The organism is Massilia sp. H6 (assembly GCF_024802625.1).
Taxonomy (GTDB): Bacteria; Pseudomonadota; Gammaproteobacteria; order Burkholderiales; family Burkholderiaceae_D; genus Telluria.
Genome location: NZ_CP103371.1, coordinates 1542353 through 1772502 on the forward strand (window position 1 = coordinate 1542353; position 230150 = coordinate 1772502).

Sequence of the window (230150 nt, forward strand, 5' to 3'; positions counted from 1 at the left end):
CGAAGACGCCGCCGCGCCGGTCCGGGTGCGCCTGGCGCATCCGGACGTCTACCACGGCGCAAACGTCGGTATGCCACCCGTGTTGTCGACGCTGACATTTTCCGTGATGCGGCGCGAGGGGCGCCAGTTCCTGCACATTACCTCGCTCAAACCGGTCGAACCGGCGCACCTGCACCTGTACCTGGAGCTGGTCGACGGCGCGCAGCGCAGCGTGCGCCTGGCAACCCTGTGGCTGTCGCCCGATCCGCAGCCAGCGCCGGCGCCTTTGGTAGTGGCGGCCGTGCCGCCGGTCGTGGCCAGCGCAGCGGTACCCGAGCCGCGTCAGCTGCGGATGGAAGCGCCCGTGCCCGCGCCGGTCCGTCCACAGCCAGCCGTGGTTGCCGCGCCGCGCCTGGCCAGGGCAATCGCGCCGCCCCCAGCCAGGCCGGTGCCGGTGCCGGTGCCGGCAGCGTTGGTCGCGCTTGCACCGGCGCCCGCCGCCTGCGCGCCGCAAGCCAATCCCGAACAAAACACCTGCGCCGTGCTGGAGGCGAAGAATGCCGCGCTGCTCGGGCAGCTCGACGGGCTCGAAGACAAGGTCAAGCTGCTGCAGGTAGCGGTCGGCGCGGCACCGACCCCCGCGGCGGCGGCGGGGCCGGCCGCCGCACCGATCAAGCCGAAGAAGAACCAGCCCGCCGCGCCGCCGCAGGCCGCTACGCCATGGCTGCTGGTCGCCAGCGCCATCGCCGGCCTGCTGCTACTGATTGCCGGCGCAGTAATGCTATGGCGCCGCAGCAAGAAGGGCAAGGGTGGCGCTACGGCGCGCCATGTGGAGCCGACCGTGCCCCTGGGCGCGCGCCTGAAAGCGCGGCTGGGCGGCTTGGGCAAGACGGCAAAGGCGACGCCAGCCGCCGCCGCGCACAACTCGTCTACACAAGCTTGATTTTTACGTTATACTTAAATTGTGGTCGTTTAGATCACAAACGGCACAGAGGTCTGGCGCAGTCACCAACGATAGCGTGGCGCGGAAAGCAGACAACGTTGAAGAAACGCCTGTGTCCGGAAGCGGTTCGCATGCCAACTGCGGCAGCGAACGCCGGATGCAACCGGCAAGAGGCGACGCCAGGAGATACCTGGCGCTCGCTCTCCCTCATTCCATGTCCGAGCATCGCGCTCGGCAGTTCATGTCCGAGCATTGTGCTCGGCAGTTAGACCCAGGCGCCCGCGGGCGCCGTTGGCGTTTCCAGCCGGGTTTTCTTTGTGCTACCCCATCTGCATGACCGCCATCCTGCCCACTACCGAACGGCGCTACAATCCTGTCTATCGAAGCGGGCTAGCATGAAAAATTGGATCAATCGTTTATTGAGCAGCAGTGCAGACACCCAGGCGCAGGCGGTCGAGGCCGAGCCTGCGCATCTTGATGCCGCCAATCCGGCCGATGCCGGGCAGGTCGACGCGCTGTATTACCGTTGGCTGCTGGGTTCGGCCGGCGAGCTCGCACTGCCAGAAACCGAGCACCATATTCTCGATCAGGTGCGCAGCCTGGCGCACAGCCCTGGCCTTGCTGCCGAACTGGTGCCGCGGGTGCCGGAGCTGATCCCCAGGCTGCTGCGCAGCCTGCGCGATGACAGCGTCAGCACCGGAGAATTGGCGCAGCAGGTGGCGCAAGACGTCGTGCTGGTCGCCGATGTGCTGCGCGAAGCCAACAGCGCCTATTACCGGCCGCTGACCCCGATCAAGACCATGGATGCCGCCATCATGCTGCTGGGGCAGAATGGCTTGCGCATGCTGCTGGCCCGGGTCGCTTTTCGCCCGATCATCCGCATGCACGAGGCCGGTTTTGCGCGGCGGGTAGCGCCGCAGGTCTGGAACCATTCCGAAAAATGCGCGGTTGCCGCCAGCCTGATGGCGCCGGGACTGAGCGCCGACATTTTCTCTGCCTGCCTGGCCGGGCTGATGCAGGATGTCGGCCTGATCGTTGCCTTCCGCCTGGCCGACCGGGTTTGCCAGAATGGCAAGGTGCCGGCTTCCCCCGAATTCGGTATCGCGCTGCTGGCGTGCAGCCGGCAATTGTCGGCGGTGATCGCGGCGCACTGGGATTTTCCGGGCGAGGTCACGCAGGCTATTGCACAGGCGGGCGAACCGGACGCGTCGAACCTGGCACAGTCTCTGGCGCAGGGAGACCATATTGCCAAGCTGCGCATCCTGATCGATGCGGGAATGCTCGCGCAGGACGATGTCCTGGTCACTGAAGGATTGAACAGCTTCCAGCGGCGTTGCCTGGGAAAACTGAGCAAGCTGGAAGACTAGCGCACCAGCCGAGGCCCAACGCCATTCCGTCTTGCCCGCAATAACAAAGGCACCCGCAGGTGCCTTTGTCCGAATTGCTGGCGAATCAGTGCGCGCACAGGGCGCGGTCCAGCTGGCCCATCCACGGTTCGGTGACGTCGCGGATCGCGCGGTCGTTGGCCATCAGCTGCTTGATCAAGTCGATCTTGCGCTGGCGCTGGGCGCCTTCCAGCGCCGGCACGCCGCACAGGGCAGCAGCGGCAGTGACGCTTGCCTGCACGTTCAAGGTATCGAAAGCTGTCCAGTCGCCCGCCTGTGCCGCGCTCTTCATCTGGCCGCTTACGCCAGCGAGTTTGTCGTACATCGAGAGAACGTCGTTCGATTTCATATGAGCACCAAGGCAGGCTGCAGCGGCTGGATTGCCGGCTGTCTTCCCATTTACGGATGCGTATTCCGGAACTTTAGGGTTACGGACAAAATAATCGACATATTTTTTTCGGCGATAATACGGCATCACTCCCAGGCACGCCCATGACCCCCGACGACATCTCTCACCGCACGCTCGAGCATTACAACCTTAATGCCGAATCCTTTTTCGCCGGCACCATCGACCATGACGTGCGTCAGAACATCGATGCGCTGCTGGGCGCGATCGAGGCACCGGCGCCATTGACGCTCCTCGATCTCGGCTGCGGTCCTGGCCGCGACCTCAAGACCTTCACCATGCTTGGTCACAAAGCCATCGGCCTGGACGGCAGCGAACGCTTCGCCGAGATGGCGCGCGACTACAGCGGTTGCGAGGTCTGGTGCCAGGATTTCCTGCACCTTGACCTGCCCGCGGACACGTTCGACGGAATTTATGCCAATGCCTCGCTGTTCCATGTACCGAGCGCCGCACTACCGGCGGTGCTGGCACAGCTTCATGGCGCGCTGAAACCCGGTGGCGTCCTGTTCAGCTCGAATCCGCGCGGCGACAACCAGGAAGGCTGGAACGGTCCGCGCTATGGCAGTTATTACGACTATCCTGCCTGGGAGCGCTACCTGAGCGCTGCCGGCTTCGTTGCCCTGCATCATTACTATCGCCCGCCAGGCCTACCGCGCGAGCAGCAACCCTGGCTGGCCAGCGTATGGCGCAAGCCGAAGTGTTAAATGGCGAACGGAGCGATGCCGTGTTTGCGCCTAAGGTAGAACTTCATTCACAAGCACACGAGGTGATTGCAATGAACGAAGACCAGATCAAGGGCAAGGCCAAAGACGTCGGCGGCAAGATTCAGGAAAAAACCGGCGAAGTCACTGGCAACCGCCAGCAGCAGCGCGAAGGCATGTCCAACCAGGCCGAAGGCAAGGTGCAAGAGAAGGCCGGCGATGTGAAAGAAAGCATCAAGGGCAACCGCTGACACGCATTGATTGTTGCTACGAAAAAGCCGCGCACCGCGCGGCTTTTTCGTGGGCCGCCGCAATCAGCCCTGCGTGTGATCAAGCATGCTTCGGTCTCCCAGTACATCCTCGATGTAGAGCATCTTGACCAGCACCGCCAGGCCAGCGGCCAGCGGCGTTGCCAGGGCCACGCCCGCAAAGCCGAACAGGGTGCCGAATACCAATTGCATGACGATCACCAGTGCCGGCGGCAGGTCGACCGCCTTCGCTTCGATCAGCGGCTGCAGCACATAGCCTTCGATCATCTGGATGCCGACGAACAGCAGTAGCGTGTACAGCGCCAGGTCAGGGCTGATCGACAGCGCCAGCAGCACGGCCGGGATGCCAGCCATGATCGGGCCGAGGTAGGGAATAAAGTCGAGCAGGCCCGCGATGATGCCCAGCACCAGCGCCAGCGGTACTCCCAGCAGGCTCAGGCCGACTGAAGTCACGATGCCCACGATCAGCATGGACGCTGCCTTGCCCAGCAGCCAGCTGGACAAGGTTTGCCCCAGTTCGCGCTGCACTTCGCGTGCGCGCGGACGCTGGCTTTGCGGCACCAGCCGCACCAGCCCGTTGGTGTAGAGCTGCGGCGAGGTGGCGAAATAAATGCCGACGAACAGGATAATGATGATATTGCCCAGCGTCCCGATAACGCCGCCGAAGAACAGGCCGGCGTTGGGGACCAAAGCGCCCATCTGCTTGACGACCTGCTCGGGAGGCGGCAGCTCGGCCACGATGCGCCTCAAGATCGGGTGCTGCTGGACTTCGCTTTGCAGGCGCTCGACGGCGGCCGGGATTTCTTTCGCCAACTGGCCGGACTGTTCGGCAATCTGCGGCGCCATGGCCCAGCCGCCCACGCCAATGATCGTGCACAGCAGGGCGACCACCAGCGCCAGCGCGAGCTTGCGATTGATACGCAGCCTGCGCCCCACGATGTCGCTGAGCTTGTAGAACAGGATGGCGCACAGGATGCAGGCAAATACCAGCAGCAGCGCATCGGCTGCCAGCACCACCGCGGCCACGCCGGCGCCGAACAACACGGCAATGCCGCTGATCATGGTGGCGCGGCGTGCCACGCGGGCCTGGGACTGGGCCTGGGGCTGGGTCTGGGCCTGGGACTGGGGCAGGTCAGCGGCAAGATTGTCTTGTGGGTCGTTCATGGTTATCGGTCCGTGAGCGGGCGCGCCGCGTTGATAAAAGATTAGCATTTATCAAGCAATATCGCGCGCCGGGGCACACTCGCGCGCTATGTGCGAACGCGTACAGAAGGACACAGGCAACTAACTTATTCTGGACTCAACACATGGCCATCCGGACATGTTTTCTTAGGAGAAGACCATGAACAAAGACCAAGTTGAAGGCAAAATGAAAGACATCGGCGGCAAGATTCAGGAAGAATTCGGCGATGCAATCGATAGCCCTGAGCAAGAAGCCAAGGGCCTGGCGACCCAGGTCGAAGGCAAGACCCAGAAGAAGCTGGGCGATGTGAAAGAAGCGCTGGACGATGCGACCGATACCCGCACCACCACCACCACCACGACGACCCACCGTCCATAATCGCTGATCCAGCGATGTGCAACAGCCGCCCCAGGGCGGCTGTTGTTATTTACATGGCTGCGGCCAGCGCTTGGGGTAGCAGCCGGTCCTAGTTTGCCTGCACCCCACCCAGGTGTTTCTTGAAGAAGGCTTCGATCATCCCGTACACGTGGCGCTGGTTGACCTTGCCCGAGATGCCGTGCTTGGCGCCTGGATAGGTCATCAGGTCGAACTGCACGTTGCGCTTGACCAGTTCGTCGATCAGGCGGGTGGTGTTGGTAAACAGAACATTGTCGTCCGCCATGCCATGGACCAGCAGCAGCGGCGAAGTCATGCCATCAAGATGCGCGAATACGCCACTGCGCTGGTAGGCTTGCGGATCGGACTTCGGGGTGCCACCCACATAGCGCTCGGTATAGTGGGTGTCGTACAGTGCCCAGTCGGTCACCGGCGCAACCGACACGCCCATCGCGATCTTGCTTGATGCCGCCGCCAGCAGGCGCAGCGTCATGTAGCCGCCATAGCTCCAGCCAAACACGCCCACCCGCTTCGGATCGACAAAGCTCTGCTTCGCAAGCCAGTCGATGCCGGCCAGCTGGTCTTCGACTTCGACCTTGCCCAGGTTGTTGTAGAGGGCGTCGGTAAAGGCGCGTTCGCGGCGGCCCGAGCCGCGGTTGTCGAGGCGGAACACCACGAAGCCCTGTTGCGCCATGTACTGGTCAAAATAATTGCCCCAGGTGCGGGTGACGCGCTGCGAGTGCGGACCGCCATACGTGAACAGGAAGACCGGGTAGCGCTTGGTCGCGTCGAAATTCGACGGCTTGATGATCGAGTAGTGCAGCACCTGGCCATCCTTGGCCTTGAGCGTGCCGTATTCGGTCGGCAGGTGCTCGGCCATGTGCTTGCCATAAGGGTGGCTTGCGTTGAGTTCGTTCTTTTCGAGCCATTCCACCATGCTGCCGTCGGCGCGGCGAATCGACACCTGCGGCGGTGTCGTCGGGCTCGAATAGGTATCGACGAAAATCTTGCCGTTGCCCGAGAATGCCGCTTCGTGCCAGCCGTCGCCACTGGTAATGCGGGTCGGCGCGCCGGCATTGCTGCCGTCGAGCTTGAGTGCATAGGTCTGCTTGTCGATCATGGCGTCCTTGCCCGACGAGATGTAGAGCTTGCCGGCTGCTTCGTCGACCGCCAGGATGTTGTCCACGCCCCATTCGCCCTTCGACAACGGATACTGCAGCTTGCCGTCCAGGCCGATCAGGTAGAGATGCTTGCGGCCGCTGCGCTCGGAGGCCCAGATGAAGGCCTTCTTCTGCTTCAGGAAGCGCAGGTCGTTGTGGATCTCGACCCAGGTAGGCGAAGTTTCGCTCAGCAGCGGACGCTGGGCCAGGGTATCGACGTCCACGGCAACCAGGTCGAGGCGCTTCTGGTCGCGACTCTGGCGCTGGTACACCAGGGTCTTGGCGTCGGCGCTGAAATCGGCGCGGACCAGGTAGATGTCCTTGTCGGGACCCAGGTCGACCTTGCGCTGCTGGCCGGTAGCCGGGTCGACGATCATCAGTTCGATCAACACGTTCGGGTCGCCGGCGGCGGGGTAGTGCTGGTCGATCACTTCGGTGCGGTCGGCAAAGATCTCGAAGCGGCGCACCACCGGCACCGGGGCTTCGTCGTAGCGCCGATAGGCAATGGCGGAATCGTCCGGCGCCCAGTAGTAACCGGTGTGCTGGTCCATTTCTTCTTGTGCGACGAACTCGGCCTCGCCGTTGTGGATCGTGCCTTTGCCGTCGTGGGTCAGCTGGCGCTCGGCGCCGGTCTGCAAATCGATCACGACCAGGTTCTGGTTGCGCACGAAGGAGACGTAGCGGCCCTTCGGCGAAATCTTGGGATCGATTACATTGCCCGACGCCACCTTGCGCGGCGCGTCCGGCCGGGCGGCATCGACCAGGTAGAGGTCACCGGCGATCGGCACCAGCAGCTTCTTGCCGTCGGGCGACCAGTGATAGGTCAGGATGCCCGACAGGCCGGCGGTACGCGCGCGCTCGCGCCTTGCCTTTTCTTCCAGCGACAGTTCTTCGTTCGGCACCAGGCGCTTGGAATCGACCAGACGCTGGGTGGTCTTGGTCTTCATGTTGTATTCCCACAGGTCCTGCTGGTGCTGGTTGTCGGCACGGCCGCGCAGGAAAGTAACGCGTTCGCCGTCCGGCGACACGCGCAGGTTCTTCACGCCGGGACCGGCCAGGGCGGTGTCGCCGTAGATGCGGTCCAGCGTCAGGCGTTCGGCCGAGGCCGGAACGGCCGCGAAGGTGGCCGCGCAAGCGGTCAGGAGGAGCAGGAGAGGGCGCATGAAATGTCTCTGGTAGAAGTTAATCAGCAACAACGGCGGAACGATACCAGAGTCCCTCTTGAAAAGCTGTAATTACGTCGGCACTTTCCCGGTTGCCGCTACTGGCGCGAGCGGCGCGGCGCGGATGCGCTGGCGCGCCAGTTTCTCGAACGACCAGGTCAGGAGCACGGCCGCCACCGTCAAGGCCACGACCAGGCCGATCCAAAAACCAGTGGCTTCCATTGGCGCGCTCGGGGCCCACGCAAACCATGCCGGCGCCAGACCCAGGATATAGCCGAGCGGCAGCGATATGCCCCAGAAGGCGACCAGCTGGATGAGCATCGGCGGGCGTGTCACCTGGTAGCCGCGAATGGCCGAGGCGGTTGCGACCTGGACCGCATCGGAGAGCTGGAACAGCGCCGCGAACAGCAGCAGGTGGGCACAGGCGGCCTGCACCGCCGGGTCGGAGGTATAGGCGGCCGCAATCTCCCAGCGGAACACGGCGATGCACAGCGCCGACAGCGCGCCGAACGCGACCGACATCCCGATCCCGACCCAACCGGCAAAGCGCGCGCGCTCGGGCTGGCCTTCGCCCATCGCCTGGCCGACGCGCGTCATCATGCCGATCGATAGGCTCAGCGGCACCATGAACATCAGCGAGGCGAAGTTCAGCGCAATCTGGTGGGACGACACTGCCACCACGCCGAAACGCGCCACCAGCAGGCTGATGAGTCCAAAAGCGCTGACTTCGGCGAAATAGGTAACGCCGATCGGCAGGCCGATGCGCAGCATCTGGCCGATCGCGCGCCAGTCCGGGCCTTCCCAGCCGGTGAAAGGCGTGGTCATGCGGTAGACCGGCGACGCGCGAATCCAGAACACCATCGCGGCGAGCATCAGCCACATGCCCACCGCCGTCGATACCGCGCAGCCGACCGCGCCCAGCGCCGGGAAGCCCCAATTGCCGTACACCAGCAGCCAGTTCGAGCCCACGTTGAACAGCAGGCCGAAGATCGCGATCCACATGATGGGGATGGTCTGGTTGATGCTGGTGGTATAGCCATACAGGGCCCGGAAGCAGGCAAAGGCCGGCATGCCGAGGCTGATCACGTGCAGGAACAGCGCCGCCCGGTCGGCAACCGGCTGGTCCAGCCCGACATGGTCGAACAGCAAGGTACACACATTCGCGAACAGGCAGGCCACCAGGCCCACGAGCACGCCCTTCCACAGGGACTGGCGCACCGAATGCGGAATCTGGTCGAAGCGTGCCGCGCCGATCTCGTGCGCCACGACGGTGTTAATCGCCATCATCGTGCCCATCACGGTGACCAGCACGATGGTCCATACCGAGGTGCCGAGCGACACCGCGGCCAGCTCTTCGGCGCTGACATGCCCGGTCATGGCCACATCGGCCACCCCCATGCCCACGGTGGCCAGCTGACCCACCAGCATGGGCCAGGTCAGGCGCCAGAGCGTGGCAATTTCGGTGCGGACTGGCGAGGTGGCCGTGGCGGCGGAGGTGGCGGTGGACATGGGCAGGCGACAGATAGGAACAGCCCGCCATTTTACTGACTAAGAGCGCCTAACAAAACCCTCTAGTTGCTCAGCAGGCAACAGCCGAGTACACTGAGCCGTGCCAACCGTCCGCTTTCGGCCAGAAGCGGTCATAGCCAGAAATTTAAACGACGTTCTCAACTCGTCCCCATGAAATTGATCGATGCGATTTTCCTGTCGGCTCAGATGCCAGAAGACTCTGTCATATGCGCACGGGCGCCATTTCACCAGAGCAGTGAAGCAATGATCGTTCAGTTCGCGGACGACTTTTCGATTCCGCCGCACGTAACGCAGGAAGGCTATGCCTATTTCCTTGAGACGGACGGCGTGACAGAACTGCTTGAAATGATCAGCCAAAAGCGCAGCTCTAGAGAAACAAAGGCTGAATTTGTCTGCTACTACGCTTCATGGGATGCGTACCCGGCGTTTTACAACGATCTAGAAGACGCAGCCACGCCGACTGAATAACCGCTTCGGGTCGATTCCGGTCGGTCGTGACCGTCCGTTACTTTTCCAGCCTGACATAGTGCTATGCTGAACCGAACGGCCGGGTTCGGCCACAAGCGGACGTTTAAAGTTAACACCAGCGGGTAGATAGCAACTACCTTGACGCTGCTGCATACCTCGTAGCAAGCATGGTGATAAGATTGCAAATTATCCGCAGCAGCCTGCTTCGGTTCCAACTGAGACTGCCTCGTGGATGCACAGCTCCTCCTAATCTGTTTTCTTACGTTTGTGATCCACCTCATAGGTACCCTTGCATATTCGGTCCGGATTGCAGGGGTGCGTACGAGACGGATCGCTGTCTCTTTTGCCCTGTTCAGCATCCTGGTTCTTGTCTCACGAACCTCAAATTCTTTCCTTGGTCCTTTTTTGGCAAAGCGAGTGGAGACCAATCTCGATAGCGTGACGCACGGTGTGCTTCTCGACGATTTCCGTTGGCTCCTTGTTTCCGCCAGCCTTGCAACCATTGCAGGCGCATTTCTGATCCCAACATTTCAGCGAGTGTTTTGCCGCGCGGTGCTGCATTTTCAGGTCCACCGTTCTGTCCCCAAGCTGATCCTGCACGGGTTCTTTAAAGGCGGGCTGTCATACGTGAAGGATGTCGCCAGCGTCCCAGCTGCAAAGAACATGACCGACATTCGTTCAGGCCACGGCGTATCGATCAGGATCACCATACTCAACGTTGTGGCGACCGGGCTCTGGACTGTCGGCGTTTTCGCCTCGCTCTATGCAGGCGTCCTCGATCCTTCGGTGAGGGTAACGTCGAGTACCCTGTCTTCAATCATTAATGGCGGCGCAACGATTATGATGGCCATATTTATCGATCCCCATATGTCCGGGATGACTGACGACGTACTTGAAGGCAAAGTTACAGAGTCCCAGTTCAGGAAAGCGATCGTCTGGCTGGTTGGAAGTCGCCTGGCGGGGACAGTCCTCGCGCAAGCCTTGTTGGTGCCTGGCGCTCTGCTAATCGCTTGGGTAGCACGTGTCATTTGAACGAAGGTCTGCAATCGGCCAGAAGCAGACTATCTTTTGTGTAAAAATTTTACCTGGAGCGTAGATGGCTGATTCTTGGGACCCTGATATCGCAGCGTTAAATCTCACTCACGTCGAGAAAAATGGCTTGCAAGTTTTCCGCAACTACACCTTGGCTTTCGAAAAGAGCGCAGCCGAGCGATTCGTCAGTAAATCTAATAGAACTTACTACGACACGTCAAAGCTCAACGGGATACTTAGCCTGATTGTCGTTGAGGACGTTAGGTTTCTCCCTGTAATTGCATGCTCATTCTCCGACGAACAGCTTGAAGAAATGTTCAAAAGAGAAATCCCTTGCGGAGTCCCCGGCGGTCGATCTTCCATGCTTTCTGGATACGGTAGTTTGTCGCGGTTTTCTCAGCGGATACAGGTCGCATATGCGTTCAACTGGATCAGTGCTGACATTCTTGAAGAACTCGACAGACTTCGAAAAATTCGCAATGACACGTCTCACTCTTGGGACATAAATTCTGTCCGCGGCAAATTGGACTTGCTTATTGATGGCCGCATGACGAAAATAGAAGAGCAATTGGGCGATGGCATCAAACTGCCCGAACGGTTCTGGAATCATCTGCCGAAAGAAGCTATTTTTAGGGTCCGTCTAATTTGGCTACTCGGTCGGTGCTTTTATGAGTCGCACCTATATGCTGCGGCAATAAAACTCCGCCTGAATCCGAAATTGGCACTGTATGGAGAAGAAAAGACCAATTTACTGGCTGGTGTCGCTGCTAAGTGTTTAGAAGCGACTAAGGAAGTTATTTCAGCAACGCAGACGAACATTGCGCTCAACCCGGCCGCGCCGGCCCGTAGCACACCGGTTTAGCGGGAAGATTGAGTCGACTGCCCAGCAATTCCCACAGTCCGCTTTGGGTCGTTAGCGGACGCTACAATAGGTCCGCATTCGGCCAGAAGCGGTCATAGCCAGAAATTTAAACGACGTTCTCAACTCGTCCCCATGAAATTGATCGATGCGATTTTCCTGTCGGCTCAGATGCCAGAAGACTCTGTCATATGCGCACGGGCGCCATTTCACCAGAGCAGTGAAGCAATGATCGTTCAGTTCGCGGACGACTTTTCGATTCCGCCGCACGTAACGCAGGAAGGCTATGCCTATTTCCTTGAGACGGACGGCGTGACAGAACTGCTTGAAATGATCAGCCAAAAGCGCAGCTCTAGAGAAACAAAGGCTGAATTTGTCTGCTACTACGCTTCATGGGATGCGTACCCGGCGTTTTACAACGATCTAGAAGACGCAGCCACGCCGACTGAATAACCGCTTCGGGTCGATTCCGGTCGGTCGTGACCGTCCGTTACTTTTCCAGCCTGACATAGTGCTATGCTGAACCGAACGGCCGGGTTCGGCCATGAGCGGACGGTCAGGGCAACGGTCGATTCCGAATTGCGTTGCTAACTTAAGCATGCCGTCATCGGTTATATTCGACGCAACTACTATCTGGAGTTCATCGTGTCTACATACATACCAGCTTTGATTTGGGTGCTCTCTGGAGTGGCTTGCCACCTGATCGCTAAACGACGCCTTCTGAAAAGAACTGTTTTAAGGGACATCACGGTCGCTCTGACAGGTCCGTTTGCTATTCCATGGGTTCTCATCGCAAAGCCCGAAAAAGTCTAGCAGGCGCCAGCTCTAGGCTTGAGCTGGACGTCTGCAATGGGTCGATAGCGGACGTACGCTGGTCCAGTCAGGGGACTAATATGGCGTCCGTATTCGTAGACGAACTGATGCCATGGCCCGTGCACTTCTTCCCGAAGACCTATGGTCCCTTATAGCAGCTCATCTTCCAACCGATCGCCCATCGCCGAAAGGCGGCCGCCCGCGCATCGATGATCGCGCGGCCCTGACCGGAATCCTGTTTGTTCTCAAGACTGGAATACCGTGGGAGTACCTGCCGCGCGAACTCGGCTGCGGCAGTGGCAAGAAATACTGGCGTCGACTTCACGAATAGATGCGAGCCGGCGTTTGGCAGCGCGTCCACGAGGCGATTCTTCGACGGCTGCGAGAGCACGACCAGATCATGTGGGAGCGAGCTTGCGTTGACGCTGCAAGCTTACCGGCACCTGCTGGAGGCGAGGACACGGGCCGAAACCCAACCGATCGCGGCAAACTCGGCTGCAAACACCATTTGCTGGTGGATGAGCGTGGGCTTCCCCTAGTGGCCCAGATCTCGGGCGCGCAGGTGCACGACTCTCGATTCCTCATCCGGTTGGTAGAGTCGATCCCAGCAGTGAAAGGGTGGTCTGGCCGTGCCCGCAAACGTCCAGGCAAGTTGCATGCTGACCGAGCGTACGCTTCGAGAGCCCATCGGGCTTGGCTGCGCAGTCGGGGCATCGGCGCTCGTATTGCGCGCTACGGTGTAGAGTCGCGCGAAAGGCTTGGACGATGGCGTTGGGTCGTCGAGCGAACGTTGGGTTGGCTACACCGCTTCCGCAGATTGCGCATCCGGTACGAGCGGCGAGCAGACATCCATCAGGCATTCCTGTCGCTTGCTTGCTCGCTCATCTGTTGGCGGTTTGTCGAGAGGTTTTGTTAGGCGCTCTAAATCACAAGACGCGCGGTTGGGTCCTGCCCACTGTGCAGAATTGTTTGCTTAGGTGTTTTTGCGCGTACGCAAGATCCTGGGCGCAAACTTGCACGACCTTAACCCTGTCTCGACAGGAGGGCGCCATGGAAGAACTGCTGCCGTATTACGAGCGTGAACTGGTCTACCTGAACACGGTAGGCCGTGAGCTGGCGAGCCAGTACCCGCGCCTGGCAGGCGAGCTGGGCATGGGTGCGGAAGGCAGCGAAGACCCGCACATCCGCCGCCTGATCCAGGCCTGCGCGTTGCTCAATGCACGCACGTCGAAAAAGCTCGACGACGACTATCCCGAGTTCACCGAAGCCCTGCTTGGCAGCCTGTATCCCTTTTTCTTGCAAGGCATACCCTCTTGCGCGATCGCGCGGATCGGCGCGGCGCCCGGACTGCAAGCATCGTCCAGGGCAGAAGGCATACAGGTCGTGCCACGTGGCACCGAGATGAGCGCCCTGCACGGCAAGGGCACGGCCTGCCGCTTCCGCACCGCCAGCCCGGTCACGCTGGCGCCGCTGAGCGTGGCCAGTGCGCGCTACCAGCCGGTGGTGCATGCGCCGGCCAATGTCCGGCTGCCGGCGCGGGCCACCGGCGAGGTGGCGCTGACGATCGAAAGCGCGGCGCCAATCCGGCTGCTGCACCAGCTTGGCGTGCCGCGCGTGCGCCTGTATCTCGATGCCGACCCGCTGCTGGCCGCCGCGCTGCTCGACACCCTGTTCATGCGGGTCGGCGCCAGCTATCTTGAAGCGCAAGACAGCGGCGCCTGGCGCCAGCTAGAACGCATGCCACTGGCCCTGGGCGGCTTTGGCGACGACGACGCGCTGGTGCTGCTACGCCAGGGCGAGCATGGCGCCTACCGGCTGTTGAGCGAGTACTTCGCGTTTCCCGAAAAATTTCATTTCATCGATATCGACCTGGCCAAGGTGGCGCCGCTGCTGCCGCCAGCGGCGCACCGGTTCACCCTGCACCTGGTCGCGAACGGGCTGCACACCGGCCCCCACGCCGACAGCAGCGCCGCGCGACTGCTGGGCACGCTCTCGGCAGCGCACCTGCTGCCCGGCTGCACGCCGGTGGTCAACTTGTTCCAGCTGGCGGCCATGCCGGTGCGCATTACGCACCGGACCAGCATGTATGACGTCGTTCCGGGGCGCCACGAAGAAGACGTGGAGGTCTACAGCATCGATGCGGTCAACGTACTGCGCCTGACACCGGCCGCCGGGCAGGGCATGGGGCAGGCGGTGGCGCAGTCGATTCCGTACCGGCCGTACTACGGCTTGCGCCATGGCGAAGGCGGCGAATTGCGCCAGCGCTACTGGTTCGCCCGCCGCGACGACCGCGGCCTGCACCGCCACCGCATGAAAATCGGCTTTACCGATGCCGGCTTTTCGCTGGCGGCGGACGAGCAATGCATCGCCTCGATCGAGCTTACCTGCAGCAACGGACTGCATGCGATCACCACCGGGGTGGGCGCACCCGGCGGCGACCTGATGAGCGAGACGGCGACCAGCGGGCTGCCGATCCACCTGCTGCGCAAGCCGACACCGCCGTACCGGTTTCCCGCGGCCGGTGGCGCCCACTGGCGCCTGGTGGCGCAGCTCGCGCTCAACCACCGTTCGCTGGGCGAGCTCGACGCCTTGCGCGAGGTGCTGACCCTGTACGACGTGGCGCGCTCGGCGGCGACCCAGCGCCAGATCGCCGGCATCACCGCCGTGCAGGCGCTGCCGTCCACGGCCTGGATCCGCAACAAGATCGGCGCCACGCTGGTGCACGGCACGGAAGTGCGCATCACGATCGATGAAGACGCCTTTGCCGGCTCCAGCCTGATGGTGTTCGCCGAAGTGTTGAGCCGCTTCTTCGGCCTGTATGTACACATCAACAGCTTCACGCGCCTGAGCGTACGCTCGTCCCAATCCGGCAGGGAGCTTCTGCGATGCGAACCACGCAGCGGCAGCCTGGCGCTGGTGTGATCGACCGCCTGCTCGACGAACCCTGGCACTTCGAGCTGTTCCAGGCGATCGACTTGCTGGTGCGCTGGCTGCGGCGCCACGGCGCGACGCTGGACGCGGGTATCCGTTTCGAGAACAGCCTGTCGCTGGTCTTTCCTGCGAGCGAGATCGAAGCGCTCGCCTGCGAGCGCGGCGCGGACGGCGCACCGCGGCTGCGCTTGCGCACCGCCGTCATGAGCCTGCTGGGTGCGCATGGCGCGCTGCCGCTGCACTACACCGAGCGCATCGGCGAGTGGGAACATGCGACCCACGATCAGGGCCCGCGCGCCTTCCATGACGCGTTCTCGAGCCGGCAGGTCAGCTTGTTCTACCGGGCCTGGTGCAAATACCGGGTGCGCGGCGGGCCCGACGAGCACGGGCGCGACCGCTTCCTGGCCCAGCTCGCCGCGCTCGGCGGCGCGGGCAGGCAAGCTCCGTTCGATGGCGAACTGCCGCTCGAGACCCTGGCCTATTTCGCCGCCCAGTTGCGCAGCCGGGTAGTGTCGGCGAGCCTGATCGCCGGCGTGCTTGGCGAATATCTGCAGGTGCCGGTCGCGGTGGAGCAGTTCGCCGGCCGCTGGGATGTGCTCGGCCCGGGCGAGCGCAGCAGGCTGGGCGCGAACAATTGCGACATCGGCCTGGGCGCGACACTGGGCGACCGGCTGCCGCGGCCCGAACTCGGCATCCGGATCCGGGTCGGCCCGGTGCCGGGCGCGGTGTACCAGCGCTTTCTGCCCGGCGCCAGTGGTGCGCGCGCCATTGCCGCCGTGCTCGACCGCTTCGCGGTGGACATTCCTTATCGTGAATTGCAGGTCGTCCTGCACCGCGACGACGTGCTCGGTGCCCGCCTCGACGGTAACGTCCGGCTTGGCCTGGATGGCTTCCTGGACACGGGCGCCGCCCGCCGCGACCGTGACGACGTGTGCTATCTGCTTTAAGGGCACCGCGAAAAACCTGCTGTGCGTCGCATTCGCAGCCTGCGATGCTCACCGTACGCCAGTACGGCTGCGCTTCTCGGCCACGACTGCTTCCGCTCGCGACGGTTTTTCGAGGTGCCCTTAGGACGCCCTGCGCCGCTGGCACGGGGTGATCCGCGCGACGCCTGCCGCTTGGGCGACCTACAATCGTCCCATGGTGACGTTCAACAAAACAGGAGGACATATGGGTGAAGAAGTCGATCTGGTAAGCGAGCAGGACCTGAAGGGAAGGCGCGTGGCGATCCTGATGACCGACGGCGTCGAGCAGGTGGAATACACCGAACCGCGCAGTTTCCTGGAAAGAAAGGGCGTCAAGGTCACCCTGGTGGCGCCGAAGCAGGCAGGCGAGAGCGTGCAGGGCATGAATCACGACCAGCCGGGCGAGCAGTTCAAAGTAGAGCTGAGCCTGTCGCAGGCGGACCCGGCCGACTTCGATGCGCTGGTACTACCGGGCGGCGAGGAAAATCCCAAGCGGCTGCGCCAGATTCCCGAGGCGATTGCCTTCATCAAGGCATTCGACGATGCCGACAAGACCATCGCGGCGATTTGCCACGGCCCCTGGCCGCTGATCGACGCCGGCATTGCCGAGTCGAAGCATCTGACCAGCAACGCGGCGATCAAGGATGACCTGGTCAATGCGGGCGTGGAATGGACCGATGACGAAGTCGTGGTGGACGGCAAGCTCATTACCAGCCGCAAACCGGAAGATATTCCGGCGTTCAATGATGCGCTGATGAAGGAATTGATGGTGATGCAGCAGGCCGGGTCTGATCCGGGGCCGACGTCCTAAGCTGCGACTCTAATCATTCCGAGAATGGCGCCTTGTATGCACGGGCGCCATTTTTTTGATCTCGAAATGTTCTATGCAACTGTGCTGGCAAGGAGTAACCAATCTGAAACGCTTAAACGAAATTGCCGGGAAACGCGAACATGCAGGTCAGGATAAACAAGTGGGATCCGAAATAGCATGCATGCACCCGCCTCATGCGGAGCGTGATATTTCCGTAGTAGATGAGGGTGAGTGCGGTGAAATAAGTCGGTACAGAAAATACCAGACTCGAGCTATATCCGAGGGCAGTGACAAGTCCGGTGTGATGCAGGATGAGCAATTCTGAAAAAAGCATGAATAGAATATATATCTGAATTCCTAAGCTGATAAACAACAGGAATACTGAGACTGTTTTCAGGGCAAGATTCATATTTATCTAAGCCCCTGGTCAAAGATGGTTTTGGCCAGGCTTCTGCGTCTGCGTCCGCCCTCGGCGCTTGTTCCGGCATAATAGAAGTGTCCAACACCCACCTCGGTCGCGTGTGTTTTTTTCATTTGCGCCCTGAGCTCCATAAGTGATAGAAAAATGCGCAATTGAGGCATGCCGGCAAAGATCGGGTCGCCATGTTCGCCCAGATCTTTTACGATGACTCGCTTGATGTTCTTTTGTTCGCGCAGGTTTGCCAGGAAATGAAAGTCGATAGGGCTGCCAATTAACACAAGATGGTCGACAATATGGCCGTTGTGCGCGTAGAAATTCGCGGTCTGTGCTGCCAACAAGCTACCGTAGGAGTAACCAATCATGTTGAACTGTGAAGACGCGCCATTCTCCATGCCATTGATATGCCAATCGTCGTCCACCGGACTATCTCTGTAACGAACCGTCAAGCCGGCTCTGAGGGTGTCTACCGGCATGCCGTAGCTGCGTTTTCCAACATAGACGTGTTGGATGCCAACCTCTTGTAATGCAATGACCTGATCGGCAATATAGTCCCCGTCTAATCCTGCACCTCCCCAATAGATCGTTCCGCGTGGTTTATTCACCTTGACCGTAACGGGCGTGGTGTCCGTTTTGAGCGTCATCGCGGCTTTCGCCGTGACGTAGGCGGCCGGGGCCGGAATCATGATGTGATTCCAACATAGCCCTCTGGCATGATTTCGATGACGACGTCCGAAGGATCATCGGCTGCCAGCTTTGTCGTCTTGCCTTCGGCATCGGTCTTTCCTTCGATCGTCTGGCCACGACAGCTGAGCCGATAATGACGATTCGAAAGCGGGGCGCTTGTGTGCTCGTCAAGCACGAGGAAATGCTGGTCATAGCCTTCATTGGGCTTGCCGGCCCATTCGCCCGCGTCGTCCCGGACGAAGCGCACTGGCGGCGCCGCACCGGATGCGGCGCTGACACCGTCCAGTCCGTTGAGGGTGGACAGTAGCGGGCAACCCCCACTGGTTTTCATGCCGTGCAGGACCCGACAGCGGGAACTGCCGAGTGTCGAGCCTGCAAACCCTTCGGCAATCATGCAGTTCTTTTGGCAGGACATCGTCGCGCCCTGAAAGGCAAACGCTCGCCCCTGGTGAGCAAATGCCGGCTCGCCCTCGGCCACGGTGCCGCCGCAGGCTGCCCCGTCGCCCTGGCGGATCCATCCAATGATGTGCATGGCGCACCTCCTGTGGGTTGAGATGCTTAATGTAGGGGAGGGACGGGTGGGCGCGTTTGCGCGTGTCGTGGGTTGTCGAGTGACACCCGGAGGCGTCAAAAGTCAGTTTGAAAGGGGGGCTGCTGCCGGGTGCCGGTGAGTGCGGTTGGCAGCACGGCACAATCGCTGCGCGATTGCCTGAATGGGCGAATCGGGGAGGCCTTGCGCTTGCAAGCGTAAGGCCGCTACGCCGGCTCGCCGCAGTGCGGCGAGAAACCCCGGCTGCGCCCCTCGTCCGTACCGGACGAGGATACGGTTCCCGGAGCCGAAACGCAGGATTCAAAGAGTGCGGTTGGCAGCACGGCACAATCGCTGCGCGATTGCCTGAATGGGCGAATCGGAGAGGCCTTGCGCTTGCAAGCGCAAGGCCGCTACGCCGGCTCGCCGCAGTGCGGCGAGAAACCCCGGCTGCGCCCCTCGTCCGTACCGGACGAGGATACGGTTCCCGGAGCCGAAACGCAGGATTCAAAGAGTGCGGTTGGCAGCACGGCACAATCGCTGCGCGATTGCCTGAATGGGCGAATCGGAGAGGCCTTGCGCTTGCAAGCGCAAGGCCGCTACGCCGGCTCGCCGCAGTGCGGCGAGAAACCCCGGCTGCGCCCCTCGTCCGTACCGGACGAGGATACGGTTCCCGGAGCCGAAACGCAGGATTCAAAGAGTGCGGTTGGCAGCACGGCACAATCGCTGCGCGATTGCCTGAATGGGCGAATCGGAGAGGCCTTGCGCTTGCAAGCGCAAGGCCGCTACGCCGGCTCGCCGCAGTGCGGCGAGAAACCCCGGCTGCGCCCCTCGTCCGTACCGGACGAGGATACGGTTCCCGGAGCCGAAACGCAGGATTCAAAGAGTGCGGTTGGCAGCACGGCACAATCGCTGCGCGATTGCCTGAATGGGCGAATCGGAGAGGCCTTGCGCTTGCAAGCGCAAGGCCGCTACGCCGGCTCGCCGCAGTGCGGCGAGAAACCCCGGCTACGCCCCTCGTCCGTACCGGACGAGGATACGGTTCCCGGAGCCGAAACGCAGGATTCAAACACAAAGCCCGCCAGGCTTGCGCCTGGCGGGCTTTGTGTTTGAATCCTGGTGGAGGCGGAGGGAATCGAACAGAACAGCTAAACTTAGAAAAATCAGACACTTACGAATAACTTCCTCGTTCGCTCAACAATAATACCCCCAGTCGTACCCCCTTCGCCAATGCTCAAACGCACTATGTCGCTTAGCTATCAAGTTGTCAAAAAATCGCAAAGAACAAAGCGAAATTCGGTCCAACCGTTGTCTTCGCCCAACATGCCAACGTGACCTCGACCGTCATCGCCTTAGGGTTTGACCTCCGCATCGTAAGAAAGACGCTGAGCTATTCAGCGAATGAGATGTCGAAGAATACCGCACCTACTGCTCACCTGAACAATTCGTCGCACGCGTTGTAGGTGAGGGTGCAACGTAAAATCCGATGACTTAAGTTTCACAAACCCCTTCTTGTCGTGCGCACAACAAAATCGTACACTGACTCATTGAAAATGTATGCAATCGCTAAGCTACCTGATAAGAAGGCCTAATGCTGTAGGGCAGAGCGACTAACTAAGGCACCGCATGGATAGATTTTTACACCTAGAAGCTCTTGAGCTTCCACAAGATTTTAGTCCTACCCATTTTGAATTACCGGTTTCTGTGATCGATCTAACCCATCCAGCTCTACCGCATCAGGTCCGCAGCCAGTTACTTTCGATGCAATACTACGGCCAATACCTTCAAGATGGGCTCAATACTGGGCACTTAAACCTAAACCAACATGGTATGGCGACGTTTTACAGCAAAGTTAATCTTTCCACCTACCTCGGCTACGCGTTTGAAGCCTATGTCGTTCGCAAGTTGAACGAGGGCGGCGCTAATAATAAATTAAAGCGAAACGCCATTATGTGGTGTTCTCATAGGTCGCAACCTGACCAAAAGTGGATCGATGAATGGACTGCTATCGGAACGGGGCTGAAGGAGACACAACTTGTTCATCCAATGTTCTACATTACCACCGACACAAGCGACGTGCGCTTCGTTCGTACAGTTAAAAGCAAGAAATCCGGTATAAGAAATGTGGAGCCCCTGACTCTACTCGAAAACAAGATGCCAGCGGGCATTCAGATCAAAGCTATTACAGGCAACGAACAAACGGAAATCATAAACCCGTTGAGGTCTAAAAAATATTCCTGTGTACTGACAATGCTTAGGCGGCAAAACGGGCATTGGTTTCACAGCCATGACGCCTGTATGCAATTGTTGAAGAACATGCACTATCAAGGACTTATAGGACAGGAAGAACGGGAACAACTGGAGCGCAAAATTTACCGACCGTCTCAGCTTGGATTCGATGAGAAGGACGTGAATGAGTATGCAGAGTATATTCGCTTTCACTTCCCGAATTTCCACATTCCCGACGCATCCCTCGTCGCGACAGCAAACATCGAAATTGGCAGATCATGGATAGGTCGGCAGACGTTCGTAAGCACGGATGCTTTGACAAAGAACATCATCATCGAAGAGTAAGACTTGACCGGGCAGCCCGCACGCTACAGCAAGACCTTACAGCATGACCGCCACCGCCTCTTTGCCTTTGAGCTCTTTCGGCAACTCGCACTTGGACCCAAGGCAGACCTGAGCAATTTTATCAGTGATCCTTTGTCTGGGATATAAACGTCGCAACATGTCGATCTCTAATGAAGAATGTAATAATGATCAAAAAACTTTCGATGCCAGAAATATTGATGGTCGCCAAGGTTGTTGAAGAAAAGATATATTCGCCATCTAAAACGAGAAAGGTCGCTATATTTTTATGCGGGGCTGATATAAATGATAAGTCAAAGGCTCGCTCAAAGCTTGCGGACATTCTTGCCGAAAAAAAAAGATACGAAGTTTTTTATCCCGAAGATATTTTCGACGACTTATTGGTAGGGCCAGGACACAGTCTACTAACCCTAGAGTCAATTTTGGCGGATTCTGTTGACGCAATCGTGATTTTTCCGGAAAGCCCAGGCTCATTGGCCGAAATGGGAGCGTTTTCGAACGATGAGAGACTGCGCGATAAGTTGATTTGTTTCGCCAATAAGAAGTACCAGAAAAATAAGAGTTTTATAAATTATGGGCCGCTTAGGTTGATAAAATCGTCGCGGTCAGGAACTCTTGCGCATGTGAATTATGATGATCTGGATGACTCGATAGAGGCAGCCAAGATTTACGACACCTTTGTTGACGGTATAGCTAAAATTAAAAAATTCAATCCTACGCGGCGCCACATAGGCAATATCTTAGAGGCGGAGAACTTCTTACTTCCATGTATTTATTTGGTCAACAATATAGATAATGTAAGTATGTACAAGATACTTGAAGAGACTACCAAGTTGGATGCGAAATTTTGTGAAATCGCGACGAGATCGGCATTGGGTAGGCTGATGGCAAAGCGGTTTATTACGAGGAACCTGACCGGCTACTCTATAACCATGCTTGGGACAGACCACGTGCGCGGTAGCTTTGGCCATCGTCAGTTAGATGCTGCTCGAGTTGAAATTCTAAATTTCGAACAACGTAGCAACTCGGCAATAAAGTGTGATAGAATGCGTCTGCGCACCTTTAGCAAGTGAGGAGCTTTACCCCTCGCTGGATAGTGATTCGCTGTCCTGTATTTAATCTGATGCAATGTCAAATTTAAATCCAGACTCGCACTGCCGCCCGGCAGCACTCGCTGGATCTAAATCTGGTTCTTTTGGCGTAAAGGTGCGCATTTCAATGTCCACGTCTAGCAAGATCTTTCAGCTCAAGAATTTTGGGTTGCCCCTCATCAGAACTGTCGATGATCTGGCGGAGCATACCCACCTTTCGCCCCAACTCATTCGATATTTGAGTTACCGCGCTAATTACCTTTATAAGCGTTACGAAATTCCTAAAAAGGATGGAACAGTAAGGGTAATTGCGCAACCATCACGAGAGCTGAAAGCAGTCCAAGCTTGGATTTTGCGTAATATACTTAATAAATTAAGCTCATCAGATAACTGCAAAGGCTTCGAGATCGGCTGCTCGATCTTGGATAATGCTGCCCCTCATGTCGGAGCAAATTTCATCTTAAATGTAGATCTGAAAGATTTCTTTCCGAGCATAAAAGCAAATAAAGTTTACAATATTTTTTCGTCAATAGGTTATTCGAAACCTGTCGCTGCGATACTGACCAATTTGACTGTCGTCGATGGGCGACTACCCCAAGGAGCGCCAACTTCACCAAAATTGGCTAATTTGATCTGTCTGAAATTAGATGCGCGTATTCAAGGTTACGCAGGCCCAAGGGGGCTGATTTACACGCGCTACGCGGATGATATTTCTATATCTGCCCAAACGATCAAAAAAACAATGAACGCGCGATCTATTCTTGGGCAAATTATAGCGTCAGAGGGGCTTCAGATAAACCGCAAGAAAACTGCTATTCAAGGCACAATGCGGAGGAAAGAGATCACCGGACTAGTATTGTCGAGTAATAGGGTCGGCATTGGGCGAGGAAAGTTCAGAGAAATTAGGGCGCAAATATTTTCCTTATTTACGCATGAATCATCTGATTTTAGCAAGGTTAACGGAATGTTATCGTATATATATAGCGTTGATAAGGCTTCTTGCCGCAAACTTTGGCATTATATTGACAAGCTCGAAGCCCGGTTTTTTTATTCCTCAGCGGTGGGACAACTAAAGCGTCCGCTTGCATCCTTGCCCCTAGCGATGCACCCAGCGGTTTAGTGGCTTCCTGGATTCAGACTCCTACGTTGAAAAAACGTGAGCAGGAGTCGAGCTGTAGAAGGAAAATAGATGAGCAAAGATTATCAATATTTGTATGTGCAGCTAGGTCGACTTCTAGAGACAGCGCCAGATGTGAATGATCGAAGTCAGTTTAGAACCCCGGTGGGACAACAATGGCTTGCTAGAGGCCATGCTTTAGTTACCGAGGTGGGAGTAGCAACAGGAATGGATGCGATTGAGTACACCCAGGCGGTGAAAAATATCCCTTCTGGAGTGTACAGTAACGGATTGGACCAAGTGTTTACGATCATACACAGAGCATTAGCACACTGCGAACTCAAAGTTCCTCGTGCTTCAGCAGGTTCTTTTATACCAGTTGGCAGCAGTTTTGATGCTTATGCTGCTCTGGCGAAAATATTCCAGACTGCAAGTAACGATGTGTTTATCGTAGATCCGTATATGGACGAGACAGCATTGACGGAATTTGGACTTGCTGTACCTGTCGGCGTGACACTTAGGCTTCTCGCAGATGAGAAGGCATTCAAGGATAGTTTGCGCCCAGCAGCAGGCAAATGGGTGGCCCAATACAGAGCTGAAAGACCGCTTGATGTCCGTCTCTCACCTGCACGCACACTACACGACCGGGCGATTTTCGTTGACGGTGCATCCGCTTGGACGTTAACACAGTCACTGAAGGACTTCGCCAAGCGCTCACCAGCTGAAATCGTGAAAGCTGACGAGACCGCCAAACTTAAGATCGGGGCATACGAAGCACTATGGGTCACGGCGCGTCTAATCGTTGAATAACGACTGCGGAAAGGTATGGGATTTATTCTCGGTTCGGTTTGGATATCAATCTTTTCCTTCATGATCGCCGTGGTAGTGGTTCGTCCTATGTTTGCCCTGCTGTTTCCTCGGCGTAAAGTACCCAGCCTGCTCGAAACATTCAAGGTAACCGCTGGGTGGGTGTCAGTAGGTTTGCTTCCAGCCATGGCTTACACGGTACTTGTTCAATGGCTATTGGGCGACGCGCTACGAAACGTAATGGCAGTTCGATTTCCAAACGCACCCGCAGACGTGGAACCAATCGCGGTCTTCGGCTTCATTTACATTATGGTTGCAACCGTGTTGGCATTGTTAATTCTGTCGCACGATCACATCCAGGGCAGTCTCTAAAACCAAGTGCAACACTCTTTCCTGTAGAGTGCCGCCATGCCCCGAATCTATACCCATCTGACGACGCAGGAGCGTGCCGTCGTGATGACCATGCGCGACGACCAGTGCAGCATCCGGTCTATTGCTGAACGCCTTGGCCGTTCTCCGAGTTCGATCAGCCGTGAGCTGCGCCGGGCGCCCGGCTCGGGCGCTTACGACGCCAACCTGGCTCACTTGCAAAGTTACGAACGACGTATGGCGCCGCGACGCATACCCAAACTTCACGCCGACGGTGCGCTATTTCAGGTAGTGCGGCACTATCTGAAGGAACTCTGGTCGCCGCAGCAAATTGCGAACATACTGCGCACCATGTGGCCCGATGACTGCGATAAAACGGTCTCTCACGAGACGATCTACAACGCGATCTACCTGCACCCGCGTGGCGAGCTCAAGCGCGAACTGATCGCCTGCCTGCGCCACCATAACCAGGTACGCAAACCGCGCAGCCGCGGTGTCGATCGCCGCGGCCAGATTAAGGACATGCAAAGCATTCACATCCGTCCACCCGAGATCGAGGACCGTCTCATTCCCGGTCATTGGGAAGGCGACCTGATCAAAGGCGAAGGCAACCGTTCCTCGGTCGGTACGCTGGTCGAACGTACGACACGTTTCGTGGTGCTGGCCAAGATGGACAATGCCGGCACGCGCTCCGTTGTCGACAGCTTCTCAGCCGTCCTGAATCGACAGCCGGCGGCGCTGCGAAAATCGATGACCTACGACCAAGGCCGCGAAATGCACGGCCACAAAATCCTCACCGAGCGCACTGGCGTGCAGATCTACTTTGCCGACCCGCACAGCCCCTGGCAGCGCGGCTCCAACGAGAACACCAACGGCTTGCTGCGCCAGTACATGCCCAAGGGTTCGGACTTGTCGATCTACTCCCAGGATGAGCTCGATGCCATTGCGCTCTCGCTCAACACCCGGCCACGCGAAACGCTTAGCTGGAAAACGCCGCTCGCTGTCTACACCGAGCATATGGCGCGGCTACAATTACAGCCCGACGCGATCCATTAAACCCAGTGTTGCAATTGGTTCTTGAGACCGCCCTTCTTTATCCGATGCCGTTGTTGAATGCCATAGTACCTCTTTCCTCAAAGTAAAATCTAGTTGTTCCTCGAGGGTGAAGTCTTGGGCTACATGCGCATGGTTCGCGCTCCCGAAGTAATTAATGTCATACGCAAGGTCTTTCCCGACGTAAATATTTCCATTCGGGTAGGTGATTTTATAAACGATCTTCATATCGATTTTTTAAGCAATACGTATCGATTAGGGATTTCTTTTTTCGGATCAGCATGAGCTCTGCATTCCAATCATATGGCAAAAATGTCTAGCAGGGTAGAGAAGGCCATTCCAAATCATGTGCTAGGCTTGCCTGCGCGACGTCCGCGCCTCGGCGTTCATGTTGCAAGCCTCGCGAAAAACTGGCGATCGAAGAGTAATGAATAACGAAATTGTCAAATGAAGGGTAGGGATTTTGGGCGCTGGAGAAGCGAGCGCGGCCAAATCGCAGCACGGCACAATCGCTGCGCGATTGCTTGAATGGGCGAATCGGAGAGGCCTTGCGCTTGCAAGCGCAAGGCCGCTACGCCGGCTCGCCGCAGTGCGGCGAGAAACCCCGGCTGCGCCCCTCGTCCGTACCGGACGAGGATACGGTTCCCGGAGCCAAAACGCAGGATTCAAACACAAAGCCCGCCAGGCGCAAGCCTGGCGGGCTTTGTGTTTGAATCCTGGTGGAGGCGGAGGGAATCGAACCCTCGTCCGCAAGCACTCTACAGACAGTTCTACATACTTAGCACTATCAATTAATTTAACCTGGACAACGGGGATGTGCACCCTTTGTACAAGCGAGTTACCTATTATTTAACAGTTGACTAAGTAACCCAGCCTACTGCGAGCCCCTGTAAATGACTCTACTGCCTTGCGGCCACCCCAGGGGCGAGGTGTTGTAGAGCTAGCAGCAATTAAGCTGCGAGTGCGTACGAGTTATCGTTTGCAGTTATTGATTTTCTGGATGTATTTACGAGGTAACCAGTCCTCGGTATGCCCTGCGCTGCTTTGCAACCCACGTCGAAGCCAGGTCGCCCCCAACGAGCTTTGATTGTACTCCAATTTGTAGGCGCGTGCAGCTGACGTGTCAAGCTGCTCGCGGTGCGCGCGAAGCGCACCGCCAGAGGGCGCTTAGCGGTTGCGGTTGGCGATCTCGTTGCCGAGCAGGCCGCCGCCGATCACACCCGCCACGGTGGCGAGCTTCTTGCCGTTGCCGCCGCCGATCTGGTTGCCGATCAGGCCGCCAATGACGGCGCCGGTACCGATGCCAACGTAGTTTGGCTGGGCCTGCACTGGTGCCGGGGCTGGCTGCGGATAGTAGCGCGGCTCGCTGGCACGGCTAGCCTTGGGAGTGTGGTGATGGTGCACCACGCGGGTCTTCTCGACCACGCGCACCACCGGCTTTTCCTTGATCACTTCTTTGATCACCACCGGCGCCGGCTGGGCTGCTGGCTGCAGGTAAGCGCTCGGCGCGGCGGCCAGCGGCATCGCCATTTGCTGCGGGCCAGCGGCCAGCTGCATCGCCAGCTGCGGCGTGACCTGGGTCGCGGCCAGAGGGGTAGTGGCGTACTGCCCTTGCAAGGCCGCGGCCGGCACCATCACGAGCTGGCCCTGGGCATTGGTCATCGGCACCATGCCTGGCTGCTGCATGGCATAGGGCGATGCGGCGGCGAGGGCGGCGTGGGCGTCGGGTGCGCTGTTCGAGCTTGGCATCAGGCCGGTAATCGCTGCGGCGCCGGTCAGGCTGACGATCACGACCGAAACGGCGGCTGCAGCCATCAGGGGGTGGATGCGGTTGAGGCGTGCGGTGGTTTCCATGTTCTTCTCCTAGATGACAAACTGTTGTCGTATGGGAGTAGATTACTGGCAGACCCGTGCGGCAGATAGACGCGTACCTGTATCAAACGTAAAGATGTGTAAGCGGGCCAGGCATATTGCCGACCCGCCGGGGGGCTCAGGCCGCGGCTGCGGCCACGCGCGCCGATTGCGCCACGCTGAGCAGGGTCTGCAGCAGGTCGGCCGGGGTGTCGAGCTGGTAGTCGGCGCCCCAGGTCGATGGCTCGATGGCACCGCAATAGCCCCAGTTGCAGGCAACCGTGACCATGCCGGCTGCCTGGCCGGCTTCGATGTCGCGCTTGTCGTCGCCGACATACCAGCAATGCGCGGGGTCGATGCCCAGGCGGCGGGCGCCCTCGAGCAGCGGATCCGGATGCGGCTTGGCGTGCGCGGTGGTATCGCCCGAGACGATGCAGCCCGCATGCGACAGGCCGATCTGCGGAATCAGCGGATCGGTGAAACGCGATGGCTTGTTGGTCACGATGCCCCATGCCATGCCGGCTTGCTCGATGCCCAGCAGCAGCTCGGCGACTCCACCGAATAGCGAACTGTGCACTGCCATATGGTCCTGATAGCGGTCGAACCACTGCAGGCGCAATGCCTCGTAGCCGGCGTCGCCCGGAGCCAGGCCGAAGGCGGCGCCGATCATGCCGCGCGCGCCGGCCGAGGCGGTGGGCCGCAGTACCGCGTACGGGGTTGGCGCCAGGCCGCGCTCGGTGCGCAGCCAATTGACGGCAGCGGCGAGATCTGGCGCAGTGTCGGCCAGGGTGCCGTCGAGGTCGAACAAGATGGCGCGCGGTGCGGGCAGGGCGGTCGGGAGAGTCATAGGGCGTCGAGAAGCGGTATCAAAGAGGTTTGCTGCACGCCACCATGTAGTTCACGCTGGTGTCGTTGTTGAGTGAATAGATCTTGGTGAGCGGATTGTAAGTCAGGCCCTTGAGCCCATCGACCTGGAGGCCGGCCAGGCGCGCATAGTGCGCCAGTTCGGCCGGTGTGATGAACTTGCCGTAGTCGTGGGTGCCGCGCGGCAGCATGCGCAGGATGTATTCCGCGCCGATCACGGCGAACAGGTAGGACTTCGGATTGCGGTTCAGGGTCGAGAAGAACACGTGGCCGCCCGGTTTCACCAGGGTGGCGGCGGCCTGCACGATCGAGGCCGGATCCGGCACGTGCTCGAGCATTTCCATGCAGGTGACGACATCGAACTGACCGGCTTCTTCCAGGGCCATTTCTTCGGCCGCGATGTGCTTGTAGCGCACCTCGACACCGGACTCGAGGCTATGCAGATCGGCAACCTTCAGCGCCTTCTTGGACAGGTCGATGCCGGTCACCTTTGCGCCCTTGCGCGCCATGGCTTCGGACAGCACCCCGCCGCCGCAGCCGATGTCGATCACGTTCTTGCCCAGCAGCGGGGCGCGCGCGTTGATCCACTCCAGACGCAGCGGATTGATTTCGTGTAACGGACGAAATTCCGAGGTCGGGTCCCACCAGCGGTGGGCCAGCTCGCTGAATTTCTGGATTTCTAAGGGGTCGGCGTTCGTGGTCATAAGCGGATGATACTGGAAATGGATAAATTTGCGGCGCGCAGGGTAGGCGTGGGCTCTGCCGTGACAGACCCGGCCTGCCCGCACTTGCCAGCCACGAAAAAAAACCCCGCCGAAGCGGGGCTCGTTGGCACTGGCCAGGATTACTTGTTGACGGTGCGGGTACCGACGACTTCGATTTCCACGCGGCGGTTCTGGGCGCGGCCGGCGGCCGTCTTGTTGTCGGCCTTCGGTTGCGTCTCGCCCTTGCCTTCGGTGTAGATGCGGTTTTCTTCCACGCCTTTTTCTTTCAGGTAGGTCTTGACGGCTTCGGCGCGGCGCATCGACAGCTTCTGGTTATAGGCGTCGGTGCCGATCGAGTCGGTATGGCCGACGGCGATGATCACTTCCAGGTTCATGTCGCCCAGCTTCGCGCTCAGGTCGTCCAGCGCTGCCTTGCCTGCCGGCTTGAGCACCGACTTGTCGAAGTCGAAGAAGGCGTCAGCCGAGTACGACACTTTTTCCGAGGTCGGCACCGGTGCCGGCGCCGGGGCTGGTGCCGGCGGCGTTGGGGCCACGATGACCGGCGGTGCCGGCGGCGCGACGCACTTGCCATTTTCGAGCTTCTCCGGCGCGACGCAGATCGGGGCGTCGCAGCCTGGCACGGCGTCTGCCGGGGTCCAGTAACCGGTGCGCCAGCACAGGCCGAAAGGATTACGGGCGATCACGCCACGGCTGTCCTGGACATAGGCGCTGTGCGGCGTGCGCGCCTTGATGTCGGTAGTCAGCGGTGCGTACGGCGGCGCGGTTTGCGCCAACGCGTTGCCTGCCAGGACCGTCGTGGCGAGCAGGAGGGATGCCAGTTTATTCATATTCTTATTCCTTTCGGTGAATTCCGTGCTGCTTGTAGGACCTGTGGCAATGCGTCATGCAGCGGAGCGTTGTGGTCAAGATACTAACATATTGCAGCGCGGTGGTTTCGCATTGCAAAACAAACAATTATTACCCTGTCATTTTGCCACATGCACTAAAAACGTACGACTGCTCTTAAATCAAACCCTGTGCATATTTTGCCAAGGCGTTGTTTTGCTGCAACATTGCCCTAAGCGCATGATGACGACATCGATAACGACCGAACTCCCGCGCCCTGGCCGCTGGCTGGCAGAGGAATTGTGCTATCCATAAGTGGCCCATGGTAGAATCGCCAGTTGCATCTCACAACCATTAGCCTGAAAGCAGTCGACCCGCCCAATGGATCAATTCGCAAAAGAAACAGTCCCCATTTCCCTAGAAGAAGAAATGCGCAAGAGCTACCTCGATTACGCGATGAGCGTGATCGTGGGGCGTGCTCTGCCGGACGTGCGCGACGGCCTCAAGCCGGTGCACCGCCGCGTGCTGTTCTCCATGCACGAGAGCAGTTACACCCATACGCGTCCCTATGTAAAGTGCGCCCGCGTAGTGGGCGACACCATGGGTAAGTACCACCCGCACGGCGATGCGTCGATCTACGACACGCTGGTGCGCATGGCGCAGGATTTCTCGCTGCGCTATACCCTGGTGGACGGGCAGGGCAACTTCGGCTCGATCGACGGCGATTCGGCCGCGGCGATGCGCTACACCGAGTGCCGTCTCGACAAGATCGCCAGCGAACTGCTGGCCGACATCGACAAGGACACGGTCGACTTCCAGCCGAACTACGACGGCAAGGAAAAAGAACCGACCGTCCTGCCGACCAAGATCCCCAACTTGCTGATCAATGGCTCGTCGGGCATCGCGGTGGGCATGGCCACCAATATCCCACCGCACAACCTGGCGGAAATCATCAACGGCGCCCAGCACTTGCTGCGCAACCCGGACTGCACGATCGACGAGCTGATCGAGATCATCCCGGCGCCGGACTTCCCGACCGCCGGCATCATCTACGGCGTCTCGGGCGTGCGCGACGGTTACCGCACCGGGCGCGGGCGCGTGGTGATGCGCGCCAAGACCCACTTCGAAGAGTATGGCAAGGATGGCGGCCGCATTGCGATCATCATCGACGAACTGCCCTACCAGGTGAACAAGAAATCGCTGCTCGAGCGCATCGCCGAGAACGTGCGCGACAAGAAGCTCGAAGGCATTAGCGACATCCGCGACGAGTCCGACAAGTCGGGCATGCGCGTGGTCATCGAGCTCAAGCGTGGTGAAGTGCCGGAAGTGGTGCTGAACAACCTGTATAAGCAGACCCAGCTGCAAGACACCTTCGGCATGAACATGGTGGCGCTGGTCAATGGCCAGCCCAAGCTGCTGAACCTCAAGCAAATGCTCGAGTGCTTCCTGTCGCACCGCCGCGAAGTGGTTACCCGCCGCACCGTGTTCGAGCTGCGCAAGGCGCGCGAGCGCGGCCACATGCTCGAGGGCCTGGCTGTTGCGCTGGCCAACATCGACGACTTCATCGCGATCATCAAGGCCGCGCCGACCCCGCCGATCGCCAAGGTCGAGCTGATGCAGAAGGCCTGGGACTCGTCGCTGGTGCGCGAAATGCTGCTGCGCACCGCCGAGGGCAGCACCATCGGCGGCGTCGAAGCCTTCCGTCCCGAGCACCTGCCGAAGCACTATGGCATGCAGCTCGACGGCCTGTACAAGCTGTCCGACGAGCAGGCCCAGGAAATCCTGCAAATGCGCCTGCAGCGCCTTACCGGCCTGGAGCAGGACAAGATCGTCAACGAGTACAAAGAAGTGATGTCGCACATCGCCGACCTGCTCGACATCCTGTCGCGCCCGGAACGCGTCACCACCATCATCAGCGACGAGATGGTGCAGATCAAGGCCGACTACGCCGAGAACGGCAAGGACACCCGCCGCTCGGTGATCGAGCACAATGCCAGCGACCTCGATACCGAAGACCTGATCACCCCGCAGGACATGGTGGTCACGCTGTCGCACACCGGCTACATGAAGGCGCAGCCGATCGCCGAATACCGCGCCCAGAAGCGCGGCGGGCGCGGCAAGCAGGCGATGGCGACCAAGGACGAAGACTGGATCGACCAGCTGTTCATCGCCAACACCCACGACTACATGCTGTGCTTCTCGAACCGCGGCCGCATGTACTGGCTGAAGGTATGGGAAGTGCCGCAAGGCTCGCGCAACTCGCGCGGCAAGCCGATCGTCAACATGTTCCCGCTGCATGACGACGAGAAGATCACGGTCATCCTGCCGCTGTCGGGCGTGAACCGCACCTTCCCGGAAGACCACTACGTATTCATGTCGACCTCGCTCGGCACCGTGAAGAAGACCCCGCTGAAAGACTTCAGCAACCCGCGCAAGGCCGGCATCATCGCGGTCGACCTCGATGACGGCGATTTCCTGATCGGCGCCGCGCTCACCGACGGCCAGCACGACGTGATGCTGTTCTCGGACGGCGGCAAGGCAGTGCGCTTCGACGAGAACGACGTGCGTCCGATGGGCCGTACCGCGCGCGGCGTGCGCGGCATGAACCTCGAAGAAGGCCAGCAGGTCATCGCGCTGCTGGTGGCCGAGAACGAGCAGCAGTCGGTGCTCACGGCCACCGAGAACGGCTATGGCAAGCGCACCCCGATCCTCGAGTACACCCGCCACGGCCGCGGCACCAAGGGCATGATCGCGATCCAGACCAGCGAGCGTAACGGCAAGGTGGTGGCGGCGACCCTGGTCGACGTGACGGACGAGATCATGCTGATCACGACCGGCGGCGTGCTGATCCGCACCCGCGTGTCCGAGATCCGCGAGATGGGCCGCGCGACCCAGGGCGTGACCCTGATCGCGGTGGAAGACGGCACCAAGCTGTCGGGCCTGCAGCGCATCGTCGAGACCGACCTCGAAGAAGTCGAGCTCGAACAGGCGCCGGAATGAAGCAGCAGGACGGGCCGCCTTCATGCGGCCCGTTTTTTGTCGCCAGGGCCTGGTAAGCCTGCCGCGTGAACACTGTCAAAGGGCGTACCGGCCCGCATAACAACCAATGAAGAAGTTTGTCGCCGCCTTGACCGCCGCTGCCGCTTTCGCAGTCCTCCCATCCGTCGCCTTCGCAGCGCCAGCTGCCGACCCGCAGGCTACCGCCGCCGTCAAGGGCATGCTCGAAGCGATGGAGATGCGCAAGAACATGAATGCGATGGCCGTGGAAATGCAGAAGGCCATGCCCGCCATCATGCGCCAGCAGGCGATCGGCTTGATCCAGGCCGACCCGAAGATGAATGCGGAGCAGAAAAAGGAAGCAGCAGCCAAGATCGAGAAGATGCTGCCGTCCTTGTCTCAAGCGCTGAGCAAGATCTTCAGCGACCCGGCCCTGATCGAAGAAATGATCGCCGAAATGGTGCCGCTATACACGAACAACTACACGATCGCCGAAATCAAGCAGCTGACCGCGTTCTATCAGAGCCCGGTCGGCCGCAAGATGATGACGCTGGCCCCGAAGCTGTCGACCGAAGGCATGCTCATCGGCCAGCGCGTGGTGACGCCGCGCCTGGGCAAGCTGATGCAGGAAGTGATGCAGGACGTGCAGAAACCGTAAGGCCAGAGAAAAGGACCGCCGCATGGCCCAACCCACGCAGATCTACAACTTTTCGGCCGGCCCGGCCGTGCTTCCGAAAGCGGTGCTGCAGCAGGCCGCAGCCGAGATGCTCGACTGGCACGGCAGCGGCATGTCGGTGATGGAGATGAGCCACCGCGGTCCGGAATTCGTCTCGATCTACCGGCAGGCCGAAGCCGACCTGCGCGAACTGTTGGGCGTTCCGTCCAACTACAAGGTCTTGTTCATGCAGGGCGGGGGCCTGGCGCAGAACGCCATCATCCCGATGAACCTGGCAGGCCGCGGCGGGCAGCATGCCACCATCGATTTCGTCCATACCGGCACCTGGTCGGGCAAGTCGATCAAGGAAGCCAGGCGCTATGCCAGCGTGAACATCGCCGCCTCCGGCGAGGCTGGCGGCTTTACCTCGGTGCCGCCGCAGGACAGCTGGCGCCTGACGCCGGGCGCGGCCTACCTGCATATCTGCACCAACGAAACCATCGATGGCGTCGAGTACAACTTCGTGCCCATGGTCGATGCGCGGCTGCCGATCGTGGCCGACATGTCCTCGCACATCCTGTCGCGCGCCGTCGACGTGTCGCAGTACGGCTTGATCTTTGCCGGCGCCCAGAAGAACATCGGCCCGGCCGGTCTGACGCTGGTGATCGTGCGCGACGACCTGCTCGACGCTGCGCTGCCAGAGTGTCCGTCGGCCTTTCACTACAAGACGGTGGCCGGGCACGACTCGATGTTCAATACCCCGCCGACCTATGCGATCTATATCGCCGGGCTGGTGTTCGCGCACCTGAAGCAGCAGGGCGGGGTGGCGGCGATGGAACGGGCGAATATCGAAAAGGCGCGCCTGCTGTACGCGGCGCTCGACGCCGACGATTTCTACCAGAATCGCGTGGCTCCAAGCTGCCGCTCGCGCATGAATATTCCGTTCTTCTTGCGCGACGAATCACTGAACGCATCATTCCTGGCCGGCGCGCAGGCGCGCGGGCTGCTGCAACTGAAGGGCCACAAGTCCGTCGGCGGCATGCGCGCATCGATCTACAATGCGATGCCGCTCGAAGGGGTGCAAGCCCTGGTCGATTATTTGAACGAGTTTGCGGGACGGTAACCCACATTGCCTTGGCCCGACCAGGACGTGGTCAGGCCGCCCCCCGAGTTTGCCAACGCCCGATTTCTGGTTACCCTATGTCCGAAAAACTCACCCCCTTGCGCGACCAGATCGATGCGATCGACGCGCAGATCCTCGAACTGCTGAGCCAGCGCGGACGCGTGGCCCAGGAAGTCGGCCACGTCAAGGCCGAGACCAACGCCCCGGTGTTCCGGCCCGAACGCGAGGCGCAGGTACTGCGCGGCGTGGCCGAGCGCAATCCCGGCCCCCTGAAAGACCAGGACGTCCAGACCGTCTTCCGCGAGATCATGTCGGCTTGCCGCGCACTCGAAAAGCGCGTCACGGTGGCTTACCTGGGCCCTTCGGGTACCTTCAGCGAGCAGGCCGTCTTCCAGCAGTTCGGCACTGCCATCGAAACGCTGCCCTGCGTGTCGATCGACGAAGTGTTCCGCGCGACCGAAGCCGGTACCGCCGACTTTGGCGTGGTCCCGGTCGAGAATTCGTCCGAAGGCGCGATCAACCGCACCCTCGACCTGATGCTGGCCACCACCACCGTGATCAGCGGCGAGATCTCGATTCCCGTGCATCACAGCCTGATGACCAAAACCGGCGCGATGGACGGCGTGACGGTCGTGTGCGCGCATTCGCAGGCGCTGGCCCAGTGCCAGGTCTGGCTCAACCTGCACCATCCCGGCATCGAGCGCCGCGCCGTGGCGTCCAACGCCGAGGCGGCGGTGCTGGCAAGCAGGGATCCGACGGTTGCCGCGATCGCCAGCGAAATGGCGGGCCAGCAGTACCAGTTAGGGGTGGTGCAGGCCCATATCCAGGACGACCCGCACAACCGTACCCGCTTCGCCGTGATCGGCAGCTTGCAGGCCGGCCCGTCCGGGCGCGACCATACCTCGGTGGTATTGGCGGTGCCGAACAAGGCCGGCGCCGTCTACAACCTGCTGGCGCCGCTGGCCAGGCACGGCGTGTCGATGACCCGGTTCGAGTCGCGCCCGGCGCGCATCGGCACCTGGGAATACTATTTTTATGTCGATATCGAAGGCCATGCGAGCGACGCGCCGGTCGCGCGCGCCCTGGCCGAATTACAAGACAACGCCGCGTTCTTCAAGGTGCTGGGTTCCTATCCGCACAGTCTTTGAGCGCTCCCTTATATTCACTTTATTCGAGAATTCCATGCCTCAATTCGGTCCAGACTACGTTCGTGCCATCGCCCCTTACCAGGCCGGTAAACCCATCGCTGAAGTGGCCCGTGAATTCGGCCTCGACGAAGCCAGCATCGTCAAGCTTGCCTCGAACGAAAATCCGTTTGGCGTGCCGGAGTCGAGCCGCGCCGCGATGGCGCAGGCGGCAAGCGATCTGGGCCGCTATCCGGACGCCAACGGTTTCGCGCTCAAGGCCGCGCTGTCCGCCCGCTACGATGTTCCGAGCGAATGGATCACGCTGGGCAACGGCAGCAACGACATCCTCGAAATCGCCGCCCACGCCTTTGTGCAACAGGGCGAGTCGGTCGTCTATGCGCAGTACTCGTTCGCCGTGTATGCGCTGGCAACCCAGGGCGTGGGTGGTCGCGCGATCGTGGTCGCGGCCAAGGATTACGGCCATGACCTGGACGCAATGGCAGACGCCATCGCACCCGACACCCGCCTGGTCTTTGTCGCCAACCCGAACAACCCCACTGGCACCTTTATCGCGGCCGAGCAGATCGAAGCCTTCCTGGACAAGGTCCCGGCCAATGTGATCGTGGTACTGGACGAAGCCTATAACGAATACCTGGCCCCTGAGCACCAGTTTGAATCCAGTGCCTGGGTGCGCAAGTATCCGAACCTGGTGGTCTCGCGCACCTTCTCCAAGGCCTATGGCCTGGCGGGCCTGCGCGTGGGCTTCGCGATTGCGCAGCCGGCGGTCACCGACCTGATGAACCGCATCCGCCAGCCCTTCAACGTCAACTCGCTGGCGCAAGCCGCCGCAATCGCGGCCCTGAACGACAAGGCGTTTCTCGAGCAGGGTGCGCGCAACAACCTCGAAGGCTACCGGCAAATGACCTCCGCTTTTGACGCGCTGGGCCTGGAATACGTGCCGTCCTTCGGCAATTTCGTGCTGGTGAAAGTCGGTAGCGACGATGCGGCCGGCGCGCGCGTGAACCTGGCGCTGCTCAAGCAGGGCGTGATCGTGCGCCCGGTCGGCAACTACGGCTTGCCGCAATGGCTGCGCATCTCGATCGGCCTGCCGCACGAGAATGCGACCTTGATCACCGCACTGGGCAAGGCCCTGGCTGAATGATCGACCGGCTCGTCATTGTCGGGGCCGGCCTGATCGGCGGCTCGTTCGCGCTGGCGCTGAAAGAGGCCGGCGCGGTACGCTGCGTGGCCGGGCTCGGGCGTTCGCCGGCGGCGCTGGCGCGCGCGCTGGAACTGGGCATCGTCGACCAGGTCTGCAGCACGGCGCAAGAGGCCATGCGCGGCGCCGACCTGGTATTGCTGGCCGCGCCGGTAGGGCAGACCGAGCCGATCCTGGCCTCGCTGTTGCCCTACCTGGAGCCGGCGACTCTCATCACCGATGCCGGCAGCACCAAGTGCGACGTGGTTGCTGCCGCGCGCCGCGCGCTGGGCGCGCGCGTGGGCCAGTTCGTGCCCGGCCACCCGATTGCCGGCAGCGAGTCGAACGGCCCGGAGGCGGCAAGGGCCGGCCTGTACCGCGGCAAGAAGACGGTGCTCACGCCGCTGCCCGAGAACGCCGCCGCCGATGTGGAGCGCGTGGCCGCCGCCTGGCGCCTGTGTGGCTCGCTCATCCATATCCTGGGACCGGAAGACCATGACCGCGTGTTCGCCGCCGTCAGCCACCTGCCGCACCTGCTGGCCTATGCGCTGGTGGACGACATCGCCGGCAAGCCGCACGCCGGCATGCTGTTCCAGTACGCCGCCAGCGGCTTTCGCGATTTCACCCGTATTGCCGGCGCCTCGCCGGAGATGTGGCGCGACATCAGCCTGGCCAACCGCGACGCCTTGCTCCACGAGCTCGATGCTTATCTGGCACAATTAACGACAATGCGGGCCCACCTTGCCGCCGCCGACGGACCCGGCCTCGAAGCTGTCTACGCCAACGCGCAGCGCGCGCGGCGCGAATGGATCGAGGCAATCGAGGCCGGTTCGCCCCCGAAGCAACCCCAGGATTCTGAATGACGCAGTCGAAACACTACCCCGAACACATCGATCTCGAACCGGTCATCCACGTCGAAGGCACGGTGCGCCTGCCGGGCTCGAAGAGCATCTCGAACCGCACGCTGCTGCTGGCGGCGCTGTCCGAAGGTAGCACCCTGATCCACGACCTGCTGGCCTCGGACGACACCATGGTGATGCTCGGCGCGCTGCGCGCGCTCGGCGTCAAATGGGATGAAGTCGATGAACGCACCGTCGTCGTGCACGGCAACGGCGGCGTGCTGCCAGTCCACCAGGCCGACCTGTTCATGGGCAATGCCGGCACCGCGATCCGCCCGCTCACCGCGGCCCTGGCCGTGATCGGCGGCGACTATACGCTGCACGGCGTCTCGCGTATGCACGAGCGGCCGATCGGCGACCTGGTCGACGCACTCAACGCAGTCGGTGCCCAGATCGAGTACACGGGCGAGACGGGCTTTCCACCGCTGCGTATCCGGCGCGGGCGCATTGCCGCGAGCCGCATCGCGGTGCGCGGCAATGTGTCGAGCCAGTTCCTGACGGCGCTCCTGATGGCCGCGCCATTGATGGCGACCAGCCACGCGGTGTCGATCGACGTGGTCGGTGAGCTCATTTCCAAGCCGTATATCGAGATCACCCTGAACCTGATGCGCCGCTTCGGCGTGACGGTGGAGCAGAACGGCTGGGCGTCGTTTACCGTGCATCCGGGCCAGCGCTACCAGTCGCCGGGGAGCATCCACGTCGAGGGCGATGCCTCGTCGGCGTCTTACTTTTTGGCGGCCGGCGCGATTGCCGGCGGCCCGGTGCGGGTCGAGGGCGTGGGCGAGCACAGCATCCAGGGCGACGTGCGCTTTGCCGACGCGCTCGAGCGCATGGGGGCGATCGTCACACGCGGCGACAACTGGATCGAGGCGCGCTCGAACGGCGTGCTCAAAGCCATCGACGCCGACTTCAACCACATTCCAGATGCCGCCATGACCATCGCCATCGCCGCGCTGTATGCGGACGGTCCTAGCACGCTGCGCAATATCGCCAGCTGGCGCGTGAAGGAAACCGACCGCCTGGCGGCGATGGCGCTCGAGCTGCGCAAGCTTGGCGCCGAGGTCGAGGAGGGGCCGGACTATCTGCGCATCACCCCGCCCGAGCAGCTCAAGCCCGCCACCATCGACACCTACGACGACCACCGCATGGCGATGTGCTTTTCGCTCGCTTCGCTCGACGGCAAGGCGCGCCGCGGCAATGCCATGCGCATCAATGACCCGAAGTGCGTGGCCAAGACTTTCCCGGAATATTTCGAAGCCTTTGCCGGCATCGCCAAGAACGAGCTGTTTTAACAAGAAGGGTTCCATGCCGAACAATCCTGTTCCAGTCATCGCCATCGACGGACCGACCGCGTCCGGCAAGGGCACGGTCGCGTCGAAAGTTGCCGAGCGCCTGAGCTTTCATCTGCTCGATTCGGGCGCGCTATACCGCCTGACGGCGCTGCAGACGCTGCGTCGCGGCCTCGAGTTGCGCGACGAGCACGGCATCGCCAAGCTGGCCGAGCACCTGCCGGCGCGCTTTAGTGGCGACGACGTGTTCTTGAATAACGAGAACGTGACGGCAGCGATCCGCGTCGAAGAAGTTGGCAACATGGCATCGAAGATCGCTGCCTTGCCGACCGTGCGCCAGGCGCTGTTTTCCCTGCAGCTGGGTTTTCGCGAAGCCCCCGGTCTGGTGGCCGATGGCCGCGACATGGGCACGGTGATCTTTCCCGGCGCAAAGTTAAAAGTGTTCCTGACCGCCAGCGTCAATGCGCGTGCCGAGCGCAGGTATAAGCAATTGATTGACAAAGGAATTTCTGCTAATATGCACGATCTGCTGGTGGATTTGCAGGCGCGAGACGAGCGCGACACAAAGCGCGCGATCGCTCCGCTGGTCCCCGCGGCAGATGCGCATCTGCTCGATACCTCGAACATGACGGCTGCGGAAGCGGTCGAACAGGTTCTGGCGTGGTATGCGCATGCCTAGTTTTTAGTTTTAGAAATGGCGGTTTGGCCGGCGTAGTCAGCCTGAAAACCGCCATTCCGGCACAGGCCGGAATCCAGGTGCAGTGCGCTGCTGTCGGCTTGAGTCATCGCCACGGTAGTGACGCTGTCAAACCTGGGTCCCGACCTTGGCCGGGACGAGGTGCTGAACGACGTGGTGAGCGAAGCCGGGCGACAGTCCGGCGTCAAGCACCCCCAGCACAGCACATCGTCCATGCAGGGTGCCTGCAGCGGCAATTCCGTCGCCGCAGGTGTGTATCAACCTAACCCCAGTTCAGTCCGCATTAACGCCGGCCTGCTGGGCTAACTCGAGTAATAACCTTTATGTCTACTGCAACCACCGAAGCAACCGGTATGGAAAGCTTTGCCGCCCTGTTTGAAGAATCGCTGTCACGTCAAGACATGCGTTCGGGCGAAGTCATTTCCGCTGAAGTCGTGCGTCTGGATCACAACTTCGTGATCGTCAACGCTGGCCTGAAGTCGGAAGCGTTCATCCCTATCGAAGAATTCAAGAATGACCAGGGCGAACTGGAAGTCGCTGTCGGCGACTTCGTTTCCGTGGCCATCGAGTCGCTGGAAAATGGTTTCGGCGATACCATCCTGTCGCGCGACAAGGCCAAGCGCCTGGCATCGTGGCTGGCCCTGGAAAAAGCCATGGAATCGGGCGAGATCGTCACCGGTACCGTCAATGGCAAAGTCAAGGGCGGCCTGACCGTTCTGACCAACGGCATCCGTGCCTTCCTGCCGGGTTCGCTGGTTGACACCCGTCCAGTCAAGGACACCACCCCATTCGAAGGCAAGACCCTCGAATTCAAGGTCATCAAGCTCGACCGCAAGCGTAACAACGTCGTGCTGTCGCGCCGCGCTGTCATCGAAGCATCGATGGGCGAAGAGCGCCAGAAGCTGATGGAAACCCTGAAAGAAGGCACCGTGGTTACCGGCGTCGTCAAGAACATCACCGACTACGGCGCGTTCGTGGACCTCGGTGGCATCGACGGCCTGCTGCACATCACCGACCTGGCATGGCGTCGCGTGCGTCACCCGTCGGAAGTGCTGTCGGTTGGCCAGGAAATCACCGCCAAGGTCCTCAAGTACGATCAGGAAAAGAACCGCGTCTCGCTGGGTGTCAAGCAGCTGGGCGACGATCCTTGGACTGGCCTGTCGCGTCGTTACCCACAGAGCACCCGCCTGTTCGGTAAAGTCACCAACCTGACCGACTACGGCGCGTTCGTCGAAGTCGAGCAGGGCATCGAAGGCCTGGTGCACGTGTCGGAGATGGACTGGACCAACAAGAACGTGGCGCCGAACAAAGTTGTCCAGCTGGGCGACGAAGTCGAAGTCATGGTCCTGGAAATCGACGAAGAGCGTCGTCGTATCTCGCTGGGCATGAAGCAGTGCAAGGCCAACCCTTGGGACGACTTCGGTGTCACCCACAAGAAGGGCGACAAGGTCAAGGGTTCGATCAAGTCGATCACCGACTTCGGCGTCTTCATCGGCCTGCCAGGCAACATCGATGGCCTGGTCCACCTGTCGGACCTGTCGTGGACCGAAGCCGGCGAAGAAGCCGTGCGTCGCTTCAAGAAGGGCGATGAGCTCGAAGCCGTCGTCCTGGCTATCGACGTCGAGCGCGAGCGTGTTTCGCTGGGCGTGAAGCAGATGGAAGGCGACCCGTTCAACACCTTCTCGTCGATGAACGACAAGGGCTCGCTGGTCACCGGTACCGTCAAGTCGGTTGAGCCAAAAGGCGCCGTGATCTCGCTGAGCGAAGAAGTCGAAGGCTACCTGCGCGCTTCGGAAATCTCGCGTGACCGCGTGGAAGACGCTGGCACCCACCTGAAAGTGGGCGACAAGGTCGAAGCACTGGTCATCAACATCGATCGCAAGGCTCGCAGCATCCAGCTGTCGATCAAGGCGAAAGACAATGTCGAGACCCAGGAAGCAATGAGCAAGCTGTCTTCGGACAACAGCGCGGCATCGGGCACCACCAGCCTCGGCGCACTGCTCAAGGCCAAGTTCGATAACAAGAACTGATAGTCCTCGAGGCGACCAGATGACCAAGTCCGAGCTGATCAACCGCCTGGCTGAGCGCTATTCGCAGCTGGTGGCAAAGGACGCGGAATTTGCCGTCAAGACCATCCTCGATGCGATGACCAACGCCCTGGCGACCGGGCAACGCATCGAGATCCGTGGTTTCGGCAGCTTCGCGCTCAACAGCCGGCCCCCGCGCATCGGCCGCAACCCGAAGTCCGGCGACAAGGTGATGGTGCCCGAAAAACGGGTGCCGCACTTCAAGCCAGGCAAGCAGTTGCGCGAGCGGGTGGACGCGATGGTCGGGCAACCGATCATCGAAGACTGAAGTCGTCTGCAAATTGGCAGGCAAGAACGGCGTCCCCCTGGGGATGCCGTTTTTTTTTAGAACCAGAGCGAAAAGCACGGCGTCCGCTCTTTTGAAATATCATGTTGAATATGCGACACTTCGCCTTCGTGCACTCAACCAGCGGGCCTAGCTGATGAAATTTGTTTCGACCATTGCCGGTTTTATCCTGTTCATCCTGTTCTTTGGCTTTGCGCTGAAGAACACCCAGGAAGTCGACCTGCATTTCTTCCTGAACTACGAGCTGCGCGGTCCGCTGGTGCTGATGCTGCTGGCCTTCTTCATTGCCGGCGCGGCGCTGGGTATCCTGGCGCTGACGCCGACCGTGTTCCGCCAGCGCCGCCAGAGCTCGCAGCACAAGAACACCATCCAGGCCCTGCAAAGCGCCGCCGGTACCGGCACCGCTCCCCAGCAGCCGGACACCGTGAGCCCGGCGCCGTAAGCGCTTCGCAGTTGCCCTCATTTGCGCCGCAAAGAATAAAAACACATGGAATTCGAAATCTGGATGCTGCTTGGCATCCCCTTTTTCTTCGGCCTGGGCTGGATTGCCGCCCGCGTCGATATCAATGAACTGGTCTCCGAGTCGCGCTCGCTGCCGCGCGGCTATTTCAAGGGACTGAACCACCTGCTCAACGACCAGCCGGACAAGGCCATCGATTCGTTTATCGAGATCGTCAAGCTCGATCCCGAATCGGCCGATATGCACTTTGCCCTCGGTAACCTGTTCCGCCGCCGCGGCGAGACCGAGCGCGCGATCCGGGTACACCAGAACCTGCTGGCACGCCCCGACCTGCCTGGCGAACAAAAAGCCCAGGCCCAGTACGAGCTGGGCATGGACTACCTCAAGGCCGGTTTGCTCGACCGCGCCGAGGAAACCTTCAACCTGCTGGTCGACACCACCTATGCGGTGCCGGCACGGCGCGCGCTGCTCGAAATCTACCAGCGCGAAAAGGAATGGCGCCGCGCGATCGACGTCGCCGTCGGCCTGCAGGAATCCGGCGCCGGTGCGCGCCAGAAAGAAATCGCCCAGTTCTATTGCGAGCTGGCGCAAGACGCCATCGTGCATCTGCAACCGAGCCAGGCCGTGGAGCTGCTCGACCGCGCGCTGCAGGCCGACCGCTCCAGCGTACGCACCACCATCCTGTTCGGCGACGCCCAGCTGGCCCAGGGCGACACCGAGGGCGCCCTCAAGACCTGGCGCCGCGTCGAGCACCAGAGCGTGCCGCACGTGGCGCTGGTAGCCGCACGCCTGATGGACGGCTACCGCAAGGTGGGCCGGCCGCAGGAAGGCGTCAGCCTGCTGCGCTCCTACCTGCTCGAGGCGTCGTCGATCGACCTGGTAGAGGTGGTGTTCAAGGCCGTGATCGAGCTCGATGGCGTCGAGGCGGCCAAGCAGCTGGTGGTCGAGGAGCTGCGCCGCAATCCCACCTTGCTGGGCCTGGACAAGCTGCTCGAGGCGCGCCTGATGGACGCCCCGGCCCACGTCTTCGAAGAGCTGTCGATGGTCAAGACCCTGGTGCAGCGCTACACCCAGAAACTGGCGCGCTACCAGTGCAGCCACTGCGGCTTCAAGGCGCGCCAGTTCTACTGGCAATGTCCGGGCTGCAGCCGCTGGGAAACCTATCCGCCACGCCGTACCGAAGAACTCAATGTGATGAACTGAAGCGGCAGCCGCCGCTTTAAGAAAACGCATCCTGACCGACGCATCTCGACCCCCTATGACAGACCTGATCCCGAGCCGCCTGCTGGCGGCTGACAGCGCCCTCCAGCAGGCGGCGCCACAACTTTCCAATGTCCGCCTGCTGGTGGTGGGCGACGTGATGCTCGACCGTTACTGGTTCGGCGAGGTCTCGCGCATTTCGCCGGAAGCTCCGGTGCCGGTGGTGCGCATCGAGCGCCGCGAAGAGCGCCTGGGAGGCGCGGCCAACGTGGCGCGCAATGCAGCCGCACTGGGCGCCCACACGGGCCTGCTGGGCGTGACCGGCAACGACGAGGCCGGCGACGAAGTCGAGAAGCTGTTGAAGGGCGCCGCGATCCACAGCTATCTCAAACGCGACGACGCGATTTCCACCATCATCAAGCTGCGCGTAATCGGCCGCCAGCAACAAATGGTGCGCATCGACTTCGAGGACGCGCCGACCGAGACCGTGCTGCGCGACAAGCTTGACCAGTTCAAGGCGCTGCTCCCTGGCTATGACGTGATCATCATGTCCGACTACAACAAGGGCGCCCTGGTGAACGTGGCCGAGATGATCAAGGCCGCGCGCGCGGCCGGCAAGATCGTGCTGGTCGACCCGAAGGGCGACGATTTCTCGCCTTACCAGGGGGCCACCATCCTGACCCCGAACCGCTCGGAACTGCAGCGCGTGGTCGGCGCCTGGAAAACCGAGCAGCAGCTGACCGAAAAAGCGCAGCGGCTGCGCGCCGAGCTGGGGCTGGACGCCTTGCTGTTGACGCGCTCGGAAGAGGGCATGAGCCTGTACAGCGCCGACGAAGTGCTGCACGTGCATGCGCAGGCGCGCGAAGTATTCGACGTATCCGGTGCCGGCGACACGGTCATCGCGACGCTGGCCGCGATGCTGGGCGCCGGCGCGCCGCTGGCCGAAGCGCTGGCCACGGCCAACCGCGCCGGCGGCATCGTGGTGGGCAAGCTGGGCACGGCAACGGTGACCCGCGAAGAACTGTTCCCGCACTGATTGCGCGCTTGATCGGGCTCATGCCAGGGGCGTCAACGGCGGCCGGGCTGCTCCGTTAATTCAGGGATGGGCGGCGTCGCCGTCCAGCTTGCGCAAACCAACGGAGAACCATTCACATGATCAAGAAACTGATGCTTGCTGTCGCCGCCCTGGCCGCCTCGACCAGCTTTGCTTTTGCCCAGGTAGATGTCAACAAGGCCGACGCGGCCGCTCTGGACGGTATCAAGGGCGTGGGCCCGAGCATGTCGAAATTGATCCTCGACGAACGCGCCAAAGGCGAATTCAAGGACTGGGCCGACTTCCAGCAGCGCGTCAAGGGCGTGGGCGACAAGAAGGCCATGAAGCTGTCCGAGGCTGGCCTGCAGGTCAACGGCAAGGCCCTGGACGGCGCCGCCGCCAAGGCCGAAAAGACGTCGGCCAAGGCCGACGCCAAGGCCAGGCCGGCCGAGCGCAAAGAGGCAATGTAAGCACGTGCCAGCTCTGGCAAACCCGCGGCACCGCGGGTTTTTTTACGTCTGTTGCTTGCATCGGCGCAGAAAGCACTCACTCAAATTCATCGAATTCGCCATTCGGGCTTCACCGGCATGACGAATAATGTGTTGGATCTAAACAACTATTTGCCAAATTTGCCAATTACGCTTGAAACAATGCTGTATTCTCTCGATTGCCATAGGGCAACTAAAAGCATGCATCCCGTATGCCTGACCAGCCCTTCACTCTTACGAAACCGCCATGACACAGAAGTCCCTGACCATTGGTGCCCGCCTTGCAATCGGCTACGGCGCTGTTTTCTTCCTGATGATCATTCTCACCGGCCTGGCAATCAGCCGGGTTGGACAGATCGATGAAACCCTCAACCGCATCAACGAAGTCCACAGCGTCAAGCAGCGCTATGCGATTAACTTCCGCGGCAGCGTGCATGACCGCGCGATCGCGCTGCGCGACGTGGTGCTGGCGGCCGATCCTGCTGCCGCTGCGGTGCCGACGCAGCTGATCAAGACGCTGGACGACAACTACGCGCGTTCGGCCGGTCCGATGGACAAGCTGTTCCAGGAACTCGATGGCATCTCGGCGGCCGAGAAGGACGCGCTGGCGGCGATCAAGGAGCAGGAGCGCCGCACCAAGCCCCTGATCGAACAGGTTGGCGCCTTGCACGCCGCCGGCCAGGCACAAGAAGCCAACGCGCTGCTGGCGCAGCAGGCTTCGCCGGCCTTCGTCGACTGGCTGGCCAGCATCAACCGCTTCATCGACCTGCAGGAAAAACTGAACAACGAAGACGCCGCCGGTGCGCGCGCCGTGGCCTCCGGCTTCTTCGGCTGGATGGTGCTGCTGTGCGTCGGCGCCATTGCTGCCGGCGCGATCGGCGCCTGGTTTATCGCGCGCGGCCTGCTGCGCCAGCTCGGCGGCCAGCCGGCGTATGCCGCCTCGATCGTCGGCGCCATTGCCAACGGCGACCTGGGCGTGAAGATCGAAACCGCCCCGAACGACCAGGCCAGCCTGCTGTTCGCCATGAAGGGCATGCGCGACAACCTGGTCGGTATCGTCGAGCAGGTGCGCAACGGCACCCTGAGCATTGCCAGCGTCTCGACCGAGATTGCCAACGGCAACCGCGATCTGTCAGGACGCACCGAACGCCAGGCCGGCACGCTTGAGGCGACCGCCGCCTCGGTCGAGCAGCTCACCGTGACCGTGCGCCAGAACGCGGACAATGCACGCCAGGCCAATGCGCTGGCCGAATCGGCGTCGGAAGTGGCGCTGCGCGGCGGCGCCGTGGTGTCGCAGGTGGTGGAAACCATGGCTTCGATCAATGCCTCGTCCAAGAAGATTGTCGACATCATCGGCGTGATCGATGGAATCGCGTTCCAGACCAATATCCTGGCCCTGAATGCGGCAGTCGAGGCCGCCAGGGCAGGCGAGCAGGGCCGTGGTTTTGCCGTAGTGGCAACCGAAGTGCGCAACCTGGCCCAGCGTTCGGCGGCCGCGGCCAAGGAAATCAAGGAACTGATCGGCAGCTCGGTCGAACGTGTCGATGCCGGTGCGCGCCTGGTCGATGAAGCCGGCACTACGATGGACGATATCGTCACGTCGGTACGCCGTGTTACCGACATCATGGCCGACATCACCCATGCCAGCGCCGAACAGAGCAACGGTATCGGCCAGGTCAACCATGCGATCGGGCAGATGGATGACGTCACGCGCCAGAACGCCGCGCTGGTGCAGCAGGCAACGGCATCGGCCGCCGCGCTCGAGGCTGAAGCCGAGCGCCTGGCCGAGGTGGTCAGTGTGTTCCGGCTCGACGTGGGGCAGCCGCGCGTTGCGGCGCCGACCCGGCTGGCGCTCGCCGCCTGATGACCCGAAGGGCTGCCGCGGCAGCCCTTTTTTACGGGCCGGGCAGTCGATGCACGCGCCGCGGTGTATTGACTGACACCGAACAATCGGCATGAGAAGATGTGCATATCGACCTGCACACGACACCAGAAAGGTAAGCATGCCTCACACCCGCATTTCCTCGACCCTGCTCGCCGCGCTGCTCGCCGCCGGATCGGCTGCCGCCAGCGCCGCCACCGTGGGCGCGCCCGCTCCCAACATGGAGCGCCAGCAAGCACAGATCAACAAGATCCTGGCCGAGATCTCGCCCAAGCGCATCGAAGGCTATGTCGCCAAGCTGGTAGGCTTCGGCACCCGCCACACGATGTCGGAGACCGAATCGGATACGCGCGGCATCGGCGCTGCGCGGCGCTGGATCAAGGCCGAGCTCGAGCGCTGCGGCGCCGGCACCCCGCTGCAGGTGGCCTTCGACAGCCATATCGCCCCGGTCTCGGCGCGCATCTCGCGCCCGACCGAAATCGTCAACGTGGTGGCCACGCTGCCCGGCACCCAGCAAGCATCGAAAGACCGCCTGTATGTAACCAGCGGCCACTACGACTCGCGCGTGACCGACGTCATGAACCATACCGCCGACGCGCCGGGCGCGAATGACGATGCCTCGGGCACGGCGGCCGTGATGGAACTGGCCTGCGTGATGTCCAAGTACAAGTTCGACGCCACCATCGTGTTCATGGCGGTGGCCGCCGAAGAGCAGGGCCTGCTGGGCGCGCGCCACTGGGCCGAGCAGGCGCGCAAGAACAACCTGAACGTCGCCGGCATGTACACCAACGACATCATCGGCAGTTCGCGCGCCGACAACGGCAAGGTGGATAACAAGCAGGTGCGCCTGTTCTCGCAGAGTATTCCGGCGACCAAGGAGATGAGCGAAGCCGTGCGCCAGTTGGTGGCCACCGGCGGCGACAGCGATTCGCTCTCGCGCCAGCTGGCGCGCCATACCAAGGAGCAGGGCGAGCGCTACGTAAAGGATTTCAAGGTGTCGGTGATTCATCGCGCCGACCGCTACCTGCGCGGTGGCGACCACATGCCTTTCCTGGAGCAGGGCTATGCGGCGCTGCGCTTTACCGAGCCGGCCGAGGACTTCGCGCACCAGCACCAGGACCTGCGTACCGAGAACGGCAAGGTCTACGGCGACCTGGCCGAGTTCAACGACTACGACTATATCGCCAAGGTCACTCGGGTGAACGCCGCGTCGCTGGCCTCGCTGGCACTGGCGCCGGCTGCGCCGCAAGGCGTCAAGCTACGCACCGACAAGCTGACCAACGATTCGACCCTGGTCTGGGCAGCCAATGCCGAACCTGACCTGGCGGGGTATCGCATCGTGTGGCGCGAGACCACTGCCGCTAACTGGCAGGGAGCGAAATGGGTGGGCAACGTGGTGGAGGCGACCGTGGAGCTGTCGAAAGACAACGTCTTCTTCGGCGTGCAGGCGGTCGACAAGGACGGCAACGTCAGCGTCGCCACCTATCCGCTGCCACAACGTTAATTAAGGCGTGCCAGGACCGGCCTGCGCGGCCAGGTCCTGGAGCGCGCCAATACGCCAGCTTGCTGTCCGGATTAGAATAGCGTTTTAGGAAATCGCGAGAGAGCAAAGAATGGCTTACAAGACCATCGAAGACACGATCGGCAATACCCCGCTGGTGCGCCTGGTGCGCCTGCCCGGCGCGCAAGCCGCCGAGCGCAACAACATCATCCTCGGCAAGCTCGAGGGCAACAACCCGGCCGGCTCGGTAAAAGACCGTGCTGCGATGTCGATGCTGCGCGGCGCCGAAGAGCGCGGCCAGATCAAGCAGGGCGACACCCTGATCGAAGCGACCAGTGGCAATACCGGCATCGCGCTGGCAATGGCGGCGGCGATCCGTGGCTACAAGATGGTGCTGCTGATGCCCGACAACCTGTCGATCGAACGGCGCCAGAGCATGGCCGCCTATGGCGCGCAAATCATCCTCACGCCCAAGTCGGGCGGCATGGAACACGCGCGCGACATGGCCGAACAGATGCAGAAGAACGGCGAGGGCATCATCCTCGACCAGTTCGGCAACCAGGACAACCCGCGTGCCCACTACGAGAGCACCGGTCCCGAAATCTGGCGCGATACCGAAGGCCGCGTCACGCATTTCGTCTCCGCCATGGGCACCACCGGCACCATCATGGGCGTGTCGCGCTACCTCAAGGAACAGAACGACGCGGTGCGCATCGTCGGCGCCCAGCCTGAAGAAGGTGCGTCGATCCCGGGTATTCGCAAATGGCCCGAAGCCTATCTGCCGAAAATCTACGAGCGCGCACGCGTGGACCAGGTGGAATCGGTCGGCCAGGCCGCCGCCGAGCAGATGGCGCGCCGGCTGGCGATCGAAGAAGGCATCTTCTGCGGCATCTCGGCGGCCGGCGCCTGCGAGGTCGCGCTGCGCATTTCCAATACCGTCGAAAACGCTACCATCGTGTTTGTGGTGTGCGACCGCGGCGACCGTTATCTGTCGACGGGCGTATTCCCGGCTTGAAGCCAGGCCCGCAGCCAAACAAAAAGCCATCCGACGGATGGCTTTTTTACTATGCGCGCCCACACAGCCGAGACGCGCTTGCAGCTTGCACAAGCGCAGACCACTGCCGCGGCTAGCGCTGCTGGCAGGCAGCAGGGCCGTGGCCCCGCAGCGTGCCGCCAGACATTACGCTTCTTTCGATGGCGCGACGCCTTCTTTTGGCTTGAACTGCTTGTCGCTGATGCGGAACTTCGCGCGACGGTCACCCATCAGGTAACGCAGGTCGCGGATCGACAGGTCGCTTACCTCGTGCATGCGGATCAGCAGCGAAGCGCCGACCGGCAGGCGGTGGTGGCGGATTTTCGAGATCACCGGCGGCGCCACTTCCAGGGCGCGCGACAGTGCGGCGTCGTTCTTCAGACGCAGGTTCTCGATCAGGGTGTCGAGCAGGCGGTTCGGGTTGTATTGCAGGAGTTCATCGGACTCCGAATCGCTGTTCATGTCGATGCCGACTTGGTTTGTCATGATTCAATATCCTATTTTGGGTTGGGCGGAGTCCCATGCGGCGTTCGACTCCGAATCTGGTATTTCGTAATTATCTATTCAATTGTACAACTAATTTTTATTCTGATACTTACTAGCAATAAAAATCAGATGCTGCCCTCGGCATTGTTGTCTACTCGCAACAATAGCCGCATTGCAATTCTCTCACAAACTCACGGAAACATTCATTGTTTTTTGGTTAAGCGTGAGTGTAGAACCATCCCGGCATTGATGCCGCACAGTATGAAAAGCGCTGACAGGAAGATAACGAAATGGGGAGTATTCCGTTCGCGTAGATGTTTCTATAGAGTATCCACGCCGAACGAACGCATACCCCTGGGGAGTATGCGGGGAAAACCACGGCCAGGGCTGCCGCGGGGTACGGCCAGGCAGTTACAACTTGATACAAAGTTTCCCGTCAGGCAAGCCTAACGTGCCCGCGCGCGGCTCACTGCCTTGCCGAGGTCGATCACCGACATGGCATAGAAATAACTGCGGTTGTATTTGGTAATAGCGAAGAAATTATCATTCGCAACCCAGTATTCGGTCGGCCGGGTACCGTTTTGCAGATCGATCAGCCCATACAGGCGCTCGGCCGGCACCCCCCCGTTGACCTGCACGCCGGCCGCGCGCAGCTCTTCGAGGCGCAGGGTGGCGGCCAGGCCGCGCTCGAGCAGGGGTTCCCAGGCACGGTGTGGCGCCACCTCGGCCGGCCAGGCAGGGGCGTCGCGGTAAGCCGGATTCCATCCGTGCTGGACCAGGAAATTGGCCACGCTGCCGATGGCATCGTCGGTCGAGTTGCGCAGGTCGATCTGGCCATCGCCATTGAAGTCGACCGCGAATTTCAAAATACTGCCGGGCATGAACTGCGGCATGCCGATCGCGCCGGCGAACGAGCCCAACAGTGAGAACGGCTCGATATGGTGCTCGCGTGCCAGCAACAGGGTATTGGCCAGCTCGTCGCGGAAGAACGCCATGCGCTTGGCGCGGTTCGGTGTTTCCGGATAGCCGAAGGCGAGCGTCGCCAGGGTGTCGATCACGCGGAACTTGCCGGTATCGCGGCCATAGATGGTCTCGACGCCGATGATGCCGACGATGATCTCGGCCGGCACGCCATAGGCAGCTTCGGCGCGCGCCAAGGTAGCGGCGTTGTCTTCCCAGAAGCGCACACCGGCCTTGATGCGGATTGGCTCGATGAAGCGGCTGCTGTACACCTGCCAATTCTTTGGCTTTCCCCGTGGCATTGGTTTGACCAGCTGCACCGCCGAATCGATAAAGCGGGCTTGCCCGAACAGCGATTCCAGCTCGGCGCGCTCGAAATGGTGCTTGCTTACCATCTCCTCGATGAATTCGCGCATGGCCTGCCATTCCAGGAAATTGCTGTGCTCGCCGTCATAATCGATCGCGGCGGCAGCCGGCGCGGTCTTGACAACGCGCCGCGACTTGGCCGCGACGCGCTCGCGCGAACTGGCTTTGCCCGGCTTGGCCTTGGCCTTGACTTTGGCTTTGGCTTTGCCGGAGGCGCTGCGGGACTGGGGATCTTGCGCTGCGGCGCCGGCGGTTCCGATCGGAGAAGCGGCCAGCGCCAGCGCGGTAAACAGGGTAACGATTGATTTCATCTAACTTGCGACAATAGGTTCTTCAAGGTGGCGGCCAGCCGCGTCGTGGCCTGGGGCTGGGGCGGCGCATAGCGCCATGCGCTGTAGCGGCGCAAGAACTCGGCGGCGGCTTCGCGTGATGACGGCGCTAGCTGCTGCGTGGCCGCGATCCGGGCCGCATAGCTGGTGGGCCCTTCGTCCGCTGCACGGGCCAGGCCCAGGTGGGCCAGGCGCTTGCACAGCGAAGAGTATACCGCTTCGACAGGATCGATTTCCCTGCGCCGAAGGAAAAGTCTGCCTACCAGCAACAATCCGATGACAAGTGCTAACAAGGCAATCAAGCGCCAGCCGCCCAGCGTCGATTGCATGCTGCGCAGCACGCCACGCTGGCGTTCCGGCGTGTAGTTCAGTACCCACTGGTTCCAGCCATTGCTGACCGCGCCGATCGCATCGCGCATGCTGCGCAACAGCGAGTCCTGCCCGGCATCGAACATCGCCAGGCCGCGCAGCGCGTCGATGCCGAACGGAGACGGCGCATCTATCGCCGAGGCCAGGTTGCGGCGCACCCGTTCCGGCGCCACCGCGGCGGTCGGGTCCACCCGCACCCAGCCGCGCCCCTGCAACCAGACTTCGGCCCAGGCGTGGGCGTCGGACTGGCGCACCGTCATGTAGCCGTCGAGCGCATTGAACTCGCCGCCCTGGTAGCCGGTGACGACGCGCGCAGGAATGCCGGCCGCGCGCATCAGGAACACAAAAGCGCCGGAGTAATGCTCGCAAAAGCCGCTGCGGGTCCCGTACAGGAATTCGTCGACCGAATGGCGGCCCAGCAGTGGCGGCTCGAGCGTATAGCTAAAGGGCTGTTCGCGGAACTGGCGCAGCACCGCATTGACGCGGCGCGCCGGCATCGGCTCCCGGCGCAATGCCAGGCCGGCGGCGAGGGCGCGCGGGTTGTACCCATACGGCAGCAGCAGCCACTGGCCCTGATCCTCGAGCGCATCGCGACGCTCGAGCGCGTAATCGGGATACGACACCACCCCGTAGCGCACCCGCCGTGTCAGCGGGCCGCTGCTGGTCATTTCGAGCTGGTGCGACACCTTGACTGTTTGTCCGGCGATGGCCGGCGGGCGACGCGGCATCTCGAGGGCAAACAGCCAGCGCGCGTCGGAGGGCTCGAGCGTGATCTCATACGACAATGGCGCGCCGCGCACGCTTAGCAGCACGTTGGGGCTGCTGGCAACCGAGCCGCCGCGGGTCCAGGCCACCCCGTCGAAGGCGTCCAGCACGGGGCCGCGCCAGTAGAGCTGGTCCTTGTCCGGCACGCGACCCTGGAAACGCACCCGGAAAGCCGGTTCGTCCGACATCGCCAGGTTCGACATCTGCCCCGGTGCCATGCGCTCGGACAGCCCGGTACGTCCGCTGCTGCCAGCGCCGCCGGCGCCCGGCATGCTCCACAGCGGCCCGCCCAGGCGCGGAAACACCACGAACAGCACGATGGCAATCGGCGTGGCAAACAGCAGCATCTTCAGCCCCAGGCCCAGGCGCGCGCGCAGCGGCGGCACCTTGCCGGTGAACTGGAACGACAGCTGGGTGGTGAGCAGGGCCAGCACCGCCGCCAGCATCAGGAGCGCGCTGCCGATGCCCTGCGCGTAGAAGAAGTTGGTCAGCAGCAGAAAGAAGCACAGGAAGATCACCACGTACAAATCGCGTCGCGCATGCATCTCCAGCATCTTGAACGCCACCAGCAGCACCAGCATGGCGACGCCGGCGTCGCGTCCGAGCAGGGTTCCGAAGCTGAGCTGCACGCCGGCCATCGCCGCCGCCGCCACCGGCAACAGCACCAGCGTGGACGGCATGCGCTTGCCGCGCAGCGTGACGGCCGCGCGCCAGGCCAGCGTGGCGCCGCACAGCAGCGATACCCACAGCGGCAGGTGCGCCGTGTGCGGGGCCAGCACCAGCACCACGCTGGCCAGCAGCAGCAAGGTGTCGGCCTTGTCGCGCGGGAGGGTGCCGAGCGCTCCGAACCAGGCGGCCTTCATGCGGGGTCCTTCGAGCCCGGCGCTTCATGCCCGAACAGCGCCAGCGCGCGCAGGCAGGCCGCCTGGTGGGCCGCGCCGACGGCGGCCGCATAGTGCGTGGCGCCCAGCCTGAAGGCGTAGGGCAGGGCGCGCTGCTCGGCATCGAGCACCCAGCGCGTCATGCGCGAGAGCCGCAGCTCCAGGTCGAGATGGGGCGGCAGGGCGGCGAAATCGAGCAGCAGCTCGTCGCTGACGCCGCTCTCGAAATGCTTGGTCACCAGCTGGCCCCCCAGTGCCGGGTCGAGCCGGGCGATCTGGCGCCATGCCAGCTGGCGCGGCGAGTCGCCCGGCTGGTAGTTGCGCACGCCCGAAAAGTCGTCGCTGCCCCCCGCAGTGCCGCCGCCGGCGCCGTCGCCGCCTGAAGGCAGGGGCGGCGCGCCTTCTTCGGGATGCGGATAGACCAGGGCGCGTGCGGCCGGGCGCCAGGTGCTCCAGGCGCGAAACAGACCGAGCGGGAAGCGGGTGGACAGCACCACGCGCGCCGGCTGCAGCCAGCCGCGCGCCGTGGTCGGCACGCCCAGCAGCACTGCCGCGCTGCCGTGGGCGCCGATATCGGTCACGTGGCGCGCTCCGGCCGCGTCGAGGTCGGCGAAATCGATCCAGACGCCGTAGCGTGCCAGCGCCGTGCGGTTGGACAGATGCAGTTCGAACTGGGCTTCCTGGCCGGCGAAGACCGCGGGCACGCGGCCCTGCTGCAGCGACAGGTGCGCCAGGTTACGGTAGGTGAAGACCATATCCACCAGCGCGCAGGACAGCGCCAGGAAGGTCAGGGCAAAACCCAGGCCGAGCGTGTAATTGATCGAGCCGATCAGCAGCACCAGCAGCAGCACCGCGAAGCCGATCCCGGCGCGCGATGGCAAGATGAAGATGCGGTGCTGGCGCAGCACCACTTCGGCGCTGTCGAGGGCACCTTCACGCGGCAGCCATTTGCCGGTATTGCGGCGCAGCCAGGCGCGCACGCCTGCGGACGATCGTCGCGGCCGTGCTGCCATCTACAGCGCGACCGATTTCTGCAGCTGCAGCACCAAATCGCGGCTGGCCAGCGCCATGCCGTGCGCCGCCTTCAGCGGGCGCAGGCGGTGCGCGCAGACCGGCACCAGCACGGCCTGGATGTCTTCGGGGATCACATGGTCGCGTCCCTCCAGCGCGGCCCAGGCGCGGCCGGCCTGCAGCAGGGCGATGGCGGCGCGCGGCGACAGGCCTTCGGCGAACAGGCCATTCTGGCGCGAGGCCTGGGCCAGCGCCTGTACATAGGCGATCAAAGAGGGCGAAGCATGGATATTTTTCAGTGCGCGTTGGGCCTGGGCCAGTTCATGCGGCTGCATCGCCGGCTGCAAGGTGCGCAGCATGGCGCGCCGGTCTTCGCCGTTCAGGAGCGCGCGTTCGGCCTCGGCGTCCGGGTAGCCAAGCGTGAGGCACATCAGGAAACGGTCCAGCTGCGATTCGGGCAGCGGGAAAGTGCCGACCTGGCTGGCCGGGTTCTGGGTCGCGATCACGAAGAACGGTTCGGGCAGCGCGCGGGTGACGCCATCGGCGCTCACCTGGCGTTCTTCCATCGCCTCGAGCAGTCCCGACTGGGTCTTGGGCGTGGCGCGGTTGATTTCGTCGGCCAGCAGCACCTGGGTAAAGATCGGGCCGGGGTGGAATACGAACTCGTTCTTCTCGCGCTCGTAGATCGAGATGCCGGCCACGTCGGCCGGCAGCAGGTCGCTGGTGAACTGGACGCGGTTGAACTTCAGGCCCAGCGAAATCGCCAGTGCATGCGCCAGCGTGGTCTTGCCGACGCCGGGCAGGTCTTCGAGCAGCAGATGGCCACCAGCGAGCAGGCAGGTGATGGCCAGCCTGACCTGCTGGTCTTTGCCGACCACGACCTGGCTGACCTGGCGCGCGCTGGCATGCAGTTGATTGAACATGATTGGGTTCCGGTGATCCATTCGGTACGGGCTGCTACGTTCGCCCGTGCGGACGCAGGCGCCGGCATGGTAGATTAGCGCCATTGGCAACTTTTTTACTGCGTCGGCAACAAGCCTTCGCCCTGATTCTATGCGAGAACGGCCGCGCGGGTGAACATCCGCGCTCGTGCATGAAGAGCGGCCACGCATCGGCAAGCCCACCAGACCAGACCATGAGCACAGCAATCTACAGCCACCCCGACTGCCTGCGGCACGAGATGGGCGACTGGCACCCCGAATCGCCAGCACGCCTGCAGGCCATCGACGACCAGCTGATCCTGGCGCGCCTGGACGGCCTGCTCGAGCAGCGCAGCGCGCCGCTGGCCGCCATCGCGGACATCTTGCGCAACCATACCCCGTCCGCGGTGGCGCTGGTGCGCGACCACGTACCGCCCGAAGGCGATTACTACCCGCTCGACGGCGACACCATCTTGTGTCACCACAGCTACCAGGCGGCGCTGCGCGCGGCCGGCGCGGCGGTGGCTGCGACCGATGCCGTGATCGCCGGCGACATCGATAACGCCTTCTGCTCGGTGCGCCCGCCAGGTCATCATGCCACCCCCTCCACGCCGATGGGCTTTTGCCTGTTCAATAACGTCGCCATCGCGGCGCGCCATGCGATGGATGTGCATGGCCTGGCGCGCGTTGCCATCGTCGATTTCGACGTCCATCACGGCAATGGCACCGCGGAGGCCTTCCGCAACGATCCGCGGGTGCTGATGGCAAGCCTGTTCCAGCATCCGTTCTATCCATACTGTGATCCCGAGCCGATCACGGCCACCAGCGTCAACGTGCCGGTGCCGGCACTGTGCGATGGCGACGCCGTGCGCACGCTGGTGCAGGATCACTGGCTGCCGGCGCTGCACGCGCACCGGCCGCAGATGATCTTCGTGTCGGCCGGCTTCGACGGCCACCGCGAGGACGACATGGGCGGGATCGGGCTGGTCGAAGCCGATTATGCGTGGATCACGCGCCAGATCATGGACGTGGCAAGGCAGCACGCGCAGGGCCGCATTGTCAGCTGCCTCGAAGGCGGCTACGCGCTGTCGGCGCTGGGGCGCAGCGTGGTGGCGCATGTCAAGGCGCTGGCCGAGCTGGAATAGCCCGCCGCGCACGGCACGGGTGGCCGGCATGCCTGCGCGGTGCGCACCGCGATTGCACATTTTCGCCACACTCACACTTTTTTCCAATTGTGCAAATTGACACGGGTAAATGTCAGGCATAGAGTCGATCTCAGCCGTAAATACGGCCGACAACGACGACAAAAGGAGAAAGACAGTGAGACAAAACCGCATCATCTGCGCGCTGTGCCTGTTACTCGCGTCAAGCCTGGCATCCGCCGCCAACTACACCCTGTGGATCAATGGCCGCACTGGCGGCGGGGCCATCGGCAACTACAACGATTTCGCCTATTGGGGTCCGTCCTCGACCGCGGCGGGCGTCAACAAGAAGGCCGTCAACTGGGATGGCCGCAGCAGCATCGCCTCGCAAAGCGGCAAGGTACGCGACGCGCTCGACTGTTTCTGCACCGGCACCAACTGGTGCTATGTCGTCACCCACAGCGCCGGCGACCTGATGATGGGCTATACGCTGGCCAACTACGGCGGCTCGTCGCGCCTGAAGAAAAATGCCAGCGCCAATTCGGCCGGGGTGTGCGGCAACAGCGACGGCAGTTCGCAGACCGGCTGGAACATCAAGTGGGTGCGCGCGGCCTCGGGCGCTGCCGGCGGCTCCGAGCTGTCCGACGCCGGCTCCTGGACCACCTCCGAACCGCTGGTGCAAGACCTGAAGACGACCACCGCGCGCGCCATGTACAACCACAACACCACGCGCAATGTCTGGTTCTACATGTATGCCGCCGCCAAGGGCACCGTGTACTCGGGCATCCTGCCGGGCCAGGACGACGAAGCCGTGGCCTACCACAGCACCGGCGGCGTAGCCGGCAGCGCGGGCGCTTCCTACTGCAATCCGCGCGACTGGTTCTGCAACGATCTGGCGCTCGGCACCGCGGCCAACGAGGGCGGCAGCGCCAAATGGAGTTATCACTCGGTGAGCTTCCGCGACGACAGCGAAGCCTATAACCATTACGCCAACGGCAACTGGGGCGGCATCGTGGGAGTCGTGCGTAGCGCCGTGGTCAACAGTGCCTACTAGGCACACGCCAGCCAGGTCGCGCGGCTGGCGGCGCCGCATCTTGCCCGTCGGGCTAGGTGCTGCGGCGCTGGCCGCGCTGGGCTTCTGGCTCGCGGCCGGCGCGCAGACGAGCGTGCCGGCCGCGGCGTCGGCGCCCCCGCCAAGCGGCCCCGGGTTCTTCGGCCAGGTGGGCGGCGCCGACGGCCTGCCGGTGCCGGACGAGCGTGCCGAGCGCCGCCGCCAGCTGGTCGAGCATGTCCAGCTCACCGACCATACCTATTGCAGCTACCGCGAAGGCAGCAAGTACCCGATGGAGTCGCGTCCGGTCGCGCATCACCCCGACCAGGTGTATCCGAACCAGCCGATCACCGAGATCAATCCGATGCGCGTGGAGGGCGGCGGCAGTGCCGGTGCGGTGCTGCTGCAGACCTCGCAGTCGCAGGTCTACCTGGCTGCCGGCGAAGCCGTCGCGTTCTCGCTGCGCGCGGTCAATGCGCAGGGCGAGACCGTGCCGCTGGTGGTCACGCGTGCGGTGGCCCAGGGCATGACCTACGGCGCCAGCCGTCCGACCTCGCGGGTGGCGCTGGCCGTTGCCGACGACGGCGCCGGCGCCGATCCGGTCGCCGGCGATGGCGCATTTGGCGCCGTGCTGGCGCCCGCGCAGACCGCCCTGGCGGGCTTTCACGGCACCATTCGCACCGAGGTAGGCTATACGGCGGCAGGCCGCAAGGGCTTCGTGCTGTTCGATGTCGTCTACACGCCGATCCTGCCGGCCAGCTGGAGCGGACAGGTACGCGAGGCGGTCGAGAACGGATCGCTGCATTTCTACCTGCGCGCCGAGGTGCGCCAGCCGGGACGCTATGTTGTCAGCGGGCGGGTGGACGATGCGCGCGGCCGGCCGTTTGCCGTGGCGAGCTTCAACGACGTGCTCGAAACCGGGTCGCGCGAGATCAAGCTGAGCGTGTTCGGCAAGCTCATGACCGACGAAGCGCCGGCGCTGCCGCTGGTGCTGCGCGATGTCGACGGCTACCTGCTGCGCGAGAACGTCGATCCCGACCGCCTGTTGATGCCGCGCCTGGAAGGCCGGGTCCATGCCAGCCGCACCAGGACCATGAACGGGATCTCGGACGCCCAATGGCAAAGCGAGGAAAGGACCCGCTACCTGACCGAGTATGCCCGGGACCGCCATGCCGCGCGTGAACGCCTGGCGGCCTTCGAGCCGGGCCGGCCGCTGCCGCCGAGCGCCTGCGGCCCGGCGCCCGAACTGGGGCGGCCTTGACGGCGCCTAGCCCGGCAGCAGCGGGAGACGCTCGGCCAGGCAGGCGGCGCCGATGACGGCGCACAGCATGCCGAATGCGCACCAGCGCGCCAGGGTGCGCCGTGGCGCAAGGCCGGCGATGCGGGCTAGGGGGACGAAGCGGACGAAGCGGACGTTCCGAACGATGTGGCCGGGCTTGGCGAACTTGTTATCAACATGCATGGGCTTCTCCGGATGGCAGGCAACAGCAGGACCACGAGTGTGGCCCGTGCAAGGTCAAATGCGTTGCTATGCATCAACAGACCAGCTGGAACCGCTGGTCTGTTGCTTCGCTGCCGCGGCAGCAGCGTAAAATAGCGCCCTGATTGAAGATTGAGAGAGCACAGCATGTCGATACAATGGTTCCCGGGGCATATGAATGCGGCCAAGAAAGAAGCCGCCGAGCAGATGGAGAACATCGATCTGGTGATCGAAGTACTCGACGCCCGCCTGCCGGAGGCGAGCTGCAACCCGCTGGTGGACCAGCTGCGCAATTTCCGCCAGCGTCCCTGCCTGAAAATCCTGAACAAGACCGACCTGGCCGACCCGGTCGCCACTGCCGCCTGGAAGGCCTTCTACGAGGCGCGCAAGGGGGTCACGGCTTACCCGATGACGACCAAGAAGCCACTTGACGTGGCGCGCATTCCCGACCTGGCCCTGTCGCTGGCGCCGCACCGCGGCGTGCCGACCAAGCCGCTGCGCATCATGATCATGGGGATCCCGAACGTGGGCAAGTCCACCCTGATGAACGCGCTGCTCAAGAAGCGCGTAGCGAAGGTGGGCGACGAGCCGGCCGTGACCAAGGTGCAGCAGAAGCTCTACCTTGGCAAGCACACCGTGCTGGTCGACACCCCCGGCATGCTGTGGCCGAAGATCGCCATGGCCAGCGACGGCCTGATGCTGGCCGCCAGCCATGCGATCGGCACCAACGCGCTGATCGAAGAAGAAGTGGCAGAATTCCTGGGCAATCTGCTGCTGGAGCGCTATCCGCAACTGCTGACGGCGCGCTACGGCATGAAGACCGATGGCCTGGACGGCATCTCGCTGATCGAGCACGTGGCCGCGCGCCGGGGCTTCCGGGTGCGCGGCGGCGAATTCGATTACGAAAAAGGCGCGCACACGCTGCTGCAGGACTACCGCACCGGCGCGCTGGGCCGCATCAGCCTCGAGACCCCGGCAAGCCGCGCCGCCGCGCTGGCGCAGCATGCCGCCGAAGTCGCGGAAAAAACCCGCCTCGCCGAAGAGAAGGCGGCCGCCAAGGCCGAAGAGGCAGCGCGCGGCAAGCGCGGTTCGTAATTTGCGCGTAGGGCGCCAGCCAGCCCGCAAGCGCTGGGCATTGTCAGGTTATAATCACGGCGTTTTGGTGCCCGCGCCCGCGATCAGCGAGCGCAGTTAAACGGGAAACACGAGGCGACAGCGCTGCGCGCTGCCGCCAGGATGTGCTGCCCCCGCAACGGTCAACAAGCGTCGTCCTGCAGCGTCATGCCCAGGACGACAGGCCGCCTCGAATACCACTGTGCAGCAACGCATAGGAAGGTGAGGCGGTCGGACTTGCAAGCCCGGATACCGGCCAGGACAGGTGGAAGCGCCATGGGCTCGCATGCCCGTTGCGTCTTCCGTTGACTCTGGTGTGCGGGGACGCAGGCCAGTGCTTTTACCGAGAACCATCACATGAAATCTGCTGCCGTACCACGCAGCGCACCGGCCTTTACGCCGCGCGCGCTGGCTTGCGCCTTGTCGTATTGCTTTATCGTTGCCCCAGCTGCATCCCAAAACCAGCCGCACCAGGGCGCTGAACTGCCGGCGGTCGTCATCACCGGCGCGCGTTTCCCGGCGCCAGCGGCCGAGTCGCCGATCGGCGCCACCGTCATCAGCGCCGAGCAGATCCGCCGCGCCGGCGTGCTCGACGTCAACAGCGCGATCCGCAAGATCGGCGGCGTCTACGGCCGCCAGAGCCTGGACGGCTCGCCCGACTTCGGCCTGGACTTGCGCGGCTTCGGCGCCAACAGCGGCCAGAACCTGGTGATCCTGGTCGACGGCGTGCGCATGAACGAAAACGAGCTCTCCGGCGCTATCCTGGCCTCGATTCCGGTCGATACCGTCGAGCGCATCGAGATCACGCGCGGCGGCAGCAGCGTGCTCTATGGCGAAGGCGCCACCGGCGGCGTCATCAACGTGATCACCAAACGCGGCGCAGGCGCAGGTGCAGGTGCAGGCCAGGCCAGCGGCTACCACGGCTCGCTGAGCCTGGAAAGAGGCCGTTTCGACCAGCACGACGCGCGCGCCAGGGTGGCCTACGGCCAGGGGCCGCTCTCGTTTGACCTGGCCGCGGCCCACCAGGGCACCGACAACTACCGCGCCAATAATGCGTTTCGCCAGAAGAGCATCAGTGGCGGCTTCCAGTGGGCGGCCGAAGGCACCCGGCTCGGCATGCGGCTCGACAGCGCGCGTCAGGACATGCGACTGCCCGGTTCGCTCACCGAGCAGCAGTTCATCGACAACCCGCGCCAGAGCCTGACCCCGAACGATCATGGTTCTACCGACATCGATCGCGTCACGGCGTTTGCCGAGCATCGGATCGGCAGCCTGGAGCTGGCCGCCGAGCTGGCTCATCGCGAGCGCGAGGTGCGCGCGGCGTATGGCTTGCTGTTCGAATCGGCTTACCGCTCGCGCCAGACCCAGTTCTCGCCGCGCCTGCGCCATAGCGCGCGCGTAGATGGCCTGCACAACGAATTCGTCGCCGGCGTCGACCTGGTGCGCTGGCAACGCGATACCAGCTTCGGCTCGAGCGCGAGCCAGGACTCGAAAGCGCTCTACCTGCGCGACGAGCTGCGCTTTGCGCAGCTGAGCAATGCGCGCCTGGCAGTGGGCGCGCGCCACGAGCGCTTCGAGAAAGACGAAGCCAACGCCATGCTCGGCGTACCCGCCGGCGCGCAGTCGCAGAACGGCTGGAGCCTGGAAGGCAGCATCGATGTCGCGCCCAGCCTGACCCTGCACGCCAAGGCCGGCCGCAGCTACCGCATTCCCAACGCCGACGAAAACGGCTATCGCTCGAGTGGCGCGCTGCTCGATGTGCAGACGTCGCGCGACCTCGAGCTGGGCGTGCGCGCCGGCAGCGACGCGCGCAGCGTCACGGCGCGAGTATTTCGCCACCGCCTGCACAACGAGATCTTCTTCGACCCGACCCTGTCCGGCGGCTGGGGCGCCAACACCAACCTCGACCCGACCCGCCGCCAGGGCGTCGAGCTCGAAGGCCAGCTGAGCCTGGGCCAGGCCTGGCGCTTGAGCGGGCAGTGGCAGCACGTCGAGGCGCAATTTACCGCTGGCCCGAATGCCGGGCGCGAGATGGTGCTGGTGCCGAAGAACGTGGTGAGCACCCGGCTGGCATGGACGCCGGCTGCCCCCCATAGTGCCGAGCTCGGCGCGCAGTGGGTCGGCAGCCAGCGCTATGGCAACGACTTCACCAACACCTGCGGCGCCCGCATCCCGTCCTATGCCACCGTGGACGCGCGCTACGCCTACCGCGTGGGTGCCTGGGAAGCGGCCGTCAGCGGCCTGAACCTGGGTGACCGCCAGTACTACAGCAATGCTTTCGGCTGCCGCTCGGGCATCTACCCGAGCGATGGCCGCCAGCTCAAGCTGTCGCTGCGCTACCAGTTCTGATGGGCACGCCGACACGCTGGCTGCGGGCCTGCCTGGTGGCGCTGCTGGCAGCCGGTGCGCCGGCCGGCGCCATGGCGGCGCTCAGCGTGGTGGACGACGCCGGCCGCCGCGTCACGCTGCCGGCACCGGCGCGGCGCATCATTTCGATGGCGCCGCACGCCACCGAACTGCTGTTCGCGGCCGGCGGCGGCGCGCGCGTGGTCGGCGCCATGAACTACAGCGACTACCCGGAAGCGGCCAGGGCGATCCCGCTGGTGGGCAGCAACAGCCAGATCGACATGGAGCGCGTGCTCAGCCTCAAGCCCGATCTGATCGTGGTCTGGCATACCGGAAACACGGCGCGCCAGATCGCCCAGCTCGAAACGCTAGGGGTGCCGATCTTTCATAGCGAGCCGCGCAAGCTGGCGCAGGTAGCCAGCAATATCGAACGGCTCGGGCAGTTACTTGGCACCACTGCGAGCGCGCAGGCCGCTGCTGGCGCCCTGCGCAAGAAGCTGGCCGGACTCGAGGCGCACTACGGCCAGCGTTCGCCCGTGACGGTGTTCTACCAGATCTGGGACCAGCCGCTGTTTACCCTCAACGACGCCCAGATCGCCAGCGACGCGATCCGCATTTGCGGGGGGCGCAACGTGTTCGGGGCGCTTGCCACCGTGGCGCCGCAAGTCGGCATCGAGGCGGTATTGGCAGCCGACCCGGAAGCGATCCTGGCCGGCCAGCGCCACGACCCGGCCAATCCCGGGCTCAAGGTGTGGGCGCCGTACCCGGGCATGACGGCGCGCAAGCGCGGCAACCTGCTCACCGTCGATAGCGAACTGCTGACGCGGCCCGGGCCCAGGACGGTGGAGGGGGCCGCGGCCTTGTGCGAGTTGCTCGAAGGGGTCAGGCAGCGCAGGCCATAGTAAGGCCAACAACCGGGGCGCGCCTGTGCGCGAACCCGGTTTTGCTCGCCCGCGGCCAATGCAACACAAGACGTTACAACGGTAAGCAAATGCAAAAATGCCCCTCCCGCTGCAGGGAAAACGCAAAAAGATGGTAATCTCGCGGCGTTTGCTCAATCACTTGTGGAAGGAAATCTATGCGTTCCCTGCGTTTTGCCCTCATCGCCGCCACCATGGTCGCCAGCACTGCCTTTGCCTCGCCGGCAGATCCGAAAAACGGCGTGGACTACCAGACCCTGAGCGCGCCACAGCCGGTCCAGGCCAAGGGCAAGAAGGTCGAAGTCATCGAGTTCTTCGCTTACCACTGCCCGGCTTGCAACATGGTCGAGCCCATGCTCAACGGCTGGGTCAAGAAGCAGGGCGATAACATCGTCTTGCGCCGTATCCACTTGCCATTCCAGGGCCCCAACGATCCGGAAGCGCACCTGTTCCTGACGCTCGAAGCGATGGGCAAGCTCGAAGAGTTCCACCCGAAGGTGTTCCGTGCGATTCACATCGAGCGCAAGCGCCTGATGACCGATGACGCGATCATCGACTGGGCCGTTAAGAGTGGTCTGGACAAAGCCAAGTTCATGGAAGCCTGGAATTCGTTTGGCGTGACCACCAAGCTGCGCCGTCTGGGCCAGCAGCAGGCCGCCTACAAGGTCAGCGGTACCCCGACCATCGTCATCGACGGCAAGTACGTGGTGTCGCCGGGCCAGGTTGCCGAAGCCAACAAGATCCAGGGCGTGGAAGCGACGATGCAGGCGACCGCCCAGGTGATGGACGCACTCGTGGCCAGGGCAGCCAAGACCAAATGAGCAACGACGTCGAACGCGAAGTCCTCAGGATGTACCATGGGTCCCGGCCCAACGAGGACGACCTGTTTGAGACCAGCCAGGTGAACCACCTGGCGTGGTCGCTGGCCGCTTTCTTTGCGGGACTGGCGATCTGGCTCGCCATCGCCCTGGTGAACGCCGAGAACCAGCGCTACGCCCTGATGACCAACAAATGCCCCGATCCGCTGTTCAAGGGCGGCATCGACAAGGCCTGCCTGGTGACCGTGCGCGCGCGCGACCACTGGTGGGAACACCTGTGGTACGGCATCACCCACGTGCGCACCGTCCCCGAGACCAGCCAGCGCTAGCGCTAGGGCTGGCACGATTCTGTCGCTCAGCGTTTCAGGGGAAGGGTAATGACCATGCGCGCGCCGCCCAGTGGCGACGCGTGCGCGCTGACAGTGCCGCCGTGCAGCGCGATCGCCTTGCGCGCGATCGACAGGCCAAGACCGAAGCCGCCAGTGCTGCGGTCGCGGCTGCGGTCGAGCCGGTAGAACGGTTCGAACACCCGCTCTCGCTCGTCGGCGGGTATGCCCGGACCATCGTCGTCCACCATGATCTCGAGCGCCGTCGCGCTGCGCCTGGCCCTGAGCTCGACGCAGCTGGCGGCATACTTCTGCGCGTTGCGCAGCAGGTTGCAGACCGCACGCGAGAGCAGGCGGCGGTCCATCTCGAGCTGGCCCAGGTCTTCGGCCAGTAGGCAGTGCAGCCGATGGGACGCAGGCGGCAGCATGCCGGTGCAGTCGTGCAGCATCTGCGCCACTGGGGCCGGCGCGGCCTGCAGGGTGCGCGCGCTGTCGAGTTTGCTCATGTCGAGCAGTTCGTTGACCAGGGAATCGAGCTCGCGCAGGTCGCCTTCCATGGCGCCGATACGCCGGCTCAGCTCCGGATCGCGCGTGCGCGCATCGAGCAGTTCCAGCGCAAATTCGAGCCGTGCGATCGGGGTGCGCAGCTCGTGCGAGACCGAATGCAACAGACTTTTCTGCGCTTCGAGCAAAACTTCGATGCGGTCGGCCATGTGGTCGATGCGCTCGGCCAGCGGATAGACGGCTGCGGACGGTTTCATGCGCGCCCGTGCGCCGAGCTTGCCGCTGCCGAATTCGTCGGCCACGCGCGACAGCGCCTGCAGCCCCTGCCAATGCGAGCGCGACCATAGTGCGATCGGAACCAGCAGCGCGATCGCGACGATGATGTAACGTAGCGCCTCACGCTTGAGCGCCTGCCCGATGTCCACTGGCAGGTTACGCGCGCGCAGCACTTCTTCCTGGCTGCCGATATAGCGCTCGCCCAGCAGGTCCACCCGGCGAAACAGCGTGCGGCCGGCCGGATCGAGCACGATCTCGCCGCGTTCGAGCGCGCTGCGGCGGCTGCCGCCCATGCTAGAGCTCGCCTCGGCCAGGCTGACCAGGTCGTAGCGCACGTCGGACACCACCCGCACATTGTTCAGGCGCGTGAGCCATTGGTCGGCCGGCGCCTTGTCGATGTATTGTTCGAGCAAGAAGATCTGCGCCGCGGCCTGGCGCCGTGCGATGTCTTCGAGCGGGTCGCCGAACAGGCGGCTGAATGCGAAATAGATCACGAAGGTGGCCGCCGTGATCGACAGCATCACCAGTACGAAGAAGCGAAAGAAAATCCGGTTCACCTACCCACCCTGCACCACTTGCGGTTACCAGATACTGCGTAATACATAGTTTCTCCTTCCGCGCATTGTATAGCAGCAAGCTACCTGGCGATACTTACAAATTGATGACAATTGGCCGACAGTCGGAGGGAGAATCGGCGGCGCCCGGTCTTTATGATAGGCAGCATCAGGTATCAGGATGTATCTGGTTTTCCGTTTGCCCGCCTGATATGCAAGTGTCGGCGGGTTTTTTTCATTTCCAGGCAATGAAGCGCGACAAGAATTGGCTCGACGCATTTAGCATCGTGCGCTCGATTGCGGCACCATCGCGCCGGCGCCAGCGCCAGGCGCTGGCCTTTCCAAGGGGATTGGACGTCTGATGCAACAATTCGTGAGAATTTGTCTTGCTCGACGTAAAATATGAGCACGCGAACTCCCGGTTGTCACGACATGAACAAGCTATGCGCCCTGGCCCTGGCCCTGGCCGTCTCGAGCAGCGCTGCCTGCGCGCAGACGCCGGCCACCAACCCGATGCCTGACGGCAGCCGCGACATGTACGCGGGGCTGGGCCTGGCGTCGGCGCCCCGCTACGATGGGGCGGCCAGCAACAAGACGGGCGCGCTGCCGGTGCTGCAGGTCCAGTGGAGCAATGGCGCCTTTATTTCCGGCATGGGGGCCGGCATCCATTGGTCGGACAACCCGGCCATCGAATACGGCCCGCTGGCCGCGCTCCATCCAGGCCGTTCGCCGTCCGGCACGGGCGCGAGCATTGGCGGGGCGCAGGACAGCCTGGCAAGCCAGGTGAGCGCCCGGGCCAGCCTGGCCAATCCCAACCGCCTGCACGGCATGGACGAGATCAAGCCGCGTCTCGAGGCGGGGGGCTTTCTCAACTATTATCTGGCGCCGGCCTGGCGCCTGACCGGCAGCATCCTGGCCGGGGCCGGCAACGACAGCGACGGTATGCGTGCCCAGTTGGGCATCCAGCGCCTGGCGCTGCAGGTCGCGCCGCATCATACGGTCGCGTTGTCGGCCGGCGCCAGCTTGGTCAATAGCGCCTACAACCGGGCCTATTTCGGCGTTGGCGCGCAAGAGTCTTTCGCCAGCGGCCACCCCGACTACCGTCCCCGCGGCGGCCTGAAAGACGTCTACCTGGGCGCGCGCTGGAACTGGGCACTGTCGCCCGCCTGGATCGTGACTTCTACCGTGCAGGCGACCCAGCTGCTGGGCGACGCACGCCGCAGCCCGCTCGTCGGGCAGCCTGTTGGCGCGACGCTAACGGCCGCGCTGGCTTACCGGTTCTGAGCATGCGCCTGACCCACGCCACCGCCTGCGTTTGTCTGCTGTCCACGGCCGGCCTGGCCGCGGCGCAGGTGCAACCGTACGCGCCGGAGTGGGCCAGCTACCGCGATGCCTACCGCGCCATGGTGGTGTTCGAAAAATACGGCGGCGCCAAGAATCTGCTGCAGAACCACCTGCAGCTGGTGCCGCGCGCCAAGGGCGTGCTGGCCGATGGCATCCAGCTGGCGCTAACCGGCAAGACCGTGCGTACCAGCCTGACGCTCGATGCGCTGGGGCGCACCGTGCTGCCGCTGGTGAAGGCGGCCTATGACGAGAACGCCGTGCTGGCGCCGAACCGCAGGCTGGGCGGCTTTACCCTACGCGCGCGGGTATCGATCGCTACGCAGCCGGACAATACCTATGAAACGGCAGACCTGCGCAGCGCCTGCGAGCAGGCGCTGGCCTATGCGCGCCATGTCGATGCGAGCGCGCGTTCGCAGCGTTGCGAGGGGGTGCGCATGGTGTTCGCCAAGCACAGTGGCGACATTTCGGTCAGGCTGCGCGGCGCAGACGGCGAACAGCCCTTGCAACTGGTGGCCGGCCCGGCTTTTGCGGGCGACGCCGTTGCCGATCTGCCGGGCGCCACCTACCGTTTCAGCGGCGAGAGCGCCCAGCTCGTGACATATGGCGCGCCGCTGGCGATCGTGCCCCTGTTCGAATAGGGGGGGGGCTCAAGCGGCGCCGCAGATCGCAGGCAGCACAGGCTAGTTCCACGCCGACGGCGAGAACAGATACCCTTCGCCCCATACTGTCTTGATCTTTTCTGAATCGGCATCGTCGAACTTGCGGCGCAGTTTCGAGATGCAGTTGTCGATGCTGCGGTCCAGTCCATCGAATTCGATCCCGCGCATCTTCTTGAGCAGTTCGTCGCGCGAGAGCACGCGGCCGGCCGCCTCGGCCAGCACCAGCAGCAGCTTGTATTCGGTATTGGAGAGCACGCAGACCTCGTCGCGCCAGAGCACGCTGCGGTCGGTCGTGACGATGCGCAGCGCGCCGAACTGCAGCACGCTCGCGTCCGCGCTCCTGGCCTGGGTGCGCCGCATCAGCGCGCGCAGGCGTGCCAGCAGCACCCGCGGCTGCACCGGCTTGTTGACGAAATCGTCGGCACCCTGTTCCAGGCCGGATACCTCGTCGTAGGAATCCTCGCGCGCGGTCAGGATCAGGATCGGCACTTCCGAGACCTCGCGAATCTGGCGGCACACCACCATGCCGTCCAGGCCCGGCAGCATCAGGTCGAGCACCACCACGTCTGGCGCCAGCGCCTTGAAGCGCTCCAGCGCGGTATCGCCGCGCGTGACCAGGTCGACTGCGAATTCGTAGCCGGACAGGTATTCCATGACGAGCTCGGCCAGCCGCGCGTCGTCTTCCACCAGCATCACTCGGTACATGCGTATGTTCTCCTTGGCCCAGGATTGTATAAGACCGTGTGGCTAAAAACACAGTCCCTACAAAGCGCAGACATTTGCATACAACTTGCTGACACCAGCCGGCAGGCTAGCGCGCGGCCGCAAGATGGGTGCTGATCGCGATACCGACTTCGGTGGTGCTGGCCGCGCCGCCCATGTCTGGTGTGCGCGGGCCGCTCACCAGGCAGTGCTCCACCGCCGCCATCACGGCGTCGTGCGCGTCGGTATGGCCGAGAAATTCCAGCATCATCGCCCCCGACCAGATCATTGCGATCGGGTTGGCAATGTTCTTGCCATAGATGTCGGGCGCCGAGCCGTGCACCGGTTCGAACAGCGATGGAAAGTTACGCTCGGGATTGAGGTTGGCCGACGGCGCGATCCCGATCGTGCCAGCACAGGCCGGGCCCAGGTCGGACAAGATATCGCCGAACAGGTTCGAGGCCACCACTACGTCGAAGCGCTCGGGCGAGAGTACGAAACGCGCCGCCAGGATATCGACGTGGTATTTGTCCCAGTGCACCTCGGGGTAGGCCGTGCCGACAGCGGCCACGCGCTCGTCCCAGTAGGGCATCGAGATCGCGATGCCGTTCGATTTGGTGGCCGCCGTCAGGTGCTTCTTGGGGCGGCGCTGGGCCAGCTCGAATGCATATTTCAAGATGCGGTCGGTGCCGTGGCGGGTGAAGATCGCTTCTTGCAGCACCAGTTCACGCTCGGTGCCTTCGAACATGCGTCCGCCCACCGCCGAGTATTCGCCCTCGGTGTTCTCGCGCACCACATAGAAGTCGATGTCGCCCGGTTTTTTCCCGGCGAGCGGGCAGGGCACGCCCGGCATCAGGCGCACCGGGCGCAGGTTGACGTATTGGTCGAACTCGCGCCGGAATTTCAGCAGCGAGCCCCACAGCGAGATGTGGTCGGGTACGGTGTCGGGCCAGCCGACGGCGCCGAAAAAGATGGCTTCGCAATCGGCCAGTTGCGCCTTCCAGTCGTCCGGCATCATTGTGCCGTGGCGGGCGTAATAGTCGCAGCTGGCCCATTCGAATCGGCGCCATTCGAACTCGATGCCGAAGCGTTCGGCTACCGCCTCGAGCGCGCGCAGGCCTTCGGGCATGACTTCCTTGCCGATGCCGTCGCCGGCGATCACCGCAATCTTGTGCTTTTTCATACATGGCTCCTGGTGCTGTGGATGGGGTCGGAATCAGCATAACAAGAATACGACGCGTTTATAATCGCTTGCAATGTAATCGGATAAGACACGAATCGTGAATAATCAAATCGAACAGGGCGACTTGCGGGTGTTTGTATGCGTGGTGCGCCAGGGCAGCTTCAGCGCTGCGGCCGAAACGCTCGGCATGTCTGCGGCATTCGTGAGCAAGCGCATCGGCATTCTCGAGCGCCAGCTGGCGGTGCGGCTGTTCGAGCGCAGCACCCGGCGCATCTTGATTACTGACGCGGGCGAGCAGGCTTATGGGCGCGCGCAACTGATTCTCGAGCAGCTCGACGACATGCTCGAAGTGCTTGGCGAGCGGCAGCGCGAGCCGGCCGGCCGCCTGCGCATCTGCAGCAGCTTCGGCTTCGGGCGCAAGGTGGTGGCGCCGGTGATCGCCCAGCTTGCGGCCGCCTATCCGCGCCTGCAGATCCGCTTCGAGGTGTTCGACCGGCTGGTCGATACGCTGGCCGAGGGCTTCGACCTGGACGTGCGCATCGGCGACGCCATCGCGCCGCAACTGGTGGCGCGCAAGCTCATGGCCAACCACCGCATCTTGTGCGCCGCGCCCGGCTATATCGCCCGGCATGGCATGCCCAGGACGCTGGCCGAGCTTGCCGGCCACCAGTGCCTGACGATCAAGGAGCGCGACCATCCACTGGGCAGCTGGCGCCTGACGGGCAAGCACGGCGAAGAAACCGTGCGCGTTTCCGGCGCGCTTTCGACCAACCATGGCGAGATCGCCTTGCGCTGGGCGGTAGAGGGGGCCGGCATCGTGTTGCGCTCGCAATGGGACGCGCGCGCCTATCTGGCCGACGGGACCCTGGTGCCGGTGCTGCCCGAGTACACCCAGCCGGCCAGCGTATGGGCCGTGTATCCGCAGCGCCTGGCCGGGTCGGGCAGGGTGCGGGTCTGCGTGGAATACCTGCGCCGGCACTTGGAGCAGGCTTGAGCAGGCTTGACCAGGCGGGCCGGCCGGATCGGCTCAGGCAGCTGGCCGGAACGGGGGCGCCTGGTAGTCCTCATGGCGCAAGCGCAATAGTTCCAGGTCGGCGGGAAAGTCCAGTGCCCGTTCGGAACGCGCCATCGCCTGCTCGGCATGGCGGCGCGCCGCCAGCGCCAGCTGCGAGTTGCCGCACCGGCCCAGTTCGCCGAGCACGCGCTGTACCCGCATCGCCACCTCGATCAGGCCGGCGCCATCGCGGGCCAGCGCGGGAAAGACATCTTCGAGCATCTCGTCGAGCGACAACTCCGGCGCCTCGATCCGGTCGTACTCCAGCTCGACCGGGTCGGCAGGCCCGACCCAGTTCGAGAACAAGCGGTGCACCGAGCCCAGTACCGCGATGGCGGTGCCGGGATCGTTGATGCCGGGAGACAGGGCGCGGCACCCGATCTCGGACAGCGCCACCAGTCCGAAACGCGGATCGTCGTCGAAGCGGCGCACCGGCCCGATAATAAAGGCCTTGCTCAGCAGCGCGGCCTCGACCGGTCCGCTGTCGATCGAATCCTGCAGCACATAGCCCAGCGGGCGCGAAGGAACGATCATCGCCCCCGGCAACACCGCCAGCGTGATCCTTACCTTGCTGTTCGTGGCGATTTCCTGCAAGGCCGACATGTCGATCCGCTGCAGGTAGCCGACGTTGCCGCTATTGTTGCTGTCGTCGCTATGGAAGGCCAGCCCGCAGGAGGGGCCGCTGGCGGCCAGTCCACCGAGGAAGGGTTGCTTCTTGCGCCGGGTCATCGCCTGCGCCGTCGCCTGTTCGACCTTGGCGATCACGGCGCTGAGCCGCCCGAGCCGGGCGATGCTGTCGACCCAGCGCACGAATACCAGGATCACGATCATGAGCGTGAGCAAGGTCAGTACGAACAGCGTGAAGCGGCCGGCCTTGCCGAAATAGTCGTTGGTGGTCGCGCTCAGGGCGATGATGGCAAAAATGAAGGCGCCGACAAAGACCGACAGGGCGTTTTGCGAGACATCGTCGGCCACGATCAGCGGAAAAGCGCGCGCGGTCGCCGACTGGCCGGTCGAGGCATAGGCGGAAACCATCGACGCCACGGCGAAGGTCGCGATTCCGAGCATGCTGGCGGCAATGATCTTGAGCAGGTCGATCACCGAACTCTGGGCGATTTCGGGCACTTTCCAGTCGATCGAAATATTGTCGGCGAAATGCGCCAGACCGACACCGGCCATCGACAGCAGGCAGGCGATCACGGGCTTGACCCACAAGCGTTCGCTGTAGCGGTTCACGAGAAACTGAAGTCGATCCGGTAGTTGCATGTTGGCTGACGCTTTCGTTGGAGACCCGTGGCGCCGGCGGGCGCGCACATGGATGTCATTGACAAGTATGCACCAGGATAGCAATACCGGGCGGACCGGTCGGTTCCATGGAGAACACCCGCGCCAGCGCACAGTGCAGGGGGGCTGGCACGGAGCGGGAGGGTGGAAAATTATTTACACAATGACATGTACATTTGCGCCGAATGTATTTTCTTGTTACAATTACTTGTCTCCGTGTCACCAGCAAGCTTTTCCCTCGCGGAGAAGCAGCCTGTTGATGCATCCATTCCTGCCGATTGCCCTTGCCCGAACAGGCATCGCATGCGCCCCGTGTCGCAGGCGCCAGCTAGCTGGCGCCGCAGATCGGGCGCACCAGTTGAAAGAATATCAATGATCAACGCAACTCCACCACAGTGGGCAGCGCGCCCCCACCCAAACAATTTTATACTCGCAACCGATCTCGATGGCACACTGCTGGCCGGCAGTCCCGATGCCCGGCGCCGGGTCTGTACGCTGTTTTCGGCTGCCGATGCCGAACCCGGCGCCTGTCTCGTCTTTGTCACCGGCCGCGGGCTCGAATCGGTCCTGCCGCTGCTGAGCGATCCCACCGTCCCGACGCCCGACTACATCATTGCCGATGTCGGCGCGACCATCGTGCACGGCGATTTGCGTCCGGTAGAAGACTTGCAGCAGGATATTGCGCGGCGTTGGCCTGGGTCGCAGGCCGTGATCAAGGCACTGGCCGGCTTCCCGGGTTTGATCCGGCAAAGCGTTCCGCAGGAGCGCCGCTGTTCTTTCCTGTGCAGTGAAGACGATGTGACCCAGGCCCTGCGCGCGGCGGTCGAGGCGCTCGACTGCGATCTGCTGCTCTCGGCCGGCTGCTATCTCGATGTCTTGCCGCGCGGCGTAGGCAAGGGGGCGGCCGTGCTGCGCCTGGCCGAGGCCATCGGCTTGGATCCGGCGACGATCGTTGTCGCCGGCGACACGCTCAACGACTTGTCGATGTTCGAGACCGGCCTGCGCGGCGTTGTCGTCGGGCGCGCCGAACCGGCGCTGGTCGAGGCGGTGCGCAAGTATCCGCTGACCCATATTGCCCAGGGCGAAGGCTGCGACGGCATCCTGGAAGGACTGGTGCGCCATGGCGCGATTCCCCATGGCCCGGCGGAGCCGCTGCCGGCCAGCGAACGCGGCCCAGCCGGACTCGTCATGGTCTACCACCGCCAGCCGTACGACGAAGTGATCGAGGACGGCGTCGCGGTGCAGCGGCCGCCGCGCAGCCCCAACGGCATCATTCCTACGCTGCTGCGCTTCTTTGCGGGAGAGCAGGCGGGCTCCTGGGTGGCATGGTCGCAGCAGGCCAGCCGCAACCCGGAAGGCTTCGTCACGCACGTGGCGGTCGATCCGGTGCAATATCCGCAGCTGCGGGTGGCGCGTATTGCCTTGACCGAAGAAGATGTCGACCTGTTCTACAAGCAGTTTTCAAAAGAAGCGTTCTGGCCGATCATTTTCTCCTTCCCCGACAAGGCCGAGTTCAAGCAGGCGCACTGGCAGCGCTTCCTGGAAGTAAACCGGCTGTTCGCCGAGCAGGCCGCGCGCGAGGCGGCCGAGGGCGCGCTGGTCTGGGTGCATGACTACAACTTGTGGATGGTGCCGTCTTTCTTGCGCGCCTTGCGCCCGGACCTGCGCATTGCTTTCTTCCACCATACGGCCTTCCCGTCGAGCGACGTGTTCAATATTTTGCCATGGCGGCGCGAGATCATCGGCAGCCTGCTGCAGTGCGATTACATCGGTTTTCATATCCCGCGCTATGTCGAGAATTTCGTCGATGCGGTGCGCTCCTTCGCCCCGGTCGACGTCGGCCCCCGGCTGGCATGCGCGCCGCGCTTCCTGACCTATGGCTGCGCGCTCGGGGTCGATACGACCGCCACCTCGATTACCTCGGGCGGGCGCCAGGTCGGCCTGGGCGCACACCCGGTCGGCACCGATGTGGCGATGATCGCGCGTACCCTGGCCACGCCGGCGGTGCAGGAGCAGGCCGCGGCCATCCGCGACTATCTTGGTGGCGCGACCGGCGTCATCTCGATCGAACGTCTCGATTACGTCAAGGGCACGCTGGAAAAGTTGCAGGCCTTCGAAAGGCTGCTCGAAGAGTACCCAGAACACATCGGCAAAGTGACCCTGCTCAATATTATTACGCCGGCGGCGCCCGGCATGGCGATCTACGAAAGCCTGCGGGTCGAAGTCGACCGCGCCGTGGGCCGGATCAATGGCCGCTTCTCCACCTTGAACTGGGTGCCTGTGCGCTATTTCTACCGTTCTTTGCCATTCGAGGAAGTACTGGCACACTATGCTGCGTGCGCCATTGCCTGGATCACACCGCTGCGCGACGGACTCAACCTGGTGGCCAAGGAATTCGTCGCGGCCCACAAAGCCAGTGGCACGGCAGGGGTACTGATCCTGTCCGAGTTTGCCGGTGCCGCAGTCGAGCTGCACGGAGCCTTGCTGACCAATCCCTACGACGCCAATGCCATGACGGCGTCGCTGCACCAGGCGCTGACCATGGGCGAGGACGAGCGCAGCTACCGGACCTCGCGCATGGCCATGATCGCTACCGAGCACGATGTGAACCGCTGGGGCCGCGACTTCATCACGGCTGCAGCCGGCACGGTGCCGGCGCCAGAGGCTGAACCAAAGGCGGCGTAAGCCGACCCACCGACCACGATAGGGGAACGACCATGCACTATGTCATCCTGGGCTACGATTTAACGGCCTGGACTATTGCGTTCGGCATCGGCGCGGCGGTCTGCCTGCTGCTCTACCTGGCCAAGGGCCTGGTCGTGCGCCGCCTGGCCGTGTTCGCCGCCACCACGACGACTTACCTCGACGACATCGCCGTCAAGGTCTTGTCGGCCACCAATCCACTATTCATCCTGTCGATCGGGATTGTCGCCGGGGCGCAATCGCTGGCCCTGTCCGAGCCGCGCGCCACCTTGCTCTCGCGCCTGGCGATCGCGGCCTTGCTGCTGCAGGTGGCGCGCTGGGGAGACATCGGCGTGCATGCCTGGCTGCATTACTACCGGGCCCGCCGCGTCGGCCAGGATGCGGCCAGCACCACCTCGACTGCGGCGGTCGGCTTCGTGGTGCGCACCGTGATCTGGCTGGTCATCATCTTGATGATCCTCGATAACTTCGGCGTCAATATCACGACGCTGGTTGCCAGCCTGGGCATCGGCGGCATTGCGGTGGCACTGGCGCTGCAGAACATCCTGGGCGACCTGTTCTCGTCGCTCTCGATCGTGCTCGATAAACCGTTCGAGGTGGGCGACTTCATTACCGTCGACGATATCGCCGGTACCGTCGAATACGTGGGCCTGAAAACCACCCGCATTCGCGGCCTGGGCGGCGAGCAAATCATTTTTTCGAACAGCGACCTGCTCAAGAGCAGGATTCGCAACTTCAAGCGCATGCAGACCCGGCGCATCGTATTCGGTATCGGCGTGACCTATGACACCAGCAAGCTGCAGCTGCGGGCCATTCCCGAGATATTGCGTGAGGTTGTGCAGGCACAGCCGGGAGTCGTTTTCGACCGCGCCCATTTCAAGTCGTTCGGCGACTCGTCGCTTGATTTCGAAACGGTCTACATCATGCAGACGCCCGAGTACGGCGCCTACATGGACGCTCAGCAGGCGATCAACATGGCCTTGTTCGACCGCTTTGCCAGCGAAGGCATCGAGTTCGCCTATCCGACCCAGACGCTGTACCTGGCGCGCCAGCAAAAGACCGACACGCCTTGACTATGCAAGGTGGCCGGCCAAGCGGGCCACCTTGCAGCATCATGCTAGCCATCGCCCTCTGCGGCGATGGTATCGAGGCGGCGGATCGAGACGGTCGCGATGCGCCGGTTCTCGATGGCCAGGATATCGTAGCGTACCCCATCTAGTTCAAGCGACTGGCCGACTTCGGGCAGGGTTTCCAGGTGCTCGACCAGGAAGCCCGCCAGCGAAGCATAGCCGGCGCCGGCAACCACCAGCGTATCGGTTTCCAGCAGCTGCTCGAGCAGGTGCAGGTCGGCCGAGCCGTCGGCTTCCCACAGGCCTGGACCCAGCGCGCGAATCGCCGGTTGCTCGTCTTCGTCGGGGAATTCGCCGGCGATGGCTTCCAGGATGTCGATTGGAGTCAGCAGGCCCTGGACCGAACCGTATTCGTCGGCCACCAGCACCAGCTGGCCACGGGCGCGCTTGAGCGTTTCCATGGCGCGCAGCACGCCGGCGGTCTCGGGCAGAATAATCGGTTGCCTCAGCAATCCATCAGGCGATTCGTCGACCGTCCCGCCCTGGATCAGCACGCCAAGCAAATCCTTGGTGCGGCCGATGCCGATAACGTTGTCGAGCTCGCCTCGGCAAACCGGCAGCAGGCTGTGCGGGGTGTCATGCAGCTGTTGCAGGATGGCGGCCGTGTCCTGCTCGAGATTGACCCAGGACATCTCGGAGCGCGGCGTCATGATCGACCGGATCGAGCGGTCGGCCAGGGCCAGTACCCCGCTCACCATGTTGCGCTCTTCGACCGCGAACGCCGTCTCCTGGGCGCTCAAGCCGTCCGCCAGGTCGGCGGCCGGCTCGGCGCGCTTGCGGTTGCCCAGCAGGCGTAGCACTGATTCCGCGGTGCGCTCGCGGAAAGGAACGCGCGCCTCTTGCTTGACCGAATTGCGATGGGCGAACTGGTTCAGGCTTTCGATGATGATCGAGAAACCGATTGCCGCGTACAGATAGCCTTTCGGAATATGGAAGCCGAGGCCTTCCGCGACCAGGCTCAGGCCGATCATCAGCAGGAAACTCAGGCACAGCACCACCACGGTCGGATGGGCATTGACGAAGCGCGTCAAGGGCTTCGAGGCCAAGATCATGATACCGATGGAAATAACCACGGCCGCCATCATGACCCAGAGCTGATCGACCATGCCCACGGCCGTGATGACCGCATCGAGGGAAAAGACGGCGTCGAGCACCACGATCTGCGCCACCACGGAGGCAAAGCTGGCATACACCTTCGACTGCGACTGCGTATGCACGACGCCTTCGACGCGTTCGTGCAGCTCGACGGTGGCCTTGAACAGCAGGAACACGCCGCCCAGCAGCAGGATCAGGTCGCGCCCCGAAAAACTGAACGACCCCAGCGCGAACAGCGGCGTGGTGAGCGTGACGAGCCAGGAGACGATGGTAAGCAGGCCCAGCCGCATACCCATCGCCAGCGACAGGCCGATCATGCGTGCCTTGTCGCGCTGGTGCGGCGGCAGCTTTTCCGCCAGGATGGCGATGAAGATCAGGTTGTCAATTCCCAGAACAATTTCTAAGAGAATCAAAGTCAGCAGACCCACCCATATGGTAGGGTCGAATAGCCATTCCATCTTGTATACCTCTTCAATACGATTGTGCGCCTGGCCGCAAGGACCCGGGCGCGGGAGGCCGCTGCCGGTTGCCGCAGCACGCTGGTGCGTGGAGCGATCGGAAGCCAGGCCGGGCAAAACGCCGCGCTAGCGTCAGCTGCGCGGCGGCTTGACGGGCGGAGCGGGAGAATCGAAGGGGCGCGAAGCGTCCTGGCCCAGTGCCGCCGGTGCGGCCGGACCGGTCAGGCGCGGCGCGGTCTCGCGATAGACGATGTCGTGCAAGTCCTGGTGACCGGGCGGCTCGTCGGGATCGCGGTCGCAGGCGGGCGCGCAGGCAAGATGTTGTCCGGTGTGCGAATCGGCGGCGAAGGAAGGGGAGAGTGCGGATTCCGGGGCAGGAGCAGGAGCAGGGGCAGGCGTAGACAAAGGCCCGGCCTGCAGCAGCGACGCCGACATGGACAGCGCCATGACGTTCAGGGGAAACAGCAGGGTAAGGACAATGACGAGGACTCGTCTCATACAATCGTGGTGGGACAGGACGCTGTCAGTATAGCATGGGGCCCAAAAGGGCCGCCGCGCCGCGCCGCCAACCGAAACAACATGGCCCGCGTGGGGCGGGCCATGTGTCTTACGCAGAAAAAACCAGGCTTACGCCATGTTCTGTTCGGCGAATTCCCAGTTGGCCACGTTCCAGAAGGCTTCCAGGAACTTGGCGCGGGCGTTGCGGTAGTCGATGTAGTAGGCGTGTTCCCAGACGTCGGCGGTCAAGAGGGCCTTGTCCGAGGTGGTCAGCGGGGTGCCGGCGTTCGAGGTGTTGACGATGTCGACGCCGCCGTCGGCCTTTTGCACCAGCCAGGTCCAGCCGGAACCGAAGTTGCCCAGCGCGGACTTGTTGAACTCTTCCTTGAACTTGTCGAACGAGCCCCACTTGGCGTTGATGGCTTCAGCCACCTTGCCGCCAGGCGCGCCCGAGCCGTTCGGGGTCATGCAGTTCCAGAAGAAAGTGTGGTTCCACACCTGGGCCGAATTGTTGAAGACACCGCCCGACGACTTCTTGATGATCTCTTCGAGGGACATGTTCTCGAACTCGGTCCCCTTGATCATGTTGTTCAGGTTGGTGACATAGGTCTGGTGGTGCTTGCCGTAGTGGTATTCGAGCGTCTCGGCCGAAATGTGCGGCTGCAGGGCATCTTTGGCGTATGGCAGTGGTGGCAGGGTATGTTCCATGTTTTCTTCCTTATTTGATTGGACAGGTTTGGTTCCAGAGCGCTGTTATTCTAAACCGGATGGCGCAAGGTTGCATTGTTGGCTAGTCTTCCAGGACGCTCTGCACGCTGGAAATGCCGACTTCGGCGCTGCCGCCGGCCAGGCGCAGGACCAGCTTGTTGCGCGCCTTGAGCTGGGCCGGGTCGCGCACGACCTCGCCCTTGGCATTGCGCACGATCGCATAACCGCGCTCGAGCGTGCGCTGCGGATTGAGCAATTCTAACTGGGCCGACAGCGCGCCCAGCGCATCGCGCCGCTGTTTGACCGCGTTGCCGACGCTGGCGTTCAGGTGGCGTCCTTCCGACAAGAGCTGGGCGCGCAGCGTGCGCAGGTCGGGGCGATAGCGCATCTTGCGCTGCTGCAATTGCGACAGCACCAGGCTCTGGCGGTTCACCGGCGTGCGCACCGCGTGCGTCAGCGCGGCCGCCATTGACAGCAGTTTCACCCGCTGGTGGCCGATCTGGGCCGAGGGGCTGAGCAGGCGGCGGCTATAGTTGTCCACGCCCTGGCTGGCCTCGGACAGGCTGCGGCGCATGGCGCGCCGCAGGTCCTGGGCGTCGCTTGCCAGGGAGGCGAGCCAGTCGGCGCGCGGGGTGGCGGCCAGTTCGGCGGCGGCGGTCGGGGTGGCGGCGCGCATGTCGGCGGCAAAGTCGGCGATGGTGAAGTCGGTTTCGTGGCCGACCCCCGAGATCACCGGGATGGCGCAGGCGTCGATGGCGCGCGCCACGCATTCTTCGTTGAAGCTCCACAGGTCCTCGATCGAGCCGCCGCCGCGGCAGACCAGCAGCAAGTCGGCTTCCGCCCGGGTGGACGCGGTCATGATGGCCTCGGCGATCTTGTCTGCCGCAAATTGTCCTTGCACGGGGGCAGGGTAGAGGATCACCCGCACATGCGGCGCGCGCCGGCGCAGTGCAGTGAGCACGTCGCGCAGTGCGGCAGCCTGCGGGCTGGTGACGATGCCGATCGTGCGCGGGAACAGCGGCAGCGCGCGCTTGCGGTCCTGGTCGAACAGCCCCTGGCTTGACAGCTTTTCCTTGAGGCGCACGAAGGCGTCGTACAAGGCGCCGACGCCGGCACGCCGGATCGTCTCGACATTGATCTGGTAGTCGCCGCGCGCGCCATACAGGGTAACCAGGGCGCGCACCTCGACCTTGTCGCCTTCGCGGGGATTGAAATCGACATATTGGGCACGGCCGCGGAACATCACGGCGCGTACCTGGGCGGCGTCGTCCTTCAGCGTGAAATACCAGTGGCCCGAGCTGGCACGGGTAAAGTTGGAGATCTCGCCGCTGATCCAGGCCAGTGGAAAACTGCGTTCGAGCAGGCGGGCAACCTGCTGGTTCAGGGCCGTGACAGTCATGACGGCTGGAGCGGTATAGGCCGGGTCGGCGTCGGTGCGTTGCATGGGAACTGGGATCGCGGGCAAAGCTGATGCTTATGTCATATCTGAACGAAAACGACAAGGGGTAGCGGCAAGCGTGCAAGGGAGATGTAGTTGCTGCTTTTCAATGCATTCTATTGAAAGCCTTTGCAATCAACGGCTTGCAGACGCAACTTGGCCGGCGACCACCATCTTATCCACATAAACTGTGGGCAACTCATCCATAAGACAGAAGAGTGCACGATGCGTGGGTGAGCCCTGTTGCCGACATCGTGGCGCCAGGGCCGGCTCAGCCTTGCTTAAAAATGTCGCTAGGAAATTAAAATGTTCTATATCAATGACTTAAGGCTAGCCCGCGCGCCTTGCGCACAATTTTATCCACAATAAGTGTGCACAAACGCAGATCGAGTACTGCCCGTTTTGGCGGCAGCGTGAACCTTGCTCTATCAAATCAATGACTTAGGTGAGAGTACAGCGCATTCATCACATTGTTATCCACAAAATCCGTGCAGAACCGAACTTTCTTTGCACTGCGTTGAAATTCACCATACAAGCCATGCAGAAAGCCCACTTTTTGCATCGAAGCATTGGCCTGGACGCCGAGCGATGAAATATTGTGCAGTTGAAGTTAATTTATGTAAATCAATGGCTTAGGCATTTACGGCAGGCCTTGCTCACATTATTGTCCACAGAATGTGTGGAAGCGCCGCACACGGCGTGGCTGTGGCGGAATGCCCCTTGCCTCATTTTTGCGCCGGACAACTTTATTTATTTAAATCAATCACTTAGCCATCCACGAGGCGCCTTGCGCACAATTTTGTCCACAGATTATGTTCGTAACTGTGCACATTTGAGATCGATCAATACGCTTATTTAACCTTGAGCAGATTGAGCGGCGCGCGCTGCCTTGTGCTGCCGTTTTCTTGCGCACACTGAAAAAACCCTTTGAAATCAAGGCGCTTTGCGCGAGCCGGGCGCCTTGCGCACATTTTTATCCACAGAAGATGTGCAGAACCTCGGGCGTAATGCACTTGCCGCAGTGCTAGCAACTTGTTACATTGCTGGATTGATTTTTTCTATATTTCAGGAGTTTGTCTTGCTCGCTATCTTCCATGCTGCAGGTTGGCCGATCTGGTTCTTGCTGATTGCCTCGGTCCTTGCTGTCGCCCTGATCGTGGAACGCCTGATCTTTCTGCGCCGCGCCAAGATCCTCCCGAAGCAATTGCTTGACGAAGTCATCCGCGTCTACCGGTCCGGCAAGGTCACCCCCGAGGTGGTCGACAAGCTCGAACACAATTCGCCGCTCGGCACCGTACTGGCGGCGGCGCTGCGCAACGTCGACGCCCCGCGCGACGTCATGAAGGAAACGATCGAAGAGGCCGGGCGCGGCGTGGCCCAGGGCCTGGAACGCTTCCTGACCACCCTTGGCACCATCGCTTCGCTGGCGCCGCTGATGGGCCTGTTCGGCACGGTGGTCGGCATGATCGAGATCTTCGGCGCGCAGAGCCCGACCGGCGGCAACAACCCGGCGCAACTGGCGCACGGCATTTCGGTGGCGCTGTATAACACCGGTTTCGGTTTGGCCATCGCCATGCCGGCCATGGTGTTCTACCGCCACTTCCGCGCGCTGGTCGACAGCTTCGTCGTCGAGATGGAACTGCAGGCGGTGAAGTTTGTCGACGTTGTCCATGGTGCCCGCAAATGATGGATTTCCGCCGCGGCCGCAAGCGCGAAGAACCGGAGATCAACCTGATCCCCTTCATCGACGTGCTGCTGGTCGTCCTGATTTTCCTGATGGTCTCGACTACCTACAGCAAGTTCACCGAATTGCAGATCACGCTGCCGACGGCGGACGCCAGCAAGGCGCAGGAGCGCCCGTTCGAGATCAACGTGACCATCGACGCCAAGGGCAATTACACGGTGAATAATGTGCCGGTGTCTTTCCAGAACGTGGCCGGCCTGGCCGAAGACCTGAAGGCGGCCGCTGCCAGCGGTCCCGGCGGTCAGCCGGCCATCGATCCGGTCGTCATCGTCAACGCCGACCAGTTCGCGATGCACCAGATGGTCATCAACGTGATGGAAGCGGCGCGCACGGCCGGCTTCGACAAGCTGACCTTCGCCGCCCAGACCGGCACTAAAAAGTAAGGGGACGGACGCGTCCCACGCGTGCGTCCTGGCTTGAGCATGGCATCTCCTTCACTCGAATCGATCCTGACCCGCGCCTGGCTGCGGCGCGGCCCGCTGGCGCTGGCGCTGTGGCCGCTCGCCTTGCTGTTCCGGCTGCTCGCCGCGCTGCGCGCGCTGTTTTACCGCCTCGGGTGGAGGCGGCGCACGCGCTTGCCGGTGCCGGTCATCGTGGTCGGCAATATCTTTATTGGCGGTACCGGCAAGACCCCGCTCACCATCTGGCTGGCCGAGGCGCTGGGCGCCGCCGGCCTGCGCCCGGGCGTGATTTCGCGCGGCCACGGCGGCGCGCAGTCGAGCCCGCGTGAAGTGAGGCCCGATTCCGACCCGCGCGAGCTCGGCGACGAGCCGCTCCTGATCGCCGGCCGCACCGGCTGCCCGGTGTTCGTGGGGCGGCGCCGCGCCGAAGCGGGCAGGGCGCTGCTGGAGGCCCATCCCGAAGTCAATGTGTTGATCACCGACGACGGCTTGCAACATACCGCGCTGGCGCGCGACATCGAGATCGTGCTGTTCGATGGCCGCGGCGTCGGCAATGGCTGGCTGCTGCCGGCCGGTCCGCTGCGCGAGCCGCCGTCGCGGCGCCGCGATTTCACGGTGATCAATGCCCCCGCGATCACGCCGGCACTGGCGCAGGCGGTCGGCGGCCACCCATTCCAGATGCGGCTGGTAGGCGAATTCGCCGCGCCGCTGGCGCGGCCCGGCGCGCGCCTGCCCTTGCAAGAATTGATCGGCAAGCGCATCGTCGCCGCGGCCGGCATCGGCAATCCGGGCCGTTTTTTCGCCATGCTGCGCGGTGCCGGTTTGAGCATCGGCGAGCTGCCGCTGCCCGATCATCACGACTTTCTCGACCGCCCGTTCGACGCGGTCGATGCCGATGTCATCCTGATCACGGAGAAGGATGCAGTAAAATGTCGACAACTTGATAACCTGAAGGACGATCCGCGCTTGTGGGTCGTGCCCGTGACGGCGTGGATCGATCCTGCGCTGGCCGAACAAATCGTGGAGAAATGTCGTGGACGCTCGACTGCTTGATATCCTGGTCTGCCCGTTGTGCAAGGGCCCACTCCAGTACGACAAGAAGGCGCAGGAACTGACCTGCCGCCCGGACCGCCTGGCTTACCCGATCCGCGACGGGATCCCGATCATGTGGGCCGACCAGGCGCGCAAGATCGAGCCGGTGTAAGCCCGGCATGGGCTTTACCGTCATTATTCCGGCACGGCTGGCCTCGACCCGGTTGCCGAACAAGCCGCTCGCCGACCTCGGCGGCAAGCCGATGATCGTGCGCGTGGCCGAGCGCGCGCGCGCATCCGGCGCGACCCGCATCATCGTCGCCACCGACCACCCCGACATCCTGGCCGCCTGCGCCGCGCATGGCGTCGAGGCTTGCATCACGCGCGCCGACCATCCTTCCGGCACCGACCGCATCGCCGAAGTCGCCCTGGCCCTGGGCCTGGGGCCGGACGAGGTCGTGGTCAACCTGCAGGGCGACGAGCCGCTGATCGATCCGGCCCTGCTGGCGGCCTGCGCCGCACTGGTGGGCGAAGGCGTGCCGATGGCCACCTGCGCCCACCCGATCCGCGAGATGGCCGACGTGCTCAATCCGAACGTGGTGAAGGTCGTGCTCGACAAGGCGGGGCGCGCGCTGTATTTCTCGCGAGCCACGATTCCCTGGCACCGCGATGCCTTTGCCGCGTCGCTCGATTCACTGCCGGCCGGCTATGCGCCGCTGCGCCATATCGGCCTTTACGCCTATAGCAATGCTTTCTTGCAGGCCTACCCGCAGCTTGCCAGCGCGCCGCTCGAAACCATCGAGGCGCTCGAGCAGCTGCGCGTGCTGTGGCACGGATATCCGATTGCCGTGCATGTCACCGACACCGCGCCGCCGGGCGGCGTCGATACCCCGGACGACCTGGCACGGGTGCGCCAGCATTACCCACATTGACAGGGCGGCGCGACAAATTTGGCGCGCTCTGCGCCATATCAAATGTTGGCTCCGGGCGCCCGTTGGATTGGCCTTGCAGCTGACTTTTGTGGTAACTTTCGTGTCAAGGTAGCCAGATATATATCAATAGCGGCATCGGCGCAATCGTGCGCGAACATAATAATTATCAACATCCTCTAGGAATCTAGGAAACGTATGCGTCTCATTCTGCTAGGAGCACCGGGAGCCGGTAAGGGCACCCAGGCTAATTTCATCAAGGAAAAGTTCAACATCCCCCAGATTTCGACCGGTGACATGCTGCGCTCGGCGATCAAGGCCGGCACCGAGTTGGGCCTGGCTGCCAAGAAGGTCATGGATGCGGGCCAGCTGGTGTCGGACGACATCATCATCGGCCTGGTAAAAGAACGTCTGAAAGAGACCGACTGCGCCAACGGCTACCTGTTCGACGGCTTCCCGCGCACCATCGCCCAGGCCGACGCCATGAAGGACAGCGGCGTGATGATCGACTACGTGCTCGAAATCGACGTGCCCGACGACCTGATCGTCGAGCGCATGTCGGGCCGCCGCACCCATCCGGGTTCGGGTCGCGTCTACCACACCAAGTTCAATCCGCCGAAAGTTGACGGCATCGACGACGTCACCGGCGAAGCGCTGGTGCAGCGCGACGACGACAAGGAAGAAACCGTCGTCAAGCGCCTGGCGGTCTACCATAACCAGACCGAGGTGCTGCTCGGCTACTACAATAATTGGGCCCAGTCCGGCCTGCCGGGCGCGCCAAAATACCGCAAGATTACCGGTGTGGGTCCGGTCGAGCAGGTGCGCGACGCCGCTTTCGCGGCGCTGGCCGAGTAAGCACTGATCGCGTCGACTGAAACGGCCCTGCGGGGCCGTTTTTCGCTTGGCCAGTGCCGCAACAAGCTGGCGTGTGCGCCGCAAGTCGCGCCGACGGCCGATAATGGTATGCACGATCCAGCCAATCGCCCGAGGTGCGCCATGAGTCTTAGCAAGTTCACCATTGCCATGCTGTTCGCCCTGGGTTCGGCGATTGCGCTGGCCCAGGACCAGCCAAGCTATGGTCCGGTTCTCGACCTCCAGCCAGCGCCGCCCGCGCGGGCGCCTGCCATCCCCCCGGTGCCAGCGGGGGACGCCCGTGCACAGGCCCAGGACGAACGCGCCGGCCGGCCTCCGGCGGGCAAGCAGGGCAAGCAAGACAAGCAAGACAAACAAGACAAGCAAGACAAGCAAGACAAGCAGATCGTGCGCCGCGCGGTCTGGCAGCGCATCGAGGCGACGCCGCGCATCGCCGCGCCGGCGCCCGCGCCAGCCCCGCGCGCGCCAGTGCCGGCCGCGCCGCGGCCGGTGGGACCCGCGTCGAGCCAGGTGCTCGGCTGCGTGGGCAGCCTTTGCACCGACACCGGCGGCGCCGGCTACAACGCTGGCGGACCGGGCAATGCCGCAGTGAGCAGCAGCGGCCAATTGTGTACCCGCAACGGCGCCACCATGCAGTGCTTTTGAGCGCACGCCGACGAAGGACGTCCCGGGCATGGTTTTTCCTGCCAAAAGTTCGCTACAATGCCGCTGTTTGCGGTTTGCTTAACGTTTACGTAAACGTAAGTGAATCAAGACCAACGGTGACCAGAACTTATCAACAAGGAAAACCATGCAAATTCAGAACAATGTGTTCATCGTGACCGGTGGCGCGTCGGGGCTTGGAGCAGCCACCGCGCGCATGCTGACCGAAGCCGGCGCCAAGGTCGTCATCGCCGACGTGCAGGTCGATGCCGGCGCCGCGCTGGCAGCCGAATTGAACGGCCGCTTCGTCAAGTGCGACGTGACCTCGGAGACCGACGGCCTGGCCGTGGTCGCGGCGGCCACCGAACTGGGCCTGCTGCGCGGCCTGGTCAACTGCGCCGGCGTGGCGCCGGCCGTCAAGACCGTCGGCAAGGATGGGCCGCACCCGCTGGAGTCGTTCCAGCGTGCGGTCAATATCAACCTGGTCGGTACCTTCAACATGTGCCGCCTGGCGGCCGACGCCATGGGCAAGCTCGAGGGCGCCGAGTACGGCGAGCGCGGGGTCATCATCAATACCGCCTCGGTCGCAGCCTTCGACGGCCAGATTGGCCAGGCCGCATATGGATCGTCCAAGGCTGCCGTGGCCGGCATGACGCTGCCGATGGCGCGCGATCTGGCGCGCAGCGGCATCCGCGTCATGACCATCGCCCCGGGCATCTTCGAAACCCCCATGCTGATGGGCATGCCGGAAGAAGTACGCGAATCGCTGGGCAAGATGGTGCCTTTCCCACCGCGCCTGGGCATGCCCAAGGAATACGCGCACCTGGCCAAGGCCATCATCGAAAACGTCATGCTCAACGGCGAGACGATCCGCCTCGACGGCGCGATCCGCATGCAGCCAAAATAAGACGTTTCCGAGCATTCTTGCCAGTTGTTGTAGGATAGCTAGAAGTCGGGCGCGCGGCGCAAGTCGCGCGTCCGTTTTGCTTTCTGGAGAACCGATTGAACAACTTGAACATGCGCCAGGCCTTGCTGGCACTGGCACTGGCGCTGGCGTGTAGCGCCCCCCAGTCCCTGCTGGCACAAGAAGCCCGGCAGGATACCTACCAGGGCGCGCCCGAAGCCGCCACAGGCTATGCCGAGAAACCTGGCTGGCCGGCCCGGAACTACATGGTGGCCGCGGCCAATCCGCTGGCAGTGCAAGCCGGTTACCAGATCCTGAAGCAGGGCGGCAGCGCGATCGACGCCGCCATTGCCACGCAACTGGTGCTGACCCTGGTCGAGCCGCAATCGTCGGGCATCGGCGGCGGTGCCTTCCTGGTCCATTACGATGGCAAGCAGACCCAAGCCTTCGACGGGCGCGAGACTGCACCGTCGAAGGCCGACGAGCGCTTGTTCCAGCGCGCGGACGGCAGCCCGGTGTCGCGCACCGAGGGCGTGGTGGGCGGCCGCTCGACCGGGGCGCCGGGTGTGCTGCGCATGCTTGCGCTGGCGCACGGCCAGCATGGCAAGCTGCCCTGGAAGGCGCTGTTCGCGCCCGCCATCGCGCTCTCGGAACAAGGTTTCGAGGTTAGTCCGCGCCTGCATGCGCTGTTGTCTGGCGACGCCCACCTGCGCAAGGATGCCGAGGCGGCGCGCTATTTCTACGGCGACGGCGGTCGCCCCTGGCCGGTCGGCCATGTGCTGAAGAATCCGGCGCTGGCCACGACCCTGCGCGAAATCGCCGAAGGCGGCGCCGAGGTCTTCTACACGGGCCGGATCGCGCGCGACATCGCGGCCAAGGTGCAGGGCCACCCGACCAATCCGGGCCTGCTCAGTTCCGCCGACATTGCCGCCTACCAGCCCAAGCTGCGCACGCCCGTGTGCAGCGATTATCGCCGCTATACGGTGTGCGGCATGCCGCCGCCCTCGTCCGGCGGCATTGCCGTGGCCCAGATGCTGGGCATGTTCGAGACCATGGACATGCGGGCGCTGGCGCCGAAGAACGGCGTGCCCGGTCCGGATGCGCTGCATGTGTTCAGCGAAGTAGGGCGCCTGGCCTATGCCGACCGCAACCGTTACGCCGCCGACACCGATTTCGTGCCGCTGCCGGGCCGCGGCTTGCCGAGCCTGATCGACAAGGACTACCTGGCGCAGCGCGCCAAACTGGTGGGCTGGCGCACGATGGGCGTGGCCCCGGCCGGCACGCCGCCCGGCATGGACGTGGCATGGGGCAAAGACAACGCCATCGAAACTCCATCCACCTCGCACGTGGCGGTAGTGGACCAGTACGGCATGGGCCTGTCCATGACCACGACCATCGAGGACGCCTTTGGCTCACGCCAGATGGTCGATGGTTTTCTCCTGAACAACCAGCTCACCGACTTCTCGTTCGCTTCGCGTGACGCCGACGGACCGGTGGCCAACCGGGTCGAGGCCAACAAGCGTCCGCGCAGCGCCATGTCGCCCACGGTGGTGTTCGACAAGCAGACCGGCAAGCTGGTGCTGACGGTCGGTTCGCCCGGCGGCCCGGCGATCATCAACTATGTCGCCAAGGTACTGGTCGGCACGCTCGACTGGGACCTGAACGTGCAGCAGGCGGTCAACCTGCCCAATTTTGGCAGCCGCAATGGCCCGACCGAACTGGAAGCGGGACGCTTCCCGTCCGCCACGATCGAGGCGCTGGGCGCGCGCGGGCACAAGGTGCGGCTGGGCGCGCAGACCTCGGGCCTGCACGGCATCCAGCGCATCGAGGTGCATGGCGTGCCGCTGTGGTATGGCGCGGCCGACCCGCGGCGCGAGGGTGTGGCGAAAGGGGACTGAGGCCGTGGCCGGAAACGGTGCACCGAAAGTCGGCATAAACGCAACTATAGGTCATCTTTTTACTTATTAATTTCCCATGAGCACTCTGATCTTTGCTAATCTTGGCGCGTGGAGAGCAAAGAGAAAACAGGCCTGGTGCTGACAGGCGGTGGAGCACGCGCCGCCTACCAGGCCGGGGTGATGCATGCGATCGGCCGGATTCTTGCCGACGCCGGCAGGCCAGCCCTGCGCTCGCCCTTCGACATCATCTGCGGCACGTCGGCCGGCGCCCTGAATGCGACCGCGCTGGCCTGCCGCGCCGACGATTTTGCGAGCGCCGTGCGCGGCCTGCTTGCGGTCTGGGAGGGCGTCGCCGCTCACCAGGTCTACCGCGCCGATTCGCTGGCGGTGCTGCGCTCGGGCGCGCGCTGGCTGTCGCTGCTGTCGTTTGGCTGGCTGCTGCGCAAGTGGCATGCCGCGCCGCCCCAGTCGCTGCTCGATAACACCCCGCTGGCCGGCCTGCTGCACCGGGCGCTCGACCTGCCGCGCCTGGACGCCGCGCTGGCCGATGGTGTGCTGCACGCGCTGGCGATTACCGCTTCGTCGTACAGCAGCGGCCACCACATCACCTTTTACCAGGCCGCGCACGAGATCGCGCCCTGGAGCCGCCACCAGCGGCTGGCCCTGTCGACCCAGATCAGCGTCGAGCACCTGCTGGCGTCGAGCGCGATTCCGTTCATCTTTCCTGCGGTGCCGCTTTACCTGGGCGGGCGCCGCGAATACTGCGGCGATGGCTCGATGCGCCAGCTCGCGCCGATTTCGCCGGCAATTCACCTGGGTGCGACGCGCGTGCTGGTGGTGGGGGGCGGGCGCATGTCCGAGCCGGCCTCGGGTAGCACACTGGAGCCGGCGCCGAACTCCGGCTATCCCAGCCTGGCGCAGGTCGCCGGCCACGCGCTGTCCTCGATCTTTCTCGACAGCCTGGCGGCCGACATCGAGCGCCTGCAGCGGGTCAACCAGACGCTTGCGCGGGTGCCGCTCGACGCCCGCGCCGCGCTGCCGCTGCGCCATGTGGAGCTGCTGGTGATCGCGCCTTCCGAACGGCTCGACGACATCGCCTTGCGCCATGTACACGACCTGCCGGCGCCTGTGCGCGCCCTGCTGGGCGGGATCGGCGCGCTCGAGTCGCGCGGCGCCGCGCTGGCGTCCTACCTGCTGTTCGAAGGCAGTTATACGCGCGAGCTGATCCGGCTGGGCGAACACGACACCCTGGCCCGGCGCGCCGACGTCCTGGCCTTTTTTCCCGAATGAACCCGCCGATCCGACGCATGTGGCGCGCCGTTTCGGCGTTGCTGCTGTTACTGCTACTGCTGCTGGCGCTGGGCGCGCAGGCGCTGGCCGCCGCGCCGCGCGCCACGCTGCGCTTCGAGCACCTGTCGGTGGCCGAGGGCCTGGCCCAGGAATCGGTACTGGCGGTAGTCCAGGACCGCGACGGCTTCATGTGGTTCGGCACCCAGAATGGGCTGTCGCGCTTTGACGGCTACCGCGTCATCAATTACCGCAGCACCCCCGGCAAGGCGCGTACGCTGTCGAACAACTGGGTGCGCGTGCTGCACCTCGACCGCCATGGCCGCCTGTGGCTGGGCACCGACGGCGGCCTGAACCTGTACGACCCTGTCACCCAGTCCTTCACGCTGTTCGTGCCCGCCGAAACCGCGCGCCGCGGCAGCGGCAACCGCCATATCAAGGCGATCGTGAGCGACGGCCGCGACGGGCTATGGCTCGCCACCAGCGACGGCCTGCAGCATTTCGACACCGTACAGCGCCGCTTCACTACCTGGCACCACGAAAAGGGCAACGAGCGCAGCCTGAGCAACGACAGCGTCAATGCGCTGGCGCTGGACGCCGCCGGGCGCCTGTGGATCGGCACCGGCGCGGGCCTGGACAGCATGGCCCCGGACCGTTCTCGCATCGAACACCATCCGTCCGGGCTGGACGCGCGCGCCAACCCGGTGCGCGCGCTCGCGGTCGATGACGCGCAGCGCCTGTGGGTGGGCCGCCTGGGTGGCCTGGAGCGGCGCCAGCTCAGCGGCGCCGATGCCGGCACGGTGCGCCGTTTTGGTCCGGCCGACGGCGTCGGCCGCTGGTGGATCACGGCGCTGTACCACGACGCCAGCAACGAGATCTGGATCGGCACCCACGACAATGGCCTGCTGCGCTGGCGCGCCGGCGAGGATCGCTTCGACAGCCAGCGCTATACCGTCACCGATCGCCATAGCCTGGGCGACAACCAGGTCTCGGCGCTGTACCGCGACCGCCTCGGCACCTTCTGGGTCGGCACCTGGTATGCCGGCGTGTCGCGCGTCGACCTGGGCAGCGGCGGCTTTGCCCGCATCGTGCGCCGCGACGACGTGCCAGATGCGCTGGCCGACAACAAGGCGCAGGCGCTGCTGGCCGATGGCGATAAACTGTGGGTCGGCACCGGTAGCGCACTGAACCACCTCGACCCGGCCACCGGCAAGACGGTGGTGTACCGGCATGACCCGGACAACCCGGACAGCCCGATCGACGTGCCGGCCACCGCGCTGGCGCGCGACCGTGCCGGCCGCCTATGGATCGGCAGCCGCACCGGCATCACGGCCTTCGATCCGCGCTCGAAACGCTTTTCGCGCCTGACCCTGCCCGGCGGCGCCGATGCCAACCAGGTGCGCGGGGTGGTGGCGGGGCCGGATGGCCTGGTCTGGATCAGCACCCGCGGCGGCCTGCACCGGCTCGACCCCGACACCCGCAAGGTCGACAGCTACCGGCACGACCCCACCAAATCGACCAGCCTGGCCGACGACACCGTGCGCCCGATCCTGCACGACCGCCGCGGCCGCACCTGGGTCGGCACCTTCGACGGTCTCGACCTGATGGAGCCGGCCAGTGGACGTTTCCGCCACTTCCGCCACAATCCCTATGACGCGGCCAGCCTGAGCCACGACGAAATCCACTACCTGTTCGAGGACAGCCGCGGCGACGTCTGGGTCGGCACCGCGATCGGCCTGAACCGCATGGTGACGGCCGCCGACGGCTCGGTCAGCTTTATCCGCTACACCACGCGCGACGGGCTGGTGGATGACGCGGTGGCGGGCATCCTGGAAGACGCCGCTGGCCGGCTCTGGATCAGCACTACCGGTGGGATCTCGTCCTTTGACCCAGTCAACAAGCGCTGGCGCAGCTATACGGCGGCCGACGGTATCACCGAAGGCGCCTTCTTCGACGGTGCGGCGCTGCGCGGCGCCGATGGCACGCTCTACTTCGGGGGCTTCAACGGCATCACGGCGTTCGACCCGCGCGCCATTCGCGACAACCTGGTGCCGCCGCGCCCGGTCATCACCGGCCTGCAGATCTTCAATCGGCCGATCGAGCAGGTGCTGCCCGGTCTGCTCACCGGCCCGATAGAACATGCCGAGGCGGTGACGCTGCCGGCCAACGCGTCGGTGTTCTCGCTCGAATTCTCGGCGCTGCACTTTGCCGCACCGCAGCGCAACCGCTTCGCCTACCGGCTCGACGGGTTCGACCGCGACTGGGTCCAGGCCGATGCGGGCAAGCGCTTCGCCACCTATACCAATCTCGATCCGGGCACCTACGTGTTCCGGGTGCGGGCCGCCAACAAGGACGGGGTCTGGAGCGAGCAGGTAGCGGCGCTGGCGATCACGATCGCACCGCCGCCGTGGGGCACGCCCTGGTTCCGCGCCATGGCGGCGCTATTGCTGGTCATGTTGGTCTATGCCGGGGTACGCATGCGCCTGTCCGGGCTGCGGCGCCAGAAAGAGCAGCTGGCGCGCCAGGTCAGCGCGCGCACCGAACAGGTCGAGCAGCAGAACCGCGTTCTGGAAAGCCAGACCCGCGAGCTGCGCGAGCAGCAAGTGCGGGTGCGCGAGCAATCCAACGAGCTGGCGCGCGCCTACCGCGCGCTGCAGGAGAACGAGGAATTCCTGCGCCAGGCCAAGCAGCGCGCCGAGGATGCGACGCGCCAGAAATCCGAATTCCTGGCCAATATGAGCCACGAAATGCGCACGCCGCTGGCCGGCGTGATCGGCATGCTCGGCTTCGCGCTGCGCGACGCCGGCCTGCGCGAGAACACGCGCGACCAGATCGTACGCGGCGAGGCCAATGCCCAGGCGCTGCTGGCGATCATTAACGACCTGCTCGATTTTTCCAAGATCGAGGCCGGCAAGCTGAGCATCGAGAACATCGATTTCGACCTGCACGGCGCGGTCCGCGGCGTGGCCAGCCTGTTCGAGGAGCAGGCTGCGGAAAAAAGCGTCGGCTTCGACGTCACGCTCGGCGCCGGCCTGCCGCGCTTCGTGCTGGGCGACCCGACCCGGGTGCGCCAGGTGCTGGTCAACCTGGTCGGGAATGCGTTCAAGTTCACCAGGTCGGGCAGCATCTCGCTGGCGGTGGAGCTGCGCGCCGAAGACCAGGTGCGCGGCGAAGGCTGGAACACGGTGCGCTTCACGGTGCGCGATACCGGCATCGGCATTCCGGCCGACGCGCTGCCGCGCCTGTTCCAGAAGTTCGAGCAGGCCGATACCACCACCACGCGCCGCTACGGCGGCACGGGTCTCGGCCTGGCGATCTGCCGCCAGCTGGTGACGCTGATGGGTGGCAGCATCGGCGTCAACAGCACCGAGGGCAAGGGCAGCACCTTCAGCGTGCTGCTGCCGCTGGCCGATGGCGCCGAGCCGCTGCATGTCGACCATGCGCCGCTGGCGCCGCACACGCACCGCCTGCGCATCCTGTGCGCCGAGGATTACCCGACCAACCAGATCATTGCGCGCGTGATGATCGAAGAGATGGGGCACCAGGTCGACATCGCCGAGAACGGCGCCGATGCGCTGGCGGCATGCGCGCACACGCGCTACGACCTGATCCTGATGGATGGCCGCATGCCCGAAATGGACGGCGCCAGCGCGACCCGCCTGATTCGTGCCGGCGGCACGGCCGACGCGCGCGTGCTGGACCAGCACCTGATGATCGTGGCGCTGACCGCCAATGCCAGCGACGAGGACCGCGCGCGCTACCTGGCCTGCGGCATGGATGGCTTCCTTACCAAGCCGATCGACGAGGATGCGCTGCACCTGCAGGTCTCGCGCGCCATCGAACGCCAGCTCCAGCGCGGCGTGCTGCTGGCTCCGATGCCGGCGACCGCGCAGCCAGAAGCGATGGCGGCGCTCGACGCGATGTTCGGCGTGGCGCCGGCGCACCAGGATGCGGCCGATGCTGCGGCGGCTGCGTCATTCAACCAAGTGCGGCGCGCCGACGACCTCAAGGCGCGCCTGCGCGCGGCCTTCGCTAGCGACCTGCCGCGGCGCCGGATCGAGCTCGATGCGGCGCTGGAAGCCGGCGACATGGTGGCGGCGGGCCGGGTGCTGCATGGCCTGCGCGGCAGTGCCGCCCACCTCGGTGACACCGCGCTCGAAGCGCTGTGCGGCGAACTCGAAGCGGCGGCCGATGCAGGCGCGCGCGAACCTGTCTTGAATGGCATGCCGCGCCTGCGCACGCTGCTGGCCGCATTCGAGGAGCCGGTGGCATGACTGCGCTGGAAAATATCATGGCCTTGAGGGCGTCGACGGTGGTGAAGTGGACAATGTAAACGCGCAGGTAGCCAAGGTGCTGGTGGTGGACGACGACGTGGTCTCGCGCATGATGCTCATGCATCTGGTCGACCGCTGCGGGCAAGTCGATCTGGTGGAAGCCGAAGACGGCGAGGATGCCTGGCGCCGGCTGGCGGGCGGACTGCGGCCGGCCATCGTGTTTTGCGACCTGCGCATGCCTAGGCTGTCCGGCATGGAGCTGCTGGCGCGCGTGCGCGCCGATGCCGCGCTGGCAGCCTTGCCTTTCGTGCTGGTGTCGGCTGCGTCCGACGCCGCGACCCTGGACCAGGCCGGGCGCCTGGGGGCCGACGGCTATATCGTCAAGCCGTTCGCGCTGGAGCAGGTACGCGCGCAGTTCGAGCAGGTGCTTGGCGCCGGCGGCGCCCGCGACGAAGCACCGGAAGCGGTAGCGCGGCGGCTCGCCATTGCGCCCGAGCGGCTGCTGGTCTACCTGGCCGGCCTGCAGCGCCAGCTTGGCGAAGCGGCCCGCATGGAGTCTGGCGCGCCGCTGCTGCGCCTGGCCGAAGGCTGTGCCACGCTGGGCCTGGCCAGTAGCGCGCAAGAGTTGCGCGCGGCGGCCGGGCAGCACCGGCCGGACGCGGTCCAGGCCGCACTTGGGCATGCGCTCGCAGCCGCGCGGCGCCAGCAAGAGCGGGTGGGGGCGTCATGACGATTCCGCTTGCCCGGCTATTGCTTTAGATTTAAAGTACTTGCGGACTGTTGCCTGAATTTCCACAGGAACCCACGATGACCGACGTCACCGCATTTACGACATCCCTGGCACCGTCCGGCTATGCCGACGACTTCGCCCGCGCCAAGCTGCCGCCCCCGGAGCATTGGCCGCAGTTCCTGTTCGACCTGCCCGGCCTGCAGTATCCGGCACGCCTGAACTGCGTGGCCGAACTGTTCCGGGCCGCCACGCTCAGCGGCTGGGACCGGCGCACCGCGCTGGTGGGCGCGCGCGAGCGCCTTAGCTATGCCCAGTTGCGCGAGCGGGTCGACCGCATCGCCCACGTGCTGCGCGGCGAGCTTGGCCTGGTCACCGGCAATCGCGTGCTGGTGCGCGGGGGCAATTGCCCGATGATGGCGGCCTGCATCCTGGCAGTGATCAAGGCCGGCTGCATCGCGGTGCCGACCATGCCGCTGCTGCGCGCGCGCGAACTGGCCACGATCGCCGACCGCGCCCAGGTCGACGCGGTGCTGTGCGCAGCCTCGCTGCGCGCCGAGGTCGATGCGATGGCCGGCGCGGCGCTGCCGCTGCTGCTGTTCGACGATCCGGATGCGGCCGATTCGCTCGAGGTGCGCATGGCCGGCCAGGCAGCCGTCTTTGATGCGCCCGATACCGCGGCCGATGATGTCTGCCTGATCAGTTTTACTTCGGGCACCACCGGCGTGCCGAAGGGGACGATGCACTTTCACCGCGACCTGCTGGCGATCTGCGACTGCTTTGCGCGCCACACGCTGGCCGCGACCGGCGACGATGTCTTTATTGGCACGCCGCCGCTGGCCTTTACCTTTGGCCTGGGCGGGCTGCTGCTGTTTCCGCTGCGCGTGGGCGCCAGCGCGGTGCTGCTCGAAAAACTGAGCCCGGAAGCCCTGCTGGCGGCGATCGAACAGTACCGCGCCACCGTGTGCTTCACGGCGCCGACCTTCTACCGCCAGATGGCCCAGCTGGCGCCAGGGGTCGACCTGTCGAGCCTGAGCCGCAGCGTGTCGGCCGGCGAGGCGCTGCCGCTGGCCACGCGCGCGGCCTGGCAGGCGGCGACCGGCCTGGCGCTGATCGACGGAATCGGCGCCACCGAGATGCTGCACATTTTCATCTCTGCCGCCGGCGACGCGGTGCGCCCGGGCGCGACCGGCAAGCCGGTGCCGGGCTATGTGGCCTGCATCCTCGACCACGACGGCCAGCCGGTCGGGCCGGGCATCGTCGGGCGCCTGGCGGTAAAGGGGCCGACCGGCTGCCGTTATCTGGACGATCCGCGCCAGTGCGACTACGTGCACCAGGGCTGGAACCTGACCGGCGACGCCTACGAGATGGACGCCGACGGCTACTTCTATTACCGCTCGCGGCTGGACGACATGATCATTTCGGCCGGCTACAACATCGCCGGCGCCGAGGTCGAAGAAGCGCTGCTGCACCATCCGGCGGTGGCCGAGTGTGCGGTGGTGGGGCGGCAGGACGCCGAGCGGGGGCAGGTGGTCGAGGCCCACGTGGTGCTCAAGCCGGGCGTCGATGCGTCGGGCGAAACGGCGCGGGCGCTGCAAGAATTCGTCAAGGCGCAGATTGCGCCCTACAAGTATCCGCGCGTGGTGCGCTTTCGCGAACAGCTGCCGCGCACCGAAACCGGTAAACTGCAGCGTTTCAAGTTACGTAGCGACGCGGGGTAAGGAAAATCATGAAGGATGTCGACGGGCAGGACCAGAAGCCGGACCAGGAGCAGGGCGCAGGTCGCGCAGAACCGCCAGGGGGTGACGCGGCGCGGGGCCTGCCGGCGGCGGAGCTCGACCTCGCCAGCCGGCTCACCAGCGAGCACCACCAGTCGCTTAAATTGTGGCTGCGCATGCTCTCGTGCACGGTCCGGATCGAAAACGAGATCCGCAGCCGGCTGCGCACCAGCTTCGGCATCACGCTGCCGCGCTTCGACCTGATGGCCCAGCTCGAACGCCATCCGGACGGCCTGCGCATGGGCGAACTGTCCAAGCGCATGATGGTTACCGGGGGCAACGTGACCGGCATCACCGACCAGCTCGAACGCGAGAAGCTGGTGGTTCGGGTGCCCGATCCGCTCGACCGGCGCGCCTGGGCGGTGCGCCTGACCCCGGCCGGGCGCGCCGCCTTCGCTTCCATGGCGTCGGTGCACGAGCGCTGGGTCGACGAGATGCTGGCCGACATCCCGGCCGAGGACAAGGCCATCCTGATCGCCCAGCTGGCATCGATGAAACGGCGCCTGCGGGTCGAGGATGGCGGGCCACAGCCATGATGGCTTGCGCCTGTTCTGCTTTGCCTGGGCGGCTGGTACAATAGCGCTCTGCAAGCTTTCAGGGTGTGCATTCGCATGGCGCATGCCCCAGACCGCGCGAGTCGCCATAGTACAATGGATAGTACAAGGTCCTCCTAAGACTTAGATGCAGGTTCGATTCCTGCTGGCGATACCAGTTTCTTGCCCATGACGCCGTTGTCGCTCCGGCGCCGCGGCTTGCTCGTCTTTCTCCCACTATCATCGACCCTGGTCCTGCCTTGCTCCGCAGCCTGGATGCCAAACCGGCTTTCAGCGAGCGGAAATTGCCAGTAGCCCAGGACCAGTCGGTACAATGGGCGCTTCTTTCAACATTTTTTGCCTGTGGCCAGTCGCTGGCGGTGGGCAGGCTCACGGATCATGGCTGTCATCTCTCTCTCTTCCGCGCAACTGGCATTCGGCCACGTCGCGCTGCTCGACCACGCTGATTTCTCTCTTGAAACCGGCGAACGCGTCGGCCTGATCGGCCGCAACGGCACCGGCAAGTCGTCGCTGCTGAAAGTTATTTCGGGACGCTTCAAGCTCGACGACGGCCTGCTCGTCATGCAGCAGGGCCTGAAGATCGCGTATGTCGAGCAGGAGCCGACCTTCGATCCTGATACCACCGTGTTCGACGCGGTCGCCGCCGGCATGGGCGAGCAGCAGGCCATGCTGGCCGAATACGAAGCGCTGACCGGCCAGTTCGGCGGCGACAACGACGACGCGCTGATGGAGCGCATGCACGACATCCAGGTCAAGCTCGACGCCACCGACGGCTGGAACCTGCAGCACAAGGTCGATACCACGCTCGATCGTCTCGGGCTGGCCGGTGCGGCGAAGATGGGCACGCTCTCGGGCGGTATGCAGAAACGCGTGGCGCTGGCCGTGGCGCTGGTGTCCGCCCCCGACGTGCTGCTGCTGGACGAGCCGACCAACCACCTCGACTTCATGTCGATCAAGTGGCTCGAGGGCTTGCTGCGCGAATACCGCGGCTCGGTGCTGTTCATTACCCACGACCGTAGTTTCCTGGACAATGTCGCCACCCGCATCCTGGAGCTCGATCGCGGCCGTTTGCTGTCCTTCCCGGGCAATTTCACGACGTATCAGGAACGCAAGCGCGAACTGCTGGCCAACGAAGAAGTCGAGAACGCCAAGTTCGACAAGTTTTTGGCACAAGAAGAAGTCTGGATCCGCAAGGGCGTGCAGGCCCGCCGCACCCGTGACGAAGGCCGGGTGCGGCGCCTGGAAGCCTTGCGCCTGAGCCGCGCGGCGCGCCGCGAACAGCAGGGCAATATCAAGCTCGACGTCGGTATGGGCGAGCGTTCGGGCAAGATCGTCGCCGACATGGAAAACGTGTTCAAGTCGTATGGCGAAAAAACCATCGTTACCAATTTCAGCGGCACCATCCTGCGCGGCGACAAGGTTGGCCTGATCGGGCCCAACGGCGCCGGCAAGACGACCTTGCTCAAGATTATCCTTGGTGACGAGACCGCCGACAGCGGCAAGGTACGCCTGGGCACCAAGCTCAACGTGGCCTATTTCGACCAGATGCGCGCCCAGCTCGATGAAAACGCAAGCCTGGCCGACACCATCGCGCCGGGCAGCGACTGGGTCGAGGTCAATGGCCAGAAAAAGCACGTGATGACCTACCTCAACGACTTCTTGTTCGCGCCAGAACGGGCGCGTTCGCCGGTCAAGTCGCTCTCTGGCGGCGAGCGCAATCGCCTGCTGCTGGCGCGCCTGTTCGCCAAGCCGGCCAACTGCCTGGTACTTGACGAGCCGACCAACGACCTCGACATCGAGACGCTGGAGCTGCTGGAAGAACTGCTCGAGGATTACACCGGTACCGTGTTCCTGGTGAGCCACGATCGTACCTTCCTCGACAACGTGGTCACCCAGGTGATCGTGGCCGAGGGCGCGGGACTGTGGCGCGAATACGTCGGCGGTTACAGCGATTGGGAGCGGGTGCGCAGCAGCGCGCCGGCCATGGCCGCCTCGGCGGCGGCGGCGGCGGCCAATCAAGCGATTATTGTTGCGCGGCAAGAAAGCGCCAAAGCGGGCGACGTATCCTCGACGGCACAGGCCGCACCTGCCAAAAAGGTAAAGCTGAGCTACAAGGAGCAGCGCGAGCTGGAAGAGCTTCCGACGTTGATTGCCTCGCTGGAAGATGAACAGTCGGCCATCACGGCCCAGCTCAACGCACCGGACTTCTACAAGAAGAATCCGGCCGACGCGCGCCGCATCAACGAGCGGTTTGCCGAGATAGAGGAATTGCTGCTCGACGCGCTCGACCGCTGGGAGCGGATCGAAGCCCGCGCCAGGGGAGAGTAGCCTAACCAAGGGGGCAAGCAGGCCAGGCGCCTGCCGACACGGACATGACCGAGCAACACGATGCACGTCGCGCTCCATCCGGCCCCCGCCCCGACACCCGCAGCGGGCCTGCCCCCGGCACCCCTGCGCCCGATGCTCCCTTCCTGAACCGCGCCGCCTGGGCGCGCATCCTGCCGTTCGCGGCGTGGATCTTGTTTATCATCCTGGGCGACATGCTCGAGCATGCCGGCTGGGCGCGCGACGCGCTGCGCTGGCTGTACCCGCTTCAGAGCGGGGTCGTTGCACTGCTGCTTGCCTGCTCCTGGCGCCATTACCATGAACTGCATCATCCGGCGCTGCCCGGAGCGGGGCCGCTGCTGGCCTGCAGCGGCGCGGGCCTGCTGGTATTCGTGCTCTGGATTAATCTCGACGCCCCCTGGATGCGCATTGGCCCGGTACCGGGCTACGACCCTACTACCGCAGGCGCGATCGACTGGCTGCTGGTGGCAAGCCGGATCGCCGGCGCCGCCCTGGTGGTGCCTGTCATGGAAGAACTGTTCTGGCGCTCGTTCCTGATGCGCTGGATCGAGGCTGCCGACTTCGAAGCGGTCGAGCCCGCACGCGTCGGGTTCAAGGGACTGCTGGTGTCGAGCTTGCTGTTCGGCGTCGAACACGCGCTCTGGCTGGCCGGAATCGTCGCCGGACTGGCCTATGCGTTTCTTTATATGCGGTACCGCAACTTGTGGTCGGCGGTGCTCGCCCACGCTGTCACTAATGGCTTGCTGGGCGCATGGGTGGTCGCGACCGGCAACTGGAGTTTCTGGTAAATCGCGTACAGCGCACTGACTTCGGAAAACACAACCATGATGCCGCATCCACGCCTTGCCCTGGTCGCCACCACCTTTGCCCTTGCCCCTGCACTGGGCGGGGCCCTGTTGCTGCTTCCGGCGCGCGCCGCCGCGGCCGAGCAGCAGGAACAAGGCCTGCGCCTGTACGGCGGCATCGGCTGGGGCTACGACGATAACCTGTTGCGCGTGCCCGACGACCGTCCCGCTTTTTCTGGCAAGCGCAGCGACCGCTGGCGCCAGCTTGATGCCGGCGCCGTGTACGACCAGCGGATCGGCCGCCAGCGCGTGGCATTGGTGGCCAAGGCCTCGACCCTGAAGTTCGACCACTTCCAGCAGCTCGACCATGACGGGCGCGACCTGCAGGGCACCTGGTTCTGGGAAGTGGGCAACAAGCTCGACGGGAAGCTCGGCGCCAGGTACGAGCGCGCCCTGGCTCCCTATACCGATTTCTTCAGCGACGAGCGCAACATGCGCGAGCTGCGCCGTCATTGGGTCGACGCCGGCTACCAGCTGCACCCGAGCTGGAAGCTGCGCGCCGGCTTCACGCGCGAGCGCTTCGAGTACGAGCTGCTGCGCCAGCGCGTCAACAACCGCACCGAACGCGCCGTCGAGGCCGAGCTGCTCTACACCCCGCGCAGCGGCAGCTCGGTGGGTGTGGTGGCGCGCCGCCTCGAGGGCGCCTACCCGCTTCGCCGCCCGGTCCTGGCCGGCGTGCTCGACGACGACTTCACCCAGCACGAACTGAAGCTGCGCGTCCATTGGATCGGCACCGGCGTCACCCGCCTGCAGGCACTGGCCGGCTATGTCCGGCGCGGGCAGAGCTGGCCCGGCGACGGCAACACCAGCGGTGTCAACGGTCGCCTGAACGCCTTTGTTACCCCGCACGGCAAGCTGAGCTACGAGGCCTCACTGTGGCGCGAATTCGCCCCGATCGAGAGCACCATCGCCAGCTATACGTTGAACCGGGGCGCCAGCATCGGCGCCAGCTGGGCCGCCACCGGCAAGCTCAAGGTCGACGCCAGTACCGCCTACGAAGAGCGGGCCTACAATCCGCGCGCCGGTTTCGCCGCTGGTGCCGACCTGAGCGACTCGCTACGGCGCACCAGCTTGCGCGCGACCTGGCAAGCCAGCCGCAAGGTGACCGTGTCGGCCCGCTGGCAGCAGCAGCGGCGCAGCGGCTCCCCGGTACTGGGCCTGGGCAGCTTCGACGCGAACACCGTGGTCTTGAACGCCAATTTGCTGTTCTGACGCCACACAGACGGGGCCAGGCGCGTCATGACGGTTAACGATGTTCCGATCATCTCGTTCTTCCAGCGCGTGCTCGATCCGTTGATCATCATGGGAACCCTGTACTTGGCAACCATGTACTACGGGGAACCGTTTTCGGGGTATTCGCTGGTACTGATGATCCTGGCCTTCTTCATTTCGTCCGCGGTCTACCAGCACGTCGATCCCTACCGCACCTGGCGCAGTGGCCGCATGCTGGCCTACGCGCGCGATACCATCTTCGGCTGGTGCCTGACGATCGCGGTGCTGTACTTCCTGGGCTCGGCCAGCGGGCTGAAATATTTCTACGACGAGCGGGTGCTGCTGGCGTGGATCATCGCGACCCCGCTCACCATCCTGGCCAGCCATCTGGCGGTGCGCCAGGCCACCGGCAGCCGCGACTGTTCGCGCGAAGTGCGCTCGGTCGTGGTGGTCGGCGCCAACGAGGTCGGCCTCAAGTTTGCCAGGGTGTGCGAGCGCCACCCCAATCTGTTCATGGACGTAAAGGGTTTCTTCGAAGACCGCGGCCACGGGCGCCGCCCGGCCATCCTGGCTTATCCGCTGCTGGGCGGCATGGCCGACATCTGCGCCTACGTGCGCGAACACCACATCAAGATGATCTTCATCAGCCAGCCGATCTCGGCCCAGCCGCGCATCCGCAGGCTGATCGACGAGCTGAAAGACACCACCGCTTCGGTGTATTTTCTGCCCGACGTCTACGTGTTTGACCTGATGCAGGCGCGTTTCGACACCGTCGGTGGCATGCCGGTGATCGCGATCAGCGAAACGCCATTCATGGGCTTTAACAGCGTCATCAAGCGCGGCAGCGACATCGTGATCGGCGGCATCATCCTGCTGCTGCTGGCGCCGCTGATGGCGGTCACCGCGCTCGCAGTCAAGCTGACCTCGCCCGGACCGGTGATTTTCCGGCAACGCCGCTATGGCCTGTATGGCGAGGAGATCTACGTCTACAAATTCCGCTCGATGAACGTCACCGAGGATGGCGCCGATGTCGTTCAGGCCAGCAAGAATGACGGCCGCGTGACCCGCATCGGCAGCTTCCTGCGCCGTACCTCGCTCGACGAATTGCCGCAGTTTTTCAATGTGCTGCAGGGGCGCATGAGCCTGGTCGGACCGCGCCCGCATGCGGTGGCTCACAACGAGCAATACCGCAAGCTGATCAAGGGTTACATGCTGCGCCACAAGGTACGTCCGGGCATCACCGGCTGGGCCCAGGTCAACGGCCTGCGCGGAGAAACCGCCACCCTCGACAAGATGGAAGCGCGCATTCAGTACGACCTCGACTACCTGCGCAACTGGTCGCTATGGCTGGACCTGTGGATCATCCTGAAAACCGTCAAGGTGGTGCTCAAGCGCGAAAATGCGCATTGAGCCGGGCTGAACGCTTGGGCTGGCCGCAAGCAGGGGCAGGTTTGAAGGTTTGACGAAAATCAATCAAATCTAGTCAAGGTGCTGGCATTTTTCATCCAACGTACAGTAAGTTGAAAAACGCAACGATTCGCTTAATGACGCCTTAAAAAGCATGCGCACAATTGGCCATGTCCTTGCACGGCCAGGCAGCTTGCGTAGAATTGTTAATGAACTTGCAACTTGCTGTGCCCGCTTGCTGATGCGAACAAGGTAGGCAACAAGATGAAAACGGCAGTTGTTAGCGGCGTCACTGGCCAGAATGGGTTTTGGCCGGGGCAGGGGGGCGACGAATGCGGGAGCCAGAAGCTGCTCGCAGTCGATCCGCAGTGTTTGCCTGCACTTTCACGGGAGGTCATGTTGAACCATTCGACGCCAGGCTGGCAGTGCGGCCAGCAGCCTACCGAGCCCCGCATCTATGTCGCCGGCCATCGCGGCCTGGTGGGCTCGGCCATCGTGCGCGTTTTGCGCGCCCAGGGACGGACCGATATCGTTACACGCAGCCACCACGAACTGGAGCTCACCGACCAGGCCCAGGTGCGCGAATTCTTCCATCGTGAAGCGATCGACCAGGTCTACCTGGCCGCGGCCAAGGTAGGCGGCATCCACGCCAATAACACGTATCCAGCAGAATTTATATACGACAACATGATGGTCCAGGCCAATGTGGTGCACGAGGCCTGGAAGGCGGGTGTGCGCAAGCTTCTGTTTCTCGGATCCTCGTGCATCTATCCGCGCCTGGCCGCCCAGCCGATCCGCGAAGAATCGCTCATGAACGGCATACTCGAGCCAACCAACGAACCCTATGCGATGGCCAAGATCGCCGGCATCAAGCTATGCGAGAGCTTCAACCGCCAGTACGGCACCGACTACCGCAGCGTGATGCCGACCAACCTGTACGGTCCGGGCGACAACTACCACCCAGAAAACAGCCACGTGATCCCGGCGCTGCTACGCCGCTTCCACGAGGCGGTGAGCGCCAATGCGGCCGAGGTTGTGATCTGGGGTAGTGGCAAGCCCATGCGTGAATTCCTGTACGTGGACGACATGGCCACTGCCAGTGTCTTTGTCATGAACCTGGCGCACGCGCAGTACGCCGCCAATACCGACCCGATGCACTCGCACATCAATGTCGGCACCGGCGAAGATGTCACCATCGCCGAGCTGGCCCGGCTGGTCGGTGAAACCGTCGGCTACCGGGGCCGCATCGTGTTCGACGCCAGCAAGCCGGACGGCACCCCACGCAAGCTGCTCGACGTCTCGAAGCTGGCTGCACTGGGCTGGCGCGCCTCGACCGCGCTGCCCGATGGACTGCGCCGCACCTATGACGCCTTCCTGGCCGTGCAGGGGCAACAAGGCGCCGCGCCGCAGGCAAGTCCAGTCGACCCCGCCCACGGCCCGGCACTGTCGCCATCCGCCGCGGAATGCGCGCGGCCCGTTCGGCAAATCAGCGCGGTGTCGGCTGACACATCTGGCTTGTAAATCAAGACAACCGGCGGGCAGTCGCCCGCCGCCAACATCGAGGAAATTATGTTGAACATCTTTCATTTTGCCGCGCCGCTTGCATCGCCTGTCAGGCCACGGGGCCTGCTGTCCGCCGCTGCGCTGCTGCTGGCCGGGGCGGCCCTGGCTGGCTGCGGTGACGACCGGGCCAAGCAAGCCAAGCCGGGCCAGGCACTGGCCAGTGTCAACGGCGAAGAAATCACCGTACTGCAGTTGAACGAAGAAATGCAGCGCGCCGGCCTGCCTGCCGCCCAGCAGGCCGTTGCCAGCAAACAGATCCTGCAGGCGCTGATCGACCGCGAGCTGCTCGAAGACGAGGCGGCCAAGGGAAAGATCGACCGCGACCCCAAGGTGATGCAAGCCATCGAGCGCGCGCGGTCGCTGATCATCGCCCAGGCCTACTTGCAAAAGCGGTTGGGCGAACCGGTGCGCCCGACCCAGGCCGAAGTCGAAGACTATTTCAATAAGAATCCGCAGTTCTTTGCCCAGCGCAAGCAGTTCATCATGAACGAGCTGATCCTGGCTGGCGCCGACCTGACCCCGGAAGTGCGCGCCGCTGCCGATGCTGCCCGGTCGCTCGAAGAAGTCGCGGTCTTGCTCGATGCGCGCAACATCAAGTACGGCCGCGCCCAGGTCACCCGCAGCACCGCCGACCTCAACCCCCAGCTCTCCGGCAAGCTGCTGGCCATGCCCAAGGGCCAGTTGTTTGTCGTAAAAGAGGGCGAGCGGGCGATGCTGATCTCGATCGCGGAGGTACGCGACGCACCGGTCACGCTGGCGGTGGCGGCTCCCCAGATCGGCCAGTTCTTGACGAACAGAAAGAACAAGGAGCTGGCCGCTGCCGAGATCCAGCGCCTGCGCGCCAGCGCCAGGATCGATTACCTGAACAAGGACTACGCCCCTGACGCCAGCACGCCAGGCGCCACCGCTGCGGCAAACGGGGCGCCGGCCACGCCGCGGGTAGTGCCGGTGGCCGCGACCGAAGCGGCGCCAGCGGCCACAGCGGGCGTCGACAAGGGCGCGTTCGACAAGGGCGTAGCCGGTCTTGAATAGCCCAGCGTCACGCAGTGTTGGCGCAGGTTCGGCGCAGGTTTCTATCACCCGGCAAGAAAGGAGCAATCATGAAACGATTCATCAAGTGGGCGGTGGCCACGGCGCTGGTCCTGGGCATGGGAATTGCCAGCGCCGCCGAAGTGCTGCTGGGGCCGGGCGACGTGGTCAAGCTGTCGGTCTATGGCAGTCCGGATTTGTCGCTCGAGACGCGTGTCAGCGAGACCGGCAACATCACTTTCCCACTGCTGGGTCAGGTTGCCGTCGGCGGCCTGCCGGTGGCGGCGGCCGAGAAGAAGATCGGCGAGCTGCTCGAGAAAGGCGGCTATCTCAAGAAGGCCCAGGTCAACATGCTGGTCACTACCCTGGCAAGCCAGCAGGTGTCGGTGCTGGGCTATGTCAACCGGCCGGGCCGCTATGCGGTGGACGGGCGCCGCAAGGTACTGGATGTGCTGGCGATGGCGGGCGGCATCCATGGCGATGGCGGCGACCTCATCAACCTGGTCCGGACCCGCAACGGCAGCACCACGCGCGCGACCATCGACGTAATCGACATGGTGCGCAAAGGCGAACTGGACAACGATGTCGAAGTCGCCGGCGGCGACATCATCTATGTCGAGCGCGCCCCGCGCGCCTATGTCACCGGCGAGGTGGCCCGTCCGGGACCGTTCCGCCTTGAACGCGGCATGACCGTCCAGCAGGCTGTTTCGGCCGGGGGCGGCCTGAGCCTGCGTGGCAGTAACAACGGCATCAAGATCACCCGCCGCGACGCCAGCGGCAACCCGGTGACGATCAATGTCAAGGCCAGCGACCCGGTTCAGGTCGACGATGTGATTGTCGTCCGTGAAAGCTGGTTCTAAGCCGATGCCGATGAAAATGCCGCTGCGCGTCCCGGACGCGGGCGCGCCCGTTTAGCCCACCGCTGCAAGGCAACCGATGCAAAGGCAAGGCCATGAACCTTCATCAATTCTTGTTGATCCTTCTTGCCCGGAAAAAAATTATCCTGTCGACGCTGCTGGTGACGGTTCTGCTGGCCCTGGGATGGAGCCTGGTGCAGCAAAAGACCTACACAGCCAGCGCTTCGGTGCTGCTGAACTACAAGGGCGTGGACCCGGTCAGCGGCCTGACCATGCCCGGCAACCTGATGCCGGGCTATATGGCGACCCAGATCGATATCATCAGCAGCAAGAACGTGGCGCTACGGGTGGTCGATGCGCTGCGCCTGGCGTCGAGCCCAGCCGTGCAGGCGCAGTGGCGCGAAGCCAGCGAGGGCAAGGGCTCGGTGCACGACTGGCTGGCCGACCTGCTGCTGAAAAAGCTCGCGATCAAGCCCTCGCGCGAATCGAGCGTGGTCGAGATCAGCTTCAAGGGCGCCGATCCGGCCTTCGCCGCGGCGGTGGCCAATACCTTTGCCGACGAATACCAGAAGATCAGCGTCCAGCTCAAGACCGAGCCTGCCAAGAAAGCTTCGTCCTATTTCAACGAGCAAACCAGGCAGTTGCGCGACAACGTCGAGGCGGCGCAGGCGCGCCTGTCCAAATACCAGCAAGACAAGGGCATCGTCAGCCTTGACAACAACCGGGTCGATGTCGAGCTGTCGCGCCTGAACGACCTGTCGGCCCAGCTCGTCGCCGCCCAGGCCCAGGCGATGGAAGCGAACTCGCGCGAGCACAACGCCACCGGACTGGGCTCGGCCGACGTCGCCAACAATGCCCTGATCCAGAACCTGCGCGTGAGCCTGGCCAGCGGCGAAGCCAAGCTGGCCGAAGCGGCCTCGCGCTACGGTCGTAACCACCCGGTCTACCAGGCGGCCAGCGCCGAAGTCGGCAAGATGCGCTCGGAACTTGCGTCCGCCGTCGGCAGCGTCACCCGCAGCGTCGGCTCCAGCGCCGAAGTGTACCGCCAGCGCGAAGCCCAGCTGCGCGCCGCACTGGCCGCGCAAAAGACCCGCGTGCTCGAACTGAACCGCACCCGCGACGAACTCGGGGTCATGCTCAAAGACCTCGACAGCGCCCAGCGTGCCTTCGATTCGGCCAGCCAGCGCTTCTCCCAGACCCGCATCGAGGCCCAGTCCGAGCAGTCCGATATCTCGATCCTGAACCCGGCGGTGGCGCCGGCCGAGCCCTCAGGCCCGCGCGTGCTGCTCAATACCCTGGTGTCGATCTTGCTGGGCACCATCCTCGGCGTCGGCCTGGCCTTGTTGCTCGAGCTGCTCAAGCGTCCAGTGCGTTGCGCTGGCGATGTGCGCGACATGCTCGGCATCCCGGTGCTCGGCAGCGTCGAGTGGCGGCCCGCGCGTCCACGCAAGGGTATCCGCGCCCTGATGGCGCCGCGCCGGCTGCTGCGCCTGCATTGAAGCCCTTGCCGCCAATACAGCAAGCACAACCAGGACCCCAAGGACCGATCATGAATTCTTCCGTGCTATCCGCTTTGCCGCTGGGCTCCGCCGCCGAATCGCGGATGGGGGCGCTGCTGCTCGACGCAGGCAAGCTCAGCCCCGAAGACGCCGAACGCGTGTTACGCATGCAGAAAGATCTGGGGATCCGCTTCGGCGAGGCCGCCTTGCGCCTGGGCCTGGTGAGCGAAGAAGACATCCAGCAGGTGCTGGCGCGCCAGTTCTCCTATCCCTATCTGCAGAAAGGCCAGGCCAACCTGTCGCCCAGGCTGGTGGCGGCCTACGAACCGTTCTCGCCCCAGGTCGAGTCGCTGCGCGCCATCCGCAGCCAGCTGATGCTGCGCTGGTTTGCACGCGGCCGCCGCGCACTGGCCATCTGCGCTGTCACTCCCGAAGATGGTTGCAGCCTGTTCGCGGCCAACCTGGCGGTGGTGTTCTCGCAACTCGGCGAGCACACGCTGCTGGTCGACGCCAACCTGCGCAGCCCGCGCCAGCACGACATGTTCGGCATGAAGCCACGCCAGGGCTTGTCCGACCTGCTGGCCGGCCGCGCCGATCTTGACGTCATCGCGCGGGTACCGGCCTTTCTCGACCTGTCGCTGTTGCCTGCGGGTACCTTGCCGCCCAATCCCCAGGAATTGCTGGCGCGCGAAGGTTTCCGCAACCTCAACACCCAGCTCGAATCCCGCTACGATGTGGTGCTGTACGACCTGCCGCCGTTCGCGGCCGGGGCCGACGCACTGGCCGCGGCCGGGCGCGCCGGCGGTGTGCTGCTGGTGGCCTGCAAGCACCGCACCCACATCGCCAGCATCGGCCGCATGGCCGAGCAAATGGCCGAATCCGGCGCCGAAGTGGTCGGCTCGGTGGTGGTGGAGTTCTGAGATGGACAGCGCAGCCCCTGGCATCGGCAGGGCCCGGCAGGCAGCCGACGCGCCTGGTGCCCATCGGGGCGCGCTGCGCGAATGGTGGCCCATCTATGCTGGCCTGGCGATCCTGTTCGTGCCTACCTTCCACCGGCTGTTCACCGGCGCCTGGATCGGCGAGGAGCAGGGTCATGGTCCGATTATCTTCTTGCTGGCGCTCTGGTTAATCTGGCGCAAGTGGCCGCAAGCAAGCGCTGCGGCCACACCGCCGGCGTCGAGCTGGATCGGCTGGCCGGTGCTGGCGGTGGGCCTCGTCCTGCACCTGCTGGGGCGCTCGCAGAACATCCTCATGTTCGAGGTCGGCTCGATCCTGGCCGTGATGGCAGCCATCGTGCTGCTCAAGTTCGGAGGCAAGACGCTGGGGGTGCTGTGGTTTCCGTTCTTTTTCATGCTGTTCATGGTGCCACTGCCGGGCGAGCTGGTGGCGGCCGTGACCATGCCAATGAAGATGGCGGTGTCCTGGGCCACCGAGGCCATCCTGTTCGGCCTCGGCTACCCGATCTCGCGCTCCGGCGTGGTGCTGCAGATCGGCCAGTACCAGCTGCTGGTGGCCGATGCCTGCGCCGGCCTGCAGACCCTGCTGACCCTGGAAGCACTCGGGCTGTTCTACCTCAATCTGATGCGCCATCCATCGGCCTTTCGCAATATCGGGTTGGCGATCCTGATCATTCCGATTTCGTTTGCGGCCAACGTGATCCGCGTGATCACCCTGACCTTGATTACCTATTATTTCGGCGATGCCGCAGGGCAGGGCTTCCTGCACGGCTTTGCCGGCATGGTGCTGTTCGTCACCGCGCTGATGCTGATCCTGGCGGTCGACTCGGGCCTGCAGTGGTGGATCGGGCGGCGCGCGGCGCATCACGGTGACAAGGGCGGCGGCGCGGGCGGCGCGGGCGGCGAGGGCGGCCAGCGCGGCCTGCGCAAGGCCGGCCGCAGGCCGTCGATCAAGGAAGCCACATGAACCGCCGGCTCGCCATCAGCCTGTTGCTGGGTGCGGCCATGGCCGGCACCTCGGCCCTGACCGTGGCGCTCACGCCCAGGGCGCGCGTGCCGCAGCCCCACGAACGCTTCAGCCTGGAGCAAATGATCCCGGCGCGCTTCGGCGACTGGCAAATCGACCCCTCGGTGGTGCCGCTGGCCCCGGACCCGGAGCAGCAGGGCATGCTCGAGAAAATCTACGACCAGACCCTGTCGCGCACCTATGTCAACGGCGACGGGCAGCGCGTGATGCTGTCGATTGCCTATGGCGGCGACCAGAGCAAATCGCTGCAGCTGCACCTGCCCGAAGTCTGCTACGTGGCCCAGGGCTTCCGCATGATCGAGCACAGCGATGGCGCGCTGCCGACCCGCTTTGGCGCCGTGCCGGTCAAGCGCCTGGTTGCGCTCCTGCACGAGCGCAATGAACCGATCACCTACTGGATCACGATTGGCGAACACGCCACCAAGGCTGGCCTGCAGCAGAAACTGCGCAAGCTCGCCTATGGCCTGTCGGGCGAGATCCCGGACGGCATGCTGGTGCGCATCTCGACCATCCACGCCGACGCAGCCAAAGCCTACCGGGTGCATGACCGCTTCGTGATGGACATGCTCAGCGTGATGGCGCCGCGCGACCGCACCCGCCTGATCGGCGCGGGCCAGGCGCAAGGCTAGGCAGGACCAGGGGGCGCCAATGGACGAGATCCTTCCGTATATCTATTATTCGCTGCCCTGGGCCTTCATGATGCTGCTCTCGGTGGCCGCGGTTGCCGTTATCGGCATCGGGCTGGCGTGGCCACGTTTCCTGGTCTATCCCTATCTGGCCGTGTATTTCTGCATCAATTCCACCAGCTACGGCAGCCTGTCGGTGTTTTCCAGCAGTACCATCTATAGCCGCGGCTCCGGGCTGCTGTTGTTCGGCTTGCTGCTGTGGTACCTGCTCGGTGCCTGGGCCTGCGCGCGCGTGGCCGCTGCCTTCCAGCGCTACCCGGCGCCGGAATGCAATCTGCGTCCCTGGTTCTGGGGCTGGTTTGTCCTGCTCGCCGCCCATGCCGCCGTGGGCATGGTGTCCGGTGTCACGCTGCGCCAGTCGCTGTCGCCGCAAGGGTTCTCGAACATCGTCTGGATGGCGCCACTGGTTTCGCTGATCCTGCTGTCCTTCCGCACCCGCGAGCAGGTCCAGGAACTGTGTCAGTTCATCTTGCTGGTCGGCCTGGGGCGCGCGCTGTTCGGCTTGGGGCGATGGGCCGCGTTCGGGGGCGACCCCAATAACATCTACGCGAACATGAACGCGATCAAGATCCGCCTGACCTATTTCGACATCAACGACAGCCTGGTGTGCACGCTCGCGTTCGCCATTGCGGCGGTTAACCTGTTCCAGAGGCACAAGAGCGAGCGCCCGCCGTTCTGGCGCGGTATCGAATGGATGACCCTGGTCTCGACCGCGTTGTGCATCGTGTTGTCCTACCGCCGCAGCGCCTGGATCGGCTTCGTGCTGGCCTTCCTGGTCATCATGATGCGCTTCCCGCTCCGGCGCCGGATCCAGCTCATGGTGGCCGGCGCGCCGCTGGTCGGTGCGGCCCTGGCCTATGCCGGCATGCAGCGCCTGGCCCAGACCAAGGGCGTGACCGGCGGCCTGTCGAGCCTGGTCTACGACATGCAGTCGCGCCGCTTCGGGCCCGAGGGTGGGCGGGTGCTCGAACTCAAGCTCGCCATCGCCGATTTCCTGGCGCAGCCGCTCACGGGCATTGGTTCCTGGGGCCGCTACACTGGCTACCAGGCCATCTCTTGGCAGAACAATCCGGACGGCGGCCTGTTTCTGCACAGCGGCGTGCTGCACATCGCGCTCAAGAGCGGGCTGCTGGGCGTTGCGCTGCTAACCGGCACTGGCCTTGCCTTCGCCATGTTTGCCCGCCGCGCGCTGGCGAGCTTGCCGCCGGAATTGCTCGGCATCGGCACTGCCGGCGTGGCCGGAATGGCCTTCATGATTCCCGACCTGCTGATCGGCACGCCGTTCCCGCAAGTGCGTACCACCCAGATGCTGGCCATCTGCCTGGCCCTGCCTTACCTGGCAATGGCCGTGAGCAAGACCGCCCCGAGCGCGGCACGCCGTCCGGTGCCGCCGGCTGCGCGGCTGGTACCGGCCTGATGGAGCCGCACGCGCCCCCGCAGCTTTCCCTCAACCTGGTGCGCAACGCCTGGTCCAACCTGCTGGGGGCGGCGATCCCTGCGCTGGTGATGCTGGCCACGGTGCCGTTGGTGGTGAAGGGACTGGGCCAGGCCGGCTTTGGTGTCTATGCGCTGGTGACGGCCATCGTCGGCTATTTTGCGGTCATCGACATCAACCTCACCGCCGGTTCGGTCAAGTACATCGCCGAGCACCGTGCGCGCGGCGACCACGACCAGGTCGTCGAAACACTGTCCTTCGGCCTGCTGATCTATGCCGCGCTGGGCTTGCTCGGCGCGCTCGGCCTCTTGCTCACAGCGCGCTGGCTCATTACCGCTGTATTCGCGGTACCGCCCGCCCTGGAGCCCGAGGCCGTCTCCACCCTGCGGCTGGCCGCAGTCGGCTTTGTCGCCGGCCAGCTCCAGGTGTATCTCAACAGTGTGCCGCAATCGCTGATGCGCTACGATATTTCTGCCCGGGTCGAGATGGTGTTCGGCACCCTGGTGCCGCTGGCCAGCGTCGGCGTTCTGCTGCTCGGTCATGGCCTGTTTGAACTGGTGCTGCTGCGCGTTGCGGCCAGCAGCGTCCACTGCCTGGTGCTGTGGCGCGCGATCCTGCGCCTGCTGCCGGGCTTTCGCTGGCGCTGGCCGCGCGCGCGCGTGCGCGCCGAGCTGCTGAGCTTTTCGGCCTATTCCTGCATGGCGCGATTGGCCACGCTGTCCTATGTCCATGCCGACAAGCTGATCATTGGCGCGCTGGCCGGCGTTAGCGCGCTGGCCTATTTCACGGTAGCGGCGACGCTTGCCAACCGGGTGCTCGGCTTGAGTTTCCGCTTGTCGGGCGTGCTGTTTCCTGCGGCCAGCGCGCTGGCCGCGTCCGGAGAACTGGTGCGCCTCGATCGGCTCTACCTGAAAGCCACGCGCTACGTGGTGTACCTGAATGCCGCGATCCTGGTGCTGGTGGCGGTTTTTGCCTACCAGATTTTGCTCTACTGGATGAACGAGGATTTCGCCCGCCACGGGGCGCTGGTGCTGGCCGTGATGGCGTTGGCGCAGTTCGTCGATTCGCTCACCAGCCTGCCTTCGCTGGTCAACGACGGCATGGGGCATCCGCGCGTCTCCGGCTTGTTCGCCATGGCGAGGGCGCTGGCCGGCCTGGGCATCGTGTATGCCGGCGTGGCCGCCTGGGGCATCGATGGCGCGGCCTGGGGCCACTTGCTCGGCTCGCTAGTATTTACCACTGGCTTTCTCGCCTTTGTACATGGGCGCACCGTGCCCACCCGGCTCGGCCGGCTGCTGGGGCAGGGCTATGCGCCGGGCTTGCTCGGGGTGCTGCTGGTGGCGCTGGCCGCCACCGCGGCCAAGCATTGGTTCGACCCGCAAGCCTGGAATGTCGTGTTTATCTTGGGCAGTACCGTGCTGCTGCTGGCGCTGCACGGCGCGCTGTTCGTGCTCGAACGCGACGACCGGCGGCTGGCCTGGGCCTGCCTCAAGGCGTGCTGGACGCGTTACCCGGCAGCGGGGGGCTGACATGAAAATCCTGATGGTTTCCGAAGATGTGCCGGGCGTGCAGCTTGGCGGCCTGGCCCGGCATGTAGTGACGCTGGCCAATGCCCTGCTCGAGACCGGGCACGAGGTCGACCTGATGGGACGCTCGGACCGGGCCCATGCCGGTAGCGCGGCCGAGATCGGCTTCGACGGCCGTTTCATCCCCGGCTTCGAGCTGCGCCGGATTGGCTGGAAAGAGGCCCAGCTCGGCTTCTTCAACCCTGCCAAGCGCCCGTGGTTTGCCGCCAGGATCGCACGCGCCCTGGCGCGCCGTGCGCAACACTACGACGTCGTCCACTACCATGGCCACCTGCCGATGATCGGCCATTATGTCGACCCGGCGCTCAATTTCATCCAGACCCGCCACGACCAGGGCAGCGAGTGCATGACCCATCTGCGTTTCAAGGACGGCGCCGTATGCACCGATACCTCGAACCGCGCCTGCGCCGGCTGCGCCCACCCGGCGCCGGGGCTGCTGCGCACGATGTTGTCAGGCCAGGCGGTGGCGCGCTACCGCGGCGAGGCCGCAAGCGCCTTCGCGCGCCACAAGACCATCTTCGTGTCCGACTTCCTGCGCCGGCAGTTCTTGCGCACGCTGCCCGGTGCCGACCTGTCGCGCGCGCGCGTGATCCATAACTTCATCGACGTGCGCAAGCTGGCCGCCGCAGCCCACCCTTCGGGCACGGGCGGCGCCGAGGTCCGCAGCGCGCGCCAGGGCCAGGTGCTGGTGGCCGGGCGCATCGATACCGGCAAGGGCTTCGCCGAATTCCTTGCTGCCGCGCGCGGGTGCCTGCCGCCCGAAACCCGGGTGCTGGTGGTCGGCGACGGCCCGTTGCGCGCCCGGCTCGAAGCCCGGCATGCGAGCGAACAGGTGCGCTTCCTCGGCTGGCAGCCAAATTCGGCCGTGGCGGCACTGACGGCCGCCAGCCACGTCTGCGTCGTGCCTTCACTATGGGAAGAACCCTGCGGCACGACCATCCTCGAAGCGCTGGCACTGGGCCGCCCCTGCCTGGCGCTGGCGCGCGGCGGCACGCCGGAACTCACCGCCTACGCATCCGTTCCTGGCCAGCTGATCCTGGCCGACTCGATGCAGGGCCTGGTGAGGCTGCTGGCGGGCGCACTGGCGCGCCCGGCCCCAGCCCCGGCCGAGCCCGGCGCGGCCAGTGCCGCAATGGACGTTTTCCAGGTCCTGCCCACCATCGTGGACTTCTATGCACACTGAACCGACATTTTCCATCGTCACCTGCACCTGGAACAGCGCCGCCACGCTGGCCGACACCCTGGCCTCGCTACAGTCGCAGACTTGCCAGGACTACGAGCACATCTTCGTGGACGGCGGCTCCACCGACGCCACCCTGGCATTGATTGCCGCTTACCCGGCCAACAAGCGTGTTCTGCGCGACATCAAGGGCGGCATCAGCCGGGCCATGAACCAGGGCATCGCAGCGGCCCGCGGCGATATCGTCGCCCACCTGCATTCAGACGACTATTACGCGGGGCCCGAGGTGCTGGCCATCGTCAAGCATGCCTTCGACGAGGCGTGCCTGGCCGGCAAGCCGCTTGACTGGGTCTACGGCAACATTCTGATACGCAAGGACGGCGAGTTGGCGCCCCCCTATGCAATGCCGGCTTACTCCTACCGCGCCCTGGTGTCGGGTCGCAGCGCGATTGCCCACCCGGCGGCCTTTGTACGCAGGGCCGCGTTCGAGCGGGTCGGCCTGTTCGACGAGACGCTCAGGTACGCAATGGACATCGACTTGTGGCTGCGCCTGGGCGCGACGGCGCAGCCAGCCATGATCGACCGGCCGCTGGCGGTGTTTCGCGACCATGCCGGCAGCGTCTCGTCGGCCAACCGGCTCCAGGCGCGCCAGGAAGAATTCCGCGTGCGCCGGCGGTATATGCACAAGGCGCCGCTGGCGTTCGGTATTTACTGTTTGCGTTACCTGAAGCGGCTGCGCGCGTTGCGGGTGCAGGGGGGCAGTGCAGTAGGATAGCAAGTTGACAGTCTTGTCCTGTCGTCTTTTCAGGCATTCAAGACCGTTAAATGCCTGCAAATAATATTCGGGAAAACCGGGTTTTGGTCGTTGTATTTCTGCATGGCAAGAGAAAAAGGAATGATTTCTTTGGGAAAGTTGCCGGTGTTCAAATTCCTGTGGAGTAATATAAATCTCGTCAGGTAAGCCTTTCACTCGACAGGCAGCTCACAGGAGTTGCCGGCGCGGCGCAAGAAAGTCAGATTTTTTTCTCGGAGTTCCTTCATGCAATTTCATCCAAAGAGCCTTCTCTGGGCCGCTGCATTCGCCTCGCTGTGCGCGAGCATGGGCGCCCGTGCCGACTGGGCGCAATCGACCGATCCCCTGGTGATCCAGGCCAAGCCCGAGCTGAGCCAGGTGCAGGCCCAGAATCCACCGGGTTTCACCTGGTCACGCCATGCCACCGGCCCGGCCAGCTACGAAATCGAGATCACCCCGGTCGGCGGCATGCCGAGCCGGGTCGTGGTGGAGCGTAACTGGCACCTGCCAACCAAGGCCCTGGCCCTGGGGAACTACACCTGGCGCGTGCGCCCGGTTGGCACGGCTGACTGGTCGAATCCGCGCACATTCTCGATCACCAGCAAGTCGGTCGCATTCGAAGTGCCCGACAACGCCACCGTGCGCAACCGCATCCTGGCCAAGGCGCGTCCGCGTTCGCTGCCAGCCTCGGTGACCCCGTTCTCGACCTGGAACACGGCCAAGCGAGCGGACCTGGAGCCCTACCTGAGCCGCCTGGGCAACGAAGTCAAGTCGCAGGTCACGGCGGTGCCGGCGCTGTCGGACTCGCGCTGGTCGGTCCTGATCAGCAGCCCGCTCACCGCTGCCATGGCGGCCCAGCAGACCGACGTGCGCCAGCGCATCAATGAAGCCACGCGCCAGCTCGAGGCGGCAGCGCTGATGTACCGCATCAAGGGCGAAGCGATCTTCCTGGCCGAAGCGCTCAAGCGCGGCGACCAGCTGGCCGCGCTCGATCCAAACGGTCCGACCAGCTATGTCAACCAGGACCAGGCCACGCGCCAGATTGCCTGGGGCTTAATCAAGGGCATCGACTTGCTCGGCAGCGCGCTCGACGCAAACCGCAAGGCGCAGTGGCTGGCCGCGGTCAAGACCCGTACCACCGTCATCTACAACAGCCTGGCCGGCAACAATGGGCGCCTGGACCAGTTCCCGTTCGATTCGCACGGCAACACCAGCCTGGTCTTCCTGGTCCTGATCTCGAGCCTGTCGCTGGGCGACATCCCGGACGCCCAGAAGTGGTTCGATTTCTCGTTCCGCGCGTATGCCCTCAGCCCGAACCCATGGAGCGGCCCGGAAGGCGGCTATGCCAACGGTACCGCCTACGCCGAATACGCGGCGGCCTACCTGCTGGCGCTGTGGGACCCGCTCTCGCACGCCAGTGGCGTCAATTTCTTTGGCAAGCCATGGACGCTGGGCTTTCTCGACTTCGCGATGGAATTCATACCGCCTGGCGCCAGGGTGCACGCCTTTGGCGACGCCTCCGAAACCAGGCCCGATCCGCGCGTGTTCCGCGCCTTCGCTTCGCGCATGTGGTCCCCGCGCGCGGCCTGGTTCGTCAAGAACACCACCGGCCTGGAAGACGCGATGTCGCTGCTGTCGGCCCAGTACCCGCTGCCGGTCACCGACACCAAGGTCTACCAGGCGCCGTCGAACTCGGCCTACTACCCGAGCATCGGCTGGGTCGCGATGCACAGCGACCTGGCGGCCAACTCGCGCATCTCGACCTTCTTCAAGTCCAGCCCCTACGGTTCGTTCAACCACAGCCACGGCGACCAGAACGGCTTGCTGCTGTCAAGCGCGGGCCAGCCACTGCTGGTCAAGGCCGGCTGGTACGACTGGTACGGTTCGCCATACTGGAGCGACTGGTACCACCAGACCCGCTCGCAAAATGCGATCACCTTCGACGGCGGCAAGGGCCAGCTGGTGAACGGCTACCGTGAGCAATTGCAACGCAACGGCAAGATCACCGCTTTCACCGCGCAGCCGACCTATGACTACACCGAAGGCGATGCCACCCCGGCCTATGGTGGCCAGCTGAGCATGGCCAGGCGCCAGGTCTGGCACCTGCGCAGCGCCGCCAATGCGGTGCTGGTGCGCGACCGCCTGGCCAGCAGCGTGGCGCGTACCTACGAGTGGAACATGCATACCCCTGCCATCATGACAGTGGAAAATCCGCTGAACGTCAAGGTAACCGCCGGTGGCCAGATGCTGTGCGTGCGCTCGCTCAACACGGGCGCTACCTTCGCCAAGTGGATCGGTCCCGCCGCCAAGGCCAACGTGGTGGAAGACCACGGCGCCTTCTACCTCAAGAGCGAGGCCAACGCCATCGCCGAATACCTGGTGCTGCTCGACGTCGGCTGCCTGCGTCCGACCGTCACCATGGGCATGTCCGGCTCGGTGCGCACGGTGTCCGTCGGCGGCCAGACCGTGACGCTGAACTAGTTCCTGTCCGCGCTTTCGCACGATCCCCGCAGCCCGTGCCGCGGGGATCGTTGGGTACCCGAATGGCACCGCCGCTGCCTTGCCATGCGATTGACGCGCTTGTGTTGTAGCGCATAGACCTGCTGCGTTGCGAAGCATGCGCGGCGCCGGCCGCGCTAGAATCGACGCTTCGGCCCATCCACCTTCGCGACCATGCGCAAGCCGCTGTCGATTGCCTATATTGTCCGCGATCCCTTGCCGCCGGCGCGGGCCGACGTGCTGACCTTGTTCGGCGAGGAAATGCCGCGTCACGGGATCGGCAGCGAGATCGTCGGCCAGGCAGGCGGCGACAGCTCGGCGCCCACCGCCTGGCCGGCCGGCGCCGTGCACATGGTGGGCAGCCTGGGGTCGCGCTACGCCGCCATCCTGTCGCCACTGTGGGACCTGCGCGGCCTGCTGCGGGCCCGGCGCCGCGCGCGCCCCGATTGCATCCAGGTGCGCGACAAGATCGCTTCCGGGCTGTTGGGGCGACTTGCCGCCGCGCTGCTGGGCCTGCCCTTTGTTTACTGGATGTCGTTTCCGATCGTGGAAGGCTTCGAGGTGCGGCGCGACCAGATCCGCCGCCAGCGGGGATGGCGGCGCGCGCTGGCCTGGTGCGCCCACGCCGCGCGCGCGCGCGCGTCGCGCTTCGTCCTGTACCGGCTGGTATTGCCGGGCGCCTGCCATGTCTTCGTGCAGAGCCAGGCCATGAAAGCCTGGCTGGCGGGCCAGGGTATCGATCCGGCGCGCATGACCGCGGTACCGATGGGTGTCGACGCTACGCTGTTCGACCGCGCCACCCTCACTCCCAGCGCAGACCCGCGCCTGGAGGGCCGCCGGGTACTGATCTACCTGGGGCGGATCGCGCTGACGCGCCGTTCCGACTTCCTGCTCGAGGTGGTGGCGGAACTTGCCCGCAGCGTGCCCTCCATCCTCCTGGTGATCGCCGGCGACGCCGCCTCGCATGACGACATGGCCTGGATGCGCGCCGAGATCGCCCGTCGCGGGCTGGCCGACCACGTCCTGCTGACCGGATGGCTGGCGCAACGCGCCGCGCTGGCCTATGCGGTGCGGGCCGAAGTCGCGCTGTCGCCGATTCCGCGCGGGGGCCTGTTCGACGTGTCGTCGCCCACCAAGCTGGTCGAATACCTGGCGCTTGGCATTCCCAGCGTGGCCAACGACATCCCCGACCAGCAGCTGGTCATCGATGAAAGCGGTGCCGGGCTATGCGTGCCGATGGAGACGGCGGCGTTCGCGCAGGCGGTGCGGCGCCTGCTGGACGACCCGGCATTGTCCAGTGCATTGGCGCGGCGCGGGCCGGTCTATGTCAGGCGCCACCGGACCTATGCTATCCTCGGCGAAATAGTTGCAGAAACGTACACAAAAATCCTGGTCCAGCAGGAGCCCCCGGCATAGTCTGGTTCGGGAGCCGCGAATGGTGCGCTTCCCGGAAGTAACCTTGTTGTACGATTCGTAAAATTTATATTCTGCAAACATTCTGCGAAGACCGACGGCATGCAGCCCGACCCAGCGCAAGCAGCGACAGCAGATCTACGCACGGGCAGTGCGCCACGGGTACTGATGCTCGGTACCGACCCGGGTGGACGTGGCGGTGTCGCGACGGTGGTGTCGCTGCTGCGCCAGGAGGGCTTGTTCGAGCGTGAAGGCGTGCGCTATGTGGCGACCCATGCGCAGGGCTCGCGCCTGGCCAGGGCCGGCACGGCGCTGCTGGGACTGGGGCGCACGCTGGGCTGGCTGGCAGGGCGGCGCGTGCGGCGCCCGAACATCATGCATGCGCATGTCGCCTCCAACGGCAGTTTCGTGCGCAAGTCGGTGCTGCTGGCGCTAGGGCGGGCAGCCGGTTGCAAGACGGTGTTTCACCTGCACGGCGCCTGTTTCGACGGCTTCGCCGGGCGTGCCAGCCCGCTCATGCGGCGCTGGATTTGCCATACGCTGGAAAGCAGTTCGGTCGTGATTGCCCTGTCGAGCCGTTGGGCCGGCTTGGTGCGCGGGATCGCGCCGCGCGCCGCGGTCGTGGTGATTCCGAATTCGGTACCGTTGCCCCCAAGGGCGACCGAGCCGGAAGAGCCGGGGCGGATCCTGTTTCTCGGGGAAATCGGGCCGCGCAAGGGCATCTACGACCTGGTCGAGGCGCTGGCGCTGCTGCGCACGCGCTTTCCGCAGGTGCAGCTGGCGATCGGCGGCCAGGGGGCGATGCACGAATTGCGGCGCCGTGCGGATCTCTGCCAAGTGGCCGACCGGATCGACGAGCTGGGCTGGGTGGACGCCGGGAACAAGGCGCACCAACTGGCGCGCGCGGCAATTTTTTGCCTGCCCTCGCATGCCGAAGGCTTGCCGATGGCCATGCTCGAGGCGATGGCGGCGGGCAAGGCAGTCGTCGTCACGGGCGTGGGTGGCATGCCCGATGCGGTGCGCGATGGCGTCAACGGCATGCTGGTGCCGCCGGGCGACGTACAGGCGCTGGCCGCGGCCCTGGCGCGCCTGCTGGAAAATGAACAGGAAAGGCAGCGCCTGGGCGAACGGGCCCGCGCCACCATCGAACAAGAATTTGCGTCCGGCGTGGTGATCGGACGGCTATCAGAAGTCTACGAGCAACTGCGCAGCGCCAGGGCGCGCCGGAGGGGTCGATGAACGCAACAGTGAGAATAGGGTGGCTGGTCAACCGGCTGCGCTGCATGTCGGTGGCCGAACTGGGCTACCGGGTGCGCCAGGCCGCCGCGACCCAGCTAGGACGGCGCCGGGCCGGCCGCGGCGCGCCGGCGCCGCTGCCGCGTGCGCTGACGCTGCGGGTGCACGGCGCGCCCGCGCTCGATGCGGCGCAGATCGAGGCCCTGCTGCTTGACGCCGAACGCATCTGCGCCGGACAGGTCGTGCTGTTTGCCGGGCGCCCCTGCGACGTTGGGGTGCCCACTGCCTGGAACCGCGACCCCGAGACCGGCGTGCTGGGCCCGGCGATCTATGCCGGCGACATCGCCATTGGCGAGCGCGAGCAGGTCGGCGACATCAAGCATGTGTGGGAACTGAACCGCCACCTGCACCTGGTGCGCCTGGCCCAGGCCTGGGCCGTGAGCGGCGAGGTGCGCTGGCTGCACGCGATCGAGCAGCAACTGCGCAGCTGGCTCGACCAATGTCCGCCGCTGACCGGGCCCAACTGGACCAGCCCGCTCGAACTGGGCATTCGCCTGATCAACTGGAGCCTGCTGTGGCAGCTCGTGGGCGGCGAGGCCAGCCGCCTGTTCGCCGGCGAGTCCGGCCAGGCGCTGCGCGCCGACTGGCTCGACAGCATCCATGCCCATTGCAGTACCATCGCGCGCCACCGGTCGCGTCATTCGTCGGCCAACAATCACCTGATCGGCGAGCTGGCCGGCCTGTACGTGGGCGCCAGCACCTGGCCGTGCTGGAAAGAGTCGGCTGCGTGGGCAGGCAGTGCCCGCCGCGAGCTCGAGTCCGAAGCCGTGGCGCAGTTTTCGCGCGACGGCGTCAACCGCGAGCAGGCCTTTGCCTATCACATTTTTTCGAGCGAATTCCTGTTCGTGGCCGGCCTGTTCGGCCAGGCCAGCGGCAATCCGTTCCCGCGCCCTTACTGGGCCGCGCTGCAGCGCGCGCTGCGCTTCCTGCGCTCGGTGCGCGATGTCGGTGGCAATGTGCCGGCGGTGGGCGACGCCGACGACGGCTGCGTGTTCCGGCTCGATACCGGCGCCGGCGAGCGCGCGGCCCAGCTGCTGGCGCTGGGCGCGGCGCTCTGCAGCGCAGTAGCTGACCCGGCGGGCGTTACCCATCCGGGCGTGCGCTGGCTGCTGCATGCGCTGCCCGGCAAGCGCCCCGACTGCGACCCGCACCAGGTTGATACCGGCTGGGCCTTTCCGGACGGCGGCTACCTGCTGTTCGGCAATCATTTCGGTGAGCCGAACGAGATCAAGGGCATGCTCGACTGCGGTCCGCTCGGCTACCTCGGGATTGCCGCCCACGGCCACGCCGATGCGCTGTCCATGACCCTGTCGGTGGGCGGCGAGCCATGCCTGGTCGATCCCGGTACTTATTCGTACTGGCAAGCACCCAAGTGGCGCGACTATTTTCGTGGTACGTCGGCCCACAATACCGTCCGCATCGACGGGCAGGACCAATCGGTCAGCGGTGGACGCTTCATGTGGCTGCGCAAGGCACAGGCGACGATCGAACGCATGCCGAGTTCGCCGCATGATTTCGACTTCCGCGGCTCGCACGACGGGTATACCCGGCTGCCGGACCCGGTACGCCATGTGCGCAGCCTGCGTTTCGACGGCGCCGCCAATACCTTGACGGTGCGCGACGAAGTGGCGGCGCGCAAGGGGCACAAGGTCGAGCTGTTCTGGCATTTCGCGCCAGAACTCGACGTGCGCCTTACCAGTCAGGGGCTGTCGGTGCGCGGCCAGCGCTTCGTGCTGCAGATGCAGGCGGGCGGCAGCGATTTGCAGCTGGAACTGGTACGCGGGGCCGAAAATCCGCCGCTCGGATGGTATTCGGACAGCTATGAATCGAAGCGGCCGTGCGAAGTGCTCAGGATCACTACCATATCGTCCGCCGTTCCAGTCGAATGCAGGTTTACAATAACGTTTTTGCATTAACAAAATTCATTCAAAAATTATTATAGGGAAATGTCCTCATGTTGATTTACCTCGTCGCCGGTGCCCGTCCCAATTTCATGAAGATCGCGCCCATCGTGCGCGCGCTGCAGGGACAAGAGGCGCTGAGCTACAAGATCATCCATACCGGCCAGCACTACGACCGCGAAATGAACGACGTCTTCTTTGAAGAACTGGGTATTCCCCAGCCAGACGTGTTCATGGCAGCCGGCGGCGGCAGCCATGCCCAGCAGACCGCCAAGATCATGGTCGGTTTCGAAGAGCTGTGCCTGGCCGAGCGCCCGGCCGCGGTGCTGGTGGTGGGCGACGTCAACTCCACGCTGGCCTGCTCGATCGTGGCCAAGAAACTGGTCATTCCGGTGGCCCACGTCGAAGCCGGCCTGCGCAGCGGCGACATGGCCATGCCCGAAGAAATCAACCGCCTGGTGACCGATGCGATCTCCGACTGGTTCTTCGTCACCGAACCGGCCGCGGTCGAGCACCTGCGGCGCGAAGGCAAGCCTGACTCGGCGGTGCACTATGTCGGCCACGTGATGGTCGACAACGTGCTCTACCAGGCCGACAAGCTCACCCGCACCGATACCGCCGGCTTCGACAGCGCCGCCTTCAAGGCCGAACGCCAGGGCGCCGGCCAGCGCTATGGCGTGGTAACACTGCACCGCCCGAGCAATGTCGACGAGCCCGACACCTTTGCCCGCATCGCCGGCGCGCTCAAGGAGATCGCCTCGGAGCTGCCGCTGATCTTCCCGGTGCATCCGCGTACCCGCGCCAACATCGAGAAATTCGGCATCGACCTGGGCCCGAACATCACCCTGGCCGGCCCCCAGGCCTACATGGCCTTCCTCAACCTGTGGAAAGATGCCGCCGTGGTCCTGACCGACAGCGGCGGGCTGCAAGAAGAAACCACCGCGCTGGGCGTGCCCTGCGTAACGATCCGCGAAAACACCGAACGCCCGGTGACTGTCGACGAAGGCTCCAACGTGCTGGCTGGAACCGACCCCGACACCATCGTGCGCGAAGCGCGCAAGGTATTGCGCGGCGAAGGCAAGCAGGGCCGCCGTCCGCACCTGTGGGACGGCAAGGCAGCCGAGCGCATCGTCGCGATCCTGGCGGCCGAACTGGCGAAGGGCAGCGCCACGTAAACCGCAAAGGAGCCTCGATGACTGACCGGGTCGTGCACGACCGCATCACCCTGATGGGTTGCCAGGTCGACAACCTGACGATGCAAGAGACGCTGGGCCGGGTCGAGCGCTTCATCGCATCCGGCTTGCCCCACCAGCACGTGGTGGTCAACGTGGACAAGCTGGTCAAGGCCAGCCGCGATCCGGGCCTGCAGCAGATCATCAACGACTGTGCGCTGGTCAACGCCGACGGCATGCCGGTGGTGTGGGCTTCGCGCCTGCTCGGCAAGCCGCTCAAGGAAAGAGTCGCTGGGGTCGACCTGTTCGAGGCACTGATGGCGCGTGCCGGCGACAAGGGCTGGCGCGTGTTCCTGCTCGGAGCGCGCGAAGAAGTCGTGGGCAAGGTGGCCGAGCTCTATACGCGCAGATACCCGCGCCTGGTGCTGGCTGGTTATCGCAACGGCTATTGGCAGGGCGCGCAAGAAGCGGCGGCGGTTGCAGAACAGGTGCGCGCCAGCCGCGCCGACCTGTTGTTTGTGGCGATCAGTTCGCCACAGAAAGAGCAGTTCCTGGGCCAGTACCAGGCCCACATGCAGGTGCCGTTCGCGATGGGCGTGGGCGGCAGCTTCGACGTGGCGATCGGCAAGGTCAAGCGGGCGCCGCGCTGGATGCAGCGCGCCGGGCTCGAATGGTTTTACCGCTTCTTGCAGGAGCCGCGCCGCATGTTTCGGCGCTATTTCATCGAAGACATGGCTTTCTTCAAGCTCTTGATCAAGGAAGCGTTCAAGAACAGGCGAGCCGGACAGGGATAAAGCACCGGTGGCCGTTGCCGGGCGAATCCCGGCTGTGATTCGCCGCGGCACTGATTAAGTCATTATCGATACATATTACATATCACAGAGAGCGAAGCGACATGAAGATTCTGGTTACTGGCGGCATGGGCTATATCGGCTCGCACACCGTCGTCGAATTGCAGAAGGCGGGCCATGACGTGGTCGTGGTCGACAACCTGTCCAACGCCGATGCGTCGGTGCAGGACCGCGTGCAGAAAATTTCGGGCAAGACCTTTGTCTTGGAGCAGGCCGATATCCGCGACCGCGCGGCCCTGGAGCGGGTCTTCGGCGCCCACCAGGTCGAGGCGGTGATCCATTTCGCCGGCCTCAAGGCGGTCGGCGAGTCGGTGGCCCAGCCGCTGCGCTACTACGACAACAACGTCAACGGCAGTGTCATCCTGTTCGAGACGATGGCCAAGTTCGGCGTCAGGTCGCTGGTGTTTTCGTCTTCGGCCACGGTCTACGGCGACCCGGCCTCGGTGCCGATCCGCGAAGACTTTCCGCTTTCGGCCACCAATCCCTATGGCCGCAGCAAGCTGATGATCGAGGACATCCTGCGCGACCTGGCCAAGGCCGAGCCGGACTGGCGCATCGCGCTGCTGCGCTACTTCAATCCGGTCGGCGCCCACGAAACCGGCCTGATCGGCGAAGAGCCGAACGGCATCCCGAACAATCTCGTGCCCTATATCGCCCAGGTCGCCAACGGCCAGCGCGACAAGCTGTCGGTGTTCGGCGGCGACTACCCGACCCCGGACGGCACCGGACTGCGCGACTACATCCACGTGGTCGACCTGGCCATTGGCCATGTCAAGACCCTGGAGCGCCTGGCCAAGGGGCCGGGCATCCTGACCTATAACCTCGGTACTGGCCGCGGCAACAGCGTGCTGGAAATGGTGCGCGCTTTCGAGGCGGCCTGCGGACGCCCGATTCCCTACCAGATCGTCGATCGCCGTCCGGGCGACGTGGCCAAGTGCTACGCCGACCCGGCGCATGCACGCGAAGAGCTGGGCTGGACTGCCGAGCGCGATGTCGCGCAAATGTGCGCCGACGTCTGGCGCTACCAAACCACAGCGAAATAAATCAAAGGACTGTCCGATGAAAGCCATGATTCTTGCTGCGGGCAAAGGCACGCGCGTGCGCCCGCTGACCTACGACCTGCCAAAACCCATGATCCCGCTGCTGGGCAAGCCCGTGATGGCTTACCTGGTCGAGCATCTCAGAAAGCACGGCGTGACTGAAATCATGGTCAACGTCAGCTGGCTGCACGAAAAAATCGAAGAATACTTTGGCGAGGGCGAGCAGTTCGGCGTCCAGATCGGGTATTCGTTCGAAGGCTATATCAAGGACAATGGCGAAGTCGTGCCCGAGCCGATCGGCTCGGCCGGCGGCATGAAGAAGATCCAGGAATTCGGCGGCTTCTTCGACGACACCACCATCGTGCTGTGCGGCGATGCCTTGATCGATCTCGACCTCAAGGCAGCCCTGCTGGAGCATCGCCGCAAGGGCGCGATGGCCACCGTCATCACCAAAGAAGTTCCTTGGGACAAAGTCTCATCGTATGGCGTCGTGGTCACCGACGCCGAAGGCCGCATTACCGAGTTCCAGGAAAAGCCGGCCGAAGCCGACGCCAAGTCCAATTTCATCTCGACCGGCATCTATATCTTCGAGCCTGAAGTCATCGACCTGATTCCGTCCGGGGTGTCGTTCGACATCGGCTCGCAGCTGTTCCCGCTGCTGGCCGAGCGCGGCCTGCCGTTCTTCGCCCAGGGCCGTCCGTTCAACTGGCTCGACATCGGCACCATGAGCGACTACTGGGAAGTGTTGCAAACCGTGCTCACCGGCGAGGTCAACCACATGGACGTGCCGGGCATCCAGATCGAACCGGGCGTCTGGACCGGACTGAACACCAGCATCAACTGGGAAGGCACCACCATCGAGGGCCCCGTGTATATCGGTTCGAACGTCAAGATCGAGGCCGGCTCGCGCATCGTCGGCCCGACCTGGATCGGCCATGGCAGCCACATCTGCGAAGGCGCGGAAGTGGTGCGTAGCGTGTTGTTCGAATACACACGGGTGTTGCATGATGTAACATTGCACGAAATGATCGTTTTCAAGGATTACAGTGTCGACCGCAAGGGCGAGATGAAGCACGCTTCCGAGTATTCGTCGAGGGAGTGGCTCAACGCGCGTGACCGCCGATGCTCCGGTCGCAACGAGGCCGATGGCCCGAACGAAAACGAATCCGAAAAAATGAGAGAGAAAGTCAGCGCATGAAAATTTACCCAGTCATCCTCTCCGGCGGCGCCGGCACTCGCCTTTGGCCGCTGTCGCGGGCCGTGCTGCCCAAGCAGCTGCTGCCGATTGTTGCTGATAAAACCATGCTGCAAGAAACCGCGCAGCGGGTGGCAGGCTGGCCGGGGCTGATGGCGCCGCTGGTAGTGTGCGGCAATGACCACCGCTTCATGGTGGCCGAACAGCTGCGCGAGATCGGCATCACGCCGCTTGGCATCCTGCTCGAGCCGGTCGGGCGCAATACCGCCCCGGCAGTCGCGGCGGCGGCCAATTACCTGAAGGCGATCGACCCGGAAGCCCGGATGCTGGTGCTGCCAGCCGACCATGTCATCGAGAACGGCGCCGCTTTCCGCGACGCCGTCGAGCGGGCCGTGACCCTGGTGGGGCAGGGCGCGCTGGCCACCTTCGGCATCGTGCCTAAGAACCCGGAAACCGGCTATGGCTATATCCGCCGCGGCCAGAGCGTCGCCGGATGTGGCGACTGCTACGAGGTGGCGCGCTTCGTCGAGAAGCCCGATGCCGCCACCGCCCAGTCCTTCCTGGACGAAGGCGGCTATTACTGGAACAGCGGCATGTTCATGTTCGGCGCGCAGCGCTTCCTCGACGAGCTGCAGGCGCATGCGCCGGCCATCGCCGAGGCGGCCGAACAGGCCGTGCGCACCGGCTACCGCGATCTCGACTTCTGCCGCCTGGACGAAGCGGCGTTTTCCAGCAGCCCGTCCGACTCGATCGACTACGCCGTGATGGAAAAGACCCGGCACGCCGCCGTGGTGCCGGCCGACATCGGCTGGAACGACGTCGGCTCCTGGACCGCGCTGTGGGAAGTGCAGCAAAAAGACCAGAATGGCAATGCCTGCCGCGGCGACGTCTACCTCGACGGCGTGAAGAATTCGCTGGTGCGCGCCGAGAGCCGCATCGTGGCCGTGGTCGGGGTCGAGGACATCGTCGTGGTCGAGACCCAGGACGCAGTACTGGTCGCCCACAAGAGCCAGGTCCAGCGCGTCAAGCAGGTGGTCGACCATCTCAAGTCCAGCGCGCGCACCGAGCACCTGCACCACACCAGGGTGTACCGCCCATGGGGCCACTACGAAGGCATCGATGCCGGCGAGCGCTTCCAGGTCAAGCGCATCACTGTCAAGCCGGGCGAGAAGCTGTCGCTGCAGATGCACCATCACCGCGCCGAGCACTGGGTCGTGGTGTCGGGCACGGCGCGCGTGACCTGCGGCGAGAAGGTCAGCCTGCTGTCCGAAAACGAATCGACCTATATCCCGATCGGCATGAATCACCGCCTGGAAAATCCGGGCAAGCTGCCACTGCACATCATCGAAGTCCAGTCCGGCAGCTACCTCGGCGAAGACGACATCGTGCGCTTCGAGGATATCTACCAGCGCGCCTGATTCCAGCACGCGTTCGCCGACCAGGCCGCCACGAAACAAGCTGTCGTGGCGGCCTGGCGCATTCCAGGCCCGGTCTTGCCCAAGACAACCGTGCCAACCCACGCCGCGGCGCAGGCATACAATGCCCGAACCGGAACCGAGCGGGGGGATCATCATGAAATCGATCATTGCTGCGGGAACCCTGGCGTTTGTGCTGGCTGCACCGGCGGTGCAAGCGCAAGGCGGCGCGCCCCTGCTGGACCTGACACTCTACGGCCAGCTCGAGCGCTGGCTCGGGGCCGGCCGACTCGACCTGCAGAACCTCTACACACGGGGGGCGGGCGATAACTCGCTCGACTTCCACGCCGCCGTCGATGGCCGCGGCAGTACCTTTACGCTCATGCAAGTGAGCAATGCCAGCGGCGGCCGCTGGCTGGTCGGGGGCTACAACCCCCAGGGCTGGTCGTCCACGGACGGCTGGCATGTCACCGAGCGCTCCTGGCAGCGTACCGCTTTCCTGTTCAACTATACCGATCCGCGCGTCTGGCGCCAGGTGGCATCCGACAATGTCTTGCCGAGCCGGGGCGAACGCCAGACCTATAACGCACCCGACCACGGCCCCACTTTCGGCGCCGGCCCCGACCTGCTGGTGAACGACCGGCTCGACACCGCGCTGTCCTGGCAGGTGTCGTATGGCCTGCTCGAAGGCGAGACCGAAGGCCGCAGCATCATCGACCTGAGCCGCGGTGGCCAGTTGTTCCAGGTCGATGCACTCGAACTGTATTCGGTGTCGGTTGTCCCCGAGCCCGGTCGCTGGACCATGCTCGCGGCCGGCCTGGGCGTGCTGGGCTGGGCCGGCATGCGGCGCCAAAGGCGCGTGCGCGCCGGCTGAGGGGGCGCGAGCCAGGCGGCGATATGGCATCATGAGGTCGGGGCCCGGTGCGGTTTCCCCACACCTGCGACCTTCATGTGACCTCCATGCGACCTCCATGCGACCACCATGCCACGCCGTCCTGCCAGTCATTGCCTGCGCCCTGGGCGCTTTGTTCCATGCAACGCAGGCTGCCGCCGCGCTCAAGCCCGCTCAGCTGGCGATCGTCATCAACGACGCCGATCCCGACAGCGTGGCCATGGGCGAGTACTACCGCAAGCGGCGCGGCATCCCGGCGACCAATGTGGTGCACGTGAGCATTCCGGGCAAGCCGCGCAGCATCGGCGTGGCGCAGTTCCGCCTGCTTAAGCAAGCCATCGACAGCAAGCTCGGGCCTTCCATACAGGCCGTGCTGATGGTCTGGACCGCCCCGTATGCGGTGCAGTGCAATGCAATTACTGCCGCCTACACCCTCGGCTACGACGCCCGCCAATGCGCGCACACCTGCGCCGCAGGCCAGCCCAGTGCTTACTTCAACAGCGCGTCGAAGCGCCCGTATACCGACCACGGCCTGCGCCCGTCAATGCTGTTGCCGACCGCCTTGCCACCCATCGCCGGGCCGCCGGCAAGTCTAGCACCGGAGCAGGCACGCCAGGGCGCGCAAGCGCTGGTCGAGCGCGGCGTGGCGGCGGGCGCGCGCAGCCTGCCCGCCAGCGCGTATTACCTGGCGACCTCGGAAGTTGCGCGCAACAGCCGCGCCGGCTTCTTTCCGCCGGCCGGACACCTGCCTGCGCACCGGCTGACCATCCGGCGCATGACAGCCGATGTGCTCGAGGGTGCACACGACGTCCTGGTCTACCAGACCGGCATGGCCCAGGTGGCAAAACTCGAGACGCTAGCATTCGTGCCGGGTGCGCTGGCCGATCACCTGACCTCGCATGGGGGAGACTTGCTCGGCAGCAGCCAGATGAGCAGCCTGCGCTGGCTGGCGGCTGGCGCTACTGCCAGCTATGGCACCGTGAGCGAGCCCTGCAACCATTGGCAAAAATTTCCGAATTCCGCCGTCTTGCTGCGCCGCTATCTCGGCGGCGACAGCGCCATCGAAGCCTACTGGAAAAGCGTCGCCTGGCCAGCCCAGGGCCTGTTCATCGGGGAACCGCTGGCCGCGCCTTATGCGGTCGCCAGCAACTGACTGTGGCGGTTTTCCGACAGTTCAGTACCGCGCTCCCCGTCTTTTATTTCTTGCAATCAAGTCTTTCCCTTTTTGTCATCAAGTTGTCAACTAACTTATTTACTATGCATTTTGCTAATGGTAAATTTCGTTGCGCCAAGAAATTTCTTGTGACAATTATCTGTTCTACCTCACCAGGATCCCCATGAACACCTTCCTCGCTTCGAACACGACCCCCGGACGGCGCACGGTACTGGCCGCACTCCTTGCCGGCTTGACGGTGTCCGCTGTTGCCGCACCGGCCGATGTGGTCATCAGCCAGGTGTACGGAGGCGGCGGTAACTCCGGCGCGACCTTCCGCCACGATTTCATTGAAATCTTCAACCGCAGCGGCGCCCCGGTGGCGATCGGCGGCTGGAGCGTGCAGTACGCGTCGAGCAGCGGCAGTTCGTGGCAGGTGACGGCGATCCCGGATGGGGTGCAATTGCAACCGGGTCAGTACTACCTGATCCGCCAAGCAATGGGAAATGGCGGAACGGTCGACGTGCCATCGGATATCCAGGGCACGATCCCGATGGCGGGCAGCGCCGGCAAGGTTGCGCTGGTCAGCGCGAAGACGGCGCTGGCCGGCACCAATCCGAGCGGCGTGCCGGTGGTCGACCTGGTCGGCTATGGCAATGCCAACGGTTTCGAAGGCAGCGCCGGCACGCCGGCCCTGAGCAATTCCACCTCGGCTTCGCGCAAGAGCAACGGCTGCCAGGATACCGATTCGAACGCGGCCGACTTCACGTCCGGCGCCGTGGCGCCACGCAAGAGCGACAGTCCGTTCAATGCCTGCGTCCCGACCGGGCCTGTGGCCGAGCCGATCGTGGCCACCTGCCCGGCCTCGCTGTCACGCCCCCACGGCCAGAGCGCTTCCAGCGCCTTGAGCGCGATCGACAAGGACAGTCGCGTTACCGGCGCTGCCATCAGCTCCAGCCCGGTCAGCGGTATCCGCCTCGAGAACTTCGCGCCGTCCGGGACGAACAACAGCGCCGCCTCGGTCACACTGGTGGCCGATGCCTCGGTGGCGCCGGGCAACCATCCGGTGGTCATTCTTTTCACCAACGACGCCAACCAGTCGCAGAGCTGCACCGTCACCGTGAGCAGCAGCGGCAACCTGGCGATCCCGGTGATCCAGGGCGCCGGCGCGACCAGCCCCTATGCCGGCACGGTCCAGACCACCGAAGGCGTGATCACTGCCAAGGTCGGCAGTGGCTATTTCATCCAGGACGCAAGCGGCGACAACGATCCAACCACCTCGGACGGCCTCTATGTATTTGGCAGCACCGACGGCCAGGTAGGCGAGCTGGTGCGCGTTACCGGGCTGGTGACCGAATACCTGCCCACTGGTGCGTCCAGCACCTATACCGAGCTGACCAATACGACCTCGTCGGTGATCGGACCGGGCCCGATGATTGCCGCCACCAACATCGCGTTCCCGAGCGCCAGCCTCGAGCCCTATGAAGGCATGCTGGTGCGCATCAATGGCACGCTGACGGTCAACCAGAATGCCTATGTCGGCACGCGCGGCGAGCTCACCTTGTCGAGCGGCCGCCGCGAAATCCCGACCAACCGCTACCGTCCCGGCACGCCAGAAGCACTGGCGCTGGCGGCATCTAATGCCAGTAACGAGATCGTACTGGACGACGGCCTGTTCGTGACCCCGCCGACGATTCCCTATCTTGGCCAGGACAATACCGTGCGCGCCGGCGATACCGTGACCGGTCTCGAAGGCGTGCTCGATTTCGGATCGCTTGGCGGCGGCGGTGCCGGCTTCAAGCTGCAGCCGACCGTGGCGCCGGTATTTTCGCGCAGCAACCCTCGTCAGGGCGCGCCGGCACTGCCGGCCGGGGTCAAGGTGGCCAGCGCCAATGTGCTGAACTTCTTTACGACCTTCTCGGACGGCGCCAACGTCGACGGCGCGACCGGGCAGGGCTGCACCATCGGCAGCACCACCCGCGCCAGCAATTGCCGTGGCGCCAACAACATGTTGGAATTCGTGCGTCAGCGCGACAAGATCGTCAAATCGCTGGCCGCGCTCAATGCCGACGTGGTGGGCCTGATGGAAATCCAGAACAATGGCGATACCGCCGTGTCCTACCTGGTCGGCAGCCTCAACCAGGCGCTGGGCGGCACCGTGTACGCCGTAGTGCCTAAGCCTCCCGCGACCGGCACCGACGCCATCCGCGTTGCCATGATCTACAAGCCAGCCGTCCTCACCCTGGCCGGCCCGGCCCTGTCGGACGACCACGGCGTCAACAACCGTCCGCCGATGGCGCAGACCTTCAGGGCCGTCAATGGCGCCACGTTCTCGGTCATCGTCAACCACCTGAAAGCCAAGGCGGGTTGTCCATCGGGCACGGGCCCGGATACCAACCGCGGCGACGGCCAGGGCTGCTGGAATGCCACCCGCGTCGAGCAGGCCGAGCGCCTTGCCAACAGCTTCATTCCGCAGGTCAAGGCAAGTGCCGGCGACGAGGACGTGCTGGTTATCGGTGACATGAACGCCTACGGCTTCGAAGACCCGATCGCCACCCTGACCGGCACCGGCCTGGTCAATGAGCTCGAGCGCTTCGTACGCCCGCACGGCATGGTGTATTCGTATGTCTTCGGCGGGCAGAGCGGCTATCTCGATCATGCGCTGAGCACCCCGTCGCTGAGCGCCCAGGTCGCTGGCGCCGCCGAGTGGCACAACAACGCCGACGAACCGGAAGCGATCGACTACAACCTGGAAAACAAGCCGCAGGACCTGTATGCCGACGACGCCTACCGCGCCTCCGACCACGATCCGGTCATCGTCAGCCTGAAACTGGCGCCGGTCGTTACCGATGTGACCGGTTCGGTGAAACTGCTGCAAAGCGGCCTGACCATGAACCGCGCCACGCTCAAGTACACCGGCAAGGTCACGTTCACCAACACCAGCAATGCTCCATTGTCCGGGCCGCTGCATTTTGTGCTGCAGGCATTGAGCGCGGGCGTGAGCCTGGACGGGGCATCGGGCAGCCATGAGGGCGCGCCTTACCTGACGCTGCCTTCAGGGCTCGCACCGGGCGAGAGCGTCACACTGACCACGACCTTCAGCAACCCTGACAAGCGCGCCATCGGCTATACGCCGAAACTGCTGTCGGGCGTTCTCTGAGCCGATATTTTTCGCCGCAACCATCAACATTCCAGGACCGAGACATGATCAAGCTGAAGAACCTGTTTATCCGCGCGCTGCTGGCGCTGTGCATTATCTCGGCCGCGCCGGCGGCCCTGGCCGGACCGACCTATCGCGTCGCGCTCGATACCGCCAGCTGGCAGGGCGAGTCGGGCTACCTTGACCTGAGCTACGGAGGCCTGATCGGTAGCGCGTCCGGAACGGCGCTAGCGAGCAATTTCACGGGCGATTTCGACGACAGCGTCGAGGTCTATGTCGAACACCTCGCCAGCGGCACCCGCGCCAGCGGCTTCACCCTGATCTCCAGCGAAAACCTGGCCTTCATCAGCCAGGCCGTCAACTTCGGCGGTGTCTTCACGTTTGACTTGCGCTTCGATACGCTGGGCGAGGGCTTGGCCGCCGACTTCGGCGTTGCCTTGACCGACCTTGGTTTCAACCCGCTGGAAGGCTTCTCAGGCTTCACCTTTACCTTGCTCACCGGCCAGGACACGGCCTTGCCGGTCGATCCTGCGCCAGGTTTCGGTAGTGTGGTTGCAGTACCGGAGCCGGGGGAGTGGCTGTTGATGGCAACCGGCCTGTTGATGCTGGGCGCGACCCGCCGTCTCAACCCACGCCGCTGAGTCCAGCCGGTGCCAAAAACACCTGCCCGCGGGCAGGTGTTTTTGTTTGGGCCCTGGATGGTGGTGGAAGGTGCGCGGCGACGCTAGCGCAGCGCCCGAAGACTCAGGATTCGCCCTTGCCGTCGCCGGCCGCGGCGCGGCGCATGGCGTCGATGCGGTAGGCTTCGGCGTTGCCGTCGATAATGCGCAGGCTGGAGCAGCCGTCTGCTGCACAGTCGGGCAGAGGAGCATTCGCGCCCGCCGGCAAGGTAGCCGCGACGGCGCCGCCGTGGGCGGCTGGTGGCAGGCTGGCACGGCTGTGGACCTTGGACGCCAACTGCATCGGAACCAGCAACTGTATGGTGCTTGTGCTTGTGCTGTCCTGGTGGCCATCGCCGCAGGCGCTCACGAGGGTCGACAGGGAAATCAGGGTAACGGTGCGGAGGCTGGAAAAGTTCATGATCGTGTAGAGCAAGCTCGTCGGTAACAAATCTATTGTAGTTAGTAAATTTTTCCAATGCTCAACTAATTGCAGCAAGCTGGAGAAAAGTGATGCCCTATGGCAACAGTGACCCGCGATGCAGTGCCGAGGCGCCAGCTCAAATTGCTCCTTAGAAAAGAACTTTCGACAACTTCGTGATTCGCTTGACCACGCTCGGTGAGCGGTAGAAGATGGCGTCATGCCTAAATTCCTTCTACTCCTCTTGCTCGGCTGCGCCGCCTGTACTTCTCAAGCGCATGATCCGGACCGAAAGACCGCTCCGGCGGCCCCCATCACCTCGCCCCCGCAGGCGGCGCCTCCGGCCAGCGCGCAGGACACCCTGTCGCGCATTCGCGCCCACATCGGCAAGGCAGCCTGCAGCGACAACAGTCAATGCCGCACGCTTGCGGTCGGTGCCCGCGCCTGCGGCGGCCCCGAGACTTACCTGGCCTATTCGGCTGCCGATGGCCAGGACGCCGCGCTACGGGCGCTGGCAGAGCGCTACCAAAAGGAGCGCCAGGCGCAGAATGCAGCATCCGGCATGATCTCCACCTGTGTTTTCATGCCTGATCCGGGTGCGGTCTGCACCGCTGGCACCTGCCAGACCGGCAACGCTGCTGTCAGCCAGGCGCGCTAGGCAGGGGAGCGACCAGGCCGCCTCGCGCGCGCCGCCGGGTCGTCGACGTCCACCCTCGCATTAATCCAAGACAAGAAAAAACGCTGCGTGCCCTGGGGCACGCAGCGTTTTTTATGTTGCCAGTCAACCCGGCCGGTGCGCCGGCCGGGGAGCTTGCCGCTTAGTCCACGCCTACTCCGACCTGGCCGTTGGCAGCGACTGCCTTGCCTTCGGTTGCCGGGACCGGGATCGGGTTGGTGGCATCCACGGTAATCAAGGTGCGGCCGACCGCCGTAGCGCCGTTCATCAGGAAGTCCACCGCGCCGAGGTAACGCTGACCCTGGGCCAGGTTGGACCAGCTGGCAGCTGCCGACGAGGTGCCGCCGGTGAACACGCTGCCTGGCACGCTGACCTTCAGGTCGCCGCCGGCTTCGCCCCTGCCCACGACCCACGATGCCAGGGTGTAGGTAGCGCTGTCGCCGTTCGGGGCGTAGCCCGCCACGCAGACACGGTAGGTACCGGCTGCCGGGTTGGTCAGGGTCACCGTCTCGTTGGAAGTCGCGGTGCCGCTGTAGCCCACCTGAACACCGGCCGCATTCATCACGATCAGGTCGAGGTCGTCCGACTTGCCCGCCTTGAAGCCGCTGGTGTCGATGTCGCGCAGCGAGAAGCGGGCCACCATCGTGTTGGCAGGGACGGTCACATTGGTAGCCGTGACGCCAGGTGCGCCGCCGTTGCGGCACTCGATCACGCCGCCATCGGCAGCCACGGTGCGCCCGACGCTTTGCTCGGCCAGGCTCGCCGCCTTCAGGCCGCCAGTGCTTGCGCTGAGCTTGCCAGTGAAGCCGGTACCGACGGTGAACACGTGATTGCCGCTAACCTGCTCGCTATGCACGGTCGATGGCGACGTGAATGCCTGCGGACGCGCGGTCAGTGGGCTGCGCACGACATACTTGCCGTCGTCGGTGCGCCATTCCAGCGCGCCGAATGCGAACTGGTCCATCGCCGCGTTGGTGCGGGTCAGGCTGACGTTGAAGTTGGCCTTGGCGCCCGGTGCCAGGTTCAGGGTTGCCGGGTTGACGGTAACGGTAAAGCCCGGTACCGAGGCAGTGGCGCGGAAGCTTTGCGGCTGGCCGCTGACGTTGGTGACGGTGCGCATCATGGTCAGCTTGCCCAGCACGCTGCCAGCTGTGATCGACGGCAGGTTCAGGTTGTGCGCGGCGATGCTGCCCGTGCTCGAGCAGGTTGCCGCACTGAGGATGCCACCCACGCCGCACATGAAGCGCTGGTAGTCGAGCGTGCCGGCGTCGTACACCAGTCCCGGGTCGGTGGCCTTGTTCGGCACCACATGACCGGCACCCTGGCCCCATGGCAGGCGACCGGAACGGGCGTCGGTGAGCGGATAGGCGTCGGCAAAGGTGCCGGCGGCGGTCGTCATCAGGGCCGACTTGATGGCCGCTGGCGACCAGTCAGGGTGCTGCTGCCTGAGCACGGCGGCCAGGCCGGCCACGTGCGGGCTCGACATCGAGGTGCCCTGGATCGCTGCCCATGCGGCCTCGGGTACGGCGCTGCCGTTGGCAATCGCGTCGCGTTCGGACTGGCTCTTGGCCGGGGAATAGCCGGCGACGATGTCCACGCCCGGCGCGGTCAAGTCTGGCTTGAGGATGCTGCTGTAGCCGCGGTTCGGGCCGCGCGACGAGAAGCCCGCCACGACCGGCGCCGGGGTCTGGCCGATTTGCGCGCTCCAGGTGCCGATGGCAACGGTGGCATTCGGGGAGCCCAGCACGTAGTTGAGCAGGGCGGTGCCATCGGCCAGGTTCAGGTGCACGGTTGGTACCGAATGTTTTTCTGCTACCAGGCCGGCGCCGTTATCGACCAGTACCATGCCTACGCCGCCGGCCTGGGCCACGGCCTTGCTCTTGTCGACACGGGCGGTATTGCCGCGCTCGCAGACGACCACCTTGCCTGCGACCTTGCTGGCGTCGATCATGCCGTTGGTAGTGCCGCCAAAGGACACGCGATCGGCTTCGGTGTAGCACAGGCGGCGGACCAGCTTGTCGGTGGCGCTCAGATCGGCGTAAGGCACCACACCAGCATCGCGCGCCGAGATGGCGGCCGTGGCTGGCAAGGCGGTCGTATTGAACGACGCGCCGATGTAGTTGGTACCGGCGCCAGTCGTGGCCGTGGCGCCATTGAGGCGGTTATGAGTCGATGCGGCGACCGAGGTCAACCATGGGCTCAGGTGGGCGACCGCATTGTTCGGGCCGGAATTGCCGGCCGAAGCGGCGACAAAGACGTTGGCGTTCGACGCACCGAAGAACGCCTGTTCGACCGCATCGTTGACAGTAACTTGCGAGCCGCTGATCGAGTAGTTGATGACGTTGACGCCGTCGGCCACGGCCTGGTCGATTGCCGCCACGCTGTCCGCAGAAAAACAGCTGCTGCGGCTGCCGGAACCGTCGGGATTGGTCGCATCCGGATAGGTCCAGCACACCTTGTATGCAGCGATGCGCGCGCGCGGGGCCATGCCGCTGGCCTTGCCCACGGCCACGCCGTTGAGCATGACCGCGACATTGCTGTTGCCGCCAGCGGTGGAGGCAGTGTGGGTGCCGTGGCCGCCCTTGCCGGTTGCGCCGCCGACCGAGTCGCGCGGCGAGGTGAAATCGGTCCAGTGCGCAGTGCGGCCGGTGGACAGGAAGGCTTTGTTGAAGTAGCGCGCGCCGATCAGCTTGTTGTTGCAATGCGATGCGGTAAAGCCTTCGCCGGTTTCGCAGGCGCCGTTCCAGCCGGCCGGGGCCGCGCCGAAGGCCAGTTCGCCCGACGAGTCGAAGGTCGGGTCGCCATTTGCGTCCACGCGGTCAGCAAAAGACTTGTTCTCTGGCCAGATGCCGCTGTCGACGATGCCGATGACCACGCCTTCGCCAGCCTTGCCGTCTGCCGACTTGCTCCACAGGCCAGTGCCGTCCTTCTTGTCGATGCCGAGGAAGGTCGGGGTAAAGTTGGTGTCCAGGCTGAGCTCTTCGTCGGCCGTGATGTTGGCGACGGCCGGGTTGGCCTTGAGTGCCTTGACTTCGGCGTCGGTCATCATGGCCGCGAAGCCATTGAAGACCAGCTTGTACTTGTGGGTCACCTGGGCCGCGTTCACGCTCGACAAGACATTGTCTTGCTTCTGGTCGAGGTAGGCGACATAGGCCTGCACGTCGCCGGCGCTCACATTGAGCTGCTGGCCGGCGGCCGGCTTGGTTGGCTGCAGGCCGGCGACGCCGCCGGTATACGAAGCAGCCGGCTTGTCGGCTAGTTGCACGATGTAGGAGCGACGCACGTCATCGGCGGATGCGCTCATTGCCACGCTGGCGAGCAGCGTGAGTACGGCGAGAGAAACAGGACGCAGTTTCATTGGGTGGTTTCCTTGATTTTGGAGAGTCGGCGAGACGTGCTTACTTGCTGCCAGCGCGGCGACGGCGGGCGGCGCTCAGGCCGACAACGCCGAGCAGCATCAGTCCGATCGAGGCGGGCTCTGGCACTTCGGCCAGGGTGATGTTGTCGACGGCGAACTGGGCCTGGTTCTGGGTGACATCGCGCGCGACCTGGCAGTCGCCGAACTCGTCGTAGAGGCAGGCGTTGATAGTCAGGCTGCGCAGCACGCTGGAGCTGAAAGCGCTGTCGACGCCGAAGCTGGCGAAGGTGAAGTTGCCGCCGGCATCCTGGCCCGGGAAGTCACGCGAGTCGATGATCGCGGCGCCGGCACTGGTGATGCCGCTCAGCAGCAGGCGGCCGAAGCTGAAGTCTGGCTGTCCTGGCGTTGGGGCGATGAAGGCGAACGACAGGCCGCGCAGCTGGAACAGGTTGTTGGCCAGCGTGCTCGTGAGCGTCAGCGCGCCGTCGTTCAGGCCGGCGTAATAGCTGCCGGTGCCGCCGCTCGGGCAGGCCGTGATGGTGCAGGCAAACGCATTGTTCGACCGGATTTGCGCGCCGACCAGGCCATAGTCGTCCGCGTCCGCGGTCGGGCTGTTCTTCACTTGCAGCAGGAAGTGCTGGTCCATGAAGCGGTCGCCGGTATTGTAGACGGTGTCGCTGGCGCGGAGCGTGGACGACACCACGTTCTGCACGTTTTCGAAGGTCAGGACCGTTGCGTGCGCAGGAGCGAAGGCACCCAGTGCGGCAACCGCCGATGCACACAGCAATTTTTTCAGGAAGGCAGGCATGGCAGAGGTGCTTGCAGCAGTGTGGTTTTCGCGTTTCATCAGTCTGGTTACCTTATGGTTTAGTTTGTCTGGCAGTGCCGATTGCTGTGCCGGTTCCCGGCAATAGTTCCACCCCGCATTTTCCGTTACGGGTTGCAATCGAATATAGCAAACGAAATAATGATGATGTAAAAAATTTTAACGTAGGAAATTTTGTGATGAGGCAACTGAGCCAAAGAAAATTCTGTTTCCGCTAGCAAAGAATGATTTCAAACTAAGTTGATTTCTGTGCGAAATTTGCGACACGTTTGCCTACCCGGGTAGCGAAAAGACGACGTTTATGGCAGAGCCATCAACATCGATCGGCGAGTAATTCCTATGGGCAATTTTTGCGAAATGGGTGGTGCGAAAGAAAAGTTGTCTCAACTATTCTTGCCGTGGTAGCCTGCTCGGCGCAAAGCGTCCGCGGGGGCGTGTCCTGGCTACCCGGTAATGCCGGCGTGTCCCGGAGCCGGGCAACCGGCGCCTTGCGAAAAGTCTTATTCGTTGAGCAATCGAGGAGTCCGTCGGATGTATGCAGTAATGAAACAAAATCAGATCCGGCGCGCCGGCGGTTTCACGCTACTCGAGCTGCTGGTCGTGATCGTGATCATCGGCCTGCTGGCCGCCTATGTCGGTCCTAAATATTTCTCCCAGCTGGGCAAGTCCGAAGTCACGGTGGCCAAGGCCCAGATCGAAGCCTTCGACAAGTCGCTCGACACCTACCGGCTCGACGTCGGTCGTTATCCCACTTCCGAAGAAGGCCTGGGCGCCCTGATGACCGCGCCGCCGAGTGCCGGCGCCAAATGGAACGGGCCTTACCTGAAGAAGGGCGTACCGCAGGATCCATGGGGCCGGGTCTACCAGTACCGCGCGCCGGGCAGCAAGGCCGAGTACGAGATCATCTCGCTGGGCAAGGATGGCCAGCCCGGCGGGACCGGCGACAACGCCGACATCTCGTCGCAGTAATTCGCTGCAGCGCCACTTCTCCCAGTTCTAAGCCGGACACGCCTCCATGCAGTTTGCCGTCCGTACCCTCGCGCCTGACATGTCGATCGAGAACATCGTTGTCGACGCCAACGATGCACTCGAGGCGCGCCGCCAGGTCGAGGCGCGCGGCCTGTTCGTCAGCACGGTCGAGCCGGCGCGCGGTGGCAGGCGCCTTGCCCGCCAGCGCGCCGGCAAGCTCTCGATCGTGCTGTTCAGCCAGGAGCTGCTGGCCCTGCTCAACGCCGGCCTGGGCATCGTCGAAAGCCTCGAGGCGCTGCTGGAAAAGGAAGCCAATCCCGGCGCGCGCAGCGTGCTCGAAGGCCTGCTTGGCGGCCTGCGCGAGGGCAAGCGCTTCTCGGCGGTGCTGGCAAGCCAGGCGGATCTGTTCCCGCCTTTGTATGTCGGTATCGTGCGCGCCGCCGAAGGCACCAGCGACCTGCCGCGCGCGCTGGCGCGCTATATCGATTACCAGCAGCGCATCGACACGGTGCGCAGCAAGATCGTCAGTGCGTCGATCTATCCGGTTATTCTGCTGATGGTGGGTGGCGGCGTGAGCGGCTTTCTGGTGGGCTACGTGGTGCCGAAGTTCGCCGAGGTGTATCACGGGGCGGGGCGCTCGCTGCCATGGATGTCGCAGCTGCTGCTCGACTGGGGCAAGTTCGCTTCGAACAACGGCACGGTCATTGCGATCACGGCGCTGCTGCTGCTAACTAGCGTGATCGCCGGCGTACGCCACCTGCTGCGTACCGGCGGCGTCGCGCGCCTGCTGGCACGCCTGCCGGGCATCGGCGAGCGCGCCCGCATCTACGAACTGTCGCGCCTGTACCTGACCCTGGGCATGCTGGCCGAAGGCGGCATCACCGTCGTCAATGCCATCGAGACCGTGCAGTCGATGGTCTCGGGCACCGTGGCCAAGGGCCTGGGCCAGGCGCGGCTGGCGATCGAATCGGGCCAGCCGCTGTCGCATGCCTTCGAAGCCAATGGCCTGACCACGCCGATCTCGCTGCGCATGCTGCGGGTAGGCGAGCGCACCGGCGACATGGGACCGATGCTGACCCAGTCGGCCGCGTTCTACGATGGCGAGATCACGCGCTGGATCGACCGCTTCACCCGCACCTTCGAGCCGCTGCTGATGGCCGCCATTGGCTTGGTGGTCGGCGCCATCGTGGTATTGCTGTACATGCCGATCTTCGACCTTGCCGGTGACATGTCATGAAAGCGATGTCTTGAGCGCCGTACTCGATGCCACCCTGCTGGCGCGCGCGCGCGCGCTGGCCAATATCTCTACCCGCGGCCTGGTGGCCGAACTCGAAGGCTTGACCGGCCAGGAGCCGCGCACGATCGTGCGCGAGCTGGCCGCGCCGTTCGGCTTGCCGGTGATGGAAACCGCGGCCATGCTGGCGCTGGCGCCGGCCTTCGATCTGCTGCCGCTGGCGGCTGCCATGTCGCGCCACTGCGTGCTGTTGCGCGGCGTCGACGGCCGCCTGATGGGGGTGCTGGCCGACCCGTTCGACCTCGACCTGCAGACCTGGCTGGGCGCGCAGGCGCGCGCCACCGCGAGAAGCCCGCTCGAGCTGTGCCTGGCGCTGCAGTCCGACATCCAGGCTTATTTGTCGAAACAGGAAGAATCGGCGCGCGCCGTGGACAGCCTGGTGGGCGGCGGCGCGGAGACGCGCCGCGACGGCAAGGCCAACCAGGTATTGTCTTTCGCCTCGGTGTCCGAGTCCGGCAGCCCTGCCGTCAAGGTGGTCAATTCGACCCTGTACGACGCGCTCAAGGCGGGTGCCTCGGACATTCACCTGGAAAGCACGGCCGGTGGCCTGTCGGTGAAGTACCGCGTCGACGGCGTGCTCGACCATGCTGCCACGGTGGGCGGCATCGAGCTGGCCGAACACATTATCTCGCGCATCAAGGTGCTGGCCGAACTCGACATCGCCGAGCGCCGCATTCCGCAGGACGGCAGCTTCCGGGTCGAATCCGGCGGGCGCGACATCGACCTGCGGGTATCGATCATGCCCAGTATCCACGGCGAGGATGCGGTGATCCGTATCCTGGACAAGCGCGCCATGATCGAGGCCTATGGCTCGCTGACCCTGGAAGCGCTGGGCTTCGATGCGCCATCGCTGGTCACCCTGCGTACGCTGGCCCAGGAAGCCTATGGCATGCTCCTGGTAACCGGCCCCACCGGTTCCGGCAAGACCACTACGCTGTACGCGGCCCTGACCGAGATCCACAATGGCCGCGAAAAGATCATCACCATCGAAGACCCGGTCGAATACCAGCTGCCGGGCATCCTGCAGATCCCGGTCAACGAAAAGAAGGGCCTGACCTTTGCCAAGGGCTTGCGCTCGATCCTGCGCCACGACCCCGACAAGATCATGGTGGGCGAGATCCGCGACCGCGAGACCGCCGAGATCGCGGTGCAGTCGGCCCTGACCGGTCACCTGGTGCTGACCACCGTGCACGCGAATAACGTGTTCGACGTGTTCGGCCGGTTCACTCACATGGGCATCGACCCGTATGCCTTCGTCTCGGCCCTGAACGGCATCTGGGCCCAGCGCCTGATCCGCATGAATTGCCCGCACTGCGCCGCGCAATATGAGCCGGACGAGCACGAGCTGGCCTCGGTACACCTGGAGCGCGCGCAAGTGGCTGACTATGTCTTCATGCGCGGCAAGGGCTGCGGCGACTGCCGCGGCACCGGCTACCGCGGGCGCCGCTCGATCGCCGAGATCCTGACCCTCAACGACGAGATCCGCGAGCTGATCGTGGACAAGCAGCCGATCCGCCGCATCAAGGCGGCGGCCCATGCCAACGGCACCCGCAGCCTGCGCCTGGCCGCACTCGACCTGGTGCGGCGCGGCGCCACCACCATCGACGAAATCAAACGGGTGACCCTGCATGCGTAGGACTGGACAATCGCTGCGCCTGGGCATTGCCTCGGACGGGCTGGCGCTGCTGCGCGTGGGCGGCGTGCTCGCCCCAGGCGCCGAGGTAGTGGCCGTGCAGCCAGTCGAAGCCGGCGCGCCCGATGCGCTGGCGATCGGCCTGCGCGCGCTGCTGCTCGAGGCCGCGCCGCGCGGCTGGCCGCTGACGGTGGTGCTGGCCGACGAGCTGGTGCGCCTGTGGCCGGTGACGCCGCCGCGCGGCGCTTCGCGCCTGGGCGACCTGCAGGCCGCCGCCGCCTTTCGCTTCCAGGCATTGTTCGGCGCGCCGCCGGCGCAATGGCGCATCAGCGCCGACTGGAGCGCAAGCCGGCCTTTCCTGGCCGCGGCCGTGCCCGTGGCCCTGCTGGAATTGCTGGAAGCGCTGGCGCGCGAATACCGGCTGCACCTGGTCGAGGCAGAGCCGCAGTTCGTCGCGGCGATGAACGCCTGGCGCCGCGAACGCCGGCCCGGCGCCTGGTTTGGACTGGTGCATGGTGGCGTGCTGACGCTGGCAGCCTTTGACGGTACCGCGCTGGCCGCCGTGCGCACCGCGCCGATCCCGGAAGACGCCGACCGCGACTGGCTCGAGGCCCACGTCGCGCGCGAGGCGCTGCGGGTGGGGGTAGGGCGGCCCGAGCGCCTGCAGCTGTGCGGGGCCGTGCCGGGCGGCTGGGCCAGTGCTGCAGGCCGCCTGAAATTTGCCTGCACCGTGCTCGAAGACGACAGCCTGGGCGACTGGCCACTGCATGTGCGCCTGGCGCGTACCGGAATCAAGACATGAAGCGACTCCACATCGATTTCGCGCCACGCTCGCTACACCGGACCTTGTTCCGCACGCCCGGGCGCATCGCCTTCTTGGCCGTGGCGTTCGGCTGCCTGCTACTGGTCGCGGCGACGCATTGGAGCGCCTACCGCGAGCAGCGCGAGCAGCTCGATGCGCTGCACGCCGCGTTGGCGGCGCGCAGCCTGGCCGCGCGCCCGCACCAGGTATCCGAGCGGTCGAAGCCGGCCTTGCCCGAAGCCCAGGTGCAGGCGGTGAACAACGCCATCATGCAGCTCAACCTGCCGTGGCGCGACCTGGTCGAGGCCGTGCGCGCGGCCACGCCGCCGGATGTGGCGCTGCTGGCGCTGGAACCCGATGCCAGGCAGCGCAGCCTGCGCATCACGGCCGAGACCCGCACTAGCGACGACATGCTGGCCTATGTGGCGCGGATGCAGGAGCAGGGGTGGTTCGCGTCGGTCGTGCTGACCCGTCACGAAATCGCCGAAGAAGATCCGAACCGTCCGCTGCGTTTCCAGCTCAGCGCACAGTGGGGCGGCCAATGAACACGCTTGACTTGCTGACGTGGTGGCTGCGCCTGCAATTATGGGTGCGGCGCGTGAACCCGGTCATTGCGGGGGCAGTTGGCTTGCTGGTGCTGGTCAATGGCGCCTTGATCTGGCTGGCAGTGGCGCGCGCCGAGCTGGAACAGCAATACGCGGCGGCGCGCAGCCAGGCCGCGCTGCCGGCGGCGGCGCCGCCGGTCGCGCCGCCCGACGCCAACCAGAACCTGGCGCAGTTCTATGGCGCGCTGGGCGAGCGCCGCCAGGTCGAGCGCCAGTTGAAGATGCTGTTCGCGCTGGCCGCCAAAAACGGCCTGGTGCTGCGCCAGGGCGAATACCGCAGCAACTACGACCGCGCGGCAAAGCTCTACACCTACCACATCAATTTGCCGGTAACGGGCAAGTATGCGGCCATCTGGCAGTTCGCCTTCGACGCGCTGCGCGCGCTGCCGCATGCTTCGCTCGACGACGTGAGCTTTCGCCGCGACGCCATTGGCGTCGATGCCGTCGAGGCGCGCCTGCGCATGACGCTATACCTGTCCGCAGCGCCGGGGGAGGTGCGATGAGGCCGCGCCACCTTGCCATGGGAGCCGCACTGGTGCTGGCCGCCGCCCTGGTGGTGTTTGGCGACAGCACGCCGGACGACGCCGTGGCCGAGCCGGTCGTGCGGGTTGAGCGGGTCGAGTCCACACCGGCCGCCAGATCGCCCGCCGCCGGCGCCGCCGAAGTGGCGGTCTTGCGCCTGGTGCCGCGCGCAAGCCTGATCGGCCTTGACGACGACCGTTTCGGCGAGGGCGAGGGCGAGGGTGAGGGCAAGGGCAGGGACGAAGGCGCGCTGTTCGGGCGCCAGGACTGGACCCCGCCGCCGCCGCCGCCGCCGCCCCCGCCCGAGCCGGTTGCGCCGGCGCCGCCGCCGAGCGCGCCGCCCCTGCCATTTACCTTCATCGGAAAATCGCTCCAGGACGGCGTATGGGAGATATATCTCGCCCGCGGCGAGCGCAGTTTTTCGGTACGCGAGAACATGGTCATTGACGGCAACTATCGCGTCGACGCGATCAAGCCGCCGGTGCTGATCCTGACCTACCTGCCGCTGAACCAGGTTCAGCAGCTCAATATTGGAGTATTCGACTGATGGTTCGTTTCCGGAATACTGCGCTGGCAGCGTGCATGATGACCGTGCTGCTGGCCGGCTGCGCAGGACAGCGCGCCTACCAGCAGGGCACTGCCCTGGTGGCGAAAGACCAGGTCGCGGCTGGCCTGGTGAAATACCAGGAGGCAGTGGCCGCCGACCCGAATAACGCGCAGTACAAGAGCGCCTACCTGCGCACGCGTGACAGCGCCGCCGCGCGCCTGCTGGGCCAGGCCGAGGATGCGCTGGCGGGCGGCCAGCCCGAGCTGGCGCTGCAGGACTACCGCCGCGTCCTTGGCTTCGATCCAGCCAACGAGCGCGCCCGTGCCGGCCTGCGCGCGATCGAGGCCGATCGCCGCCACGCCAGCATGATGGAAGCGGCGCGCGCCGCGCTCGAGAAAAACGAGCTCGATAGCGCGCGCCAGAAGCTTGGCGCCGTGCTGACCGAACGTCCGGGCCACGAGCCGGCGCGCCAGCTGCTGCTCGAGATCGACCAGAAGGCCGAGGCCGTGCCCGCTGGCGAAGCCGCGCTGGCGGCGAGCTTTCGCAAGCCGATCAGTCTCGAGTTCCGCGACGCCCCGCTCAAGCAGGTGTTCGAGATCATCTCGCGCCACTCGGGCCTGAACTTCGTCTTCGACAAGGACGTCAAGGCCGATAACCGCACCTCGATCTTCCTGAAGAACAGTACGGTGGAAGCGGCGGTGTACTACCTGTTGATGACCAACCAGCTCGAGCGCCAGGTCATGGACGGCAATACCATCCTGATCTACCCGAACATCGCGGCCAAGCTGAAGGAATACCAGGAGATGACGGTCAAGACCTTCTTCCTGGCCAACGCCGACGCCAAGAACATCGCCAACACCTTCAAGACCATCCTCAAGGCGCGCGACGTGGTGGTGGACGAGAAGCTCAATCTGGTGATCCTGCGCGACAGCCCGGAAGCGGTGCGCGTGGCCACCCAGCTGGTGGCCCTGCAGGACGTGCCCGAACCGGAAGTCATGCTCGACGTCGAAGTGCTCGAGATCAAGCGCAGCCGCATTACCGACCTGGGCATCTCGTGGCCAGGATCGCTGTCCTTCGCCCCCCTGGCCGGCCTCGATGGCGCCCCGCTCACCATCGACCAGTTGCGCGGCCTGAACCGCGGCAACATCGGCGTGATCAGCGACCTGAGCGCCACCGTCAATGCCAACAAGATCGATGGCGATTCCAACACCCTGGCCAATCCGCGCATCCGCGTGCGCAACAAGGAAAAGGCCAAGGTCGTCATTGGCGACAAGATCCCGAACATCTCGACCACGATCTCGTCCGGCGTGGGCGGCTTCGCTTCCGAATCGGTCAACTATGTCGATGTCGGCCTGACCTTGAACGTCGAGCCGACCATCTACCTGAATAACGAAGTGGCGATCCGCATCTCGCTCGAGGTCAGCACCTTGGGCGAATCGGTCACGACGCGCGCCGGCACCGTGGCCTACCGCATCGGTACCCGCTCGGCCACCACGCTGCTGCAGCTCAAGGATGGCGAGAACCAGGTGCTGGCCGGCCTGATCAGCAATGAAGACCGCTCCAGCGGCAGCAAGGTGCCGGGCATCGGCGACCTGCCGATCATCGGCCGCCTGTTCGGCAGCACGCGCGACCAGAACGACCGCACCGAGATCGTGCTGTCGATCACGCCGCGCCTGGTGCGCACCGTGCAGCGCCCTCCGGCGTCGGCGTCCGAATTTGGCGCCGGCACCGAAGCGAGCTTCCGCCGCCGCCCCGACACCGCGGTGCGCGCACCAGTCCAGCTGCCGGGCGCCGCTGCCGCCGCCGCCCGCGCCGCCACCGCCACCGCCGGCGCCGCCACGGTGCCTGGCGCGCCCGCCGCGCCGCTGTCGGTGCCTCCATCGCAGCTGCCGGTGACTCCGCAAACCGGTTCGCCGCAATCGGCGCCGCCGGGCGCGCTGCCGACGCCGCCAGTGGTTGCGCCGCCCGCCACGCCGGCCAACATCGAGGTGATCCCGGTTGCGCCGCCGCCAGCGGCCACGCCGCCGGCCCGCCAATGACGCCGCCATGAATCAGCCATGAAGCATCCATGATCGCGCGACGCGGCTTTACCCTGATCGAGCTGCTGGTGACGCTGGCCATTCTGGCCCTGCTGGGCACGCTGGTGGTGCCGGTGGCCCAGGTCACGGCCCAGCGCCGCGACGAGGCCCAGCTGCGCCGCGCATTGCACGACATCCGCGGCGCCATCGACGCCTACAAGAAAGCCAGCGACGAAGGCCGGGTGGCCAAGGCCGCCGGCGCCAGCGGCTACCCGCCGCGCCTTGAGGTGCTGGTCGAGGGCGTGCGCGACCTGCGCAGTCCCCGGCAAGCACGGATATATTTCTTGCGGCGCTTGCCGCGCGACCCGTTCAATCCCGACCCCGACCTGGCCGACGCCGCCACCTGGGGCAAGCGCAGCTATGCCAGCGAGCCAGACCAGCCGAAAGAGGGCGACGACGTCTACGATGTGGTGTCGACGTCGGACCGGATCGGGCTCAATGGCATTCCGTATGCAAGATGGTGACCAGGACATGGTAAAGACGATGCGCAGTTTCCCGCGGCGCCGGCGCGCCTTTACATTGATCGAGCTGCTGGTGGTGCTGGGTATCGTGGCGCTGCTGCTGACGCTGGCGGTGCCGCGGTTTTTTCCGAGCATCGACAGCACCCGCGAAACCATTTTGCTGGAAAACCTGCGCAATACGCGCGCGGTCATCGACCAGTTCCATGCCGATACCGGCCGTTACCCGGACTCCCTCGAGCAGCTGGTGGAAAAAAAATACCTGCGCGAACTGCCGATGGACCCGATCCTGGACAGCCGCGAGGGCTGGATCATCGAGCCGCCCCCGGAAGGCGAGCAGGGCGTGCTCGGCAACCTGCGCAGCGGCGCGCCCGGCACGGGCCGCAAGGGCGCTCCTTATGCGCAGTGGTAGGGTGCGTACGACGGGCATGCTGCATCGGGCATTGCGGCGCCAGGCCGGCTTCACTTACCTTGGCCTGATCATCTTTGTTTTCATCGTCGGCATGGTCGGCGCCGCGACACTGAAAGTGGAGTCGCTGCTGCGGCGCGCCCAGGCCGAAACCGAGCTGCTCGAGACCGGCGCCCAATTTGCCGCCGCGCTCAAGAGTTATGCCGAGGCCACGCCGCGTGGCCAGCCGCCGCAGCCTTTGACGCTGCAGGAACTGCTGCGCGACCCGCGCTTTCCGAACCCGCGCCGCCACCTGCGCAAGATCTTCGTCGATCCGGTCACCGGCCAGGCCGAATGGGGCCTGGTGCGCGCCGGCGACGGCGGGCGCATCCTGGGCGTGCACAGCCTGTCGCAGGCGCAGCCGCTCAAGCTGGCGAAATTCGACGCGCGCTTTCCCAATTTCGAGAACAAGCGACACCTGGCAGACTGGAAATTCATGGCGACCGGGCAGGGCGCGCTGACGCCTGCCGCGCCGGGCACGCAGCCAGGGATGGCGCCGCCGCAACCCATCATGGCGCCGCCGCCTGAGGCGCCATCCGGCCCGGTGGCGGCCCCGGTGGCGGCGCAGGCGCCGATGCAGGAAGTCGCGCCGCCGGCGCGCGCTGAACCGGAACCCGCGTCGGAACCCGCGCCGGAACCCGAGCCGGAACCCGCGCCGCAACCCGAACCCGAACCGGAGCCGCCAGCGCCGCCGGCGCAGGACGAGGCCAGCGACGACAGCAAAGTCGATCCCGCAGCGAACAAGGACGAGGACGATCCAAAAGAGCCGCCGGCGCGCGAATCCGGGCGCTGAACTGGCTTACTTGGAACGGCGCTTGAAGTCGCGCGGACGAAAGCCCAGCACCAGCAGCACGGCGAAATAGGCCAGGGCCGCGGCGCCGATGATCGCCGCCAGCGCGCCGGCACGCAGCAGCGGCGTGGCGCGCATCGCGATCCAGTCGAACTGGGTCTGGCCGAACCACGACACCGCGCCCATCACCGACACCGCGACCACCAGCTTGAACACGAACTTGCCCCAGCCGGGCTGCGGTATGTAGATCTTGCGGCGGCGCAGGCCTGCGTACAGGAAGCCGGCGTTGATGCAGGCCCCGACCCCGATCGACAGCGCCAGGCCAGCCACGCCCAGCCCCATTCCCCACACGAACACCAGGTTCATGAGCTGGGTGGCGACCAGGACGCCCAGCGCGATGATCACCGGGGTACGCACTTCCTGGCGCGCGAAGAAAGCCGGCGCCAGCGTTTTTACCAGGATAAAGCCGAGCAGGCCGGCGCTATAGGCCATCAGCGGCATGGACGAGGCGGCGACATCGCCCGCATGGAAGGCGCCGTAGTGGAACAAGGTAGCGATCATCGGCGTGGCCAGCGTGGCCATGCCGACCGCCGACGGGATCGCCAGCAGGAAGGTCAGGCGCAGGCCCCAGTCGAGCAGGGACGAGTATTCGCCGGTGTCGCCTTCGGTATTGGCCTTCGCCAGGCCCGGCAGCAAGATGGTGCCCAGCGCTACGCCCAGCAGCGCGGTGGGCAGCTCCATCAGGCGGTCGGCATACTGCAAGGCGGTGACCGCACCGGCAGCCAGCGAGGCGGCGATAGTGGTGTTGATAAGCAGGCTGATCTGGGCCGCCGCGACGGCAAAGACGGCCGGTCCCATCTTGCCGAGCATGCGCCGCACGCCGCTGTCGCGCAGCCCGACCAGCGGATTGAGCGAAAGCCGTGGCAGCATGCCCAGCTTGACCAGCGATGGGATCTGCACCGCGACCTGCAAGACCCCGCCGATGCATACGCCCACGGCCATCGCATAGATCGGCTGGGCGAAATAATCCGACAGCACCAGTGCTGCAAAGATGAACGACAGGTTCAGCACCACCGGCGTGATCGCCGGTATCTTGAACTGGCGCCAGGTATTGAGGATGCCGCTGGCCAGTGCCACGAAGGCCATGCAGGTAATGTAGGGGAACATCATCCGGGTCATGACGACGGCACTGTCGAAAGCGGCCGGCTCACGCTGCAGACCGCCGCCGATCCACAGGATCAGGAGCGGGGCCGCGACGATGCCCAGCACACTGGTGAGCAAGGTGGCCCAGATCAGTACCGTCGCCACATGGTCGACCAGGGTCTTGACCGCCTCCTGGCCGTTTCTGGTCTTGTATTCGGTCAGGATCGGGACAAAAGCCTGCGAAAATGCGCCCTCGGCGAACAGCCGCCGCAGCAAATTTGGCAGGCGGAACGCAATGTTGAATGCGTCGGTGAAATTCGAGGTGCCGAAGGTGGCCGCGAACAGGCTTTCGCGCAGCAAACCGGTGACGCGGGACACCATGGTCATGCTGGAAATAGCGGCAAGGGTACGGAGCAGGTTCATGGCGGGGAATTATACTTGGGCAACACCACGCCAGTCCCGCCGCACGGGGCTGCAAAGGAGAATTATTCGTTTTACCAAGGGCCAGGCGGCGACAATTATGCATTTATGAATTGCCCAGACCCGTTTCCTTCGCTATAATCGTGGGCTGTACTGAATTCTGTTAGCAGACACGAATCGTTGGGCAGGCACCGGTGGCGACACTGAGGCGCCAGTTTCATTCGCGAATGTTTGCAAACGCAACTTGACCCCGATTTAGGAAATTTCATGGCAAATACCGCACAAGCGCGCAAGCGCGCTCGTCAAGCAGTTAAGCAAAACGCGCACAATTCGTCGCAGCGCTCGACCCTGCGTACCGCAATCAAGGCAGCGCGCAAGGCCATCCAGGCTGGCGACAAGGAAGCAGCAACCACCATCTTCCAGCAATCGGTGTCGACCATCGACAGCATCGCTGACAAGAAGATCATCCACAAGAACAAGGCAGCGCGCCACAAGAGCCGCCTGGCTGCAGCCCTGAAAGCACTGTCGGCCTAATAGCCACATGCGTGCGGCCCTGGCCGCGCAGGAAGTTCTGTGCAGTAGAAAGACCCGTCCGACCCTTTGGTCCGGCGGGTTTTTTTGCTTGCCGGATCGGATATTTGCCAGCCGATGGTATGCCTTCTGTCCGATGGTGGATATCCTAAAACCGTGGCGCCTAGTAAAATACTGGTGCATAATGTGAAACGCTCGTCTTATGTCTTATAGAAGACTTGGATTTCGAGGCCGATATTCACACCTGTTTTAGACACCGCGCCAACCCGCGCGCATCGAGGAAAAAGCGTATGAGCAGTGATCAGACCATCATCTACACCCTGACCGACGAGGCACCGCTGCTGGCGACCCACGCCTTCCTGCCAGTGGTCAGCACCTTCACCAAGCCGGCCGGCATCACGGTCGAGCAAAGCGACATTTCGGTCGCGGCCCGCATCCTGGCCGCTTTCCCGGAAAACCTGACCCCGGAGCAACGCGTACCCGATTCGCTGGCGGAGCTGGGCAAGAAGACCCTGGAGGCGAGCGCGAACATCATCAAGCTGCCGAACATCAGCGCGTCGGTGGGCCAACTGGTCGCCGCGATCGAAGAACTGCAGGCCAAGGGCTACAAGCTGCCCGATTACCCGGCCAACCCGAAGACCGACGAAGAAAAAGCCATCAAGGCGCGCTACAACAAGTGCATCGGCTCCGCGGTCAACCCGGTGCTGCGCGAAGGTAACTCGGACCGCCGCGCTCCGCGCGCCGTCAAGGAATACGCCCGCAAGAACCCGCATTCGATGGCTCCCTGGTCGGCCGCTTCGCGCACCCACGTGGCGCACATGACCCACGGCGACTTCTACCATGGCGAAAAGTCGATGACGGTTGCTGGCGCGCGCGAAGTCAAGATGGAGCTGGTCACCAAGTCTGGCCAGACCATCGTGCTCAAGCCAAAAGTGGCGCTGCAGGACGGCGAGATCATCGATTCGATGTTCATGAGCCGCAAGGCCTTGCTGGACTTCTACGCCAAGCAGATCGAAGACGCGCGCGAGACCGGCGTGCTGTTCTCGCTGCACGTCAAGGCCACCATGATGAAGGTGTCGCACCCGATCGTGTTCGGTCACTGCGTGCGCATGTTCTATAAAGAAGCGTTTGAAAAGCACGGCGCCCTGTTCGACAGCCTTGGCATCAATGTCAACAACGGCATGGCCGACCTGTACAACAAGATCGCCGACCTGCCGGCCTCGCAGCGCGAAGAAATCGAGCGCGACCTGCACGCCTGCCAGGAGCACCGTCCGGCGCTGGCCATGGTCGACTCGACCAAGGGCATCACCAACTTCCATTCGCCGAACGACGTGATCGTGGACGCGTCGATGCCGGCCATGATCCGCGCCGGCGGCAAGATGTATGACGCCAACGGCAAGCTCAAGGAAGTCAAGGCGGTCATCCCGGAATCGACCTTCGCCCGCATCTACCAGGAGATCATCAACTTCTGCAAATGGCATGGCGCGTTCGACCCGAAGACCATGGGCACCGTCCCGAACGTGGGCCTGATGGCGCAGCAAGCCGAAGAATACGGTTCGCACGACAAGACCTTCGAGATCGCCGAAGATGGCATGGCCAACATCACCGACCTCGCCACCGGCGAAGTGCTGCTGTCGCAGAACGTCGAGACGGGCGACATCTGGCGCATGTGCCAGGTCAAGGATGCGCCGATCCGCGACTGGGTCAAGCTGGCCGTGACGCGCGCGCGCAACTCGGGCATGCCGGCCGTGTTCTGGCTCGACCCGTACCGTCCGCATGAAAATGAACTGATCAAGAAGGTGCGCACTTACCTGAAAGAGCACGACACGACCGGTCTGGACATCCAGATCATGTCGCAAGTGCGCGCGATGCGCTACACCCTCGAGCGCGTCAAGCGCGGCCTGGACACCATCTCGGTGACCGGCAACATCCTGCGCGACTACCTGACCGACCTGTTCCCGATCCTCGAACTGGGCACCAGTGCCAAGATGCTGTCGATCGTCCCGCTGATGGCCGGCGGCGGCATGTACGAAACCGGCGCCGGTGGTTCGGCACCGAAGCATGTGCAGCAGCTGACCGAAGAAAACCACCTGCGCTGGGATTCTCTGGGCGAGTTCCTGGCACTGGCAGTCTCGCTGGAAGACCTGGGCCTGAAGACCGGCAACAAGCAGGCCAGCGTGCTGGCCAAGACCCTGGACGCCGCCACCGGCAAGCTGCTGGACAACCGCAAGTCGCCATCGCCGAAGACCGGCGAGCTCGATAACCGCGGCAGCCAGTTCTACCTGGCGATGTACTGGGCCCAGGAGCTTGGCGCGCAAACCGAAGACGCCGCACTGGCGGCCAAGTTCGCGCCGCTGGCCAAGCAACTGGCTGAGAACGAAGCGAAGATCCTGGCCGAGCTGCTGGCGGTGCAGGGCCAGCCGGCCGATATCGGTGGCTACTACAAGGCCGACGAAGCCAAGGTGAAGGCCATCATGCGCCCGAGCGCGACCTTCAATGCGGCGCTGGATGGATTTGCTGCGTAAGCAAGGGCCTTGGCTCTTGCTGAAATAAAAACGCCAGCCTTCGGGCTGGCGTTTTTCTTGGGGAGGGCAGTTTGCCAGCTACGCCGGGGGGTAGCGCACTTCGATAAATTGCCCCGGCATCAAGGGATGCGTCGCCAGCGAAAACGGGCCGATACTGCTGCGCACCAGCCGCAGTGTCGGTAGCCCAACCGCGGCCGTCATCCGGCGCACCTGCCGGTTCTTGCCTTCTTCGAGCGTGATGGCGATCCAGCCGGTCGGCTTGTCGGCGCGGGCGCGGATCGGCGGATTGCGCGGCCAAAGCCAGCCCGGTTCAGCGATCCGGACTGCGCGGCACGGCTTGCTGACGAAGTCGCCCAGGTCGAGCGGCGCTTGCAGGCGTGTCAGCGCGGCGGCATCGGGCACGCCATCGACCTGCACCAGATAGGTCTTGGCTTCTTTATGGTCGGGGTGTGCGATCTGGTGCTGCAGCTTGCCGTCGTCGGTGAGCAGCATCAGGCCTTCGCTGTCGGCGTCGAGCCGGCCGGCCGGGTAGATATTCGGGATATCCAGGTAATTGGCCAGCGTCTCGCGGCCATCCTGGCCGGAGAACTGGCACAGCACCTGGAACGGTTTATTGAAGAGAATCAGTGGCATGGATGACGAGCGGGCGCAATCGGCGCGAATGAGTGAACGACGAGGCAGATCGTGGCGCCTCGGAAAATACTGGTGCATAATGCAAGACGCAACAGTGATGTCTTATACAAGACTTGCGGCCGCAATTTTGTCGGCCCGCGCATAAGAATTGTGCATTCTAGTACATGTTACAGGCCTAGCCAGCCGCTGCCTTGGCGGCCGGCCACCCGACCACTTGGGAGAAGACGATGTACCAACATATTAAGGTCCCGGCCGACGGCCAGAAGATCACCGTCAACGCCGATTTTTCCTTGAGCGTGCCGGATCATCCCGTGATTCCTTATATCGAGGGCGACGGCACCGGCGCCGATATCACACCGGTCATGATCAAGGTCGTCGATGCGGCAGTGGCCAAGGCCTATGGCGGCCAGCGCAAGATCAGCTGGATGGAAATCTTTGCTGGCGAAAAATCAACCAGTGTCTACGGCCCGGACATGTGGCTGCCGGCGGAAACACTCGACGTTCTGAAAGACTATGTGGTCTCGATCAAGGGGCCACTGACCACGCCGGTTGGTGGCGGGATCCGCTCGCTCAACGTTGCGCTGCGCCAGGAACTCGACCTGTATGTCTGCCTGCGCCCGGTGCGCTATTTCGCCGGCGTGCCGTCGCCGCTGAAGCAGCCGGAAAAGACCGACATGGTCATCTTTCGCGAGAACTCGGAAGACATCTACGCCGGCATCGAATGGGCAGCTGGCTCGGCCGAAGTAGAGAAGGTGATCAAGTTCCTGACCGAGGAAATGGGGGTCAGGAAGATTCGCTTCCCGCACAGCTCCGGCATCGGCGTCAAGCCAGTCTCGCGCGAAGGCACCGAGCGCCTGGTGCGCAAGGCGATCCAGTACGCACTCGACAACGACAAGCCATCGGTCACCATTGTCCACAAGGGCAATATCATGAAGTACACCGAAGGCGGTTTCCGCGACTGGGCCTATGCGCTGGCGCAACACGAGTTTGGCGCCGAGCTGTTAGACGGCGGCCCATGGTGCAAGATCAAGAATCCGAGGACCGGGCGCGAGATCATGATCAAGGATTCGATTGCCGACGCCTTCCTTCAGCAGATTTTGCTGCGTCCGGCCGAGTACAGCGTGATCGCCACCCTGAACCTGAACGGCGACTATATTTCTGACGCACTGGCCGCGCAGGTCGGCGGCATCGGCATTGCGCCGGGCGCCAACCTGTCCGATTCGGTGGCGATGTTCGAAGCCACCCACGGTACCGCGCCCAAGTATGCAGGCAAGGATTACGTCAATCCGGGGTCGCTGATCCTGTCGGCCGAAATGATGCTGCGACACATGGGCTGGCTGGAAGCGGCCGACCTGATCATCAGTTCGATGGAAAAGGCGATCACGTCCAAGAAAGTCACCTATGATTTTGCGCGCCTGATGGAAGGCGCGACCCAGGTCTCGTGCTCGGGCTTTGGTGAAGTGATGATCGAAAACATGTAACCGTGTGCCGCGCAGGGCAAAAAAAACCCCGCAGCTGCGGGGTTTCTTGCTTCCGGGAGGGGAACGATCAGTTGCCCTGGATGTTGGAAGCTTGCTTGCCTTTCGGGCCTTGCGTGACTTCGAATTGAACTTTTTGACCTTCTTTGAGGGTCTTAAAACCGTTCATGTTGATTGCGGAAAAGTGTGCGAACAGATCTTCGCCGCCGTCATCAGGAGTGATGAAGCCAAAGCCTTTGGAATCATTGAACCACTTAACAGTACCAGTTGCCATAAAAGAGCCTTCAAGTAAAAACAAATCACACGAGCCATAAAAGCAAGAAGCTTCTTGCCCCCTCCTCAGCCTGCTCACTTCTTATCAACAAGGTCACAAAAACCCCCTGTTGATGACTGCATTGTTGGTTGAATAACCACGCAAGTCAAGCGCTTTTGAGCAACTGTTGGCATTTTTCCCATGGTAGCGTTAACCCAGCTCTTGATTTCGTCAATTGGATCGCCATCTGCGCATTCAAGCGAAAACAAGTAAGATGGAAAGCACATGAGAACGCGCTGACGTTTACGCTTGGCACCGATACTGAAAGCATTAGAATACGCCCATGGCTACGAAGCATGACACCGAACAGCTGCTGGAGCGGCAAACCGTAAAACCGCCACCGTTGTATCAGGTGGCACTGCTGAACGACGACTACACGCCGATGGAATTTGTGGTGGCGGTCATCCAGGAGTATTTCAACAAGGACCGTGAAACCGCGACCCAGATCATGCTGTCCGTGCACCGTCACGGTAAAGGTGTCTGTGGAGTGTTTTCCAAAGATATAGCGTGTACCAAAGTGGAGTTTGTCTTAACGCATGCGCGTAAGGCGGGGCATCCCCTGCAATGCGTGATGGAGGAAGTATGATTGCGCAGGAACTTGAAGTATCCCTACACATGGCCTTTGTCGAAGCGCGACAGGCACGCCACGAGTTTATTACCGTGGAGCATTTGCTGCTTGCCCTGCTCGATAATCCGTCGGCTGCCGAAGTCCTGCGTGCGTGCGCGGTCAATATCGAAGACCTGCGCAAGACCCTGACGAATTTTATCGGCGATAACACCCCGACCGTGCCCGGCACGGGCGAGGTCGATACCCAGCCGACGCTCGGTTTCCAGCGCGTGATCCAGCGCGCGATCATGCATGTGCAATCGGCCTCGAACGGCAAGAAAGAAGTCACCGGCGCTAACGTGCTGGTGGCGATCTTCGGCGAGAAGGACTCGCATGCGGTGTATTACCTGCACCAGCAGGGCGTGACCCGCCTCGACGTGGTCAACTTCATCTCGCACGGCGTGCGCAAGGACCAGCAGCTCGACACCTCCAAGGCGTCCGAGGGCGTGGAAGAAGCGCAGGTCGAAGGCCAGGCCAAGGAAAGCCCGCTCGACCAGTTCACCCAGAACCTGAACAAGGCGGCGGCCGATGGCAAGATCGATCCGCTGATCGGGCGCGAAGAAGAAGTCGACCGCGTGATCCAGATCCTGTGCCGCCGCCGCAAGAACAATCCGCTGCTGGTAGGCGAGGCCGGTGTCGGCAAGACCGCCATCGCCGAGGGCCTGGCATGGCGCATCGTCCAGGAAGACGTGCCCGAGATACTGCAGAATGCCGTCGTGTATTCGCTCGACATGGGCGCGCTGCTGGCCGGCACCAAGTACCGCGGCGACTTCGAACAGCGCCTGAAAGCGGTTCTCAAGCAATTGAAAGACACCCCGAACGGCGTGCTGTTCATCGACGAGATCCATACGATCATCGGCGCCGGTTCCGCGTCGGGCGGTACGCTCGACGCGTCCAACCTGCTCAAGCCGGCCCTGGCCAACGGCCAGCTCAAGTGCATCGGCGCGACCACGTTCACGGAATTCCGCGGCGTGTTCGAGAAAGACCATGCACTGAGCCGTCGCTTCCAGAAGGTCGACGTCAACGAACCGTCGGTCGAGCAGACCGTGGCGATCCTACGTGGCCTCAAGTCCCGCTTCGAAGAGCACCATGGCGTCAAGTATTCGGCGTCGGCGCTCACTACCGCGGCCGAACTGGCGGCGCGCTTCATCAATGACCGCCACCTGCCCGACAAGGCCATTGACGTGATCGACGAGGCTGGCGCTGCCCAGCGTATTTTGCCGAAGTCGAAGCAGAAAAAAACCATCGGCAAGACCGAGATCGAGGACATCATCGCCAAGATCGCCCGGATTCCGCCGCAAACGGTCAACCAGGACGACCGCAGCAAGCTGCAGACCATCGACCGCGACCTGCGCAACGTGGTGTTCGGCCAGGATCCGGCGATCGATGCGCTGGCGTCGGCCATCAAGATGGCGCGCGCTGGCCTGGGCAAGCAGGACAAGCCGATCGGTTCCTTTCTGTTCTCGGGTCCGACCGGGGTCGGCAAGACCGAGGTCGCCAAGCAGCTGGCCTTTATCCTGGGTATCGAGCTGATCCGCTTCGACATGTCCGAGTACATGGAGCGCCACGCTGTGTCGCGCCTGATCGGTGCGCCGCCGGGTTATGTCGGTTTCGACCAGGGTGGCCTGCTGACCGAAGCCATCACCAAGAAGCCGCACGCAGTGCTGCTGCTCGACGAGATTGAAAAAGCCCATCCGGACATTTTCAACATCCTGCTGCAGGTGATGGACCATGGCACCCTGACCGACAACAACGGACGCAAGGCCGACTTCCGCAACGTGATCATCATCATGACCACCAATGCGGGCGCCGAAAGCCTGACCAAGCGCTCGGTGGGCTTCGTCGATTCGAAGCAGGCGGGCGACGAGCTGGCCGATATCAAGCGCATGTTCACGCCAGAGTTCCGCAACCGCCTGGACGCCACCATCAGCTTCCGTGCACTGGACGAGGACATCATCCTTCGTGTCGTGGACAAGTTCCTGATGCAGCTCGAAGAACAGCTGCACGAGAAAAAGGTGGAAGCCATCTTCACCGAGAAGCTGCGCAAGTTCCTGTCGAAGAAGGGCTTCGATCCGCTCATGGGTGCGCGCCCGATGTCGCGCCTGATCCAGGACATGATCCGCAAGGCGCTGGCCGACGAACTGCTGTTCGGCCGCCTGGTCAACGGTGGCCGCATTACCGTCGACCTGAACGAGAAGGACGATGTCGTCCTCGAGTTCCCGGAAGGCGACGTGCTGCCGCCGCCGGCTCCGGCCGAGACAGTCGAGATCGAGTAAATCGTTCTTGTCAGAGAAAACCGCGCTGTGGTAGCGCGGTTTTTTTTTAGGCGCTGTCACCGTTGGCTATGGATGACTCCGAATGCGATGCGCAGCAAGTGCTCGACGGAAGTGACCCGCCCGCCATCGAGTGCCCAATGCCAGCCCAGGTAATTGGGGAGCCAACGCGAGGCAACCCCGTGGAACCGCGCCAGCCATTGGCGCAAGCGCCGGTGGTAGGCGTTGACGTTCTGGACATGGATCGCGCCCGCCTTACTGAACCGAACCCGCTCGCCGGAGCGCAGGTTGACCGCCTGGTGGGCGATGCCCCGCTGGCGGGCGAACGCACGGTAGGCGGCATGCGAATCGGTGACCAGGAGCGCTTGCGGGGCCAGCTTCGGCAACAGGTGCCGCACCAGTTGGACTACCTTCAAGGCGCCACGGCCGGTAACGGCGTCGATGGTCTGCCCACTGCGGTCGCGCGCGACCAGGATGCAGTCGAGGTGATGCGAGATGCCAGGCAGACTGGCCCGGCCGCCTCGCTTGCGCGGCGGGCGACCGAGTGTGCGCGAGCCTTTTTGCGATTCGAGCAGAAACATTTCGTCGGCTTCGACGATGCCGCCGAGCTGCGCTGGCCGGTCATGCCTGACCCGGTCCAGGAAGCGATGGCGCCAACGAAACGCCGTGTTGCGATGGACGCCAACCCGCTTGGCGGCGTCGCGCACCGGCCTTGAATCGAGCACGGCGCCGAGGTAGTCGAGCCACTTGCCGCGCAGCCTGAGCCGTGCCAGCGGCGTGCCACTCAGGTCGTTAAATGTGCGCCGGCACTGGCAGCAGCGAAAGCGTTGCAGGTCGTTGGCCTGGCCGTGCCGGTGGTAGCGCTGGCAGCCGCATTGCGGACAGCGCCGCCCTGCCGAACGGATCTGCCCGATCAGGGCGATTACCCGGTCGAGGCCGGCTGCGGGATGCAGGGCATCGAGCATCTGCAGCCGCTGGGCCTGGTTGAGCATGGGAAGCTGGGCAAACAGCTTGGCGAACCTGGGCGTTTTCATTCACCACTCCGTATCGGGATCGACCCGGGGTTGGACCGCCAAATAGCTCAGCAGTTCAGCTCAGCAGTTCAATGCTCATCCATAGCTAACGAACACAGCGCCTTTTTTCGCCATTACCCTTCGTGAAACTGGATCGCGGCGGGGTGGAACTCCAGGCTGCCAGGCGCAATTTATTCTGTGTAGGGACGCCGTTCGCTCCGCCACCTGTGGCAAACTCTTTTTCTTCAGCAATTCGCGTCTCGATCCAACATGACCTTGTCCCGCACCATCCTGGCCGCTTCCCTGGCCGCTTCCCTTGCCCCTATCGGCGCCCAGGCCGCCGCCGCCGACCCTTATTTCCGGTTCCCGGCGGTGCGCGGCGACACCGTGGTATTCACCGCCGAGGGCGACTTGTGGCGATCCAGTACGGCGGGGGGCAAGGCGACGCGCTTGACCACCCATTCATCGATGGAAACGCATGCCGCGATCTCGCACGATGGCAAACAGGTCGCCTTCGCCGCTTCTTACGAAGGGGCGCAGGAAGCCTATGTGATGCCGCTCGAGGGTGGGCTGCCCAAGCGCATCACCTTTGAAAATGGCGGGGTGACGGTGCTGGGCTGGACGGCGCAGGGCGAAGTTTTGGTGAACACCGAGAATTCGGTCGGGCCGGCCAAGCACCGCGTGGTGGCCGCGCTCGACCCGGCAACGCTGGCGCGCCGGGTACTGCCGCTGGCCGACGCCAATGACGCCCTGGTTACCGACGATGGCAAATCCGTGTTCTTCACGCGCATGGGCCTGTCGATGACCAACGATAACGTCCGCTCCTACCGTGGCGGCGCGCACGCGCAGTTGTGGCGCTTCGACCTTGGCGCCAGGGACGAAGCCGTGCCGCTGTTCCGGGGCGACAGTGCGAACAATCGCCGCGCCATGTGGTGGCAGGGCCGCATTTATTTCATCAGCGACAGCGGCGGCAGCGACAATATCTGGTCTGCGCTCCCGGACGGGAGCGACCGCCGGGTGCACACCAGCCACCAGGAGTGGGACGTGCGCACCGCTTCGCTCGGCGATGGCCGCATCGCCTACCAGCTCGGCGCCGACCTGCGCCTGTTCGACATCGCCAGCGGGCGCGATACGCGCCTGCAAGCCAGTCTGGTGTCGGACTTCGACCAGCAGCGTACACGCCGGGTGCGCTCGCCGCTCGATGCGCTCAGCGCGATCGAGGTGGCCAGCAAGGCCGAGCGCATCGTACTCACCGCGCGCGGCCGCGTCACCATCGCCGGCACCGGCAGCCAGCGCCGCGTCGAGATCGCGGTGCCGGAAGGCGCACGTGCCCGTAGCGCCGTGTTCAGCCATGACGACAAATCGGTGTATGCCTTCGTGGACAGCACCGGCGAGAACGAGATCTGGCGCTTTGCGGCGGACGGCTCCGGCAAGGGCGAGCGCCTCACTGTCGACGGCGCCAGCCACCGTTCGGGCCTGTATCCGTCCCCGGACGGCCGCTGGCTGGCCCACACCGACAAGAAGGGCCGCACCTGGCTGCTCGATCTGGCGGCGAAAACCAATGTCATCATCGACGACGCCAAGCAGGCCGGCGCCGACCGCCCGGACCAGGTGGTATGGTCCCCGGACAGCCGCAACCTGGCCTTTGTGCGGGTCGGTACGAACGAGCAGCGCAACCAGATCGGCATGTTCAACCTGGTGTCGAAGACGCTGGCCTTTGTCACAACCGACCGTTACACGGCCGATTCGCCGGTGTTCTCGGCGGACGGGAAGTGGCTGTACTTCCTGTCCGCGCGCCACTTCAACGTCGGTAATGGCGGCCCCTGGGGCGACCGCAACATGGGCCCGGTGTTCGACCGGCGCGTCGGCGTGTACGCACTGGCCCTGCAGGCCGGCGTGCGCTTTCCTTTCAAGCCCGAAGACGAGCTGACCAAGCCGGAAGCGGCCTCTCCAGAAGCGGCTGCCCGCTCCGCGGTCATGAAGCCGGGCAGCGACGAGTCGGACAAGAACGCCGCCGCTGCCACGGCGACCGCCGCGGCCCTTGCCGCGGCCAGCGCCGCCGCGCCCGACAAGGCCAGGGGGCCGGTGCCCGCTGTCGACTATGCAGGACTGCGCGAACGCCTGTACGAAGTGCCGATTGCGCCGGGCAACTACCGGGCCCTCGCGAGCGACGACAAGCGCCTGTACATCCTGGAGTCGGACAATGGCCGCAGCGGCGTGCTCAAGACCCTGGAGATTGCGCGCAGTAGTGCGCAACCGGAAGTGTTCGCCGCCAATGTGCGCGAATTCGGCCTGAGCACCGATCGCAAGCACGTTTTCTTTCGCACGTTTGCCGCCAGCGGCGCTGGCGACATGCTGATCGTGGCGGCGGGCAGCAAGGCGCCGGCCGACCTGGCCAAGGCCCGGGTCAAGATCGACGACTGGGCGGTCAGCACCAATCCGCGCCTGGAATGGGCGCAGATGTTCAACGACGCCTGGCGTATGCACCGCGATTTCTTGTACGACGCCAACATGCGCGGCATCGACTGGAACGCGGCGCGCGCGCGCTATGCGCCACTGGTCGAGCGGGTGACCGACCGCGCCGAGCTCGACGACGTGCTGGGCATGATGGTGGGCGAACTCGGCGCGCTGCATTCGCAGATCCGTCCGGGCGACCAGCGCCGTGCCAGCGGCGAGGGCGTGCCATCGAGCCTGGGCGCGGTACTGGTGCGCACGCTCGAAGGCTTCCGGGTCGAGCGCATCTACCGCAGCGAGCCGGAACTGCCATCCGAGCGTGGCCCGCTGGCCGCGCCCGATGTCGGCATCAAGGAGGGCGACACCATCCTGGCGGTCAACGGCAAGTTGCTGGCCGAGAGCCGGGACATCGCCGACCTGCTGCTCGACCAGGCCGACAAGCAGGTGCTGCTGCATGTGAAGACCGAGGGCAAGCAAGCGGGCAAGCCGCGCGCCGTGATCGTCACGCCCGTGTCGATGGCGCGCCATGCCAGCCTGCGCTACGCCGACTGGGAGCAGGGCAGGGCGCAGCAGGCCGATGCGCTTTCCAGGGGCAGGATCGGCTACCTGCACCTGCGCGCCATGACCGCGCGCGACATCAATGCCTTCGCGCGCGATTTCTACGCCAACATCAACAAGGAAGGCCTGGTGATCGACGTGCGCCGCAATAACGGCGGCAACATCGACAGCTGGATCATCGAAAAGCTGCTGCGCCGCTCGTGGGCGTTCTGGAGCGCGAACGGCAACCAGCCGCAGTCCAACATGCAGAACAGCTTCCGCGGCCACCTGGTGGTATTGATGGACGAACTGACCTATTCCGACGGCGAGACCTTTGCCGCCGGGGTCAAGGCCCTGAAGCTCGGACCGCTGGTGGGCAAGCGCACCGCCGGCGCCGGCGTCTGGCTCAGCGATGGCAACGGCCTGCTCGATAACGGCATGGCGCGGGTGGCCGAATTCGGCCAGTTCGCGGCAGACGGCGAATGGCTGATCGAGGGCGTGGGCGTGAGTCCGGACGTCGAAGTGGACAACCTGCCGCACGAGACCTTCAGCGGCCGCGACCGCCAGCTCGAAGTGGCGCTGGCACTGCTGGAAAAAAAGATGGCCGAGCAGCCGCTGCAGCAGTGGAAGCCAGCGGCGATTCCGGCACTCAAGCGCTGATCGGCGCGCGCCAGGGGCGTCGATGGCGCGCGGGCGGGGGCGCCGGTGTATCCTGCGCAGTACCGCCGCCCGGGCGCCCAAGGAGAGCTGCCATGCTGGACAGTTTGCGGAGCTTGATGCGCCCCCCGGAGGGCATGATGTTCGACTTCAGCCGGCCGGCCGGGGAGCCCGCGCTCACGCCGGCCCACGGCGTGTCCTGGCGCGTGTTCGCCAATCCGGTGACGCTGTTCGTCGGCGGCGTCGCGGCCGTGCTGCTGGAACTGGCCGAGCCGTCGGTACGCAGCGGCGTATGGAACCACAGCAGTTTCCAGCGCGACCCGGGTCTGCGTTTGCGGCGCACCGGGGCGGCCGCCATGATGACGGTCTACGGCCCGCGTTCGGCGGCCGAAGCGATGATTGCAAGGGTGGTGCGGATGCATGGCCAGGTAAGGGGCAGCACGCCGGGCGGCCTGGCCTACCGCGCGAACGATCCGCGCCTGCTCGACTGGGTGCATGCCAGCGCCGTCTTCGGTTTTACCGAAGCCTTCCACCGCTATGCACAGGCGCTCTGCGCCAGCGAGAAAGATGCCGCCTTCGCCGAAGGCGCGCACAGCGCATGCCTGTACGGTGCCCGTGGCGCGCCGCAGAGCTGGCGCGCCTGGGAGGCGCTGCTCGCAGCGACTGCGCCCGGCCTCGAAGGCTCGCCGATCCTGGCCGAATTTTTGCGCATCATGGACGCGGCGCCGATCTTGCCGGCACCGCTGCGCTGGCTGCAACGCCTGCTGGTGCGCGCCGCGGTGCACATCACGCCCGAGCCGGTGCGCTCGCTGCCGCAACTGCGCGGACGCGCGCTGCGCACGGGCGAAGCCACGCTGGTGCGCACGCTGGCATGGGTCGCCACGTGGTTGCCGCTGGGCGACACGCCCCAGCTGCAGGCGGCCCGGCGGGTCGCGTCCGAGCCTGCTTCCAGGCTGTAATCCTACGTGCGGCCGAGCCGACGCCTGACATGCTGCAGCGCAGCATATGCGTACACTAGCAGCTTATTACCGCAGGCTTCGGGCTGGAGAGGTCAACATGACACATTTCGCATCAGATCCCTGGCAGTTTCTTGGCTGGAATCCCTGGGCCGGCTTGCAAGACTGCGCGACCGGCGCCGCCATGCCAGCGCCCGCGCCCGGCCAGGGCAGCTTCGTGGCCGGGGTATTCGAGTTTGGAGCGCACACCCTCCACTACAAACTATTTATACCGAGCAATGCTGGTGCGGCCTCGCTGCCATTGGTCGTGATGTTGCACGGCTGTGGACAGGGCGCCGACGATTTTGCGCTCGGTACCGGCATGAACGCGCTGGCCGAACAGGCGGGCTGCATGGTCCTGTATCCGGAACAATCGCCGCAAGCGCACTGGAACCGCTGCTGGAACTGGTACGACCAGGCGCATCACGAGCGCGACGAAGGCGAGCCTGCCCTGATCGCGGGATTGGTGCAACACGTGATCGCCGAATACGGCATCGACCGCAGCCGCGTCGCGGTTGCCGGCCTGTCCTCTGGCGGCGCCATGGCAGTCATCCTGGGCCGCACCTATCCGGACGTGTTCAGCGCGGTTGGCTGCCATTCGGGCCTGGCGCATCGCAGCGCCTTTGACGGCGCAAGTGCCATGATGGCCATGCGCGAAGGGGCGGGCCCCGACCTTCTTGAGTCGGCCAGGCCGCTGGCTTCCATTCCGACCATCGTCTTTCATGGCGATGTCGACTATACCGTGCACCAGAATAACAGCGCCGACGTCATCCGGCAGGCGCTGGCCTGCTATGCCGGGCAGGTGCCGGGCCTGGCGCGCGAAACCGCCATGTGCGAACACACCGGCGAGACCAGCGGACGCAGTTTCACCCGCCATACCCATCACGGGGAAACCGGTGACGTCGTCGCCGAACGGTGGATCGTCCACGGAACCGGGCATGCCTGGTCTGGCGGAAGCTCGCAGGGAAGCTATACCGACGCGCGTGGTCCGGATGCCAGCAAGGAGATGCTGCGCTTCTTCATGAAACAATAAGACCCGAACGCCGACCCTGGCGAGCGGTTCAGGCTTTGGCTTGCTCGATCGACTTTCCGGACGCGATCCAGGCCTTGACCCAGGCGGGTTGCCGTCCGCGCCCGCTCCACTGCTGGGCGCAATCTTCAGGGTTGCGGTATTTGACCGCGACCTTGGCGCCGCCTTGCTTTGCCGGTTTCGGGGTCTTGATGCCGTGCAAGGCGTCGACCGACATGCCGGCATTGCGGGCGATATGCAAAATTTGCTCGCGCGCCTGGCTCACGCCCAGGAAATGGCGGGTCTTGAGCTCGTCGATCAACTGGACTTCCAGCGCGCGTAGCTGGGCGATCGAATACTTGGATAAATCGTGCATGTGGTGACCTGATCGAAGAAGATGTGCTCGCCAGAAGAACTGCTGGCGACGAAAACCTGCACCCTAGCATGGAAGGCAAAGGGCCACCGGTTTTTCTTGCCTGGCCCCGGGCTCAGATCGCAGCCAGCGCCTGACGCAAGTCTTCGCGCTGGTCGTCCAGGTGCTCGATTCCCACCGACAAGCGGATCAGCCCGTCGCCGATACCCAGTGCAGCGCGCTGTTCGGCAGGAATGCTGGCATGGGTCATCAGGGCAGGGTGCTCGATCAGGCTTTCGACCCCGCCCAGGCTTTCGGCCAGCGTGAACACCTCGCGGTTTTCCAGGAAACGGCGCGCCCCCGCCAGGTCGGTGGCCAGGTCGATTGACACGATGCCCCCGAAACCGCTCATCTGGCGCTGCGCCAGCGCGTGCTGCGGATGCGATTGCAGGCCTGGGTAGTACACCTGGCGCACCTTTGGTTCGCGCGCGAGCCACTCGGCCAGCGCGAGCGCGTTGGCGCTGCTGCGTTCCACGCGCAGGGCCAGGGTCTTGATTCCGCGCAGCACCAGGAAGCTGTCGAACGGTCCCTGGATGGCGCCCACGGCGTTCTGGATGAAGCCCAGCTGCTCGCCCAGTTCCTGGTGGCGGGGCTCGGTCCCGACCACCGCCACGCCGCCGATCACGTCGGAGTGGCCGTTCATGTACTTGGTGGTCGAGTGCACCACGATGTCGATGCCCAGTTCCAGCGGTCGCTGATTGACCGGGCTGGCAAAGGTGTTGTCGCAGACGCTGATGATGCCGCGTGCGCGGCAAAGCGCGGCGATGCTCGCCAGGTCGGCCAGCTTGAGCATCGGATTGGTCGGCGTCTCCACCCATACCAGCCTGGTGTCGGGCGTGATGGCGCGGGCCAGCGCATCCGGGTCGGTCAGGTCGGCATAGCTGAAGCTATGGCCGGCGCTCTTGCGGCGCACGCGCTCGAACAGGCGGAAGGTGCCGCCGTACATGTCGTCGCCCGCCACGATATGCGAATTGGCCGGCAGCAGTTCCAGCACCGCCGCGATCGCGGCCAGGCCCGAGGCGAACGCGAACGCCGCGCTCCCGCTTTCGAGGTCGGCCACGCAGCGCTCCAGCGCCCAGCGGGTCGGGTTGTGCGAGCGGCCGTAGTCCAGGCCCTTGTGCACGCCCGGGCTTTCCTGGCGATAGGTCGAGGTGGCGAAGATCGGCGGCATCACCGCGCCGGTCGATGGCTCGGGCACCTGGCCGCCGTGGATCACGCGGGTGGCGAGATGTTTCTTGGCTTGGTACACGGGCGAACTCACGATAGCGTCCTTCGAAGATGGTTGAGCAGGTCGAAGCGGGTAATCAGGCCATAGAAGCGATCGCCCTCGGCGACCACGGCAGTGAGCCCGCGGCCGAGGACCGCGCGCAGCTCGGCCATGCTCGAACAGGGGTGCAGGGTCTGCAGCGTCGCGGTCATGGTCGACGAGACCGGCGCTGCGAACTGACTGGCCACCTGACCCGCGCCCTGGGGCGAGGTCACGTGCAGCAGCAGGTCGGATTCGTCGATCAGGCCGGCCAGGCGGCCGTCGCGGTCGATCACCGGCAACTGCTGCAGGTCGCTGCTGCGCATGCGGCTGAAGGCGGTCAGCAGCGTGTCGTCCGGCGCCACGGTCACTACTTCGCCGTCGTCGTAGCGGCGCCCGATCAGGTCGCGCAGGTCGCCCAGCCTGGGGCGTGCCAGCAAGCCCTGGTCGAGCATCCAGCCGTCGCTGTAGACCTTGCTGAGATAGCGGGTGCCGGTATCGCAGACAAAGCTCACCACGCGTTTGGGGCGGGTCTGCTCGCGGCAATAGCGCAGCGCCGCCGCCAGCAGGGTGCCGGTGGACGAGCCGCCCAAAATGCCTTCTTGTTGCAGCAGCATGCGCGCCGTGGCGAAGCTTTCTTCGTCCGAGACGGTGTAGGCGTGCTTGACGCGCGACAGGTCGGCGATGCCGGGAATGAAATCCTCGCCGATACCCTCTACCGCCCACGAACCGGCATCGGTGCGCAGCACGCCGGTGTTGATGTAGTCGGCCAGGATCGAGCCCTGGGGATCGGCCAGGACGAATTCGAGCATGGGCTGGGTCTTGCGGAAATAGCGCGACAGGCCGGTAAGGGTGCCCGAGGAGCCGACGCCCACCACGATGGTGTCGAGCCGGTGGTTGACTTGGTCCCAGATTTCCGGGCCGGTGGTGGTCTCGTGGGCGCGCGGGTTGGCCGGGTTGTTGAACTGGTCGGCGAACCAGGCACCGGGAATGTCGCGCGCCAGGCGCGCCGCGACATCCTGGTAATAGTCGGGATGCCCCTTGCCGACGTCGGAGCGGGTCAGGTGGATTTCGGCACCGAGCGCCTTCAGGTGCAATATCTTTTCGGCGGCCATCTTGTCGGGTACCACCAGCACCACGCGATAGCCCTTGATGCGCGCTACCAGCGCCAGCCCCAGGCCGGTATTGCCGGCGGTGGCCTCGACCACGGTGCCGCCGGGCTGCAGGTGGCCGTCATGCTCGGCTTGCTCGATCATGGCGCGGCCGATCCGGTCCTTGATGGAGCCGCCGGGGTTTTGCGATTCGAGTTTCAGGAACAGCTGGCAGGGACCGGTGTCGATCCGGGTGACTTCGATCAGGGGGGTGTCGCCGATCAGGGAGAACAGGGCAGCTTGCGACGCATGTTGCATATTGCCTCCGTAAGGCCGGGGCCGGGCCCGGACTGGGCGCCGCCGGGTAGGCGGCGCTGGCTGTGTGCTGGCGTGTGCTGGTCGTGCATGGGCGCCAGGCCATGTAGAGAAATAATGATAATGCGTTTGCGAGCGCAGGTGTTGATTCTGTAGGGTTGGCACTGCCTGGCTACGCTAGGGCTTGTCGGTCTTCAGGCGCCGCCACAAGGTGGTGCGACTAATGCCAAGATGCTTTGCGGCGGCATCGCGTTGCCCGCCGAAGCGGGCCAGTACCGCGGCGATGCTGTCGGACCCGGGGGCCACGCCGGGCGAGGCAGGCTGCGTGCCCAGTTCGGGTGCAATCGCGAGCAGGAAACCCGGGCTCAGGGCCTGCAAGGGTTCGGCCGCCAGGAACAGCGCCAGCCGCTCCATCAGGTTGCGCAATTCGCGCACATTGCCTGGCCAGTGGTAGGCATCGAGCAGCGGGGCGCAGGCGGCGAGCTCGGCATGCAAATTCGGATGCGGCCGCGCGTCGAGCGCCGCCAGCGCATGCTTGAGCGACCATTCGGCCAGCGGCGCGACGTCGCCGGGGCGCTCGCGTAGCGGCGGCAGCCGCAGGCGCAGCACGGCAAGCCGGTAGTACAGGTCGGCGCGGAAGCGTCCCTCGCGCACGCGCGCCTCCAGGTCGCAATGGGTTGCGCTCACCACCCGCACGTCGATCGGCACCGGGCGGGTGCCGCCGACCCGCATCACCTCGCGTTCTTCCAGTACCCGCAGCAGGCGGGTCTGCAGGGCCAAGGGCATTTCGCCGATTTCGTCCAAAAACAAGGTGCCGCTGTCGGCCGCTTCGAACAGGCCGGCGTGTCCCCCGCGCCGGGCGCCGGTGAAGGCGCCTTCTTCGTGGCCGAACAATTCCGATTCGAGCAGGGATTCGGCGATCGCGCCACAATTGACCGCCACGAACGGGCGCTGGGCGCCGCGCCGCGGGCCTTCGCGGTGGATGGCCTGTGCCACCAGCTCCTTGCCGCTGCCGGTTTCGCCCTGGATCAGCACCGTGGCGGGCGAGCGCGCATACAGCACGACCATCTGGCGCAAGCGCTCCATCGCGCTCGACTCGCCGCGCAGGTCGTGCAGCCCGCGCCGCACCCGGCGCGTGTCAGGCGCGGCCGTGCGGCGTCCGCGGTTGGCCTCGAGCCTGGTCAGGCGCGCCATTTCGAGCGCGTCGTCGAAGGCTTGCCGGATCGAGGCGGCCGAATACAGGAATACGGCCGCCAGGCCCGCTTCTTCGGCCAGGTCGGTGATCAGGCCGGCGCCGACGATGACCTCGATGCCGGCGGCCTTGAGCTGGTGGACGCCGGCGCGCGCGTCTTCTTCGGTGACATAGGTGCGCTGGGCAATGTCGATGCCGAAGGTGGTGGCGAATTCCGCCAGTTCGCGCATCGGTTCCTGGTAAGTGATCACGCCGATGCGCTCGGACATCTGGCGCGCCCGCGCGAGCGCCTGCATGACATCAAAGCCGCTGGCCTTGGCCACGACCACCGGCGCCGCGACGCGTCCCTTGAGGTAGGCGGCGTTCGAACCGGCCGCGATCACGACATCGCAACGCTCGCTGGCCATGCGCTCGCGCAGATGTCGTGCAGCTTCATCGAACCCGAGGTGCATTGGCTCGATCATAGCCAGGTGATCGTATTCCAGCGTAATGTCGCGGAACAGGTCGGACAGGCGCGATACCGACACGGTCCAGATTACCGGCTTGTCGTTGTCGGCGCCGCCGCTGGCCGAATTGCGGTTAGAGTAGCTCATGGCCGGAGTGTAGTCGATTTCACCCGTGCCGTTTCATCCTGAAACATCGCCCCATGGCGACTGCCAGTCCTTGCCGTAAGTGTGAGGTAAGCGCATGCCCGTACGATGGGCCAGGCCTTGCAGTAAAAAACACCAGAACAATCAGGAGACAAAAATGGAACAAGACGTTGTACAGCGGGTCAAGGCCGACCCCGATTACCAGAAGCTGGTCAGGACGCGCTCGCGTTTCGGCTGGACCCTCACCTGGGCGATGATGATCGTCTACTACGGATTCACCTTGCTGGTGGCATTCAACAAGGAATTCCTGGGCTCCCGCATCGGCGAAGGCGTCATCACCTGGGGCATTCCGCTCGGGCTGTTCGTGATCGTGTTTACCATCGTCATCACCGGTATCTACGTACGCCGCGCCAATGGCATCTACGACGAGCTGACCGCGGCCATCCGCAGCAAGGTGGGCGCATGACCATGCCGACTCTCCACCGCCGCAGCGCCGCGCTGGTCCTGCCGGGCCTGCTGACCCTGCCGGGCCTGGCCATGGCCGCACCCGACCTGGGCCAGGCCACCCAGCAGGCCACCAACTGGACCGCGATCGGCATGTTCGCGGTCTTCGTGATCTTTACGCTCTTCGTCACCAAGTGGGCTGCGTCGCGCACCCGCTCGGCGTCCGATTTCTATACCGCCGGCGGCGGCATCACCGGTTTCCAGAACGGACTGGCGATTGCGGGCGACTTCATGTCGGCCGCGTCCTTCCTGGGTATTTCGGCCGCCGTCTTCCTTGACGGCTTCGACGGCCTGATCTACGCCATCGGCTTCCTGGTCGGCTGGCCGGTCATCACCTTCCTGATGGCCGAGCGCCTGCGCAACCTGGGCCGCTACACCTTCGCCGACGTTGCCGCCTACCGCTTCGCGCAAAAACCCATTCGCGTGTTCGCCGCCTCGGGCACCCTGGTGGTGGTGCTGTTCTACCTGATCGCGCAGATGGTCGGCGCCGGCCAGCTCATCAAGCTGCTGTTCGGCCTGGAGTACTGGATCGCGGTGATGATCGTCGGCGTGCTGATGATGGTCTATGTGCTGTTCGGCGGCATGACCGCCACCACCTGGGTGCAGATCATCAAGGCCGTGATGCTGCTTTCGGGCGCCTCCTACATGGCCTTCGCGGTGCTGGCGCAGTACGATTTCAGCCCGGCAAAACTGTTCACTACCGCCACCGAAGTCCATGCCAAGGGTTTCAGCATCATGGGGCCAGGCAATTTTGTCAAAGACCCGATCTCGGCGATTTCCTTCGGCATGGCCTTGATGTTCGGCACTGCCGGCCTGCCGCATATCCTGATGCGCTTCTTCACGGTTCCAAGCGCCAAGGAAGCGCGCAAGTCGGTGCTGTGGGCCACCACCTGGATCGGTTACTTCTACATTCTTACCTTCATCATCGGTTTCGGCGCGATCGTGCTGGTCGGTACCAATCCGGAATTCAAAGATGCTGCCGGTAAGCTGTTGGGTGGTAATAACATGGCGGCGGTGCACCTGGCCAAGGCCGTGGGCGGCGACATCTTCCTTGGCTTCATCTCGGCGGTGGCCTTCGCGACCATCCTGGCGGTGGTTGCTGGCCTGACCTTGTCGGGCGCCTCGGCCGTCTCGCACGACCTGTACGCCACCGTGTTTTCCAAGGGCAAGGCCACCAGTGCCAGCGAGCTGCGGGTGTCCAAGATCACCACCATCTGCCTCGGCTTTATCGCTGTGCTGCTGGGCATCGCCTTTGAAAAGCAGAACGTGGCCTTCATGGTGTCGCTGGCCTTCGCCATCGCCGCTTCCGCCAATTTCCCGGTGCTGTTCATGTCGGTGCTCTGGAAAGACTGCACCACCCGTGGTGCGACGATCGGCGGCTTCCTTGGCCTGTCGAGTGCGGTAATCATGACAGTGGTCTCCAAGTCCGTATGGGTCGACGTGCTCGGAAATGCCGAGGCGATCTTCCCCTACACTTCGCCCGCGATCTTCTCGATGCCAATTGGCTTCATCGGTATCTGGCTGTTCTCGGTACTCGATCGCAGCCCGCGCGCTGCAATGGACAAGGCTGGCTTCGAGGCGCAGGAAGTACGCTCCGAAACCGGCATCGGCGCATCCGGCGCCAGCGGCCATTGACCTGCCAACGAGCGTAGCGTGAGCTCAGAGACCCCGCTGCGGCGGGGTTTTTTTATTGGTATCATGTTTCATCTGGTGTTTCATGGTGAATGGGTGTGAAACATCGTGGGGTGCGAAATCGGTGTCGGGCACGCGAGATCGCTTCCAAGTGCTTGATTTGCGCGCTGTCATTGCGCCAGTGCCCGCTGGCACGGCCCTTGCATAACAAAAGGGATATTCGTTCAACGACTCATTTGAAAGGTCAGGCATGAGCCACTATTCCGCAGGTGCGGCGTTTCGCAAGGCAGTCCGGGAAGAATCCCCGCTGCAGGTTGTCGGCGCCATCAATGCCAACCATGCATTGCTGGCCAAGCGCGCCGGCTTCAAGGCGATCTACCTGTCGGGCGGCGGCGTAGCCGCCGGTTCGCTGGGCCTGCCGGACCTGGGTATCTCGAACCTCGACGACGTACTGGTCGACGTGCGCCGCATCACCGACGTGTGCGATCTGCCGCTGCTGGTCGACATCGATACCGGCTTTGGCGCCTCGGCCTTCAATGTCGCGCGCACCGTGCGCTCGCTGTCCAAGGCCGGCGCGGCCGCCTGCCATATCGAAGACCAGGTCGGCGCCAAGCGCTGCGGTCACCGCCCGGGCAAGGAAATCGTCGGCCTGGGCGAAATGGTCGACCGCGTGAAAGCGGCGGCGGACGCCCGCATCGACGAGGATTTCGTCATCATGGCGCGCACCGATGCGCTGGCCGTGGAAGGCCTGGACGCCGCGATCGAGCGCGCCGTGGCCTGCGTCGAGGCCGGCGCCGACATGATCTTTCCAGAGGCGATGACCAGCCTCGAGATGTACCGCAAGTTCGCCGATGCGGTGAAGGTGCCGGTGCTGGCCAATATCACCGAATTCGGCGCGACCCCGCTGTTCACGGTCGACGAACTCAAGAGTGCCAATGTCGGACTGGTGCTGTATCCGCTGTCGGCCTTCCGCGCCATGAACAAGGCCGCCGAGAATGTCTACAATGCGATTCGCCGCGACGGCACCCAGCAGAACGTACTCGAGACGATGCAGACCCGCGCCGAACTGTATGATCGCATCGACTATCACAGCTACGAGCAAAAGCTCGACGCGCTGTTCGCACAGAAAAAAGCCGGGTAACCCAGGAGACCGCATGAGCACCCAGAATAACGACACCCCCACTTTCAAGCCGAAGAAATCGGTCGCCCTGTCCGGCGTCGCCGCCGGCAATACCGCACTGTGCTCGGTCGGCAAGTCGGGCAACGACCTGCATTACCGCGGCTACGACATCCTGGATGTCGCCAATGCCTGCGAATTCGAGGAAATCGCCTACCTGCTGGTGCACGGCAAGCTGCCCAATAGCGGCGAGTTGAAGGGCTACAAGGCCAAACTGCGCTCGCTGCGCGGCCTGCCGCAGGCGCTCAAGAGCGCGCTCGAGGCACTGCCGGCCGGCGCCCACCCGATGGACGTGATGCGCACCGGCGTCTCGGTGCTGGGCTGCACCTTGCCGGAGAAGGATGACCACGGTATTCCGGGCGCACGCGACATCGCCGACCGCCTGATGGCCTCGTTCGGTTCGATGCTGCTGTACTGGTACCACTTCAGCCATAACGGCAAGCGCATCGAGGTCGAGACCGACGACGACTCGATCGGTGGCCACTTCCTGCACCTGCTGCACGGCCATGCGCCGAAAGAAGAGTGGGTGCGCGCCATGCACACCTCGCTCATCCTGTACGCCGAGCACGAATTCAACGCCTCGACCTTCACCGCCCGCGTCATCGCCGGCACCGGCTCCGACATGCATTCGGCCATCACCGGCGCGATTGGCGCGCTGCGTGGCCCCAAGCATGGCGGTGCCAACGAAGTGGCGCTCGACATCCAGAAGCGCTACGAGAACGCCGACGAAGCCGAAGCCGATATCCGCAACCGCGTGGCCAACAAGGAAGTCGTGATCGGCTTCGGCCACCCGGTCTACACCATCAGCGACCCGCGCAACGTGGTAATCAAGGAAGTCGCGCGGTCGCTGTCGGAGCAGGGCGGCTCGATGAAGATGTTCGACATCGCCGAGCGCCTCGAGTCGGTGATGTGGGAGGTCAAGAAGATGTTCCCGAACCTGGACTGGTTCTCGGCCGTGTCCTACCACATGATGGGCGTGCCGACCGCGATGTTCACCCCGCTGTTCGTCATCTCGCGCACCTCGGGCTGGGCCGCCCACGTGATCGAGCAGCGCATCGACAACAAGATCATCCGCCCGAGCGCGAACTATGTCGGTCCGGAAGACCTGCAGTTCGTGCCGATCGCGGATCGAAAGTAAATCGATACCACCAGCTTCGATCCGTCATCGCGCCTTTGCCTGCATGACGGATCGATGGATTAACCGAGTATTCCTGAAGGTAGCCGCGAACCATGAACACCAACCACCGCATCCCCCTGCCGGGCACCACGCTCGACTACTTCGACACGCGCGGCGCGGTCGATGCAATCGAGCCCGGCGCCTATGACACGCTACCCTATGCTTCGCGCGTGCTGGCAGAGAACCTGGTACGGCGCTGCGACCCGGCCACCATGCACGAGTCGCTCAAGCAGCTCATCGAGCGCAAGCGCGACCTCGATTTTCCATGGTTCCCGGCGCGCGTGGTCTGCCACGATATCCTCGGACAGACCGCGCTGGTCGACCTGGCCGGCCTGCGCGACGCCATTGCCCTGCAGGGCGGCGATCCGGCGCTGGTCAACCCGGTGGTGCCGACCCAGCTGGTGGTCGACCACTCGCTGGCAGTCGAATGTGGCGGCTTCGATCCCGACGCCTTTGCCAAGAACCGCGCCATCGAAGACCGCCGCAACGAAGACCGCTTCCACTTCATTGAGTGGACCAAGAAAGCTTTCCAGAATGTCGACGTGATCCCACCGGGCAACGGCATCCTGCACCAGATTAACCTCGAGCGCATGTCGCCCGTGATCCAGTCCGAGCATGGCGTGGCCTACCCGGACACGCTGGTCGGCACCGATTCGCACACCCCGATGGTGGACGCGCTGGGCGTGATCGCCATCGGCGTGGGCGGCCTCGAAGCCGAAAGCGTCATGCTCGGCCGCGCCTCCTGGATGCGCCTGCCGGATATCATCGGCGTCGAGTTGACCGGCAGGGCGCAGCCCGGCATCACCGCGACCGACATCGTGCTGGCGCTGACCGAATTCCTGCGCAGTGCGAAAGTGGTATCGAGCTGGCTCGAATTCTACGGCCCCGGCGCGGCCAGCCTGACCCTGGGCGACCGCGCGACCATTTCCAACATGGCGCCCGAATTTGGCGCCACTGCGGCGATGTTCTACATCGACGAGCAGACCATCAAATACCTGCGCCTGACCGGGCGCGAAGAAGAAACCGTGCAGCTGGTCGAGACCTACGCGAAACAAGCGGGCCTGTGGGCCGACAGCCTGGCCAGCGCGCAGTACGAACGCACGCTCAGCTTCGACTTGTCGAGCGTGGTGCGCAACATCGCCGGCCCGTCGAACCCGCACAAGCGGGTGCCGACCTCGGAGCTGGCCGCGCGCGGCATTTCGGGCGTGGTCGAGGACCGCACCGGTAACGATCAGGGCGAAATGCCAGACGGCGCGGTGATCATCGCTGCGATTACCAGCTGCACCAATACCAGCAATCCGCGCAACATGATCGCGGCCGGCCTGATCGCGCGCAACGCCAATCGCCTCGGCCTGCGGCGCAAGCCCTGGGTGAAAAGCTCGCTGGCGCCAGGCTCGAAAGCCGTGGCGCTCTACCTGGAAGAAGCCGGGCTGATGCCCGAACTGGAGCAGCTGGGCTTTGGCGTGGTCGCCTTTGCCTGTACCACCTGCAACGGCATGAGCGGCGCACTCGAGCCCGCGATCCAGCAAGAGATCATCGAGCGCGACCTGTATGCAACCGCGGTCCTGTCGGGCAACCGCAACTTCGATGGCCGCATCCACCCGTATGCCAAGCAAGCCTTCCTGGCGTCGCCGCCACTGGTGGTGGCCTACGCGATTGCCGGCACCATCCGCTTCGACATCGAGAAGGACGTGCTGGGCCTGGACAGCGCCGGCCGGGAAATCCGCCTGGCCGACCTGTGGCCGCTCGATGCCGAGATCGACGCCATCGTCGACGCCAGCGTCAAGCCGGAACAGTTCCGCAAGGTGTACACGCCGATGTTCGCGCGCGTTCTTGATAACGGCAGCAAGGTCAGTGCCTTGTACGACTGGCGCCCGGCAAGCACCTATATTCGCCGTCCGCCCTATTGGGAAGGCGCCCTGGCGGGCGAGCGCAGCCTGGCCGGCATGCGTGCGCTGGCGGTCCTGGGCGACAACATCACCACCGACCACCTGTCGCCGTCGAACGCGATCATGCTCGATTCGGCCGCCGGCGAATACCTGGCAAAGATGGGCCTGCCAGAAGAAGACTTCAATTCCTATGCGACGCACCGGGGCGACCACCTGACCGCGCAGCGCGCCACCTTTGCCAATCCGACGCTCAAGAACGAGATGGTGCGCAACGAGGCTGGCGCCGTGATCGCCGGATCTCTGGCGCGCATCGAGCCGGAAGGCCAGGTAACGCGCATGTGGGAGGCCATCGAGACCTATATGCAGCGCAAGCAGCCCTTGATCGTGATCGCCGGGGCCGACTACGGCCAGGGTTCGTCGCGCGACTGGGCGGCCAAGGGCGTGCGCCTGGCGGGCGTGGAAGCGATCGCCGCCGAAGGCTTCGAGCGCATCCACCGCACCAACCTGGTGGGCATGGGCGTGCTGCCGCTCGAATTCAAGCCGGGTGTGAACCGCTTGACGCTGGGGATCGACGGCAGCGAGACCTTCGACGTGGTGGGCGAGTGCACCCCGCGCACCGACCTGCTGCTGGTGATTCATCGCCGTAGCGGCGAGCGGCTCGAGGTGCCGGTGACCTGCCGCCTCGACACCGCCGAAGAAGTCGCGATCTACGAGGCCGGCGGCGTGCTGCAGCGCTTCGCACAGGACTTCCTGGAGTCGTCGGCGCCCGAGGCCGCCGTGTAAATCTTATGGCGGGCGGCAGCGCCGCCCGCCAACGCAACCGGATCATCTATGCCCCACATCCCCCAAATCAAGATTGCCGCCACCTACATGCGAGGCGGCACCAGCAAGGGCGTCTTCTTTCGCCTCGACGACCTGCCCGAAGCGGCGCGCGTACCCGGCACGGCGCGCGACGCGCTGCTGCTGCGCGTGATCGGCAGCCCCGACCCCTATGCCAAGCAGATCGACGGCATGGGCGGCGCCAGCTCGAGCACCAGCAAGGCCGTGATCGTGGCCAGGAGCACCCGCGAAGGCCACGACGTCGACTACCTGTTCGGTCAGGTCTCGATCGACAAGCCGTTTGTGGACTGGAGCGGCAATTGCGGCAACCTGTCGTCGGCGGTCGGTTCGTTTGCCATCGCCAGCGGCCTGGTGGATCCGCAGCGCATCGCGCAAGACGGCATGGCCACGGTGCGCATCTGGCAGGCCAATATCGGCAAGACCATCGTCGCCCACGTGCCGGTCAGCGGTGGCCAGGTCCAGGAAACCGGCGACTTCGAACTCGATGGCGTGACCTTTCCGGCGGCCGAAGTGCAGCTCGAATTTCTCGATCCGGCGGCCGAGGAAGAGGGCGCCGGCGCGGGCGCGGAAAATGCCATGTTCCCGACCGGGAACCTGGTCGACGAGCTGGAAGTGCCGGGCGTGGGCAGCGTAAAGGTGACCATGATCAATGCCGGCATTCCGACCATTTTCATCGATGCGCAAGCGGTTGGCTACGACGGCACCGAACTGCAGGACGCCATCAATGGCGACCCGCGTGCGCTCGCGATGTTCGAGACCATCCGCGCCTACGGTGCGGTGCGCATGGGCCTGATCGCATCTATCGAAGACGCCGCCAAGCGCCAGCACACGCCCAAGCTGGCGTTCGTTGCCAGGCCAGCGAGCTATGTGGCGTCCAGCGGCAGGCAGGTACTGGCCACCGACATCGACCTGCTGGTACGCGCACTGTCGATGGGCAAGCTGCATCACGCGATGATGGGTACGGCGGCGGTGGCGATAGGAACCGCCGCCGCGATTCCCGGCACCGTGGTCAATCTCGCGGCCGGCGGCGGCGCGCGCACGGCGGTGCGTTTCGGCCACCCGTCCGGCACGCTGCGCGTCGGCGCCGAAGCGGTGCAGACCAATGGCACATGGAGCGTCTCAAAGGCCATCATGAGCCGCAGCGCGCGCGTGCTGATGGAAGGCTGGGTCTGCGTGCCAGGCGACACACTTCAAGCCTGACTGAGAGGGCACTACAACACGGGCAGGATTTCATGCTTGTCAGTTTAGGAACATTGACCATTTGTGGTTTATGATTGCTAACCGGCAACCCAGCCGTTAGCAAACACGAATCGCCATGGCCCGACTTTCCAGCAAGCGCTCGCTCACGACAGGCACCTCTACCTCCATCGACCTCGCGCGCCCGGCACAGCCCGACGCCATGGCCCTCGAGCAGGAAATGCTGCAGGTCGCGCTGCGCGAGCAGCGCGCCATCCTGGAAAACGCGCCGGTCGGCATTCTCTTTACCCTGCCGGGGCAGTTCAAGTCGTGCAATCCGCGCATTTGCGAAATGCTCGGCCTGTCCCATACCGAGCTGTCGAGCCTGCGTCCGGTCGATGTGTTCGGGTCGCCCCAGGCCTACGAGGCGCTGACCGCGGAAGCCTATCCGGTGCTGGCGGCGGGCGGCCTGTACGAAAAGGCGGAGCACCCGTTCCGCCGCCGCGACGGCTCGCTGATCTGGGCGCGGCTGCGCGGGCGCGCGGTCGATCCGGGTGCGCACGAGGCGGGCACGATCTGGATCGTCGAAGACGTCACCGACGTGCGTCAGACCATGATCGAGGTCCAGGCCATCATGACCAATGCCTCGGTCGGCATCATGTTTGTTCGCAACCGCACGATCCAGCGCTACAACCCGGCCTTTGCACGGATGTTTGGCTACCACGACGGCGAAGCGCTCGGCCGCTCGACCCGCATCGTGCACGTGGATGACCAGGCCTACCATGATTTTGGCGCCGCCGCCTATCCGCAGCTCGAGCGCGGCATTCCCTACCGCAGCGAAACCGAACTGCTGTGCAAGGACGGCTCGCGTATCTGGGGACAGCTCAACGGCTACCTGTTCAACCCGGAAGATCCGGAGCTGGGCACGATCTGGATGTTCGAAGACCGCCGGCGCGAGCGTTACGACGAAATCCAGCTGCGCAACGCACTGCTGGAAAATCGCGCCATCCTCGACAACGCGGTACTGGGCATCGCGGTGGTGGAGCAGGGCGTGACCCTGCATTGCAACGCCAAGATGGAAGAGCTGTTCGGCAGTCTTGCGGGTGGAATGGACGGCACGCCGGTGCGGGCACTGTATCCGGACGAAGCCACCTGGCGCACGGCGAGCGCGGAGACCGCGTGCAGCTTCGCAGCAGGTGAGGTGCACACCGCCGAGTACCGCATGACGCGCCGCGACGGCAGCTGTTTCTGGGCGCGGCTCTCGGGCAGGCTGGTCGACGCCGCCGAGAGGCGCGGGCGCAGCGTATGGATGATCGACGACGTCACCGCGCGGCGCGAAGCGGCCGAAGCCATTCGCCGCGCGCGCGACGAGCTCGAGGTGCGGGTGGCCGAACGCACCGCCGAGCTGGCCGGCGCCAACGCGCTGCTGCAAGAAGAAATCAACGAACGGCGCCAGGCCGAGGCGCGCGCCCACCATATGGCGTATCACGACAGCCTGACCGGGCTGCCGAACCGCGCCCTGCTGTCCGACCGGATCGACTGCGCATTGCGCGCTGTCTTGCGCAACCGCCAGCCCGGTGGCCGCAAGCTGGCGGTGATGTTCCTCGACCTCGACCGCTTCAAGAACATCAACGATTCGCTCGGCCATGCCATGGGCGACCACTTGCTGCGCGAAGTCGCCAGGCGCCTGTGCGCAGCGGTACGCGACAGCGACACGGTAGCGCGCCTGGGCGGCGACGAGTTCGTGGTGCTGCTGCCGGATATCGGCAGCGCGCAGGAATGCGCGCTGGTGGGCGACAAGATCATCGAGGCGCTGTCGACGCCATTCGAATTCGACGGCCACAGCCTGCATATATCGCCGTCGATCGGCATCTGCCTGTGCCCGGACAATGGCGACGACGTCGACACCCTGATGCGCCACGCCGACGCGGCGATGTACCACGCCAAGGCGGCCGGCCGCAACAACTACCAGTTCTTCGACCAGCGCCTGAACCAGGCAGCCGCACGCCGTTTCGAACTCGAGTCTAGCCTGCGCAGTGCGCTGGCGCGCAAGCAGTTCGAGCTGCACTACCAGCCGATCGTCGATACCTCGACCCGGCGCCTGCATGCACTCGAGGTACTGCTACGCTGGAGAAGAGGCGGCAGTGCCAGCCCGGTACTGGTCGGGCCGGACGAATTCATCCCGATCCTCGAAGAAAACGGGACGATCGTGGCGGTTGGCGAATGGGTAATCCGTACCGCCTGCGAGCAGAGCATGGCGTGGCAGGCCCAGGGCTTGGGCGCGGTGCCGCTGGCCATCAACCTGTCGGCGCGCCAGTTCATGCATGACGGCCTGGTGGACTCGATGCGCCGCATCCTGCACGATACCGGCATCGAGCCTTCGCTGGTGGAATTCGAGATCACCGAGACGGCGCTGATGCAGCATGGCGCCCGCACGCTCGAGATCCTGCGCCAGATTAATGGCATGGGCATGCGCCTGTCGATCGACGACTTCGGTACGGGCTATTCCAGCCTGGCCTACCTGAAGCGCTTCCCGGTGCGCAAGATCAAGATCGACCGCGCCTTCGTGCGCGAACTCGAGGCCAGCTCGGAAGACCGCGCGATCGTGGCCGCCGTCATGGCGCTGGCCAACAGCCTGCAGCTGTCGGTCGTGGCCGAAGGCGTCGAGACCGAAGGGCAGTACGCGCTACTGAAGGGTTACGGCTGCCAGTTCGCACAGGGGTATCTGTTCGCGCGCCCGCTGCCGGCCGCCGATGCTGCCGAGCTGCTGGTCAATTCGACACTGGCTGCGATCGGGCACTAGTCCGAGAGTGTCGCGACCACGGGCGCGTGGTCGGATGGCTGCTCCCATTTGCGGGTCTCGCGGTCGATGTGGCAGGCGGTGCAGCGCTCGGCCAGCGCTCGGGAAAGCAAAATGTGGTCGATGCGCAGCCCGCGGTTGCGGCGAAAGGCCATCTGCCGGTAGTCCCACCAGCTGTACTGCTTCTCGGGCTGTTCGAACAGCCGGAACGCATCGGCCAGTCCGAGCGCCATGAAAGCCTGTAGCGCGTCGCGCTCGGGCGGCGTGAAATGGATATGGTTTTCCCATTCTGCCGGGTCGTGCACGTCGCACGCTTGCGGTGCGATGTTGTAGTCACCCAGCACCGCCAATTGGGGGTGCATGCGCATTTCGTCGGCGACCCATTCCTGCAGCCCGGCCAGCCACGCCATCTTGTAGGCAAATTTCTCGCTGCCAATTTCCTGACCATTGACGACGTAGGCACAGATGATGCGCATGCCTTGAATCGTGGCGGCGATCAGGCGCTGCTGCTCGTCGTCGAAGCGCGGATTATTCTTTTGTACATCTTCGATCGGGTGCCGCGACAGGATCGCCACGCCGTTATAAGTTTTCTGGCCACTGAACACCACTTCGTAGCCGGCCGCATTGATGGCGGCCAGCGGGAACTTATCGTCGGTAAGCTTGGTCTCCTGAAGGCAGAGAACGTCGACCGGATTGGCTTGCAGCCAGGTAAGCAGGTGCGGCAGGCGGACCTTGAGCGAATTGACGTTCCAGGTAGCGATCTTCATGGGGAGGGCGGCGGGCCGTGGTGAGCAAGGCGGCATGATAACCGCTGCCGGCGCAGGCGGCCAGTCGGGCGGCCGCAGCGTGCGCGCGATGCGCGCTGCATACAAATTTCAAGGTGTCACAATCGTATTGACGGTATTTCGGTTTTATTGTTGCTAAGACGCATAGACAATTGCGGCCCTTGCAATTCGCTATGCTAGAATAAATTAATAAAATTATAAATTGCATTAAAAGCTGTTTTATTCAGCATAACCGTAATTGCGTTGATGCAACTATTGTTGTATTATTTGCAGATTGAAACATGTTCGGACGTCATCATGCCTTGCGCAATCGTGCGCACCGTTGGGCACAATGCAACATGGTACTATTGGATAATATTGCTTTTCCGATAGCAAATGAAACCGAACGACGATTTACAAAGGACTGAAATGCGCACTGCATTCGAAGCGTGGGCTCAACGCGAAGGCCATATCGTTCGCCGCCGCGAAGACAAGCCCGAGGAATACCTGGTCTATGAAACCCAGCGCCGCTGGGTGATCTGGCAGGCTGCACTGACGCATGGTGCCAAGGCTGCCGCCGAGGCGCCATCGAAGTTCGCGAAAGAAGCCGAGGTCAAGCCTGCGCTTACCCAGGACGAAGCCGTGGTCCGCAACCGGGTACTCAACGAAGTGCTCGATGCGTTCAGCGAGCTCGACGAAGCAGCCGGCATCGAAGGCGTACTCAAGGTGATCCAGGGCCTCAAGAAGAAGCAGAAGGCCCTCGAAGAAGCCAAGGCTTGATCCGATACCGCCATTACAAGGGCGGTGTCTACGAGCTGGTGTGCGAAGCCGTGCTGGAAGCCGATCACACGCCGGTGATGGTCTACCGCGGCGCCGATGGCGCCGTGTGGGTGCGCCCCCGCGATGATTTTTTCGACACTGTCATGGTCGACGGGGCGAGCATGCCGCGTTTTTCGTCCATGCCTAGCGCCCCCCGCGGCTAAGATCAACCCTTCAGTAATTGCATTCGGCTGCCGTTAATAGGGTATGACGCTCCCTAAGGCTGGTCCCATGTCGCGCTTGTTGCGCCATCTTCTCTTGCTCGCCGCACCGCTGTTCATCGGCGGTTGCGCGACCTTGTCCGATTCTCCCCACCAGCAACTCGAACTGCACGCCGTGCTCGACTATCAAGAAGTCGCCGGGGTAGGGTGCGTGCTGAGCAATGACAAGGGGCGCTGGTTCGTGGTCTTGCCGGGCCGGGTGACGGTAACGCGCAGTACGCAGGCACTGGTGGTCAGTTGCCAGAAAGATGGCATGGGCAGGGCCGAGGAAAGCATCGGGGCGCGCGCCGACACGTCCAGCCTGATGGGCAATGTCGTCTTCAGCGCTGGCCTGGGTCACCTGGTGGACCGCCATTCGGGGGCCGGATTTTCATATCCGGCGCATATGACGGTGTTGATGCAGCCAGTCAAGCCACGTCAAGACGTGGCGGCGGCGCAGCGGATTGACAGTCCGGTGTTCTAAGCTGGCACAGAAACAAGAACAGCCCCGCAAGCGGGGCTGTTTCACGATGAAATAAAATTTCATCTTAAGTGCCGTAGTGAAATATTATTTCAGTGCGGCACGTGTTGCATTCAGACCCGGTTCATCAGGAAGGTCGTCAGCAGCGGCACCGGACGCCCGGTCGCGCCCTTGGCGGCGCCCGATTTCCAGGCCGTGCCTGCGATATCCAGGTGAGCCCAGGTGTATTTGCGGGTGAAGTTTTCCAGGAAGCAGGCGGCGGTGATCGACGCGGCTCCCGGGCTGCCAATGTTGGCCAGGTCGGCGAAATTCGACTTGAGCTGCTCGTTGTAGATCTCGCCGAGCGGGAAGCGCCAGGCGACGTCGCCGGCCTGCTTGCCTGCGTCCATCAGCTCTTCGGCCAGTGCGTCGCTCGCCTCGTCATGGCGGGTGAACAGGCCGCTGGTGTGGTGGCCCAGCGCGACGATGCAGGCGCCGGTCAGGGTAGCGATGTCGACCACGACCGCCGGCTTGAAGCGCTCGGCATAGGTCAGTGCATCGCACAGGATCAGCCGGCCTTCGGCGTCGGTGTTGAGGATCTCGATGGTCAAGCCGTTCATCGACGTGACGATGTCGCCCGGCTTCGAGGCGCGGCCCGAGGGCATGTTCTCGCAGGCCGCCACGATGCCGATGACGTTGAGCTTCAGGCCCATCTCGCCGATCGCGCGGAAGGTGCCCAGCACCGAACCGGCGCCGCACATGTCGTATTTCATCTCGTCCATGCCGGGGCCAGCCTTGAGCGAAATGCCACCGGTGTCGAAGGTGATGCCCTTGCCGACCAGGACCACCGGCGCATCTTTCTTGTTACCGCCCATGTGCTTGAGCACGATGAACTTCGGCGCTTCGTCGCTGCCCTTGGCTACCGACAGGAAGCTGCCCATCTTCAGCGCCTCGAGCTGCTTGCGCTCCAGCACTTCGATGTCGAAGCCGAATTCGTCGGCCAGGCCGCGCGCGGTCGTGGCCAGGTAGGTCGGGGTGCAGATGTTCGGCGACAGGTTGCCCAGTTCCTTGGTCAGCGCCATGCCGTTCGAGATCGCCACGGCCTGCGCCAGCGTCGACTTGAGCGCGCTCGCGGTGGTGGCGCCATCGACCGCGATGGTGATCTTGCGCACGCCGGCCACGGCAGGGTCTTTCTTGCTCTTTTGCGTATCGGTACGGTGTTCGGTCTCGTTGGCCGCGATGACCATCGCCCGCAGTGCCCAGTTGATATCGCGGTCTTTCACATCCGTGGCCGGGAATGCGATAATGGCGTCCTGGCTGCCGAGGGTGCCGAATACTTTCAGGGCGGCGCCGACGGCGCTGCTGAAACTCTTCTCGCTCACGTTTGCATCATTGCCCATGCCGACCAGCAGTACGCGCGCAGCAGCTACGCCCGTTACGCCGCGCAGCAGCAGGGTCGAACCGGCCTTGCCGCTGATGTCGCCGGACTTGAGCGCCGCAGTGATGTCGCCGTTGGCGTCGAGCGCCTGCGCAGCTTGCGACAGCTTCTTGTTTTCGAACACAGCCACTGCCAGCACGCCGGCTTTTGCGGCGCTCAGGGTGTTCTTGGTGTCGAATGCTTTTATGCTAAAGTCCATTTTTGGTTCTCCGTTTCGTTATTCGTTGCACCGAGCGCTGCGTGCTGCCTACCGCTGCGCCTACCGCCGTGCCTAACCTGCAATTATATCTATTGAATGATCTTTCGACGCGCCCTGCAACGTGAATTACTCAGTTCGGCCGGGGCCACCTTCACGGTGCTGTTCACCGTCCTTGTTACCTGGACCCTGATTTCCGTCCTCGGCAAGGCCGCCGGCGGCAAGGTTGCATCAAGCGACGTGCTGGCCCTGATCGGTTTTGCGATCCTGAATTATCTGCCAACCATCCTCACGCTCACCACCTTTATTTCGGTGCTGGTGGCGGTGACGCGCAGCTACCGCGATTCCGAAATGGTCGTGTGGTTCGCCTCGGGCATGTCGCTGCGGCGCTGGATCCGTCCGGTGCTCACCTTCGGCTTGCCGGTGATGCTCGCGGTGGGCGTGCTGTCGCTGTATGTGGCGCCCTGGGCCGCGCTCAAGCGCGCCGAATTCGTCGAGCGCTTCCAGAAGCGCGAAGACCTCAAGCGCGTGGCCCCCGGCCAGTTCCGCGAATCCTCGTCTGCCGACCGCGTGTTCTTCGTCGAGCGCTCCACTGCCGGCGCCACCGTGGTGCAGAACGTGTTCGTCAATTCCAACGACGGCAAGGGCAGTTCGATCGTGGTCGCCAAGGAAGGCGTGATCGAGTCCGACGGCCAGGGTGGCCAGTACCTGGTGCTGACCAACGGCCGCCGCTACCAGGGCACGCCGGGGCAGGCCGATTTCCAGTCGATGGAATTCGAGCGCTACAAGATGCGCGTAGCCACCAGGGTGCCGGTGCTCGGCACCGAGACGCCGACCAATGCGCTGCCTACCTCGGTGCTGATCCAGCTCGACCACCAATGGGCGCGCGCCGAACTGCTCGGGCGCATGTCGGCGCCGATCGTTTGCCTGGTACTGATGCTGCTGGCAATTCCGCTCGGCTTCGTGAACCCGCGTGCCGGCAGTTCGGCCAACATGATCTTGGCGCTGCTGATCTTTTTCACCTATAACAACCTGGCCAAGATGATGGAAAACAGCGTCAAGCGCGGCAAGCTCGAATTCGCAGTAGCCTGGTGGCCGCTGCACCTGGCGGCCGCGCTGACGGTGCTGGCGCTGTTTGCCTGGCGCCTGAACGTCAACCATCGCTGGCATCCGCTGGTGCTGCTCAATGCCTGGAAGCGGCGCCGCCATATCAAGCCAGGATCGCCGGCTGCATCGCCGCTGGCAGGGGCGCAGTCAGAATGAAGATCTTGCAACGCTATTTCGCGGTCAGCATCTTGCAGGCCGTGGCCTTCGTGCTGGTCGCCTTCCTGGCCTTGATCTCATTCATGGACCTGACCGGCGAGCTGCCCTCGGTGGGCAAGGGCGGCTACGAGATGCAGCACGCGCTGCTGTACGTGCTGCTGCTGGTGCCGGGCAACGTCTACCAGGTGATGCCGGTGGCGGCGCTGATCGGCACCATCTACACGATGTCGCAATTCGCATCGAGCTCCGAGTTCACCATCATGCGCGCCTCGTCGATGTCGACGCGGATGGCGGCCTGGATGCTGTTCCGGGTCGGGATCGTGCTGGTGCTGATTACCTTCGTGTTTGGCGAGCTGATCACGCCGCGCACGGCGCCGCTGGCCGAGCGGGTGCGCCTGGCGGCCAAGGGATCGACCGTGTCGGCTGAATTTCGCTCCGGGATGTGGACCAAGGACAGCGTGCACGAGAACGGCGTCAAGGGCCCGGTGATCGGTACCCGCTTCTTCAACGTGCGCCAGATCGGTCCCGACGGCCAGCTGGTCGACGTGCGCCTGTACGAGTTCGACGCCAACATGCGCATGCGCGCCCTGATCACGGCCAAGGGCGGCACCTACAGCGGCAACAATACCTGGCGCCTGACGCAGGTGAGCGAGACCACCTTCTCGAACAGCCGCACGCTGCCCGCGCCGGGCAGCCCGGTGCCGCAGGGGCAGAGCATCCAGGCCACCTTCGGCCAGGACACCGCCGCCGTCGCCACGCGCACCCTGGCCAGCATGGACCTGGCCTCGGAGATCACCCCCAAGATCCTGTCGGTGTCGCGCTCCGAGCCCGGGCGCATGTCGGCCAACGAGCTGGCGGTCTACACCAAGCACCTGGCCGAGAACCGCCAGGAGACCGAACGCTTCAAGACCGCGTTCTGGAAGAAGATCATCGATCCGCTGTCGATCCTGGTATTGATGGCGCTGGCGCTGCCCTTCGCCTACCTGCATACCCGCAGCGGCGGCGTCAGCCTCAAGATTTTCGTCGGCATCATGATCGGCGTGAGTTTCCTGCTGCTTAACGCGCTGTTTGCCCACCTTGGTGTGCTGACCACGCTGCCGGCTTTCTTCACGGCCGCCGCGCCGAGTACCCTGTTCCTGCTGCTGGCGCTCGGCGCCCTGTGGTGGGTGGAGCGACACTGATGACCCGTGCCCTTGTCCTGTTTGCCCATGGCGCCCGCGCTGCGTCCTGGGCGGCGCCGTTCGAGCGCCTGCGCGACGCCGCCCAGGCGCGCCTGCCCGATTGCCGCGTCACGCTGGCCTTCCTCGAACTGATGGAGCCGCGCCTGCCGGCCACGGTCGATGCGCTGGTGCAGGAGGGTGTCGACGACATCAGCGTGGTGCCGGTGTTCCTGGGGCAGGGCGGGCACCTGCTGCGCGATTTGCCCGAGCTGGCCGCCGCCATCCGCGCGCAGTACCCGCACCTGCGCCTGCAGGTGGCCGGCGCGATCGGCGAAGACCCGGGCGTGCAGGCTGCGATGACGGAGTATTGCGTGCGCTCGCTGGGCTGAACACTACCGGGGCTGATGCTCGCGCAGCGCCAGCGCCTCGCCCAGCATCACGAGCACCGGACCATGGCCCGGTTCCAGCCCGCGCGCCAGCTCTGCCAGGCTCAGGCGCAGGATGCGCTCGTCGGCGCGGCTGCAGTTCTCGACCACAACCACCGGCAAGTCCGGGCGCCGGCCGTCGGCCAGCAGGCGTTCTGCGGTGGCCGCGGCTTCGCGCCCGCCCATGTACTGCACCAGGGTGTCGGTCTCGGGAAGGGCTGGATGTTCGGGATGGTCGGGCGCGGTGCTCGACGTGAAAAAAGCGACGCTGCGGGCGATGCCGCGCTTGGTCAGGGGCTGCCTGGCCGCCGCCGCCGCGGCCACTGCCGTGGTAATGCCGGGAACAATGGCGACCTCGATACCGGCCGCCTCCAGCGCGCGCAGCTCTTCGTCGGCGCGCCCGAACAGCATCGGGTCGCCGCCTTTCAGGCGCACGATCAGCCGGTACTTGCCGGCGCACTCGACCAGCTGCTGGTTGATGATGGTTTGCGCCACCGAGCGCTGGCCCGAGCGCTTGCCGACCGGGATCAGGTGGGCGCCGCGGCACAGCTCCAGCATCTCGGGGATCACCAGGGCGTCGTAGAGCACGACGTCGGCCTGGGCCAGCAGGCGCGCACCGCGTACCGTGATGAGGTCTGCGGCGCCCGGACCGGCGCCAACCAGATAGACTTTTCCCAGTGCCGCCATGGATTCCTTCGTGGTGATCAATCCAGACGGATCATACCCGCTGCAACGGTCTGGTGCGTGACTTCGTCGATCAGGATGAACGCACCGAGGGCGCGGTTGTCGGCATAGGCGTCGGCCGCCAGCGGCTGCTGGACGTTCAGGTGCACGCGCGCGATATCGTTGAGCGTCAAGCCCTCGGCCGCATGGCGCTGCTGGGTGTTGACGTCCAGGATGCTATCGATGCGGGTGAGCTTGGCGCCGGTCTGGCGGGTGCCGTGCTTGATCCAGTACTTGCGGCGCAGGTCGAGCGGCTCGTCCGACATCCAGCACAGGTCTGCCACCACCTGCTTGAGCAGGGTAGCCGGCTGCTCGCGGCTGGCCAGCAGGTCGCCGCGCGAGATGTCGAGGTATTCGTCGAGCAGCAGCGTGACCGACTGGCCGGCCGATGCCGACAGCAGCGAGCCGTCGAAGGTCACGATGTCTTTCACGGTAGCGCTCTGGCCGGACGGCTGCACCACCAGCTTGTCGCCAACGGCTACCTGTCCCGATTCGATACGCCCCATGTAGCCACGGAAGTCGTTCGCTTCGTGGCCATTGTGGCGTGCCACCAGCTGCACCGGAAAGCGCAAGGGCGCGGCATGCGCTTCGTCGTAGACCGACAGCGACTCGAGCAGCGCGATCAGGGTCGGGCCCTGGTACCACGGCATGTTGTCGGACAGGCTGACCACGTTGTCGCCGCCCAGCGCCGACATCGGCAAGGCGGTCACGTCTTTCAGGCCGAGCGAGGCGGCGAATGCGCCGTAGGCCGCGACGATGCGGTCGTAGATGGCCTGGTCATATCCCACCAGGTCCATCTTGTTGACGGCCACGATCACGTGCTCGATCTGCAGCAGCTTGGCGATGGTCGAATGGCGCTTGGTCTGCACCAGCAACTCGACACTGCCATCGTCGCCCAGTTTTACCTTCGACACGTCCACCAGGATGATCACGGCGTCGGCCGTCGAGGCGCCGGTGACCATATTGCGGGTGTACTGCTCGTGGCCCGGCGTGTCGGCAATGATGAATTTGCGCTTGGGCGTGGCGAAATAGCGGTAGGCCACGTCGATCGTGATGCCTTGCTCGCGCTCGGCCTCCAGGCCGTCGGTCAGCAGCGACAGGTCGATGGTGTCGCCCACGGTGCGCTTGTGCTTCGAGCGCGAGACGGCCGCCAGCTGGTCGGCAAAGATGCCCTTGCTGTCGAACAGCAGGCGGCCGATCAGGGTACTCTTGCCATCGTCGACCGAGCCGGCGGTAATGAAGCGCAGCATGCCGCTTTGATGGAGCTGTTCAGTCATGACGTTCATCAGAAATATCCTTGCTTCTTGCGTTTTTCCATCGAGGCTTCGGAGGTCTGGTCGTCCATCCGGGTGGCACCGCGCTCGGTGATGTCGGTCACGGCGGTTTCGGCGATGATGTGCTCGACCGTACTGGCGTGCGAGGCCACCGGACAGGTGCAGGAGATGTCGCCCACGGTCCGGAAACGCACGGTGCGGGTTTCCACCGTCTCGCCGTCGCGCGCCGGCGTCAGCGGCGTGAGCGGCACCAGCAGGCCGGAGCGCGGGATCACCTGGCGCTCGTGCGCAAAATAGATCGGTGGCAGCGCCAGCTGTTCACGGGCGATGTACTGCCACACGTCCAGTTCGGTCCAATTCGAGATGGGAAACACGCGCATGTTCTCGCCCGGGTGCACGCGAGTGTTATACAGGTCCCACAGTTCCGGGCGCTGGGCTTTCGGGTCCCATTGGCCGAACTCGTCGCGGAAAGAGAAAATGCGTTCCTTGGCGCGCGCTTTTTCTTCGTCGCGCCGGGCGCCGCCGATGCAGGCGTCGAAACCGTGCGCGGCGATGGTTTCCAGCAGCGTGATGGCCTGGGCCGAGTTGCGCGAGTCGGTCGCCGGATTACGCAGGCGCACGGTGCCGCGCCCGATCGAGTCTTCGACCGAGCCGACGATCAGGCGCTCGCCCAGTTCTGCCACGCGCGCATCGCGAAAGGCGATGACTTCGTCGAAATTGTGGCCGGTGTCGATGTGGACCAGCGGGAAGGGGAATTTGCCGGGGCGAAAAGCCTTTTCAGCCAGGCGCAGCAGCACGACGGAATCCTTGCCGCCGGAGAACAGCAGCGCAGGGTTGGCGCATTCGGCGGCCACTTCGCGCAGGATGTGGATGGCTTCGGATTCCAGGGCGTCGAGGTGACGCGCGTTGACGGCGCTGAGCACGCCCGGATTGTCGAATACTGTCGTCATGTTGTTTTGCCTTGTTGTAAATGCTTACCCAGCCACGGAGGTCATGCGAATAAGTTTGCCGTCGACCACGTGCAGGCCGCATTCCTTCGATTCGGGCTGCTCCCACCACCAGCGCCCGGCGCGCAGGTCCTCGCCCGGCTGGACCGCGCGGGTGCAGGGCTCGCAGCCGATCGACGGGAAGCCGCGGTCGTGCAGGGCGTTGTACGGCACATTGTTGCTGCGCAGGTAATCCCAGACGTTATCTTCCGACCAGTCGGCCAGGGGATTGAATTTCTGGGTGTCGTGGGCGGCATCGAACTCTTGCACCGCCAGCTCTGACCGGGTGCTCGACTGGGCCCGGCGCTGGCCAGTGATCCAGGCCCGCTTGCCGGCCAGGGCGCGCCCCAGCGGCTCGACCTTGCGGATGCGACAGCATTGCTTGCGCATCTCGACGCTGTCGTAAAAGGCGTTCAGGCCGTTGTTCGCCACATAGGCGGCGACCGCTTCTGGCTGGGGGCGGAACAGGGCGATCTCGTGGCCATAGGTCGCGCGCACCTGATCCAGCATGGCAAGGGTTTCCGCGTGCAGGCGGCCGGTCTCGAGCGAGAAGATCCCGATCGGCAGCCCTGCCGTCAAGATCAGATCGGTGAGCACCATGTCTTCAGCTGCCAGGCTCGACGCGAATACGGCGGGCGAGAAATCGCGCGCGATGCGCGCCAGGATGGCCTGGGTTTCTGCGACGCGCTGGAGGAGTTCGCTCATGGTGCCTCAGATGCCTGCACCAAGATCGGTGAGCGCCGGCGGCGTGCCACGCGGCGCGCGCCGGAACAGCGGCTCGGGCTGGTCGATTGATGCCTGGTAGGTTTCCGAGAACACGGTCAGGCCCTTGAGCGCATCATGGATGCTGCGGTCCTGGCGGGTAGCGAAGGCGTCGAAGCCGACCCGCGACAGCGGCCACAGCTGGTCACGCAAGACGTCGCCGATGGCGCGCAGCTCGCCGGTATAGCCAAGCCGCTTGCGCAGGTTGAAAGCGGTCGAATAGCCGCGGCCATCGGTAAACTTCGGGAAGTCCACCGCGATCACGGCAAAGCGGCCAAGATCGTCCTTGATGGCGCCAGCGGCTTCGTCGCCCGCCAGCCAGACCCCGAGCTCGGCGCGCTCGGCACGCCGGAGCAAAGACTCGCGCCGTGACAGCCAGACGGCCAGCGGCACGATCAGCTTGCCGTCCGGGAGCGCGACGGTTTCCGCCGACTCGCCCTCGGCCAGGCGCAGCACGCTCCAGTCGTCGTCGACCACGGCGCGGCCCTTGATGACCTGCGGGTGTTGGTCCAGATTAGGCATAGTGGTCTTCTCCAGTGAGTGCACCGGCCACGATCGGCGTGGCATACACATGTTCCTTGAACGGCCCAATGCCGAGGCGCTGCGCGGTATCGACGAAGCGTTCGCCTTCAAAGCGTTCGCGCACATAGACTTCAAGCAGGCGCCCGACCACTTCCGGCATCTGCAGGGCCGAGAACGACGGCCCGATGATCTTGCCGATCGCAGAGTGGTTGCCCTGGGCGCCGCCGATCGACACCTGGTACCACTCGCTGCCGTCCTTGTCGACGCCGAGGATGCCGATGGCACCCACGTGATGGTGGCCGCAGGCATTGATGCAGCCCGAGATGTTCAGTTCGATGTCGCCGATATCGTGCTGGAAGTCGAGGTTGTCGAAGCGCTCGGCGATGGCGGCCGCGATCGGCAGCGACTTGGCATTGGCCAGCGAGCAGAAATCGCCGCCGGGGCAGGCGATCATGTCGGTCAGCAGGCCGATGTTGGGCGTGGCCAGGCCCCTGGCCTTGACCAGCTGCCATAGCTCGAACAGCTTGCCCTGCTCGACGTCGGCCAGCACCAGGTTCTGCTCGTGCGTGACGCGCACTTCGCCATAGCTGTAGCGATCGGCCAGGTCGGCCACGAAGTCCATTTGCTCGGCGGTGGCATCGCCCGGCGGCACGCCGGTCTTTTTAAGGGACAGCACCACGGCGGCGTAGCCCGGCACCTTGTGTGGCTTGACGTTGCGGTTGAGCCAGTTGGCGAAGGCCCGGTTCTCCGGATGGGCGGCGCTCGGGTCGGTGTCGTCGCGCTGTTCGTAGCCATGCGGCTGGAACCAGGCGGCGACGCGGTCGAATTCTTCCTGGGTCAGGGTTTCCGGACCGTCTTTCAAGTCCAGCCATTCGGCTTCGACCTGGCGCGTGAATTCTTCGACGCCTATGGCTTTGAGTAAAATCTTGATGCGGGCCTTGTACTTGTTGTCGCGCCGGCCCTGCTGGTTGTAGACCCGCATCACGGCTTCGGTATAGGTCAGCAGGTGGCGCCACGGCAAGAAGTCGCGAATGACCGAGCCCAGGATGGGCGTGCGGCCCATGCCGCCGCCAGCCATGAACTTGAAGCCGACTTCACCAGTCTCGTTGTGCACCAACGTCAGGCCGATGTCGTGGATGGCAATCGCGGCGCGGTCTTCGACGGCGCCGTTGATCGCAACCTTGAACTTGCGGGGCAGGGCGATGAATTCCGGGTGGAAGGTGCTCCATTGGCGAAGGATTTCCGCGAACGGCCGCGGATCGATGATCTCGTCGGCGGCGACACCGGCGAATTCATCGGTCGTGATGTTGCGGATGCAATTGCCCGAAGTCTGGATCGCATGCATTTCGACCGAGGCCAGGTCTTCCAGGATGTTGGGCGTCTGTTCCAGTTCGATCCAGTTGTACTGGATGTTCTGGCGGGTGGTGAAATGGCCGTAGCCGCGGTCGTACTTGCGGGCGATATGGGCGAACATGCGCATCTGGCTCGACGACAGCAGGCCGTAGGGAACCGCGACACGCAGCATGTAGGCATGGCGCTGCATGTACAGGCCGTTCTGCAGGCGCAGGGGCACGAATTCTTCTTCCAGCAGCTCATCGTTCAGGCGGCGCTGCACCTGGTCGCGGTATTGCGCAATGCGCTCGCGCACGATGAGATGGTCGTAATGGTCGTAGCGGTACATGGTCTCTTCCTGGGGGGCGGGCCTTGTCCTGGCTCGACAAACATTGTCCACCCGTTAAATGGTTGACCCCAGTGTACGGATCGCTCTATATATTCCAAACTACGGAGAATTCATTTGCTTATATGCGTAACTTGAATAAGCATCTTAAAATGTCGCCTGATGCAGGATTTGCAAGCCATCGCCACCAGAATAATCAAAAGAACAACACACCTTCATGAATCTTCACCAACTGCGCTTCGTGCGCGAGGCCGTCCGCCAAAACTACAACTTGACCGATGCGGCCAAGTCGCTGTTCACCTCCCAGCCGGGAGTGTCGAAAGCCATCATCGAACTCGAAGAAGAGCTCGGCGTCGACATCTTCACCCGCCATGGCAAGCGCATCCGCGGGTTGACCGAGCCGGGGCGACTGGTGCTGCAGTCTGTCGAGCTGATCATGCAGGAGATCGAAAGCCTCAAGCGCATCGGCAAGGAATACGCGGCCCACGATAGCGGCAGCTTCACCATTGCCACCACCCATACCCAGGCCCGCTACATGCTGCCCAGGGTGGTGCAGGCCTTCATGGTGAAATACCCGAAGGTGCGCTTGTCGCTGTTGCAGGGAAACCCGAAGCAGATCGCCGACATGGTCAAGAACGACCAGGCCGACCTGGCCATCGCCACCGAATCGATCGCCGCCATCGATGGCTTGATCAGCTTGCCCTGCTACCAGTGGGAGCACGTGCTGGTGGTGCCGCACGAACACCCGCTGACACGTTCGAAGGCGGTGTCGCTCGAAGAGATCGCCAGTTACCCGGTGATTACGTATGATGCGGCCTTTGCCGGACGCAGCAAGATCGACCATGCCTTCGGCTTGCGCAGCCTGAAGCCGGACGTGCTGCTCGAAGCGATCGATGCCGACGTCATCAAGACCTATGTCGAACTGGGCATGGGCGTGGGCATCATCGCCGGCATGGCCTTCGATCCGGAACGCGACCGCAACCTGCGCGCAATTCCCGTCGGGCAATTGTTTGGCATGAATATCTCGCGGGTGGCGATCAAGCAGGGCGCTTATCTGCGCAGCTATGTCTATACTTTCATCGAACTGCTGGCGCCTACGCTCAACCGCGACATGGTCGAGTCGGCAATGCGCGGCGGCGAGAACTATGAGCTTTAATCACGACGAACCGAGAACCAAGGAACACCCCATGAGCACCAACCCAGTCGCGGACTTTTTCACGGCCATCGCTGACCACTACGACAGCCAGTTCCACGACGAAGCCGACGAAGACCGCCAGGACGACCTCGACGACGTGGCCGAACAGGTCACCGAACTGCTGCGCGGGCATACCGTGCTGGAACTGGGCTGCGGCACCGGCTACTGGACCGACGTGCTGGCCGAGAGCGCCAAATCGGTGATCGCCACCGACATCAGCGAAGCAATGGTCGATGTCGCGCGCGAGCATGGCGGCGACCACGAGAACGTGCTGTACCGCGTGGTCGATGCACTCGACGTTCCGGCCAACATCGGCGGCGACGAAAAAATCAGCGCCGTGTTCGCGGGATTCCTGTGGTCGCACCTGCGCCGCGAGCAGCAGGACGCTTTCCTGGCCGGGCTGCGCGCGCGCATCGGCAAGGATGCGCTCCTGGTACTGATCGACGACGTCTACATCGAGGGCGTGAGCCCGACCGTCTGCCGCACCGATGCGCAGGGCAACACCTGGGCGCAGTTCATCGATGCCGAAGGCAAGCGCCATGAGCTGCCAAAGAACTACCCGACCGACAGCGCGCTGCGCAAGCGCCTCGGCAGTGCGGTACGCGAGATCAAGATCGGGCGCTGGGATTCGTGCTGGGCGCTGACCTGCCGCCTGAAGTAAGCCAGCGGCGGTAAGCGCCGGCGCGGTCCGCTTCGGGCTGCCCAAACAAACACTGCCGCGAATGCGGCAGTGTTTGTTTGGCGGGCAGCTTGGCTCAGCCGATGATGTCGGCCTTGGCCGGATCGCCCGACTTCTGCTTGTCCAGCGCTACGCGCTGCTCCCAGAAATGCGCGTTCTTGATGCCCAGCGCGGCCGGGTCGAACACCGGGTCCTTGCCCAGCTTTTTCTGGGCTTCGTAGTCGCGCAGGCACTTGAACGCCACGTCGCGCATCAAGAGAATGGCGATCAGGTTCAGCCAGGCCATCAGGCCAACCCCCAGGTCGCCCAGCGCCCATGCCACGTCGGCGGTCTTGAGCGCGCCGTAGATGGTCGCGCCGATCATGGCCAGCTTGAGCAGGACACCCATCCACGGCCGCTTGGTGGTGCGGTTCAGGTAGGCGATATTGGTTTCGGCGATGTAGTAGTAGGCCACGATGGTGGTGCCCGCGAAGAACATCAGGGCAATCGCGACGAACATCGAGCCGAAACCCGGCAGCACGTTTTCCAGCGCGGTCTGGACATAGCCCGGACCCGAGGCAACGCCCTGGACGCCGACGAACATCGGGGTGCCGTCAGGCGCTTCGACGTTGTACTGACCGGTAATCAATAGCATGAAGGCGGTAGCCGAGCACACGAACAGGGTGTCGATATACACCGAGAAGCCCTGCACCAGGCCTTGCTTGGCCGGGTGGCTCACTTCCGCGGCCGACGAGGCGTGCGGGCCGGTACCCTGGCCGGCTTCGTTCGAGTACACGCCGCGCTTGACGCCCCACATGATGGCCATGCCGATGATGGCGCCGAATGCGGCGTCGGTACCGAAGGCAGACGTGAAGATCAGGCTCAGGACGCCTGGCAGTTTCTCGAGGTTCATGGCGATGATCGCGCAGGCCACCAGAATATAGCCCAGTGCCATGAAGGGCACCACGAACTCGGCAAAGCGCGCGATGCGCTTGACGCCGCCGAAGATGATAAAGGCCAGTACCGCAGCGAGCACCACGCCGGTATAGGCGGTGTCGACGCCGGCCGCGGTCTTGAGGCTTTCGGCCATCGCGTTGGCCTGTACGCCTGGCAACAGCACGCCGGTGGCGAGGATGGTGGTGATCGCAAACACGACTGCATACCACTTGATGCCCAGGCCTTTCTCGATATAAAAGGCCGGGCCGCCACGGAACTGCTTGTCGACCGATTCCTTGTACACCTGGCCCAGGGTCGATTCCACGAAGGCCGAGCTGGCGCCGAGGAAGGCCACCATCCACATCCAGAACACCGCGCCCGGTCCGCCGAAGGTGATGGCAGTGGCCACGCCAGCGATGTTGCCGGTGCCGACACGCCCGGCCAGGGTCATGGTCAGCGCCTGGAAGGACGAGACGCCCTGGTCGGAGCTTTTTCCCTTCCACATCAGGCGCAGCATTTCACCGAAGTGGCGCACCTGCAGGAAGCGCGAGCGGATGGAAAAATACAGGCCTGCGCCCAGGCACAGCGCGATCAGCGCCGGACTCCAGACGACACCGTTGATGGCAGTGACCAACTCGTTCATTTACTTTGTTCCCCGTAGCAAGCAATCGCAGGTGGTAGCGCCTGCGTTCATGTGATCGATCATGGCCGGAAACGCTGCCCGGCCGCTCGTGGGGTACAAAGATACCTGAAGAGTTAATTGATTCCTATCCTTATTTTTGCAGCGGGCCGGGCTCAGCGCAGCCGGATCGCGACCGGGGTGGTGCCATCGCGCACCTCGATGGCGGCATCGTCGAAACCCGGCGGCCCGAAGCGGCCGGCGGCGGCGCGGCTAAAGCCGTAATTCTCGCGTGGAATGCCGATGAAATTGCGGTCCAGCTCGCCATTCTCGTTTTCGTCCTGGTAGGCCAGCACGGCCCAGGTACCAAGCGGTATGTCCTGCAGGCTGGCCACCACCTCGGCGGCCTGGGCCGGCACCGAGCTACTGTAGAGGCATTGCTTGAGGAAGCGCTCGCGGTCGCAGACGGCGACGTTGACCTTGCCTTTGCCGGCGGCTACGCCACTGATCCGTACTTCGAGGGTCGCGCTCGAGGCCGGCATGGCCGCCAGCAGCAGTGCGCCGCCCAGCAGGGATGTGAATGCAAATCGCATGGTATTCCTTTCGTGAATCGGGTTGTGTACCGTCGCTGACCCGCACGCCAGCGCGCCTTGCGGCGCGGGGCCGGGTGGGTATGGTAGGCTCTGGCCATCGTGTTCACAGGCCTGTCATTTCCATGTTGCTCAACACTTTCATTGTCGTGCTGACCGTCGTGCTGATGGAGCTGTTTTCCATCGTGGCGCACAAGCACGTGATGCACGGCTTCGGCTGGGGCTGGCACAAGTCGCACCACGAGCCGCGTACGGGCTGGTTCGAAAAGAACGACCTGTACGCCGTGGTGTTCGCGGGCGTGGCCATTGCGCTGATCTGGTTCGGCACCGAGGGCGCCCACCCGCTCGAATGGATCGGCGCCGGCATGACCGCCTATGGCCTGCTGTATTTCGTCGCCCACGATGGCCTGGTGCACCGGCGCTGGCCGTTCAAGGTGACCCCGCGCAGCGGCTACCTCAAGCGCCTGTACCAGGCCCACCGCATGCACCATGCGGTCGAGGGCAAGGACGGTGCGGTGTCCTTCGGCTTCTTGTATGCGCCGCCCGTGGCCAGCCTCAAACGGCAGCTGCATGCGCTGCATGGGGGGCGCTTGCCGCGTCACCCGGACGCTGCCACAGCGCCGCCGGACGCGCCGGCAGCGGACGCGCGCGAACGCGCGAGCTGAGCGCGCTCGCTGCGCCCCTGGCCAGCAACCATAGTTTCATCGCCTTGCCGGTTCCGGCGCGCCGGTCCCATGCACGCGGTCCGCGCCGCTTGACCTCGATGCCGATCTGGCGATACACGTGGCGCGCGCTGGCAATTGCCCATGCCGATCGCAGGGGCAAACAAGCGATGCCCTCGAGCGCCGAATCGTAATAGGGCTCGGCCTGGTCGACCAGCCGCGCCGCCACCTTCGCCAGTGCCGCGCGGTGGCGCGGATCGGCTACTTCGTCGGCCGCAATACCGGCATCGAGCAGCCACTGGGCCGGCACGTAGCAGCGCCCCATGCGCGCGTCTTCTACAATATCACGCGCGATATTGGTGAGCTGAAAGGCCAGGCCGAGGTCGCAGGCCCGATCAAGCACCCTTGGGTCGCGCGCGCCCATGATCGACGCCATCATCAGGCCGACCACCCCGGCCACATGGTAGCAGTAGCGCAGGGTGTCGCCGAAGACTTCGTAGCGCACGTCGTGCACGTCCATGGCAAAGCCGGCCAGGTGGTCGAGCGCATAGCGCGGCTCGATGCGGTGGCGCAGCGCTACTTCCTGGAAGGCGGCAAAGGCCGGGTCGGCCATCTTCTCGCCGGCGTAGGCGCGGCGGGTCTGGTCTTCGAGCATGGCCAGGCCGGCGGCGCCGTCGTGCGGGGCGTGTTGCGCATGGCTGGCGAGGTTGAAGCCGAGCTCCTGGCCGTCGACTACGTCGTCGCAGTGGCGGCACCAGGCATACAGCATCAGCACGCTGCGCCGGGTGGCCGGCTCGAACAGGCGCGCCGCCGCGGCGAAGCTCTTCGAGCCGACCTCGATGGTGCGGGTGGCATGCTCCATCAGGTCCTGGCTCATGCCGGCGTCCTTTCCCCCATGTCCTGCACCATCAGCCCGGCCGTCGCCTTGGCCGAGCCGATCACGCCCGGTACCCCCGCGCCCGGATGGGTGCCGGCGCCAACCAGGTAGAGGTTGAACAGGGTGCTGTCGCGGTTGTGCGGACGGAACCAGGCGCTCTGGGTCAGGATCGGTTCCAGCGAGAAGGCCGAGCCGACGTGGGCATTGAGCTGGTCGCGGAAGTCGTGCGGCGTGAAGATGCGGCTGGTGACCAGCTGGCCGCGCAGGCCAGGCATGTAGCGCTGTTCCAGGTACTCGAAGATGCGGTCGCGATAGCGCGGGCCTTCGGTTTCCCAGTCGATCGGTGCATTGCCCAGGTGCGGCACCGGGGCCAGCACGTAATGGCTGCCGCAGCCTGGCGGCGCCAGCGACGGATCGGTGATGCAGGGCGCATGCAGGTAGAGCGAGAAATCGTCGGCCAGCGTCTCGCCCTTGAAGATGTCCTTGATCAGCTCGCGATAGCGCGGGCCGAAGCACACGGTGTGGTGCTGCAGCTGCTCGTGGTGATGGTCCAGCCCGAAGTAGAGCACGAACAGCGAATTGGAAAAGCGCTTCTTCTGCAAGGCCCGGCCTTCGGCCACGCCGCGCGGGTGCTGGCCCAGCAGCGACGCATAGGTATGCACCACGTCGGCATTCGACGCTACCGCGTCGGCCGCGAACAGGCGCCCGTCTTCGAGCCGCACGCCGCTGACCCGGTTGCCGCTGGCTTCGATGCGGGCCACCGATGCATTGACTTCGATCCTGCCGCCGATGTCTTCGAACAGCTTGACCATGCCACGCACCAGCGCGCCAGTGCCGCCGCGCGGGAACCAGACGCCCCATTTGCGCTCGAGCGCATGGATCAACGTATAGATCGAACTGGTGGCAAACGGATTGCCGCCCACCAGCAGCGAGTGGAAGGAAAACGCCTGGCGCAGGTGATCGTTCTGGATGAACTTGGCCACCAGGCTGTACACGCTGCGCCAGGCTTGCAGGCGCGCCAGTTGCGGACCGGCCGCGATCATGTCGCGAAACGACAGGAAGGGCACCGCGCCCAGTTTCAGGTAGCCTTCTTCGAACACCGCCTTGGAATAGGCCAGGAAGCGCCGGTAGCCCTCGACGTCGGCCGGATTGAGCGCGTGGATCTGGCGGTCCAGCGCGTCCTGGTCGTTAACATAGTCGAAATGGCTGCCGTCTTCCCAGCACAGGCGGTAGAACGGCGCCACCGGCAGCAGCTCGACATAGTCGCTCAGGCGCTTGCCGGCCGCGGTAAACAGCTCTTCGATGCAGGAGGGGTCGGTAATCACGGTGGGGCCGGCGTCGAACACGAAGCCCTGGTCTTCGTACACATAGGCACGCCCGCCCGGCTTGTCGCGCTTTTCCAGCAAGGTGACCTGCATGCCGCTGGCCTGCAGGCGAATCGCCAGGGCCAGGCCGCCGAAGCCGGCGCCGACCACTACTGCTTGTTTCTGTTCGTTGTTAGCCATGCTTATGCAACTTTCCTGATCTGATCGGGATGAATCTTGAGGGCGGCCGACATGGCCTGTCCTACCGGAACCGGCGGCTTGCCGCTCAACAGGCGCGCCTTGTCGCGCAGGCGCAGGCGCCCGGCGTAAAAGCGCGCGATGAGCGGCGCCGGCAAATGGTAGAAACGCTGCATCACGCGCCAGCGCTGCTCCGGGCGTCCGGCCAGGAACAGCATGCGGTTGAGCAGCCTGAAAAAACCCTGGGCGCGCCAGGCTTGCGCGGCCTCGGCGCGGAGTGTGGCAAACAGCGCCGGCGCGTGCAGTGCGCCAGGGTCCAGCGCCAGGTCGGCGATACGGTCGGCCAGGCGCACTGCGTGCGGCAGCGAATAGCCGGTAGTCGGGTGGAACAGGCCGGCGCGCAGGCCGGCGCTGGGCTGGCCGGCGAGCCCGGCCCAGTGGGCGTCGAAGTCGCCCGCCAGCACGATCGGCAGCGAGCCGTGCTCTTCGCGCAGTACCTCGGCGATCTGCCAGCCGCGCCCATGCGCATAGGCTGCGATGTTAGCGCGCAGCCGGTCTGGCTCCCAGGCTGCGCTGTCGACATAATGGGTATCTTCGACCAATACCCGGTCGCATCCGAACGGCAGCAGGTAGACGAAGCGGTAGCCGCCGCTTTGTTCGACGCTGGCGTCCATGATCACCGGCGCGGTCAAGCCATGCGGCGCGGCCAGGCGCAGCTCCTGGCCAAGAAAGGTCTGGTAGCCGAGCGACAGGTGCGGGGTCGGGCGCATGCCGCGGCCGTCGATCACGGCCCTGGCCTGGAGCGTCTCGCCGCCCGCCAGGCGCACCGTGGTTGGGGTGAGCGCCTCGATCTGCGCGCCAAGGCGCAGCGCGGGGCCCAGCTCGGCCTCGATGACGCGGGCGAAATCGTCCGAGGCGATGCTGGCATAGCCACCGTCGAGCGTGCGCGCCAGGTTCGGAAACAGCACGTCGTAGCGCGGCCAGCGGTGCGACACCAGCGGCGCCAGCCACGCGTTCTGCGCCGGCGTCAGGTCGGTATCGTGAAACGACCAGGTATGGTTGCCGCCGATGTGTTCGGCCGCTTCGAGCAGCACGATGCGTAGCCCGGGACGCAGGCAGCGCAGGCGCCAGGCGATCAAGCCATTGGCCAGGCCGCCGCCGGCCAGGATCAGGTCGTAGGGCGGCTTATCCATGGCTGGCCGCGGCTTGCGCCAGGGGCGGGCGGGCCGACCGCAGCGCCGCTTCGATCAGGTCGGCGGCGCGCGCCGCGCCGCCGCTGGCCGCGACGCTGCCGGCCAGCGCGTCCAGGCGCGCCCCGAAGCTGGCGTCGTCGAGCAGGCGCCGCAGCTGCGCCGCCAGGTGCCGGCTGCCCGAGAAATGGGGCGAGGCCTTCAGGCCGATGCCGGCGTGGACGATGCGGGCCGCCGCACCGGGCTGGTCGAAGGCGATCGGCAAGGCCAGGATCGGGGTGCGCGCCGCGATGGCGTCCATCACCGTGTTCAGGCCCGCGTGCGACACCACCGCGTCGGCACGCGCCAGCGCCGCCTGCTGTGGCGCGAACGCGCAGACCCAGGTCGCGCCAGCGCGTTCGAGGGCGCGTTCCTGGGCCGCATCGAGGCCGCCGCAATGGGCCACCAGCAGCTGGGCATCGAGCCGGCGGCAGGCTGTCGCGATCCGTTTGAACAGGGCCAGGCGCTGGCCTTGCAGGGTGCCGAGCGAGGCGAACACGAAGGGGCGGCCCGGCGCGATGTCCGGCAAGGGCGTTACCGCGTCGGGGGCGCTGGACGCGCGCAGCGGACCGACATGATGAAAATGCGGCGGCAGCGCGCGCCGCGGAAAATCATAGCCGTCGACGGTCTGGCTGACCTGCACCAGCGGCGACAGGCAGTCGTGCAGCGCGCCGCGCGGCGCCAGCTGGAGGCGGCGCGCATTGGCCTCGATGCTGCGCCGGTGCGGTCCCATCATCCAGTCGTACACGCGGGTGCTGCCGTCGACGATCTGGTGGGCGCGCTCGCTGTCTTCAAACCCGAAGGGCATCACCGGCAGTGGTATGCCGGGTTCGCGGTTGACCGGCAGCGCGCAGGCGACCGACACGAAAGGCATGCGCAAGGCCTCGGCCACCAGGCCGCCGGCCGCTTCCATCTGGTCGGCAATGATGGTGTCGATGCCGAGCACCTCGATCGCACGCGGCAACTCGCGGCACAGCATCGAGGTCGCATCGGCCATGTCGAGGATCACGCGGCGCAGTCCCAGTGGACTGCCGGGGTTGGCGGCCAGCCGCAGCGACGCCTCCAGCGATCCGGGCGGGTGGGTGGCGGCGCCGATGGCCCGGAAACCGATGCGCCGGTCGCGCAGGAAGCGCGCCGCATCCGGGCGGTGCAGGAAAGTGACGCGGTGGCCGCGCTCGACCAGCACGCCCGCGAGCGCTTCGAGGGCATTGAAGTGACTGTAGAACGCAGGTGCGACGACCCCGAAATGCGCCATGCGATCGCTTTCGGCCGGGGTCAGTTGAGGTGAACTTCGCGTACCCGCGCAGCGACGCTGTCGCCGAACGGCGCGCCGCTGTCGGCATCGGGGTGCTTGCGCGCGCGGCCCTGAGCGAACAGGCTATCGAGAAAGCGGCGGGTGCCGCCGCCGGCGCCGAGCGCATCGCCCAGGTGGCGGTCGGCGTCCTTCAGGTAGGCCGCCAGGCGGCGCTGGGTTTCCTCTTGCCCGAGCGAGGCCAGCAAGGTAGCCTTGCCGATGTCCTTGCCGGTGTCCTTGCCGGTGAGCGCGCTGTCATTGCCCGGGATGTCGTGGAAATCGTCGCGGATCTGGAAGGCGTGGCCTGCCGCCAGCGCGAACGCGCGCAGCGAGTGCGACACGCCGTCGCAGGTCTGGGCGATGATCGCGGCCATGTCGACGGCGACGCCGAGCAGTACCCCGGTCTTGAGTTCGTTGGTGGTGGCAATGGCGTCGGCCGTGCGCGAGCCGGACCCGCGCAGGTCTTCGAACTGCCCGCGCACCAGGCCCTGGGTGCCGATGGTGTCGGCCAGGCGGGCCACCAGGCGGGTACGGGTGATCGGCGCGATGTCCTGGGCTGCCGCCAGCACGCCGAAGGCGCGGCTGAGCAGGGCCACCGAGGCCAGGATGGCAACGTCTTCGCCGAATTCGACGTGGATCGCCGGCTTGCCGCGCCGCAGCCGCGCATTGTCCATGCACGGCATGTCGTCCAGCATCAGCGAGGCGGCATGCACCATCTCGACGGCGCAGGCCACATCGACCACGGCTGGCGAGGTGCAGCCGAGGTCGCGCGCCACCAGCATCACCAGCAAGGGGCGCATGCGCTTGCCGGCGCTGAGGGCGCCGGCGCGCATGGCCGCGGCCAGCATGTCGGCCTGGCTGCCAGAGTCTGCCAGCAGCTGCGTGATGCGCTCTTCGATGGTGCCGCGCATGCGTTCGAGCTCAAGGTGGTGTGCGTCGCCATGCCCGGGTTTGGCGAACTCCCCGAGCCCGCTGTAGCTGTCGAACCGCCGTGTCGCTGTTGTCATGCGTGACTCCTTTTGCCGAATGCAGGGGCTGCGGAAAATAATCCATTCGACGCTGATAATACATGATCAAAATATCAACGATTTGCGAATATTTCAATCGTGCGAGCGCCTGCGCAAGTTGCCGCATGGCTGTGTCTACATAGTAAGCTTGAATAAAAGGCCACGCCGTCCTACTTTACCTCGCCTTGGCAGCTTTGGGGGACAAACTCGGGACAGCAGAACGGTCGTGCGCGCGGCACCGGGGGGCGGCGCCGCGCCAATGACGGAGGGAAGTGGAGGCTTAGAAGCTGTGGCGCAGGCCGACGGTAAATACCGAGGGATCAGCGCCAGGGGCGGTGGCCGGCGGGGTGACTGCGGTCGACGACGAACTGATCCCGAACACGCCGCTGCCGTTGTTGCGCAGCTGGGCATAGGTGGTGTACACATTGGTGCGCTTGGACAGCGAGTAGGTATAGGCCACCGACACGGTCTCGCCCCTGGCGCCGGTATCGATTTCCTGCCGCTGGTAATTCACGAAGAACTTGCCGGGGCCGACCGTGTAGGCGAGCCCGAGGTTGGCATTGGTGTACGCGTTGCTGGCGCCGGTCGGGTCGGATTTCAGGTAGTTGCCCTTGATCTCGAACGGACCCACGGTATAGCCGGCGCCAAAGGCCAGCTCCTGGTCGTCCCCGAGCGCCAGGCGTTCAATCGCATGGTAGCCGGCGCCCAGGTACAGGCCGCCGGTCTTGTATTCGAGCGACAGGCCCATCAGGTCGCCTGAAGGTTCGACGCTACGCTCGCCGCTCGAGTACGCCGCGTTGACCGTGAATCCGCTGATGGCCGGGCTCTTGTAGTTGACCGAATTGGCCAGCCGCCGGGTCAGGCGGTTGCTGGCAAAGGCCGACAGGTTACTGCCGAACATGCCCTGGCCCAGGATATCGCTGGCGGCGGCAACCGCGGCGATCGGGCTGTACTCGCGCCCGAGTGTGACGGTGCCGAAGGCGCCCTGCAGGCCGAGCACGGCGCGGCGGCCAAACAGCGCCGAATCGGCGGCGCCGCTGTCGAGGGCGACGCCGGCTTCGATGTTGAACAAAGCCTTCAGGCCGTTACCCAGATCTTCGGTGCCGCGAAAGCCGATGCGGCTGCTCGACTGGTTGCCCGAGTTGATCACGGTGCGGCTGTCCTGGCCAGGAGCATCGGTGTCTTCCACGGCAAGCGCCGCATCCATCACGCCATAGATGGTGACATTGGTCTGGGCGTGGGCGAACAGCGGGAGGGTGGACAGCAGCGCGGCTGCCAGGTACGTGAACTTCATGCAGGTCTCCGGTGGGTGTGAACGAGATGTCGGGTTCGCGAACGAACCTGATCGACCGGAATGCTACCCAGCGAATATGTCGTGCCCATGACATTCCGATACGCTTGGGGCAGGGAGACTGACTGCGCGCGAGCCAAGCTGGCTCAGGCCCCTACATGGCGCGATCGGCGAGCGGGAGGATGATGGCGATGCGGGTGCCGCACGGCTGGTCGGCATGGATGGTGATCTCGCCGTGCATGGCCCAGACGCGTTCGCGCATGCCGACCAGGCCGAGCGAAGCGGCTTTTTCCATGTCTTCAGCGCGGATGCCGCGGCCGTCGTCGCGGATCGTGAGCAGCAGCCTGCCGTCGAGGCGCGCGAGTTCGAGCAGCACACCGGTGGCCCCGGCATGGCGCGCGATATTGGTCAGGGCTTCTTGCACGATGCGGAAGATGGCGGTGCTGGCGCTGTCGTCGAGACGCAGTTCAGCCTCGTCGGCGATCAGTTCGCAGGCAATGCCGTGGCGCTCGACGAACTCGTTGCGCAGGCCCTGCAGCGCAAAGTACAGTCCGCCCTCGTCGAGCGCGCGCGGGCGCAGGTTGGTGGCGATGCGGCGCAGCGAAGCGATCGCCGTCAGCAGGTTCGCTTCCATGCCTTCGGTCAGGCGCCGGGCGGGCTCTTGCAGGGTGGCGCTGCCCTGCAGCAGGGTCAGGTCCATGCGCAGCGAGGCCAGCAGCTGCCCGAGGTCGTCGTGCAGCTCGCGCGCGATGTGGGTGCGTTCTTCTTCGCGAATGGTCTGCAGCGCCGATGACAGCTGGCGCAGCTGGTCGTGCGAGCGCGACAGCTTTTGCTGGACCAGGTGGCGTTCGGAGACGTCGCGCAGGATCACGGTGCAGATGGGTTCGCCATCGTGCTCGATCACGGAAATCGAGCCTTCGATCGGAAACAATTGGCCGGTGGCGCGGATGCCGGTGACGGCATAGTCGGTGGCGCGGCGCCCGGCACGGCCGGCGCCGGCCGTGAAATAGTCGAGCGGGCTGCGCGCATCGCGTCCGGGCGCCTGGATGAAGCGCGCCAGCGCGCCCCCCTGCATGGCAGACACGCTGGTGGCGAACATGTGCGCCGCTGCCGGGTTGGCGAACAGGATGACGGCATGCTTGTCGAGCGAAATGATGGCATCGCTGGCGCTGTGGACGATGCGGCGGCCTTCGAGTTCGCGCGCCACCCGGTGCAGTTTGCGCGCCCGCCGCAGCGCAGCTGCCTTGGCGCCAGCGCAAACCCCGCCTACAAAGCCGAACACAAGAACTGCCGTGCCCGCGCGGCCGCGCCGTTGGCGTCGCTGTGGTGTCATGCGGGAATGCCAGAAAGCAGCCCGAAAAAGGCCGGAAGCTCTACATTACTGGGCAGGGCAGCAGCGGTGCTTGAGGCCAGACAAACGGGGGGGGGGCCGTAGCACCCCCCCCCGCTTGCATCACATCTGCTTGAACAAATGCAAGAAACTCCGGCTCACTTCGAGCTTTTCCGGGCGTCCCTTGACCAGCACCAGGTGACGGCCGCGGATGTCGCGGGTCACGCCTTCGATTGCATTGACGTTGACCAGGGTGGCGCGGTGAATTTGCCAGAACAGCGACGGGTCGAGTTCGTCGGCCAGGTCGCGCACCGGCTTGCGGATCAAGGCCTCGAACGACGCCGTCTGCACGCAGGTGTATTTTTCGTCCGAGCGGAAGAACAGGATGTCTTCCACCGGGATCATGCGCAGGTCCTGGCCGATGCTGGCCTGGATCCATTGCAGGTGCTTGGGCTTGGGCTGGCCGATCTTCTCGGCCAGCTGCGACAGCATCGCCTGCACACTGTCGTTGACCTTGCCGGCCGGGCGCTCGAGGCGCTGCTTGAGGCGGTCGACGGTGAGCTTCAGGCGGTCCGGCTCGGTCGGCTTGAGCACGTAGTCGACCGCGCCGCGCTCGAAGGCCTCGACCGCGTACTGGTCGTAGGCGGTGACGAACACCACCTGGCTGCGCTCGCCAATGTCGCGCGCCGCTTCCATGCCGGTCTTGCCCGGCATCCGGATATCCAAAAAAGTCAGGTCGGGCTTGAGCTGCTCGACCAGTTCCACCGCCTCTTCACCGTTCTTCGCTTCGCCGACGATCTCCAGCTCGGGCCAGGTCTCGGTCAGGCGCATGCGCAGCTGCTCGCGCATCAGTCTTTCATCGTCGGCAATAATCGCGGTGGGCATGGCGGTCCTGGGAGCAGAAGATTAGCTGTCAATTATTCAACGAAACGGCGCGCCAGGCAAGTCACCACGCATGACTCTAGCCCTGTTTCGCCAACGCATACGGCACTTCGATCATCGCGATCACGCCGCTCGGGCTGTTGGCGGCGATGTGCAGCTGGCCGGCCTCGCCATGCAGCAGCTTGAGGCGGTCGCGGATCGTCTGCAGGCCCAGGCCGGTACCGTCGCTGGGCACCACGCCGAAGCCCACGCCGTCGTCGAGCACCGTCACGCGCAGCCGGTTGTCGACGACTTCGGCGGTGATCTTGAGGGTGCCGCCTTCGGGCTTGCACTCGAGACCATGCTTGATCGCATTCTCGACCATCGACTGCAGCATCATGGGCGGGAAGGCGGCGCTACGCAGGCCATCGGGTATCTGCATCAGCACGGTCAGCCGTTCTTCCATGCGCATCTTGAGCAGGGCCAGGTAGGCCGTGACCATGTCGACCTCGCGCCCGAGGCCGGTGACCACGGCGTTGTCGCGCATCTGCGGCAGCACCGCGCGCAGGTACTGGATCAGGCTGCGCTGCATGGCCGAGGCGCGCGGTGGGTCGACCTGGATCAGGTGCTCGACCGAAGCCAGGGTGTTGAACAGGAAATGCGGTTCGACCTGGGCCTGCATCATTTGCATTTTGGTCTCCGACAGCTGGCGTTGCATGGCTTCGCGCTCGGCGGCCGCGTTGGCGACCTGGGCCTGGGCCACGGCGCGCTTCTTGCCGCCGACCAGCGCCTTGGTGCCGAACAGCGCCAGCACGAGCAGCAGCACGAAGTTCATGAACCAGGTCGAAGCCTGCTTGTGGTAGCGCGACACTTTCTGCTCTGCAGCATCCTCGACCGCCATTTCGATCGCGTTCGAGAGCTCTTCGCCGATCTGGGGCGGCAGCTCGATATGGACCGATTCGCCGTTCGGGTAGTCTGCCGCGGTAGGCGTGGCAGGCGTGGTAGGCGAGGTAGCCGGTGCCGGCACCGCCCCCGGCAAGGTCTCTGGTGACATCGCGGGTGGGGCTTCCGGTGGCGCCGGCGGCGGCGGCACGCTGCCGCCGGCGCCGCGCGGCCTGGTCCGCGGGTTGAAGCGGATGCCGCTCTCGTCGATCATGATCGCGGCGCTGCCGCGCCGGTTCGACTCGCGTTCGGCGCGCGCCTGTTCTTCCAGTACCGGGCCGGAAAACAATTCTTCTTGCAGGATGGCACCCGCAGCCAGGGTCAGCAGCGCAAACAGGAAAAACTTCCACCACGACAGCTGGGTGACCCAGGTCGCAACGGCATCGAAGCCACGGAAGATCCACGACAGGATGCTGGAAAAATAGTGCTGGCTTGTATTCCTGTCTTGCATGCTTGCGGTGCTGTCTTTCGGCTGTACGGGAGGCGAATGGCGAGTGTACCGCGTCGCAGGCTGCGCGTGTCGGAAATGCAACATCTCCGGCATCCGTCACGATGTGGATGAGGTAAGTTTGCCGCCGGCGCCGCCCGGGAGCGAGCCCGGTGCGACAGCCTGCACGATCCGGGGCATGGGCTGCGCGCTGTGGAGCCAGGATGCGCTAGCGCAAGGGCTGCGATATGGAAACATTGCAAGGTATGTTTTTTCAGTTCCGCAATCCGTTTCTTTCCACGAAAGGATGTGCCGATGTCAGCCGTTTATAAAACACTTCCAGGAGAAAAATTCCGGCTCGTCACCCGCAGCGATTTCGACGGGCTGGTCTGTGCGGTGCTGCTGCGCCACCTCGATCTGATCGACGACATTCTGTTCGTGCACCCAAAGGACATGCAGGACGGAAAAATCGCCATCGGCCCGCGCGACATCACCACCAACCTGCCTTACATGCCAGCGGCCCACCTCGCATTCGATCATCATCTTTCGGAAACCATCCGCCACCCGGGCCTGCGCGAGAACCACGTGATCCATCCAGAGGCGCCCTCGGCCGCGCGCGTGGTGTTCGGCTACTATGGCGGCGCGAACACCTTCCCTGCGGCCTGGCACGACATGCTGGCGGCGGTCGACAAGTGCGACGCGGCGCGCTTCTCGCGCGACGAGGTGCTGTTCGCGCAAGGCTGGAATTTGCTGAACTTCTTGATGGACGCCCGGACCGGACTGGGGCGTTTCCATGGCTTCCGGATCTCGAACTACCAGTTGATGATGGACCTGATCGACTACTGCGCGACCCATCCGATCGAGCAGATCATGGCGCTGCCCGACGTGTGTGAGCGCACCGCGCTGTATGCGCAGCATGCCGACGCCTGCCGCGAACAGATCCGCCGCTGCGCCATGGTGCACCAGAACCTGGTGGTGCTCGACCTGCGCGCCGAACCGGTCATCTATGCTGGCAACCGCTTCATCGTCTATGCATTGTTTCCTGAAACGAACATCTCGATCCACGTGCTATGGGGTGTGAAGCAGCGAAATACGGTATTTGCCACAGGCAAGTCGATCCTCGACCGCAGTTCCCGGACCAATATCGGCGCGCTGATGCTCGAGTATGGTGGTGGCGGCCATGAAAACGCCGGCACCTGCCAGGTGGACAACGATTTGGCCGAAGATGTGCTCGGTGCGCTGATCAACCGGATCAACCGGGATGGCTGAAATGCGTCATGAAATGCGTCATGAAATGCGCCATGAAATGCGTCGTCATGAGTGATGCCGCTGCTCCAGCATCGCGCGGACTGCCTCCGCAGCGAGCGGTTCGCTGAACCAAGTACCCTGCAATTGATCGCAGCCGTGCGAGGTGAGGAAAGCCATCTGGGCCTCGGTCTCGACCGCTTCGCCGACCACCGACAGTTCCAGGTTGTGGCCGAGGTCGATCAGGGTCTTGGCCATCATGCTGCCGCGACCGATTCCGGCGATGTCGTGCACGGCCGTCTTGGACAGTTTGACCTGGCGCACCGACAGTTGCTGCAGGAAGGTGAGATCGGAAATGCCCTTGCCGAATTCGTCGATCGACAGCGCGACCCCGGCTTCGCGCAATTGTTCGGATATATCGCGGCCCAGGGCGGGATTGCTGATCAGGTCGGCCTCGGGAATCTCGATCTCGATGCTGCCGGGCGGCAGGCCGTAGTGCTGCATGCGCGCTGCGATGCCGGCGACAAAGCCATGCTGGCTGTATTCGCGGTGCGACACGTTCACCGACACCGGCATGCCCTTATGACCGAGCTGGAGCAACTGCTGCTGGAATTCGCAGGCCTGGTCCAGCACCCAGTTGCCGATGTCGACCATCTGGCCGGATTCCTCGGCCTCGGCCAGGAAGCTGGCAGGCAACATGACCCCATTTTTTGGGTGGCGCCAGCGCAGCAGCGCTTCGAAGCCGCGCACCTTGCCGTTACGCGCATCCATGCGCGGCTGAAACAGCAAGAACAGCTCGTCATGGTCGAGCGCCGCCCGGATGCCGTCGGCCAGCGCGGCGCGCTTGGCGTTGGCCGAGCGCATTTCGGGCGAATAGAAATGCACGCCGCCGCCATCGCCCTTGGCGTGGTACATCGCCAGGTCGGCGGCGCGTACCAGCTCCGCCGGCAGCTTGCCGTCGTGCGGGAACAGCGCCACCCCCAGACTGGCGCCCACGGGAATCTCGTTGCCGCCAAAGGCGACCGGCATTGTCATGGCGCGCCGCAGCCGCTCGACCATGCGCAGCGTGAAGCGCAGCGACGGCTGGTCGACCAGCACCAGCACGAACTCGTCGCCCGACATGCGCGCCACCGTGTCGCTTTCGCGTACCGCCGACTGCAGGCGCCGCGCCACGACCTTGAGCACAACGTCGCCCGCCTCGTGCCCGAAGGTATCGTTGATGGTCTTGAAGTTGTTCAGGTCGATCAGCACCGTGGCCACCATGGATTGATGGCGCTGCGCCAGGTGCACTGCATGGTCCAGCCGGTCCCACAGCAAGGTGCGGTTGGCAAGGCCGGTGAGCGCGTCGTGGTTGACTTCGTGCTCGAGGTGGTCGGTGCGCTGCTTGATGGCCGTCACGTCCTGCAAGATGCCAATGAAGTGGGTGACTTCGCCATATTCGTCGCGCACCGGGGTGATGTTCAGGTCGTTCCAGAACAGCTCGCCGTTCTTGCGCATGTTGCGAAAGACCACGCCAACCTGGCGCCGTTCGGCCAGGGCCAGGCGGACCTGGCTGCGCTCGTGCTTGTCGAACTCGGGCGCGGCCATGAAGCGCGGGTCGCGCCCGATGGCTTCGGCGGCAGGGTAGCCGGCAATGCGCTCGAAGGCGGGGTTGACGTATTCGATGATGTTGTCGCGCCCGCTGCAGCGGGTGATCACGATGCCGTTGCTGGCGGCGTGCAGCGCGCGCTCGCTCAGCAGCAGGCGGCGCTCTTTTTCGCGCCGCCTGGCGATGTCGATGCCCATGCCGAACAGGTAGTCGCCGCCGTCGCAGGAGACCCGGGCGCCGCCCAGCATGATGGGGGTTTCGCGGCCGCTGCGGGCCACGAAATTGATCTCCATCGAGACCTCGGCGCCTTCTTCGAACACGCGGCGAAAGTTTTCGAGCGCAAGCTCGCGGTCGCGTGGTTCGAACATGTCGATCACATGGGCCGCGCCGAGTTCGTCGGGCGTCATCTCGGTGACGCGTTCGAGATTGTGGTTCCAGAGCACGAAGCGGCCGGCGCGGTTAATGGCGTAGAAGGTGCCGGGCAGTAAATCGACGACCTGCGACAAGGGAGTGCCGCCGACGCGTTCGGATTCATGCACCGACTCGGAAGGCGAAATGGTGATGCTGGCGCTCCAGCCTTGCGGTTCGCCCGTGGCGTCGTACTGGCGGATCAGGCTCAGGCAGGCAGGGCCGTCGCGGCCGCCGGAAAAGCGCAGCCGGACCCGTCCGCCGCCGGCGGCAGCCAGCGCCGGCCAGCGCGCATCGCCTGCGATGAGTTCGCTCAACAGGCGGCCGGGTGCACCCTCGGCGGTCCATCCGAACATGCGCGCACAGGCCGGATTCCAGGTCAGCACCTTGCCGGCGTCGTCGGTCAGGAACGTGGCCTGGGCAGTTGGATCGATGGTGGTCATGCCGGCACCCTTCGTGAAAAGCGCTCGCTTGAGTTCTCAGCTTACACGCCTTCCCACCCGTGCGGCGCACCGCCTCGGCGCACCGCCTTGGCGCCAACAACAAAGCCACGGCAGGCCGTGGCTTTGAGGGAAGAACTGCGCTGAAGCGGCCGTGCCGGCCGATGTGGTTCAGGCCAGCGCGATTTCCTGCTTCGGCGGCAAGGCCACCTGGTGGTCGACGCTGAACTGGTAGTCTTCGAACACGTGCTGGGCCGACAGGATCTGGTAACTGCCGTCGGCCAGGCGGTGGCTGGTATCCTTGAGGCGGTAGGTGGTATGGCCGCAGGTCCAGCAGTTGAAGTTGCGCATGTGCGTGCACAGGCAGGTCTTGTCCAGCACCGAGATGTTCTTGCCATCCGGGCTGGCCTGTACTTCGCGGTTATACGAATTGATGTAGGCGCAATTTCCGGTGGCGTCGAGCAGATAGCCATACGATTCGCAGCCCGGGCGGATGCCGGAACCGATCGCCGGCGTGCTCTTGAGCATGCGCATAGGGTAGCCGGTCGGCGAGACGCCGTTGACAATGATGTCTTCTTCGCTGGCGCGGAAGTATTCCTGCTTGACGTCGTCGGGCATGCCGCATTCGGTCGTGACGGTGAAGCGGGTGGCAACCTGCACGCCAGCCGCACCTTTTTCGAGGAAGCCGACCGCATCCGAGCCGGTGAACACGCCGCCCGCGGCGATCACCGGGATATCGAGCTGTTCGGCGCGCATGTAGGCATGGATTTCATCCATGATGGTGTGCAGGTCGTACTGCTTCCAGTCGTCGATGCCGAAGCCGAGGTGGCCGCCGGCCAGCGGACCTTCGACGATGATGAAGTCGGGCAAGCGGTCCAGGCGCGAGACCTTGCGCAGGAACAGTTGCAGCGCGCGCACCGAGGACACGATGATGCCCAGCTTGGCGTCGCGAAAGCGCGGGTGATCCTTGATCAGGTCGAAGGAGCCGAGGTGCAGGCCGGCCGACATGGTGATGCCGTCGATGCCCGCGTCGAGCGCCGATGCCAGGCGCGTGCGCAGGGTTTCCTTCGGCGCGTTCATGGTCAGCTTTTCCATGCAGTTCACGAAAATCAGGCCGCTGCCTTTTTTCGCTTCCATGGTTGCGCCCACGTGCAGGCGGGTCGCTTCGGCCAGGCGCTCGAGGTCGAACTGGACCACCGCCTTGTTCATGTTGTTGATGTTGAACTTGTAGAGCTTGGTCTTTTCCTTGACGAAGCTGGTGTCGAACTTGCGGTCGGACACGTCTTGCACCATTGCATCGGAAATATGGCCAATGCCGCCCAGGCGCGCCGCCTCGAGCGCCAGCTCGGACGTCGAGATATCCACGCCCATGCCGCCGATCATGATGGGAACATATTCCTTGTTGCCCATTCGCAGGCGGAAATCATCAACACGTTTCATTGCAATCCTTAGAACGACCGTAGTTTCCTACGCGTACATATGCATCGACGACCGTGCACCGGCACGGGCGTCATTCTACCCCAAGGCGGGAAAGGGCTTGCGCAGCGTTCGCCGCGCGGCCGGGCTGGCCAGGGCCGATCAGTCGCGGAAGTTGTTGAACGCCAGCGGCAGGTCTTCGACATCCTTGCGCAGCATGGCCATGGCGGCCTGCAGGTCGTCGCGCTTGGCGCCGGTAATGCGCACCGATTCGCCCTGGATACTGGCCTGTACCTTCATCTTGCTTTCCTTGACCAGCTTGGTGATCTTCTTGGCGTCCTCGGTCTCGATGCCGTTGCGCACCTTGATCACCTGCTTGACCTTGTCGCCGCCGATCTTCTCGACCTTGCCTTCGTCAAGGAAGCGCACGTCAACCTTGCGCTTGGCCATCTTGTTGACGAGCACGTCCTTGACCTGGCTGAGCTGGAAGTCGGAGTCGGCGAACAGGGTCAATTCCTTCTCTTTCTGCTCGACATTGGCCGAGCTGCCCTTGAAGTCGAAGCGGGTGGTGATTTCCTTGTTCGATTGTTCTACGGCATTCTTTACTTCGACCATGTCTGCTTCGCAGACGACATCAAACGATGGCATGGGGTTTCCTTTTTTTCGATATTGCTAATAGATGAACCCCTCTATTTTAACGGACAACGGCTACCGCACGCGATCACAATTTGCCGCGCAGGCAACAGGCGCGCCCGGCCCAGGCCGCCCCACTTGCCCCTATAATGGACGAAAACACCATCACGCCCCATGCCTGCCTACGCCCCCATCGTCCACGACCATTCACTCGTTTCGCTCAACACCTTTCGCATCCCGGCGCGCGCCCGGCATTACCTGCGGGTAAACAGCGCTGCCGAGCTCGACGCGGTGCGCTGCGATCCCGCGCTGGCCGGCCTGCCGCGCCTGGTACTCGGCGGCGGCAGCAACGTGCTGTTTACGCGCGACTTCGACGGCATCGTGCTGCACATGACGGGCCAGGGCCGGCAAGTGCTGGGGGAGCAGGCCGGCTACCGCCTGGTGCGCGCCCAGGCCGGCGAGAACTGGCACGCCTTTGTGCAGTGGACGCTGGCCCAGGGCTTCGGTGGACTGGAAAACCTGTCCCTGATCCCGGGCACGGTCGGCGCCGCGCCGATCCAGAACGTGGGCGCCTACGGCACCGAAACCCGGGATCGCTTTCATTCGCTGACGGTCTACGACATGGCCAGCGGCACAACCCGCACCCTCGACGCCGCGGCCTGCCGTTTCGGCTATCGCGACAGCATCTTCAAGCACCCCGAGGGCAATGCCCTGGTGGTGCTGGACGTGACCTTTGCGCTGCCGCTGGCCTGGACGCCGAACCTGCGCTATGCGGAACTGGCGCAGGCGGTGGACGCCGCCGGCCTGGCCGCGCCCACGCCACAGGAGATCGGACGCATCGTGGAAGCCATCCGGCGCCGCAAGCTGCCCGACCCGCTCGAGATCGGCAACGCCGGCAGCTTCTTCAAGAACCCGGTCGTCTCCAGCGCGCAGTGCACCGAGCTGCTGGCGCAGTTCCCCCAGCTCGTGCACCACGCCCAGCCAGACGGCAGCCAGAAGCTGGCCGCCGGCTGGCTGATCGACCAGTGCGGCTGGAAGGGCAAGGCCCTGGGCGCGGCCGGCGTCTATCCGAAGCAGGCGCTGGTGCTGGTCAACCTGGGCGGCGCAACGGGCCAGGACGTGGTGCGGCTGGCAGGCGCGATCCAGGCCGACGTGGCAGCGCGCTACGGCGTGCAACTGGAACCGGAACCGGTGTTCATTTGAGAGAGGTAGCCATGATCAAGGCAGTCGTCACGGGCCACACACGGGGGCTGGGCGCCGCGGTGGCGGCGCAATTGTTGGCGCGCGGTATTGCCGTGCTGGGACTGGCGCGCGGCCATGCCGAGGGCGGCGAAGGCATGGAGCAAGCCAGCGTCGACCTCGGGGACGGCGCGGCGCTGGCCGCCTGGCTGCAGGGAGATACGCTGCGCCGTTTCCTGGCCGGCTGCGATACCGCGTTGCTGGTCAATAATGCCGGCGTGGTCAGTCCGGTCGGACCGCTGGCGCAGCAGGACCCGCTGGCAGCGCTGCGCGCCGCGACGATCAACGTGGCGGCGCCGCTGGCGCTGGCGGCGGCTTTCGTGCAGGCCGCGCCCCAGGCCCAGCGGCGCATCGTGCATGTCTCGAGCGGCGCCGCGCGCAATGCCTACCCGGGCTGGAGCGTCTACTGCGCCACCAAGGCCGCGCTCGACCAGCATGCGCGCGCCGTGGCACTCGATGCCGATCCCCGGGTGCTGGCCTGCAGCCTGGCGCCGGGCGTGATCGATACCGACATGCAGGCCGAGATCCGCGCCACGCCAGACGCGCGCTTTCCGCTCAGGCAGCGCTTCGTCGACTTGAAAGAGGGTGGGGACCTGGTCGCCCCGAGCCAGTGCGCGGCGGCACTGGTCGACTACCTGCTCGGGGCAGGATTCGGGCAGCAAGCGGTGGACGACCTGCGCAACTGATGCGGCGCGCGGCGCGCGGTGCCAGGCCGGTACTAGGGCAGCGCCAGCAGCGCCTCGAACTGGTCGGCCGGCAGCGGCCGTGAAAACAGGAAGCCCTGCGCAAAGTCGCAGCCCGAGGCGCTCAGGCAGCTGCGCTGCTCGGCCGTTTCGACACCCTCGGCAATGACCTTCAGGCCGAGCTTGTGGGCCATGACGATGATGGTGTCGGTGATCGTGCGGCTGAAGTTGTCGTGGACCAGCTCGGCGACAAAGGACTGGTCGATCTTGAGGTAGTCGATGTCGAGACGCTTGAGGTAGCTCATCGACGAATAGCCGGTGCCGAAATCGTCGATCGACACCTGCATGCCGCTGGCCTGCAGCGCGCCCAGCTTCGACAGCACCGTGTCCGACAGGTTCAGCAGCAGGCCTTCGGTGATCTCGACGTTGATACAGCGCGGCAGCAGATGGATATCGTCCAGGTGGGCTACCCAGTCGGTGGCCCCGGCTTGCGGCTGGAACTGCACCGGCGACTTGTTGATGCTGACCTGGAATTCGTGGCCGAGCTGGCCGGACCAGCGCTTGGAGTGATGCGCCGCGGTGCGAAACACCCAGTCGCCAATCTCGTGGATCAGGCCGGATTCTTCGGCGACCCCGATGAAGCTGTCCGGCACCAGCAGGACGCCCGAGGGATGGCGCCAGCGCACCAGGGCTTCGGCCTTGACGATCCGGCCGGAAGCCAGGTCGACGATGGGCTGGAAGTAAAGTTCGAGCTGGTCGTCCGGGACGGCGCGGCGTAGCTCGGCCAGCAGCTTGAGGCGGCGGATCGCGGCGGCCTGCATGGTGGCTTCGAAGAAGGTGAGCTGGTTGCGTCCCCCGGATTTGGAGCGGTACATGGCATGGTCGGCGTTGCGCATCAGCTCTTCGGGATTGGCGGCGTCGGCCGGGAAGCGCGCAATGCCGAGGCTGCCGGTGATGTGCAGCAGTTCGCTGCGCACCTGGAACGGCAGGGCGAGCGCATCGAGGATTGCCTGCGCGGCCGCCTCGACGTGCGCCAGCTCGCGGGTGTCGGTCAGGATCACGGTGAATTCGTCGCCGCCCAGCCGCGCCACCGTGTCGCCCTTATGCACGCAGGCCTGGATGCGCTGCGCCGCCTCGACCAGCAGCAGGTCGCCGGCGTCGTGGCCGAGCAGGTCGTTGACTTCCTTGAAGCGGTCGAGATCGATGAACAGCAGGGCCACTTCGCCCGCGTAGCCTTCGGCGCGCTCGATCGCCTGCTCCAGGCGGTCGCGGAACAGGGCGCGATTGGGCAGCCCGGTGAGGGTATCGTAGTTGGCGCGCTGCTCGAGCTTGCGGGTGAACAGGCGGATCGTGTTTTCGCTATGCTTGCGGGCCGAGATATCGTCGGTAAAGCCATACCAGATGGTGGCGCCGGCGCCGGCCCTGGCCGGCGTGGCGATGACTTCGCACCAGTGTTGCTCTCCGTTCGCCAGCCTGACCTGGAATTCCACCTGCAGCGGGTGCAGCTGGGCGGCCGAGCGCTCGAGTGCGCGCCGCAAACGGACCTGGTGGGCCGGTGCGATGCGGGCGCTCAGGCAGCCGAGATCGTCCTGGATCCGGGCTGGCGCCAGTCCGAACAGCTTGTAGGCCATGTCGCTGATGAACAGGCAGGCCAGCGTGCCGTTGGCATGCCGGACCAGTTCGAACAGCGCGCCCGGCACCTGCTGCGCCAGCTGCGCCAGCCTTTGGTTGCTGTCGGCCAGCGCTTGCCGCATGAGTTCGGTCTCGGTGATGTCGGTGAGGGTGCCGATCATGCGCAGCGCCTGGCCGGTCGCACTACGCTCGACCACGCTGCCGCGCGAACGCACGCGGATCCATTCGCCACTCATGCGTTGGACCCGGTATTCGCAGCTGTATATTGGTGTTTCGCCCCTGAGATAGCGCGTCACGCTGGCACGCACGCGCGCGGCGTCGTCGGGATGGATGCGTTCGAGCCACTGCTGCGTGGTCGCCAGGGCCTGCTCGTCGGCCGCGCCCATGATCTCTCTCCACTTGGTCGAGAAGCTGGTGGAATTCTCATCCAGGCGCCAGTCCCATACGCCCTCGCCGATACCGTCCAGTGCCAGCAACAGGCGTTCTTCTTCGCGCCGTACCGATTCGGCCAGCCGGTCGCGCGCTGCAATCGCCTGCTGCAGCGCGTCATTGGCCTGCTTGAGCTTATCCTCGCGCTCGATCATGTCGGAAATGTCGTGCACCGTGCCAACCAGGTCGGTGCAGCGGCGCTGTGCGTCGAACACCGGCGTGACCGACACCCGTCCCACCTTGCGCCCGGCCGGGAAGTCGCTCTGTTCTTGCCAGTGCTGGGTTTGGCCGGAACGAATCGCTTCGCGGTAGTGGCCGAGCACCATCGCCAGCGACGGTTCGGGGATGACTTCGCCTACCTGCTTGCCGATGACCTGCTCGGGCCGCAACTGGGTGGCCGCGTAGAACGCCCGATTGACGCTCACGAAGCGAAAGCGTTCGTTCTCCTCGACGGCGAGCTGGTAGATGACATCCTGGATGTTGCGGTAAATAATGTCGAGCGCGTTCTCGCGCCCCGCGCCGGCCGGGAGCGCCTGCGAGGGCGGGGGGATGTCGATCAGGCGCGGTGAAGCGCTGTCGGGTTCGTCGTCGGAAAGCATGCTGGGCCGGGGTGGTCTGTGCTTGTACCGATTGTAGACTGAAGACAAAAGACCGGTCGCGCGAGGGGAGCTCGGGCGGTCAAGCTAGAGGAAACATGCCAGGCTTGATGTAAAAAGCCGCCCTCGGGCGGCTTTCCAAAGCAGCAGGATTTACTGCCCGCGTTTTTCCCTGGCTTTCGCAGCGATGCGCATGCGCAGCGCATTGAGCTTGATGAATCCGCCGGCATCTGCCTGGTTGTAGGCACCGCCGTCTTCATCAAAAGTAGCGATGTTCATGTCGAACAGCGAATCGGTTTTCGAATCGCGCGAGACCACGATCACATTGCCCTTGTAGAGCTTGACGCGCACCCAGCCGTTAACGGTGGCCTGGGTGTGGTCGATCAGGGTTTGCAGGGCGATGCGTTCCGGCGCCCACCAGTAGCCGTTGTAGATCAGCGAGGCGTAGCGCGGCATCAGGTCGTCCTTGAGGTGCGCCACTTCGCGGTCCAGGGTGATCGATTCGATCGCGCGGTGGCCCTTGAGCATGATGGTGCCGCCCGGGGTCTCGTAGCAGCCGCGCGACTTCATGCCGACATAGCGGTTCTCCACCAGGTCGAGGCGGCCGATGCCGTGCTTGCCGCCCAGGCGGTTGAGTTCGGTCAGCACGGTAGCCGGGCTCATGCGCACGCCATTGAGCGCCACGATGTCGCCGCGCTCGTATTCGAGATCGAGGTATTCGGCCTGGTCCGGCGCCGCTTCGGGCGAGACCGACCAGCGCCACATCGATTCCTCGGCCTGCGCGCTCGGGTTTTCCAGGTGCCGGCCTTCGAACGAGATATGCAGCAGGTTGGCATCCATCGAATAGGGGGCGCCGCCGTTCTTGTGCTTCATGTCGACGGCGATGCCAGCGTCTTCGGCGTATTTCAGCAGTTTCTCGCGCGAGAGCAGGTCCCATTCGCGCCAGGGAGCGATGATCTTGACGTCTGGCTTGAGCGCATAGGCGCCGAGCTCGAAGCGGACCTGGTCGTTGCCCTTGCCGGTGGCGCCGTGCGAGATCGCATCGGCCCCGGTCTGGTTGGCGATCTCGATCAGGCGCTTGGCGATCAAGGGACGCGCGATCGAAGTGCCCAGCAGGTATTCGCCTTCGTAGACGGTGTTGGCACGGAACATCGGGAACACGAAGTCGCGCACGAATTCCTCGCGCACGTCGTCGATATAGATGTTCTCCGGCTTGATGCCGAACTTGATTGCCTTGGCCCGTGCCGGCTCGAGTTCTTCGCCCTGGCCGAGATCGGCGGTGAAGGTGACGATCTCGCAGTTGTAGTGATCTTGCAGCCATTTCAGGATGACCGAGGTATCGAGGCCGCCGGAGTAGGCGAGGACTACTTTTTTAATGTCGCTCATGGGTGTTTCCAGTGTGGAGGGAGGTGGGGGTGATATGGTCAGCTGGCGCTTGCTGCCGTTCCCGGGCAGGAACGGCGCGCCAACGATCAAACTAGGGGTTGGTGCTGACAAGGTGGTAAAAGGGTGCTGCTTTACTGGTCCCCGATGCGTCCGAGGAGCAGGTATTCGATCAGGGCCTTCTGCACGTGCAGGCGGTTTTCCGCTTCGTCCCAGACCACCGACTGCGGGCCGTCGATGACGGCGGCGGAGACTTCTTCGCCGCGGTGGGCCGGCAGGCAATGCATGAACAGCGCGTCGGGCGCGGCGCGCGCCATCTTGGCGCTGTCGACGATGAAGCCGTCGAAGGCCTTCAGGCGCTCGGCGTTTTCCTTTTCATAGCCCATGCTGGTCCAGACATCGGTGCTGACCAGGTGCGCGCCTTCGCAGGCGTGCGCCGGATCGTCGAACAGCGTGAAGCGGTCGGTCGAAACCAGCGCCGGGTCGAGCTCGTAGCCCTTGGGGGTGGAGACGTTCAGGTGGAAGCCGAACACTTCGGCCGCCTGCAGCCACGAGTACAGCATGTTGTTGGCGTCGCCGATCCAGGTGACCAGCTTGCCGGCGATCGGGCCGCGGTGCTCGTAGAAGGTAAAGATGTCGGCCAGTACCTGGCAGGGGTGGTGTTCATTGGTCAGGCCATTGATCACCGGGACCCGCGAATGGGCGGCGAAGCGCTCGATGATCTCCTGGCCGAAGGTGCGCACCATGATGATGTCGCACATGCGCGACATGACCTGGCCCGCGTCTTCCACCGGCTCGCCGCGGCCGAGCTGGCTGTCGCGCGTGTTCAGGTAGATCGCGGCGCCGCCCAGCTGGTGCATGCCGGCCTCGAAACTCAGGCGGGTGCGGGTCGAGCTTTTCTCGAACACCATTACCAGGGTACGGTCGACCAGCGGGTGGTAGACCTCATAGGCCTTGAACTTGCGCTTGATGAGATGGGCGCGCTCGATGACGTATTCGAACTCGTCGCGGGTGAAGTCGGAAAATTGCAGGAAGTGCTTAACTTGAGCAACTGGCATGGCGTCTGGGCTTTACTGTTTTATCCCCTGGAATTATAAGGGCTTTACTTGACGTTAGGGAAAGCGGCGGCGCGATCAATACAGCGTCTGCGCCGACTCATGCAGCAGCTGTCCGTACAGTTCGTGCCGGTAACGCGCGATCTTGCCGGCGGCTACCGCCTCGAGCACCGCGCACTGCGGCTCTTGCAGGTGGCGGCAGTTGTAGTACTTGCAGCCGCCCAGGTAGGGCTTGAACTCCACGAATGCGCGCTCGAGCATGCCTTCGCTCAGGTGGTACAGGCCAAATTCCTGGAAGCCGGGCGAATCGATGATCGAGGCGCCGTCTGCCAGCCAGTACAGGCGGGTAAACGTGGTGGTGTGCTTGCCGGTGTCGAGCGCTTCCGAGATTTCGCGCACCGCGATGTCGGCGTCGGGCACCAACAGGTTGATCAGGGAAGACTTGCCCATGCCCGACTGGCCGATGAAGATCGACGATTGCCCGGCGAGCAGCGGGGTCAGGGTCTGGACCGCGTGCTCCGGATGGGCGGTGGCCGAGACCTCGTGGATCGGGTAGCCGAGCGAGCCGTACAGGCCGGCGCGTTCGCGCGCGCGCGCCAGGGTGGCCACGACGTCGACCTTGTTGAGGATGATGTGGGCCTCGATGCCGGCCGCCTCGGCCGCCACCAGCGAACGCGAGACCAGATCGTCGGCAAAGCCGGGTTCGGTGGCGACGACGATGAACAGGCGCGAGATGTTCGCCGCCAGCAGCTTCGACTTGTACTGGTCCGAGCGGTAGAGCAAGGTGGTGCGGTCGGCAATGCGCTCGATGACGGCCTGGTTGTCCGAGGTCTTCATCAGGTGCACGACGTCGCCCACGGCGACGTTGGTCTTCTTGCCGCGCGTGACGCACTGCAGTTTTTCGCCGCCGGCGTCGGCCAGGTAATGGCGGCCGTGCGCCGCGATGACGGTGCCGCTGAGTTTGTGTGCGTCGCTCATGCGGCGTTTCCTTGTGCGTACAGCGCATCGGCCTTGGCCGCGCAGATGAAGTCGTTGGCGCTGAGGGCGCCGCCGGCCGAATGGGTGGAGTAGGCCAGCTTGCAGCGGCGCCAGCCGACCGTCATGTCGGGGTGGTGGTTTTCGATTTCGGCCATGCCTGCCACCGCGTTGACAAAGGCGATGGTGGCGCGATAGCTGGCAAAGGCATACGCGCGCATGATCGACGCGCCTTCGGCCTGCCAGTCGGGCAGTTGCGCCAGCAGCGCAAGGATCGCCGCATGATCGAGTGCGGGCGCGCCGTCGGTGCAGTGGCGTTCGAGCAGCTTCATGCGCCCGCCATGGTCAGGTGCTTGACCCGGACCGAGGCCGGCGGGTGCGAATCGTAGAAGCTGGAATACAGCGGGTCCGGGGTCAGGGTCGAGGCATTGTCTTCGTACATTTTTACCAGTGCCGACACCAGGTGGGCGCCGTCGGTGTGACGGGCCGCGAACGCGTCGGCCTCGAATTCGTGCTTGCGCGACGTGATCGCGTTGAGCGGCGAGAGCACGAACGTAAAGATCGGCAGCACCAGCATGAACAGGATCAGGGCCATGCCATCGTTCGAGGCGCCCAGCAGCGGCGTCACGCCCAGGCCGGTGTAGAACCAGGCCTGGGTTTTCAGGTAACCCAGCAGCGCCAGCAAGCCCAGCGACAGCGCGAAGATGGTCACGATGCGCTTGACGATGTGGCGCAGCTTGAAGTGGCCCAGTTCATGCGCCAGCACCGCTTCGATCTCGTGCGGTTCGAGGCGGGCCAGCAGGGTGTCGAAGAAGACGATGCGCTTGTTGCTGCCAAAGCCAGAGAAATACGCATTGCCATGCGCGCTGCGCTTGCTGCCGTCCATCACGAACAAGCCTTTCGAGGCGAAACCGACGCGCGTCATCAGCGCTTCGATGCGCTGCTTCAGGCCAGCGTCGTCGAGCGGCGTAAACTTGTTGAACATCGGCGCGATCACGCTCGGATAGAGCACCATCATGAGCAGCTGGAAGCCGCTCCAGACGCACCAGGCCCACAGCCACCATAAGTCGCCGCTTTTCTCCATCAGCACCAGGATCACCCATACCAGCGGCAGGCCGATCACGGCGCCCATCAGCGCGCCCTTGGCCAGGTCGGCCAGCCACAGGCGCGGCGTCATCTTGTTAAAGCCGAAGCGTTGTTCCTGGACGAACTGGCGGTACCAGTCGAGCGGCAGGTCGAGCAGGGCAGAGAGCACCGCAAAGGCCGCGACCAGGGCGATCTGGTGGGTCATGCCGGGGCCGGTCAGGCCCAGCAGGGTGCTGGACAAGGCCTGCAGGCCGCCGAGCAGGGTGAACCCGATCAGCACCAGGCCTGCCCACAGCAACCCGACGATGCCCAGGCGGGTCTTGGCCACCGTGTAGTCGGCCGCCTTCTGGTGCGCGGCGAGCGATACCTTCGAGGCGAACTCGGCCGGTACCGAGGCGCGGTGGCGCAGCACGTGCCGGATGTGGCGGTTGGCCAGCCAGAAACGCAAACCGAGGGTCAACGCAAAGAAAACAACGAACAAAACCGAAAACCCGAATGAAGACATTCTGTGCCTGTGAGAAAATGCAGGATACCCTTGCACACCGAAGTGCACATCAATAAGGCAAAGAGAGAATTATGTCACAAGCTACCCAAACCGATGCGGCGGCAAAGCCTGCGCGTCCGAACGAGTTCAACCTGGTCTGGCTCGACATGGAGATGACCGGACTGGACCCGGACAACGACCGCATCATCGAGGTGGCCGTGGTCGTGACCGACCCGGACCTGAACATCATCGCCGAAGGCCCGGTGTTCGCGATCCACCAGTCCGACGAGACCCTGGACAAGATGGACAACTGGAACAAGGGCACCCACGGCAAGTCGGGCCTGATCGACCGCGTCAAGGCGTCCACCGTGACCGAGGCCCAGGCCGAGCTCGAACTGATCGCCTTCTTGAAGCAATACGTGCCGGCCAATAAATCGCCCATGTGCGGCAATTCGATCTGCCAGGACCGCCGTTTCATGGCGCGCGGCATGCCCAAGCTCGAGGCCTTCTTCCATTACCGTAACCTCGATGTGTCGACCCTGAAGGAATTGTGCCGCCGCTGGAAGCCCGAACTCGCATCCGGCTTCAAGAAGCACCAGAAGCACACCGCACTGGCCGACATCGTCGAATCGGTCGAAGAACTGCGCTACTACCGCGAGCACTTCATCAAGCTCTGAGTGCCGCTCGCCGGTGAGGCGGCGCGGCATGACGAATGTGCTCCCGGGCCGGTTTACCGCATCTGGGTATAGTTGACCGGAATGAAACGGTAGCCCTTGCCTTCGGTTGCAAGATGGCCCAGGCCCGGGAATTGCAGGTGGGCGCCGCCTATCAGGTAGCCGCCCTTGGCCGCGGCGTCAAAGGCTTTCTTGCGCGCCGGAACAGCGGCTTGCTGGTCGCTGTCGAACTCGATCGTCACCGCCGGATTGTCCATCTGCACCGCCGCCACGTGGATCAGGTCGCCGATCAGGTGCAGCTTGCGCTTGCCGCTTTCCACCACATAGGTGGTGTGGCCGGGCGTGTGCCCCAAGGCCGCCTGGGCGCGGATGCCCGGCACCAGCTCGACGTCGCCGTCGAAGGCCTTGAACTTGCCTGCCTTGATATACGGGGTAATGGCGGCCCTGGCGGCCTTGAAGCCATCCTTGCTCTTGGCCTTGTCCATGTTTTCCTCGCTCAGCCAGTAGTCGGATTCTTTCTTGTTGGCGCGCACGGTGGCGTTCGGGAACACCAGCCTGCCATCGTCGACCAGGCCGCCCGCATGGTCGCCATGGAAGTGGGTGATGTAGATTTCGTCCACCTGGCCCGGCTGGTAGCCGGCGGCCTTCATGTTGGCGACCAGGCGGCCCAGGGTCGGGCCGAAGAACGATCCGGCGCCGCTGTCGATCATGATCAGCTTGCTTCCGGTATTGATCAGGTAGGCGTTGGCCGAGGTCTCCAGCGGCGCTTCCAGGTGCGCCTTCGCCAGCGCCGCGGCGGTTTTCTTGGGGTCTTGCGCCAGCAGCTTGTCCACCGGCAGGTCGACCGTGCCGTCCGACAGCGGGGTGACCTCGAACTGGCCCAGCATGATGCGCGACCAGCCGGGGGCAGGGGTCTTGGCCATCGGGGCGGCGGCCCAGGCGGGGCTGGCCAGGACGGCCGCTGCCACGGCGGTGGCCAGCAGGATAGGGGTAAGGCGGTTTGTCATCGCAGGTCCTTGGGTCTGTGTGCGGCGCGGGCCGGCCGCAAGCATTGCATATCGTACATGATTGCATGCCTGGCGTGCCGGCGCCGCGCGCAGCCCAAGCGTCACTGCGTTGGCTGGGCCCCGCAACACTTCTTGTGCTTCTTGCCGCTGCCGCAAGGGCAGTCGTCGTTGCGGCCGATTTTCGGCTCGTCGCGCACCACGGTTTCCACCGCCGGCTGGCGCAGCGGCAGCCAGTAGCGGTAGATGGCCGGCAGGTTCGCTTCGATTTCCAGCGCCAGCGCGTGCGCCTTTTTCGGGTCTTCGACTTCTGGCAGTTCGGATTCTTCGATTTCGTCGGCGCCGAGCAGGTAGATCGGGCGCATCAGTTCGGCCACCTCGGAGCTCCAGATCGGCTCCCATGAACCCGGGCGCAGTTCCATGCCTTCCCAGAAGCCCCAGCACCAGGCTTCGCCATCGATCAGGTTGCTGCCGTTGACTTCGTGCTCGCAAAACAGCGGCTCGAACTCTTTCGGGGCGACTTCGAACGTGACCAGCACTTCGTTCATGAAGCGCATGATCAGGTTGATGATCTTTTCTTCGTCGCGGCTGTTCTTCCAGGCCGGCGCCTGCTGGCCGTCCTGGCCCCAGACCCGTGGCAGCCACTCGGCCGGCATGATGGTTTCCGGACCGATCGCAATCGCCGTCAGGTAGCCGTGCAGGGTGTCCATCGTCATCGCGTCCTCGGGGGAGCGGTCGGATAGCAAAAACTGGTCGAGGTCGTCGAATTCTTTGTCGCTGAGGGGCTGGTCGAGATGCATGAGGGGCTCTTGTTGCGTGGGAAGGCGACAGTTTAACCGCTGTGGGACGCCCGAGCACGGAAATCGCATGCGCGGCGCGACGCCCGCCACGGCGGCGCTTACAATGTCCATATGGATAATCTGTCTTTCCCTGAACTGCCCCGCGCCAATACCCCGGCCCATCCGTACGCGCAACTCGACCCGCAAGTGGTGCTCGAAGCCGTCGAGAGCCTGGGCCTGTACTGCGACGGCCGCCTGCTCGCGCTCAACAGCTACGAGAACCGCGTCTACCAGGTCGGCCTCGAAGAGGGCGCTCCGGTGGTGGTCAAGTTCTACCGCCCGCAGCGCTGGACCGATGCGGCCATCCTCGAAGATCATGCCTTCGTGACCGAACTGGCCGAGCGCGAGATTCCGGTGGTGCCGGCCATGCTGATCGACGGGCGCAGCCTGCACAGCTGCCAGGGTTACCGCTTCTCGGTGTTTCCGCGCCGCGGCGGGCGCGCGCCCGAACTGGGCGATCCGGCCACGCTGGAATGGATCGGGCGCTTCATCGGCCGCATCCACGCGGTGGGCGCCCTGGCGCCCTATACGGCGCGTCCGGAACTGAACCAGCAAACTTTCGGGCGCGAGCCCGTCGACTGGCTGCGCAGCCATGGCTTCATTCCGCTTGAACTGGCCGCTACCTATGCCAGCGTGGTCGAGCAGGCGCTCGATGGGGTGGCGCGCTGTTACGAGCGCGCCGGCGAGCTGCCCTCGCTGCGCCTGCATGGCGACTGCCACGCCGGCAACGTGCTGTGGACGCCGGACGGCCCGCATTTCGTCGACTTCGACGATAGCCGCATGGGGCCGGCCATCCAGGACCTGTGGATGCTGCTCTCCGGCGAGCGCCACGAGATGGTCGGGCAGATGGCCGACGTGCTGGCCGGCTATGAAGACTTCTGCGACTTCCATCCGCGCCAGCTCTACCTGGTCGAGGCGCTGCGCACGCTGCGGCTGATCCATTATTCGTGCTGGCTGGCGATGCGCTGGGACGACCCGGCTTTTCCGGCGGCCTTTCCCTGGTTTAATACCCAGCGTTACTGGCAGGACCGCATTCTCGAGCTGCGCGAACAGGTGGCGCTGATGGACGAGCCGCCGCTGTGGGGACACAATGCCTGAATTGAGCCGGTTTGCGGCCCCAGTTCGGCGTGTCGACTTCTTGAAATTTGCCGGATAATCCGGTAACGCGTCCCACGCCCGGGGCCGCCGTCAGCGAGAACCACTATGGATCACCAATCACCCAAGCACGACGAACACGATTTCGCGATCGACTTGTCGCATGCCGGCCTGCCAGCCGCGCCCGGCCGCGCACCGATGGAGATGCGGGAAATCCAGGAAGCCATCGCCCGCGTCGAAGCCGAAGCCAAGGCCAATGTG

The 230150-nt window shown here is 64.3% G+C and carries 199 protein-coding genes, 1 tRNA gene, 1 other RNA gene, 1 pseudogene and 1 riboswitch (2 of these 203 running past the window's edge); of the genes and pseudogenes, 135 read left to right on the forward strand and 67 right to left on the reverse strand.

Translation table 11 applies throughout. The features are described 5' to 3' along the window. Positions 1-922, forward strand: the 3' portion of a protein-coding gene (locus tag NRS07_RS06865) for a FimV family protein (protein WP_259212056.1). The gene continues 143 nt to the left of window position 1, outside the view; 922 of the gene's 1065 nt are visible here — the last part of the coding sequence; the start codon falls outside the window, past its left edge; the stop codon is at positions 920-922. A gap of 395 nt (positions 923-1317) precedes the next feature. Further along, entirely contained in the window at positions 1318-2289 is a 972-nt protein-coding gene (locus NRS07_RS06870; RefSeq protein WP_259212058.1) for an HDOD domain-containing protein, read from the forward strand. Positions 2290-2374: 85 nt separating this feature from the next. Here the strand turns inward: NRS07_RS06870 and NRS07_RS06875 are convergent, their stop codons facing one another. Then, the gene (locus tag NRS07_RS06875) at positions 2375-2656 is read right to left on the reverse strand and encodes a flagellar protein FliT (protein WP_259212060.1); all 282 of its coding nucleotides are present in this window, start codon (positions 2654-2656) and stop codon (positions 2375-2377) included. A 143-nt stretch (positions 2657-2799) separates the two neighbouring features. Between NRS07_RS06875 and NRS07_RS06880 the strand changes: the two genes are divergently transcribed. Together NRS07_RS06880 and NRS07_RS06885 are read left to right on the forward strand one after the other, a co-directional pair. Then, positions 2800-3417 (forward strand): bifunctional 2-polyprenyl-6-hydroxyphenol methylase/3-demethylubiquinol 3-O-methyltransferase UbiG, encoded by a 618-nt coding sequence (locus NRS07_RS06880; protein WP_259212062.1) that lies wholly within the window; start codon positions 2800-2802, stop codon positions 3415-3417. 71 nt (positions 3418-3488) lie between these two features. After that, positions 3489-3665, forward strand: a complete 177-nt coding sequence (locus NRS07_RS06885; protein ID WP_259212064.1) for a CsbD family protein — start codon at positions 3489-3491, stop codon at positions 3663-3665. Between the two features lie 63 nt (positions 3666-3728). Here NRS07_RS06885 and NRS07_RS06890 read toward each other — a convergent pair whose 3' ends face one another. After that, the gene (locus NRS07_RS06890) at positions 3729-4847 is read right to left on the reverse strand and encodes an AI-2E family transporter (RefSeq protein ID WP_259212065.1); all 1119 of its coding nucleotides are present in this window, start codon (positions 4845-4847) and stop codon (positions 3729-3731) included. A gap of 178 nt (positions 4848-5025) precedes the next feature. Here NRS07_RS06890 and NRS07_RS06895 point away from each other — a divergent pair, with 178 nt between their 5' ends. After that, positions 5026-5244 carry a CsbD family protein gene (locus NRS07_RS06895; RefSeq protein ID WP_259212066.1) on the forward strand — a complete coding sequence of 73 codons (219 nt, stop codon included), beginning with the start codon at positions 5026-5028 and terminating at the stop codon, positions 5242-5244. Between the two features lie 88 nt (positions 5245-5332). Here the strand turns inward: NRS07_RS06895 and NRS07_RS06900 are convergent, their stop codons facing one another. Together NRS07_RS06900 and NRS07_RS06905 are read right to left on the reverse strand one after the other, a co-directional pair. After that, positions 5333-7564, reverse strand: coding sequence for a S9 family peptidase (locus NRS07_RS06900; RefSeq protein ID WP_259212067.1), 2232 nt, complete (start codon positions 7562-7564; stop codon positions 5333-5335). A 72-nt stretch (positions 7565-7636) separates the two neighbouring features. Continuing rightward, on the reverse strand, positions 7637-9073 hold the full coding sequence (locus NRS07_RS06905; RefSeq protein ID WP_259212068.1) for an MATE family efflux transporter: 1437 nt from the start codon (positions 9071-9073) through the stop codon (positions 7637-7639). 171 nt (positions 9074-9244) lie between these two features. Here NRS07_RS06905 and NRS07_RS06910 point away from each other — a divergent pair, with 171 nt between their 5' ends. From NRS07_RS06910 to NRS07_RS06945, 8 genes and pseudogenes are all read left to right on the forward strand, one after another. Further along, on the forward strand, positions 9245-9562 hold the full coding sequence (locus NRS07_RS06910) for a hypothetical protein (RefSeq protein ID WP_259212069.1): 318 nt from the start codon (positions 9245-9247) through the stop codon (positions 9560-9562). Between the two features lie 228 nt (positions 9563-9790). Next, complete coding sequence (locus NRS07_RS06915) at positions 9791-10594, forward strand: lipid II flippase Amj family protein (RefSeq protein WP_259212070.1); 804 nt, start codon at positions 9791-9793, stop codon at positions 10592-10594. Positions 10595-10658: 64 nt separating this feature from the next. Continuing rightward, the gene (locus NRS07_RS06920; protein ID WP_259212071.1) at positions 10659-11456 is read left to right on the forward strand and encodes a hypothetical protein; all 798 of its coding nucleotides are present in this window, start codon (positions 10659-10661) and stop codon (positions 11454-11456) included. Positions 11457-11588: 132 nt separating this feature from the next. Continuing rightward, the gene (locus NRS07_RS06925) at positions 11589-11906 is read left to right on the forward strand and encodes a hypothetical protein (protein ID WP_259212069.1); all 318 of its coding nucleotides are present in this window, start codon (positions 11589-11591) and stop codon (positions 11904-11906) included. A gap of 472 nt (positions 11907-12378) precedes the next feature. Beyond that, positions 12379-13182, forward strand: a pseudogene (locus tag NRS07_RS06930) (IS5 family transposase). 134 nt (positions 13183-13316) lie between these two features. Then, positions 13317-15188, forward strand: a complete 1872-nt coding sequence (tssF, locus tag NRS07_RS06935) for a type VI secretion system baseplate subunit TssF (RefSeq protein WP_259212073.1) — start codon at positions 13317-13319, stop codon at positions 15186-15188. Continuing rightward, positions 15152-16144 carry a type VI secretion system baseplate subunit TssG gene (tssG, locus tag NRS07_RS06940; protein ID WP_259212074.1) on the forward strand — a complete coding sequence of 331 codons (993 nt, stop codon included), beginning with the start codon at positions 15152-15154 and terminating at the stop codon, positions 16142-16144. Before tssF ends, tssG begins: the two co-directional genes overlap by 37 nt. A gap of 223 nt (positions 16145-16367) precedes the next feature. Further along, positions 16368-16973: a type 1 glutamine amidotransferase domain-containing protein gene (locus tag NRS07_RS06945; protein ID WP_259212077.1), complete on the forward strand. Its 606-nt coding sequence runs from the start codon at positions 16368-16370 to the stop codon at positions 16971-16973. A gap of 411 nt (positions 16974-17384) precedes the next feature. Here the strand turns inward: NRS07_RS06945 and NRS07_RS06950 are convergent, their stop codons facing one another. Both NRS07_RS06950 and NRS07_RS06955 read right to left on the reverse strand, forming a co-directional pair. Beyond that, positions 17385-18077 carry an alpha/beta hydrolase gene (locus tag NRS07_RS06950; protein WP_259212079.1) on the reverse strand — a complete coding sequence of 231 codons (693 nt, stop codon included), beginning with the start codon at positions 18075-18077 and terminating at the stop codon, positions 17385-17387. Continuing rightward, complete coding sequence (locus NRS07_RS06955) at positions 18074-18610, reverse strand: PAAR domain-containing protein (RefSeq protein WP_259212080.1); 537 nt, start codon at positions 18608-18610, stop codon at positions 18074-18076. The genes NRS07_RS06950 and NRS07_RS06955 overlap by 4 nt, the downstream gene beginning before the upstream one ends. A 387-nt stretch (positions 18611-18997) precedes the next feature. Between NRS07_RS06955 and NRS07_RS06960 the strand changes: the two genes are divergently transcribed. From NRS07_RS06960 to NRS07_RS06990, 7 genes are all read left to right on the forward strand, one after another. Further along, a complete protein-coding gene (locus tag NRS07_RS06960; protein WP_259212082.1) occupies positions 18998-19720 on the forward strand; it encodes a hypothetical protein in 723 nt (240 codons plus the stop codon). Positions 19721-20233: 513 nt separating this feature from the next. Then, complete coding sequence (locus tag NRS07_RS06965) at positions 20234-21181, forward strand: hypothetical protein (RefSeq protein WP_259212083.1); 948 nt, start codon at positions 20234-20236, stop codon at positions 21179-21181. Between the two features lie 185 nt (positions 21182-21366). Then, positions 21367-22272 (forward strand): retron St85 family effector protein, encoded by a 906-nt coding sequence (locus tag NRS07_RS06970; RefSeq protein ID WP_259212084.1) that lies wholly within the window; start codon positions 21367-21369, stop codon positions 22270-22272. 55 nt (positions 22273-22327) lie between these two features. Then, the gene (locus NRS07_RS06975) at positions 22328-23410 is read left to right on the forward strand and encodes a retron St85 family RNA-directed DNA polymerase (protein WP_259212086.1); all 1083 of its coding nucleotides are present in this window, start codon (positions 22328-22330) and stop codon (positions 23408-23410) included. 69 nt (positions 23411-23479) lie between these two features. Beyond that, complete coding sequence (locus tag NRS07_RS06980) at positions 23480-24217, forward strand: hypothetical protein (protein WP_259212088.1); 738 nt, start codon at positions 23480-23482, stop codon at positions 24215-24217. A 15-nt stretch (positions 24218-24232) separates the two neighbouring features. After that, on the forward strand, positions 24233-24586 hold the full coding sequence (locus NRS07_RS06985) for a hypothetical protein (protein WP_259212089.1): 354 nt from the start codon (positions 24233-24235) through the stop codon (positions 24584-24586). A gap of 36 nt (positions 24587-24622) precedes the next feature. Next, positions 24623-25639 carry an IS30 family transposase gene (locus NRS07_RS06990; protein WP_373889840.1) on the forward strand — a complete coding sequence of 339 codons (1017 nt, stop codon included), beginning with the start codon at positions 24623-24625 and terminating at the stop codon, positions 25637-25639. Here the strand turns inward: NRS07_RS06990 and NRS07_RS06995 are convergent. From NRS07_RS06995 to ompA, 6 genes are all read right to left on the reverse strand, one after another. After that, positions 25616-25864, reverse strand: coding sequence for a hypothetical protein (locus NRS07_RS06995; RefSeq protein ID WP_259212090.1), 249 nt, complete (start codon positions 25862-25864; stop codon positions 25616-25618). The genes NRS07_RS06990 and NRS07_RS06995 overlap by 24 nt on opposite strands. Before the next feature lie 489 nt (positions 25865-26353). Further along, positions 26354-26711, reverse strand: a transfer-messenger RNA (tmRNA) gene (gene ssrA / locus NRS07_RS07000). A 92-nt stretch (positions 26712-26803) separates the two neighbouring features. Then, the gene (locus NRS07_RS20280) at positions 26804-27490 is read right to left on the reverse strand and encodes a glycine zipper 2TM domain-containing protein (RefSeq protein ID WP_307729934.1); all 687 of its coding nucleotides are present in this window, start codon (positions 27488-27490) and stop codon (positions 26804-26806) included. 136 nt (positions 27491-27626) lie between these two features. After that, the gene (locus tag NRS07_RS07010; protein ID WP_259212091.1) at positions 27627-28334 is read right to left on the reverse strand and encodes an HAD family hydrolase; all 708 of its coding nucleotides are present in this window, start codon (positions 28332-28334) and stop codon (positions 27627-27629) included. Positions 28335-28353: 19 nt separating this feature from the next. Beyond that, complete coding sequence (gene ubiG / locus NRS07_RS07015; RefSeq protein ID WP_259212092.1) at positions 28354-29055, reverse strand: bifunctional 2-polyprenyl-6-hydroxyphenol methylase/3-demethylubiquinol 3-O-methyltransferase UbiG; 702 nt, start codon at positions 29053-29055, stop codon at positions 28354-28356. A 140-nt stretch (positions 29056-29195) separates the two neighbouring features. Then, positions 29196-29903: an outer membrane protein OmpA gene (gene ompA / locus NRS07_RS07020; protein ID WP_259212093.1), complete on the reverse strand. Its 708-nt coding sequence runs from the start codon at positions 29901-29903 to the stop codon at positions 29196-29198. 379 nt (positions 29904-30282) lie between these two features. Between ompA and gyrA the strand changes: the two genes are divergently transcribed. The 17 genes from gyrA to cysM all read left to right on the forward strand — a co-directional run bounded on the left by gyrA (position 30283) and on the right by cysM (position 49838). After that, positions 30283-32901: a DNA gyrase subunit A gene (gene gyrA / locus NRS07_RS07025; RefSeq protein WP_259212094.1), complete on the forward strand. Its 2619-nt coding sequence runs from the start codon at positions 30283-30285 to the stop codon at positions 32899-32901. A 106-nt stretch (positions 32902-33007) separates the two neighbouring features. Then, complete coding sequence (locus tag NRS07_RS07030; RefSeq protein ID WP_259212095.1) at positions 33008-33556, forward strand: DUF2059 domain-containing protein; 549 nt, start codon at positions 33008-33010, stop codon at positions 33554-33556. 22 nt (positions 33557-33578) lie between these two features. Further along, complete coding sequence (gene serC, locus NRS07_RS07035) at positions 33579-34676, forward strand: 3-phosphoserine/phosphohydroxythreonine transaminase (protein WP_259212097.1); 1098 nt, start codon at positions 33579-33581, stop codon at positions 34674-34676. Between the two features lie 77 nt (positions 34677-34753). Next, positions 34754-35824, forward strand: coding sequence for a prephenate dehydratase (gene pheA, locus NRS07_RS07040; RefSeq protein WP_259212099.1), 1071 nt, complete (start codon positions 34754-34756; stop codon positions 35822-35824). 34 nt (positions 35825-35858) lie between these two features. Next, positions 35859-36965: a histidinol-phosphate transaminase gene (hisC, locus tag NRS07_RS07045; protein WP_259212100.1), complete on the forward strand. Its 1107-nt coding sequence runs from the start codon at positions 35859-35861 to the stop codon at positions 36963-36965. Beyond that, on the forward strand, positions 36962-37864 hold the full coding sequence (locus NRS07_RS07050) for a prephenate dehydrogenase/arogenate dehydrogenase family protein (RefSeq protein ID WP_259212102.1): 903 nt from the start codon (positions 36962-36964) through the stop codon (positions 37862-37864). The genes hisC and NRS07_RS07050 overlap by 4 nt, the downstream gene beginning before the upstream one ends. After that, complete coding sequence (gene aroA / locus NRS07_RS07055) at positions 37861-39192, forward strand: 3-phosphoshikimate 1-carboxyvinyltransferase (protein ID WP_259212104.1); 1332 nt, start codon at positions 37861-37863, stop codon at positions 39190-39192. Before NRS07_RS07050 ends, aroA begins: the two co-directional genes overlap by 4 nt. 13 nt (positions 39193-39205) lie before the next feature. After that, positions 39206-39868 carry a (d)CMP kinase gene (gene cmk / locus NRS07_RS07060; protein WP_259212106.1) on the forward strand — a complete coding sequence of 221 codons (663 nt, stop codon included), beginning with the start codon at positions 39206-39208 and terminating at the stop codon, positions 39866-39868. Between the two features lie 371 nt (positions 39869-40239). Next, positions 40240-41916, forward strand: a complete 1677-nt coding sequence (gene rpsA, locus NRS07_RS07065) for a 30S ribosomal protein S1 (RefSeq protein WP_259213086.1) — start codon at positions 40240-40242, stop codon at positions 41914-41916. Positions 41917-41935: 19 nt separating this feature from the next. Then, positions 41936-42241: an integration host factor subunit beta gene (locus tag NRS07_RS07070; protein ID WP_027864826.1), complete on the forward strand. Its 306-nt coding sequence runs from the start codon at positions 41936-41938 to the stop codon at positions 42239-42241. A gap of 154 nt (positions 42242-42395) precedes the next feature. Next, positions 42396-42701, forward strand: a complete 306-nt coding sequence (locus NRS07_RS07075) for a lipopolysaccharide assembly LapA domain-containing protein (protein ID WP_259212109.1) — start codon at positions 42396-42398, stop codon at positions 42699-42701. A gap of 45 nt (positions 42702-42746) precedes the next feature. Beyond that, entirely contained in the window at positions 42747-43922 is a 1176-nt protein-coding gene (gene lapB, locus NRS07_RS07080; RefSeq protein ID WP_259212110.1) for a lipopolysaccharide assembly protein LapB, read from the forward strand. Positions 43923-43977: 55 nt separating this feature from the next. Next, a complete protein-coding gene (rfaE1, locus tag NRS07_RS07085; RefSeq protein WP_259212111.1) occupies positions 43978-44955 on the forward strand; it encodes a D-glycero-beta-D-manno-heptose-7-phosphate kinase in 978 nt (325 codons plus the stop codon). Between the two features lie 116 nt (positions 44956-45071). Next, positions 45072-45422: a helix-hairpin-helix domain-containing protein gene (locus NRS07_RS07090; RefSeq protein WP_259212112.1), complete on the forward strand. Its 351-nt coding sequence runs from the start codon at positions 45072-45074 to the stop codon at positions 45420-45422. Positions 45423-45687: 265 nt separating this feature from the next. Then, positions 45688-47304: a methyl-accepting chemotaxis protein gene (locus NRS07_RS20285; protein WP_307729935.1), complete on the forward strand. Its 1617-nt coding sequence runs from the start codon at positions 45688-45690 to the stop codon at positions 47302-47304. 139 nt (positions 47305-47443) lie between these two features. Next, a complete protein-coding gene (locus NRS07_RS07105; protein WP_259212114.1) occupies positions 47444-48826 on the forward strand; it encodes a M20/M25/M40 family metallo-hydrolase in 1383 nt (460 codons plus the stop codon). A gap of 109 nt (positions 48827-48935) precedes the next feature. Beyond that, positions 48936-49838 carry a cysteine synthase CysM gene (gene cysM / locus NRS07_RS07110; protein WP_259212115.1) on the forward strand — a complete coding sequence of 301 codons (903 nt, stop codon included), beginning with the start codon at positions 48936-48938 and terminating at the stop codon, positions 49836-49838. Between the two features lie 165 nt (positions 49839-50003). On the opposite strand, the gene NRS07_RS07115 is transcribed toward cysM, so the two are convergent. The 5 genes from NRS07_RS07115 to NRS07_RS07135 all read right to left on the reverse strand — a co-directional run bounded on the left by NRS07_RS07115 (position 50004) and on the right by NRS07_RS07135 (position 55946). Continuing rightward, positions 50004-50342 (reverse strand): hypothetical protein, encoded by a 339-nt coding sequence (locus NRS07_RS07115; protein WP_259212117.1) that lies wholly within the window; start codon positions 50340-50342, stop codon positions 50004-50006. 446 nt (positions 50343-50788) lie between these two features. After that, on the reverse strand, positions 50789-51979 hold the full coding sequence (gene mltB / locus NRS07_RS07120) for a lytic murein transglycosylase B (RefSeq protein WP_259212119.1): 1191 nt from the start codon (positions 51977-51979) through the stop codon (positions 50789-50791). Beyond that, a complete protein-coding gene (locus NRS07_RS07125; protein ID WP_259212121.1) occupies positions 51976-53994 on the reverse strand; it encodes a DUF3488 and transglutaminase-like domain-containing protein in 2019 nt (672 codons plus the stop codon). Before NRS07_RS07125 ends, mltB begins: the two co-directional genes overlap by 4 nt. Continuing rightward, entirely contained in the window at positions 53991-55025 is a 1035-nt protein-coding gene (locus tag NRS07_RS07130; protein WP_259212122.1) for a DUF58 domain-containing protein, read from the reverse strand. Before NRS07_RS07130 ends, NRS07_RS07125 begins: the two co-directional genes overlap by 4 nt. Next, a complete protein-coding gene (locus tag NRS07_RS07135; protein ID WP_259212123.1) occupies positions 55026-55946 on the reverse strand; it encodes a MoxR family ATPase in 921 nt (306 codons plus the stop codon). 212 nt (positions 55947-56158) lie between these two features. Between NRS07_RS07135 and NRS07_RS07140 the strand changes: the two genes are divergently transcribed. The 3 genes from NRS07_RS07140 to NRS07_RS07150 all read left to right on the forward strand — a co-directional run bounded on the left by NRS07_RS07140 (position 56159) and on the right by NRS07_RS07150 (position 59397). Next, positions 56159-57088: a histone deacetylase family protein gene (locus NRS07_RS07140; RefSeq protein WP_259212124.1), complete on the forward strand. Its 930-nt coding sequence runs from the start codon at positions 56159-56161 to the stop codon at positions 57086-57088. Positions 57089-57263: 175 nt separating this feature from the next. Further along, on the forward strand, positions 57264-58139 hold the full coding sequence (locus NRS07_RS07145; protein ID WP_259212126.1) for a hypothetical protein: 876 nt from the start codon (positions 57264-57266) through the stop codon (positions 58137-58139). Next, positions 58129-59397 carry a hypothetical protein gene (locus NRS07_RS07150; protein WP_259212128.1) on the forward strand — a complete coding sequence of 423 codons (1269 nt, stop codon included), beginning with the start codon at positions 58129-58131 and terminating at the stop codon, positions 59395-59397. Before NRS07_RS07145 ends, NRS07_RS07150 begins: the two co-directional genes overlap by 11 nt. Positions 59398-59403: 6 nt before the next feature. Here NRS07_RS07150 and NRS07_RS07155 read toward each other — a convergent pair whose 3' ends face one another. Next, positions 59404-59598 (reverse strand): hypothetical protein, encoded by a 195-nt coding sequence (locus tag NRS07_RS07155; protein ID WP_259212130.1) that lies wholly within the window; start codon positions 59596-59598, stop codon positions 59404-59406. Between the two features lie 192 nt (positions 59599-59790). Here NRS07_RS07155 and ylqF point away from each other — a divergent pair, with 192 nt between their 5' ends. The 5 genes from ylqF (at position 59791) to NRS07_RS07180 (ending at position 65142) form a co-directional block, all read left to right on the forward strand. Further along, complete coding sequence (gene ylqF / locus NRS07_RS07160) at positions 59791-60711, forward strand: ribosome biogenesis GTPase YlqF (protein ID WP_373889869.1); 921 nt, start codon at positions 59791-59793, stop codon at positions 60709-60711. A gap of 48 nt (positions 60712-60759) precedes the next feature. Further along, a riboswitch (cobalamin riboswitch) is annotated at positions 60760-61005 on the forward strand. Between the two features lie 81 nt (positions 61006-61086). Next, a complete protein-coding gene (locus NRS07_RS07165; RefSeq protein ID WP_259212135.1) occupies positions 61087-63078 on the forward strand; it encodes a TonB-dependent receptor in 1992 nt (663 codons plus the stop codon). Then, positions 63078-63977 carry a cobalamin-binding protein gene (locus NRS07_RS07170; protein ID WP_259212136.1) on the forward strand — a complete coding sequence of 300 codons (900 nt, stop codon included), beginning with the start codon at positions 63078-63080 and terminating at the stop codon, positions 63975-63977. Before NRS07_RS07165 ends, NRS07_RS07170 begins: the two co-directional genes overlap by 1 nt. Before the next feature lie 176 nt (positions 63978-64153). Next, a complete protein-coding gene (locus NRS07_RS07175; protein WP_259212137.1) occupies positions 64154-64816 on the forward strand; it encodes a thiol:disulfide interchange protein DsbA/DsbL in 663 nt (220 codons plus the stop codon). Continuing rightward, entirely contained in the window at positions 64813-65142 is a 330-nt protein-coding gene (locus NRS07_RS07180; protein WP_259212138.1) for a hypothetical protein, read from the forward strand. Before NRS07_RS07175 ends, NRS07_RS07180 begins: the two co-directional genes overlap by 4 nt. A gap of 26 nt (positions 65143-65168) precedes the next feature. On the opposite strand, the gene NRS07_RS07185 is transcribed toward NRS07_RS07180, so the two are convergent. Then, complete coding sequence (locus NRS07_RS07185) at positions 65169-66476, reverse strand: ATP-binding protein (RefSeq protein ID WP_259212140.1); 1308 nt, start codon at positions 66474-66476, stop codon at positions 65169-65171. Between the two features lie 429 nt (positions 66477-66905). On the opposite strand from NRS07_RS07185, the gene NRS07_RS07190 reads away from it, so the two are divergent. Together NRS07_RS07190 and NRS07_RS07195 are read left to right on the forward strand one after the other, a co-directional pair. After that, positions 66906-67757, forward strand: coding sequence for a MipA/OmpV family protein (locus tag NRS07_RS07190; RefSeq protein WP_259212141.1), 852 nt, complete (start codon positions 66906-66908; stop codon positions 67755-67757). A gap of 2 nt (positions 67758-67759) precedes the next feature. After that, the gene (locus NRS07_RS07195; protein ID WP_259212142.1) at positions 67760-68455 is read left to right on the forward strand and encodes a hypothetical protein; all 696 of its coding nucleotides are present in this window, start codon (positions 67760-67762) and stop codon (positions 68453-68455) included. 42 nt (positions 68456-68497) lie between these two features. Here NRS07_RS07195 and NRS07_RS07200 read toward each other — a convergent pair whose 3' ends face one another. Further along, positions 68498-69181 (reverse strand): response regulator transcription factor, encoded by a 684-nt coding sequence (locus NRS07_RS07200; protein ID WP_259212143.1) that lies wholly within the window; start codon positions 69179-69181, stop codon positions 68498-68500. Positions 69182-69287: 106 nt separating this feature from the next. Then, entirely contained in the window at positions 69288-70361 is a 1074-nt protein-coding gene (locus NRS07_RS07205; protein WP_259212144.1) for a tartrate dehydrogenase, read from the reverse strand. A 97-nt stretch (positions 70362-70458) separates the two neighbouring features. Here NRS07_RS07205 and NRS07_RS07210 point away from each other — a divergent pair, with 97 nt between their 5' ends. Then, the gene (locus NRS07_RS07210; RefSeq protein ID WP_259212145.1) at positions 70459-71355 is read left to right on the forward strand and encodes a LysR substrate-binding domain-containing protein; all 897 of its coding nucleotides are present in this window, start codon (positions 70459-70461) and stop codon (positions 71353-71355) included. Between the two features lie 33 nt (positions 71356-71388). Here NRS07_RS07210 and NRS07_RS07215 read toward each other — a convergent pair whose 3' ends face one another. After that, entirely contained in the window at positions 71389-72651 is a 1263-nt protein-coding gene (locus NRS07_RS07215; RefSeq protein WP_259212147.1) for a DUF2254 domain-containing protein, read from the reverse strand. Positions 72652-73071: 420 nt separating this feature from the next. On the opposite strand from NRS07_RS07215, the gene ggpS reads away from it, so the two are divergent. Both ggpS and NRS07_RS07225 read left to right on the forward strand, forming a co-directional pair. Further along, positions 73072-75384: a glucosylglycerol-phosphate synthase gene (gene ggpS / locus NRS07_RS07220; protein WP_259212149.1), complete on the forward strand. Its 2313-nt coding sequence runs from the start codon at positions 73072-73074 to the stop codon at positions 75382-75384. Between the two features lie 32 nt (positions 75385-75416). Continuing rightward, the gene (locus tag NRS07_RS07225; protein WP_259212150.1) at positions 75417-76475 is read left to right on the forward strand and encodes a mechanosensitive ion channel family protein; all 1059 of its coding nucleotides are present in this window, start codon (positions 75417-75419) and stop codon (positions 76473-76475) included. A 44-nt stretch (positions 76476-76519) separates the two neighbouring features. On the opposite strand, the gene NRS07_RS07230 is transcribed toward NRS07_RS07225, so the two are convergent. The 4 genes from NRS07_RS07230 to xseA form a co-directional block, all read right to left on the reverse strand. Continuing rightward, positions 76520-78085 carry a TerC family protein gene (locus NRS07_RS07230; RefSeq protein WP_259212151.1) on the reverse strand — a complete coding sequence of 522 codons (1566 nt, stop codon included), beginning with the start codon at positions 78083-78085 and terminating at the stop codon, positions 76520-76522. 132 nt (positions 78086-78217) lie between these two features. Then, positions 78218-78583: a hypothetical protein gene (locus NRS07_RS07235; RefSeq protein WP_259212153.1), complete on the reverse strand. Its 366-nt coding sequence runs from the start codon at positions 78581-78583 to the stop codon at positions 78218-78220. A 129-nt stretch (positions 78584-78712) separates the two neighbouring features. After that, positions 78713-79291 carry a superoxide dismutase gene (locus NRS07_RS07240; RefSeq protein ID WP_259212154.1) on the reverse strand — a complete coding sequence of 193 codons (579 nt, stop codon included), beginning with the start codon at positions 79289-79291 and terminating at the stop codon, positions 78713-78715. Between the two features lie 82 nt (positions 79292-79373). Next, positions 79374-80735, reverse strand: a complete 1362-nt coding sequence (gene xseA / locus NRS07_RS07245) for an exodeoxyribonuclease VII large subunit (protein ID WP_259212156.1) — start codon at positions 80733-80735, stop codon at positions 79374-79376. Between the two features lie 1072 nt (positions 80736-81807). Between xseA and NRS07_RS07250 the strand changes: the two genes are divergently transcribed. From NRS07_RS07250 to NRS07_RS07460, 43 genes are all read left to right on the forward strand, one after another. After that, positions 81808-82416 carry a MotA/TolQ/ExbB proton channel family protein gene (locus NRS07_RS07250; RefSeq protein WP_259212159.1) on the forward strand — a complete coding sequence of 203 codons (609 nt, stop codon included), beginning with the start codon at positions 81808-81810 and terminating at the stop codon, positions 82414-82416. Further along, positions 82416-82856 carry a biopolymer transporter ExbD gene (locus tag NRS07_RS07255; protein ID WP_259213087.1) on the forward strand — a complete coding sequence of 147 codons (441 nt, stop codon included), beginning with the start codon at positions 82416-82418 and terminating at the stop codon, positions 82854-82856. Before NRS07_RS07250 ends, NRS07_RS07255 begins: the two co-directional genes overlap by 1 nt. Positions 82857-82895: 39 nt before the next feature. Continuing rightward, entirely contained in the window at positions 82896-83927 is a 1032-nt protein-coding gene (gene lpxK, locus NRS07_RS07260) for a tetraacyldisaccharide 4'-kinase (RefSeq protein ID WP_259212160.1), read from the forward strand. After that, positions 83908-84078: a Trm112 family protein gene (locus NRS07_RS07265; protein WP_259212161.1), complete on the forward strand. Its 171-nt coding sequence runs from the start codon at positions 83908-83910 to the stop codon at positions 84076-84078. The genes lpxK and NRS07_RS07265 overlap by 20 nt, the downstream gene beginning before the upstream one ends. A gap of 7 nt (positions 84079-84085) precedes the next feature. Next, a complete protein-coding gene (gene kdsB / locus NRS07_RS07270; RefSeq protein ID WP_259212162.1) occupies positions 84086-84838 on the forward strand; it encodes a 3-deoxy-manno-octulosonate cytidylyltransferase in 753 nt (250 codons plus the stop codon). Positions 84839-85033: 195 nt separating this feature from the next. Then, on the forward strand, positions 85034-85690 hold the full coding sequence (adk, locus tag NRS07_RS07275) for an adenylate kinase (RefSeq protein WP_259212163.1): 657 nt from the start codon (positions 85034-85036) through the stop codon (positions 85688-85690). Positions 85691-85831: 141 nt separating this feature from the next. After that, entirely contained in the window at positions 85832-86353 is a 522-nt protein-coding gene (locus tag NRS07_RS07280) for a hypothetical protein (RefSeq protein ID WP_259212164.1), read from the forward strand. A 145-nt stretch (positions 86354-86498) separates the two neighbouring features. After that, positions 86499-87257, forward strand: coding sequence for a 3-hydroxyacyl-CoA dehydrogenase (locus tag NRS07_RS07285; protein ID WP_259212166.1), 759 nt, complete (start codon positions 86499-86501; stop codon positions 87255-87257). Between the two features lie 110 nt (positions 87258-87367). Further along, positions 87368-89152, forward strand: a complete 1785-nt coding sequence (gene ggt, locus NRS07_RS07290; RefSeq protein ID WP_259213089.1) for a gamma-glutamyltransferase — start codon at positions 87368-87370, stop codon at positions 89150-89152. 108 nt (positions 89153-89260) lie between these two features. After that, complete coding sequence (locus NRS07_RS07295) at positions 89261-90442, forward strand: patatin-like phospholipase family protein (RefSeq protein ID WP_259212167.1); 1182 nt, start codon at positions 89261-89263, stop codon at positions 90440-90442. A 17-nt stretch (positions 90443-90459) separates the two neighbouring features. Further along, on the forward strand, positions 90460-94713 hold the full coding sequence (locus NRS07_RS07300; RefSeq protein ID WP_259212168.1) for a hybrid sensor histidine kinase/response regulator: 4254 nt from the start codon (positions 90460-90462) through the stop codon (positions 94711-94713). A gap of 46 nt (positions 94714-94759) precedes the next feature. Next, on the forward strand, positions 94760-95443 hold the full coding sequence (locus NRS07_RS07305) for a response regulator (RefSeq protein ID WP_259212170.1): 684 nt from the start codon (positions 94760-94762) through the stop codon (positions 95441-95443). 77 nt (positions 95444-95520) lie between these two features. Then, the gene (locus tag NRS07_RS07310; RefSeq protein WP_259212171.1) at positions 95521-97161 is read left to right on the forward strand and encodes an AMP-binding protein; all 1641 of its coding nucleotides are present in this window, start codon (positions 95521-95523) and stop codon (positions 97159-97161) included. Between the two features lie 8 nt (positions 97162-97169). Beyond that, complete coding sequence (locus NRS07_RS07315) at positions 97170-97754, forward strand: MarR family winged helix-turn-helix transcriptional regulator (protein WP_259212172.1); 585 nt, start codon at positions 97170-97172, stop codon at positions 97752-97754. A gap of 100 nt (positions 97755-97854) precedes the next feature. Continuing rightward, positions 97855-97929 (forward strand) — tRNA-Arg (locus tag NRS07_RS07320). A 221-nt stretch (positions 97930-98150) separates the two neighbouring features. Next, positions 98151-100100: an ATP-binding cassette domain-containing protein gene (locus NRS07_RS07325; RefSeq protein ID WP_259212173.1), complete on the forward strand. Its 1950-nt coding sequence runs from the start codon at positions 98151-98153 to the stop codon at positions 100098-100100. Positions 100101-100144: 44 nt separating this feature from the next. Then, positions 100145-100906 (forward strand): CAAX prenyl protease-related protein, encoded by a 762-nt coding sequence (locus NRS07_RS07330; RefSeq protein WP_259212174.1) that lies wholly within the window; start codon positions 100145-100147, stop codon positions 100904-100906. Positions 100907-100942: 36 nt separating this feature from the next. Next, positions 100943-102175, forward strand: a complete 1233-nt coding sequence (gene epsL / locus NRS07_RS07335) for an XrtB/PEP-CTERM-associated polysaccharide biosynthesis outer membrane protein EpsL (RefSeq protein WP_259212175.1) — start codon at positions 100943-100945, stop codon at positions 102173-102175. Between the two features lie 27 nt (positions 102176-102202). Next, positions 102203-103585: an undecaprenyl-phosphate glucose phosphotransferase gene (locus NRS07_RS07340; protein ID WP_259212176.1), complete on the forward strand. Its 1383-nt coding sequence runs from the start codon at positions 102203-102205 to the stop codon at positions 103583-103585. A 393-nt stretch (positions 103586-103978) separates the two neighbouring features. Next, positions 103979-105103, forward strand: a complete 1125-nt coding sequence (locus tag NRS07_RS07345; RefSeq protein ID WP_259212177.1) for a GDP-L-fucose synthase — start codon at positions 103979-103981, stop codon at positions 105101-105103. Between the two features lie 48 nt (positions 105104-105151). Continuing rightward, on the forward strand, positions 105152-106177 hold the full coding sequence (locus NRS07_RS07350) for an EpsD family peptidyl-prolyl cis-trans isomerase (RefSeq protein ID WP_307729940.1): 1026 nt from the start codon (positions 105152-105154) through the stop codon (positions 106175-106177). Positions 106178-106245: 68 nt separating this feature from the next. Then, positions 106246-107034: a polysaccharide export protein EpsE gene (gene epsE / locus NRS07_RS07355; protein WP_259212179.1), complete on the forward strand. Its 789-nt coding sequence runs from the start codon at positions 106246-106248 to the stop codon at positions 107032-107034. Positions 107035-107126: 92 nt separating this feature from the next. Then, positions 107127-108530: a chain length determinant protein EpsF gene (gene epsF, locus NRS07_RS07360; RefSeq protein ID WP_259212180.1), complete on the forward strand. Its 1404-nt coding sequence runs from the start codon at positions 107127-107129 to the stop codon at positions 108528-108530. A 50-nt stretch (positions 108531-108580) separates the two neighbouring features. Further along, complete coding sequence (epsG, locus tag NRS07_RS07365) at positions 108581-109450, forward strand: chain length determinant protein tyrosine kinase EpsG (RefSeq protein ID WP_259212181.1); 870 nt, start codon at positions 108581-108583, stop codon at positions 109448-109450. A 1-nt stretch (position 109451) separates the two neighbouring features. Beyond that, a complete protein-coding gene (xrtB, locus tag NRS07_RS07370; RefSeq protein WP_259212182.1) occupies positions 109452-110453 on the forward strand; it encodes an exosortase B in 1002 nt (333 codons plus the stop codon). Next, a complete protein-coding gene (epsI, locus tag NRS07_RS07375) occupies positions 110450-111142 on the forward strand; it encodes an exosortase-associated protein EpsI, B-type (protein ID WP_259212183.1) in 693 nt (230 codons plus the stop codon). The genes xrtB and epsI overlap by 4 nt, the downstream gene beginning before the upstream one ends. Positions 111143-111161: 19 nt before the next feature. Further along, the gene (locus NRS07_RS07380) at positions 111162-112616 is read left to right on the forward strand and encodes an O-antigen ligase (protein WP_259212184.1); all 1455 of its coding nucleotides are present in this window, start codon (positions 111162-111164) and stop codon (positions 112614-112616) included. Beyond that, a complete protein-coding gene (locus NRS07_RS07385; protein WP_259212185.1) occupies positions 112616-114163 on the forward strand; it encodes an oligosaccharide flippase family protein in 1548 nt (515 codons plus the stop codon). Before NRS07_RS07380 ends, NRS07_RS07385 begins: the two co-directional genes overlap by 1 nt. Before the next feature lies 1 nt (position 114164). Then, positions 114165-115403 carry a glycosyltransferase family 4 protein gene (locus NRS07_RS07390; protein ID WP_259212186.1) on the forward strand — a complete coding sequence of 413 codons (1239 nt, stop codon included), beginning with the start codon at positions 114165-114167 and terminating at the stop codon, positions 115401-115403. Beyond that, positions 115393-116175, forward strand: a complete 783-nt coding sequence (locus tag NRS07_RS07395) for a glycosyltransferase family 2 protein (protein ID WP_259212187.1) — start codon at positions 115393-115395, stop codon at positions 116173-116175. The genes NRS07_RS07390 and NRS07_RS07395 overlap by 11 nt, the downstream gene beginning before the upstream one ends. Positions 116176-116439: 264 nt before the next feature. After that, positions 116440-118674 (forward strand): heparinase II/III family protein, encoded by a 2235-nt coding sequence (locus NRS07_RS07400; RefSeq protein WP_259212188.1) that lies wholly within the window; start codon positions 116440-116442, stop codon positions 118672-118674. A 192-nt stretch (positions 118675-118866) separates the two neighbouring features. Next, positions 118867-120108 carry a glycosyltransferase gene (locus tag NRS07_RS07405; RefSeq protein ID WP_259212189.1) on the forward strand — a complete coding sequence of 414 codons (1242 nt, stop codon included), beginning with the start codon at positions 118867-118869 and terminating at the stop codon, positions 120106-120108. Between the two features lie 99 nt (positions 120109-120207). Continuing rightward, entirely contained in the window at positions 120208-121344 is a 1137-nt protein-coding gene (locus NRS07_RS07410) for a glycosyltransferase (protein ID WP_259212190.1), read from the forward strand. Next, positions 121341-123317: an alginate lyase family protein gene (locus NRS07_RS07415; protein WP_259212192.1), complete on the forward strand. Its 1977-nt coding sequence runs from the start codon at positions 121341-121343 to the stop codon at positions 123315-123317. Before NRS07_RS07410 ends, NRS07_RS07415 begins: the two co-directional genes overlap by 4 nt. Positions 123318-123355: 38 nt before the next feature. Further along, a complete protein-coding gene (wecB, locus tag NRS07_RS07420) occupies positions 123356-124477 on the forward strand; it encodes a non-hydrolyzing UDP-N-acetylglucosamine 2-epimerase (protein WP_259212193.1) in 1122 nt (373 codons plus the stop codon). Positions 124478-124494: 17 nt separating this feature from the next. Further along, positions 124495-125268 (forward strand): WecB/TagA/CpsF family glycosyltransferase, encoded by a 774-nt coding sequence (locus NRS07_RS07425; RefSeq protein WP_259212195.1) that lies wholly within the window; start codon positions 124495-124497, stop codon positions 125266-125268. A 101-nt stretch (positions 125269-125369) separates the two neighbouring features. After that, positions 125370-126368: a UDP-glucose 4-epimerase GalE gene (galE, locus tag NRS07_RS07430; RefSeq protein WP_259212196.1), complete on the forward strand. Its 999-nt coding sequence runs from the start codon at positions 125370-125372 to the stop codon at positions 126366-126368. Positions 126369-126384: 16 nt separating this feature from the next. Continuing rightward, the gene (locus NRS07_RS07435; protein ID WP_259212197.1) at positions 126385-127563 is read left to right on the forward strand and encodes an NDP-sugar synthase; all 1179 of its coding nucleotides are present in this window, start codon (positions 126385-126387) and stop codon (positions 127561-127563) included. Next, the gene (locus NRS07_RS07440; protein ID WP_259212198.1) at positions 127560-128978 is read left to right on the forward strand and encodes a mannose-1-phosphate guanylyltransferase/mannose-6-phosphate isomerase; all 1419 of its coding nucleotides are present in this window, start codon (positions 127560-127562) and stop codon (positions 128976-128978) included. The genes NRS07_RS07435 and NRS07_RS07440 overlap by 4 nt, the downstream gene beginning before the upstream one ends. Before the next feature lie 154 nt (positions 128979-129132). Further along, positions 129133-129849: a PEP_CTERM-anchored TLD domain-containing protein gene (locus NRS07_RS07445; protein ID WP_259212199.1), complete on the forward strand. Its 717-nt coding sequence runs from the start codon at positions 129133-129135 to the stop codon at positions 129847-129849. Positions 129850-129946: 97 nt separating this feature from the next. Beyond that, positions 129947-131020, forward strand: coding sequence for a TIGR03790 family protein (locus tag NRS07_RS07450; protein WP_259212200.1), 1074 nt, complete (start codon positions 129947-129949; stop codon positions 131018-131020). Between the two features lie 184 nt (positions 131021-131204). Then, positions 131205-134180: an ExeM/NucH family extracellular endonuclease gene (locus NRS07_RS07455; protein ID WP_259212201.1), complete on the forward strand. Its 2976-nt coding sequence runs from the start codon at positions 131205-131207 to the stop codon at positions 134178-134180. A gap of 44 nt (positions 134181-134224) precedes the next feature. Beyond that, entirely contained in the window at positions 134225-134821 is a 597-nt protein-coding gene (locus tag NRS07_RS07460; RefSeq protein ID WP_259212202.1) for an NF038129 family PEP-CTERM protein, read from the forward strand. Positions 134822-134924: 103 nt separating this feature from the next. On the opposite strand, the gene NRS07_RS07465 is transcribed toward NRS07_RS07460, so the two are convergent. Continuing rightward, complete coding sequence (locus tag NRS07_RS07465; protein ID WP_259212203.1) at positions 134925-135260, reverse strand: hypothetical protein; 336 nt, start codon at positions 135258-135260, stop codon at positions 134925-134927. Positions 135261-135480: 220 nt separating this feature from the next. On the opposite strand from NRS07_RS07465, the gene NRS07_RS07470 reads away from it, so the two are divergent. Next, positions 135481-135918: a hypothetical protein gene (locus tag NRS07_RS07470; RefSeq protein WP_259212204.1), complete on the forward strand. Its 438-nt coding sequence runs from the start codon at positions 135481-135483 to the stop codon at positions 135916-135918. 160 nt (positions 135919-136078) lie between these two features. Here the strand turns inward: NRS07_RS07470 and NRS07_RS07475 are convergent, their stop codons facing one another. Together NRS07_RS07475 and NRS07_RS07480 are read right to left on the reverse strand one after the other, a co-directional pair. Continuing rightward, a complete protein-coding gene (locus tag NRS07_RS07475) occupies positions 136079-139294 on the reverse strand; it encodes a S8 family peptidase (protein WP_259212205.1) in 3216 nt (1071 codons plus the stop codon). 40 nt (positions 139295-139334) lie between these two features. Beyond that, positions 139335-140141: an NF038120 family PEP-CTERM protein gene (locus tag NRS07_RS07480; protein WP_259212206.1), complete on the reverse strand. Its 807-nt coding sequence runs from the start codon at positions 140139-140141 to the stop codon at positions 139335-139337. A gap of 522 nt (positions 140142-140663) precedes the next feature. On the opposite strand from NRS07_RS07480, the gene gspG reads away from it, so the two are divergent. Genes gspG through NRS07_RS07535 form a run of 11 tightly spaced genes read left to right on the forward strand, consistent with a single transcriptional unit; the run spans position 140664 to position 150269 of the window. Further along, positions 140664-141089: a type II secretion system major pseudopilin GspG gene (gene gspG / locus NRS07_RS07485; RefSeq protein WP_259212207.1), complete on the forward strand. Its 426-nt coding sequence runs from the start codon at positions 140664-140666 to the stop codon at positions 141087-141089. Between the two features lie 46 nt (positions 141090-141135). After that, positions 141136-142326 carry a type II secretion system F family protein gene (locus NRS07_RS07490; RefSeq protein WP_259212208.1) on the forward strand — a complete coding sequence of 397 codons (1191 nt, stop codon included), beginning with the start codon at positions 141136-141138 and terminating at the stop codon, positions 142324-142326. 10 nt (positions 142327-142336) lie between these two features. Further along, positions 142337-144019 (forward strand): GspE/PulE family protein, encoded by a 1683-nt coding sequence (locus NRS07_RS07495; RefSeq protein WP_259212210.1) that lies wholly within the window; start codon positions 142337-142339, stop codon positions 144017-144019. After that, entirely contained in the window at positions 144012-144818 is an 807-nt protein-coding gene (locus NRS07_RS07500) for a hypothetical protein (RefSeq protein WP_259212211.1), read from the forward strand. The genes NRS07_RS07495 and NRS07_RS07500 overlap by 8 nt, the downstream gene beginning before the upstream one ends. Continuing rightward, positions 144815-145363, forward strand: a complete 549-nt coding sequence (locus NRS07_RS07505; RefSeq protein ID WP_259212212.1) for a PilN domain-containing protein — start codon at positions 144815-144817, stop codon at positions 145361-145363. The genes NRS07_RS07500 and NRS07_RS07505 overlap by 4 nt, the downstream gene beginning before the upstream one ends. Continuing rightward, positions 145360-145926: a hypothetical protein gene (locus tag NRS07_RS07510; protein WP_259212213.1), complete on the forward strand. Its 567-nt coding sequence runs from the start codon at positions 145360-145362 to the stop codon at positions 145924-145926. The genes NRS07_RS07505 and NRS07_RS07510 overlap by 4 nt, the downstream gene beginning before the upstream one ends. Next, positions 145923-146492 carry a hypothetical protein gene (locus NRS07_RS07515; RefSeq protein WP_259212214.1) on the forward strand — a complete coding sequence of 190 codons (570 nt, stop codon included), beginning with the start codon at positions 145923-145925 and terminating at the stop codon, positions 146490-146492. The genes NRS07_RS07510 and NRS07_RS07515 overlap by 4 nt, the downstream gene beginning before the upstream one ends. A gap of 35 nt (positions 146493-146527) precedes the next feature. Further along, positions 146528-148531, forward strand: a complete 2004-nt coding sequence (locus NRS07_RS07520) for a secretin N-terminal domain-containing protein (RefSeq protein WP_259212215.1) — start codon at positions 146528-146530, stop codon at positions 148529-148531. 29 nt (positions 148532-148560) lie between these two features. Continuing rightward, positions 148561-149034 (forward strand): type II secretion system protein, encoded by a 474-nt coding sequence (locus tag NRS07_RS07525; protein WP_259212216.1) that lies wholly within the window; start codon positions 148561-148563, stop codon positions 149032-149034. 19 nt (positions 149035-149053) lie between these two features. Next, positions 149054-149440, forward strand: coding sequence for a type II secretion system protein (locus tag NRS07_RS07530; protein WP_259213093.1), 387 nt, complete (start codon positions 149054-149056; stop codon positions 149438-149440). A gap of 16 nt (positions 149441-149456) precedes the next feature. Then, positions 149457-150269 carry a type II secretion system protein gene (locus tag NRS07_RS07535; protein WP_259212217.1) on the forward strand — a complete coding sequence of 271 codons (813 nt, stop codon included), beginning with the start codon at positions 149457-149459 and terminating at the stop codon, positions 150267-150269. Positions 150270-150275: 6 nt separating this feature from the next. Here the strand turns inward: NRS07_RS07535 and murJ are convergent, their stop codons facing one another. Further along, positions 150276-151832, reverse strand: a complete 1557-nt coding sequence (gene murJ / locus NRS07_RS07540; protein WP_259212218.1) for a murein biosynthesis integral membrane protein MurJ — start codon at positions 151830-151832, stop codon at positions 150276-150278. A gap of 264 nt (positions 151833-152096) precedes the next feature. On the opposite strand from murJ, the gene rpsT reads away from it, so the two are divergent. Beyond that, entirely contained in the window at positions 152097-152363 is a 267-nt protein-coding gene (gene rpsT / locus NRS07_RS07545; RefSeq protein WP_259212220.1) for a 30S ribosomal protein S20, read from the forward strand. A gap of 287 nt (positions 152364-152650) precedes the next feature. Beyond that, a complete protein-coding gene (locus NRS07_RS07550) occupies positions 152651-154885 on the forward strand; it encodes an NADP-dependent isocitrate dehydrogenase (RefSeq protein ID WP_259212221.1) in 2235 nt (744 codons plus the stop codon). Between the two features lie 78 nt (positions 154886-154963). Here NRS07_RS07550 and NRS07_RS07555 read toward each other — a convergent pair whose 3' ends face one another. Beyond that, positions 154964-155518 (reverse strand): pseudouridine synthase, encoded by a 555-nt coding sequence (locus tag NRS07_RS07555; RefSeq protein ID WP_259212222.1) that lies wholly within the window; start codon positions 155516-155518, stop codon positions 154964-154966. Between the two features lie 227 nt (positions 155519-155745). Between NRS07_RS07555 and icd the strand changes: the two genes are divergently transcribed. Continuing rightward, positions 155746-156999: an NADP-dependent isocitrate dehydrogenase gene (gene icd / locus NRS07_RS07560; protein ID WP_259212223.1), complete on the forward strand. Its 1254-nt coding sequence runs from the start codon at positions 155746-155748 to the stop codon at positions 156997-156999. A gap of 67 nt (positions 157000-157066) precedes the next feature. On the opposite strand, the gene NRS07_RS07565 is transcribed toward icd, so the two are convergent. Continuing rightward, a complete protein-coding gene (locus NRS07_RS07565; protein ID WP_171084635.1) occupies positions 157067-157270 on the reverse strand; it encodes a cold-shock protein in 204 nt (67 codons plus the stop codon). A gap of 322 nt (positions 157271-157592) precedes the next feature. Here NRS07_RS07565 and clpS point away from each other — a divergent pair, with 322 nt between their 5' ends. Both clpS and clpA read left to right on the forward strand, forming a co-directional pair. Next, entirely contained in the window at positions 157593-157895 is a 303-nt protein-coding gene (clpS, locus tag NRS07_RS07570; RefSeq protein ID WP_020653505.1) for an ATP-dependent Clp protease adapter ClpS, read from the forward strand. Further along, the gene (clpA, locus tag NRS07_RS07575) at positions 157892-160192 is read left to right on the forward strand and encodes an ATP-dependent Clp protease ATP-binding subunit ClpA (RefSeq protein ID WP_259212225.1); all 2301 of its coding nucleotides are present in this window, start codon (positions 157892-157894) and stop codon (positions 160190-160192) included. The genes clpS and clpA overlap by 4 nt, the downstream gene beginning before the upstream one ends. A gap of 56 nt (positions 160193-160248) precedes the next feature. Here the strand turns inward: clpA and NRS07_RS07580 are convergent, their stop codons facing one another. Continuing rightward, complete coding sequence (locus NRS07_RS07580; protein WP_259212227.1) at positions 160249-161223, reverse strand: IS1595 family transposase; 975 nt, start codon at positions 161221-161223, stop codon at positions 160249-160251. Positions 161224-161472: 249 nt separating this feature from the next. Here NRS07_RS07580 and NRS07_RS07585 point away from each other — a divergent pair, with 249 nt between their 5' ends. The 3 genes from NRS07_RS07585 to NRS07_RS07595 all read left to right on the forward strand — a co-directional run bounded on the left by NRS07_RS07585 (position 161473) and on the right by NRS07_RS07595 (position 166878). Continuing rightward, positions 161473-164853 (forward strand): S41 family peptidase, encoded by a 3381-nt coding sequence (locus NRS07_RS07585; RefSeq protein ID WP_259212229.1) that lies wholly within the window; start codon positions 161473-161475, stop codon positions 164851-164853. A 92-nt stretch (positions 164854-164945) separates the two neighbouring features. Then, complete coding sequence (locus NRS07_RS07590) at positions 164946-165809, forward strand: oxygenase MpaB family protein (protein WP_259212232.1); 864 nt, start codon at positions 164946-164948, stop codon at positions 165807-165809. Between the two features lie 97 nt (positions 165810-165906). Next, positions 165907-166878 (forward strand): PHB depolymerase family esterase, encoded by a 972-nt coding sequence (locus NRS07_RS07595; RefSeq protein ID WP_259212234.1) that lies wholly within the window; start codon positions 165907-165909, stop codon positions 166876-166878. A gap of 28 nt (positions 166879-166906) precedes the next feature. Here the strand turns inward: NRS07_RS07595 and NRS07_RS07600 are convergent, their stop codons facing one another. The 4 genes from NRS07_RS07600 to prpR form a co-directional block, all read right to left on the reverse strand. Next, complete coding sequence (locus tag NRS07_RS07600) at positions 166907-167230, reverse strand: H-NS histone family protein (protein ID WP_259212236.1); 324 nt, start codon at positions 167228-167230, stop codon at positions 166907-166909. 112 nt (positions 167231-167342) lie between these two features. Then, the gene (locus NRS07_RS07605; protein ID WP_373889864.1) at positions 167343-168527 is read right to left on the reverse strand and encodes a PLP-dependent aspartate aminotransferase family protein; all 1185 of its coding nucleotides are present in this window, start codon (positions 168525-168527) and stop codon (positions 167343-167345) included. After that, positions 168524-169921, reverse strand: coding sequence for a pyridoxal-phosphate dependent enzyme (locus NRS07_RS07610; protein WP_259212238.1), 1398 nt, complete (start codon positions 169919-169921; stop codon positions 168524-168526). Before NRS07_RS07610 ends, NRS07_RS07605 begins: the two co-directional genes overlap by 4 nt. Positions 169922-170095: 174 nt before the next feature. After that, positions 170096-171703, reverse strand: a complete 1608-nt coding sequence (gene prpR, locus NRS07_RS07615; protein ID WP_259212240.1) for a propionate catabolism operon regulatory protein PrpR — start codon at positions 171701-171703, stop codon at positions 170096-170098. Between the two features lie 154 nt (positions 171704-171857). Between prpR and NRS07_RS07620 the strand changes: the two genes are divergently transcribed. From NRS07_RS07620 to NRS07_RS07650, 7 genes are all read left to right on the forward strand, one after another. After that, positions 171858-172166 carry a DUF485 domain-containing protein gene (locus tag NRS07_RS07620; RefSeq protein WP_259212242.1) on the forward strand — a complete coding sequence of 103 codons (309 nt, stop codon included), beginning with the start codon at positions 171858-171860 and terminating at the stop codon, positions 172164-172166. A 2-nt stretch (positions 172167-172168) separates the two neighbouring features. Then, complete coding sequence (locus tag NRS07_RS07625) at positions 172169-173839, forward strand: cation acetate symporter (protein ID WP_259213098.1); 1671 nt, start codon at positions 172169-172171, stop codon at positions 173837-173839. 247 nt (positions 173840-174086) lie between these two features. After that, a complete protein-coding gene (prpB, locus tag NRS07_RS07630) occupies positions 174087-174977 on the forward strand; it encodes a methylisocitrate lyase (RefSeq protein WP_259212243.1) in 891 nt (296 codons plus the stop codon). 13 nt (positions 174978-174990) lie between these two features. After that, on the forward strand, positions 174991-176151 hold the full coding sequence (gene prpC / locus NRS07_RS07635; RefSeq protein WP_259212244.1) for a 2-methylcitrate synthase: 1161 nt from the start codon (positions 174991-174993) through the stop codon (positions 176149-176151). Between the two features lie 92 nt (positions 176152-176243). Then, positions 176244-178862 carry a Fe/S-dependent 2-methylisocitrate dehydratase AcnD gene (gene acnD / locus NRS07_RS07640; protein ID WP_259212247.1) on the forward strand — a complete coding sequence of 873 codons (2619 nt, stop codon included), beginning with the start codon at positions 176244-176246 and terminating at the stop codon, positions 178860-178862. A 48-nt stretch (positions 178863-178910) separates the two neighbouring features. Beyond that, the gene (gene prpF, locus NRS07_RS07645) at positions 178911-180119 is read left to right on the forward strand and encodes a 2-methylaconitate cis-trans isomerase PrpF (protein ID WP_259212248.1); all 1209 of its coding nucleotides are present in this window, start codon (positions 178911-178913) and stop codon (positions 180117-180119) included. Positions 180120-180234: 115 nt separating this feature from the next. Further along, positions 180235-182898 (forward strand): EAL domain-containing protein, encoded by a 2664-nt coding sequence (locus NRS07_RS07650; protein WP_259212250.1) that lies wholly within the window; start codon positions 180235-180237, stop codon positions 182896-182898. Here NRS07_RS07650 and xth read toward each other — a convergent pair. Next, positions 182895-183662 (reverse strand): exodeoxyribonuclease III, encoded by a 768-nt coding sequence (gene xth, locus NRS07_RS07655; protein ID WP_259212251.1) that lies wholly within the window; start codon positions 183660-183662, stop codon positions 182895-182897. The two genes, NRS07_RS07650 and xth, sit on opposite strands and share 4 nt — an antisense overlap. Before the next feature lie 426 nt (positions 183663-184088). On the opposite strand from xth, the gene NRS07_RS07660 reads away from it, so the two are divergent. From NRS07_RS07660 to NRS07_RS07670, 3 genes are all read left to right on the forward strand, one after another. After that, entirely contained in the window at positions 184089-184439 is a 351-nt protein-coding gene (locus NRS07_RS07660) for a hypothetical protein (RefSeq protein WP_259212254.1), read from the forward strand. Then, positions 184436-184642, forward strand: a complete 207-nt coding sequence (locus NRS07_RS07665) for a DUF1653 domain-containing protein (RefSeq protein WP_259212255.1) — start codon at positions 184436-184438, stop codon at positions 184640-184642. The genes NRS07_RS07660 and NRS07_RS07665 overlap by 4 nt, the downstream gene beginning before the upstream one ends. A gap of 67 nt (positions 184643-184709) precedes the next feature. Then, a complete protein-coding gene (locus tag NRS07_RS07670; RefSeq protein WP_259212257.1) occupies positions 184710-185162 on the forward strand; it encodes a hypothetical protein in 453 nt (150 codons plus the stop codon). A gap of 110 nt (positions 185163-185272) precedes the next feature. Here NRS07_RS07670 and NRS07_RS07675 read toward each other — a convergent pair whose 3' ends face one another. Beyond that, a complete protein-coding gene (locus NRS07_RS07675) occupies positions 185273-186775 on the reverse strand; it encodes a leucyl aminopeptidase (RefSeq protein WP_259212258.1) in 1503 nt (500 codons plus the stop codon). Between the two features lie 96 nt (positions 186776-186871). Here NRS07_RS07675 and lptF point away from each other — a divergent pair, with 96 nt between their 5' ends. The 3 genes from lptF to NRS07_RS07690 are packed head-to-tail and all read left to right on the forward strand — an operon-like array spanning position 186872 to position 189584. Further along, on the forward strand, positions 186872-188035 hold the full coding sequence (gene lptF / locus NRS07_RS07680; protein WP_259212260.1) for an LPS export ABC transporter permease LptF: 1164 nt from the start codon (positions 186872-186874) through the stop codon (positions 188033-188035). Next, positions 188032-189216, forward strand: a complete 1185-nt coding sequence (lptG, locus tag NRS07_RS07685) for an LPS export ABC transporter permease LptG (protein WP_259212262.1) — start codon at positions 188032-188034, stop codon at positions 189214-189216. Before lptF ends, lptG begins: the two co-directional genes overlap by 4 nt. Further along, on the forward strand, positions 189216-189584 hold the full coding sequence (locus tag NRS07_RS07690; protein WP_259212264.1) for a sirohydrochlorin chelatase: 369 nt from the start codon (positions 189216-189218) through the stop codon (positions 189582-189584). The genes lptG and NRS07_RS07690 overlap by 1 nt, the downstream gene beginning before the upstream one ends. 3 nt (positions 189585-189587) lie before the next feature. Here the strand turns inward: NRS07_RS07690 and cobA are convergent, their stop codons facing one another. From cobA to NRS07_RS07720, 6 genes are read right to left on the reverse strand one after another with little or no spacing between them, the layout of a single operon-like run. Beyond that, positions 189588-190307: a uroporphyrinogen-III C-methyltransferase gene (gene cobA / locus NRS07_RS07695; RefSeq protein WP_259212267.1), complete on the reverse strand. Its 720-nt coding sequence runs from the start codon at positions 190305-190307 to the stop codon at positions 189588-189590. 17 nt (positions 190308-190324) lie between these two features. Further along, entirely contained in the window at positions 190325-191629 is a 1305-nt protein-coding gene (locus NRS07_RS07700) for a sulfate adenylyltransferase subunit 1 (RefSeq protein WP_259212268.1), read from the reverse strand. Beyond that, the gene (gene cysD / locus NRS07_RS07705) at positions 191629-192567 is read right to left on the reverse strand and encodes a sulfate adenylyltransferase subunit CysD (protein WP_259212271.1); all 939 of its coding nucleotides are present in this window, start codon (positions 192565-192567) and stop codon (positions 191629-191631) included. Before cysD ends, NRS07_RS07700 begins: the two co-directional genes overlap by 1 nt. A 24-nt stretch (positions 192568-192591) precedes the next feature. Further along, positions 192592-193308 carry a phosphoadenylyl-sulfate reductase gene (locus tag NRS07_RS07710; protein ID WP_259212273.1) on the reverse strand — a complete coding sequence of 239 codons (717 nt, stop codon included), beginning with the start codon at positions 193306-193308 and terminating at the stop codon, positions 192592-192594. A gap of 6 nt (positions 193309-193314) precedes the next feature. Next, complete coding sequence (locus tag NRS07_RS07715; RefSeq protein WP_259212275.1) at positions 193315-193887, reverse strand: DUF934 domain-containing protein; 573 nt, start codon at positions 193885-193887, stop codon at positions 193315-193317. Beyond that, entirely contained in the window at positions 193880-195568 is a 1689-nt protein-coding gene (locus NRS07_RS07720; protein ID WP_259212277.1) for a nitrite/sulfite reductase, read from the reverse strand. Before NRS07_RS07720 ends, NRS07_RS07715 begins: the two co-directional genes overlap by 8 nt. Positions 195569-195782: 214 nt before the next feature. Between NRS07_RS07720 and NRS07_RS07725 the strand changes: the two genes are divergently transcribed. Beyond that, complete coding sequence (locus NRS07_RS07725; protein WP_259212278.1) at positions 195783-196721, forward strand: CysB family HTH-type transcriptional regulator; 939 nt, start codon at positions 195783-195785, stop codon at positions 196719-196721. Between the two features lie 31 nt (positions 196722-196752). Then, on the forward strand, positions 196753-197421 hold the full coding sequence (locus tag NRS07_RS07730; protein WP_259212279.1) for a class I SAM-dependent methyltransferase: 669 nt from the start codon (positions 196753-196755) through the stop codon (positions 197419-197421). 94 nt (positions 197422-197515) lie between these two features. Here NRS07_RS07730 and NRS07_RS07735 read toward each other — a convergent pair whose 3' ends face one another. Then, positions 197516-198997, reverse strand: a complete 1482-nt coding sequence (locus NRS07_RS07735; protein ID WP_259212280.1) for a sodium:alanine symporter family protein — start codon at positions 198995-198997, stop codon at positions 197516-197518. 152 nt (positions 198998-199149) lie between these two features. Continuing rightward, a complete protein-coding gene (locus NRS07_RS07740; protein WP_259212283.1) occupies positions 199150-199566 on the reverse strand; it encodes a DUF2141 domain-containing protein in 417 nt (138 codons plus the stop codon). Between the two features lie 122 nt (positions 199567-199688). Here NRS07_RS07740 and NRS07_RS07745 point away from each other — a divergent pair, with 122 nt between their 5' ends. Next, complete coding sequence (locus NRS07_RS07745; protein ID WP_259212284.1) at positions 199689-200228, forward strand: sterol desaturase family protein; 540 nt, start codon at positions 199689-199691, stop codon at positions 200226-200228. On the opposite strand, the gene crtB is transcribed toward NRS07_RS07745, so the two are convergent. The 9 genes from crtB to NRS07_RS07790 form a co-directional block, all read right to left on the reverse strand. Further along, positions 200119-201102 (reverse strand): 15-cis-phytoene synthase CrtB, encoded by a 984-nt coding sequence (crtB, locus tag NRS07_RS07750; RefSeq protein WP_259212285.1) that lies wholly within the window; start codon positions 201100-201102, stop codon positions 200119-200121. The two genes, NRS07_RS07745 and crtB, sit on opposite strands and share 110 nt — an antisense overlap. Next, complete coding sequence (locus NRS07_RS07755; RefSeq protein ID WP_259212286.1) at positions 201099-202607, reverse strand: phytoene desaturase; 1509 nt, start codon at positions 202605-202607, stop codon at positions 201099-201101. The genes crtB and NRS07_RS07755 overlap by 4 nt, the downstream gene beginning before the upstream one ends. A 2-nt stretch (positions 202608-202609) precedes the next feature. Further along, positions 202610-203797 (reverse strand): lycopene beta-cyclase CrtY, encoded by a 1188-nt coding sequence (gene crtY, locus NRS07_RS07760; RefSeq protein ID WP_259212287.1) that lies wholly within the window; start codon positions 203795-203797, stop codon positions 202610-202612. Next, entirely contained in the window at positions 203790-205088 is a 1299-nt protein-coding gene (locus tag NRS07_RS07765) for a glycosyltransferase (protein ID WP_259212288.1), read from the reverse strand. Before NRS07_RS07765 ends, crtY begins: the two co-directional genes overlap by 8 nt. Positions 205089-205108: 20 nt before the next feature. Further along, positions 205109-206134 carry a polyprenyl synthetase family protein gene (locus NRS07_RS07770; protein WP_259212291.1) on the reverse strand — a complete coding sequence of 342 codons (1026 nt, stop codon included), beginning with the start codon at positions 206132-206134 and terminating at the stop codon, positions 205109-205111. A gap of 280 nt (positions 206135-206414) precedes the next feature. Continuing rightward, on the reverse strand, positions 206415-207428 hold the full coding sequence (locus NRS07_RS07775) for a porin (protein ID WP_259212292.1): 1014 nt from the start codon (positions 207426-207428) through the stop codon (positions 206415-206417). A 151-nt stretch (positions 207429-207579) separates the two neighbouring features. Next, a complete protein-coding gene (locus NRS07_RS07780; protein WP_259212295.1) occupies positions 207580-208758 on the reverse strand; it encodes an ATP-binding protein in 1179 nt (392 codons plus the stop codon). A gap of 120 nt (positions 208759-208878) precedes the next feature. Next, complete coding sequence (locus NRS07_RS07785; protein ID WP_259212297.1) at positions 208879-209640, reverse strand: LytTR family DNA-binding domain-containing protein; 762 nt, start codon at positions 209638-209640, stop codon at positions 208879-208881. A gap of 76 nt (positions 209641-209716) precedes the next feature. After that, entirely contained in the window at positions 209717-211009 is a 1293-nt protein-coding gene (locus tag NRS07_RS07790; protein ID WP_259212299.1) for a sensor histidine kinase, read from the reverse strand. 291 nt (positions 211010-211300) lie between these two features. Between NRS07_RS07790 and NRS07_RS07795 the strand changes: the two genes are divergently transcribed. After that, positions 211301-212254: an exopolyphosphatase gene (locus tag NRS07_RS07795; protein ID WP_259212300.1), complete on the forward strand. Its 954-nt coding sequence runs from the start codon at positions 211301-211303 to the stop codon at positions 212252-212254. A gap of 45 nt (positions 212255-212299) precedes the next feature. Here the strand turns inward: NRS07_RS07795 and NRS07_RS07800 are convergent, their stop codons facing one another. The 3 genes from NRS07_RS07800 to NRS07_RS07810 all read right to left on the reverse strand — a co-directional run bounded on the left by NRS07_RS07800 (position 212300) and on the right by NRS07_RS07810 (position 216730). After that, positions 212300-214669, reverse strand: coding sequence for an EAL domain-containing protein (locus NRS07_RS07800; protein ID WP_259212302.1), 2370 nt, complete (start codon positions 214667-214669; stop codon positions 212300-212302). 168 nt (positions 214670-214837) lie between these two features. Continuing rightward, positions 214838-216106, reverse strand: coding sequence for a nitronate monooxygenase (locus NRS07_RS07805; RefSeq protein ID WP_259212303.1), 1269 nt, complete (start codon positions 216104-216106; stop codon positions 214838-214840). Positions 216107-216244: 138 nt separating this feature from the next. Then, the gene (locus NRS07_RS07810) at positions 216245-216730 is read right to left on the reverse strand and encodes a YajQ family cyclic di-GMP-binding protein (protein WP_259212306.1); all 486 of its coding nucleotides are present in this window, start codon (positions 216728-216730) and stop codon (positions 216245-216247) included. Positions 216731-216889: 159 nt separating this feature from the next. On the opposite strand from NRS07_RS07810, the gene murB reads away from it, so the two are divergent. Both murB and NRS07_RS07820 read left to right on the forward strand, forming a co-directional pair. Next, entirely contained in the window at positions 216890-217918 is a 1029-nt protein-coding gene (gene murB / locus NRS07_RS07815; RefSeq protein WP_259212307.1) for a UDP-N-acetylmuramate dehydrogenase, read from the forward strand. An 11-nt stretch (positions 217919-217929) separates the two neighbouring features. Then, on the forward strand, positions 217930-218640 hold the full coding sequence (locus tag NRS07_RS07820; RefSeq protein WP_259212308.1) for an SDR family oxidoreductase: 711 nt from the start codon (positions 217930-217932) through the stop codon (positions 218638-218640). A 32-nt stretch (positions 218641-218672) separates the two neighbouring features. Here the strand turns inward: NRS07_RS07820 and NRS07_RS07825 are convergent, their stop codons facing one another. From NRS07_RS07825 to NRS07_RS07850, 6 genes are all read right to left on the reverse strand, one after another. Further along, on the reverse strand, positions 218673-221297 hold the full coding sequence (locus NRS07_RS07825; RefSeq protein ID WP_259212310.1) for an EAL domain-containing protein: 2625 nt from the start codon (positions 221295-221297) through the stop codon (positions 218673-218675). Between the two features lie 150 nt (positions 221298-221447). Next, complete coding sequence (locus tag NRS07_RS07830; protein WP_259212312.1) at positions 221448-222680, reverse strand: argininosuccinate synthase; 1233 nt, start codon at positions 222678-222680, stop codon at positions 221448-221450. A 131-nt stretch (positions 222681-222811) separates the two neighbouring features. Further along, positions 222812-223735, reverse strand: coding sequence for an ornithine carbamoyltransferase (gene argF, locus NRS07_RS07835; RefSeq protein ID WP_259212313.1), 924 nt, complete (start codon positions 223733-223735; stop codon positions 222812-222814). A gap of 75 nt (positions 223736-223810) precedes the next feature. Beyond that, positions 223811-224710: a ribosome small subunit-dependent GTPase A gene (rsgA, locus tag NRS07_RS07840; RefSeq protein ID WP_259212317.1), complete on the reverse strand. Its 900-nt coding sequence runs from the start codon at positions 224708-224710 to the stop codon at positions 223811-223813. Further along, on the reverse strand, positions 224707-225039 hold the full coding sequence (locus NRS07_RS07845; RefSeq protein WP_259212319.1) for a 4a-hydroxytetrahydrobiopterin dehydratase: 333 nt from the start codon (positions 225037-225039) through the stop codon (positions 224707-224709). Before NRS07_RS07845 ends, rsgA begins: the two co-directional genes overlap by 4 nt. Further along, positions 225036-226298, reverse strand: a complete 1263-nt coding sequence (locus tag NRS07_RS07850) for a M48 family metallopeptidase (protein ID WP_259212321.1) — start codon at positions 226296-226298, stop codon at positions 225036-225038. Before NRS07_RS07850 ends, NRS07_RS07845 begins: the two co-directional genes overlap by 4 nt. Before the next feature lie 71 nt (positions 226299-226369). Between NRS07_RS07850 and orn the strand changes: the two genes are divergently transcribed. Beyond that, the gene (orn, locus tag NRS07_RS07855) at positions 226370-226954 is read left to right on the forward strand and encodes an oligoribonuclease (protein WP_259212323.1); all 585 of its coding nucleotides are present in this window, start codon (positions 226370-226372) and stop codon (positions 226952-226954) included. Between the two features lie 53 nt (positions 226955-227007). On the opposite strand, the gene NRS07_RS07860 is transcribed toward orn, so the two are convergent. After that, complete coding sequence (locus tag NRS07_RS07860; RefSeq protein WP_259212325.1) at positions 227008-227958, reverse strand: MBL fold metallo-hydrolase; 951 nt, start codon at positions 227956-227958, stop codon at positions 227008-227010. Between the two features lie 101 nt (positions 227959-228059). Beyond that, positions 228060-228755: a UPF0149 family protein gene (locus NRS07_RS07865; RefSeq protein WP_259212328.1), complete on the reverse strand. Its 696-nt coding sequence runs from the start codon at positions 228753-228755 to the stop codon at positions 228060-228062. A 111-nt stretch (positions 228756-228866) separates the two neighbouring features. Between NRS07_RS07865 and NRS07_RS07870 the strand changes: the two genes are divergently transcribed. Further along, positions 228867-229892: a serine/threonine protein kinase gene (locus NRS07_RS07870; RefSeq protein ID WP_259212331.1), complete on the forward strand. Its 1026-nt coding sequence runs from the start codon at positions 228867-228869 to the stop codon at positions 229890-229892. Between the two features lie 105 nt (positions 229893-229997). Then, on the forward strand, positions 229998-230150 hold the start of the coding sequence (locus NRS07_RS07875) for a hypothetical protein (RefSeq protein ID WP_259212335.1). The gene runs 2163 nt beyond the window's last position; 153 of the gene's 2316 nt are visible here — the first part of the coding sequence; the start codon lies at positions 229998-230000; its stop codon lies off the right edge, out of view.

Coding starts and splice junctions, on each gene's coding strand:
- NRS07_RS07595 (WP_259212234.1), top strand. CDS start 165,907: ATGACACATTTCGCATCAGATCCCTGGCAGTTTCTTGGCTGGAATCCC.
- kdsB (WP_259212162.1), top strand. CDS start 84,086: ATGGGCTTTACCGTCATTATTCCGGCACGGCTGGCCTCGACCCGGTTG.
- NRS07_RS07445 (WP_259212199.1), top strand. CDS start 129,133: ATGAAATCGATCATTGCTGCGGGAACCCTGGCGTTTGTGCTGGCTGCA.
- hisC (WP_259212100.1), top strand. CDS start 35,859: ATGCCTCAATTCGGTCCAGACTACGTTCGTGCCATCGCCCCTTACCAG.
- NRS07_RS07725 (WP_259212278.1), top strand. CDS start 195,783: ATGAATCTTCACCAACTGCGCTTCGTGCGCGAGGCCGTCCGCCAAAAC.
- NRS07_RS07235 (WP_259212153.1), bottom strand. CDS start 78,583: ATGAGACGAGTCCTCGTCATTGTCCTTACCCTGCTGTTTCCCCTGAAC.
- NRS07_RS07515 (WP_259212214.1), top strand. CDS start 145,923: ATGAGGCCGCGCCACCTTGCCATGGGAGCCGCACTGGTGCTGGCCGCC.
- NRS07_RS07230 (WP_259212151.1), bottom strand. CDS start 78,085: ATGGAATGGCTATTCGACCCTACCATATGGGTGGGTCTGCTGACTTTG.
- crtB (WP_259212285.1), bottom strand. CDS start 201,102: ATGAGCCAGGACCTGATGGAGCATGCCACCCGCACCATCGAGGTCGGC.
- NRS07_RS07780 (WP_259212295.1), bottom strand. CDS start 208,758: ATGACACCACAGCGACGCCAACGGCGCGGCCGCGCGGGCACGGCAGTT.
- epsE (WP_259212179.1), top strand. CDS start 106,246: ATGAAACGATTCATCAAGTGGGCGGTGGCCACGGCGCTGGTCCTGGGC.
- NRS07_RS06895 (WP_259212066.1), top strand. CDS start 5,026: ATGAACAAAGACCAAGTTGAAGGCAAAATGAAAGACATCGGCGGCAAG.
- NRS07_RS07675 (WP_259212258.1), bottom strand. CDS start 186,775: ATGGACTTTAGCATAAAAGCATTCGACACCAAGAACACCCTGAGCGCC.
- NRS07_RS07300 (WP_259212168.1), top strand. CDS start 90,460: ATGTGGCGCGCCGTTTCGGCGTTGCTGCTGTTACTGCTACTGCTGCTG.
- argF (WP_259212313.1), bottom strand. CDS start 223,735: ATGCCAGTTGCTCAAGTTAAGCACTTCCTGCAATTTTCCGACTTCACC.
- orn (WP_259212323.1), top strand. CDS start 226,370: ATGTCACAAGCTACCCAAACCGATGCGGCGGCAAAGCCTGCGCGTCCG.
- NRS07_RS07450 (WP_259212200.1), top strand. CDS start 129,947: ATGCGACCACCATGCCACGCCGTCCTGCCAGTCATTGCCTGCGCCCTG.
- NRS07_RS06880 (WP_259212062.1), top strand. CDS start 2,800: ATGACCCCCGACGACATCTCTCACCGCACGCTCGAGCATTACAACCTT.
- NRS07_RS07125 (WP_259212121.1), bottom strand. CDS start 53,994: ATGAAGGCCGCCTGGTTCGGAGCGCTCGGCACCCTCCCGCGCGACAAG.
- NRS07_RS07525 (WP_259212216.1), top strand. CDS start 148,561: ATGATCGCGCGACGCGGCTTTACCCTGATCGAGCTGCTGGTGACGCTG.
- ompA (WP_259212093.1), bottom strand. CDS start 29,903: ATGAATAAACTGGCATCCCTCCTGCTCGCCACGACGGTCCTGGCAGGC.
- icd (WP_259212223.1), top strand. CDS start 155,746: ATGTACCAACATATTAAGGTCCCGGCCGACGGCCAGAAGATCACCGTC.
- NRS07_RS07315 (WP_259212172.1), top strand. CDS start 97,170: ATGAAGGATGTCGACGGGCAGGACCAGAAGCCGGACCAGGAGCAGGGC.
- rfaE1 (WP_259212111.1), top strand. CDS start 43,978: ATGACAGACCTGATCCCGAGCCGCCTGCTGGCGGCTGACAGCGCCCTC.
- NRS07_RS07865 (WP_259212328.1), bottom strand. CDS start 228,755: ATGCATCTCGACCAGCCCCTCAGCGACAAAGAATTCGACGACCTCGAC.
- murJ (WP_259212218.1), bottom strand. CDS start 151,832: ATGAACCTGCTCCGTACCCTTGCCGCTATTTCCAGCATGACCATGGTG.
- xrtB (WP_259212182.1), top strand. CDS start 109,452: ATGGACAGCGCAGCCCCTGGCATCGGCAGGGCCCGGCAGGCAGCCGAC.
- NRS07_RS07710 (WP_259212273.1), bottom strand. CDS start 193,308: ATGAGCGAACTCCTCCAGCGCGTCGCAGAAACCCAGGCCATCCTGGCG.
- wecB (WP_259212193.1), top strand. CDS start 123,356: ATGTTGATTTACCTCGTCGCCGGTGCCCGTCCCAATTTCATGAAGATC.
- NRS07_RS07790 (WP_259212299.1), bottom strand. CDS start 211,009: ATGCAAGACAGGAATACAAGCCAGCACTATTTTTCCAGCATCCTGTCG.
- prpB (WP_259212243.1), top strand. CDS start 174,087: ATGAGCCACTATTCCGCAGGTGCGGCGTTTCGCAAGGCAGTCCGGGAA.
- tssF (WP_259212073.1), top strand. CDS start 13,317: ATGGAAGAACTGCTGCCGTATTACGAGCGTGAACTGGTCTACCTGAAC.
- NRS07_RS07010 (WP_259212091.1), bottom strand. CDS start 28,334: ATGACTCTCCCGACCGCCCTGCCCGCACCGCGCGCCATCTTGTTCGAC.
- gyrA (WP_259212094.1), top strand. CDS start 30,283: ATGGATCAATTCGCAAAAGAAACAGTCCCCATTTCCCTAGAAGAAGAA.
- prpF (WP_259212248.1), top strand. CDS start 178,911: ATGCCCCACATCCCCCAAATCAAGATTGCCGCCACCTACATGCGAGGC.
- lptF (WP_259212260.1), top strand. CDS start 186,872: ATGATCTTTCGACGCGCCCTGCAACGTGAATTACTCAGTTCGGCCGGG.
- prpR (WP_259212240.1), bottom strand. CDS start 171,703: ATGAGCTACTCTAACCGCAATTCGGCCAGCGGCGGCGCCGACAACGAC.
- NRS07_RS07520 (WP_259212215.1), top strand. CDS start 146,528: ATGATGACCGTGCTGCTGGCCGGCTGCGCAGGACAGCGCGCCTACCAG.
- cysD (WP_259212271.1), bottom strand. CDS start 192,567: ATGACGACAGTATTCGACAATCCGGGCGTGCTCAGCGCCGTCAACGCG.
- NRS07_RS07395 (WP_259212187.1), top strand. CDS start 115,393: ATGCACACTGAACCGACATTTTCCATCGTCACCTGCACCTGGAACAGC.
- NRS07_RS06975 (WP_259212086.1), top strand. CDS start 22,328: ATGTCAAATTTAAATCCAGACTCGCACTGCCGCCCGGCAGCACTCGCT.
- prpC (WP_259212244.1), top strand. CDS start 174,991: ATGAGCACCCAGAATAACGACACCCCCACTTTCAAGCCGAAGAAATCG.
- xseA (WP_259212156.1), bottom strand. CDS start 80,735: ATGCAACGCACCGACGCCGACCCGGCCTATACCGCTCCAGCCGTCATG.
- NRS07_RS07825 (WP_259212310.1), bottom strand. CDS start 221,297: ATGCTTTCCGACGACGAACCCGACAGCGCTTCACCGCGCCTGATCGAC.
- NRS07_RS07590 (WP_259212232.1), top strand. CDS start 164,946: ATGCTGGACAGTTTGCGGAGCTTGATGCGCCCCCCGGAGGGCATGATG.
- NRS07_RS07175 (WP_259212137.1), top strand. CDS start 64,154: ATGCGTTCCCTGCGTTTTGCCCTCATCGCCGCCACCATGGTCGCCAGC.
- NRS07_RS07755 (WP_259212286.1), bottom strand. CDS start 202,607: ATGGCTAACAACGAACAGAAACAAGCAGTAGTGGTCGGCGCCGGCTTC.
- ggt (WP_259213089.1), top strand. CDS start 87,368: ATGCGCCAGGCCTTGCTGGCACTGGCACTGGCGCTGGCGTGTAGCGCC.
- NRS07_RS07340 (WP_259212176.1), top strand. CDS start 102,203: ATGACGGTTAACGATGTTCCGATCATCTCGTTCTTCCAGCGCGTGCTC.
- NRS07_RS07255 (WP_259213087.1), top strand. CDS start 82,416: ATGGATTTCCGCCGCGGCCGCAAGCGCGAAGAACCGGAGATCAACCTG.
- ylqF (WP_373889869.1), top strand. CDS start 59,791: ATGAATGCGGCCAAGAAAGAAGCCGCCGAGCAGATGGAGAACATCGAT.
- epsI (WP_259212183.1), top strand. CDS start 110,450: ATGAACCGCCGGCTCGCCATCAGCCTGTTGCTGGGTGCGGCCATGGCC.
- NRS07_RS07810 (WP_259212306.1), bottom strand. CDS start 216,730: ATGCCATCGTTTGATGTCGTCTGCGAAGCAGACATGGTCGAAGTAAAG.
- NRS07_RS07860 (WP_259212325.1), bottom strand. CDS start 227,958: ATGACAAACCGCCTTACCCCTATCCTGCTGGCCACCGCCGTGGCAGCG.
- tssG (WP_259212074.1), top strand. CDS start 15,152: ATGCGAACCACGCAGCGGCAGCCTGGCGCTGGTGTGATCGACCGCCTG.
- NRS07_RS07405 (WP_259212189.1), top strand. CDS start 118,867: ATGCGCAAGCCGCTGTCGATTGCCTATATTGTCCGCGATCCCTTGCCG.
- NRS07_RS07585 (WP_259212229.1), top strand. CDS start 161,473: ATGACCTTGTCCCGCACCATCCTGGCCGCTTCCCTGGCCGCTTCCCTT.
- NRS07_RS07490 (WP_259212208.1), top strand. CDS start 141,136: ATGCAGTTTGCCGTCCGTACCCTCGCGCCTGACATGTCGATCGAGAAC.
- epsG (WP_259212181.1), top strand. CDS start 108,581: ATGAATTCTTCCGTGCTATCCGCTTTGCCGCTGGGCTCCGCCGCCGAA.
- NRS07_RS07345 (WP_259212177.1), top strand. CDS start 103,979: ATGTTGAACCATTCGACGCCAGGCTGGCAGTGCGGCCAGCAGCCTACC.
- NRS07_RS07670 (WP_259212257.1), top strand. CDS start 184,710: ATGTCGCGCTTGTTGCGCCATCTTCTCTTGCTCGCCGCACCGCTGTTC.
- NRS07_RS07410 (WP_259212190.1), top strand. CDS start 120,208: ATGCAGCCCGACCCAGCGCAAGCAGCGACAGCAGATCTACGCACGGGC.
- acnD (WP_259212247.1), top strand. CDS start 176,244: ATGAACACCAACCACCGCATCCCCCTGCCGGGCACCACGCTCGACTAC.
- NRS07_RS20285 (WP_307729935.1), top strand. CDS start 45,688: ATGACACAGAAGTCCCTGACCATTGGTGCCCGCCTTGCAATCGGCTAC.
- NRS07_RS07460 (WP_259212202.1), top strand. CDS start 134,225: ATGATCAAGCTGAAGAACCTGTTTATCCGCGCGCTGCTGGCGCTGTGC.
- NRS07_RS06945 (WP_259212077.1), top strand. CDS start 16,368: ATGGGTGAAGAAGTCGATCTGGTAAGCGAGCAGGACCTGAAGGGAAGG.
- NRS07_RS07155 (WP_259212130.1), bottom strand. CDS start 59,598: ATGCATGTTGATAACAAGTTCGCCAAGCCCGGCCACATCGTTCGGAAC.
- NRS07_RS07140 (WP_259212124.1), top strand. CDS start 56,159: ATGAGCACAGCAATCTACAGCCACCCCGACTGCCTGCGGCACGAGATG.
- NRS07_RS07730 (WP_259212279.1), top strand. CDS start 196,753: ATGAGCACCAACCCAGTCGCGGACTTTTTCACGGCCATCGCTGACCAC.
- NRS07_RS07805 (WP_259212303.1), bottom strand. CDS start 216,106: ATGAAACGTGTTGATGATTTCCGCCTGCGAATGGGCAACAAGGAATAT.
- NRS07_RS07390 (WP_259212186.1), top strand. CDS start 114,165: ATGAAAATCCTGATGGTTTCCGAAGATGTGCCGGGCGTGCAGCTTGGC.
- NRS07_RS07440 (WP_259212198.1), top strand. CDS start 127,560: ATGAAAATTTACCCAGTCATCCTCTCCGGCGGCGCCGGCACTCGCCTT.
- NRS07_RS07115 (WP_259212117.1), bottom strand. CDS start 50,342: ATGACAAACCAAGTCGGCATCGACATGAACAGCGATTCGGAGTCCGAT.
- NRS07_RS20280 (WP_307729934.1), bottom strand. CDS start 27,490: ATGGAAACCACCGCACGCCTCAACCGCATCCACCCCCTGATGGCTGCA.
- NRS07_RS07770 (WP_259212291.1), bottom strand. CDS start 206,134: ATGACAACAGCGACACGGCGGTTCGACAGCTACAGCGGGCTCGGGGAG.
- NRS07_RS06910 (WP_259212069.1), top strand. CDS start 9,245: ATGAAATTGATCGATGCGATTTTCCTGTCGGCTCAGATGCCAGAAGAC.
- ggpS (WP_259212149.1), top strand. CDS start 73,072: ATGATCAACGCAACTCCACCACAGTGGGCAGCGCGCCCCCACCCAAAC.
- xth (WP_259212251.1), bottom strand. CDS start 183,662: ATGAAGATCGCTACCTGGAACGTCAATTCGCTCAAGGTCCGCCTGCCG.
- lapB (WP_259212110.1), top strand. CDS start 42,747: ATGGAATTCGAAATCTGGATGCTGCTTGGCATCCCCTTTTTCTTCGGC.
- NRS07_RS07700 (WP_259212268.1), bottom strand. CDS start 191,629: ATGAACGTCATGACTGAACAGCTCCATCAAAGCGGCATGCTGCGCTTC.
- NRS07_RS07785 (WP_259212297.1), bottom strand. CDS start 209,640: ATGCCCACCGCGATTATTGCCGACGATGAAAGACTGATGCGCGAGCAG.
- epsL (WP_259212175.1), top strand. CDS start 100,943: ATGATGCCGCATCCACGCCTTGCCCTGGTCGCCACCACCTTTGCCCTT.
- NRS07_RS07625 (WP_259213098.1), top strand. CDS start 172,169: ATGCCGACTCTCCACCGCCGCAGCGCCGCGCTGGTCCTGCCGGGCCTG.
- NRS07_RS07130 (WP_259212122.1), bottom strand. CDS start 55,025: ATGGCAGCACGGCCGCGACGATCGTCCGCAGGCGTGCGCGCCTGGCTG.
- NRS07_RS07200 (WP_259212143.1), bottom strand. CDS start 69,181: ATGTACCGAGTGATGCTGGTGGAAGACGACGCGCGGCTGGCCGAGCTC.
- NRS07_RS07285 (WP_259212166.1), top strand. CDS start 86,499: ATGCAAATTCAGAACAATGTGTTCATCGTGACCGGTGGCGCGTCGGGG.
- NRS07_RS07800 (WP_259212302.1), bottom strand. CDS start 214,669: ATGACCACCATCGATCCAACTGCCCAGGCCACGTTCCTGACCGACGAC.
- gspG (WP_259212207.1), top strand. CDS start 140,664: ATGAAACAAAATCAGATCCGGCGCGCCGGCGGTTTCACGCTACTCGAG.
- pheA (WP_259212099.1), top strand. CDS start 34,754: ATGTCCGAAAAACTCACCCCCTTGCGCGACCAGATCGATGCGATCGAC.
- NRS07_RS07530 (WP_259213093.1), top strand. CDS start 149,054: ATGCGCAGTTTCCCGCGGCGCCGGCGCGCCTTTACATTGATCGAGCTG.
- NRS07_RS06965 (WP_259212083.1), top strand. CDS start 20,234: ATGGATAGATTTTTACACCTAGAAGCTCTTGAGCTTCCACAAGATTTT.
- rsgA (WP_259212317.1), bottom strand. CDS start 224,710: ATGAGCGACGCACACAAACTCAGCGGCACCGTCATCGCGGCGCACGGC.
- NRS07_RS06890 (WP_259212065.1), bottom strand. CDS start 4,847: ATGAACGACCCACAAGACAATCTTGCCGCTGACCTGCCCCAGTCCCAG.
- NRS07_RS07135 (WP_259212123.1), bottom strand. CDS start 55,946: ATGTTCAATCAACTGCATGCCAGCGCGCGCCAGGTCAGCCAGGTCGTG.
- NRS07_RS07510 (WP_259212213.1), top strand. CDS start 145,360: ATGAACACGCTTGACTTGCTGACGTGGTGGCTGCGCCTGCAATTATGG.
- NRS07_RS07190 (WP_259212141.1), top strand. CDS start 66,906: ATGAACAAGCTATGCGCCCTGGCCCTGGCCCTGGCCGTCTCGAGCAGC.
- NRS07_RS07830 (WP_259212312.1), bottom strand. CDS start 222,680: ATGAGCGACATTAAAAAAGTAGTCCTCGCCTACTCCGGCGGCCTCGAT.
- NRS07_RS07795 (WP_259212300.1), top strand. CDS start 211,301: ATGTCAGCCGTTTATAAAACACTTCCAGGAGAAAAATTCCGGCTCGTC.
- NRS07_RS06885 (WP_259212064.1), top strand. CDS start 3,489: ATGAACGAAGACCAGATCAAGGGCAAGGCCAAAGACGTCGGCGGCAAG.
- rpsT (WP_259212220.1), top strand. CDS start 152,097: ATGGCAAATACCGCACAAGCGCGCAAGCGCGCTCGTCAAGCAGTTAAG.
- cysM (WP_259212115.1), top strand. CDS start 48,936: ATGGCTTACAAGACCATCGAAGACACGATCGGCAATACCCCGCTGGTG.
- NRS07_RS07325 (WP_259212173.1), top strand. CDS start 98,151: ATGGCTGTCATCTCTCTCTCTTCCGCGCAACTGGCATTCGGCCACGTC.
- NRS07_RS07850 (WP_259212321.1), bottom strand. CDS start 226,298: ATGTCTTCATTCGGGTTTTCGGTTTTGTTCGTTGTTTTCTTTGCGTTG.
- murB (WP_259212307.1), top strand. CDS start 216,890: ATGCCTGCCTACGCCCCCATCGTCCACGACCATTCACTCGTTTCGCTC.
- NRS07_RS06995 (WP_259212090.1), bottom strand. CDS start 25,864: ATGAAGATCGTTTATAAAATCACCTACCCGAATGGAAATATTTACGTC.
- NRS07_RS07480 (WP_259212206.1), bottom strand. CDS start 140,141: ATGAAACGCGAAAACCACACTGCTGCAAGCACCTCTGCCATGCCTGCC.
- NRS07_RS06920 (WP_259212071.1), top strand. CDS start 10,659: ATGGCTGATTCTTGGGACCCTGATATCGCAGCGTTAAATCTCACTCAC.
- NRS07_RS07075 (WP_259212109.1), top strand. CDS start 42,396: ATGAAATTTGTTTCGACCATTGCCGGTTTTATCCTGTTCATCCTGTTC.
- NRS07_RS07050 (WP_259212102.1), top strand. CDS start 36,962: ATGATCGACCGGCTCGTCATTGTCGGGGCCGGCCTGATCGGCGGCTCG.
- NRS07_RS06955 (WP_259212080.1), bottom strand. CDS start 18,610: ATGCACATCATTGGATGGATCCGCCAGGGCGACGGGGCAGCCTGCGGC.
- NRS07_RS07070 (WP_027864826.1), top strand. CDS start 41,936: ATGACCAAGTCCGAGCTGATCAACCGCCTGGCTGAGCGCTATTCGCAG.
- NRS07_RS07765 (WP_259212288.1), bottom strand. CDS start 205,088: ATGGCGCATTTCGGGGTCGTCGCACCTGCGTTCTACAGTCACTTCAAT.
- NRS07_RS07535 (WP_259212217.1), top strand. CDS start 149,457: ATGCTGCATCGGGCATTGCGGCGCCAGGCCGGCTTCACTTACCTTGGC.
- NRS07_RS07205 (WP_259212144.1), bottom strand. CDS start 70,361: ATGAAAAAGCACAAGATTGCGGTGATCGCCGGCGACGGCATCGGCAAG.
- NRS07_RS07745 (WP_259212284.1), top strand. CDS start 199,689: ATGTTGCTCAACACTTTCATTGTCGTGCTGACCGTCGTGCTGATGGAG.
- NRS07_RS06905 (WP_259212068.1), bottom strand. CDS start 9,073: ATGTCCACCGCCACCTCCGCCGCCACGGCCACCTCGCCAGTCCGCACC.
- clpA (WP_259212225.1), top strand. CDS start 157,892: ATGATTGCGCAGGAACTTGAAGTATCCCTACACATGGCCTTTGTCGAA.
- NRS07_RS07735 (WP_259212280.1), bottom strand. CDS start 198,997: ATGAACGAGTTGGTCACTGCCATCAACGGTGTCGTCTGGAGTCCGGCG.
- NRS07_RS06990 (WP_373889840.1), top strand. CDS start 24,623: ATGCCCCGAATCTATACCCATCTGACGACGCAGGAGCGTGCCGTCGTG.
- NRS07_RS07415 (WP_259212192.1), top strand. CDS start 121,341: ATGAACGCAACAGTGAGAATAGGGTGGCTGGTCAACCGGCTGCGCTGC.
- NRS07_RS07845 (WP_259212319.1), bottom strand. CDS start 225,039: ATGAAGCTGCTCGAACGCCACTGCACCGACGGCGCGCCCGCACTCGAT.
- NRS07_RS07470 (WP_259212204.1), top strand. CDS start 135,481: ATGCCTAAATTCCTTCTACTCCTCTTGCTCGGCTGCGCCGCCTGTACT.
- galE (WP_259212196.1), top strand. CDS start 125,370: ATGAAGATTCTGGTTACTGGCGGCATGGGCTATATCGGCTCGCACACC.
- NRS07_RS06970 (WP_259212084.1), top strand. CDS start 21,367: ATGATCAAAAAACTTTCGATGCCAGAAATATTGATGGTCGCCAAGGTT.
- NRS07_RS06870 (WP_259212058.1), top strand. CDS start 1,318: ATGAAAAATTGGATCAATCGTTTATTGAGCAGCAGTGCAGACACCCAG.
- NRS07_RS07385 (WP_259212185.1), top strand. CDS start 112,616: ATGGAGCCGCACGCGCCCCCGCAGCTTTCCCTCAACCTGGTGCGCAAC.
- aroA (WP_259212104.1), top strand. CDS start 37,861: ATGACGCAGTCGAAACACTACCCCGAACACATCGATCTCGAACCGGTC.
- NRS07_RS06875 (WP_259212060.1), bottom strand. CDS start 2,656: ATGAAATCGAACGACGTTCTCTCGATGTACGACAAACTCGCTGGCGTA.
- NRS07_RS07465 (WP_259212203.1), bottom strand. CDS start 135,260: ATGAACTTTTCCAGCCTCCGCACCGTTACCCTGATTTCCCTGTCGACC.
- rpsA (WP_259213086.1), top strand. CDS start 40,240: ATGGAAAGCTTTGCCGCCCTGTTTGAAGAATCGCTGTCACGTCAAGAC.
- NRS07_RS07105 (WP_259212114.1), top strand. CDS start 47,444: ATGCCTCACACCCGCATTTCCTCGACCCTGCTCGCCGCGCTGCTCGCC.
- mltB (WP_259212119.1), bottom strand. CDS start 51,979: ATGAAATCAATCGTTACCCTGTTTACCGCGCTGGCGCTGGCCGCTTCT.
- NRS07_RS06985 (WP_259212089.1), top strand. CDS start 24,233: ATGGGATTTATTCTCGGTTCGGTTTGGATATCAATCTTTTCCTTCATG.
- NRS07_RS07555 (WP_259212222.1), bottom strand. CDS start 155,518: ATGCCACTGATTCTCTTCAATAAACCGTTCCAGGTGCTGTGCCAGTTC.
- NRS07_RS07280 (WP_259212164.1), top strand. CDS start 85,832: ATGAGTCTTAGCAAGTTCACCATTGCCATGCTGTTCGCCCTGGGTTCG.
- NRS07_RS07425 (WP_259212195.1), top strand. CDS start 124,495: ATGACTGACCGGGTCGTGCACGACCGCATCACCCTGATGGGTTGCCAG.
- lpxK (WP_259212160.1), top strand. CDS start 82,896: ATGGCATCTCCTTCACTCGAATCGATCCTGACCCGCGCCTGGCTGCGG.
- NRS07_RS07715 (WP_259212275.1), bottom strand. CDS start 193,887: ATGCCTAATCTGGACCAACACCCGCAGGTCATCAAGGGCCGCGCCGTG.
- NRS07_RS07170 (WP_259212136.1), top strand. CDS start 63,078: ATGGGCACGCCGACACGCTGGCTGCGGGCCTGCCTGGTGGCGCTGCTG.
- ubiG (WP_259212092.1), bottom strand. CDS start 29,055: ATGACCACGAACGCCGACCCCTTAGAAATCCAGAAATTCAGCGAGCTG.
- NRS07_RS07550 (WP_259212221.1), top strand. CDS start 152,651: ATGAGCAGTGATCAGACCATCATCTACACCCTGACCGACGAGGCACCG.
- NRS07_RS06980 (WP_259212088.1), top strand. CDS start 23,480: ATGAGCAAAGATTATCAATATTTGTATGTGCAGCTAGGTCGACTTCTA.
- NRS07_RS07660 (WP_259212254.1), top strand. CDS start 184,089: ATGCGCACTGCATTCGAAGCGTGGGCTCAACGCGAAGGCCATATCGTT.
- NRS07_RS07775 (WP_259212292.1), bottom strand. CDS start 207,428: ATGAAGTTCACGTACCTGGCAGCCGCGCTGCTGTCCACCCTCCCGCTG.
- NRS07_RS07505 (WP_259212212.1), top strand. CDS start 144,815: ATGAAGCGACTCCACATCGATTTCGCGCCACGCTCGCTACACCGGACC.
- NRS07_RS06900 (WP_259212067.1), bottom strand. CDS start 7,564: ATGCGCCCTCTCCTGCTCCTCCTGACCGCTTGCGCGGCCACCTTCGCG.
- NRS07_RS07180 (WP_259212138.1), top strand. CDS start 64,813: ATGAGCAACGACGTCGAACGCGAAGTCCTCAGGATGTACCATGGGTCC.
- NRS07_RS06925 (WP_259212069.1), top strand. CDS start 11,589: ATGAAATTGATCGATGCGATTTTCCTGTCGGCTCAGATGCCAGAAGAC.
- NRS07_RS07620 (WP_259212242.1), top strand. CDS start 171,858: ATGGAACAAGACGTTGTACAGCGGGTCAAGGCCGACCCCGATTACCAG.
- NRS07_RS07600 (WP_259212236.1), bottom strand. CDS start 167,230: ATGCACGATTTATCCAAGTATTCGATCGCCCAGCTACGCGCGCTGGAA.
- NRS07_RS07195 (WP_259212142.1), top strand. CDS start 67,760: ATGCGCCTGACCCACGCCACCGCCTGCGTTTGTCTGCTGTCCACGGCC.
- NRS07_RS07720 (WP_259212277.1), bottom strand. CDS start 195,568: ATGTACCGCTACGACCATTACGACCATCTCATCGTGCGCGAGCGCATT.
- NRS07_RS07475 (WP_259212205.1), bottom strand. CDS start 139,294: ATGAAACTGCGTCCTGTTTCTCTCGCCGTACTCACGCTGCTCGCCAGC.
- NRS07_RS07165 (WP_259212135.1), top strand. CDS start 61,087: ATGAAATCTGCTGCCGTACCACGCAGCGCACCGGCCTTTACGCCGCGC.
- NRS07_RS07240 (WP_259212154.1), bottom strand. CDS start 79,291: ATGGAACATACCCTGCCACCACTGCCATACGCCAAAGATGCCCTGCAG.
- NRS07_RS06950 (WP_259212079.1), bottom strand. CDS start 18,077: ATGATTCCGGCCCCGGCCGCCTACGTCACGGCGAAAGCCGCGATGACG.
- NRS07_RS07650 (WP_259212250.1), top strand. CDS start 180,235: ATGGCCCGACTTTCCAGCAAGCGCTCGCTCACGACAGGCACCTCTACC.
- NRS07_RS07500 (WP_259212211.1), top strand. CDS start 144,012: ATGCGTAGGACTGGACAATCGCTGCGCCTGGGCATTGCCTCGGACGGG.
- NRS07_RS07565 (WP_171084635.1), bottom strand. CDS start 157,270: ATGGCAACTGGTACTGTTAAGTGGTTCAATGATTCCAAAGGCTTTGGC.
- NRS07_RS07740 (WP_259212283.1), bottom strand. CDS start 199,566: ATGCGATTTGCATTCACATCCCTGCTGGGCGGCGCACTGCTGCTGGCG.
- epsF (WP_259212180.1), top strand. CDS start 107,127: ATGAACCTTCATCAATTCTTGTTGATCCTTCTTGCCCGGAAAAAAATT.
- cmk (WP_259212106.1), top strand. CDS start 39,206: ATGCCGAACAATCCTGTTCCAGTCATCGCCATCGACGGACCGACCGCG.
- crtY (WP_259212287.1), bottom strand. CDS start 203,797: ATGGATAAGCCGCCCTACGACCTGATCCTGGCCGGCGGCGGCCTGGCC.
- NRS07_RS07455 (WP_259212201.1), top strand. CDS start 131,205: ATGAACACCTTCCTCGCTTCGAACACGACCCCCGGACGGCGCACGGTA.
- NRS07_RS07350 (WP_307729940.1), top strand. CDS start 105,152: ATGTTGAACATCTTTCATTTTGCCGCGCCGCTTGCATCGCCTGTCAGG.
- NRS07_RS07435 (WP_259212197.1), top strand. CDS start 126,385: ATGAAAGCCATGATTCTTGCTGCGGGCAAAGGCACGCGCGTGCGCCCG.
- NRS07_RS07580 (WP_259212227.1), bottom strand. CDS start 161,223: ATGAAAACGCCCAGGTTCGCCAAGCTGTTTGCCCAGCTTCCCATGCTC.
- NRS07_RS07030 (WP_259212095.1), top strand. CDS start 33,008: ATGAAGAAGTTTGTCGCCGCCTTGACCGCCGCTGCCGCTTTCGCAGTC.
- NRS07_RS07870 (WP_259212331.1), top strand. CDS start 228,867: ATGGATAATCTGTCTTTCCCTGAACTGCCCCGCGCCAATACCCCGGCC.
- NRS07_RS07610 (WP_259212238.1), bottom strand. CDS start 169,921: ATGCAACATGCGTCGCAAGCTGCCCTGTTCTCCCTGATCGGCGACACC.
- NRS07_RS07225 (WP_259212150.1), top strand. CDS start 75,417: ATGCACTATGTCATCCTGGGCTACGATTTAACGGCCTGGACTATTGCG.
- NRS07_RS07820 (WP_259212308.1), top strand. CDS start 217,930: ATGATCAAGGCAGTCGTCACGGGCCACACACGGGGGCTGGGCGCCGCG.
- serC (WP_259212097.1), top strand. CDS start 33,579: ATGGCCCAACCCACGCAGATCTACAACTTTTCGGCCGGCCCGGCCGTG.
- NRS07_RS07380 (WP_259212184.1), top strand. CDS start 111,162: ATGGACGAGATCCTTCCGTATATCTATTATTCGCTGCCCTGGGCCTTC.
- NRS07_RS07090 (WP_259212112.1), top strand. CDS start 45,072: ATGATCAAGAAACTGATGCTTGCTGTCGCCGCCCTGGCCGCCTCGACC.
- NRS07_RS07310 (WP_259212171.1), top strand. CDS start 95,521: ATGACCGACGTCACCGCATTTACGACATCCCTGGCACCGTCCGGCTAT.
- cobA (WP_259212267.1), bottom strand. CDS start 190,307: ATGGCGGCACTGGGAAAAGTCTATCTGGTTGGCGCCGGTCCGGGCGCC.
- NRS07_RS07330 (WP_259212174.1), top strand. CDS start 100,145: ATGACCGAGCAACACGATGCACGTCGCGCTCCATCCGGCCCCCGCCCC.
- NRS07_RS07400 (WP_259212188.1), top strand. CDS start 116,440: ATGCAATTTCATCCAAAGAGCCTTCTCTGGGCCGCTGCATTCGCCTCG.
- lptG (WP_259212262.1), top strand. CDS start 188,032: ATGAAGATCTTGCAACGCTATTTCGCGGTCAGCATCTTGCAGGCCGTG.
- NRS07_RS07690 (WP_259212264.1), top strand. CDS start 189,216: ATGACCCGTGCCCTTGTCCTGTTTGCCCATGGCGCCCGCGCTGCGTCC.
- adk (WP_259212163.1), top strand. CDS start 85,034: ATGCGTCTCATTCTGCTAGGAGCACCGGGAGCCGGTAAGGGCACCCAG.
- clpS (WP_020653505.1), top strand. CDS start 157,593: ATGGCTACGAAGCATGACACCGAACAGCTGCTGGAGCGGCAAACCGTA.